Below are 224,420 nucleotides of genomic sequence, written 5' to 3' on the forward strand. Positions count from 1 at the left end.
GATGGACCAGGAGACGAGCGCATCCACGCTCGAAGGGCGCCGGCTCTCGTCGGGCGACATCTATGTCGCATCGGTCCAGAACGCCAAGCTCAGCGACTACATCAACGCCAGGCTTCGCTTCGGCTATGCTTATGGACGGGTGATGCCCTATCTCACAGCCGGCGCTGCGGCGGGACGCTTCGACACGAATGTCGCCGTGGCCGCAGATTGGCTCAGCCCGACCAACAACTACACGACCAGCTTCTTCGGCTACCCCAGGGTTCTCGGCGGCCCCAAAAAGGACGTCTGGGGCTATGGCTTCAGTGTCGGCGGCGGCCTCGAGGCCGCCCTGCTCGACAACGTCATCGTCCGCGGCGAATACCTCTTCACGCGCTTCAACAATGTCGAAGGCGTCACGGTCAACGTGAACACCGCCCGCGTCGCGGCAGCGATCAAGTTCTGAGCCCGAGTCGAAGGGCGGCGCGGACAGAGCCACCCTTCAATCGCCAGCGCTTTCGCCCCTGCGCAAGGCTGCTCCGTGGAGCTCCGGACTCACGCCCGGGCCGGCCAGACGAGCGATATCTGCGCAGGCTGGCGCACGCCCTCGACCAGGACGAAGCCCGCGGCATCGAACTGCCAGTTCAATTCGACCTTGCCAGTTCCGCCACCGCTGGCCGTGACCGTTTCCGGCGGCGTCGCGGCCGCGATGCGCAGACGGTAGCGCCGGCGCGCCGGGATTTGCCCGGAATCGCCTTCCGGCGCCGCGATCGAGACGCGCACGCCATCATCGGCAGGGGCGCATGAAATCCGCGTCAGGGCATAGGCCCCCTGGCGATAGGCGCCGCTGGCCGTGTCGTCGTCGTAGAGGGTGAAGCTGCCCGCCGTCGAGGGATGGATGAGCAGCGTGACCTCCTCGGTGGGGCCGGAATCATGCTGCACGACCGGGGCGAGCGGCAGCGGCGTGCCGCCACGCAGGAAGACCGGGATCGTCTCGAGCGGCGCTTCGGCGATGATGGTCGCCGGGCCGCGATAGGCCTTGCCCGTCCAGTAATCGTGCCAGATGCCGATCGGCAGGCGGACCGGGCGCGAGCGCGCCCCCTCCTGCGTCACCGGCGCGACCAGGATGTCATCGCCGAGCAGGAACTGGTCGCCGAGATCCCAGGTGACGCGCTCGCCCTCACGGTCGAGCACCAGCGGGCGGATCAGCGGCAGGCCGTCGCGATGGGCCTGCCAGGCGAGCGTGTAGATATAGGGCATCAGCTGATAGCGCAGCTCGATGAAGGCCCGGCAGATCGCCTCGATCGCCGCCCCCCTGCCCCAGGGCGTGTGGCGGCGCCAGTCGCGGCCATGGGCCCGGAAGATCGGGCAGAAGGCGCCGTACTGGAACCAGCGCACGAAGAGCTCGTCGCTCTCGGCAACGGTCGCGTAATAGCCGCCGATATCGGTGCCCCAATAGGGCACGCCGGACAGGCCCATATTCAGCCCGGTCGGCACCTGCGCCGCCAGCGTCGGGAAGGTGTTGTTGACGTCCCCCGACCAGCAGGCGGCGCCGAAGCGCTGCATGCCGGCGCCGCCGGAGCGGCAGAGCATGAAGGCGCGCCCCTCGGGCCGGTCCTTGGCCTCGCCCTCCGCAAAGGCCTGCTGGCGCAGCAGGTCGAAGCGGTTGTGCAGCGTCGCGCCGCTGCCGGCCGCGAGCCCGGTCGTCGCCGCCGGGCCCTCCCCGCCATCGAGCCACCAGCCGTCGACGCCGAGCTTCAGCAGGTCGTCATGCGCGCTCCACCACCAGCGCCGCGCGTCTTCCCGGGAGAAGTCGATATAGCGCTGGCCTTCGAGATAATTGCTCAACGGGCGCGTGGTCGGGACGATCGTGGCGTAGCCGTCATCGAGGCAGAAGCCTTTCGCCTCGGCCTCGCGATAGAGCGGCGAGTTCTTGTGCACCACCGCATATTCATGGGTGATGATCCGGAAGCCCTGGTCCTTGAGCTCCGAGAAGACCGGCGCCGGATCGGGCAGCAAGGTGGGCTCGCAGGTCAGGTGGCCGACGCCGGCATTCCAGCCGCGCTGGTCGCTATAGGTCGAGAGCAGCACGATGCCGTCGCAAGGGATGTCGCGCGAGCGAAATCCCTCCGCCAGCCCAAGCAGCTCAGCCGTATCGTCGAAATGCCGGGTCGATTGCAGATAACCCAGCGCCCAGCGCGGCGGCATCGGGGCATGGCCGAGCAGATCGGCGGCGAGCGCCAGCGTCTCGCGAATGGAGCTGCCGCCGAGATAGTAGATATCGACCTGCCCGGCCGCGCAGGAATAATCCGCCAGCACGTCGTCGTTCGAGTCGCCCGGATCGAGATTGGCGACGCCGGAATGGTCGAAGAACAGCCCGTAGCCGGCCGAGGAGATCAGCAGCGGGATCGAGATATCGGCGCCCTGCCCGTGATTGACATGGCTGTTCCAGAAGCGCCGGGTGACGCCGAGCCGGTCGAGCGGGTTGCCGGCGCCGCCGAGCCCGTAGAAGTGCTGCTCGCCGATGAATTCCAGCGGCAGCCGCAGGCCGTTGCTCAGATCCAGGCCGGAGAGCCGCAGGCGCAGCGGCACCGCGCCGGCCGCGTTGCGGATATCGAGCGCGAGCGGCCCGTCCTTCACCTCGAATGCGACGCCGCCGGCCAGAGCGACCGCGCCATCGACCGAGAGCGGCAGTGCCGCGATCGCCCGTTCCGGCGGGAGATAGGAGGCGGCAGGATCGAACGGCCCGGCGCCGATGCGGATGCGCAGGATATTCGGCGCCTGCGCCGCGATCTCGATCGGGCAGGCGCCCGCGATCTCCGTCTTGGCGCCGGAATGCCGGATGGTCGGTTGGGACATGCTTGGGCCACCTGTGTTCAAGAATTCATGCCGGCGTTCCAGCCGCCACCGTCATCGAGAGGGTCTTGGCTTCGGCAAGCCCGGGTAAAGGCTCCGCGAAGCAATCCAGGAGGACGCAGAGCGCTGCCGCCCCTGGATTGCTTCGCTGCGCTCGCAATGACGGGAAGAGCCGGCCCGGTGGACCATCTCAGTGCGCCATCCGGCTCGAGCCGAGATAGAGGCGGATCACCTCGGGATCGTGTAGGAGTTGCAGGCCGGGGCCTTCGAGCCGGTTGCGGCCCTGCTCCAGCACATAGGCGTAGTCGGCGACGCCGAGGCATTGCCGCGCGCGCTGCTCGACCATCAGCACGGAGACGCCGAGGCTGTTGATGCTCTTGATCCGGTCGAAGACCTCGTCCTGGATCGCGGGCGCCAAGCCGGCCGAGGGCTCGTCGAGGATGAGCAGCGAGGGGTCGGACATCAGCGCCCGGCCGACCGCGAGCATCTGGCGCTGGCCGCCCGAGAGCATGGCGGCGCGCTTGGCCAGCATGGTCTTGAGCAGCGGCATCCAGGCCAGCACCCGTTCCAGCCGCTCGGCGAATTTCTCCGGCGCCTGGCAGCAGCCGATCTCGAGATTCTCCGTCACCGAGAGATCGGCGAAGACATTGGCGATCTGCGGCACCATGTTGGCGCCGAAGGCGGTGATGCGGTGGGTCGGCAGGCCGTTCAGGCTGCGCTCGACGCCGTCGGCGCCGACGAGGCGGATCTCGCCGCCGCGGCGCTCGACCAGCCCGTAGACCGTCTTGAGCAAGGTCGACTTGCCCGAGCCGTTCGGGCCGATGATGGCGACGATGGTCTGGCGGCGGACCTCGATCGAGACGCCGTGCAGGATGTTCTCGTCGGTATAGCCGGCATAGAGGTCTTTGACGGAGAGGACGATCTCGCTCATCGGGCGGTCCCTCCCGGCCGGCCCGAGCGGCCGAGATAGGCCTCGATCACGCGCTGGTTCTCCTGGATCTCGGTGGGCTTGCCCTCGGCGATGACCCTGCCCTCGTCCATGACGACGATGCGGTCGCTGATCGTCATGATCATGTCCATGTCGTGCTCGATCACCAGCACGGTGATGCCGCGCTTGGCGCGCAGGTCGAGGATGTGCTGGAACAGCTCCTCCGCCAGCACCGGCGCGACGCCGGCCATGGGCTCGTCGAGCAGCATCATCTGCGGCTCGACCATCAGCGCGCGGCCGAGCTCGAGCAGCTTCTTCTGCCCGCCCGAGAGCGTGCCGGCATAGGCATCGGCAAGGCGCGAGAGGCGCAGCAGTTCGAGATATTCGCCGGCCTGCTTGCGGATTTCGGCCTCGCGCCGCCGCACCCGGCCCGGCGCCAGCCAGGCCATGGCGAGGTTCTCGCCCGGCTGGTCCTTGGCGGCGAGCATCATGTTCTCCATCAGCGTCATGCGGGTCAGCACGCGCGCCGTCTGGAAGGCGCGCACCAGCCCGGCTTGCGCCACGACATGGCCGGGCTCGCGCTCCAGCCGTCGGCCACGGAAGCTGATCGTGCCGGAATCGGCGCGCAGGAAGCCGGAGATGATGTTGAAGGCCGTGGTCTTGCCGGCGCCGTTGGGGCCGATCAGCCCGGTGATCGAGCCTTCCTCGACCGCGAATGTCGTGCCGGCCACGGCGGCGACGCCGCCGAAGGCCTTGGCGATGTTGTCGACGACCAGGAACACGTCACTTCTCCAGCAGCATTTCGCGCTTGTTGCCGAAGATCCCCTGCGGCCGCATGGCCACGAAGATCACCAGCAGCAGCCCGACCAGGAACAGCCGCAGGAAGGCGCGGGAGCCTGAATCGATCATGGTCAGCGGGTAGAAGTTGAGGAAGCGCGTGCCGGTATAGAGCAGGCTGAACAGGATGGCCCCGACGGGAATCGCCCAGATGCGGTTCAGGCCGCCGAGGATGAGGATGAGATAGGCGTAGAAGGTGATGGTCGGCTGATAGTCGTCCGGGCTGAAGACGCCGATCTGCAAGGCGAGCAGCAGGCCGGCGCCGGCGCCCAGGATGGCGCCCAGGACCAGCGCCTGCAGCTTGAAGAAGAAGACATTCTTGCCGCAGGCGGTGACCGCCGTCTCGTCCTCGCGGATCGCCTTCAGGACGCGGCCCCAGGGCGAGTGTTCGAGCTGCCAGAAGGCGAGGAGCAGGAAGGCGGTCAGCCCCCAGATGACGAGGAGCATCACCGTGTCGCGGGAGAGGCCGAGCCGCTCGCCGATATCGCTCATCAGCGTCTGCCAGCCGGTATTGTACATCGCGACATTGGCCGGGCCGAGCAAGCCCATCGAACCGAGCGAGCCGCCGGTGAACTCGGGAAAGTTCATCACCATGTAGCGGACGATCTCGCCGCCAGCGACGGTCGCGATCGTCAGGTAGTCCGCGCGCAGCCTGAGCGTCGGGATGCCGAGCAGCAGCGCGAACAGCACCGCCGCGACGATGCTGGCCAGGAGCGCCCAGGGCAGCGGCCAGCCATAGCGCACGACGAGGATCGCCATCGCATAGGCGGCGATCGCCATGAAGGCGACATGGCCGAAATTCGGCAGGCCGGCCATCGAGAACTGGACGTAGAGGCCGAGCGACAGGATGGCGTAGATGCCGGCCAGGGTCGCGACGAAGGTCCAGAAGGTCGGGTTGAAGAAATCCATCAGAAGGCCCTCGCTCGGCGGCCGAACAGGCCCTGGGGGCGGAAGAGCAGAAGCGCGATCAGCGTGACGAAGGCGAGGATCGGCTTGAAGCGCGCATCGAGCCCGCCGAAGAAGCCGCTCCAGGTCGAGAGCTCCATGGCGAGGCCGAGCACCATGCCGGCGATCAGCGCGCCATAGGCGCTGCCGATGCCGCCCAGCACCACCGTGGTGAAGATCAGGAACAGCACCTGATAGCCGAGATTGGGGTCGAAAGTGCCCTGCACCAGCGCGAACATCACGCCGCCCAGCCCCGCCAGGATGCCGGCCAGGAACCAGACCCAGTTGCCGATCGCCTTGACGTCGATGCCGGAGACGGCGGCGAGGTCGCGGTTGTCGGCGACCGCGCGCATCGACTTGCCAAGCCTGGTGCGGGCGAGGAAGTAGGTCAGCGCCGGCGCGACGATCAGCGCGACGATGACGGAGAGCAATTGCCCGGGCGAGATGGTGAGCGGGCCGAGGCGGTAGACCACCATCTGGTCGATCGGCAATTCACGCAGCTGCGGCCCGGCGAAGAGGAAGACGAGGTTGCGCAGCATCATGCCGAGCCCGACCGTGATCAGCGACATCGCCACCAGGCCGCGGCCGCGCAGCGGGCGCAGGACGAGAAGATGGATGCCGATCGCGATCAGCCCCGTCGCCAGCATCGCCAGGATGACGGAGACGGCGAGATTGACGCCGAACACCACCGAGAAGGCATAGGCCGCGAAGGCCGCAAGGGTCAGATACTCGCCATGGGCGAAATTGGCGATGCGCTGGATGCCGAAGACCAGCGTCGCTCCGACACCGGTGAGCGCGAGAATGGTGCCCGTGATCAGCCCATCGACAATGAGCTGGGCCAGTTGCTGCCACATCGAAGAAAAAGTTCCGGATCGGTCGGCGGCCGTGCTGCGACGGCGCGCATGAAAAGACGGCGCATGAAAACGGGGTGAATGAAAACGGGGCCTGCCGGCGATACGGCAGGCCCCGGCGAAATCACTGCTTCAGCGGGACGGTCGCGATGACCTTGCTGCTGCCGTTCTCCTGCACCTGCCAGACATCATAGGCGCTGGCGCCGGCGCGGCCGCCGGGCGTGTAGGAGATCGGGCCGGTCGCGCCGTTGAAATGGATCTTGCGGCCGGCCATCACCGCCTTGATCGCGTCCTCGAGTTGCTCGAACGTGTAGTTCTCGCCGGGATCATTGGTTATGTTCACGACCTGGCCCGCGATCTTGGTCGGATCGGACGAGCCGGCCTGCAGCGCCGAGAGGAAGGCGACGAAGACGCTGTCGAAGGCTTCCGAGGTGAAGGAGGCGAAGGCGACGCCGGGACGGGCGTTCTTCTCATAGAGCGCCTTGAAGGCCGGGAAGGAGGCGCCGGAGGAGGCATTGGCCTGGACGGCGCGCATGCCCGGATAGTTGCGCGTGCCCTTGCTCTGGCAGTCGTTGAGCGTGTCGGAGCCGAAGGTCTTCGACGCCTCCCACTGGCCGGTGCGGGCGAGCGGCAGGGCGAGCTTGGCGAAGGTCTGGCAGAAATCGATCATCAGCCAGCCGTCGGGCGAGCCGGCGACGATCTCGCGCGCCTCGCTGTCGAGCAGCGGCTGCTGCGGATTATAGGTGACGGTCTTCAGGATGGTGCCGCCCTGGGCGGTCCAGGCGTCCTTGAACACGGCCGAGAGATTGGTGCCATAGGCGTCGTTGCGCGCCGCGATCGTCATCTTGGCGTTCTTGCCGAAGGTCTCGCCGGCGATCTGGGCGAGGATCTTGCCCTGGATGTCGTCGGCGGCGATGGCCTGCCAGAGATAGCTCGGCTGGGTGGTGTTGAGCTTGGTCAGGGCCGGGCTGGTGCCGCCGGTGAAGACGACGACCTTGTTCGGGATGGTGACCGCCGAAGCCATGGCGCTCGTCACCGAGCTGAACGTGTCGCCGATGATGACGTTGACCTTGTCGACCTGGACCAGCTTCTGCGCGACTTCGACGCCGGCCTGCGGGCTGCCCTGGCTGTCCTGCGAATCCGCCAGGACGACCTGGATATCCGGCAGGTTCATCTTCTTCAGCGTCTCGGCCGTGTGGTTGATGGCGAGACGGGCGGCTTCGTTCCAGGCCTGCCCGGCAGCCGAGGAATCGCCCGTCAGGCCGGAAACGATGCCGTATTTCAGCGTGAACTTCGGCGTCTGGGCCATTGCCGGATTATTGGCAATAATCCCGGTTGCGATCAGCGCGGTCAGGCCGACCGCGGATAGAAGCAGCTTGCGCATGATACTCTCCCGCTCTGTGATATTTATCCCATTCGCGGTTATTTCCGCCGTTTCCCGGCATTTCATGCCGCCAGCAGATCCGCCCTTGAACAAAATAAGATTGTATATAATCCGCCCTGTCAACTGATATATTTGGACGCAGTTCGCGCGGCAGCGGCCAGCCGTCCTCAGGCCGCGCTGCCATGGAGCGGCGGCAGGCCTGCCGCGACGCGCCGGTGGTAGTCATCCTTGCTGGTCTTCAGGTGATCGACGCAGAGCTGAGCCAGCGACCAGCTGTCGGTGCCCTGCAGAAGCTCGATCATGATGCGGTGCTGGCTGCGCGACACCCGCAATCCGGCAGGATCGGCCAGGTTCTTCGCCCGCATCGGCAAGGTCAGGCCCATATATTCGCGCAAGGTCCGCACCAGATAGGGATTGCCGCAGGCCGCGAACATCTCGAGATGGAAGACGTCATTGGCCTCGTGGATGCCGCGCAGGTTGCCGGTTTCGGCATGGCGGTCATATTCCGCCTGGATGGCCTCCAGCCGCTCGATCAGGGCGGCCGGCGCCGGCAGCGGGATCAGCAGCGCCGCCTGCCGGGTCAGCATCTCGCGGACGGCATAGATCTGCACGACCTCCTCGGCCGTATAGGAACAGACTGTCGCGCCGACATTCTTCTCGCGGCTGAGCACGCCGCTGCGCTCGAGCTGGACGAGCGCCTGCCGGATGAAATGCCGGCTGGCGCCGTAGCGCGCCATCAGCGCGTCCTCGACCAGGCGCGCGCCCGGCGCGACGCGGCCGAAGATGATGTCCTCCTCGAGCAGGCTGACGACCCTGGCAAGCTCCTCCGTTCGCGACAGCGTTGCGTCGGTCATGTCGTTCCCTCAGACCCGTTCGAGGTGGACTCAAGCACCGCGCCATCCCCGCGCAAACGCGGAGCCCGCCGGGCATGCCCTGTCCGGAGGCGGCGCATTGTCAATAATCTGCCGATATAGCGCCGACATGGCGCAATTGTCAGCATCATTATTGACAATCCCGCCTTCCTGGGATTGTTCGAGACTTTCCGTGCGCGACCGGACGAAGGACGAGCGATGGCCAGGGGCTTGCGAAAAGGGCTGACCAATTACGGCGACGAGGGCTTCGCGCTGTTCCTGCGCAAGGCCTTCATCAAGGCCATGGGCTATTCCGACGATGCGCTGGAGCGGCCGATCGTCGGCATCACCAACACCTATAGCGACTACAATCCCTGCCACGGCAACGCGCCGCAGCTGATCGAGGCGGTGAAGCGCGGCGTGATGCTCGCGGGCGCCATGCCGATGGTCTTCCCGACAATCTCGATCCACGAGAGCTTCGCCCATCCGACCTCGATGTTCCTGCGCAACCTGATGGCGATGGACACCGAGGAGATGATCCGGGCGCAGCCGATGGATGCGGTCGTCGTTATCGGCGGCTGCGACAAGACCCTGCCGGCGCAGATCATGGCGGCGGCGAGCGTCGACCTGCCGACCGTGGTCGTGCCGGTCGGGCCGATGGTGGTCGGCCATCATCGCGGCGAGGTGCTCGGCGCCTGCACCGATTGCCGCCGGCTCTGGAGCGCCCATCGCGCCGGCGAGATCGACGAGGCCGAGATCGACGTGGTCAATGGCCGGCTCGCTCCCTCGGTCGGCACCTGCATGGTGATGGGCACGGCCAGCACGATGGCCTGCATCAGCGAGGTGATGGGCCTGTCCCTGCCGATGAGCGCGACCATTCCCGCTCCCCATGCCGAGCGCATCCGGCTGGCGGAGGCGAGCGGCCAGGTCGCGGCAAAGCTCGCCGTCGAAGGCGGCCCGCGCCCGAGCGAGCTGCTCACCCCTTCCGCCTTCCGCAACGCCGCCGTGGTGATGCAGGCGATCGGCGGCTCGACCAATGGCGTCATCCATCTCTCGGCCATCGCCAACCGCACGCCGCACGCGTTCTCGCTCGACGAGCTCGACGAGATCGGCCGCAAGGTGCCAGTGCTGGTCGACCTGAAGCCCTCGGGCGCGCACTACATGGAACATTTTCACCATGCCGGTGGCCTGCCGGCGCTGCTCGCCCAGCTCGGCGAGTTGATCGATCTCGATGCCCGCACCATCGGCGGCGGCACCTTGCGCGACATCGTCGCGACGGCGGAAGTGGTTCCGGGCCAGGACGTCATCCGTCCGCGCACGGCGCCGATCAAGCCGCAGGGCTCGATGGCGGTGCTCTACGGCAACCTCGCCCCGGGCGGCGCCGTCATCAAGCAGGCGGCGGCGAGCGAGCGCCTGCTGCAGCATACCGGCCGGGCCGTGGTCTTCGAGTCGGTCGAGGACATGGCGGCGCGGATCGACGACCCCGATCTCGACGTCACCGCCGAGGACGTACTCGTCCTGCGCAATACCGGGCCGAAGGGCGCGCCCGGCATGCCGGAAGCCGGCTACCTGCCGATCCCCAAGAAACTCGGCCGCACCGGCGTCAAGGACATGGTCCGGATCTCCGACGCCCGCATGAGCGGCACCGCCTTCGGCACGATCGTCCTGCACATGACGCCGGAATCGGCCGTCGGCGGCCCGCTCGCGCTGGTCGAGAGCGGCGACATGATCCGGCTCGACCTCGCCGGCCGGCGCATCGACCTGCTGATCGACGAGGCGACCTTCGCCCGGCGCAAGGCGGCGCGAGCGGGCGAGGCGCCTGCCCCCCTGCCGGAGCGCGGCTATGCGAAGCTGTTCCAGCAGAGCGTACTCCAGGCCGATGAGGGCTGTGATTTCGATTTCATGACGGCGCCGCGACGGAAGCCCTGAGCCCTTGCTCTGGATCGGAGCGCGTCCGCTTCAGAGCGTGCTGGCCAGTTCGCAGGCATCTGGCTCGCCAATGAGCACGTTGCCGAAATCAGAACGTCCGGGGCTAAAATCGATGCTTTCCCGCTCCACTGCGGGGGAGCTACGCTTTCGACATGAAGCGCCGCCTGCCGGGCGCGCCCTATCTGCCGAGAGCCGGGCATGCGAGCCGATCTGATCATTCGCAACGGTCATGTTGTCAGCATGGACGGAGATTTCTCGGTCCATGTCGGCGGCGCGGTCGCGGTTTCCGGCGATCGGATCGTCGCTGCCGGGCCGGCCTCGGTCGTCGAAGGCGTCACGGCCACGCAGGAGATCGACGCCGAGGGCGGGCTCGTCATCCCCGGGCTGATCAACAGCCATTGCCATTTCGCGATGACGCCGTTCCGCGGCCTCGGCGAGGGCCTGCCCAACCGGCTCGAGCGCTTCATGTGGCCGCTGGAGCGCGACATGGTCGATGGCGATCTGGTCGAGGCCGGCGCAGTCCTGGGCGCGATCGAGATGGTCGTCGCCGGCACGACCTGCGTCGTCGACAGCTACACCTATCCCGAGCGGCGCGCGCTGGCCGCCGACAAGGTCGGCCTGCGCGCCCTGATCGGCCAGACGATCATGAACCAGCGCACGCCGGATTCTCCCGACTGGCGCGCCGGGCTCCGCCGCGCCGAGGGCTGGCTCGGCGACTGGGCCGGCCATCGCCTGGTCACGCCGATCCTCTCGCCGCATTCGCCCTATGCGCTGGATGACGAGGCGCTGGCCGGGATCGTGGCGCTGAGCGATCGCAGCGGCTGCAGCATCACCATGCATGTCTCCGAATTCGAGTGGGAGGCGCAGCGCCTGCGCGAGAGGCGCGGCCTGACGCCGGTCGCCCATCTCGATGCGCTCGGCTTCTCCAACCGCGTGTTCATCGCCGCGCATTGCATCTTCGTCGATGACGACGACATCGCGATCATGGCCAGGGGCGGCATGAGCGTCGCCCATAACATGGTCGCCAATATCAAGGCCGGGAAAGGCGTGGCGCCGGCCGGAAAGCTGCGCCGCGCCGGCATCGCGGTCGGCCTGGGCACGGACGGGCCGATGAGCGGCAACGGCATCGATACGCTCGGCCAGCTCGGCTATGTCGCCAAGGTCGCCAACCTGATGGCGCTCGACAACGCGGCCATGCCGCCGCGCGACGTGGTGGAGATGGCGACGATCGGCGCCGCGCGGGCGATCGGCATGGCCGATGTGCTCGGCTCGCTCGAAGCCGGCAAGAAGGCCGATATCGCGATCATCCGGACCGACCAGCCGCATATGCAGCCGCTCTACGACGTCTACACCTCGCTGGTCTTCAGCGCGACGACGCGCGATGTCCGCGCCACGATCGTCGACGGGCGCCTCGTCGCCCGTGACGGCGTCCCGCTCCATGCCGACATGCCCGCCGCGATCGCCGGGGTGCGCGCGGCCGGCGCGCGGCTGGCGGCCCATGTCGGGCTGCCGCCACTGGAAATGAGCGGCGGCCACGCCATCCCCCCTGCACGCCCCTTCCTGTCCTGAGCCACGGAGCAACCCTATGAGCCGGATCTCCGATCAGCCCGCCTTCGCCCCCAGCCGCCGCGCGCTGCTGGCCTCCGGTCTCGCCATCGCGGCTGGAGGCGTCGGCATCTCGGTCGCACGCGCCGCCGGCAAGGACATCGTGAACGCGCAGCTCAGCTGGCGGCTCAGCAACAACCAGCTCGGCGAGATCGCCGCGATGAAGCTCGGCTATTACGAGGCCGAGGGCATCGAGCTGAAGATGCAGCCGGGCGGCCCGAGCAATGACGGGGTCGCCATCGTCGCCTCCGGCCGGGCCAATGTCGGACAGCTCTCGTCCTCGCCCTCGCTGCTGCTGGCGGTGTCCCAGGGCATTCCGCTGCGCTGCTTCGCCTCGGCGCTGCAGCGGCACCCGTTCACCTTCTTCTCCCTGCCGCGGGCGCCGGTTCGCCGGCCGCAGGACATGGTCGGCAAGCGCATCGGCATCCAGGCGACGGCGCGGCCGCTGCTGCGGGGCATGCTGCTGCGCAACGGACTCAAGGAAAGCGACGTCAAGATCACCGTGATCGGGGCCGAACTGACGCCGCTGCTCACCGGCCAGGTCGATGTCGCGACCGGCTGGATGTCGAACGGGCTCGCCGTCGGGCCGGACCGGATCGAGCTCGCGCTGTGGGATTGCGGCGTGCGCCTCTATGCGCTGCCCTATTACGCGACGGTCGACACGCTGGCGAAGCACAAGGACGTGCTCGCACGCTTCGTGCGCGCCAGCGCCAAGGGCTGGGCCTTCGCCTATCAGAATGTCGAGCAGGCCGTCGGCTATCTGCTGGAGAACCAGCCCGAGCTCGACGCCGCCAACGCGATGGCGACCGCGAAATCGCTGGTGACCTTCGCCTATGACGAGACGACGCGGACGCAGGGCTGGGGAGCGATGTCGCAAAAGCTCTGGCAGGACCAGATCGATCTGTTCAAGGAGCTGGGCGAATTCACCGCCCGCGTGCCCTCGGCCGACGAGGTCTTTACGCCGGATATCCTCGCGCTGACCGAAGACTCGCGGCCGCGGCTGGGCTGACCATGGTCGGCACGCCCGAGGACAACATGCGCGCGGCGCTCGCCGCCTCCCGGGAAAGCCCGAACCGCGTGCGCCAGGTCGGCGCCCTGCTTCAGGCAGGCGATGGCACGACGATCGCCGCGTGCAACACCTTCCCCGCCGGCGTGCGCGACCTGCCGGAGCGGCATGAGGGCGACGGCCGCTTCGTCTGGATGGAGCATGCCGAGCGCCACGCGATCTTCACCGCCGCAAAACGCGGCATCGCGACCGCCGGCGCCACGCTGACGACGACCTTCTTTCCCTGCATCGATTGCGCCCGCGCGATCGTCGATGCCGGCATCACCTGCGTCGAGACGCCGCCGCCTGCCTTCGAGGACCCCGTTTGGGGCGATGCCTTCATCCGTTCATCCGTCATTCTGGAAGAAGGCGGGGTCGCGATCCGGCACGTCGTCGCCACGGCGCCGGCCGAGCTTTGAGAAGACCCTGCTGCGCAAGTTCGCGGCAGTTGGCTGCCGATTGTGCATGCACTCTTTATGGCAACGCCTTGGACTAAATTTAGCGATATCTGAGTACGCGTATTGATGTTCTACTCGGTTCATAAGGCGACTAACCGCCAGGACAGGGGAACAAACACCGTGCCACTCAACAGACGCTTCTTCCTGCAATCGCTCGCCGCGTCCTCCATGGCCGGACCGATGCTCTCGTTCGAAGCCGGGGCGCAGGGCCGCACCGCCGTCAACATGCAGATCGGCTGGATCACGGGCGGCAACCAGATCGGCGAGATCTGCGCCAAGGCCATGGGTTTTTACGAGGCCGAGGGCCTCGACATGCGCATCCAGGCCGGAGGGCCGAATATCGACGGCGTCGCCGTCGTCGCCAGCGGCCGCTACGAGGTCGGGCAGGTCTCCTCCAGCCCGTCCCTGATGCTCGCCGCGTCGCAGGACGTGCCGGTCGTCTGCTTCGCCGCCGGCTGCCAGAAGCACCCCTATACCTTCTACTCCTTGAAGAAGAACCCGGTGCGCGAGCCGAAGGACTTCATCGGCAAGAAGGTCGGCATCCAGTCGACGGGCATCATCCTGCTGCGCGCGCTGCTGGCGCAGAACAAGATCCCGGAGAAGGAGGTCACCATCATCCCGATCGGGGCCGACATGTCGCCGCTGCTCACCGGGCAGGTCGATGTCGTGACCGGCTGGGAGACGAACACCACCGCCCTGAAGGTGCTCGGGCCGGACCGGGTCGGCATGACGCTTTGGGACGCCGGCGTGAAGCTCTACGCCCTGCCCTATTACGCGACGGCCGAGACGCTGAAGAGCAAGGGCGATCTCGTCGCGAAATACCTGCGCGCCTCGGGCAAGGGCTGGGCCTATGCCCATGAGAACCGGGACCAGGCGGTCGCGCTGCTGGTCAAGGAATACCCCAATCTCGTCGCAGCCGACGAGCGCGCGGCGCTCGACGTGATGCTCTCCTTCTCCTTCGGTCCGCAGACCAAAGCTGATGGCTGGGGCACGATGGATCCGGCCGTCTGGCAGGAGCAGATCGATCTCCACGCCGCGCTCGGCCAGTTCTCGAAGCGCACCCCCAAGCTCGCCGAGGTCATGACGCTCGACGTGCTCAAGGCGACGGCCGACGCCCGGCCGCGGATCGGCTGAAGCCATGACAGTGCAGGCGATGATCGAGCCCGAAGCGCTGGCTGCCTCCCGGCCGGGCGATGCCGCGGTCGACTGCCGCAACGTGACGGTGCGCTTCGTCACCGAGCGGCGGACCGTGACCGCGCTGGAGAATGTCAGCTTCTGCGTCGGCAGCGGCGGCTTCCTCAGCCTGCTCGGCCCGTCCGGCTGCGGCAAGTCGACCCTGCTGCGCGTCGTCGCCGACCTCGTCGCGCCGAGCTCGGGCAAGGTCGCCGTCTTCGGCCAGAGCCCGCAGGAGGCGCGGCTGCAGCGCGCGCTCGGCTTCGTCTTCCAGGATGCGGCCCTGCTGCCCTGGCGGACGGCGCTGCAGAATGTCGAGCTCTCGCTCGAGGTCGGCGGGCGCCCGCGCCTGCCCTCGGGCATGCCGACGCCGCGCGAGCTGCTCAAGCTCGTCGGGCTCGAAGGCTGGGAGGGCAGCTTCCCGCACGAGCTTTCCGGCGGCATGCGCCAGCGCGTCTCGATCGCCCGGGCGCTGCTCGGCGGGCCGCGGCTGCTGTTGATGGACGAGCCTTTCGGCGCGCTCGACGAGATCACCCGCGACCGGCTGAACGAGGAGCTGCGCCGGATCTGGCGCGAGACCGGCACGACGATCCTCTTCGTCACGCACTCCGTCTACGAGGCGCTCTTCCTCGGCGAGCAGGTGCTGGTGCTGGCGGCCAATCCGGGCCGCGTCGCCTCCCTCGTCGATATCGACCTGCCGCGGGAGCGCACGCTCGCGATCCGCGAGACGCCCGAGTTCATGCGCACGGCCACCATCCTTCGCACGGCCCTGGGAGGCACGGAATGACGCTCGCCGCCGCAGTTCCGCCAGAAGCCTCGGCCTCCGCCGCCGAGGAGAGCTTCCGCCGCGCCCAGCGCCGCACGCAGCTTCGTCGCCGCATCCTGCCCTTCGTCGGCATCGGGATCTTCCTCGGCATCTGGGCGGCGCTGGTCTATCTGCTCAAGGTTCCGCCCTTCATCGCCCCTTCGCCGCTGCTCGTGGCCCAGACCCTGGTGGGCAAGGGCGGCATCCTGCTCGCCAACCTCGTCCCGACCGCGATCGAGGCGCTTGCCGGCTTCCTGCTCGGCAATCTCGCCGCCATCGTCATCGCCACCGCCTTCGTCCACAAGAAGACGCTGGAGGAGACCTTCTTCCCGACGGTGGTGCTGATCAACACCATCCCGGTCGTCGCCAAGGCGCCGATCCTCGTCCTGCTGCTCGGCAACGGCATGGAACCGAAGATCGCGATCGCCGCGCTGATCTGCTTCTTCCCGACGCTGGTCAATATGGTGCGCGGGCTCGAGGCGGTGAACCCGCAGGCGATGGAGCTGATGCGCGTGCTCTCGGCCTCGAAGCGCGAGGTCTTCTTCAAGCTGAGGCTCTACAATTCCCTGCCCTACCTGTTCTCGGCGCTGAAGATCTCGGCCTCGACCTCGGTCGTCGGCGCCATCGTCGGCGAATGGATCGGCTCGAATGTCGGCATCGGCGCACTGATCATCCAGGCGACCTACAGCTTCGACTCGGCCCTGCTCTACGCCACCGTGATCGTCGCCTCCTGCTTCTCGATGACCTTCTTCCTGACCGTGACCATGCTGGAGCGCCTGATCGTGCGCTGGCAGCCGACCAGCGCACATTGACGCCGGCCGAACCGTGGAGAGGACCATGACTCCCAGCACTATCCTTGAACCCGGCGGCCCCGTTCCGGTCGTCGCCCGAGCCGACGTGCTCGTCGTCGGCGGCGGCCCGGCCGGAATGGCCGCGGCGATCGCCGCCCGGCGCGAGGGCTGCTCCGTCACGATGGTCGAGCGCTACCCCTATCTCGGCGGCCTCGCCTCCGGCGGCATGGTGCTCGTGCTCGACGACATGCACAATGGCGACGAGGTCACCGTGCAGGGGGTCTGCATGGAGATGATCGAGCGCATGGCGGCGCGCGGCGCCTGCGTCTACCCGCCGCCGGAGGACCGCCGGCAGAGCTGGGACATGCACCGCAAATGGGCGCGCTGGGGCGCCCATGACTTCCGGGCCCAGACCAAGCCGCAGCCCATCGTCATGGCCGCGGCCTTCGACCCCGACGGCTGGAAGCGCGCCGCGAACGAACTGGTGCAGGAGGCGCAGCTCGACGTGCGCCTGCATTCCTGGTTCTCGCGCACGCTGGTCGAGGACGGCAAGGTCACCGGCATCGTCTGCGAGACCAAGTCCGGCCGCCAGGCGATCCTGGCCGATGCGATCGTCGATGCGTCCGGCGATCTCGACGTCGCCGCCTCGGCCGGCGCGGCCCATGAGAAGGGCTCCTTCATCGTCACGACCGTGTTCCGGCTCGGCGGCGTCGACACCGACGAGGCCGAGCGCTTCCAGCATGAGGAGCCCGATGCCTTCGCCGAGATCGATCGCCAGGCCAAGCGCATCATGGGCGGCTCCTGGGACATGTGGTGGCTGAAGACGCCGCTGCCCGGCGTGGTCTGGTGCAACTGCCCGCATATGGCGGGGTTCGACGGCCTGGCGGTCGAGGACCTGACCAAGGCCGATTTCGCCGGTCGCACCAAGCTCTATGCGCTCGTCGACTATGTCCGCGAGCATATGCCCGGCTTCCGCAACTGTTTCGTCGTCGATGTCGCGCCGCAGCTCGGCGTGCGCCAGACCCGCCTGCTGCAGGGCGACTATGTGGTGACCAAGCGCGACGTGCTCGATCGCGTCCATTTCACGGACACGGTGGCGCGCGGCCGCGACTACTACACGCCCTATCGCTCCATGCTGCCCCGCGGCATCGACGGGCTCGTCGTCGCCGGCCGGCATTACTCCGCGACCGAGCAGGCGCAGAAGATGTCGCGCGAGATTCCGCCCTGCATGGCGATGGGCCAGTCGGCCGGCGTCGCCGCGGCGCTGGCCGTCGCCGGCGGGCAGCGCCTGCGCGATATCGCCCCGCAGGAGATTTGCCGGCGCGTGCGGGCCCAAGGCGGCGATCCCGGCGACGTCCCTTCCGCAAATGCCACCATTCTGGAGAACGCCGCGTGATGAACCCCGCCGAATTGCCGCTTGCCGGCATCAAGGTCGTCGATTTCACCCAGGTGATGATGGGGCCGGTCGCGACGCAGGTCCTCGGCGACTACGGCGCCGACGTGATCAAGGTCGAGCGGCCGCCCTCGGGCGACCTGTCGCGCACCTCGTTCCCGAACGATCCGGCCGGGCTGCAGGGCCCGGTCTTCTGCTCGCTCAACCGCAACAAGCGCTCGATCGTGCTCGACCTGCGCAAGCAGGAGGCGAAGGATGCCGTGCTGCGGCTGATCGACCAGGCCGACGTCGTCGTCAATAATTTCCGCGCCGGCGTGATGGAGCGGATGGGCTTCTCCTATGAGGCCCTGGCCGCGCGCAACCCGCGGCTGATCTATGCCGTCGGCACCGGCTTCGGCCTGGTCGGACCCTACGCGCACAAGGGCGGGCAGGACGTGCTGGCCCAGGCGCTCTCCGGCGTGATGCACCGCCGCGCCAATGCCGACCAGCCGCTCGCCGTGCTCTCGACCACCTTCGCCGATTATTCGGCAGGCATGCACATGGTCCAGGGCGTCCTGCTGGCCCTGCTGCAGCGCCAGCGGACCGGCAAGGGCCAGCGCATCAGCGTCTCGCTGTTCGATTCCATGCTGGCGGCTCAGACGCAGGAGGCCGCCGCGCAGATGATGCGCGGGCGCGAGGTGAACTGGGGCGCGATGCCGCTCACCGGCGTGTTCGAGACGGCGGACGGGGCGCTCGTCATGGTCGGGGCCTTCAAGGCCGACCCGCTCGGCGACATCTCCGCCGCGCTCGAGCTGCCCGAGCTGAAGGACGACGCCCGCTTTGCGGGGCACGAGCGGCAGGTCGCCAACAAGCCGGCGCTGCAGGCGATCTTCGCCGAGCGCTTCGCGACGCAGACGACCGCCTATTGGCTGGCGCGGCTCGAACAGCAGGATCTGCTCTGCGCGCCGGTGCGCCAGCTGGCGGAGGCGCTCGACGACGAGCAGACGCACATCAACGGCATGATCCTCGAAGCCGAGGGGCCGACCGAGCGCGTCCGCGTCATCGGCTCACCGATCCATATGGAGGCTGCGCCGGTGACGATCCGCATCGTTCCGGCCGGGCTCGGCCAGCATACCGACGAGGTCATGCGCGAGCTCGGGCTGTCCCTCGAGAAGGTGGCCTGATGCCGATCCAGCTCTCGATCGACGATCACGTCGCCCGCGTCACCATCGACCGACCGGAGGTGCTGAACGCGCTCGACCAGGAGGCCGAGGCCGACATGGAGGCGATCTGGCAGCGCATCGAGGCGGACCGGTCGGTCCGCGTCGTCGTGCTGACCGGCGCCGGCGAGCGCGCCTTCTGCACCGGCGCCGACATGCGCAATCTCGATCCGGAGCTGACCGGCCTGGCCTATTGGGCCGCGGCAAGGCCGTCGGGCTTCGGCGGCATCGCGCTGCGCCAGACGCTCGACATTCCCGTCATCGCCCGCGTCAACGGCCACGCGGTCGGCGGCGGCTTCGAGATGGTGCTCGGCTGCGACATCGTGGTGGCGGCGGAGCATGCGAGCTTCGGGCTGACCGAGCCCCGCGTCGGCCGCTTGCCGCTCGACGGCGGCATGGTGCTGCTGCAACGCCAGATCGCCCACCGGCACGCGCTCGGCATGCTCTTCACCGGGCGCCGGATCAAGGCGCAGGAAGCGCTCGCCTTCGACCTCGTCAACGAGGTCGTGGCGAAGGACGAGCTCGACGCCGCTGTCGACCGCTGGGTCGCTGATATCCTCGCCTGCGCGCCGCTCTCCCTGCGTGCGATCAAGCAGGTCGTGCGGCGGACCGCACATCTGCCCCCGCCAGAGGCGCAGGCGCTGCGGCTGCCCGCCCTGGTCGAGGCGCTGCGCTCGCAGGATTCCGAGGAAGGCGTGCGCGCGTTCCGGGAGAAGCGGCAGCCGGTCTGGCAGGGACACTAGAGCCGGATCCGATCAGGTTGAATCAACCTGATCGGTAAATCCGCCTCTAAACAATTGATAGAGAACGCGTGATCCGATCTGATCGCTGCGCGATCAGATCGGCGCGTGCTCTGAGCCGGGAGCAGCCATGCCCTTCGTCATCACCGACGCCTGCATCGACATCAAGGACAAGGCCTGCCTCGCAGCCTGCCCGGTCGACTGCATCTACGAGGGCGGGCGCACCCTCTATATCCAGCCCGACGAATGCATCGATTGCGGCCTGTGCGAAACGGTCTGCCCGGTCGCGGCGATCCATGCCGAGGACCGCCTCCCCTCGGAGCTCGCCGAATGGCCGGCGATCAACCGCGACTTCTTCGGACCGGACGTGACCGGCTGGGGCAAGCCGGGAGGCTCGGACCCGCTTTTGACGACGACGCGCGATCATCCCACGGTAGCGGCCTGGCCGGGAAAGGCCGCGCGCTGAGGATACCCGGCCATGCATGCCGCCGCCCTGTACTATTTTCGCGAAGTGGCGCGGCTGGGCTCGATCCGCCGCGCCGCCGTGCACCTGAACGTGGCGGCCAGCGCGATCAACCGCCAGATCCTCAAGCTGGAAGACGAATTCGGCGGACCGCTCTTCGACCGCCTGCCCGCCGGAATGCGCCTGACCGTCGCCGGCACGCTTCTGCTGCAGCACATCACCTCGACGATCGAGGCCTATGGGCAGGTCCGCGCCGCGATCGACGATCTCAGGGAAGCGCGCTCCGGCCATGTCACGATCGCGGCGCTCGATTCGCTCCTGGTCGATTTCCTGCCCCGGGCCTTGGCGCGCTTCGGCAGGGATTTCCCGGCGATCAACCACACCGTGCTGGCCGCGCCGCCGGCCGATATCGCTGACATGGTCAGCAGCGGCGCCGTCGATATCGGGCTCACCTTCGTGAGCCCGCTGCCGGCCGCCGTGCATTTCATCGCGGAAGTGCCGGCTCCGATCGGCGTCGTCATGCCGGTCGACCACCCCCTCACCTCGCGCCTGAGCGTCAGCTTCGAGGAAGCCATCGCCTATCCGGTGCTCGACCAGGCCGGGCCGCTGCCGCGCGGGGCCGACATGGACGCGGATTTCAGCCAGTTCAAGGCGCAGCTCAAGCCGAAGGTCACGTCGAATTCGATCCAGATGATCCGGCTCTGCATCGAGCTCGGGCTCGGCATCGCCTTCTTCACCCGGCTCGGCTTCCTGAAGGAGATCGAGCACGGCGAGATCGCCTGGCGCCCGCTATCCTCCCCCGGCGTCAACACGCTGCAGATCGGCATCATCACCGCCGCCCACCGCATGCTGCCGCCTCCGGCCGTCCAGCTCTCCAAAAGCCTGGTGAAGGATCTTCGACGGCTGACGGCGAACTGAGCCCGTCAGGTCAGCTGGGCAGAAAGCTGCCGGCAATCTGCGGCCTGCATGAGAGACGATCACCGCCCCCCAAACGGCAAAGGCCCCGCATGGGCGGGGCCTGAACCGGATGTGTGAGCCGATACCGCGAAGGTAGGTATCGGATTGGCGGGAAGGCGGATGTTACTCGGCCGCCTCGACCACCGGGCGCTCGCGCCCTGCCCGCTCGCGCTTGACCAGCTCGGCAACGAGGAAGGCCATTTCCAGGGCCTGCTCGGCATTGAGGCGCGGGTCGCAGACCGTGTGGTAACGGTCGTTCAGGTCCGCATCGGTCATGCCGCGGGCCCCGCCGGTGCATTCGGTGACGTTCTTGCCGGTCATCTCGAGATGCAGGCCGCCGGCATAGGTGCCTTCGGCCTGGTGCACGGCGAAGAAGTTCCTGACCTCGCTGAGGATGAGGTCGAAGGGACGGGTCTTGTAGCCGCTGGCGGCCTTGACCGTGTTGCCGTGCATCGGGTCGCAGGACCAGACGACATTGCGCCCTTCGCGCTTGGTGGCGCGCACCAGGGCCGGCAGATGGTCGAAGACCTTGTCGGCGCCGAAGCGGCCGATCAGCGTCAGGCGGCCAGCCTGGTTCTGCGGATCGAGCGCATCGATCAGCCGGAGCAGGTCGTCAGGCTTGAGCGAGGGGCCGCATTTCAGGCCGATCGGATTCCTGATGCCGCGGAAATATTCGACATGGGCGTGGTCGAGCTGGCGGGTGCGGTCGCCGATCCAAACCATATGACCGGAGGTCGCGTACCAGTCGCCCGTCGTCGAATCGACGCGGGTCAGCGCCTGCTCGTAGCCGAGCAGCAGCGCCTCGTGGCTGGTATAGAAATCCGTCGTGCGCATCTCGGGATGCGTCTCGGGATCGATGCCGATGGCGCGCATGAAATCGAGCGCCTCGGTGATGCGCTCGGCCACCTCGTTGTAACGGCTCGACTGCGGGCTATCCTTGACGAAGCCCAGCATCCAGCGATGGGCATTGTCGAGATTGGCGTAGCCGCCCGTCGCGAAGGCGCGGATCAGGTTGAGCGTCGCGGCCGACTGCCGGTAGGCCTCGAGCTGGCGGCGCGGATCGGGAATGCGGGCGTCCGCCGTGAAGTCGATATCGTTGATGATATCGCCCTTGTAGCTCGGCAGCTCGACGCCACCGATCGTCTCGGTCGGGGCCGAGCGCGGCTTGGCGAACTGGCCGGCGACGCGGCCGACCTTCACCACCGGCGAGCCGCCGGCGAAGGTGAGGACCACCGCCATCTGCAGGAACAGACGGAAGAAATCGCGGATGTTGTCGGCCGAATGCTCGCCGAAGCTCTCGGCGCAATCTCCGCCCTGGAGCAGGAAGGCCTCGCCGTTTGCGACTTGTCCGAGAGCCTTTTTCAGCTTGCGCGCCTCGCCCGCAAAAACCAACGGCGGAAAGCCGGCGAGCTGCTGCTCGACCGCCTTCAAGGCTGCCTGATCCGGATATTCCGGCATCTGCTGGACGGGCTTTGCCCTCCAGCTCTCGGGCGTCCACCGCTCGGACATCACACGTGCTCCTGAAAACAAAATCTCGCGCCGCCGTCCGGTCGGACGGCAGCGTGATCGAGGCGCTATACACCCGGGAGGCGGCAATGGCCAATACTCGGATGAAGCGATGTAGGGTTCCGCGCAATGCCGGAATCACACCGGGTCGCAAACATGAGTCGGTGCAGCGACTTGCCGCACAATCCTCACAGATCGATTCCGGCTCTTCACACGCTGATTCAGCGAGTTGCCAGCACGCTTCAACGTCCTGGCAGAGCGATGCGAGAGCCCTGCCCTACAGCTTCGCCGGCACCGAGGCGCGCGGCGTCCGCATCGTCACCAGCTCTTCCGCCGCGCTCGGATGCAGGGCGATCGTGCGGTCGAAATCGGCCTTGGTCGCGCCCATGGTGACGGCGATCGCGACGGCCTGGATGATCTCGCCGGCATCATGGCCGAGGATGTGGACGCCGAGCATGCGGTCGCTCTGCGCATCGACCAGGAGCTTCATGTAGATGCGCTCCTGGCGGCCCGAGATCGTTGCCTTCATCGGCCGGAAGCCGGTCTCGAAGACGCGGACCTCCAGGCCCGCCGCCAGCGCCTGATGCTCGGTCAGGCCCACCGTGCCGATCTCCGGCGTGGTGAAGACGGCGGAGGCGACGAGGCTGTGATCCATCGCCCAGGGCTTGCCGCCGAAGGTCGAGTCGGCGAAGGCGTGGCCCTCGCGGATCGCGACAGGGGTCAGGTTGACGCGGTTGGTGACATCGCCGACTGCATGGATCGAGGGCACGCTCGAGGCGGAATTGGCATCGACCATGACCTGGCCGACCGGGCCGAGCTTGACGCCGACCTGCTCCAGCCCGAGGCCGTTGGTGTTGGGACGGCGACCGGTGGCGACGAGGATGACATCGGCATCGATCGGCTCGCCACGGGCGCAATGGGCGCGGCGCGTGCCATCAGGCAGCTCCTCGATGCGGTCGACCGTGCAGCCGAGACGGAAGCTGATGCCGGCATGGCTCAGCGCCTCGCGCAGGCGGACGCGGATATCCTCGTCGAAACCGCGCAGGACATTGTCGCCACGATGCAGCAGCGTGACCGCGACGCCGAGGCGCGCGAAGAGGCTGGCGAATTCAAGCGCGATATAGCCGCCGCCGACGACGAGCATGCGCTTCGGCAGGCTCGGCAGGTGGAAGACCTCGTTCGAGCTGATGCCGAGCTCGCCGCCGGGGATCGGCGGATCGAAAGCGGGATAGCCGCCGGTCGCGACCAGGATGTGACGGGCGCGGATGAGCTCGCCCGACTTCGCCAGGCGGACCTCGTTCGGCCCCTCGACCACGGCGCGCTCCTCGCGGATGGCGACGCCGGCGCCGTCCAGCCCCTTGCGATAGAGCCCGGACAGTCGCGTGACCTCGTTGGCGACGGCATCGCGCAGGGTCGGCCAGTCGAAGCTCGGCTTGCCAACCGTCCAGCCGAAACCCGCCGCATCCTCGAAATCATCGGCGAAGCGGCTGGCATAGACGAAGAGCTTCTTGGGCACGCAGCCGCGGATGACACAGGTGCCGCCGATCCGGTCCTCCTCCGCGATCATGACGCGGGCGCCATTCCCGGCCGCAATACGGGCGGCGCGGGTGCCGCCGGAGCCGGCCCCGATCACGAAAAGATCGACATCGAAATCAGACATGTTCCACCTCTCGAGCGGGCTCGTTCCGCTCCGCATAGAACCAGACGGCAGCGGCGGCGAGCAGCGCGATCCACCAGCCCTGCCAGGCGCCGTGCCCGACGGAGGCCATGGCGAAAGCCGCCACGAAGACCGCGAGCCGCGGTGCAAGATCGCGAGCCGGCAGGCGCCTCAGCCGCACCAGGAAGGCGAGCCCGGCCAAGCCGATCAGCACCGCGCCGATGAGCCCGGTCTCGACCCAGATCTGCACCGGCGCGCTATGTGGGTGACCGACGGCGAGAAGCAAGCGGCGTGGCTCCGACACCTGCGCCGCCACCGGATGCGTCTGAAGCGCGGCGGAGGCGCCGAAGCCCGAGCCGATGATCGGTCGTGCCTGGATCGCCTCGCCGAAGCTGAGCCAGATGTTGACGCGGTCGCGCGAATGCGAATCCGCCAGTTCGGCATGGACGGATGGCGGGATGGCACGGTCCGCGAGCCGCCCCAGGACGGGAGCGACCGCCAGCGTCGCGGCGAAGGCGATCATCGTCGCCGCGAGCGACAGCCGCGGCAGGAGCAGCGTCACCGCCCAGCCCGCGATCAGCATGAGCAGGCCAAACTTGGCCGCGCCGCTCTCGGAGGCGAAGGTGCAGCCGATCACCGCGAGCGCGGTCAGCGCGGCCAGCAGCCGGTCGGGCAATGAGGCGCCCGGCCGGCTCCAGAGCCCGTGCACGACCGGGGCGGCCAGCATGATGCAAGTGATGATCGGCCGGTTGAAGACGAAGCTCATCTGCTTGCCGAGGCCGAGCGCGATGCGCTGGGAGAGGCCGCTGGCCAGTTCGAAGGCGACCAGCGCGCAGGCCAGGATGATGGTGATCGCGAGCGCACGGAGCACGGCCGGCCGCGGCCTGAGCTGCGCCGCGGCGGCGATGACGAGACCGCAGACCAGAGGCAGGACGAGCTCGCCCCAGATGGAGAGGCTGGCCGCCGGCCGATGGCTCCAGGCGAGCGAGACCAGGGCCCACAGCAGGAAGCCGGCAAGCGCAAGGGCAATCGGGCTGCGCATGGCGCTGGCAAGGTTGCGCAGGAGTTCGGCTGCCCGTCCCGCCACCAGCATGGCGGCGAGGAAGGCCAGCGCCGCCAGGCCGAAGATCAGCGGCGCCGAGCGGTTCGCCGCCCACATGGCGAGCGGCAGCGCGACCAGGAGCACGCCGCCGAGCGTCACCAGCTGCTGCGACCGGCGCCGGCGCGAAGGGCTGATCGCGGCGCCGGACTCGGCGGCCAAGGAGGAAGGCAGGCTCATGGCGGAGCGCTTACGCGATCATGGCTGGGCCGCCTAGTGCGAATCCTGTCGCGCTTTCACGGTCCGTCCCGCGAAAGACCTTGACATAAGATTATGCAATCAGGCGCAATTGAAAGGCGGAACATCAAGCTGTCACTGGCGCTGGTGACACGATAATGGTGCGGAAATTCGCACGCGGAGGAACATATGCTCACATCCATCCTGAAGCGCGGCGCCGTGACGGCGCTGGCGCTGGCCGGCCTGACCACTGCCGCATTCGCCCAGCTCGAGCTCAAGCTCATGGCCCCGGCAGCGCCCGGCGGCGGCTGGGACGGCACGGCGCGCTCGATGCAGCAGGCCCTGACCTCGGCCGGTATCGCCAAGAGCGTGCAGGTGACCAATGTCACCGGCGCCGGCGGCACGATCGGCCTGTCGCAGCTGATTAACGCCAAGGGCGACGGCTCGCAGCTGATGGTCAACGGCTTCGTCATGATCGGCGCGATCGTGCTCAACAAGTCGCCGGTCAACCTGACCCAGGTCACGCCGATCGCGCGGCTGACCGCCGAGGCCGAGGTCATCGTGGTCCCGGCGGATTCGCCGATCAAGACCGCCAAGGATCTCGCCGACCGCGTCAAGGCTGACCCGGCCAAGGTGACCTGGGCCGGCGGCTCGGCCGGCGGCACCGACCATATCCTGGCCGCGCTCTTCGCCGATGCCGTCGGCGGCGACCCCAAGAAGATCAACTACATCCCGTTCTCGGGCGGTGGCGAGGCTCTCGCCGCGATGCTCGGCGGGCGCGTCACCGCCGGCATCTCCGGCTATGGCGAGTTCGAAGGCCAGATCAAGGCCGGCAAGCTGCGCGCCATCGCCGTCTCCTCGCCGAAGCGGCTGGACAATGCTCCGGACGCCCCGACGCTGAAGGAGCAGGGCATCAATCTCGAACTCCTGAACTGGCGCTCGGTCGTGGCGGCGCCGGGCCTCAGCGACGCCCAGCAGAAGACCCTCGCCGATGCAGTCGAGAAGATGGCGAAGTCGAAGGAATGGGCCGAGATCCTCAAGGCCCGTGGCTGGGACGACGCCTATCTCGGCGGCGCCGATTTCGCCGCCTTCCAGAAGGCCGAGATCGAGCGCGTCACCAAGGTCATGCACGATGTCGGCCTGGTGAAGTGAGGCGCTGACGCCTCGCACACGATAAACCCGCGAAGGGGCCGGGAAACCGGCCCCTTTTCCACCTCCCGAGTATTTTCAGACGGGCACCGGGCATGGCCAGCGAAACCACCACAAGAAGAATCGACCGACCCGCACTCGTCGTGGCGCTGCTGCTCTTCGCCTGTGCAGGTATCGTCGCCAATGACGCGGCGAGCCAGACCATCGTCTCGACCTATGGCCTCGGGCCGACGGCGGTGCCCTATGTCGTCAGCATCTGCCTTGCCGTGCTCGGGCTGGCGCATCTGGTCGTCGCCTTCAAGGAGGGCATCCCCAAGCCCGGTCCGGCCGACACCGTCGCCATTCTCTGGATCGTCGGCGGTCTCGTCGGCCTCGTCGCCTGCATCGCCTTCGGCGGCGGCTTCATCCTCGCGACGGCGCTGATCTTCGCCTGCACCGCGCGCGGCATGGGCCGGCGCGCCTTCGCCGTCGACTTCATCATCGGCCTCGTCCTCGGCCTGGTGATTTTCCTCGTGTTCCTGAAACTGCTGACGCTGAGCCTGCCCGCCGGGCCGCTCGAGCGCCTGTTCTTCTGAGGAGCGCCGAAGCATGGACACGCTTCTCGACCTTTTCCACGGCTTCACCGTCGCCTTCGAGCCCTCGAAGCTGCTCTTCTGCCTGATCGGCGTCTTCCTCGGCACCGCCGTCGGCGTGCTGCCGGGCATCGGCCCGGCGCTGACAGTGGCGCTGCTGCTGCCGGTCACCTTCAAGCTCGATCCGGCGGGATCGCTGATCATGTTCGCCGGCATCTATTATGGCGGCATGTATGGCGGCTCGACCACGGCCATCCTGCTCAACGCGCCGGGCGAGAGCGCCTCGCTCGCGACCGCGCTCGAAGGCTCGAAAATGGCCAAGGCCGGGCGCGGCGGCCCGGCGCTGGCGACGGCGGCGATCGGTTCCTTCGTCGCCGGCACCATCGCCACGATCGGCCTTGCCTTCCTGGCGCCCTGGCTGGTCGAGATCGCCGTGCATTTCGGCCCGTGGGACTATTTCGGGCTGATGATCCTGGCCTTCGTCACCGTCTCCGCGACGTTCGGCGACTCGCCCCTGCGCGGCCTGACCAGCCTGTTCATCGGCATCACGCTCGGCCTGATCGGCATCGACAAGCTGACCGGCCAGGCGCGGCTGACCTTCGGCGTGCCGGAACTGCTGAACGGCATCGAGGTGACGACGCTGGCCGTCGGTCTCTTCGCAGTGGGCGAAGCGCTCTATGTCGCCTCGCAGCGCGCGCATGCGCCAGAGGAGATCATCCCGATCAAGGGCTCGCTCTGGATGAACAGGCAGGACTGGAAGCGCTCCTGGGCGCCCTGGCTGCGCGGCACCGCCTTCGGCTTCCCGATCGGCGCGCTGCCGGCGGGCGGCGCCGAGGTGCCGACCTTCCTGAGCTATTCGACAGAAAAGCGCCTGTGCAAATATCCTGACGAGTTCGGCAAGGGTGCGATCGAAGGCGTGGCCGGCCCCGAGGCGGCCAACAATGCCTCGGCCGCCGGCACGCTGGTGCCGCTGCTGACGCTCGGCCTGCCGACTTCGGCGACGGCGGCGATCATGCTCGCCGGCTTCCAGCAATACGGGCTCAATCCCGGGCCGCTGCTCTTCGCCGAGAAGCCCGACCTGGTCTGGGGCCTGATCGCCTCGCTCTTCATCGCCAACGTCATGCTGGTGATCATCAACCTGCCGCTGATCGGGCTCTGGGTCAGGTTGCTCGCCATCCCGCAGCCCTGGCTCTATGCCGGCATCCTGGTCTTCGCGACCATGGGCACGCTGGCGGTGAACCCCTCCCCGGTCGAGCTCTCGATGCTCTTCGGCTTCGGCTATCTCGGCTACCTGATGCGGCGCTACGACTATCCGGTCGCGCCGATGGTGGTCGGGCTGATCCTCGGGCCGATGGCGGAGGCGCAGCTGCGGCGCGCCCTGCAGATCAGCTTGGGCGACCCGATGATCCTGCTGGAGAATCCGGGCTCGGCGACGCTGCTCGGCATCGCCTTCATCGCGCTGGTCGCGCCCTTCGTGATGAAGGGGCTGAACAAGTTCAAGGCCGCCGAGGACTGATCCCGGCCACTCCCGGTTCACACGCGGCGCGCCGCGTGTGAACAAATATGGCGCGAATGTGTTCCTTCCGAGCATGAGCCTGCCCGCCGCCATCGCGCGCGCCGGCAGGACAGCCTGAGAGGATGCCCATGAGCGACGTGACCCTCACCTCCGCGCCACCGGCCCAGCCCGCTGTCGAACCCAGCCTGCATCGGGTGATGGGGCCCTGGCTGCTGCTGCTCTTCATCGTCGGCGATATTCTCGGCACGGGCATCTATGCCCTGACAGGACAGGTCGCCAAGCAAGTCGGCGGCATGGTCTGGCTGCCCTTCGTCGTCGCCTTCGTCGTGGCGATGATCACCGCCTTCAGCTATCTCGAACTCGTCACGAAATATCCCAAGGCCGCCGGCGCCGCGCTCTATACGCACAAGGCCTTCGGCATCCATTTCGTCACCTTCATCGTCGCCTTCGCGGTGATGTGCTCCGGCATCACCTCGGCCTCGACCGCCTCGCGCGCCTTCGCGGCCAATCTCTCGAACGCCTTCGCGCTGGGCTTGTCGCCGATCGGCGTCACCGCCATCGGCCTCGCCTTCATGGCGGTGGTCGCGGCTGTGAACTTCCGCGGCGTCGGCGAGAGCGTGAAGGCGAATGTCGTGCTGACCTGCGTCGAGCTCACCGGCCTGCTGATCATCATCTTCATCGGCCTATGGGCGATCGGCGCCGGCCAGGGCGACGTCTCGCGCGTGATGCAGTTCCGTCCGGGAGTCGATGGCGGCCTGTTCTGGCCGGTCATCGCGGCGACCACGCTCGCCTTCTTCGCCATGGTCGGCTTCGAGGACTCGGTCAACATGGCCGAGGAGTGCAAGAACCCGACGCGGATCTTCCCGAAGGTGCTGCTCGCCGGCCTGGTGATCACCGGCGCGATCTATGTGCTGGTCTCGATCTCCGCGATCACGCTGGTCCCGCCGGAGCAGCTCGGCGAGGGCGAGACGCCGCTGCTCAAGGTGGTGCAGGCCGGCGCGCCGAATTTCCCGCTCTGGATCTTCGGCTTCATCACCATGTTCGCGGTCGCCAACAGCGCCCTGATCAACATGCTGATGGCGAGCCGGCTGGTCTATGGCATGAGCCGCGAGCATGTGCTGCCGCCGGTGCTCGGCAAGGTGCATGAGACCCGGCGCACGCCCTATATCGCGATCGTCTTCACGACGCTGCTCGCCTTCGCGCTGATCACCTTCGTCGGCGAGGTGCCGGCGCTCGGCGGCACGACGGCGCTGCTGCTGCTCTGCGTCTTCACCGTCGTCAACATCGCCGTGCTGATGCTGCGCAAGGACACGGTCGAGCACGAGCATTTCCGCACGCCGACGCTGCTGCCGATCCTGGGCGCCCTCGCCTGCGCCTTCTTCGCGGGTCCATGGACCGGGCGCGACCCGGTTCAGTACAGGATCGCCGGCATCCTGATCGGCGTGGGCATCGTGCTCTGGCTGGTGACGATCATGGTCAATCGCGCCGCCGGCGTACGCCCGAGCGAGCCGAGCATGGCGGATATCGGCGGAGCCGGACCGGTAAATTGAGAGAAAGCCGCCCGCGCCAGGCGTGAGCGGCTTTTCCGTACCAAGCGGATGGCGCCGTTCAGCTCAGAGCTGATGGCCGCGCTTGCGCATTTCCTCGCTGAAGCGATCGAACAGGAAATTGCTGGTGTTGACGCTCCAGGGCTGGAGCAGGGCGAAGATCTCGTCGAGCGCCTTCGGCCGTGCGGCGCTGTAGCGCTGGCCGGCCGGCGACTTGAAGAAGTTGGCGACCTCCTTGAGATCGGCCTCGGTCATATGCTTCGCGAAGATGAAGGCAGCCGACGCGACGATCTCCTCGCGCTTCTTTTCGGCGTCGACCTTCAGGGACGCGATCACCTCGTCGGTGTCCTTCTGCAGCTCGGGCCGCGTGGTGAGGACCATCTGGCGGACGCTCTTCTGGAACTCGGCGTAGATCGACTCGAACGAATCGGAGATGCCGGTGAGCGTGAGGACATCCCGCGCGGCGAGCAGATGGCTCTGCGCAATATCCGGCTGTGCGGTCGGGGCCTGGGCCGGCGGCTGGGCGAGGAGCTGGGCCTGGGCGGGAATGGCGAAAACGAGCGCCAGGCCAATGGCCGCGCCGGCGAGGTGGTGTCGGATCATGGCATCAGGCCCCTTCATCATGCGGCGGGTTTGGCGATCGGAACGCGACCGCGACTGATGTCGCGAACCTGCGAGCTGGCCGCTCTCTTGTTTCGGTAACGTCTCAACGGCGTGGCTCGTGCCATCGACCCGGATTGTCCGAGCCGGGCCTCCTTAGCGTGCTTTCCGGCAGAATGGAATCATTCGATCGTCCCTAGAACCTTGAGCCCGTCGCCGCTGGCCAGGATGGCGCAGGAGGCGAGGCCGAGAAACAAGCCGTGCTCGACGACGCCCGGGACGGCATTGAGCGCCTTGGCCAGCAATTCCGGCTTGGCGATGCAGCCAAGGCGCGCATCAAGGATATAATGGCCGCCATCGGTGAGGAGCGTGCTGCCGTCCGGGCGCTTGCGCAAGCTCAGCTCACCGGCCGCGCCACAGGCCGTGATCGCGGCTGCGACGGCGCGGCGCGTCGCCTCGATCCCGAAGGGCACCACCTCGATCGGCAGCGGGAAGCGGCCGAGCTCGGCGACGAGCTTGCTGTCATCGGCAATGACGACCATGCGCTTCGACGCCGCCGCGACGATCTTCTCGCGCAGCAGCGCCGCGCCACCGCCCTTGATCAGGCGAAGCACCGGATCGACCTCGTCGGCGCCGTCGACCGTCAGATCGAGCTCCGGCGTCGCATCGAGCGTCGACATCGGGATGTTCAGGCTTTCGGCCTGGGCCTGCGTCGCCTCGGAGGTGGCGACACAGAGCACTTCGAGCCCTTCTGCGACACGCGCGCCGAGCAGATCGACGAAATGCTTCGCGGTCGAGCCCGTGCCGAGGCCGAGCCGCATGCCCGGGCGCACCAGCTCGAGCGCGCGCGCCGCCGCCAGCTTCTTGAGATCGTCCGGGCTCATCGCCGCCTCATGCCTTGCGAAAAAGATCGTCCCTTTCGGCTAGCACAAGCGCCCGCGCCGCGAGAAGCGCCGCTACAGGATATCCCCGGATCATCCGGGCCGGCAGGCGCCGAGGCGGCACCGATGCCCCCTATTTCGACTGCGGTGTGCAGACCACCTTGTCGTCGAAGACGTAGCAGATGCTCATCTCGCCGGTGCGCTGGTTGACGCGGAAGATGCCGCCCTCGCGCTCGTGCCGCGACGGCATCAGCCCGTATTCGCCGGCCGGCTGCGGCCCCGCCCCCTCGCCCGCCGGGAAGCAAATGGTGATGCCGACGCCGCCCTCCTTGAGCTGGAACTGGCAGGCGCCGACCTCGCCGGTCGAGCGATCGACGCGGTAGACCCGGTTGAGATCGTTCTGCGGCGCCGGCGCGAACTCGAAAACACCGGCCTGCGCCGCGGCAGGAGCCGCGCAGAGACCAAGCACGGCGATGAAGCGCCCGAGCGGCGCGAGCCTGTCCTGAGATATCGGCACGTCTGAATTCCTAACCTCGAATCAAAGCTAGATTAGCACCGATGGCTGACGCTTTGACGGCACGGCGCATACCGAGTGAGACACTTGCCAATTGAGAGGGAAGCGCCTTTAAGCAGCCGCGCCAACCGGAGCCTGGAGCCTGCCCGATGAGCCTGCCCCCCATCGTCGTCTTCGATCTCGACGGCACCCTGGCCGAAACCGCCCCCGACATCATGGCGACGCTGAACACCATCCTGACGCAGGAGGGGCTGGCGGCGCTGCCGCTGGAGCGGGCGCGCGAACTGGTCGGCGCCGGGGCGCGGGCTTTGATCGAACGCGGTTTCCGCGTCTCCGGCCGGCCGCTCGACAGCGAGACGCTGGAGCGGCTCTTCGAGGAGTTCCTGCTGATCTATGCCGACAATGTCGCGCCGAACAGCTATCTCTTCGACGGCGTGCTCGACGCGCTCGACACGCTCGCGCAGGACGGCTTCACGCTCGCGGTCTGCACCAACAAGCCGATCCTGCACACGCGGCTGATCCTCGACCATTTCGGCATCAGCAGCCGCTTCGCGGCGGTGGCCGGGCGCGACAGCTACCCCTATTTCAAGCCGGACCCGCGCCACCTGACGGGGGTGATCGAGCAGGCCAAGGCCGATCCGGCTCGCGCCGTGATGATCGGCGATTCGCGGACCGACATCGCAACCGCGAAGGCCGCGGGCATCCCCTCGATCTGCGTGCCCTTCGGCTATACCGACGTGCCGATCGAGACGCTTTCGCCCGATCTGGTGATCCAGCATTTCGACGAGCTGCCGGGCGCGGTGCGCAAGATGCTGGACCGCGTGCCGGCTGTGTCCTGACACGTCGAATCACGGCCTCCACAAGGGAGTGTCGCAAAAGCGCTTTACAGTTTCCGGCCCGATGCTCTAGGAGAGGCGCCGGTCCGGGCGGCTAGCTCAGCGGTAGAGCACTCCCTTCACACGGGAGGGGTCACAGGTTCGATCCCTGTGCCGCCCACCATATTTCCCAGGCTTTCGCGAACCGTACAGCACACCACCGTGCAGAACGGCGCATGAGCGTGCGCGCCCAAGGCGATGGAGAGGGTGGCACGGTCGAGGGGGTGACGGCCGCCGTCCTACAACGAATCGATGTGTTGACGCAGCACGTCGACCGTTTCTGTAAGCCCCGACGCCTCCATATCCAGCAGGATAATTTCCGCCGTTTTCTCCGGCCGCTTGAGACGTTTGCGCATGGTTCTGATGGCGGCGACGGCTCGACCCGGATCTAAGGCAATTGTGTCCGCTATGAATGCGTCAGCACTCCGTGCTTCTAGATTCAGAGCGAGCAGCCGATCGGGCGGAAAATGCTTCATGTTGTCCGTGACGATAACTGCCGCTTGCGTCTTCAACGCTGCTGCGATCACGTGAGCATCACCTGGATCAGGAAGGTCTTCGCATACAGAAAGGAGGGGTTCGAAGCCGGAGACTTCAGCGTCTTCGAAGGCCTCGGCCATGCAGATGACTGCTCGCGCGGCCTTGCTTTCCGCGTCGGCAACCCCCTTTTTTCTCAAGATGTCAGCGATTGCTCGCTCGGTTTCGTCAAGTACTGGGCGCGACCAGCGGATGCGGAAGAAATCCGCTTCCGCCAGTGTCAGAAGGAGGTTCCGCTTCAACGCACCGGCAAGCGTGCATGCGTCAACGAACGCTGTGAAGCGGTTTGCAAACATGGATCAGATCAGATCCGCATCCATCTCGGCCAATTCCCCGAGAGCGCGGCTGCGTTTCTCGTCGCGTGCGTGCCTGTAGGCGAAAAGGTCGTTGGCGCTGATGCGCCGATGACGACCAACGAGTTCGAACTTGATCTCCCCCTTTTCAAGAAGGGACACCAAGTGCGGACGCGAGACGTTCAGGATGTCAGCGGCCTGCTGCGTCGTTAGCATTTGGCTGACTGGTACAAGGGTGACGGCATCGCCCTTGCCAATGTGTCTGAGTAGCTCCATCAACAAGGCGGATAGGCCGGGCGTAAGCGTCACTTCAGATGGCTTGCGGTCATCCTTCGCCAGTACACGCAGCTTCGCGTCGCCCGCGGCGTGAGACGCGAGCACCTTGCGAAGCTGGTTCGCAGCGGCCTTTTCACTGGCGGACGGCAAGCGTCCGCCGATCTTCTCGGCAGAGGCTGGGATGGTCATTGGGTTTCTCCGGCTGTCGTCAATCAGTACGCGATATTCGAAATAAACGCAACGTGTAAACGGACCATGATGGGCGCCGGTTCCCGGCATCACGTTCGCTTGCAGGCGCCCGCACCTGGGAAACCGAAGCTGACAATCCCTTAGCGCCTCGCGTGCCAGGATCGCATCATCCACTCATGGAGGAGAAGATGCGGACGATTTTGGTTGCGGGGATGATGATGGCTGCAGGCGCGGCGGCGGCAGTGGATTTCGGCGTCGAGCTGAGCATCGCGCAAGATGCCCTGTTCGCTTCATCCCGCCCGCCTCTTCGGGTGGTGGAATGCAACACATTGCGCTGCATTTACCAGACACATTCCAAAGACATAACGCTGTCGCTCGGCTTCAACGACGAGAAGACGGTCGTCACGTTCTACGTCTTCTATCGCCCGTCGAACTGGGCGATCGCTGCCGACTATATCGAGCAAATCCAAGCAGCCTTGCGCGTGCCCCGGGCGGAGATCGTCAACGTTAGGGAACTCGCCGAGGCCGGGAAGGATCGCCGCAGCGGCAGCGCGAACAGCAAGACCGTCGCATGCCGGACCGATGGTGATGGGTTGACACCAACCATAGTGTGCACCCGAGCATAGGAGCCATCCACGATCCTCGAGGAACTGATCACCAAGATCAGACTGACCGTCGAGGGTCTGGAGAAAGTCAGAGAGGCCATCAGGGCCCTTTTCCACTTCAAGCAGGAAGCCAAGACAGTTGCGAACCCGCTGAAGGGCGGGCCCACGCCCTCGCCGGTGCCGACCAGCCTGAAGCCGCGTGGCTCAAGCCACTCGATGATCTCCGGCAAGATCCGTGTTTCCGGTCCAGAGCCGCGGTAAAGGCATGGCTCCAGCATGAGGGCCCTGGCAGCGCAGCGTTCGTCGCATTGCCGCAGCGAACCAGCCCGGACGCGCATTGAGGATCACCAGGCCAAGATTCCAGTTGACTCGAACGCTCGGCGCCAGCCTGTCTCATGCATCGCACCCTTTCGTTGCAGATGCCGCGCAAACCAGCCCTGACAGCCCTGTGCCTGATCGGCCTCCTGCTCGGAGGCGAGGCCACGGCCGCACCGGAACCGGCCTCCTCCGGCATCGATCAGGCGCTCTGCCGGCTGATCGACGGCGCCGCGCAGGAGCATGGCGTGCCGGCCGCCTTCCTGACGCGCCTGATCTTCCAGGAATCGAGCTTCCGGCCCGGCGTCACCAGCCCGGCTGGGGCGCAGGGCGTGGCGCAGTTCATGCCCGGCACGGCGCGCGAGCGCGGCCTGATCGACCCGTTCGATCCGGAACAGGCCGTGCCCAAGGCGGCGCATTTCCTGGCCGAGCTGCGCCAGCGCTTCGGCAATTGGGGGCTGGCGGCGGCAGGCTATAATGGAGGGCCGAACCGTGTCGCCGGCTGGCTCGCGCGCGGCGGCACCGGCCCCCTGCCCTACGAGACCGAGAACTACGTCATCGCCATCACCGGCGCGAGCGCGCAGCAATGGGCCGAGGACGCCAGGGCGGAAAGCAGCCGCGACGCGCGCGACCTGCCGGTGCCGCCGCGCCCGGTGACCCCGGACGGGGCCGCGTCGGGCTGCGGCAGCGTCGTCGCGGCCGTGCGGGCCGGCAGCCGGCCCTCGCTCAGCGTCGCCGAGGCGGCCTTCGCGCCCTGGGGCGTGCAGCTCGCCGGCAATTTCTCGAAGGCGCGCGCGCTCGCCACATTCCAGCGCGCGGCGGCGCGGCATCGCGCCGTGGTCGGCGAGCTGCTGCCAATGGTGATCGGAACCCGGCTGCGCAGCCGCGGGACGCGCGCCTTCTACCGGGTGCGCCTGCCGGCCGCGACCCGGGCCGAAGCGACGGCGCTTTGCCGGCGCATCCAGGCCCAGAACGGCGCCTGCGTCGTGCTCAAGAGCTGAGCGAGCGAAGAGCCGTTCCAGCCATGTTGCAGGCGCGCAACGGGCGTTCGCGAAAGCCTCAGCCCTCGCGTCGATGTGATGGCGGAACGATTGCGCGCTATGCGTGATTCTGACAGGAAAGTGAGGAGATGTTGACCTTTTGGGGTCAGCTTCGTGTCCGTGAACTTCCGCCGTCCCCAGAGGTCCCGATGAACCGCTTCTTCCGCATGGCCCTTCTCGCCGGCCTCGGCGCGATGGCTGCCGTCTCAATTGCTCACGCTTACGAGATCGACCCGCTGACCCGCCAGCCGCTGATGGCCGATGTCGACCCCAGCAAGGCGCAGGCGACTGCGATCCCGCGCGAGGTCGTCTCGTATAACAGCTCGCAGCGTCCGGGCACGATCGTGATCAACACCAGCGAGCGCCGCCTGTATTTCGTCCTGCCCGACGGCAAGGCGATGCGCTACGGCGTCGGCGTCGGCCGCCCGGGCTTCGACTGGGCCGGCGCCCAGACCATCACCCGCAAGGCCGAATGGCCGAGCTGGACCCCGCCGTCGCAGATGCTGAAGCGCCGCCCCGACCTGCCGCGCTTCATGCCCGGCGGCCCTGAGAACCCGCTCGGCGCCCGCGCCATGTATCTCGGCTCGACCCTCTATCGCATCCATGGCTCGAACGAGCCGGAGACGATCGGCCAGGCCGTCTCCTCGGGCTGCATCCGCATGCTGAACGAGGACGTGATCGACCTCTACGAGCGCGCCAAGGTCGGCACCCGCGTCGTCGTCGCCCGCTGAGCGACGCGATCTTTCGGATCAGGGAAAGGCCGGCTCACGCCGGCCTTTTTCTTTGGGGCCCCGCTCTTACTGCGGCGCGCCCCCGGCATCACTGCCGGGGGCCGTTCGACGCTGCCCTCAGCGGAAGCCACCCGTCACGTGCAGCGTCTCGCCGGTGACGTAGGACGCGCCCTCGGAGGCGAGGAAGGCGACGACCGAGGCGATCTCCTCGACCTTGCCGATGCGGGCCATCGGCGTGACGGATTCGATCCAGCTGCGCATCTCGCCCTCGGCCAGTCCCGCGGAGGTGACGCCCTCGGTCGCGATCATGCCGGGATTGACGGCATTGACGCGGATCTTGCGCGGCGCCAGTTCCTTGGCCAGCACGGTAGTGATCGCGTCGACCGAGGCCTTGGTGGCGGTATAGACGGCCGTATTCGCCGGCTGGATGGTGGAGACGCCCGACGAGATATTGATGATGCTGCCACCATCGGCGCTGAAATGCCGCGCCGCCTCCTGGGAGACCAGCAGCAGGCCGAGCACGTTCAGGTCGAAATGCTTATGGAAGTGCTCGGGCGTGATCTCGTCGAGCGGGGCGAATTCGTAGATGCCGGCATTGTTGACGAGCACATTGATCGGCCCCAGCGCCTTCACGGTTTCCGCAACGACGGATTTTGCATCCTTGGGATCGGAAAGATTGCCGTGAACGGCGACCGCCTTGCCGCCATTCGCCGCAATCTTCGCGACGACATCGTCGGCGCCCTTCTTGCTCGAGGCGTAGTTGACGGCAACGGCCGCGCCCTGCGCCGCGAGCTGAAGCGCGATTTCGGCCCCGATGCCCTTGGATGCGCCGGTTACCAGCGCCACCTTGCCCTGGAGAGTCTTGGTCATGATCGTGATCCTTGATCGTGGTCGAACCTCAAAGTTCGATAGTTCGGAAATAATGAACTATTGAACCACTTCAAGAGCCGGCCTATCTTTATTTCATGGTTCAGTTCGTTCACCCCGCGACGCAGGACATCACGCTGGCCGGCGTGCTCTCGGCGCTGGCCGATCCGACGCGGCTGAAAATCGTCAAGGGCTTGATCGGGCAGCAGGACTGCATGTCCTGCACGGCCGCAGCGCCATGCCCGGACATGGCGAAATCGACGCTGTCGAACCATTTCCGCGTGCTGCGCGAGTCCGGGCTCATTCACACCACGAAGCAGGGCGTGGAGCATCGGAACGCCGTGCGCGATGCGGATATCGAGGCGCGATTTCCCGGACTGCTGAAATCGATCCTGGAGCACGCCAAGGACGACTAGCGAAGTTTTTAGAAGCGACTGGCCTCGCGCCAGCCCTCTTGTTGTCCTGTCGCCGATGCCAGGCTCGCTGAGGCCTCGACGCCGGCGCGGCGCGACCGCGCAAAGGCGCGCGGCGAGCTGCCGGTCCGCCTGCGAAATGCCGTGCTGAAGGCGCTGGCGGAGTCGTAGCCGATCTCTTCTGCGAGGCGGTCGAGCGATTTGACGCCGCGGCTCAGCGCGTCCTGCGCCAGGGCCATGCGCCAGCGCATCAGATATTCGATCGGAGCGCAGCCGAGGGCATCGGCAAACCGGGCCGCGAAGGATGATCGCGACATGCCGGCCAGCTCAGCCAGGGCGACGACCGTCCAGTCGGCCCGGACGTCGGAATGAAGCGCGCGCAGAACCTTGCCCAGGCCCGGTTCCTGCAGTCCGGCCAGGAGCCCGGTCGGCAGAGATCCGCTGCCGATGCCGGCCGAGCGCAGGCACTCCATCAGCATCACCTCAAGTAGGCGTTGCAGGACCATGTCCTGGCCGGGCCGGTCGGCGGCACTTTCGGCCATGATCAGATCGACGATGCCGGAAATCCGGCTCGTGCCGGTTTCGGCCTGGCGAATGTGGATCATGTCGGGCAGCAGCGGCAGCAGAAGCGGCGCGTTGACCGGCTCGATCTGAAAAGCGCCGCCGAGCATCTCGAAATCGGGCTCCCCCTCGGGCTCGCCATGGCGGACGGCCTTGTCCGACGGCCGGACAGGGACGCAAGCGACGCCGTGCCGGCTGAACATGGTGAAGGCCGGCGTGGAGGGCAGCAGCACGAAATCCCCTCGCTCCAGCCGCACGGGCTCGGCCCGGTCGACGGCAAGCCAGCACTGCCCCGCCAGGACGACCGCGAAACCGGGCTGTCCGTAGGCCGCATAGCGAACACCCCAGGCGCCGCGCGCCGTGATCGGCTTCGACAGGGCTGCATGGGGACGGAGCAGAGCGATGATGTCGCTGAGAGGATCCATTCTGGACGATCGATAACTTTTATAGGCTCATCGATTATAGACCGTCTTGGCGAGCTGTCTATTGGTTAGGCACGACCAATGGAGACAGCAATGGGCAAGACGATCCTCATCACCGGCACCTCGTCAGGCTATGGCAAGGTGACCGCAGAACTTTTCCTCGCTCGCGGCTGGAACGTTCTGGCGACCATGCGGCGGCCCGACCGGACCGTGTTCGGAGCCGCCGCGGACCGGCTGAAAGTGCTGCCGCTCGACGTGACCGATCAGGCCAGCATCGATGCCGCCATCGCCGACGGCATCGCCGCTTTCGGCGCGATCGACGTCCTCGTGAACAATGCCGGGATCGGCATGGCCTCGGTCGTCGAGGCGACGCCGGACAGCATCATCCGCGAGATCTTCGAGACCAATACGTTCGGCGTGTTCGCGACCTGCCGCGCCATCATCCCGCATATGCGCAAGCAGGGTGGCGGCCACATCATCAACGTCACGTCGAGCACGACCATCGGGGTGATGCCGCTCGTGGCGATCTATGCCGCCAGCAAATGCGCCGTCGAGGGCTTCACGGAATCGCTCTCCTATGAGCTGGAAGGCTTTGGCATCAAGACCAGGCTGGTCGAGCCGGGTTACGCTCCGACGACGAACTTCACCGCCAATGGCGCCTCGCGCATGCAAGGCCTGATTCCAGCGGATTACGGCGCATTCGCTCAGTCCTATTTCGGCAAGATGGCGACCTATCCGACGGCCTATTGCACCGAGGAAGAGGTCGCGGAAGCCGTCTTACTTGCCGCGACCGACAGCGGCCGGACGATTCGCTACCCGGCGGGCGCGGACACCAGGCTGCTGGCCCAGTTGCGCTGGTCGACCTCGGAAGAGCGCTACATGCAGAGGATGCGGGAGATGTTCGGCTCCGGGCTTTCCGCGTAGGGGGCGAAATGCTTCGTGGTGGCGGACGGCCGGATGGACGCTTCATCGGCCGAAGCGTATGGTTGGGGCACTGCCACTACCGTCCTGGAGCATTTCCGCGTTTCTCCGAACCGCGAAAATCCTCTATCCTCTTGTTTCAGCGCATTTTCTTCACGCGAACCGGCATCCGCTTCGCTCGAAAATGCTCTAGAGATGATCTGGCCGATGGGCGAAGAACGTGTGCTACGCCGTCTCGCCGCGATCGTCGCTGCCGACGTTGTCGGCTACACCCGTTTGATGGATGCCGACGAAGAAGGGACGCTTGCGCGGCTTAAATCCATGCGTCGCGATGTGCTCCAGCGCAATGCGAAGCAGCATGGCGGCCGCATCTTCAAGACGACCGGGGACGGCGTCCTGATCGAGTTCACCAGCGCCGTCGATGCCGTCACCAGCGCCATCGCGATCCAGCGCGCCCTGCCCGCCCATAATGCTGATCTCACCGAGGGCCAGCGGCTCGCCCTGCGCATCGGCATCAGCCTCGGCGACGTCATCGTCGAAGGCGACGACCTCTATGGCAGCGGCGTCAATGTCGCGAACCGCATGCAGACCCTGGCCCCGCCGGGCGGGATCTGCATCTCCGGCAATGTGCACGAGCATGTCCGCAACACGCTGGACATCGCCTTCGACGACCTTGGCGACCAGAAGGTCAAGAATCTCGACCGCCCGATCCGGTGCTATCGCGTCCGCGATCCGGCCGAGCCTGCAGCGGCGGGGATCGTCGCGCCGGCGCCGACGCTGCCGGACACGCCCTCGATCGCAGTGCTGCCTTTCACGAATCTGAGCGGCGCCGCCGAGCAGGACTATTTCGCGGATGGCATCACCGAGGACATCATCACCGCGCTCTCGCGCCTGCGCTGGCTCTTCGTGATCGCTCGCAATTCCACCTTCTCCTACAAGGGGCGGGCCATCGATGTCCGGCAGGTCGCCCAGGAACTCGGCGTCCGCTACGTGCTGGAGGGAAGCGTGCGCGCAGCCGGGCAGCGCATCCGGATCGTCGGCCAGTTGATCGATGCCCGGACGGGCAAGCATCTCTGGGCCGAGAAATACGACCGCGACCTGACCGACGTCTTCGTCGTCCAGGACGAGATCACCAATGTCGTCGTCGCCACGATCGAGCCTCATCTCTACGCCGAAGAGGGCGCGCGGGCGGCGAGCAAGCCGCCGGGAAGCATCGATGCCTGGGGCCTCGTCGTGCGGGCCATGGGCCTGATCAACAAGGTCGGGCGTCGACAGAACGACGAGGCGCAGGCGCTGCTGCGCCAGGCCATCTCCGTCGATCCCGGATATGCGCGGGCGCATGCCCTCCTCGGCTGGGCGATCTGGTGGGCGACGCTGTGCTACTGGGTGCCGGAGACCAGGGAGGGCTACGCGCAGGCCGCCCGCCACGCCCAGGACGGGGTGTCATGCGATCCGGCCGATCCCTGGGCGCGGATGACGTTCGGCCTGTGCCTGAGCACCGCCGGCCAGCACGAGCGGGCTCTGGCGGAACTGCAGGCCGCACTGGATCTCAACCCCAGCTTCGCGCTGGGCCGCACGGCCCATGGCTGGGCCCTGCTGCGGGCCGGACATTATGACGCCGCCGTCACCGAGACCGGCAAGGCCATCCGCATGAGCCCGACGGACAGCTTCGCCGGGATCTATACCGCGATCCATGGCCTCGCCCTGCTCGGCGCCCGGCGCTTCGCGGAGGCTCTGCCCCATCTGCGCAGGTCGGTCTCCGCCTTCGCCGAATATTCGGGGCACTACAACACGCTGATCAGTTGCTGCGGCCATCTCGGGCTGATCGAGGAGGCGCAGGAGTTCATCGCCGCGCGGTCACGCGTCGGCCCGCCATTGCACCTGTCGGTTCTCCGGCAGAATCTCGGGAAATTCGCGCATTGCGACGTCTTCGTCGAAGGCCTGAAAAAGGCCGGGGTACCGGAGTGACGGCGGCTTCGCTCGAAAATGCCCTATCTCCGCCCGCCCCGCTCCCGGGACAGCCCCTTCTCCGCCAGCGCGTCGAGATAGGCCTGCATCTTCGCCTCGCCATGTTCGCCGAGTTCGCGCAGGTAGTCCCAGCCATAGATGCCGGTATCGTGCATGTCGTCGAAGGCGAGCTTGACGGCGTAATGACCGACGGGCTCGACGCGGATGATCTCGACCTCGCGCTTGCCGGGCACGGTCTGCTTCTGCGTCGGGCTGTGGCCCTGGACCTCGGCCGAGGGGCTTTCGACCCTTAGCAATTCGGCGGAGAGCGCGTAGCTCGCGCCGTCCTCGAACGCGACGTGCAAGGTGCGCTTGTCCTTGGAAAGACGGATTTCGGTCGGCCAGGCTGCTGACATCTTCGTGTTTTCCGCCAAAGGGATGTGACGATTGCCGCTATTGACGTCGCGCGTGGCGATGCCAATGTCTTGGGCACGATATAGCAATGCTGTTGCCACCACGCACGTGCGAGCAGCAGATGGTGGAAACGCGGCAGAGACGAAACCAGACGTGCTTCTCGACCCTCAAAAGCCCTTGATGCGTGCCCCCCTGATCGATCCGTTCGGTCGGGAAATCTCCTATTTGCGCATTTCGGTGACGGATCGCTGCGATTTCCGCTGCGTCTACTGCATGTCCGAGGACATGACCTTCCTGCCCAAGCGCGACCTGCTGACGCTGGAGGAGGTCGACCGCGTCGCCACGGCCTTCGTCGCGCGCGGCACCCGCAAGCTGCGCATCACCGGCGGCGAGCCGCTGGTCCGGCGCGACATCATGAACCTGTTCCGCTCGCTCTCGCGGCATCTCGCCTCGGGCGCGCTCGACGAGCTGACGCTGACCACCAACGGCTCGCAGCTCGAGCGCTATGCCAGCGAGCTCGCCGCCAGCGGCGTGCGCCGGATCAATGTCTCGCTCGACACGCTCGACCCCGAGAAATTCCGCAAGATCACGCGCTGGGGCGACCTCGCCAAGGTGCTGCGCGGCATCGAGGCGGCGCAGAAGGCGGGCCTGCGGGTCAAGATCAACGCGGTGGCGCTGAAAGGCGTCAACGAGGACGAGATCGAGCGGCTCATGAGCTGGGCGCACGGGCTCGGCATGGACCTGACCCTGATCGAGGTGATGCCGCTCGGCGAGATCGAGCCCGGCCGGATCGACCAGTTCCTGCCGCTCTCGATCGTCCGCGCCCGGCTGATGGACAAGTACACGCTCGACGACGACCCGTATCGCACCGGCGGCCCGGCGCGCTATGTCCGGGTACGCGAGACCGGCGGGCTGCTCGGCTTCATCACGCCGATGACGCATAATTTCTGCGAGAGCTGCAACCGCGTCCGCCTGACCTGCACCGGCACGCTCTATATGTGCCTGGGCCAGGAGGATGCCGCCGATCTGCGCGCGGCCGTGCGTGCGTCGGGCGACGACGCCCTGCTCTACCGCGCCATGGACGAGGCGATCTCGCGCAAGCCGAAAGGGCATGATTTCGTCATCGACCGCCGCCATGCCCGCCCCGCGGTCGGACGGCACATGAGCGTGACCGGGGGCTGAGTTCGCACGCATTTTTTCACGCGATCCGCGGGCCACTTCGCTCGAAAATGCTCCCCTTCGTTGAAGCATTTTCTTCACGCGAACCGGTGCCCACTTCGCTCGAAAATGCTCTATTGCCCGACCCCGATGACGACGGCGAAGACCGGGACCGGCTGGTTGAAGCCCTTCAGGAGCCTGGCATCGAGCTCGACGAGCGGCACGGCCGAGCCGACCGCGCTGGCCGCGGAGCGATCGATCAGGATTTCGGAATCGTCGGCGCTGGCGCATAGGCGCGCTGCGAGGTTGGTGACATTGCCGATCGCGGCGTAGTCGAGGCGGCCTTCGGAGCCGATCCGGCCGACGGTGGCAGGTCCCATCGCAAGCCCGACGCCGAAGCCGAGCCGGTGGCCGAGCGCGCGCCAGCCGACGAGGAGCTTCTGCACGCTCATCTGCATGTCGCTCGCCATCGTGACGGCGCGCATGGCCGGGTCCGGGCAGGAGACCGGCGCATTGACGAGCACCATCGCCCCGTCGCCGGTGAAGCTCAGCAGCGTCGCCTCATGCGCGCTGACCACTTTTTCAAGCGCGCCAAAATACTCGCCCAATACGGCCATGACGGTCTCGGGCTCGGACTGGGCCGAGAAGGCGGTGAAGCCACGCAGGTCGCAGAACACCACGACCACCTCGACACGCCGGCCGTCGAGCACGCTGTCATCGCCCGTGCGATCGACCAGCTCGGCCACCTGCGGCGCGAGAAAGCGCCTGAGCCGGCTGATGCGCTCCGAACGCTCCTGCGAGATCGCGAGCTCGCCCGCCATCTCGTTGAAGCGGGTGGCGAGCCGCTCGAACTCGTCGCCGGTCGCGAGGTTGATGCGGTGGTCGAACTGCCCCGCACCGATCCGTGCGACGCCGTCTTCGAGCAGGCGGATCGGCCCGGTCATGCGTTGCGCCAGCCAGTAGGCGAGCAGCGCGGCCAGCGCCGTGCCGGCAATCAGCAGCCCGCCGGTGCGCCAGAGCGCGGCATAGATCGGCTGGAACGCCTCGCTGAGAGGCTGCTTGACGATGACGCTCCAATCGAGGCCGGGAATCTGCGCCATCGCGGCCACGACCGTCGTCCGCGTGGTGTCGCGACCGGTGGCGGACTGACCGGCGCGCTCGATAATGGCGTCGCGCAGGCCCTCGAGCGGCTGCTGCGCGGCCTCCTCGGCCCGCAGCACGAGGCTGATATCGGGATGGGCGACGAGACGCCCGGGCCCGTCGAGCACGAAGGCCTCGCCGGTGCGTCCGACGCGGATGGCCGAGATCACCTCCCAGATGAACTTGAGATTGATCTCGGCGATGGCGACGCCGACCGCCGAGCGATTGCCGGCGACCGCGACCGTCATGAAGGGTTCCGAACCGCCCTGGAAGGTGACCGGACCGAACCAGGCGCGCTCCGACCTCGCTCCGAGGAAGGCGGGTTTCGTGGAATAATCGTCACCCCCCTCGATCCGGTTCAGGCCGATGCGCGAGACGAACAGGCGCTCCTTGCCGGTGGCGTCGACGAGGGTGAGGCTGGCGACGGCCGGAACCTGGCGGAGCAGGCGCAAGGCATCGAGCCTTTGCCTGTCGTCGATATTCTCGGTCCAGGGCAGTTGCACGGTCCAGCCGAGCTGCTCGCGGATGCCTTCGATGAAATCCTGGATCTTGACGGCCGCCAGCCGGGCCTCGGCGTCGAGACGATCGTTCAGCCTGGCGCGCTGGTCGTGATAGCCGAACCAGGTCTCGCTGGCGCTGGCGATCAGCAGCGGCAGCGCCACCGCGGCGAAGAGCGCGCGAAAATACTTCTTGAAGAGCGAGGTGCGCGGGGCGGATGGCGGGTCGGACACCGGATCGGTACGTGCCACGGCCCGCCGGCCTGTCATTCGATCACCCCGTCGGCGCTGCTCAGAAGCGAGGGCGGAAAGGCGATGCCGAGGGCATTGGCGGCCTTGAGATTGATGAAGAGCTCGACCTTGGTGACGCGCTGCACCGGCAGTTCCGACGGTTTCTCGCCCTTGAGGATGCGGCCAGCATAGACGCCGGTGTGTCGATGCGACTGGCCGAAATCGCCGCCATAGCTCATCAGCCCGCCCGCGATCGGGAAATCGCGCGATTGCGTGATCGCGGGAACACCATGTTTCACCGCCAGCGCGGCGAGCTGGTCGCTGCGATAGGCGAAATAGGGGTCGGAACTGAAGACGAGCCCGGCCGCCCGCATTTCGCGCACGGCGGCGAACATGCCCTCGAACTCCTTCTCGTCGCTGGCTTTCAGGGCGACCAGCTCCAGTCCGAGGCTGTCCGCCGCGGCCTGGAGGTTCTTCAGCTGTGAGGCCGAGGTCGGGCTGGTCGGATTGAGGGCAAAGGCGAAGACATTGGTGCCCCGCCGCAGCTCGTTCATGAATTCCAGCCGCTTGCGCGAGACCTCGACGCTCAGGCTCGACACGCCGGTGAGGTTGCCGCCCGGCCGGGACAGGCTGCCGACCAGGCCGAGCGCAACGGGATCGCCCCCGAGCTCGAAGACGATCGGGAGCGTCGCGCTCGCCGCCTTGGCCGCGAGCGCGACCTCGGCGCCGCCGGGCGCGACGATCACCGTCACATTGCGATTGACCAGGTCCTTGGCGAGCGCCGGCAGCTCACGGTAGCGCCCCTCCGCCCAGCGATATTCGACCGAGACATTGCGCCCCTCGACATAGCCGGTCTCGGCCAGGCCTTCGCGGAAGGCCTTGAGGCGGCTGGCATAAGGGCCCGGAGATTCCGAGCCGAGATAGCCGATAACCGGCATCGCCGCGGGCTGCGAGCGTGCCGGGACCGTCCAGACCGCAGCGGCGCCAAGCAACGCGATGAAATCGCGCCGCCTCATCCGGTCGACCGCTTCGGCATAGGTCGAGGGCAGCAAAGGCAAGGCCGTCTCTCCTTCCGACCAACATCATTTTAGCTTGAACCGCCCGATGCTAGCGCAATTCATCGGCCGCAGCATAGCGGTGTAGTGAGCATAAGTGGCCATCGAACAATACAGGCCTGAACGTGACAACTGAGCGAGCAGATCGGTTACAGTCCTCCGACGGTCGACCCTCCGCTACTGTGCTTTTGGTCACGCAGTTTGGGCGCGCGGCTTTACGTCAGCCGCAAGGCAAAGTTGCATCCACCAACTTGGCCTGGGTCGATATTCGACCATGAAAGCGTCCTTGCTGCGCCCCCTCGCCCGGGAGCAGTCTTCCACGCGCAGCATTGCCACCGCCCGGAAGAGGAGGAAATCATGGATGCCATGGCGACCGAGACCTTCAGCAGCCAGATGCGCGGCCCTGTGCTCACCCGGATGGATGCCGAATACGACACGGTGCGCAGCCTCTACAATGGCATGATCGACAAGAGCCCCAAGGTGATCGCGCGTTGCGCCGATGTCGCCGATGTCGTCACCGCCGTGAAATTCGCCCATGACAACGACCTGCGCGTCGCGATCCGCGCCGGCGGCCATAATGGCCCCGGCCTCGGCAGCGTCGATGACGGGCTGATGATCGACCTTTCGCTGATGAAGGGCGTGCGCGTCGATCCTGCCGCGCGCACCGTGCGCGCCGGCGCCGGCTGCACGCAGGGCGATGTCGACCACGCCAGCCACGCCTATGGCCTCGCCGTGCCGGCCGGCATCGTCTCGAGCACCGGCATCGCCGGGCTCACGCTGGGCGGCGGCACCGGCTACCTGACCCGCAAATACGGCCTGACCATCGACAACCTGCTCGAGGCCGATGTCGTGCTCGCCGATGGCCGCATCGTCACGGCCAGCGCCTCGGAGAATCCCGATCTCTACTGGGGCCTGCGCGGCGGCGGCGGCAATTTCGGCATCGTCACCAGCTTCCTGTTCCAGGCCCATCCGGTGAACATGGTCTATGCCGGGCCGGTCTTCTGGGACATCAAGGACGCGAAGCGGGTGATGAAGACCTATCGCGACTTCCTGCCCGGCGCGCCGGAGGAGCTCGGCGCCTTCGTCGGGCTGAAGACGGTTCCGCCGGTCGACCCCTTCCCGGCCGAGCATCAGGGCAAGCGGGCCTGCGCCATCATCGCCTGCTATAACGGCCCGACCGCGCGCGGACAGGCGGTGATGGCCGAGTTGCTGAGCGAGCTGCCGGAGCCGCTGTTCAACTGGATGGGCGAGATGCCCTTCCCGGCGCTGCAATCGATGTTCGATCCGTTCTTCCCGAAAGGGATGCAATGGTACTGGCGCGGCGACTTCGTGAAGGAACTCAGCGACCAGGCGATCGACGCGCATGTTGCGCAGGCGCAGGAGGTGCCGAGCGCGCTCTGCCTGATGCATCTCTACCCGATCGACGGCGCCGTCCGTCGCATCGGCAAGAGCGAGACCGCCTGGAACACGCGCGACGCGACCTGGTCGATGGTGATCGCCGGCATCGACCCCAATCCGCAGAAGGCCGGCGAGATCACGCGCTGGACCAAGGTCTATTGGGAGGCGGTGCATCCCTATTCGGCCAAGGGCTGCTATGTGAACTTCATGATGGAGGATGGCGACGACAGCCGGCTGCAGGCCACCTATGGCGACAATTACGAGCGGCTCATCGCGCTGAAGGCGAAATACGACCCGGACAATTTCTTCCGGATCAACCAGAACATCCGGCCGATGCACGCATAGAGCATTTTCGGGCGAAGTGGATACCGGTTCGCGTGAAGAAAATGCGTTAAAGTAAAGGATTGGAGCGCTTCCGCGCTTCGGAGATGCGCGAAAGTGCTCCAGACCGCCGCGCGCCCTTCCGGACGCGAACGTGGCACAGGCGGCGCGCTCACATCCTGTAGGCCATGCGCACGCCGCCCCAGTGCCGGCCGTTGATGCGCAAGGGTGCGTCGACCTCGCGCATGACATGGGTGACGCCGCCGCCCATGTCGCGGTGATAGGACTGGACCAGGAAAGTCCTGATCGAGCGCGCCGCCATCACGCCGGCGCGGTCGTCGAAAATGCGGCGGTTACGGCTATGGGCCGTGTTCCAGACCGTCTCGCCCGGGCGCTGCTTCTGGGCGAAGGCGGTGTTGTGCACCGGGATATAGCCGCTGCGGTCGATCGGCACCGCGAAGACGAGGCGCGGATCGCTGCCCAGGGTCTCGGCCAGGATCGGCGGCAGCAGCGCCTCCAGCGCCGGCAGGGCGCGATGGTTGAATTGCTGCGGGTCGGTGCCGGCGATCGGCTGATAGTCGATATCGAAGAGGTCGGACTCGCTGACCTTGCCCTCGTGCAGCGCCTGCTCGAACAGCCGGGCGACGCGGGCGGCGAACTGCTGGGCGCGGTCGATCAGCGGGCGATAGGACTGCTCGATCTCGCCGAGCAGCCGGCGCAGCGGCTCATGCTCGCCGACGGCCATCGCATCGAAGGCGACATGCAGCCCGAGCTCGCTCTTCGCCATCAGGCGGCAGGCGAGCGGCGGCAGGTCGGCAATGGTGATCGAGCCGGAGAGGCCGGGCTGCACCTTCGGCGTGCCCTGGCCGGCGAGCAGCGCGCCGCCCAGTCCGAGATCGACGGTCTGCGAGGAGAAGCTGACCGAGCCGAAGCGAGCCTGGACCGGATATTCGGCCGGGAACCGGTCATGCTGGCGGCGATCGGCGAAGGCGGTATGGCGCAGCAGCGGCACGAAGCGCCCGAGCAGGCTTTCCGCCTGGCGCGCGCCATCCGACATCGCGCCGCGCGCCTCGGCGCTGCGCGCGGCGGCGGCGAGCGCCATCTCGTCGATCTCGCCGACCTGGCGCGAGACCGTGTCGATGAAGCGGGCGGTCTCGTCGGCGCTGCGCGAGAGCTCGGCCGCGGCGGCCGCCTGCTCATGCGCGGCGCTGCCGATCGCGGCGATGACCGGGTTGACGTCCCGGACCATCTGCAGCGCGTCGTTGACGATGCCGGCCGAGCCCTGCGCGGTCTGGGCCAGGCGGTCGACGCGGCTGCGGATCGAGTCCACCGCCTCGCGCACCTCGATCGAGAGCGCCTTGACCTCCTGCGCCACGACGCCGAAGCCACGGCCGGATTCACCGGCGCGCGAGGCCTCGATCGTCGCGTTGAGCGCAAGCAGGTTGGTCTGGCGGGCGATCTCGGCAATCGAATCGACGATGGAGCGGATCTCGACCGTGGCGATGGCGAGGCCGGTCATCATCTGGGTCGCCTCGCCGGCCCGCGTCGCCGCGGCCTCGAGCATGTCGCGGGCGCCGTTCATCGAGCTGCCGACCTGTTCGGCTGCGTCGGAGACCTGCTGGGTCGCGGTCGCGAGCGCGCTCGAATTGATGCTCGCGGTCTCGGCCGCCTGCCTGAGATCGCCGGTGCGCTTGTGGATGCCGATCGAGCCGTCCTCGGCCTGGCTCGAGGTGTGCTCGGCCTGGTAGAGGCGCCCGGTCAGCCGGCGCAGGGCGGCGACGACATCCTGTTCGAGGGCGCCGACCGCCTCGCGAATCGAGATCTCGGTATCCTGCGGATCGCTCTCGTCATAGCTCAAAGCCGGAAGACGCGCGGAATCGGCCAGCACATGCGGCCCCGTGGGTATGGCGCGGTTTCGGCCGCCCAACCAGCGCCGGAGCCTGTCGCGAAGCATCAGTAATCCCGCTCAGCAAAGAACCCAGCGTTTATCCTTTCATAACGTTAAGAAAGCCTCACCTAAGGTCAGGCCTGATGGCATGGAGCCCTGCTACTAAAAGCGCTTCGCAACTCCGCGGATCATGCTCTAAAGCTCGGTCCGGCCCGCTTGCCGGCTGAATTTCCCCGCTCCCTGCGCAAGGTCCCGCCATGACGAGCCAGAGCTATGACGTGATCGTCGCCGGCGTCGGCGCCATGGGCTCGGCCGCCTGCTGGCACCTCGCCCGACGCGGGCTGAAGGTGCTCGGCCTGGAGCGCTTCGACCTCGGCCATGCGATGGGCTCCTCGCACGGGCTCAACCGGATCATCCGCCTCGCCTATTTCGAGGGCTCGCATTACGTGCCGATCGTCCGGCGCGCGCATGAGCTCTGGGCGCAGACAGGCACTGAGGCCGGAATGCAGCTGCTGCACGTCACCGGCTCCCTCGACCTCGCGCCAGAGGGTGCTGGCATGGTCGAATCCTCGCTGAAATCCTGCCTCGATCACGGGCTGGCCCATGACGTGCTTGATGGCAAGGAGATCGCCCGGCGCTTTCCAGCCTTCCATCTGCCGGCCGGGCATCTCGGGCTCTGGCAGCCGGATGGCGGCTTCGTCGCCTCCGAGAAGGCGATCTACGCCCATGTCGGGTTGGCGCAGGCGCGCGGCGGCGAGATCCGCACCAGCGAGCCGCTGCTCGACTGGGCGCCGACCGCCGATGGCGGCGTGACCGTGCGCACCGAGCGCGGCACCTATTCGGCCGGACGCCTCGTCATCACCTCCGGCGGCTGGATCACCGACGCCGTGCCGGCGCTCGCGCCGAAGCTCAGGACGGTGCGCCAGGCGATCGGCTGGTTCGCCACGCGCAAGCCCGAGCTGTTCCGGCAAGACGCCTTCCCGGTCTTCATCCTCACGGTCGAAGAAGGCAGTTTCTACGGCTTCCCGCTCTACGAGCATCCAGGCTTCAAGCTCGGCGGACCGCATTTCGCCCGCGAGCCGATGGACCCGCGCGAGCCCGACCGCACACCGAGCCCGCGGCAGGTCGCCATGATCCGGGAATGCCTCGCGCGCTACCTGCCCGATGCCGCCGGCGACCCGCTGACGCTGAAGGGTTGCGTCTATACCGTCTCGCCGGACGAAGATTTCGTGATCGATGCGGTGCCCGGCGTGCCGCAGGCCGTCTTCGCCTCGTGCTGCTCGGGCCATGGCTTCAAATTCGCCAGCGCCATCGGCGAAATCCTCGCCGATCTCTCGACCAGCGGCCGATCGGCCTTCGATCTTTCTCCCTTCTCGCTCGGCCGCCCCGCGGCCTGAGCCGAGATCTCCCGACAGGACGCCGTCTTGGCCAGCGCAGCCCAGAACCGCCGCGGAATCATCGCGATGCTGATCGCGATGACGCTCTTCGTCGGCAACGACACGCTGATGAAGCTCGCGCGCGAGGTCTATCCCGCGGGCCAGGCGATCGCACTCAGGGCGATCTTCGCCATCAGCGCCGGCCTCGCCCTGGTCTTCATCTTCGGCGAGGCGCGCAAGATCGGCATGGCGCTGAAGCCGATCGTGCTGCTGCGCGGCGTGATCGAGGCCATGGTGGCGCTGACCTTCATCTGGGCGCTGGCCGGGCTGCCGCTCGGCGACATCACCGCGATCCTGATGGCGTCTCCGCTGATCATCGTCGTGATCGCAGTCGTGCTGAAGATCGAGCGCGTCGGCTGGCGCCGGGCGGCGGCGCTGGTGGTCGGCTTCGTCGGCGTGCTGATCGTGATCAGGCCGGCGCCGGAAAGCTTCAACGCAGCCGCCATCCTCGCCCTGATCAGCGCCGTTCTGGTCGCGGCGCGCGACCTGATGACCCGCAAGATCGGCAGCGACGTGCCCTCCACCGTGGTCTCGCTGACGACCACTGTCATCGTCGCCGCGACCTCGCTCGGCGTCGGCCTGTTCGAGAGCTGGCAGCCGGCCTGGCGGGTCGAGACCGCCTATCTCGCGGTCGCGGCGGTGCTGGTCACGCTTGGCAGCCTCCTGATCGTCATCGCCTTCCGCGACACCGATGTCGGCATCGTCTCGGGCTATCGCTATTCCGTCGTCGTCATCGCCGTGCTGATCGGCTACCTGGTCTGGGGCGACATCCCTGCCCCCTCGGCCGCGTTCGGCATCGCGCTGATCGTCGGCAGCGGGCTCTACACACTGCACCGGGCGCGCGTGCGGCCGGATTCCAAGCTCAAGCTCGAAAGCGGCCCGACACCATGACCGCCAAGGCGGCAGCGGCCAGGCCGACGCTGCTGGTGCTGGTCGCGATCTCGACCCTGCAGCCGATCGCGCTCAACCTGCTGGCGCCCGCGACACCGGCGCTCGCGCGCGCCTTCGGCGCGAGCTACGCGACGATCCAGCTCACGCTGACGCTGTTCCTCGTCGCGGTGGCGCTGACCCAGCTCATCATCGGCCCGCTCTCGGACCGGTTCGGCCGGCGTCCCTGCGTCACGCTCGGCATCGTGGTCTTCGTGCTCGGCTCGTTGCTCGGCGCGCTGTCGCAATCCACAGCCGTGCTTCTGACCGCACGCGTGCTGGAGGGCGCCGGCTCGGGCATCGCCTTCGCGCTGGCGCGCGCCATCATCAGGGACACGGCGAGCAAGGACCAGGCGGCGAGCCAGATCGCCAGCGTCACCATGGTCATGGTCGTGGCGCCGATGATCTCGCCCTATCTCGGCGGCCATATCGAGACCTGGTTCGGCTGGCGCGCGATCTTCTGGACGATGACCTGCTTCGGCACGGCCGTGCTGCTGCTCGCCACGTTCAAGCTGCCGGAGACGGCGCCGAGCGTCGGGATCCGGACGTCGCTCTTCGGCATCTTCCGCGCCTTTCCGGCGCTGATCGGAGATCGCGGCTTCCTCGTCAACGTCGTGTCGGTGACGATGACCTCCGGCGCCTTCTTCGCGTTCGTCGCGGCGGCGCCCTATATCGTCGTCGAGGTGATGGGCCGCGGCTCGGATGTCTACGGCGCCTATTTCGTCCTGAACGCCCTGGGCTACATGCTCGGCAACTTCTTCATGTCGCGGCGGGTCGTGCGCTACGGCACGGCGCGCATGGTGCGGATCGGGCTGATCATCTCCTTCGCGGCAATGAGCGCCGGGATCGCGTTCTCGTTCAGCCCTTGGTGGACGCCGCTGACGCTGTTCGTACCGCTCGCCTTCAGCGCGCTCGGCAATGGCCTGACCATTCCCGGCTCGACCGCCGCCGCGCTCTCGGCCAAGCCCGAGCTCGCCGGCTCGGCCGCGGGATTGATGGGCGCGATCCAGCTCGGCCTGAGCGCGCTCGCGACCGTGATCATCAGCCGGCTGGTGACGCTATGGCCGCAGGCGCTGATCCTGATGATGTGGGCGATGACCGGGGCCGGCCTTTATTGCCTGCGCTTCAACAGGTTCAAGCGCGGCGGCTGATCCGGGCCCTGTCAGAGCATTTCCGCGCTTCCACGAATCGCTAAAATTCTCTAACCTTTTGTTTTAACGCATTTTCTTTACGCGAACCGGTATCCACTTCGCTCGAAAATGCTCTAGCGATAGAAGCCGCCCTCGTAGCGATCGCGGTTGAGCTTGCCGACCTCGCCCCCGCCGACGAAGACGGCGCGCATCTCGCCAAGCCCGGTATTGCCGCGGGCCTCGACATAGCCGTCAGCCCGGGCGGCGGAGCCGTAGGACGAGCCACGCGTGCTGTAGGAGCGCTTGCCGAACTCGGCCCGCACCTGACCGCCGGCGCGCACGCAGAGCGTCGAGCCCTCGACCTTGACGAAGCCCGGCCCGTATTCCGGGCAGGCGCGCGCGGGCGCATGGGCCTTGGCAGAGGGAAGCCGGCTCTTCGCGGTCGGCTCGCCGCCACGGCCCGGAATGGGCTCGCCGATCGACTGCGCGGCTGCGGGCGCGGCGACGGCAAGCGTGGCGAGCAGGCAGAGGGCGAAGCGCGGCATCGGGGACATCCTCATGTCGAAGCAGTTCGGCACATCGTCATCATGCCGCTAAATCACAAGCACGGCAAAGCGATGGCCGCAGCAATGTGATCGCCCATGAAAAACCCCGGCCTTGCGGCCGGGGTTTTCGAGTTGGCCGGAACCCGGCGATCGCTCTTTTCAGAGCTGATTGGCCGCGCGAGCGCGGATCAGGAAATTGTCGAAGGAATATTCGGCGATCTGGAACCAGAGATATTCGTCGCCGCGGAAGGCCGACATCGCCTCGTAGATCTTCTTGAAGTCGGGGTTCTTGGCGCTGGTCTCGGCATAGACCTCCCTCGATGATTTCAGGCAGGCCTCCAGGATCTCCTGCGAGAATGGGCGCAGCTGCGCGCCGCCGCCGACGAGACGCTTCAACGCCGCCGGGTTGCGGGCATCGTATTTCGCGGTCATGTCGACATTGGCGAGGCCGGCAGCCGTGGTCAGGATCGACTTGTAGACCTTCGGCAGCCCTTCCCATTTCGCCGTGTTGATGAAGAAGTGCAGCGCCGCACCGCCCTCCCACCAGCCGGGATAATAGTAATAGGGCGCGACCTTGTTGAAGCCGAGCTTCTCGTCATCGGCCGGCCCGACCCATTCGGCAGCGTCGATCGTGCCCTTTTCCAGCGCCGGATAGATGTCGCCGCCGCCGATCTGCTGCGGCACGACGCCGAGCTTGCTCATCACCTGGCCGGCGAAGCCGCCGATACGCATCTTGACGCCCTGGAGATCGGCGGCCGTCTTGATCTCCTTGCGGAACCAGCCGCCCATCTGGCAGCCGGTATTGCCGCCGGGAAGCGCGTAGATGTTATGCTTCTTGTAGAATTCGTTGAGCAGGTCCATGCCGCCGCCATGGTAGAACCAGGCGTTCTGCTGGCGGGTATTGAGGCCGAACGGCACAGCCGTGCCGAATGCGAAGGTCGGATCCTTGCCGACATAGTAATAGGACGCGGTGTGGCACATCTCGACGGTGCCGTTGGTGACCGCGTCCGAAGCCTGCAGCGCCGGCACGATCTCGCCGGCAGCGAAGACCTGGATCTGGAACTTGCCGTCGGTCGCTTCGGAGACGGCCTTGGAGAGCACTTCCGAGGCGCCGTAGATCGTGTCGAGCGATTTCGGGAAAGAAGAGGTGACGCGCCACTTCACCTCCGGATAGCTTTGCGCGATGGCCGGGCTCGCAATGATCCCCGCGGCAGCGGCACCTGTGCCGGCCACCTTCAAGAATTGACGACGCTTCATTGGACAGCCCCTCCCAGAGCTGATGGCGCGCCGGTTGATCCGGCTTTGCGCCTCCCCGCTCGCAAGCAAAGCAGGTCTTTCACGCCACGCAAGAGAAAATGCATGGCACCTATGCAAAATTCGCAAGTTTTAAGACTTAAGGCTTAGCCGGCGAGGCAATTTTGCGCGTATCCAGGCCGACGGCCGGCAAAAAAGAAAAAAGCCCGGCTCGCGCCGGGCTTTTCGGATGTCTGGTTCGGCGCGGACGCGCCGAAATGCTCTCGACTCAGCGGGCGCGCGTGCGCACCTGGAAGACGTCGAAGGTGAGCTCGGCGACCTGCCACCAGAGGTACTGGTCGGCGCGGAACGCGGCCATCGCATCGATCGCCTTCTTGAAATCGGGGTTCTTGGCCGAGATCTCGCCATAGAGCTCGTTCGAGGCCTTGAGGCAGGCTTCCATCACGTCCTGCGGGAAGGGACGCAGCTGCGTGCCGGCGCCGACGAGGCGCTTCAGCGCGGCCGGGTTCTGCACGTCGTATTTCGCCGCCATCTGGGTGTTGGCATAGGTGCAGGCGGCGGTCAGCGCAGCCTGATAGGCCTTCGGCAGCGAATTCCACTTCTCGAGATTGACGAAGGCGTGGACGGCCGGACCACCTTCCCAGAAGCCGGGATAGTAGTAGTACGGGGCGACCTTGGCGAAGCCGAGCTTCTCGTCATCGTAGGGGCCGACCCATTCGGCGCCGTCGATCGTGCCCTTCTCGAGCGCCGGGTAGATGTCGCCGCCGCCGAGCTGCTGCGGCACGAGGCCGAGCTTCTGCAGGACCGAGCCGGCGATGCCGCCGATGCGCATCTTGAGGCCCTGGATGTCGGCGACCGTCTTGATCTCCTTGCGGAACCAGCCGCCCATCTGCGCGCCGGTATTGCCGCAGGGCAGGCCGTAGATGTTGAACTTCTTGTAGAATTCGTTGAACAGGTCGTTGCCGCCGCCCTGGAACAGCCAGGCATTCTGCTGGCGGGCATTGAGGCCGAACGGGACCGAGGCCGCGATGGCGAAGGTCGGATCCTTGCCGACATAGTAATACGAGACGGTGTGCGCCATCTCGACGGTGTTGTTGCTGACCGCATCGGCCGCCTGCAGCGCCGGGACGATCTCGCCGGCCGCGAAGACCTGGATCTGGAACTTGCCGTCGGTCAGGTCGGAGACCATCTTGGCCATGACCTCGGCGCCGCCATAGATCGTATCGAGCGACTTCGGGAAGCTGGAGGCGAGCCGCCACTTCACCTCGGGGTTGGACTGGGCCACGGCAGGCATGGCGACCGCGGAAGCGGCGGCGCCCGCCGTAGCGACCTGGATAAATTGACGGCGCTTCATGAAGGCATCTCCTCAGCTTCTGGCAGGACCAAGCGCAGACGGGTTCGTCCCGTCCTGCGGCATGTCAGGACAATGGTGATGGGTTTTGACGGTCAGCAAGGGCCGGTGGCGTTGTTCTTTCGTTGCAACGCGTTGGAGCATGCTCCGCAAAAGTGGTTCCCACGTTTGCGAGCCAGAACATGCTCGAAAGATATACTTGGCGCGAATTCTGATCGTTCGGCCGAAATCCGGCCGACCAGAAAGCGCGCCTCCGGCAAAGAGCGATACTTGCACAATTTGTGCGCACTTCTCCCTAGACGTCATACGACAGACGACCATAGCTCCAAGGCTCGACAATTGCGCCCGAGGCATGGCACGGCTGCAGCCGAAGCGCATGGTACTTTTCGGCGGCGCGGTCAACCTCCGCGCCCGACTCATTGGCCGAAAGACGTAAGGGAGTGGCGAGATGGATCAGGAGAAGCTGGCGAAGCTGAGGGCGCGCTATGCCGATGCGAGCGGCGCCGACATCCATGATCCGCGCTTCGCCAAGGTCGCGGCCGACCAGTTCAAGGGCGACAAGCGCAAATGGCCCTTCGCCGATGTCGCGACCTTCATCAACGCGCCCTACCGGCCGGACGCGCTGAGCCAGCCGGATCTCGGCGAGCTCGACGTCGCGATCATCGGCCTGCCGATGGATCTCGGCGTGACCAACCGGGCCGGCACCCGGCTCGGGCCGCGCGCGGTGCGCGCCGTCGAGCGCATGGGGCCGATGGACCATGTCAACGGCACCGCGCCCTTCGGCATGATCAAGGCGGCCGATATCGGCGACGTGCCGTTCCGCTCGCGCTATTCGCTGGAGAGCTGCCACGAGGATATCGAGGCGACCTTCAAGACGATCGTGAAGGCCGGCGTCTCGACGCTCGCGGTCGGCGGCGACCATTCGATCACCTATCCGATCCTGAAGGCGGTCGGCGAGAAGCGCCCGGTCGGCATGGTGCATATCGACGCCCATTGCGACACGTCCGGCCCCTATGAGGGCTCGAAATTCCACCATGGCGGGCCGTTCCGGCAGGCCGTGCTCGACGGCGTGCTCGATCCCGAGCGCGTCGTGCAGATCGGCATCCGTGGCGGCGCCGAATATCTCTGGGAGTTCTCCTACGAGTCCGGGATGACCGTGATCCATGCCGACGAGGTCGACCGGATGGGGCTCGACAAGGTCATCGCCAAGGCGCTGTCGGTGATCGGCGACGGGCCGACCTATGTCTCCTTCGACGTCGACTCGCTCGACCCGGCCTTCGCGCCGGGCACCGGCACGCCCGAGGTCGGCGGGCTGACGCCGCGCGAGGCGCTCGCCATCCTGCGCGGGCTGAAGGGCCGCGACATCGTCGCCGCCGACGTGGTCGAGGTCGCGCCGCAATATGACGCCACGTCGAACACCGCCCAATGCGCGGCGCAGGTGCTGTTCACCGAGCTGTGCCTGATCGCCGAGGCGCGCGCCGCCGGCAAGGGCAGGCCGTGAGGCGCAAGCCGCTCAGCCTCGACGCGATCGACCGCAGGATCATCGCGATCCTGCGCGAGGAGGGCCGGATCACCAACCAGGCTTTGTCGGAGCGGGTCGGCCTCTCCGCCCGCCCCTGCCTGGAGCGCGTGCGCAAGCTCGAAGCCTCCGGCCTGATCCTCGGCTATGGCGCGCGGCTCGCGCCGGAGCTCGCCGGCCACGCCATCGTCGCCTTCGCGCAGATCTCGCTGCGCGACCATTCGGTCGGACGGCGCGAGAGGGTCGAGAAGGTGCTGAAGGCCGCGCCTGACGTCGCCGAGGTCCAGGTCGTTAGCGGCGAGGCCGATTATCTCGCCCGCATCGTCGCCAGCTCGCTGGCGGAATACGAGGAGCTGACCGGCGCCTGGCTCGCCGACCCGCAGCTCGGCATCGCCAAGATCAGCACGACCTTCGCGCTCAAGGCGCTGAAGGAGTTCGAGGGTTATCCGCTGGCGGAGGAGTAGCGAAGGCGAGCGCGTCGCGGATCGGCCACAGGATCGGCCAAGCGATCGGCTGCGAAGCCGGGAGCCCATGAATAACTATAGAATTCCAAAAGGATTTTGGACTTAAATAAGCCCTCATCTCAGCAGAAATGATCGGCCAATCCAGTGCAGATTCCCCTCGAAACGCCGGCCAGGATCGAACCCGCCCGCTTGGAAGAGGCGACTGAAGCGATCGCCGATGCCGCCGCCGAGCTGTCGGCGAGCTCCGCGATCCTTGGCCGTGCGCTTCATCCGCTGACAGCGGCGAACCTGTCCGGTCTCGTGCGGATCATGAACACCTATTACAGCAACCTGATCGAGGGCCACGATATCAGGCCACGCGATATCGAACGCGCGCTCGCCGGGCAGCTCGATCTCGACGAAGGCCGCCGAAACCTGCAGCTCGAAGCTGCGGCGCATGTGCGGGTCCAGGCGGAAGTCGATCGGCTCGCCACGCTCGATGCCTTGCCGGAGCCAGCATCCCGCGACTTCATTCTCTGGCTCCATCGCGCGTTCTACCAGGACGCGCCCGAACCCATGCTGCGCATCCGGGGAGTCGGGCGGGACATCCTCATGGAGCCTGGCCAATGGCGTTCGGAGCCGGAGCACGACGTGGAAGTCGGCAAGCATGTGCCGCCCTCCAGCGATCGGGTTCCGGACTTCATGCGGTATTTCGAAGCGCGCTACCGCTTTGTTCCGCTCGGCAAGGCGGGGCGCATCATGGCGATGGCAGCCGCGCATCATCGCCTGAACTACATCCATCCATTTCCCGATGGAAACGGCCGGGTCAGCCGATTGATGAGCCATGCCATGGCTCAAAAAGCCGGCATCGGCGCGCATGGCCTCTGGTCCGTCTCGCGCGGCCTGGCACGGGGCCTCGAGAGTCGCGGAGAATACAAGCGCATGATGAGCCATGCCGACATGCCTCGACAGGGCGATCGCGACGGCAGAGGCAATCTGTCGGAGCGAGCGCTCAGCGAATTCGTGTTGTGGTTCCTGCGCGTTTGCCTCGACCAGGTCAGCTTCATGGCCAGCCTCTTCGAGCTTGACGCACTGGCGCGTCGATTGCGCGCCTATGTGGAGAGAAGCGAGGGTCTGAAGCCGGAAAGCGCCCGGCTTCTGGAGGAAGCCTTGATCCGCGGCGAAATCGAACGCGGCGAGGCCTCCCGCATCACCGGCCTGCCGGAACGGTCGGCGAGGCGCGTGCTCAATCAGACCATCGCGGAGGGCCTGCTGGCCTCCGCAACGCCGAAGGGCCCAGTCTCACTACGCTTTCCTGCCGCCACGCTCGAAGTTCTGTTCCCTCGCCTTTACCCGCAAACGTAAGTCATCCCAGCACGTCATGCGCTGAGATCATGCCCCTTTGACTCTCGCCAAGTTGATCGTTTCCATACTTGCAGAGCGCGCATGGCGCCCTCATTGTGCAACGCAATATCGCTGCTCTCCCCGCAGCCCGATCAAGCACCACCCCGAGATCACGCCATGACCTCCGCGCCCTCAAGCGCCAATGCCGCCATTGCTGCCGCACATGCCACCGAGCCGAAGGTGCGGGCCGGGCTGGTGCTGCTCGCGCTGGCGACCGGCGGTTTCGCCATCGGCACCACCGAATTCGCGGTGATGAGCCTCGTGCCCTATTTCTCGGCCGGGCTCGGCATCGACGAACCCACAGCGGGTCATGTGATCAGCGCCTATGCGCTCGGTGTCGTGGTCGGCGCGCCGGCCATCGCCGTGCTGGCCGCGAAGCTCTCGCGCCGCACGCTGCTGATCTGGCTGATGGCGGTGTTCGCGATCGCCAACGGCCTCTCCGCGCTCGCGCCATCCTATGGCTGGATGCTGGTCTTCCGTTTCCTCAGCGGCCTGCCGCACGGCGCCTATTTCGGCGTCGCGGCGCTGGTCGCCGCGTCGCTCGTTCCGCTCAACCGGCGGGCGCAGGCGGTTTCACGCGTCATGCTCGGGCTGACCGTCGCGACGATTCTCGGCGTGCCCCTGGCGAACTGGCTCGGGCAGGCTTTCGGCTGGCGCTGGGGTTTCGGGATCGTCGCCCTGCTCGCGCTGCTGACGGTCACGCTGGTCGCTCTGTTCGCGCCGAAGGACAAGCCGCATCCCAACGCCAGCCCGCTGCGCGAGCTCGGCGCGCTCAGGCACAAGCAGGTCTGGCTGACGCTCGGGATCAGCGCGATCGGCTTCGGCGGCATGTTCGCCGTCTATACCTATGTCGCCTCGACGCTGATGGAGGTGACGCAGGTCGCGCCCTCGATGGTCCCGGTGGTGCTCGCCATCTTCGGCCTCGGCCTGACCGCGGGTACGCTCGTCGCGGCCTGGATGGCCGACCGGGCGCTGATGCCCTCGATCGCGATCATCCTGGTCTGGAGCGCGGCCTCGCTCGCGCTCTTCCCTTTCGCCGCCGGCAATATCTGGGCGGTATCCGTCGTGGTCTTCATGATCGGGGCCGGCGGCGGGCTCGGCATGCCGCTGCAGACGCGGCTGATGGATGTCGCCCATGACGCGCAGACGCTGGCCGCCGCGCTGAACCACAGCGCCTTCAACACCGCCAACGCGCTCGGCCCCTGGCTCGGCGGCATGGCGATCGCGGCCGGCTATGGCTGGACCTCGACCGGCTGGGTCGGGGCGGCCCTGGCACTCGCCGGGCTCGCGATCTGGGGCGTGGCGATGCTCGACGCGCGCGAGCGCGGCGCGGATTCGGCGGCGTTGGCTCCAGGCGAGTAACGCTCGCATCGGCTTTGTCCGAAAGCCGCAAGCCACTTTTCGGGCCGATGCTCATGTTCCCGCATCGGCTCGTCCGAAAACCGCAAGCCACTTTTCGGGCCGATGCGTTATCGCCGCGATCGACCGGTCGGCGCGGCGGTCTTGCGGGTAGTCTCGGCCTGCTGCCGGGCTGCCAGCCAGATCACATGCTTCGCGCCGCGGCGGCTCCGGCTCGCCCGCACCATGAGCTCCTCCACCACGAAACCCGCCCGGACGAGGCGCTGCGTGAAGCGGCGGTCCGGACCTTGCGACCAGACGGCGAGGATGCCGCCCGGCCGCAACGCCGCCTGCGCCAGCCAGAGCCCGGTCTCGCCATAGAGCGCGTCATTGCCGGCAACGGTCAGGCCTTCAGGGCCGTTATCGACATCGAGCAGGATCGCGTCATAGCCCGCGGGCGCGGCGCCGATCACGCTTGCGACATCCGCGACCGTAATCGTTGCGCGCGGATCGTCGAGACAGGCGCCGAAAACCTCGGCCATCGGGCCCCTCGCCCAGGCGACGACGGCCGGCACGAGCTCGGCGACCTCGATGCGCGCGTCAGCGCCCCAGGCCGCCAATGCAGCCCGCAAGGTGAAGCCCATGCCGAGCCCACCGATCAGGATGCGTGGCCTCGGCTTCTGTCCCAGGCGCTCGCGCACCAGCGTCGCCAGCGCCTCCTCGGAGCCGCTGAGGCGGCTGTTCATCAGCTCGTTGCTGCCGAGCATGATCGAGAATTCGCTGCCGCGCTGCTTGAGGCGCAGCTCGCCGGAACCATCAGGCAATTTCGCGGTGTCGAGCAAAATCCAGGGGATCAAGCGCAGGCTCCAGTCAGGGACAGATCGGGACAGCGGGTCATCGGAGCGAGGGCGCCGCGATGAGACGCATCGCCGGCGCGATCGCGGCGCGACCCTCGGCCAGGCGATCGGTCAGCACGTAGTACCAGCTGAAGCCGAGATAAAGCACGAGCCGCATCTCGATCTCGGCGGCGACGATCTGGCCACGCTCGACCGCCTTGACGAAGCGCTCGCGCAACAGCCGCGTCCGCTCCGGCATGAACTTGTCGCGCAAGGTGTCCAGGGCTTCGGGGCTGTCCTGGGCCTCGGCGACGAGCGCCCGGAAGGTCCGGCCCGAGGGCGTCTCGTCCCAGAAATCCCAAAGCGCTTCGGTATAGACGGTGAGATCGCGGGCGAGATCGGCCGTTATCGGCACGGTCAGCGCCGCCTTCTCGGCGGCATAGACATCCATCAGCAGGTCGGCGCGGGTCTTCCACCAGCGGTAGACCGTCGGCTTGCCGGCGCCGGCCCGGCGCGAGACGGCGTCGATCGAGAAGCCGCCATAGCCCTCCTCCGCCAGGACGGCGCGGGCGGCCGAGAGGATCGCCGCCTGCGAGGCGGGATTCCGGCGCGCGCCGATCGAGGCTCGGCGGGTCTGTGGTTCGGCATCGCCAGTCGTCACGATGATGCTCGCCTTCTGCCCCTTGCCCGCCGACGCCGCGGGCGCGGATTCGGATCGCGTCCGGACGGCGCGACCGGGACTTGATATCGAAACGGATCGTATCTATCAATCCATAACGAAACGATACGTTTCGTTATGGAGATCATCATGACCATTGCCACCCGGTCCCCGCTTGGCCGCCTGCGTTTCCTGGGCACGCTGATGCTGGGCGCCTATCTGCTGATCAACCTCATTCTGCTCGCGCTCTCGCCCTTCAGCGACGGCTGGCCGACCTGGCTCGTCACCGCGCTCGCGGTGCCGCCAATGGTGCTCGGCATGGTCTATCTGGTGATGCCGATCGCCCGGCGATGAGCGCGGCTTCGCCGCATCGCCGGGCTGTGCTCGGCAGCGCCCGGCCATGCCGGGGCACGTGATCTGTGCCCGGCAGAGCCGGATCGCCGGGATGCGCTAGCTGGCCGCCTGGTATCGGATCTCGCCGTTGTTCAGGAAGCAGGTCTTGTTGAACAGCGACAGATCCAGCGGGTTCGGCAAGCGCACGTCGCCGATATCCGGACAGGGCTTCGTCGAGGGGTCGTAGGAGCGATGGACCTGGGAGATGAAGACGAGGATCAGTCCCCGCTCCCGGGCAAAGGCCCGCAGCTTGCGGATCTGCGCCATCAAGTCGGGATTCTCCCGGCGCTGATCGAGAAGCTGCAGATAATCGATGACGACCAGGGTCCCGCGCGGCGCCGATTGCAGCGCCGCGATGACGTAGTCGGCGCTGATCAGGTCCGAACTGTCGAATTCGAACAACCCGTCGAAATGCGCCAGATCCACCCCGATCGCGCGAAAGCGCTCCAGGACATCGCTTTTCGTATATTCCAGCGAGAAGAACACGCCGCGATTGCCGGCCTTCATCGCCTCCACCGCGAGCTCGAGGCTCATCAGCGTCTTGCCATGGCCGGGACGCGCGGCGACCAGGATCAGATCGCCGGGCACCAGCCGGGCAAAGAGCTTGCCGGCAGGCGCAGCCGCAGCTGCCTTGGCCGCAAGCAGGCCCCAGCTGCTGAACCCCTCTGCGGCGGCGATGCGATCAAGCGCCGCGTGGAGCGGGATCTTCGCCTCGCGGGACAAGAGCCGGGCTTTGCGTTTCAGGTCATAGATCGGCGCGGACAGCTTCATCAAAACCTCCTATCGCGAGCATAGTTCGCAACCCCTCCTCATGCGCGGCGCTCGAACAGTCGGTTCGACGGTTGGATGGCCCGGCATGGACGATGCTTTCCCGGCGGAGGGGGGAGGCGTGGGCTGCGCCTGACCACGCTATAGCCTGAGTCTTCAGCCTGAGTCCCAGCCGGAGTCTTGGCCGAGCGAAATCTCCGGCGCCGTTGCCCGGCCTGCGGGGGACTGGCGAAGGCTGTCCGATTCTGCTGCGAGCACGACAGAATCGGCTGCATCATCGCGTCTTCCCGGTCCGCTCCGGCTGCATCCAGAGGCCTACCCTGCCCCTGACGAGGGAGAGTTGCCATGAATGCCATCGAGCTCGAACGCCAGGTCTGCGCCGCGAATTACGCGCCGCTGCCGATCATGCTCTCGCATGGCGAGGGAGTCTGGCTGACCGATATCGGCGGCATGAAGCGGCTGGACATGATGAGCGGCTATTCCGCCGTCAGCCTCGGCCATGGCCATCCGCGCATCCTCAAGGTGCTGAACGAGCAGGCGCGCAAACTCGCCGTCACCAGCCGCGCCTTCCATAGCGAGCCGCTCGGGCCGTTCCTGGCCAGGCTCTGCGCGGTCTCCGGGCAGGAGATGGCACTGCCGATGAATACCGGCGCGGAGGCGGTCGAGACCGCGATCAAGGCCGCCCGGCGCTGGGGCTACCGGATCAAGGGCATCGCCGATGGCAAGGCCGAGATCATCACGGCCGCCGGCAATTTCCACGGCCGGACGACGACGATCGTCGGATTCTCCTCCGACGCGAGCTATCGCGACGGCTTCGGGCCGTTCACGCCCGGCTTCGTCAACGTGCCCTTCGGCGATGCGGCCGCGATCGAGGCGGCGATCACGCCCAACACAGCTGCAATCATGATCGAGCCGATCCAGGGCGAGGCCGGCATCGTCGTGCCGCCGGCGGGCTATCTGAAGCGGCTGCGCGCGCTCTGCGACGCCAACACCATCCTGCTCATCCTCGACGAGGTGCAGTCCGGCCTCGGGCGCACCGGACGCTGGTTCGCGCATGAACATGAGGGCATCCGCCCGGATGGGCTGATCGTCGGCAAGGCGCTCGGCGGCGGGGTCTATCCGGTCTCCGCCTTCCTCGCCTCGCGCGATGTGATGCGGCTGTTCGAGCCCGGCTCGCATGGCTCGACCTTCGGCGGCAATGCGCTCGCCGCGGCGATCGGGCTGGAAGCGCTCAAGATCATCGAGGAAGAGCGGCTGGTCGAGCGCTCGGCCGAGCATGGCGCCCATATGAAGCGCCGCCTCAATGCGATGACGCAGGGCCTGGCGCGCGAGGTGCGGGGCCTCGGCCTCTGGGTCGGCGTCGATCTCGACCCCGCCCTCGCCTCGGCCAAGGCGGTCGTCAGCGCGCTCGCCGGCGCCGGCGTGCTGACCAAGGAAACGCATGAGACCGTCATCCGCTTCGCCCCGCCGCTGACGATCAGCCGGGCCGAGCTCGACTGGGGTCTCGACCGCTGCGAGGCGGTCTTCTCCGCCTTTGCCGGGCGCGCCAAGCCCGCCGCAGCCTGAGCCCGGCGCGATCCACAACTCGCAGCAGCGAGGGGCTTCAGCCCGGCAAAGTAAAAATAGTCAATAAAGCCATAGGTTTGCGCTGCCGATCCTTTAAGCGGATACGCTCAGAAAAGCTGCATGTCCCCACTTGCGGGCGAGGCATCGGATCGCACAATCTGTGGGCACAAGCCGGAACAGGGTCGCGAAACGCCCGGCCGGCCAACCTGCGGGAGGTACCATGAAAGGTTTCGTTCGTTTGATCGCCGGCGCTGCGCTGGCGGCCGCTTCCTTCGCGAGCCTCGGCACGACCGGCGCGCTCGCCCAGCAGAAGGAGTGGAAGGAGATCCGGATCGGCACCGAAGGCGCCTATCCGCCCTTCAACAATCTCAACGCCAAGAAAGAGCTCGAAGGCTTCGAGATCGACTACGCCAACATGCTCTGCGAGAAGATGAAGGTGAAATGCACCTGGGTCGTCCAGGACTGGGACGGCATCATCCCGGCGCTGCTCGCCAACAAGTACGACATCATCATCGCCGGCATGAACGCCACCGACGAGCGCAAGAAGCGGGTCGACTTCACCTCGGTCTATACCAAGACGCCGATCTGGGCGATCAGCGCCAAGGGTGCCTCGACCGACATCTCGCCTGCCGCGCTGAAGGGCAAGGCGGTCGGCACGCAGGGCGCGACCATCCACGCCAACTTCCTCGAGAAGTACTACAAGGATTCCAATATCCGCCTCTATCCGACCCAGGAGGAGGCCAATCTCGACCTGCTCAACGGGCGGCTCGACTACATCATCGCCGACTCGCTGGCGCTGCAGGATTTCCTCGACGGCAAGGGCAAGGATTGCTGCCAGAAGGCCGGCGAGGTGACGCGCGATCCGGCGATCCATGGCCCGGGCGTCGGTGGCGCGGTGCGCAAGGAAGACACCGCGCTGAAGGAGATGTGGAGCAAGGCGATCGCCGAATCGCTGGCCGACGGCTCCTACAAGAAGATCCAGAACAAGTGGTTCAAGATCGACCTGATGTGATGGCGCTCAGCGCGTGATCACGCTCTCGCCGGAGCGGCCTCGCGCCGCTCCGGCATCGACGACCGAATAAGCTCAACGACGACCGGACCGGAAGCAGGAGTTGCCATCCCGAGGAGCCAAGCGGCGTCTCGAAGGATGAGGGCTCGCCGGAACCATCGCTTCGCACTGCCAGGGGGCGCATGCTCGACAAGTTCGCATTGCTCGGCTTCGGCGACGGCGGCTGGGGCCCTGCCCTTCTGCAAGGCGCTTTCACCACCATCTCGATCGCGCTCGCGACCCTGCCCTTCGGGCTGCTGCTCGGACTGATCGTGGCGCTGGGCAAGCGCTCGGACAAGGTCGTCCTGCGCGCGCTGGCGACGGCCTATACGACCGTGTTCCGCGGCGTGCCCGAGCTGCTGACGCTCTACATCATCTATTTCGGCATCCAGATCCTGCTGCAGCAGACCTGGCAGGCGCTTGGTCTGCCCGGCGTATTCTCGATGCCGCCCTTCGTCGCCGGCATGGTGGCGCTCGGCGTCGTGCTTTCGGCCTTCTCCAGCGAGGTCTGGGTCGGCGCGCTGAACTCGATCCAGAAGGGCCAGCGCGAGGCCGCCGCCGCGCTCGGCCTCAGCAAGGCGCAGGCCTTCCGCCTCGTCGTCTTCCCGCAGCTGATCCGCGTCGCCCTGCCGGGCCTCGGCAATAACTGGATGGTGCTGCTGAAGGAGACCTCGCTGGTCTCGGTCATCACCCTGCAGGACATCATGTTCATCACCACGCGCGCCAATGTGGTGACGAAGGAGCCGTTCCTGTTCTTCGGCGCGGCGATGATGCTCTATCTGTTCTTCTCGCTGATCTCGGCCTGGGGCGTGGGTAAGCTCGAAGCGCGCTCCAATCGCGGCTTTGCCGCTTTCGGCGGAGCGACGCGATGACCTGGTGCGAGTATCCCGGCTACTGGCTCGGCAGCGAGGTCTTCCAGAACTACGGCTGCCGGATGGCGAGCGGGCTCTGGATCACGTTCCAGCTCGTCATCATCTCGGTCCTGCTCGGTTTCATCCTGGCGGTCGGGCTCGCCATCGCCCGGCTCTACGGACCGAAATGGGCACAGAGCACGATCAACGGCTACACGACGCTGTTCCGCGGCACGCCGCTGCTGTGCCAGCTCTTCCTGGTCTATTACGGGCTCGGGCAGTTCCGGCTGTTTTGGCAGGATATCGGGCTGTGGTGGTTCTTCCGCGAACCGTTCTACTGCGCGATCTTCACCTTCACGATCAACACCGCCGCCTATCAGGCCGAGATCCTGCGCGGCGCGATCCAGTCGATCCCCCGCGGGCAGTTCGAGGGCGCATTGGCGCTCGGCCTGCATCGTTGGGGGACGCTGCGCCACGTCATCATGCCGCAGGCGATGATCCTGGCCCTGCGCCCGCTCGGCAACGAACTGATCGTGATGATCAAGTCGAGCGCGATCGCCTCGCTGGTGACGCTGTTCGATCTGATGGGCGCGACGAAGCTCGCCTTCGCGCGCTCCTTCGACCTGACGATCTATCTCTATGCGGCGGTGATCTATCTTGCGCTGGTCGAGGTGATCCGGCGTGTCTGGGACAAGGTCGAACTCAGGCTGACCCGCCACATGGCGCTGAGGTGAGAAGGCCGGGCCTCAGTCCGCGAGGGTGAGGACCAGCGCACCCGACGGCGTCGCGACCACGGTGTGCTCGTATTGGACGGTCGGCGCGCTGGGCTCGGCATAGAGCGTCCAGCGGTCGTCCTCGCGATGCTCGGCCCAGTCGGCGCCGAGCGACAGGAAGGGCTCGACGGTGAAGACCAGGCCCTTCTCCATGATGCGGCGCTCCGAGCGATCCGGCCAGGTGGCGAGTTCCGTCGGCTCCTCGTGCAGCGAGCGGCCGACGCCGTGGCTCGCGAGATTGCGCACCAGCGTATAGCGGTTCTTCTGCGCGAAGCGGCCGACGGCCTGGCCGATCCCCGCCATCGGCTTGCCCGCGCCGACCTGGCCGATCCCGGCCCAGAGCGCGCGCTTGCCGTCACGGCACAGCCGCTCGATGCGCCGGTCGACCGGCGGCACGGTGAAGGACGCGCCGGTATCGGAAAAGAAGCCCGCCTTCTCGGCGGAGACATCGATATTGATCAGGTCGCCGGCGGCGATCCGGCGATCGCCCGGAATGCCGTGCGCGATCTCCTCGTTGACGCTGATGCAGGTCGCTCCCGGGAAGCCGTAGGCGAGTTCCGGGGCCGGGCGCGCGCCCTCCCGCTCCAGGCAATCGCGGCCGATCGCGTCGAGCTCGGCCGTCGTCATGCCCGGCTCCAGCGCCTTGCCCATGGTGGCCAGCGCGCGGGCGATGATGCGACCGATCTCGCGCAGCGCCTGCAATTCGTCATCATTGGAAATCGTCATGGGCCATGCCTAGAACATTTCCGCGTTTCCTTGAAACGCGGAAATTCTCCAGGCTTTTGTCTAATCGCATTTTCTTCACGCGAACCGGTGCCCACTTCGCTCGAAAATGCTCTGGCGCGGTGGACTGGACGGCTCAATCCATGCCGGGCCGCGACATGGGTCCCCAACGGTTGCACACCTTCCCAGCGGGCGCGCCAGAGGCTAAAGCCGCGGCGAACCTCCAGATATGTCTGCGGAGCACGCTATGGCCAAAGTCGCTTTCCTCGGTCTCGGTGTCATGGGCTATCCCATGGCCGGACATCTCAAGGCCAAGGGCCATGACGTCACCATCTATAACCGCAACCCGGCCAAGGCGCAGGCCTGGGTGGCGCAGCATGGCGGCGTCTCGGCGCCGACCCCGGCCGATGCGGCCAAGGGCCAGGAGATCGTGTTCTGCTGCGTCGGCAACGATGACGACCTGCGCTCGGTGACGATCGGCGAGAACGGCGCCTTCTCCGGCATGGAGAAGGGCGCGATCTTCGTCGACCACACCACCGCCTCGGCCAATGTCGCGCGCGAGCTCGAGGCGGCCGCGAAGGCCGGCGGCTTCGGCTTCGTCGACGCGCCGGTCTCGGGCGGCCAGGCCGGTGCCGAGAACGGCGTGCTGACCGTGATGTGCGGCGGCGAGCAGGCGACCTATGCCAAGGTCGAGCCGGTGATCGCCGCCTTCGCGCGGATGTGCAAGCTGATGGGCCCGGCCGGCTCCGGCCAGCTCACCAAGATGGTCAACCAGATCTGCATCGCCGGGCTGGTGCAGGGCCTGTCGGAAGGCATCCATTTCGCCAAGCGCTCCGGCCTCGATGTCGAGGCGATGCTGGAGGTGATCTCCAAGGGCGCCGCCGGCTCCTGGCAAATGGACAACCGCGGCAAGACCATGAACATCGGCAAGTTCGACTATGGCTTCGCCGTCGACTGGATGCGCAAGGATCTCGGCATCGTGCTCGACGAAGCCCGCCGCAACGGTGCGCAGCTTCCGGTCACGGCGCTGGTCGACCAGTTCTACTCCGAGGTGCAGAAGCTCGGCGGCAGCCGCTGGGATACGTCGAGCCTGATCGCACGGCTCGAGGATTATTGAGCAGGGCTTGCCCGGCTTCTGACGCGAGCACAGCTGCGCAATCTGCGGGGCGAATAATCGGCCGCCTCGCTCACCTCACCAGCCGCGCCACCTCCGCCCGCAACACCGGCAGGAGCTCCTCCTCGAACCAGGTGTTGCGCCTGAGCCAGCCGTTGTTCCGCCAGGACGGGTGTGGCAGCGGCAGCACGCGCGGCATGCGCGGCGCGGCGAGAATCGCGCGCCAGTCGGCGACCGTCTCCGACAGTTTCGCGCCGGCCTTGGGGCCGAGATGCCAGGCCTGGGCATAGCGGCCGACCACCAGGATCAGCTCGAGCTGCGGCAGCGCCGTGAAGACCCGGGAGCGCCAGAGCGGCGCGCATTCGCGGCGTGGCGGCAGGTCGCCGCCATGAGCGTCATAGCCGGGGAAGCAATGGCCCATCGGCACGATCGCGACCTTGCTCTCGTCGTAGAAGACATCCTCGCCCATGCCGAGCCAGGAGCGCAGCCGCACGCCGGAGGCGTCGGTGAAGGGCCGGCCGCTGGCATGGACACGCAGGCCCGGAGCCTGGCTGGCGATGCAGAGCCGGGCCGTGACCGAAGCCTGGATCACCGGGCGCGGCTCATGCGGCAGCGGCGGCAGGTAGCGCGGCTCGTCGCGACAGACACGGCAGGCGCGCAGCTCAAGCAGCACGTCTTCGAGCGTCTCGGCTGCCTGCACCTGCGCCGTCATCGCGCTGCGAGCTGCCGCCGGCTCATCGCGGGCCCCTGCGAGATCAGCCCGTCGCAGGTCCAGGCCTTGGCGCTCTCGGCGAATTTATGCGGATCGCCCGGCTCGATCGTGGCGATGCCATTGATCCGGCCGCTGGGGCGGCTGCGCAGGACGATGAGATTGCCGGTCCGGTCGACATCGAAGCAATAGGTGCGGCGCGTTTCCTGCGGACCGTAATAGTAGCAGACGCCGTCCGGCACAGTGATCCAGCACGCATCCGTATTGGGCACGTTGCGGTTATGGCCGCTCGCACGGCCATCGGCCTGATGATATTCGCTGAAGGGCTGGTTGGTGCCGTTATAGCGGCCCGTGACCGTATTGCCCTCGAAAAGCTTCCGGAGCTGTGGCCCCGTCAACCGCTCGACCGCGGAGGCGGGCGCGTGCGAAGCAAGCAGGAGCGCCGCCGCCATCGCGGCAAAGGCTGGTAGTCCTCTCATCGTGCTGCAAGTCGCCGCGACAGCGGCACTCCCTGTTTCGGTGCCTGCGAGATCAGGCCGTCGCAATACCAGGGCTTGCCGTTGTCGGAATGATGGCGCGGATTGCCGGGCTCGCTCGTGACCAGAGCGTTGGAGCGGGGATCGGTGGTGTGGTGCATGTAGAGCAGCTTGCCGATCGGCTGGGCGCGGTAGCAATGCACGCGGCGCTGCTCGAGCGGGCCGTAATAATAGCAGATCTGGTCGCCCCTGATGATCCAGCAGGCGTCGGTATTGGGCACGGTGCCGTTGAAGCCGACAGCCTGGCCGTTGGGATCATGGTATTCGCTGAAGAGCTTGCCGCTGAGGAAGCGGCCGCCGACCGTGTTGCCCTCGAATTGGCGGCGAAGCTGCTCGCCGCTCAGGCGCTCGGCCGGCTTGGCCGACTGCGCCTGGACCGGCGCCGGCGCGCCGATCAGCGCTGACAGGGCGAGGATGAGAAGCCGCCTCATCGCGCTGCCGCCAGCCGGCGCGACATCGCCATCCCCTGCCCCGGCGCCTGCGAGATCAGGCCGTCGCAATGCCAGGGCCTGCCATGGTCGGAATGATGGCGCGGATTGCCCGGCTCGATCGCTACGGCGCTCGTGAGCCGGCTATCCGTGACATGGCGCAGGATATGGAGCCTCCCCACCGCCTGCACCGTGTAGCAATGAACGACCCGGCCGGTGAGCGGGCCGTAATAGTAGCAGACCTTGTCGTCCCTTACGGTCCAGCAGGCGTCGGTATTCTCGGCCCAGCCACCGTAGCCGAGGGCGCGACCATCGGCAGCGTGGTACTCGCTGAAGCGGTTGCCGATGATGAAGCGGCCGGCGACCGTGTTGCCCTCGAAAGCCCCGCGGATCTCCTCGCCGGACAGGAATTGCTGGGCGAGCGCCGGCGAAGCCAGGGCGAGCAGGTGCAGGCCGAGCGCGCCGAGCAGAAGCCGGAGGCTCATCGGGCCGCCAGCCGCCGCGACATCGGCGCTCCCCGCCCGGGCGCCCGCGAAATCAGGCCGTCGCAATACCAGGGCTTGGCATCATCCGTGTGCTGGCGCGGATTGCCCAGCTCGACCGTGGCGAGCGCGTTGATCTGCCCATCGACGACATTGCGCAGGATATAGAGCCGGTCGGTGAGCTCGACGGTGAAGCAATGGATCGTCCGGTCGCTCGGCGGTCCGTAATAGTAGCAGACCTGGTCGTCCTTCGTGATCCAGCAGGCGTCGGTATTGCGCTGATAGCCGTTATTGCCGAGCGCCTGGCCATTGGCGTCGTGATATTCGGTGAAGAAGCCACCGCGCGTGTAGCGGCCGCTGACCGTATTGCCGGTGAAGGCCTGCTTGATCGCCTCGCCACTAAGGCGTTCGGCCGCGGCTGCAGGCCGCGCCAACGCAAGAGGCTGTGCCAACGCAAGCAACGCAACGAAGCAAACGGCAAGCCGCATCAGGCCGCCCAGCTCGGCCGCGCCGAGAGCTCGCCATGCCAGCGCCGGATATTGGAGAAATCCTCCGGCAGCGGAATGCGCGACGGCTTCATGAAGTCGATGGCGATGCCGGCGGTGATGTCGGCGATGGTGAAGCTTTCGCCGCAGAGATAGGAATTCCCGGCAAGCTGCAGGTCGAGGATCATCAGGTGGTCGTCGATCTGCTCGCGATTGGCGTCGGCCCATTCCGGCACCTGGTTCTCCAGCTCGACCATCGAGGGATGGCTATGGCGGAAGACGGCCATGACGCTGGAGAACAGGCCGAGCTCGACGCGCCGATTCCACATCTCGATCTGGCCCTGTTCCTTGGCATTGCCGCCGAACAAGGCCGGCTGCGGGTGCAGGCTCTCGAGATAGCGGCAGATCGCGACGGTCTCCGCCAGGGCGGTGCCGTCATCGAGTTCGAGCACGGGCAGGCGCCGCATCGGGTTGATGCGGGTGAATTCCGGGGTCAGGTGTTCCTTCCTTGCGATGTCGACCGGGATGAGCTCAGGCAGGGCGACGCCCTTCTCGGCGAAGAAGATGCGGACGCGTCGCGGGTTGGGCGCTCGCCCACCGTCATAAAGCCTCATGCTCACATCCCCTCTCCCGCGCCATGACCCCAGGCGGCATTCACGGTGCAGCAGCAACGCTGTCAAGGTAAAGTCCTGCAAGGTAAAGTCCCGACATCGGCACGATGATGGCGGCTGCCCTCGCCCATGCGGGTGACGGACGCATGACGGGCACGGTACGCCCCAGATCATCGGACGAAGACCGCAATCCACGTTTCGAGCCGACGGGCTCACGGCGCGCCGCGGCTATGGCTCCTTCGCCAGGTCTCGGGCCGCTCGAAGGTCAGCGCCCAGAGGCCGCGCCCGGCCGCCCTCGCCTCCTCCTCTTCGGTGCGATAGCCGCCATAGGCGACCGCCTGGCCCTGGCGGACCATGGCGGCGTTGACGTCGCTCCCGCCCTGGCGGCAGCGGGCGAGGCCGCGGCCGTAGCGGTCGGCCTTGCCGATCTCGCAGGTGACGATGCCGCGCGACAGCAATTCGACCAGCGCGCGGCGGGCGGCGCGGCCGCAATCGACCTCCCGCCCGCTCCGGTCGGTGCAAACCTGGCGGTATTCCGGCGCGTCGATGCCTTCGAGCCGCAACTCCTCGCCCAGGAGCCGCAGCGAATCACCATCGATCGCCTGGGCCGCGCCGACGAGCTGGCGCGCCGGGCCGAGCCGATATTGCAGCACCGCGCCGCCGATCGCCAGAAGCCCAATGATTCCAAGCGCTACAACAAGGTCGGTCAGCCGGCCGACGCGGCGCCAGCCGAAAGGTCCATAGCGGGATTGTCCGAATCCGAAGCGAGCCATCAGGAAGAGCTTAACGATTTTGAGACCATATTGACGAGCCGGGCGTGTGTGCTGCGCTGCCGGTTCAGAGGAAGTTGCGTCGCGACGATGGCCGAAGTCACAGCCGAACAGGTGCAGCGAGGGCGCGGACCCGATCCTTCAGTGCTCGCGCGGCGCAAGCTGGTGACGCGCGAGGTCAAGTCCGTCCGCGAGAAGCTGACCTCCTCGAGCGGGCTGGTGCGCGCCTTCGACTACGAGTTGCTGCGGGTCTTCGCGCAGTACCGGCTGCACGGCTCGGCCGGCGCCATCCTCCTCGCGCTCTGCGTCGGCGCGGCCAGCTGCCTCTGGGTGCCGGCCTATCAGGTCACGGCCTGGCTCAGCGCCGTCATCCTGTCCTGCGCGGTCATGGTCGTGCTGTGCCGGCGCTTCCTGGCGCAGCCGGCCGGCGAGGTGAAAATCCGCTTCTGGCGCAAGCTCCTGCCTGCAGCCGAAGGCCTGCACAGCCTGTCCTGGACGCTGATCCTGGTACTGTTCGCGCCGGTCGCCGCGGCAGGCGCCAAGGTCTTCGTGATGACGACGCTGCTGATCGTCGGCGCGCTGACCGTGATGCTGTCGGCGACGCTGCCGCTCGCGGTCTATTCCGGGCTGATCCCGATCACGATCGGCATCGGGCTGTTCTTCTGGGGCCGCTCCGACATCGACAGCGTCACCATGGCGCTGATGGCGGCCTCGGCCCAGCTCTTCTTCATCTTCCTGGCCAACCGGCTCTATTCGAGCTCGGTCGCGACCATCGAGTTCCGGGCCGAGAAGGATGCGCTGATCGCGGAACTCGAGACCGCCACCGCCAATTCCGACGAGGCCCGGCGCAAGGCCGAGGAGGCCAATCTCGCCAAGTCGCGCTTCCTGGCCACGATGAGCCATGAGCTGCGCACGCCGCTCAACGCCATTCTCGGCTTCTCCGAGGTGATGAAGAACGAGATCTTCGGCGCGCATGCCAATGCCGCCTACAAGGAATATTCCTCCGATATCCACGGCTCGGGCCAGCACCTGCTCAACCTGATCAACGAGATCCTCGATCTCTCGCGCATCGAGGCCGGAAAATACGAGCTCAACGAGGAGGCGCTCAGCCTTGCCGGCATCGTCGAGGATTGCCGGCACATGCTGAACCTGCGCGCCAAGGCCAAAGGCCAGAGCATCCGCGAGGCGGTCGAGCCCGACCTGCCGAAGATCTGGGCCGACGAGCGCGCCATCAGGCAGGTCGTGCTCAACATCCTGTCCAACGCCATCAAGTTCACGCCGCAGGGCGGCGAGATCGGCATCAAGGTCGGCTGGACGGCGAATGGCGGCCAATATGTCTCCGTCATCGATACCGGCCCGGGCATTCCCGAGGACGAGATCCCGGTGGTGCTGCAGACCTTCGGGCGCGGCTCGCTGGCGATCAAGACGGCCGAGCAGGGCTCGGGCCTCGGCCTGCCGATCGTCAAGGGGCTGATCGACCTGCATGGCGGCGGCTTCCACCTGAAATCCAAGCCGCGCGCCGGCACGGAAGTGACGGTGACCCTGCCGGCCGAGCGCGTGATGGACACGCTCGCGGCGCTGCCCGAGCCGGAGGCACGCTCGGCGGCCTAGCCTCGCTCCGTCGCAGGGATCGGACAGCAGCGTGCCTGCGCATCGAAGGCCGACAGTGAGCCAAAACGCGGGCAAGCCCAGCGCCTACGCCTTCCCGCGCCCGCGCCAGCGCTGCATGGTCGCCTCCATCGCCTCGCGGGCGGTCAGGTAGAACTCGGCCATCTCCTCCAGGCGCGCGCGCGCCCTGCCCGCTGCGGCCGTGTCGGCACCCTGGCGGAAGGTCCTGGCCATCGCGTCGAGCAGGCGGTTCTGCTCGCTCAGCATGCCCTCGTAATTGTCGGACACCTCATAGAGCGCGCGCTTGCTGCCGCGCTCGCCGCGGCGGCGCGCCAGGGTGTATTTCTCCAGGAGCCGGGCGGCGACGCTGGCGCTGCTCTTGCTGATCTCCAGATCGGCCGTGATCCGGTCGAGGCTGACCGGGTCCGGGCTCAGCAGCAGATAGCCGTAGAGCCGCGCCGCCAGCGGCGGCACGCCCCAGGGCACCAGCAGCCCCGCGACGCTCTCGATGAAGTCGCGATCGGCCTTATTTGACATATTCGGTATATCTCGAATATTCTGCACTCCAGGAAACATAGCCGCTGGGCGGCGCCGGCGAAAGACGCCACGGCCCGTCACGCGCCGGATGCGCCACCCCATCGCCCGTGCAAGGCCGGCCATTCAGGGCGCCGCGGCATCCGACCTATTCGGAGTGCATCATGATCGCGATCTGGTTGCAGATGATCGTTTGGACGATCTTCATGGCGGCGCTCATCCTCTGGCCCGCCGGCACCCTGGCCTATCCCGGCGGATGGGCCCTCATCCTGCTCTTCACGCTCGGCGGGGTCGCGATGATCCTCTGGCTGTCGAGGCATAGCCCGAGCCTGCTGCGCGAGCGCATGGCCGCGCCGATCCAGCGCGACCAGAAGCCCTGGGACCGCGTCTGGCTCCTGCTCTTTGTGACCGGATATTTCGGCTGGACCGGCTTCATGAGCTGGGATGCCGCACGGACCGGCTTCACCGCCGTGCCGGTCTGGCTCCAGGTGGCGGGCGGGTTCCTGATCCTGCTCAATGCGGCCGGCACCTTCTGGACCTTCCGCGAGAACGCCTTCGCCGCCCCGGTGGTCAAGATCCAGGCGGGCCAGCGGGTGATCGATACCGGCCCCTACGCGCTGGTGCGGCACCCGATGTATGCGAGCGCGCTGTTCATGTTCATCGGCACGCCGCTCCTGCTCGGCTCCTGGCGTGGCCTTGCCCTGTCGGCGATCCTGATCCTCGCGGTCGCCTGGCGCGCGGTCCATGAGGAGCAGACCCTGCGCCAGGAACTGCCGGGCTACGATGCCTATAGCGACCGCGTGCGCTACCGCTTCGTGCCGCTGCTCTGGTAGCTCCTGATCCGGCGCGAGTACTGATCGTTCACCCCAACGGAGAGCGCGCTAGAGCATTTCCGCGTTTCTTCGAATCGCGAAAATTCTCTATCTACTTGTTTTGACGCATTTTCTTCGCGCGAACCGGTATCCACTTCGCTCGAAAATGCTCTAGCTGCGCAGGCCCGGCGCCTCCTGCCCGGTGCGCGCGACATATTCCGTGTAGCCGCCGCCATAGGCATGGATGCCCTCCGGCGTCAGCTCCAGCACGCGGTTCGACAGCGCCGCGAGGAAATGACGGTCGTGCGAGACGAAGAGCATGGTGCCCTCATATTGCGCCAGCGCCGTGATCAGCATCTCCTTGGTGGCGATGTCGAGATGGTTGGTCGGCTCGTCCAGCACGAGGAAATTCGGCGGGTCGTAGAGCATCTTGGCCATGACGAGCCTCGCCTTCTCGCCGCCCGAGAGCACGCGGCAACGCTTCTCGACATCGTCGCCGGAGAAGCCGAAGCAGCCGGCGAGCGCGCGCAGCGAGCCCTGCCCCGCCTGCGGAAAGGAATCCTCCAGCGACTGGAAGACGGTGGCGTCGCCGTCGAGCTGTTCCATGGCGTGCTGGGCGAAATAGCCCATCTTGACGGTGCCGCCGACCGCGACCGTGCCCTCGTCCGGATCGGCCGTGCCGGCGATCAGCTTCAGCAGGGTCGATTTGCCGGCGCCGTTGACGCCCATGATGCACCAGCGCTCCTTGCGACGGACCTGGAAGTCGAGCCCCTCGTAGATCGTCCTGCTGCCATAGCGCTTGTGCACGTTCTTGAGCGTGACGATGTCCTCGCCGGAGCGCGGCGCCGGCTGGAACTCGAACTGGATCGTCTGGCGGCGCTTGGGCGGCTCGACGCGGTCGATCTTGTCGAGCTTCTTCACCCGGCTCTGCACCTGCGCGGCGTGCGAGGCGCGCGCCTTGAAGCGCTCGATGAAGGCGATCTCCTTGGCCAGCATCGCCTGCTGGCGCTCGAACTGCGCCTGCTGCTGCTTCTCGGCGAGCGCGCGCTGCTGCTGGTAGAACTCGTAGTCGCCGGAATAGCTGGTCAGCGCGCCGGCATCGATCTCGACGATCTTGTTGACGATGCGGTTCATGAACTCGCGATCATGCGAGGTCATCAGCAGGGCGCCGTCATAGCCCTTCAGGAACTCCTCCAGCCAGATCAGGCTTTCGAGATCGAGATGGTTGCTCGGCTCGTCGAGCAGCATCGCATCGGGGCGCATCAGCAGGATACGGGCGAGCGCGACGCGCATCTTCCAGCCGCCCGAGAGCGCGCCGACATCGCCGTCCATCATCTCCTGGCTGAAGCCGAGGCCGGCAAGCACCTCGCGCGCCCTTCCGTCCATGGCATAGCCATCGAGCTCCTCGAAACGGCCCTGGACCTCGCCATAGCGGGTGATGATCTCGTCCATCTCGTCGGCGCGGTCGGGATCGGCCATGGCGGTCTCGAGCTCCTTGAGCTCGGCCGCGACGGCACTGACCGGGCCGGCGCCATCCATCACCTCGGTGACGGCGCTGCGACCGGCCATGTCGCCGACATCCTGGCTGAAATAGCCGATGGTGATGCCGCGATCGACGCCGACCTGGCCCTCGTCGGGCGCCTCCTGGCCGGTGATCATGCGGAACAGCGTCGTCTTGCCGGCGCCATTGGGGCCGACGAGGCCGACCTTCTCGCCCTTCTGCAGCGTGGCCGAGGCTTCGATGAAGACGAGCTGCTTGCCGTTCTGCTTGCCGATATTCTCGAGGCGGATCACTGGAGCTGGCCCTTCTGCGAGATCTCCTTCTGCGAGTTCTCCTTTTGCGAGACTTGCGCCTGCTCGAAGGTCGCCATGCCGGAATGGACGGCGGCGGCGGCCTTGACCAGTGCGGCGGCGAGCGCGGCGCCGCTGCCCTCGCCCAGGCGCATGTCGAGCGCCAGCAGCGGCTGCTTGCCGAGCCTGACAAGCGCCTCGGCATGGGCGCCCTCGGCCGAGAGATGGCCGGCGAGGCAATGGTCGATCGACGAAGGCTCGATCGCATGCAGGATCGCGGCCGCGGCAGTGACGACATAGCCGTCGAGGATGACCGGGATGCGCTGCAGCCTGGCAGCGATGATCGCGCCGCAAATCGCCGCCATCTCACGCCCGCCGAAGCGGCGCAGCACTTCGAGCGGATCACTCAGATGGTTGGCATGGAAGGCCAGGCCGGCCTCGACCGCGGCGATCTTGCGCTTCAGCCCCTCGTCGTCGACGCCGGTGCCCCGCCCGCACCACAGCGCTGCCCCGCCGCCATAGAGCGCGGCATAGATCGCGGCGGCCGAGGTGGTGTTGGCGATGCCCATCTCGCCCAGGCAGATGAGGTCGGCGCCACCGGCGAGCGCCTCCATGCCGAAGGCCATGGTGGCGACGCAGGCGCGCTCGTCGAGCGCGTCCTCCCTGGTGAAATCGCCGGTCGGCAGGTCGAGCGCGAGGTCGAAGACCTTGAAGCCGAGATCGAAGGCGGCGCAGATCTGGTTGATCGCGGCGCCGCCGGCGGCAAAGTTCTCGAGCATCTGGCGCGTCACCTCCTGCGGATAGGCCGAGACGCCCTGCGCCGCGACGCCATGGTTGCCGGCGAAGACGCAGACCAGCGGCCGATCGACCCGCGGCGGGGCCTTACCCTGCCAGGCGGCGAGCCATTCGGCGATCTCCTCCATCCGGCCAAGGCTGCCAGCCGGCTTGGTCAGCTCCTTGTCGCGGGCGCGCACGGCATTGGCCGAGGCCATGTCGGGGCCGGGCATACTGGCGATGAGATGGCGAATATCGTCGAAAGGCAGGCCGGAATCGGACATTGCTGGAGGTCTCTTGAAAGCTCTGGAATCCACGGCACATGCATGGCCGCACAGTTGGCGCTGCTGCTATAGGCTTGGGCCGGCGAAGACAATCCGAGGGCGGCTGGCAGCATGGCGGAGATGCAGGGCGAGAGCAGGCAGGACGCGCCGCAATGGCCGGGCTGGCTCGCCGCGACCGCGACCTGCATCCGCTTCTACTCGCGGCTACCGCTGCCGCGCCTGCCGGGCGAAGGCGATCCGCACGCCCTCCCTGATTTCCGCTCGGTGCCGCGGGCGCTGCCGCTGGCGGCCCTGGTCATCGCGCTGCCGGCGGCGCTGGTGCTGCTGGCCGGCGGCCTCGCCGGGATCAATCCCTATCTCGCCGCCACGCTGGCGATCACCGCCCTTGCGCTCACCACCGGCGCTTTCCATGAGGACGGGCTCGCCGACACGGCGGATGGGCTGTTCGGCGGCGCGACGCCGGAGCGGCGCCTGGACATCATGAAAGACAGCCGTGTCGGCTCCTATGGTGCGATGGCGCTGGGGCTGTCGCTGCTGCTGCGCGTCACGGCGCTGGCCGGCATCCTGCAGGCGGCGGGCGACTGGGCCGGTGCGGCTGCGGTGCTGGTCGCCGCAGCCTGGTCGCGGGCCGATGGCGTTCGCCTGCTCGCGAACGAAGTTCCGGCCCGTGCGACGGGCGCTTCCGCGGCGGTCGGACGGCCAAGCAACGAGACCGCCTGGATCGCCGTCGCCCTAGCGCTGGTCCTTGGCCTTGCAGTGACGGCCGCCTCCGGCCTTCCACTCGGCGGATTCGCGCTCGGTCTCATCCTCGCCGGCCTCGCCGCAGCCTGGCTGGCGCGGCTCGCGCGCCGGCTGATCGGCGGGCAGACCGGCGATATCATCGGTGCGGCGCAGCAGCTCTCGGAGATCGCGATCTATTGCGGCTTTGCCTTCATGCTGGGTGCGCGATGAGCGGAATCTCCACGCCCTGCATCAAGATCTGCGTGATCGATCCAGCGAGCAGCCTCTGCGAAGGCTGCGGCAGGACGCTGCAGGAGATCGCGCAATGGGCGGTGCTTAGCGAGACCGAGCGGCTGGCGATCATGGCAGCGCTGCCGGGGCGGCTTGCTAAGCGGAGCGAGGATTCCGTGTGGGGCAAGAGCAGCACGACCGGGTGAACGGTCTCCTTTCCTTCTCCCGGGTGGGAGAAGGTGCCGCGGCAGCGGCGGATGAGGGCCGGCCGCCAAACCAGCGAAATTGAAACGGAGCCGCGGGCCGCTCACAGCAGCAGCGTTTGCCGTCCGGCCCTCACCCTGCCCTCTCCCATCCGGGAGAGGGTTCCCCGCGCTCTACGTCTCCGCATCCGCCCCAAGCCGCTGCAAGGCGTCCCCGGTCAGCCGGTAGAACACCTTTTCAGGGTGGGCGGCGGCGCCGAGCTCCTCGTAGAAACGGCGCAGGCGCTGGTCGTCATGGGCAGCGGTGAAATCGATGCGTCCGAGACCGCGTGAGACAGCAACGCGAGCAAGCTCGCGCATCAGCGCGCCGCCAATGCCGCTGCTCCGCGCGGCCGCCGTGACATAGAGTTCCTTGAGGAAGATGCCCGGCTGCAGGCCGGGGCCGGGATAGATCGCCGAGAAGGCGGCGAAGCCCAGCAGCCTGCCTGCCTCCTCCGCCACCAAGATCTCCGATCCGCTCGGACGCAGCGACAGGCCCGCGAGCATGGCGGCCTCGGCCGGGCATGGCACGGCGTAATGCGCCTGCATCTCCGCGAAGAGCGCGGCGAGCGCGGGGTGGTCGGCGGGCGTGGCGAGGCGAAGCTGGGGCATGGGCGCGAGCTTAAGCCAGGAGCGACCAGATGAAACGGCCGGCGACCGTGAGCAGGAAGATGCCGAAGACCACCTCGAGCTTCCGCTTCGAGAGCCGATGCGCCATCCGCGCCCCGACCGGCGCCATCCAGATGCTGGTCGGGATGAACAGCAGGAAGCCGATGAAGGAGACATAGCCGAGCGAGAGCGGCGGCAGCAGGTCCATTTTCGGCCAGCCGGCATAGATGAAGCCGAGCGCGCCGGGGATCGAGATCAGCACGCCGAGGCCGGAGGAGGTCGCGATCGCCTGGTGGATCGGCCGGCCGTAGAAGGTCATGAACAGGCTGGAGAGCTGGCCGCCGCCAATGCCCATCAGGGCCGAGAGCACGCCGATCAGGCCGCCATAGCCGACCATGACCGGCTTGCCCGGCAGGTCCTCGCCGAACTTCCATTTGTCGGCGGCGAAGAGCAGGCGCAGCGCCGAGAGCACGGCGACCAGGACGAAGATGATCTTGAACAGGTCCGGCGGCGCGAAACGGGCGATATAGCTGCCGGCGAGTACGCCGAGCACCACCGGCACGGCCCAGATCTTGAGGATCGAGAGATCGACCAGCCCCTTGGCCCGGTGCGCGTTGAAGGAGCGGATCGAGGTCGGGATGATGATGGCGAGCGAGGTGCCGACGCAAAGCGGCATGCGTACCTCTTCCGGCACGCCGATGATGCGGAAGATCTCGTAGAGGATGGGGACGATGACCGCGCCGCCGCCGACTCCAAAAAGTCCGGCCAAAATGCCGGTAATTGCACCTGCAACTATCAGGGACGCGGCGAGGAAGGCGAGTTCGCCGGGTGAAATCGCAGAAAACATAAAAACCTTATCCGTCACGAAGGGCGCGCACCCTCTGCGGTATTTTGCATGCCACGGCAAGGCAGGCCGGGCCAAAGCCGTCAGGTCTTGCGTGCAATGCATGACGCGGGAATGGCGACTAAAGTCGAAATCGGGCTCCTGGCTACCGGAAATCCCGGCTTGTGCTACAGAGACTGTCCCGGCTGCGGCGACGCGCTGACAAACCTGCGTCAACGCAACGCAGACACCCATAAGCAGAGATCGGAAAAGGACGACACGCAGGAGGATACGGGCCGCACGACCGGGATCACGTCACAAAAGACTATCCAGGGAGGTATCGATGACAGACCCGCATGCCGATACACAAAGAGATAGCTCACTCTCGCGCCGGACCTTGCTCAAGGCGACCGGGATCGGCGCACTGGCCGCAGCGGCGAGCCCAGCCTTCGCGCAGACGCCGCCCGGCCCGGCCGCGCCGCCGAGCACGGTCACCAGCCCGCCACGAGATTTCAGCCGAGGCGGCGCGCCGACCACCTATTTCAGCGATCCCGACGTCCTGACGATCGACCCGGTCTTCAGCAATTATGCCCAGCCCAACGCGGCGATCCAGCGCATCTGGACCGGCGCACTCTGGGCCGAAGGACCGGCCTGGAACTCGCAGGGTCGCTATCTCCTCTGGAGCGATATTCCCAATAACCGGCAATTGCGCTGGATCGAGGATGACGGGCGCGTCAGCGTCTTCCGCACGCCATCGGGCAACAGCAACGGCAACAGCTTCGATTTCCAGGGGCGGCAGCTCTCCTGCGAGCATCTCAACCGCCGCGTCGTGCGCTACGAGCTCGACGGCTCGGCAACGGTGCTGGCCGAGAGCTTCGAGGGCAAGCGGCTGAACTCGCCGAACGACATCGTCGCCCATCCAGACGGCAGCTACTGGTTCACCGATCCGCCCTATGGCGGCCAGCTCTATGAGGGCGCGCCGGACGCGGCGGGCGGACCGAGCAACACAAGCGGTCGGATCAATCCGCGGCTCGGGCAGTTGCCGGGCATCGGCACGTTCAAGCGCGAGCTGCCGACCAATTGCTATCGCATCGATCCGAACGGGCGGATCGACCTCGTCGTCACCGAGCAGCAGGTGCCGGACCCGAACGGCCTGTGCTTCTCGCCCGATTTCAAGAAGCTCTACATCGCCTCGACCGGCAAGGGACCGGGCGATACCGGGCCGGGCGGCAAGGGCGACATCCATGTCTTCGATGTCGGCGCCGACAACAAGCTCTCGAATGGCAAGCTGTTCTCGGACTGCATGCTCGACGGCGTCAAATGCGGACCGGACGGGCTGCGCTGCGATGTCGACGGCAATCTCTGGTCCGCCAGCAATGCCGGGCGCGCCGTCGGCTATAATGGCGTGCTGGTGTTCAATCCCGCGGGCAAGCTCATCGGCCGCATCCGCCTGCCGGAGGTCTGCGGCAACATCACCTTCGGCGGCCCGAAGCGGAACCGCCTGTTCATGGCGGCGAGCCAGTCGATCTACGCCGTCTATACGGCGACGCAGGGAGCCGGGCCGGGCTAGCCGTCCGTACTGCACGCGCACCGTCATGCTCGCCCTCGTGGCGAGCATCCACGTCTTGAACACGGCCCTCGCCCCAGGAAGACGTGGATGGTCGGGACAAGCCCGACCATGACGGCGAGGTGCCACGAGGCGTGGAGGTGCCGCCGGGAGTGGCCGGCTATTTCGCTGCCGGCGCCGGCAGCCGCTCCGCTGCGCCGTCGTTATCGGAACCATCACCGATATTGCGTAGCGCCAGGAAGGCGACGAGGCCGGTGGCGCAGGCGAGCACGGCGCTGACGGCAGCCGTGAGCGACAGGGAGCGCGTGAAGGCGTCGCGCGCCGCCGCGAGCAGCGCCTCGCCCGCAGGGCCCATGTCATGGGCGATGGTGAGCGCCGCGCCGAGCGTGTCGCGCGCCGCCGCGGCGGCCTCCGTCGGGACATCCGCAGGCACGCTGGCGCCGAGCTGATGCCGGTAAAGCATGGACAGCACGCTGCCGAGCACGGCGATGCCGAGCGCGCCGCCGAACTCGGAGCTGGTCTCGGACAGGCCGGAGGCCATGCCGGCTCGCTCGGGCGGCACGGTGCCGACGGCGAGATCGGTGGTCAGCGTCACGACCGGCGCCAGGCCCAGCGAAAGCAGCAGCAGGCCGGCGACCACGACCAGCGGCCCATCGAAGCGGGCGATGCCGCTCAGGACCGCGAAGCCGAGCGCGGTCAACGCGAAGCCACCGGCCATGACCTGCGCCGGCTTCAGGCTACTGAGGATGCGCGGCGCCAGAATCGAGCCGATGATGAAGCCGAAGGCCGAGGGCAGCGACCAGAGGCCGGCCTCGAGCGGGCCCATGCCGAGCACGAGCTGAAGATACTGCCCGATGAAGAGGAAGCTGCTGAAGGCGATGAAGAAGCCGAGGACATTGACCGTCAGCGCGGCGCTGAACGCCTTCACGCGGAAGATCGAAAGATCGATCAACGGCTCGGCCAGACGGATCTGGCGCACCAGGAACAGCAAAGCCAGCGCAAGGCCGGCCAGGGTCATCAGAACGGGCTCCCAGCCGAGCCCGTCCACTGCGACGTGCTTCAGGCCGTAGATCACCGCGAGCACGGCGGCGAGCGAGAGCGCGGCGCTGGGAAGATCGAGCTTGCCCGCATCCGGATCCTTGAATTCAGGCAGCAGGAACGGTCCGAGCGCGAGCAGAAGCACCATCACCGGCACGTTGATCAGGAAGACCGAGCCCCACCAGAAATGTTCGAGCATGGCGCCGCCGACGAGCGGGCCGATGGCGCCGCCGGCCGAGAAGCTGGCGATCCAGATGCCGATCGCGACCGTGCGCTCACGCGGATCGAGGAACATGTTGCGGATCAATGAAAGCGTCGAGGGCGCGAGCGTCGCGCCGGCCACGCCGAGCACGGCGCGCGCCGCGATCAGCAGCGGCGCCGTATTGGCGAAAGCGGCGACGATCGAAGCGAGGCCGAAGGCGACGGCGCCGATCAGTAGCAGCTTGCGCCGGCCGATCCTGTCGCCGAGTGTGCCCATCGTGATCAGGCAGCCGGCGATCATGAAGCCGTAGATATCGACGATCCAGAGCAGTTGCGCGGCGCTCGGCCTGAGCTCGGCGCTGAGCTGCGGCACCGCGAGATTCAGCACCGTCAGGTCCATCGAATAGAGCAGGCAGGGCAGCGCGATCACGGCCAGACCGATCCATTCGCGCCGGCCCGCGCGGGCGGGCTGGTCGAGCTCCATCATCCGTCTCTCCCTGTCTCGTTCGTTGGCCGAGCCTAGCCCGGTGCCGGACGTCCCCTGTCAGGAGAACAGGCGCTCCAGCTTGTCCATGGAGCCGGTCCAGCCACGGGTATGACGCGTCGCGGCATCCTGGTCGAAGAACTGCTCGTGCAGCAGTGTCAGGATCGTGACGTCGCCATCAGGCTTGAAGGTCACCGTCACGCGCGAGACGCGCTCGGGCGTCGAGACCCAGGCCCAGTCGAAGACCAGGCGCTCGTTCTCGACCACCTCGTGATAGGTACCGGACACCTGGTGAATCTCGCCGTCGTCGCCGCGCATGGTGATGCGGTAGCGGCCGCCGACGCGCGCATCGAGCTCGGCCTCCTGCGCCGTGACATTCTCCGGCCCGAACCAGCGCGCCAGCAAGTCCGGCTGCGTCCAGGCCCGATAGACCTCGGCGGGCGTGGCGTTGAGCCGGCGCTTCATGGTCAGGCTCGGAGTCACCTTCTGATCCATCGACCACTCCTCAGGACTTGTCCTTGTCCTTTTCGCCGCAACCCAGGGCGGGCTTGGGCGGCTCGGGTTTTCGGCGCGAACCGTTGAAAAAGGCTTCCAGCGCGTCGAGCTTCTCGCGCCAGAAACGTTCATAGCGGCGAAGCCAACCCATTGCTTCCTCCATCGCGGCGACACGAAGATGGCATGACGCCATCCGGCCAGCCGCCAGCTTATTTAACTTATTGGTTAAGTTAAGGGTGAGGCGGCGCTGCGTCAAGCCGGTATGCCGATGCGCTCGGCTGCGGAATCGCGGCTATCTGGCCTGTCCTGCGAGCCCGTCAGGCTTCGGCGGGGACGAAGCGCCGGGAGATCTCGTTGCGGTCGTCATAGGAGGCTTCGAAGATCGCCGCCGCCAGAGTGGCACGGACATGCAAGGTCCCTGTGCCGATATTCCTGAAGCTGTGACGGGCGCCGGCCGGGATCAGCACCGACTGGTTCGCGGTCATGATCGCGCTCTCGTCACGCAGGGTGATCTCGGCCGTGCCCTCGATGACCTCCAGCACCTCCTCGACCGCGTGGAGATGCATCGGCGCGCCGAGGCCCGGCTCGCAGAACTGCTCGAAGATGCAGAGCTGGCGGCCCTGGACCGTGGCGGAGACACGCATCCGCGTCATCACGCCGTCGCGCCATTTGTCCAGCGGCTGGCTGGCGTGGTCGAGGATATCCATGGCGCGGCCTTCCCGTCTCGGCTCTTCGGCAGCGCATTGTTAGCGCATCGGCCCCAAAAGTGGCTTGCGGTTTTCGGTAAAGCCGGGAACCTCCCGCTCAGTCCGAAACGCCGTCGCGGCCGGCTATGGTCATGCAGGTCGCGGTCAGCAAGGCACATAACTTGGAAGCGCCGTTCGCCACGGCAAAAACCTCGGCCATGGCCAGCGTCAGGGTGCGCCCGGCCTTGACCACCCTGCCCTTGGCGACGAGGCGCTCGCCTGCCGCCGGGGCGAGCAGGTTGATCTTGAACTCGGCGGTGAGCACGCCTGTACCGGCCGGCATCGTCGTCAGCGCGGCATAGCCCGCGGCGGAATCGGCAATGCTGGAGACTGCGCCGGCATGGACGAAGCCGTGCTGCTGGCAAAGCTGCGGAGAAACCGGCAATGCGATCTCGACCTCGCCAGGCCCGACGCGGATAAGCTTGGCGCCGAGCGTCGTCATGAAGCTCTGCTTTGCGAAGCTCGCCTCGATGCGGGCAGCCACCTCCGTATCCGGGAGCGGGACGGTGGCGGTCATGGCGATCTCCTATGCGGCTGCGGCGGCAGCCCCTTCGTAGCGCGAGACATGCGCCACCGCAGCGCGCAAATCCGCAAGCCCCGCCTCGGCGGAGACGCAATGCTCGGCGAGATGGCGGCGGAACAGGCGCGCGCCCGGCCGGCCCGGGAAGAGCCCGACGAGATGGCGCGTGAAGGCATGCAGCCGCCCGCCCTTCTCGAGATGTGCCGCGATATGCGGCTCCAGCGCCTCCAGCATGGCGAAGGCGTCAGCGACCGGCGCGGCCTCGCCGAAGAGCAGCGGATCGGCCTGGAGCAGGATCTCCGGGTTCTGATAGGCCTCGCGGCCGATCATCACGCCGTCGAGATGGGCCAGATGCTCCTGCCACTCGGCGGGCGCACGGATGCCGCCATTGATCGCGACGATCAGATCGGGATTGGCCGCCTTCAGGCGATAGGCGCGCTCGTAATCGAGCGGCGGGATCTCGCGGTTCTCCTTGGGCGAGAGGCCTTGGAGCCAGGCCTTGCGGGCATGAACGACGAGCGCGTCGACGCCGGCAGCCCGCACACTCGCGGTCAGGGCGTCGAGCGCCGCCTCCGGATCCTGATCGTCGACGCCGATCCGGCATTTCACCGTGACGGGAATCGAGACCGCAGCCTTCATCGCCGCGACGCAGGCGCCGACGAGCTCGGGCTCGCGCATCAGGCAGGCGCCGAAGGCCCCGCCCTGGACGCGATCGGAGGGGCAGCCGCAATTCAGGTTGATCTCGTCATAGCCGAAATCGGCGCCGATCTTCGCCGCCTGCGCGAGAAGCGCCGGGTCATTGCCGCCGAGCTGCAGTGCGACGGGATGCTCGACCGCGTCGAAGCCGATCAGCCGGTTGCGATCGCCGCGGATCACCGCCTGCGCCGTCACCATCTCGGTATAGAGCCGGGCGCGACGCGACATCAGACGATGGACGACGCGGCAATGCCGGTCAGTCCAGTCCATCATCGGCGCAACGGAGAATGTGAGGTCTTCGGCCTTCATCGCGCTGCATATGGCATGCGCCGGGCGTGACGACAAACCGGCCGCAGCGCAAGCGCTCAGCTTAGCATGCGCGTATCGCCGCAAACCGAGATCTCCTGGCCCGAGATCGTCTTGCCGAAGGGCGAGGCGAGGAAGACGATCTGCCTGGCGATGTCCCTGGGATCGACGAATTGCTTGATCGAGACGCCGGCGAAGAGACGCTGGGTCATTTCCTCATGCGAGATGTTGAAGCTGCGCGCCTTGTTGGCGATGACGCTCTGGATGCGCGGGCCTTCGACCAGGCCGGGGCAGATCGCATTGGCCCGGATGCCGAATTCGCCGAGTTCGGCCGAGAGCGCCTTGGTGAAGCCGATGACGCCCCATTTCGCCGCGCCATAGGGCGAGCGCAGCGGAAAGCCGTGCTTGCCCGCCTGGCTCGAGAGGTTGACGATCGAGGCATTGGCCGATTGCTTGAGATGCTGCACCGCCAGCCGCGTGCAGTTGAACTGGCCGGTGAGATCGACGGCGAGGCATTGATCCCAGTCGGCCGGGTCGATCTCGTCGACGCGGCCGGTCGGCCCGGCGATGCCGGCATTGTTGACCAGGCAGTCGAGCCCGCCGAGCGCGGCAAGTGCCTCCTCGAACAAGGCGGCCACCGCCTTGCGGTCCGAGACGTCACAGAGCGATTGCGTGATCGCCGGATCGCTCGCCTTCATCACCGCCAGCGCCTCGCGGTCGACATCGCAAATATGGACCTTGGCGCCCTCGGCCGCGAAGGCGCGCGCGGTGGCGCGGCCAATGCCGTTGGCCCCGGCCGTGACCAGAACGCGCAAGCCTTCGATCTGCAGATCCATCCTCAGCCTCCCATTATGCGTGGATCTTCGGACCGCCGATGACCCAGCTCCTTGTTTCCGCATCGGCTTCTTCCGAAAACCGCAATCCACTTTTCGGGCCGATGCTCCGCTCCTGCTTTCGCATCGGCTTCTTCCGAAAACCGCAATCCACTTTTCGGGCCGATGCTTATTCCGCCAGACCGCCGGCGCTCTCGATATGAGCGGCGGCGCTCCTGATATCGTTTTCCAACGCAGCCCGAGCCGCGGGAGCGTCGCGCCGGCGCAGCGCAGCGAGCAGCGCGGCATGGGCCTGCACGGCGCTGCCGCCGCGCAGCCGGCCCGGCTCGTGGCGCATGTCGAGATTGAGGATCGGGCCGGCCTTGAGCCAGAGCCGCTCGATCATCTCGACCAGGCTCGGCATGCCGGCGGCCTCGTAAAGCGCGAAATGCAGGTCGCGGTTGGCGGCTACGCCCGCGGCGGTATCGGGCGGCTCGGCATTCGCGGCGCGCCCGAATGCCGCCTCGAAGCCGGCGATCCGCTCGATCTGCTCGGCGCTCGCGGTCGTGGCCGCTTCCTCGGCCGCAAAGCCCTCGATAACGAGGCGCAGCCGCGTCAGCTCGCGGAACCCGGCCAGTGTCAGCACCGGCACGCGCACGGCGCGGTTCGGCAGCACCTCGAGCGCGCCGTCGGCGGCGAGCCGGCTGACCGCCTCGCGCACCGGCATCATCGAGACGCCGAGCGCCTCGGCCACGCGTCGCAGCGACAGCTTTTCGCCCGGCGCGAGGCGGCCGGCCACAAGCAGGGCCCGCAACTCGCCGGTGACGCGCTCGCCCAGCGTCTCGCGCGAGAGCGCGCCGATCTCGCCAAGCGCTCCCGAGCGACGCGCGAGCGCGCGCCCAACGGGCGCATCCTCGGCTGGGCCGGCGAAGGGCTGGACAGGAACGGCCATGCCTGCCAACCTAACTGTGATCACAGATCACGACAAGCGGCGACGGAGATCGCCGATCCTCGAGGACGAAACGCTGAGATGAGCAAGATCGCGATTGTCGGCTCGGGCCTGATCGGCCGGGCCTGGGCCACCATCTTCGCCAGCCACGGCTTCACCGTTTCGCTCTACGACCTGAAGCCCGAGGCAGCGAACGCGGCGCGCATCCATATCGGCAAGAACCTGAAGGAGCTGGCCGGGCATGGGCTGGTCGATGATCCCGCCGGGTCGCTGAAGCGCATCACGGTCGCGGCGGGTCTCACTGATGCGCTGAAGGGCGCGGCGCTGGTGCAGGAGAACGGGCCCGAGACGATCGAGGCCAAGCAGGCGCTGTTCGCCGAGATGGACGAGCTGGCGCCGGCCGGCGCCATCCTGGCGTCCTCGACCTCCTTCATCACCGCCTCGCGCTTCAGCGAAAAGCTGAAGGGCCGGGCGCGCTGCCTCGTCGCCCACCCGGTCAACCCGCCACATCTGGTGCCGATCGTCGAGCTCGCCCCTGCCCCATGGACCGATGCGAAGGTCGTGGAAAAGGCGAAGAAGCTTTACGAGAAGGCCGGGCAGGTGCCGATCATCCTGCGCCAGGAGAAGGCCGGCTTCGTGCTGAACCGGCTGCAGGCCGTGCTGCTGGCGGAAGCTTTTCGCCTCGTCGGCGAGGGCGTGGCGAGCGCCGAGGATGTCGACAAGACGATCCGCGATGGGCTCGGCCTGCGCTGGTCCTTCATGGGTCCGTTCGAGACGATCGAGCTCAATGCGCCCGGCGGCATTCCCGACTATTGCGCCCGCTACGGCGCCTCGCTCGCCCAGATGCAGCCGCAGCCGGGCGGCGCCGACCCGTTTGGAGCGGACACCGTCACCAAGGTGATGAGCGAATGGCCGGGGACGCAGACGCCCGAGCGCGTCGCGGCGCTGAGCCGCTGGCGCGACAGCCGCCTCGCCGCCCTGCAAGCGCATAAGCGCGCCTCGAAGCGCAAGCCTGCCTGATCATGCGTGTCGTCATTGCGAGGAGGCGCAGCCGACGAAGCAATCCAGCAGGACTGCGCGAGCCCTCCTGGATTGCTTCGCTGCGCTCGCAATGACGGATGTCGCTCAAAACCGCTGACCTGAAAGGAACCGCCATGGCCAAGAGCCGCAAAGTCATGATCACCTGCGCGGTGACGGGCGCGATCCATACGCCCTCGATGTCGCCGTATCTGCCGATCACGGCCGACGAGATCATCGACGCCGCGGTCGGTGCGGCCGAGGCCGGGGCGGCGCTGGTGCATGTCCATGCGCGCGATCCGGTCACCGGCAAGCCCGACCAGTCGCCCGAGGCGTTCGAGCCCTTCCTCAAGGTGATCAAGCAGCGCAGCGACTGCGTCATCAACATCACCACCGGCGGCGCGCCGACCATGCTGGTCGAGGAGCGGCTGCGGCCCTGCGCGCATTTCAAGCCCGAGGTCGCCTCGCTCAACATGGGCTCGATGAATTTCGGGCTCTACCCGATGCTGAACCGCTTCAAGGAGTTCAAGCACGACTGGGAACTGCCCTATCTCGAAGGCTCGAAGGACCGGATCTTCCGCAACACCTTCCAGGATATCGAGAATATCCTGACGACCTGCGCCGAGAACGGCACCCGCTTCGAGATCGAGTGCTACGATATCGGCCATCTCTACACGCTGGCGCATTTCGTCGACCGCGGGCTGGTGAAGCCGCCCTTCTTCGTACAGTCGGTCTTCGGCCTGCTCGGCGGCATCGGCCCGCATCCCGAGGATGTCGCCCATATGAAGCGCACCGCCGACCGGCTGTTCGGCGACGATTATCAGTGGTCGGTGCTCGGCGCCGGGCGCAACCAGCTGCCGATCGCGGCGATGGCGGTCGCCATGGGCGGCAACCTGCGCGTCGGGCTGGAGGATTCGCTCTGGATCGGGCCGGGCCAGCTGGCGAAATCGAATGCGGAGCAGGTTCGCGCGGCCCGCAAGATCATCGAGGGGCTCGGGCTGGAGGTCGCGACGCCGGCCGATGCACGCGAGGCGCTGCAGCTGAAGGGGGCGGACAAGGTGGCGTTCTAGCGCCGTTCACGCCCAAGCCCTCTCCCCGTCATGGTCGGGCTTGTCCCGACCATCCACGCCTTCCGTCGGGGAAAGCGGTGTTCAAGGCGTGGATGCTCGGCACAGGGCCGAGCATGACGTCGCGGCTGTGATCAGGCCCATTCGCCCTTGCGGAACACCGGCACCCGGCTGCCGTCATCGCGCACGCCGTCGATGTCGACCTCGCCCGAGCCGATCATCCAGTCGATATGGATGAAGCTCTTGTTGCCGCCCTGGGCAGCGATCTGCTCGGGCGTCAGGCTGGCGCCGTCGACGAAGCATTTCGAATAGCACTGGCCGAGCGCGATATGACAGGAGGCGTTCTCGTCGAAGAGCGTGTTGTAGAACAGGATGCCGCCCTTCGAGATCGGCGATGAATGCGGCACCAGGGCGACTTCGCCGAGCCGGCGCGCGCCCTCGTCGGTGTCGAGAACCTTGTTCAGCACCTCCTCGCCACGGACCGCCTTGGCCTCGACGATGCGGCCCGCCTCGAAGCGCACCTGGATCTGGTCGATCAGCGAGCCCTGGTAGGAGAGCGGCTTGGTCGAGGAGACATGGCCCTCGACCCGGCGCGCATGCGGCGTGGTGAAGACCTCCTCGGTCGGGATGTTGGGGTTGCAGACGACGCCGTTCTTGGCCGGTGAGGCGCCCCCCTGCCATTGATGCCCGTCGGCCAGGCCGACCATCAGATCGGTGCCGGGTCCGGTGAAATGCAGCGAGGCGAAGCGTTCGCCGTTCAGCCAGTCGTAGCGGCGGCGCAGCGTGGCGTTATGGGCCTCCCAGGCCGCGACGGCGCCCTCCTTGTCGACGCGCGAGGCGGCGAAGATCGCCTCGGCCAGCTTGGCGACGGCGATATCCTCCGGCTCGTTCGGGAAGACCTGCTTCGCCCAGGCGGTGCTGGGATAGGCGACGATGTTCCAGTTGATGTCGAAGCCGGCGATCTTCTCCAGCGCCGGCTGGTAGGCGATGGAATTGGCCTTGCTCGCACGCGAGACCTTGGCCGGGTCCTCGCCCGCAAGCAGCATCGGGTTGTCGCCGACGATGGCGAGCCGGGCGGTGTTGGCGGCGAAGGCCTTGGCGACGCCGTCGTAAAGCCAGGTCGCCGCCTTGTCGAAGCTGGCATCCGGGCCGAAGCGGTAGCGCGCCAGCGTGACCTCCTCGTCGGAGAGGATCGGCGTGACGAGGCCGGCGCCTGCCTTGTAGGCGTGCTCGGCGATGCGGCGCACCAAGGGCAAGGCCGCGACCGGGGCGGTGAGGAAGAGATCCTGGCCGGCCTGCAGGTTCAATCCGACCCTGACCGCCACCTCGGCGAGCCTGTCGAGCTTGACCGGGTCGATCGTGGCGGAGAGTTCGCGCTGATGGGTGTTCATGAAGCTCGGCCCAATAGGTTCGGGAGCGCCGCGAGGGCGCTCGTGATCATGGTCATGCGTGGTTTAGAGTATTTCTGCGTTTCTTCGAATCGCAAAAATCCTCCATCTATTTGTTTTGACGCATTTTCTTCACGCGAACCGGTGTCCACTTCGCTCGAAAATGCTTTTGCTCAGGTCCCGTGGCCTGCGGTAGGCGCCGCGCCGCTCGGCAGGGCTGCGTCCTTCGGCTTGCGCCTCACCCGCTCGCGCATCCACTGGAAGACGACATAGAGCATCGGCACCAGGAAGATGCCGAAGATCGACGCGAAGAGCATGCCACCGAAGACCGGCGTGCCGACCGCTCGGCGGCTGAGCGCACCGGCGCCGGTGGCGATGACGAGCGGCAGCAGGCCGAGGATGAAGGCGAAGCTCGTCATCATCACCGGGCGGAAACGCAGCCTGGCGCCGGAGATGGCGGAATCGTGGATCGACTCGCCCTTGGCCCGCTGCTCCAGGGCGAACTCGACGATCAGGATGCCGTTCTTGGCCGCAAGCGCGATCAGCACGACGAGGCCGATCTGGGCGTAGACGCCGAGACTGACGCCTGTGAGCGCGATCGAGGCCACGGCACCGAGGACCGCGACCGAGACGGAGAGCAGCACCGCGATCGGCACGTTCCAGCTCTCGTAGAGCGCGACGAGGAAGAGATAGGCGAAGAGTATCGCCAGCGCGAGGACGGCGCCGGTGCGGCCGCTGGCGGCCTTTTCCTGCAAGGCGGTGCCGGTCCATTCGAAGCCGTAGCCGGCGGGCAGCGTCGTCGCCGAGATGCGCTCCATCGCGGCGAGCGACTCGCCGGAGCTCACGCCGGGCCGGCCGGAGCCGTTGATGATCACCGCGCGATAGCCGTTATAGCGGGTCAGCGCCTGCGGGCCGGTGACGAGGCGCACCTGCGCGAGCGCGTTGATCGGCACCATCGTGCCGGCGCTATTGCGGACATAGATCTTGCCGATATCGGTGACGGCGCTGCGGAATGGCGTCTCGGCCTGGACATTGACCTGCCAGGTTCGGCCGAAGACGTTGAAATCGTTGACGTAATAGCCGCCTAGCGTGGCCTGCAAGGCGTTGAAGACGTCGGCGATCTGGACGCCGAGCACCTGCGCCTTGTCGCGGTCGATATCGAGATAGATCTGCGGCGTGTCGGCAGCGAAGGTGCTGAAGACAGCGGCCAGCTCGGGCTGCTGGTTGGCGGCGACCAGCAGGCCGCGCATGGTCGCGGCGATGTCGGTCGGCGACTGGCCCTGCAAGGCCTCGAGCACATATTGGAAGCCGCCGGTGCTGCCGAGACCGATGATCGGCGGCAGGTTGAACGGGAAGACCGTCGCCTGCTGCACCGCGGCGAGCTGCGGCTGCAGGATGCGGATGATGCCGCTGGCGCTCTGCGCCGCCGCCTTGCGATCCTCGAAGGGCTTGAGGCGGACGACGAAGAAGGCCTGGTTCGAGGCCGCGAGCCCGTCGATGAAGTTGAAGCCGACGACCGAGAGCACGCCCTCGACGCCGTCGATCGGGCGGACGATGTTCTCGACCTGCTCGACCACGGCGGCGGTGCGGTTCACCGAGGCGCCCTCGGGCAGGCGCATGGCGATGAAGAAGGCGCCCTGATCCTCTTCCGGCAGGAAGCTCTGCGGCGTGGTGGTGAAGAGCCAGCCGCTCGCGGCGAGGATGCCGCCCAGCACGAAGACCACCACGATGGCGATGCGGACGAGGCGCCGCACGATCGCGGCATAGCCGTCGCGGACCTTGTCGATGCCGTTCATGACGTAGCGCATCGGTCCGCCGCTGCCGTGGCTGCGGGTGATCAGGAGCGAGCAGAGCGCCGGGCTCAGCGTCAGCGCGTTGACGGCCGAGATCAGCATCGCGACGGAGACGGCGACGGCGAATTGCCGGAAGAGCTGGCCGCTGATGCCGGGAATGAAGGCGACCGGCACGAAGACGGCGAGCAGCACGAAGGTGATGGCGATGATCGGGCCGGTGATCTCGGCCATCGCCTTCTTGGTCGCCTCGGCGATGGTGAGTTCCGGCTCCTCCTCGACGACGCGCTCGACATTCTCGATGACGACGATGGCGTCGTCGACGACGATGCCGATGGCGAGCACGAGCGCGAGCAGCGAGACCGTGTTCGCCGTATAGCCGATCACCAGCATGACCGCGAAGGTGCCGATGATCGAGACCGGCACCGCGATCAGCGGGATGATGGTGGTGCGCAACTTGCCCAGGAAGAGGAAGACGACGAGGCCGACGAGGATGAAGGCCTCGCCGAGCGTCTTGATGACCTCGTCGATCGTGGCGCTGACGAAGACCGTGGTGTCGAAGAAGATGCCGTAGGTGAGATCATCCGGGAAACGCTTGGAGAGCTGCTCCATCGTCTCCCGCACCCGCTTGGCGACGTCGATCGCGTTGGCGCCGGGGGACTGGTAGATGCCCATCGCCGCGCCGGGCGCGCCGTTGAAGCGGCTGTAGCGATCGGAGGTGCGCGCGCCCATCTCGACGCGGGCGACATCCTTGACGCGCACCACCGAGCCGCCCGGATTGGTGCGCAGCACGATATTGCCGAACTGCTCGGGCGTGGTCAGGCGCCCCTGCGTCTTGACGGTGAGCTGATATTGCTGGTCGCGGCCGACCGGAGCGGCGCCGATGCGGCCGAGCGCAGCCTGCACGTTCTGGCCCTGGACCGCGTTGATGATGTCGTTCGGCGTCAGGTTGAGCGCCGTCAGCTTGGTCGGGTCGAGCCAGACGCGAAGCGAATAGTCCAGCGGGCCGAACAGGCTGACCTGGCCGACGCCGGGGATGCGCGCCAGCGCATCGATGATGTTGATGGTGGCGTAGTTGCTCAGATAGAGCGAGTCGAAGCTGTGCTTCGGCGAGTGGACTTCGACCACCTGCAGCAGCGCCGCCGATTTCTTGCGGATGGTCAGGCCCTGGCGCGACACTTCGCTGGGAAGCTGCGGCGTCGCGAGCGCGGCACGGTTCTGGACGTTGACCGTGTTGATGTCGGGATTGGTGCCGAGCGCGAAGGTGACGCTCAGCGAATAGCTGCCATCGGCGCCGCTGGTCGACTGATAGTAGAGCGCATTGTCGACGCCGTTGATCTGCTGCTCGATCGGCTGGGCGACGGTGGTCTCGACCACCTCGGCGTCGGCGCCAGGATAGCTCGCCGTCAGCGAGACCTGCGGCGGCACGATATCGGGGAACTGCGCCACCGGGATCGAGAAGATGGCGAGGATACCCGCCAGCGTGATCACGATCGAGATGACGAAGGCGAGCCGCGGCCGGTCGACGAAGACGGAGGAGATCACGTCCTAGCTCCCGCTGGCCGGGGCGATCGGAGTGGCGCTCACCGTCAGGCCGGGACGAACCTTCAGGATTCCGTCGATAATGACGTTCTCGCCCTCGTTGAGGCCGGAATCGACGACGATATCGGCGTCCTGCTGGGTGCCCAGCTTGATCCGGCGCTGCTGGACCTTGTTGTCCTTGTCGACGACGAGCACATAGCTGCCGGCCTGGTCGACCTGGATCGCCGCCTGCGGCACGACGAGGCGGGGCTGCTCGCGCCGCTCGCGCACCTCGACCGTGACGAACTCGCCGTCGATCAGCTGGCGCTCGGGATTGGGCAGCGTCGCGCGCATCGTCACCGTGTCGGTCTGCTGGTCGACCTGCGGGTCGGTATAGTTCCAGACGCCGGCATGGGCATATTCCTTGCCCGTCGGCAGACGCACGGTGATCGCGATCTTGCTCTGGCCGCCATCCTCCTGCTTGCGCTGCTCGCGGATCTCCTCGAGCTGGCGCACGCTGACCTGGAACAGGACATACATCGGGTCCTGGCTGACGATCGTGGCGAGCGCACCGCTATTGGGCCCGACGAGGTTGCCCTGGGTATAGGCCGTGAGGCCGATCCGGCCGGCGATCGGGGCGATGACGTCGGTGTAGCCGAGATTCTCCTTGGCCTGGGTCAGTGCCGCCTGGTTCTGCAGCACCTGCGCATGGGCCATGTCGAGGCTGGCGCGGTTGCTGTCGAGCGTCGCCTGCGAGACGGCCTGCGTCTTCACCAGATCCTGGGAGCGATTATAGGTGAGCTGGGCGTTGAGTTCGGCCGCCTTGGCCGAGGCGACATTGGCCTGCGCCTGGTCGACCTGCGCCTGATATTGCACCTTCTCGATCTGGTAGAGGACGTCGCCGGCCTTGACGTCCTGGCCTTCCATGAACTGCACCTTGTCGAGGAAGCCCTGCACGCGCGCCATCAGCGCCACGCTTTCCGGCGCCTTGATGCGGCCGACGAAGGAATAGGTCCAGGTCACGCCCTTCTTGGTCGCGGCCATCACGCCGACGGAGGGCGGTGGCGGAGCCGCGGGCGCAGCGGCCTGCTTCTCGTTGCAGGCAGCCAGCAGCAGCGCCAGACCTGCGATCGACACCAGAACCCGTCGTCTCATCGCCTGTTCCCCCGACCGTTCGCAACGACCGTTAGGGCAGCATCGTGACAAACTTCTGAGCGGTTGCACAAGAGCGATGATCACAAGTGCCTGAACCGCCTCGGCATCCCCGCCATGCGCACGCAGCTGCTTGTTGTGCGACACGCTGCCGCACTAGCCTAGAGCCAAGGCTGGGCGGGGACACCAAGCCGTCGGGAGGAAAAGATGAGAAGCAACCGTCACGCGCGGGCCCTCGGCCTCGCGCTCGCCGCCTTCTGTTGCGCCGGAACCATGCCGGCGCAGGCCGAACTTTCCGGCGCCGTGCGCCGCACCGAGCAGAACGTCAAGGGGCTGCAGGCGCCGGCCGAGCTGATCCTCGACCAATGGGGCGTCGCCCATATCTATGCCGGTTCGACCCGCGATGCGCTGTTCCTGCAAGGCTACAATGCCGCGCGCGACCGGCTCTGGCAGATCGACCTCTGGCGCAAGCGCGGCCTTGGCCTGCTCGCCAAGGATTTCGGCCCGTCCTATGTCGCGCAGGATCGCGCCGCCCGGCTCTTCCTCTATCGCGACGACATGGCGCGCGAATGGGCCGCCTACGGTCCCGACGCCAAGAGCTATACCGAGGCCTTCGTCGCCGGAATCAACGCATTGGTCGACGAGGTTCGGGCCGGGCAGCGGCCGATCCCGCTCGAATTCCGCATCGCCGGAACCATGCCCGACCATTGGAAGGCGGAGGATGTCGTGCGCATCCGCAGCCATGGCCTGACCCGCAATGTGATGTCCGAGGTGGTGCGCGCCCGCGTCGCCTGCGCCGCCGGCGTCGAGACCGACCGCTTCCGCCGCGTGCTCGAGCCGGCGACGGCGACCAAGGTGCCGGAGGGGCTCGATCCCTGCGCGATCAAGCCGGATATTCTCGACGACTATAATCTGGCGACACGCGAGGTCAGCTTCGCCAAGCCCGGCGAGAAGCGGGCGGCGCTCGATCGCGACGCGATCTTCGCCGCCGCCGGCGACAGCGTCTCGACCATCGGCTCGAACAACTGGACGGTGGCGCCGAGCCGCACCGCGACCGGCCGCCCGCTGCTCGCCAACGACCCGCACCGCGCCCATGGCGTGCCGTCGCTGCGCTATGTCGTGCATCTCAATGCGCCGGGCTTCTCGGTGATCGGCGCCGGCGAACCGGCCCTGCCCGGCATCTCGATCGGCCATAACGGCCAGATCGCCTTCGGCCTCACCATCTTCGCGATCGACCAGGAGGATCTCTACGTCTACGAGACCGACGCGGCCAATCCCAACCGCTATCGCTATCGCGACGGCTGGGAGGAGATGCGCACCGTCAGCGAGACGATCGAGGTCAAGGGCGAGGCGCCGCGACAGGTCGAGCTGCGCTTCACCCGGCACGGGCCGGTGCTGAAGGCCGAGCCCGGCGAGCGGCGCGCCTTCGCCATGCGCTCGGTCTGGTTCGAGCCCGGCACCTCCGCCTATTTCAACTCGGCCGAATACATGACGGCGAAGGATTGGGACGGCTTCAAGAAGGCGATGGCCGAATGGGGCGCGCCTTCCGAGAACCAGGTCTACGCCGATACCAAGGGCAATATCGGCTGGATCGTCGGCGGCCGCTCGCCGATCCGCAGCAATTTCGACGGGCTGCTGCCCGTGCCCGGCGACGGGCGCTACGAATGGCAGGGTTTCCTCAAGGGCAACGAGCTGCCCGAGGTGCTCAACCCGCCGGAAGGCTTCTTCGCCACGGCCAACGAGATGAACATCCCCAGGGATCATCCGGTCCTGGGCCGCAAGGTCGGCTTCGAATGGTCCGATCCGTCGCGGATCACCCGGATCAAGGAGGTGCTCGCCGCCAAGGGCAAGCTCAGCATCGCCGATGCGATGGCGTTGCAGACAGACGATAGTTCGGTCAATGCCCGCAAGCTCGCCGCGCTGCTGGCGCCACTCTCCTCGGACGATCCGGTCACGGCCGAGGGCCTGCGCCTGATCAAGGACTGGAACCGCGAGACGCGCGTCGACAGCCCGGCCGCCGCCCTCTCCGAGGTCTGGATGAGCAAGCATCTCGGACGGGTGCTGACGGCCAAGGCCGTGCCCGAGCCGGCGCGCGCCGTCATCGGGCCGCTCGATACCATCGCCGTGATCTCCTATCTCGAAGCGCCGGATGCCGCGCTCGGCGGCGATCCGAAGGCGGCGCGCGATGCGCTGCTGCTCGAGAGCCTGAAGGCAGCCATGAACGAGCTGCGCCAGGCGATGGGCACGGACATCACGACCTGGAACTGGGGCCGGCTGCACCATGCCCAGTTCGACCACGCCATCGCGCCGATGGCGAACGACGCCGACAAGGCGCAGCTCAATATCGGGCGCCTCGCCATGGGCGGCTCGGCCTTCAGCCCGCGCGCGGCCTCGTACCGGACCAGCGACTTCAAGGTCACGGCCGGCGCCTCCTTCCGGATGGTGCTCGATGTCGGCAATTGGGACGATAGCCGCTTCATCAACACGCCCGGCCAGTCCGGCGATGCCTATAGCCCGCATTATCGCGACCTGGCGCCGCTCTGGGCCGCGGGAGACTATGCCCCGCTGGCCTATTCGCGCGAGGCGGTGGAGCGGGCGGCGCGCTCGGTCATCGCGCTGACGCCGGGCGGCTGAGCCGGGACGATCGGGCGCTCAGGTCGCAAGCAGGCCGAGCGCCCGTTCGATGCGCGAGCAGCCGCCGCGCTGGCGCGCCTTGTCATAGCAGGCCTTGAGCTTGCCGCTGGCATAGGAGCTGACGACGATGGCGTGGACATAGCTCTTGCGGACCACGGCCGGCGTATTGACCAGCCGCTCGGAGATGGCGCGCATGATATCGGCGAGCTGGCGCTTCCGGCCGGTCTCGCTGGCGGCGACATCGCCGGCCAGCAAGAGCTCGGCGGCAGCCGCATTGGCCGCGAGCATGCGCAGATCCTTGCTGCTGATCGGCAGGCCGGTGGCGCGACGCAGATAGGTGTTGATCTCGGCGGCACGGATGCGCGCGACCGAGCCGTCCTCGCGCCGGTATTGCAGGAGCGCGCGGCCCTTGAGCGTCATGATTCGCGCGAGCGCGCGCGCCAGCACCGCATCGTCGGTGGAGCAGGCGATGTCCTTGCCGCTCTTGCCGCGAAACGCGAGCGCGACCTTGCGGCCGCTCACGGCCACATGGCGCTTGAGCAGGGTCGAGGCGCCATAGCTGCCATTGTCGCGCGCATAGGCATCGTTGCCGACGCGGATATGGCAGCGATCGATGATCGCGGCGGCGCAGGCCAGGGCCTTGTCCTGCGACAGGTTCCGCAGCTTCAGGTCGCGGGCGATGGCGGCGCGCAGCGTCGGCAGCGCCTCGACCAGGCGCTGCAGCCGCTTGAGCTTGCGGCGCTCGCGCACCTTTTCCCAATCGGGATGATAGCGGTGCTGGATGCGGCCCGCCTCGTCGCGGCCGGTCGCCTGCAGATGCGCACGCGGATCGGCCGCGATCCGGACATCGCTATAGGCCGGCGGGATGACGAGCGAGCGGATTCGGGCGAGCGTATCGGGATCGCGAATGGCGGCGCCGCCCTCGTCGGCATAGGCGAAGCCCTTGCCGCGGCGCAGGCGGCGAATGGTCAGGGCGGTCGACGGCGTGCGCCGCAGGCGGCCCGATGCTTGCCCGTTCTCGACAAGTGCCATGTCCCAGCCTCCGCCTGATTCACGCCGAATCAATCGGCGTGGAGCGCGAAGGTTCCGCCGCGCGGCAGAGCGCCTCAGGGGACGTGGAGCGTGCGGGTATGCTCCGGCATGGCCTCGTCCTCGAAGAGCTCGGGATGGTCATGGGCGATGCGCGGGAGGGCATTGAGGATCTCGCGCAAATGCTTGCGCATCTGCGCCTCGGCGCCATCGGCATCGCGGGCCTCGATCGCGTCGACAATGGCGATATGCTGGGCGATCAGCAGCGGCAGCGGCGAGGCGCCGGGCAGCGAGAGATAGCGCACGCGGTCGGTCTGGGCGCGGGCGCCCTCGACGACGCGGCCGGCATAGTCGCAATCGACGATCTCGGCGAGGAGTTGGTGGAAATTCTCGTCGAGGACGGAGAAGCCGGCATGGTCGCCCTGATCGGCGGCATGGCGCTGGCCCTCGACCAGCCCCCGCAGCCGTGCGACCTGGGCCGGCGTGATCAGCGTCGTCGCGGCGCGGGCGATGGCGCATTCCACCGCCTCGCGCACGAAGCGGGCATTGGCGACGGCGCGCATCGAGATCTTGTTCACATAGGTGCCGCGGCTCGGCAGGACCTGGACGAGGCCCGCCTCGGCCAGTTTGATGAAGGCCTCGCGCACCGGCTGGCGGCTGACGCCGAAGCGGCCGGCGATCTCCTTCTCGGAAAGCGCCTCGCCCGGCCTCAGCTCGACGGCGATGATCGCCTGGCGCAGCACCTGGACCAGTTGCGGCGCGATCGGGTCCCTCAGCCTGAGCGTGGCGTCCATGTCAAAACCCGCTTGCAGCTTCGCTCATGGCGGCTATCATACCGGTATGGTGCAGAATAACCAACAAGAACATGCTCTTGTGCCAACTCAATTATTGCGCCCCTGAAGCGATCCGGAGCTGCGTTCGATCTGGCGACGCCGTGCGGGGCCGATGGAAATCATTGCAACTGGCAGCCCGGGCCGCTAGCCCGATGACGATCAAACCCCGAGGAATTTGAACGATGGAACAGACCTGGCGCTGGTTCGGCCCGGACGACGTGGTGACCCTTGCCCAGGCGCGGCAGGCGGGCGCGCAAGGTATCGTCAACGCCCTGCACCAGATCCCCTATGGCGTGGTCTGGAGCGTCGAGGAGATCGAGGCGCGCAAGGCGATCATCGAAGCCGACAAGAGCCTCGGACTACGCTGGTCGGTGGTCGAGAGCCTGCCGATCCACGAGACCGTCAAGATCGGCGAAGGCGATCTCGGGACCATCTTCGCCAATTACCGCCAGTCGCTGCGCAATCTCGCCGCCTGCGGCATCGAGGTGGTCTGCTACAATTTCATGCCGGTGCTGGACTGGACCCGGACCGAGCTGGCGCAGCCCCTGCCCGGCGGCGGCACGGCCTTGCGCTTCAACATCCACGAATATGTCGCCTTCGACCATTTCATGCTGCAGCGGCCGGGCGCCGACGAGGGCCATTCGGCGGATGTCATGGACCGGGCCAAAGCCTGGTTCGAGCGCTCGAGCGAGGCCGACCGCGCCAGGCTCCTCGCCAATATCATGGCCGGGCTACCCGGCGCCTATGACCGCTACGACGTGCCGGGCCTCAAGCGCATGCTCGAGCGCTATCGCGGCATGAGCCATGACGGCCTGCGCGCCAACCTGAAGCGCTTCCTCGAAGAGGTGATCCCGACTGCGGAAGAGGTCGGCATCCGCATGTGCATCCATCCCGACGATCCGCCGCGGCCGCTCTTCGGCCTGCCGCGCATCTGCTCGGACGAACCGGATATCACCTTCATCCTCGGCGCGGTCGACAAGCCGGCCAATGGCCTGACCCTGTGCTCGGGCTCGCTCGGCGCCAATCCGAAGAACGATGTCCCGGCGATCGCCAGGCGCTTCGCCGACCGGATCTGGTTCGCTCACCTGCGCAACGTCGCCAAGGACGCCGACGGTTCCTTCATGGAGGCCGAGCATCTCGGCGGCGACACCGACATGGTCGCGCTCGTCGACGTGCTGCTGACCGAGGAGCAGCGCCGCAAGGCCGCCGGCTGGAAGCATTGGCGCATCCCGATGCGGCCCGACCATGGCCACGAGCTCCTCGACGATGTCGGCAAGGGCTCGTTCCCCGGCTATCCGGCGGTCGGCCGCCTGCGCGGTCTCGCCGAGCTGCGCGGCGTGATGACGGCCGTGAGCTCGCTGAAAGGCTACGCCTGACCGTCATTGCGAGCGCAGCGACGCAATCCAGGGGCCGCCGGGCACCCAGTCCTCCTGGATGGCTTCGTCGCTGCGTTCCTCGCAATGACGGGAAGGATCAGCCGAGCAGGCGCTGATCCGCGAGCTGGACCAGCTTGCCACCGGCGACGGTGGCGACGACCCGCGGCTGCGGCGCGTCCTCGACGATGATCAGGTCGGCGCGCTTGCCGGCGGCGATCACGCCGCGATCCGCCAGGCCGAGCGCCGCGGCGGGAGCCTGCGAGACCAGCTTCCAGGCCTCGGCGAAGCCCGCGGTGCCGTTGCGCGCCAGGATGAAGGGTGCGAGCAGCAGCGCGGGATAGTAATAATCCGAGGCGAGGATGGTGCAGAGCCCCTCGCCCACCATCTCCTCCGCTGCCGGGCAGCCGGTATGCGAGCCGCCGCGCACGACATTGGGCGCGCCGAAGACGGTGGGCTCGCCATGCGCGACGGCCTCGCGCGCGGTCGCCACGTTCATCGGGAACTCGGCCACGGTGACGCCGAGCGAGCGGTACCAGCGCCGCATCCCGGGGCTCATGTCGTCATGCGAGAGCGTCGGGATGCCGGCCGCGAGCGAGGCCTTGGCGAGACGCTCGACCGAGCCCGGCACCTCCTCCTTGCGATCGTAGACGTTGCGCGCCAGCACCATGAAATCGGCATGCGAGAGCCCGGTGCGCTCGACCATCTTGGCGACCTTGTCCGGGCGATCCGTCTCCTTGAGGATGCCGCCGGTATGGTCGTTGAAGGCGAGCACGCCGACCTTGCCGCCTGCGAGCCAGTCGATGATCTCGGCCTCGGCATCGAGGTTGAAGGTCTCGTGGCGGAGATGGAAGCGCGTATCGGCGCCGAGCGCCGGAGAGAGCCGCGCGATCGCCTCGATCAGCGAGCGCGCATTCCCCGCGCCGCGCAGGCCGGGCTCCCAGGACCAGGTGACGCCATGGAAGGCGGTGGTGATGCCGCAGGTCAGCATGGCGCGGTCGGCATCGCGCAGGGCGAGATCGATATCGAAGGAGACGCGCGGGCGCGGCATGATATGGCGCTCGAAGGCATCGCCATGGCAATCGACGATGCCTGGCAGGACGAGCAGGCCGGTCGCGTCGAGGCGCAATGCGCCGGGGCGAGCCGGCGCGTCCAGGCCAAGGATGGTCGTTCCTTCGGTCGTCAGTTCGGCGCGCAGCAGATCGCCCGCGAGAACCGTCCCGCCTGTGATGTGAAGACTCAAGCGCCGCCTCCTCGATGTGCCGGAGGCGGGCGCTTGAGCGCCGATGATGACGGCAGGATGACGAAAGCGCGATTTGTCTAGACTATTTTCACGCCCGCGCTGCAAGACGCCTCAATAGACATCAGCCTGGTAGCGCCCGGCCTTCTTGAGCGCGGCGACATAGGCCACCGCCTCGTCGGCCGAGCGCTTGCCGTGCTCGGCCACGACATCGACCATGGCGCGCTCGACATCCTTGGCCATGCGCTTGGCATCGCCGCAGACGTAGAAATGCGCGCCCTGCTCGAGCCAGGCGAAGAGCTCGGCGCCGCGCTCGCGCATGCGGTCCTGGACGTAGATCTTCTCCTTGCCGTCGCGCGACCAGGCCAGCGTCAGCCCGTGGAGGACTCCATCCTGCTTCAGCGCGTTGAGCTCATCCTCGTAGAAGAAGTCGCTGGTGCGGCGCTGATGGCCGAAGAAGAGCCAGTTCCGCCCCGGTGCCTTCGTCGCCTTGCGGTCGTGCAGGAAGGCGCGGAAGGGCGCGATGCCGGTTCCGGGACCGCACATGATCACCGGCGTCTCGGAGTTCTCCGGCAGGCCGAAGCCATGGGCGCGCTGGACATAGACCTTGACCTTGTCACCGGGCGCGACGCGCTCGGCGAGATAGGTCGAGGCGACGCCCCAGCGCGGGCGGGTCCCGATCCTGTAGCGCACCGTGTCGACCGTCAGCGAGATGCGGCCGGGCGTGGCGTTGAACGAGGACGAGATCGAGTAGAGCCGCGGCTGCAGCTCATCCAGCGCCTCGACGAAGGCCTCGGCCGAGAGCCTCGCCGAGGAGAATTTGTGCAAGGTGCCGAGCACGTCGAGCCGGTCGAGATCGCCGTCCGGATCCTCGCCGGCGGCAAGGCGCTTGGCCTTCTGGCGGGTCTCGCCGCCGGTGACATAGGAAATGAGCTGGAAGAGCGCGTCTGGCGCCGGGCCGAGATCGCGGTCGGCGAGCAGGACGTCGCGCAGGCTCTTGCCGCCGATATCGGCATCCGGCCGCGCGCCAAGCAGGGCGATGACGGCATCGACGAGGCGCGGATCGTTCTGCGCGACGATGCCGAACGCGTCGCCGACGACATAGTCGAGACCGCTCTCCGTCAGGTCGAACTCGACATGGTAGGTCTCCTTCTCCGAGCCCTCGCCATTGAGCTTGCGGCGCGACATGAAGGTGGCGAGCGCCGGGTTCTCGCGGGAGCGGCCGACAGGGCCGGCCGGGGCGGCGGGCGCGGCGGCCTCTGCCGGAGCGGCGGCGGGCGCGCTGCCCGCCTCCTCCGTCAGCGCCTTGAGCATGCGCAGCGTGTCCTTGCCGCCGGGCGCGCAGAGGTTGAGCCTGCCTTCCTTGCCCTCGGCGATCGCGGCCGAATAGGTCGCGCAGACATAGCCGCACTGGCCGCAATCCTGCTGCGCCATGGCGGCGAAGAGCCGGCGCGGCAAAGGCTTGCCCTCGGCGAGCTTCATGCGCTCGCCGATCTCCATGGCCGGGTCGTGCCAGGGCGCGCCGTCATCGGCCTCGGCCATCATCGCGGCATTCTCGGCGGGCGAGAGCGCGGTGACACCGGCATTGTCGAGCGAGAGCAGGCCGGCGAAGAAGCCGTTGAGCCAGGAGCGCTGTTCCTCGCTGAAGGGCGCGGTCTCCGGCAGGACCTGGACGAGCGGATTCGGGCTCTGGACGGTCATGCGGCCTCTCCCGTCGCCTCGACCAGCGCCTTCAGCTCCGCGATCTCGTGGCGGCGGGCGAAGGCGACGAAGCTTTCCTCGGGCGAGGCGCGATGGGCCTGCCAGGTGCGCAGCAGCTTCTCGACCAGCGCCGGCGCGTCCTCGGCCTTCACGTTCTCCTGAAAATCACGCGCCATCGCGCCGTCGACGCCATAGCCGCCGCCGACCAGCAGGTTATAGCCCGGCACCGTGTCGCCTTCCTCGTTGACCGGCACCTTGGCGCCGATCAGCCCGAGATCGCCGATATAGTGCTGGGCGCAGGAATGGTGGCAGCCGGTCAGGTGGATATTGACCGGCGTCTCCAGCGCGAGGCGCTCGTCGCAATGGGCGGCGATGGCGAGCGCGTCCTCCTTGGTGTGGGCGGCGGCGAACTTGCAGCCGGTCGCCCCGGTGCAGGCGACGAGCCCGGCCCGCAGCACCGAGGTCTCGGCCGAGAGGCCGCACGCCCCGAGATTGGCAAGGACGTCCTCGACCCTGCCGTCGGGCACGCCGGAGATCAGCAGGTTCTGCCAGACGGTGAGGCGGATATCGCCGTCGCCGCATTGATTGGAAATGGCGGCGATCACCCGCATCTGCGCGGCGGTGAGCTTGCCGACCGGCAGGGCGACGCCGACCCAGTTGAGGCCGGGCTGCACCTGTGCGTGCACGCCGATATGGGCGAGCCGGTCATAGACCGGGCGCGGCTTGACGAAGGCGCCGTCGACCCGGACGAGCCTGCGGCCAAGCTTCTCCTCGACGGCGGCCAGGAACCTGTCGAAACCCCAGGCGTCGAGCACGTATTTCAGCCGGGCCTTGGCGCGATTGGTGCGGTCGCCATTGGCGATGAAGACGCGCACGATCGCATCGGCCACCGCCACGGCATCCGACGGCGCGACGACGATGCCGGTGTCGCGGGCGAGATCGTGATGGCCGGTGATGCCGCCGAGCGCGAGCCGGTACCAGATGCCGGGCTCGACCGGCTGCCCCTCGAAGCTTGCACCCTGCCCGATCTCGACGGCCTGGAAGCCGATATCGTTGGTGTCCTCCAGCGTCGCGATCGAGCCGGCGCCGTCGAAGGCGACGTTGAACTTGCGCGGCAGGCCATAGAGCGAGCGGTCATTGAGAATGTGGTGATGCCAGGCGCGGGCATGCGGCCGCGTATCGAGCAATTCGAGCGGGTCGATGCCAGCCGCCGCCGAGCCGGTGACGTTGCGGATATTGTCGGCGCCGGAGCCCTTGGCGGTGAGGCCGAGATCGGCGAGGCCTTCGAGCAGGAGCGGCGCCTTCGCGGCCGTGATCTCGCGGATCTGCAGGTTGGCGCGGGTGGTGACATGGCTGTAGCCGCCACCGAAGCGCCCGGCGAGATCGGCGACGCCCTCGAATTGCCAGGCCTTGAGGATGCCATTGGGGATGCGCAGCCGGCACATGTAGCTGTCCTGCGCCGGGGCGACGTAGAACAGGCCGTGATAGCGCCAGCGGAAATTATCCTCGGGCTTGGGATAGGAGCCGGAAGAAGCCTGGGTCTTGAAGCGCGCATAGGCATCGAACGGGTGCTCGGCCTGTTTCCATTTCTCCTGGTCGACCAGCTTGCCGCCGCCCGCGACCGTCTTCGCCTGGGCTTCGGCATGCTCCTTGTCCGGGCCGGAGGGCGCGGTGCCGCCACCGCCCGCGGCGCCGCCGAGCGGCCCCAGGCCGCGGGCCGCGCGGGCCGACTGCATGCCGCTCATGAAGCCTTCGAGATAGCGCTTCTGCTCGGGGGTGAAATCGCCGCTCATGATCGGTTCCGAATTGCTCAAGCCGCCGGCTTCGCCGTCTCGGCTGCCGCGATCATCGCGCCCGAGAGCGTGCCATAGGCGGTGGTCCAGGCGTCCTTGACCTCTGGCGTGAAGCCTTCGCCGAGCCCCTGCTCGAGCGTCCAGAGCAGGGCCGCGCCGACCGGCAGGTAATGCGCCGCGCCGACGCCGTAGCCGGCATGGCGCTCGGCCAGCCGGGTCACCGCCGGCATCAGCGCGGGCAGATCGTCGAGGCCGCGCACCACGACGGCGAGCGTCGCCATCAGCTTGCGGCCCTGCTCGCCGATGTCGGACTTGAACAGCCCGCGGGTCTCGGGCGCGATCTCGAAGAGGCGGCCGTAGAACAGCGCGGCGGCCTGGTCGGCAATGGGCGCGACCTTGCCGAAGCTGTCGCGGACGCTGGCAATCTGCTCGGGGGTCATGCAGGCCTCCTCACGCCGCCTCGACGAAGCGGTGGCGCTCGTAGAGGAACTTCAGGACGGCCTCGCGCGCCGCGATGTAGGTGCGGTCGGAGACCAGCTCGAGGCGCTTGCGCGGGCGCGCCAGCCCGACCTCGAGCACCTCGCCGATGCGGGCCGAGGGGCCGTTGGTCATCATCACGATGCGGTCCGAGAGCAGCACGGCCTCGTCGACATCATGGGTGATCATGATCATCGTGTTGCCGAGCGAGGCGTGGATCTGCATCACGGAATCCTGCAGATGCGCGCGGGTGAGCGCGTCGAGCGCCCCGAAAGGCTCGTCGAGCAGCAGGATCTTCGGCTCCATGGCGAGGCCGCGCGCGATGCCGACGCGCTGCTTCATGCCGCCGGAGATTTCCGCGGGGCGCTTGTCCCTGGCGTGACCCATCTGGACGAGGTCGAGATTGTGCATGATCCAGTCATGCCGCTCGGCCCGCGACTTCGAGCCGCCGAAGACCTTGTTCACCGCGAGCCCGACATTGTCGTAGACGCTGAGCCAGGGCAGCAGCGAATGGTTCTGGAAGACCACCGCGCGCTCGGGGCCGGGCTCGCTGACCTCCTTGTTCTCGAGCAGGACCGCGCCCGTCGTCACCGGGGTCAGGCCGGCGATGATGTTGAGCAGGGTCGACTTGCCGCAGCCGGAATGGCCGATGATCGAGACGAACTCACCCTTGTCGATGACGAGGTTGATGTCCTTCAGGACTTCCGTGGTGGCGCCGCCGCGCTGGAAGCTTTTGTCGACATGGTCGATCTTGAGATAGCTCATCCGATCCCCCCTCAGTTCGCCGCAGTGCCGCGGGTGACGACGCTGCCGATGAAGGCGACGAGGCGGTCGAGGATGAAGCCGACCACGCCGATATAGACGAGCGCCACGATGATGTCGGAGAGGCGCGAGGAGTTCCACGCGTCCCAGATGAAGAAGCCGATGCCGACGCCGCCGGTGAGCATCTCGGCCGCGACGATGGCGAGCCAGGACAGGCCGACGCCGATCCGCAGGCCGGTGAAGATGTAGGGCGCGGCCGAGGGCACCATGATCTTGAAGAAGAACTCGACCTGGTTCAGCCGCAGCACCTGCGCGACATTGCGGTAATCCTGCGGGATATTTCGGATGCCGACGGCGGTGTTGATGATCACCGGCCAGATCGCGGTGATGAAGATCACGAAGATCGCCGAGGGCTGGCTGTCGCGGAACGCGGCGAGCGAGAGCGGCAGCCAGGCGAGCGGCGGCACGGTGCGCAGCACCTGGAAGACCGGATCGAGCCCCCGCATCGCCCAGACCGACTGGCCGATCAGCGCGCCGAGCAGCACGCCGACCACGGCCGCGAGGCCGAAGCCGATGGCGACGCGCTGGAGCGAGACCAGGATGCGCCAGCCGAGCCCGATATCCTGCGTGCCGGCCGAGTAGAACGGCTCGGTGATCAGGTCCTTGGCTTCGTCCCAGATCTTGGTCGGCGGCGGCAGCGAGGATTGCGGGCCGGACGCGGCGATCTGCCAGAACAGCAGGATCAGCGCGACCGTGAGCAGCGGCGGCAGGAGATTGACGAGCACGGATTTGAGCCATGGCGAGAGCCGCGCCGAAAGCGGCTTGCCCGCTGCTGCCGGCAGGCTGACGACCTGCGCCTTCGCGGCCGGCAGCGCGACGACCTTCGCCTCGGCCTCCTTCAAGACGGCCTGCCCCATCCCGTTGCTCCTCTCGATCGCTTCGATGCTGGTGATGCTCATGCTGCGGCCTCGCCTGCCGAATTCCCGTGGCGGGTGCTCGCGCCGATGCGCCGGATTTCCGGCAGGCAGGAGCCGCAATTGGTGCCGGCCCTGAGCTGTCGGCCGATATCCTCGGCGCTGACCGTCCCGCCGGACGCAAAGGCGGCGCGAATGGCGTTGAGGCCGACGCCGAAACAGGCGCAGACGATCGGCCCCGCATCCGCCGCGCCGTCGAGCCGTCGTCCGGCGAGGAGCGCGAGCCGATTCTCGGGAGCGAAGTCGGGATCGGCGAAAGCGAGCTTGACCGTGTCCCAGAGCGGGGCGCGATCCGCGGGGCCAAGGAACAGCGCCGCGACCAGCTTGCCGTCCCGTGTCGCCGCGCAGCGATAGATGCCGGCCTCGCGGTCGACCATCTCGACGAGGCCATCCTCGCCGAAGATCGCGCGGCTATGGGCCATCAGCTCGTCCGCCGAGGCGTTCGTGGCGAAGAGCCGACCCTGCCCGCCGTCGACCGCGACCGCGGCCCACCAGCTTTCGGAGGGCAGAGCTACGGGATCGCGCGAGAGCACGAAGCCACGCGCGGCATAGGCCACGGGCAGGATGCGCGAGGGCGTCGCCTTCATCTCGGGCTGGCCGGAATAGGGATCGCAGAACGGCTGTACCGCGGCGCCGATCCGGGCATGCGAGGCGGTCTGCGCCGACCAATGGATCGGCGCGAAGAGCGCGCCCTCCTGCACGCCGGGATCGAGCGCGACCTTGAGCACGACCGCGCCATGGCCGTTCTCGATACGGGCGAAACCGCCCTCGACGAGGCCGTAGCGGCCGGCGTCGGCAGGGTTCAGATAGACCGAGGGCTCGCTGATATGGGCGCCGAGCTTCGGGCTCAGGCCGGTGCGCGTCATCGTATGCCACTGGTCGCGGATGCGGCCGGTGTTGAGCAGCAGCGGAAACTCGTCGCTGACGGCTGAAGCGAGCGCTGGCATCGCCAGCGGCTTCAGGCTGGCGCGGCGATCCTGCGTGAAGAAGCCGCCGTCGCCGAAGAGGCGCGGCGTTCCCAGCGGCCGCCCGGCCGGGACCGGCCATTGCACGGGGTTCAGCGCGTCATAGGCGCGGCGATCGAGCATCGAATGGGCGCCGATGTCGAAATCGCGGCTGCCCTCGTTCTCGAAGGCCGAGAGCGTGGCGTGCTCGGCATAGATCTCGGAGGCATCGGGATAGCTGAAGGCCTGGCCGAAGCCGAGGCGCCTGGCCACCTCGCAGATGATCCACCAGTCGGGCTTGACCTCGCCCGGCAGCGGCAGGAAGGCGCGCTGGCGCGAGATGCGGCGCTCGGAATTGGTGACCGTGCCGTCCTTCTCGCTCCAGGCGGCGGCCGGCAGGATGAAATCGGGCTCGCCGCGCAAGGTGTCGTTGGAGAGGACATTCTCGGAGACGATGAAGAGATCGAGCCCCTTCAGCGCCGAGAGCACATGGTCGGCGCGCGGCAGCGACACGGCGGGGTTCGTCGCCATCACCCAGAGCGCGCGGATGCGCTGCTCGGCGACCGCGTCGAGCATGGCGACGGCCTTCAGCCCCTCCTGCCGGGCCATGTTCGGCGCGTTCCAGAAGCGGCGGACGCGGTCGATCTCAGCCGGGGAATAGCCCATATGGGCGGCCAGCATGTTGGCGAGACCGCCGACCTCGCGCCCGCCCATGGCGTTGGGCTGGCCGGTCAGCGAGAACGGCCCGCCGCCCGGCCGGCCGATCCGGCCGGTGGCGAGATGGCAATGCAGGATCGCCGCGACCTTGTCGGTGCCCTGCGCCGACTGGTTGACGCCCTGGCTCCAGGCGGTGACGACGGCCGGCGTCGAGGCCCAGAGCGCATAGAAGGCGGCGATGTCCGGCATGCCCAGGCCGGTGCGGAGGGCGACGGTCGCGAGGTCGGGCGCGATGGCGCGGGCATTGGCCAGAGTCTCGTCGAAGCCGGTCGTGTGGTTGGCGAGATAGGTCGCGTCGACCAGGCCGCGCTCGGCGAGATCGACGAGCAGGCCGGCGAAGAGCGCGGCGTCCGAGCCCGGCTTCAGAGGCAGGACGAGATCGGCATCCTCGGCGGTGGCGGTGACGCGCGGATCGATGACCACGAGCTTGGCGCCGCGCTCGCTGCGGTTCTGCTGCATGCGCCGGAACAGCACGGGATGGCACCAGGCCGTATTCGAGCCGACGAGCACGATCAGGTCGGCGCAGTCGAGATCCTCATAGGAGCCGGGCACCGTGTCCGAGCCGAAGACGCGGCGATGGCCGGCGACGGTCGAGGACATGCAGAGCCGCGAATTGGTGTCGACATGCGGCGAGCCGATGAAGCCCTTCATCAGCTTGTTGGCGACGTAATAATCCTCGGTCAGGAGCTGGCCGGAGAGATAGAAGGCGACGGCTTCGGGACCATGGCGGGCAATGATGCTGCTGAAGCCGCCGGCGACGGCATCGAGCGCCAGTTCCCAGGAGACCCGGTCGTAGCCGCCCGCGGCGTTGCGCTTCAGCGGATGCAGCACGCGGCTGCCCAGCCCGAGCGTCTCGCCCAGGGCTGAGCCCTTCGAGCAGAGCCGGCCGAGATTGGCGGGATGGGCCGGATCGCCCGCCACCGCCGCGCCGCCCTTGCCGTCCGGCATCGCCAGCACGCCGCAGCCCACCCCGCAATAGGGGCAGGTCGTGCGGACGGGGCTGGAGCTGGAGAGCGGGGCGTCGTGGCGCATGGTCAGGCCGCCTCGCTGACGCAATAGGCCTCGCCGAAAGGCAGGTCGGCGCGGATGGCCGAGATGTCCTGGCCGGAACGGATGAGGCCGAGATAGAACAGCGCGCCCGTGGTCTCGCCGACGAGGATGCAGCCGGCAAGCCTGCCGCCGCGCAGCACGAACTTGCGGTAGATGCCGGCGGCGCGGTCGCGCAGGATCACGGTCTCGTCGCCCGGGCCTGGCTCGAAATCGCCGGCCGAGAAGACGCCGACACCGGAGACCTTGAGATTGGTCGAGAGCAGCGAGCCGGCATAGCTCGCCTCCTTGCCGGCGAGCCGCGCCGCGAGCACGCGGGCCTGCTCATAGGCCGGCTCGACCAGGCCATAGACCTGGCCGCGATGCTCGGCGCATTCGCCGATGGCGAAGATCGACGGGTCGTCGCTGGCGAGGCCGTCATCGACCAGAACGCCGCGATTGACCGCGACGCCAGCCGCCTTGGCGAGGCCGGCATTGGGACGCACGCCGATGGCGATGACGACGAGATCGGCCGGCACCACCGAACCATCGGCGAGCTCGACGCCTTCGACCCTGTCCTTGCCGGTGAAGGCCTTGGTCGCAGCGTTGAGCCGGACGACGACGCCGCGCTTGCCCATCTCGGCGGCGAGCAAAGCCGCCCCCTCGGCATCGAGCTGGCGCTCCATCAGCCGGTCGACCAGGTGCAGCAGCGTGACCTTGCCGCCGGCTTTCGACAGGCCATAGGCGGCCTCCAGACCGAGCAGGCCGCCGCCGATGACCACGATGCGCGAGCCGCGCTCGGCATGGGCGCGCAGCAGATCGACATCGGCGGTGTCACGGAAGGTGGCGACGCCCGGCAGATCGATGCCGGGGAAAGGCGGCTTGAGCGGGCTCGAGCCGGTGGCGAGCACCAGCCTGGCATAGGGCAGGCTCAGGCCATCCTCGAGCGTGACCGTCTTCGCCATGCGGTCGATGGACGACACCGCGCGGCCATAGAGCGTCGAGACGCCGCGCGCCTGCCACCAGGCGGCGGGCTTCAGCTCGATATCGGGCGCGGCGATCTCGCCGGCGAGCAGCGGCGAGAGCAGCACGCGGTTATAGGCGAGCCGCGGCTCGGCGCCGATCACCGCGATGGAATAGCGGCCGAGCGAACGCTGGCTGAGCTCGTCGACGAGACGCGTCGCCGCCATGCCCTTGCCGATGATGATCAGCGGCTCGGCCATCGCTCAGGCGATCCGCTTGATCTTGAGGGCCTTGAGGTAGTCGAGCGGCGCCGCCGGATCGAACTTCACCCCATCGAAGAAGGTCTCGACGCCGCGGCTGTCGGCGGTCGGCGCGCCGGCGACGCCGAGCGTCCTGGCGGCCTCGCGCCAGAGATCGGAGCGGTTGGTCTTGTCGACGAGCGCCTTGATGTCGAGCGTCGGCTCGAACTTGCCCCAGCGGATATTCTCGGTGACGAACCAGGTGTCGAGGCTCTTCCAGGGATAGGAGGTCGAGCCGCCCTCGCCCCAGAACTTCATGTAGAGATTGGTGCCCTTCGCCTCGCGGCCATTGCCGTAGTTGATGTCGCCCTGCAGGCGCTTGTTGATGTCGCCGACCGGCACGTTGAACCATTGCCGCTTGCCGACGATCTCCGACAGTTCCTGGCGGTTCTCCATCTTGTCGGCCCATTGCTGGGCCTCCATCACCGCCATCAGGATGGCCTGCGTCGCCTTCGGATTGGCATCGACCCAATCGGCGCGCATGCCCAGGATCTTCTCGGGATGGCGGAACCAGAGCTCGCCGGTGGTCAGCGCGGAATAGCCGATATTCTGGTTGACGAGCTGCTCGTTCCAGGGCTCGCCGACGCAGAAGCAGTCCATGTTGCCGACCTTCATGTTCGCCACCATCTGCGGCGGCGGAACGACGATGACCTTGATCTCGTTGTCGGGATCGATGCCGCCGGCGGCGAGCCAGTAGCGGATCCAGAGGTCATGGGTGCCGCCCGGGAAGGTCATGGCGGCGGTGAGCTCCTTGCCCGCGGCCTTCTTGCGCTCGAAGGCCTGCTTCAGCGGCGAGGCATCCTTCTGGACGTTGAGGTCCTTGTATTCGTTGGAGACCGAGATCGCCTGCCCGTCCTCGTTGAGGTTGAGCAGCGTGTACATCGGCAGCGGCTGGTTGTTCTGCATCACCTTGCCGGTGGTGTAGAGATGCGTCTTCGGCCGCAGGATGTGACCGCCATCGATGCCGTTCGCCTTCGTGCCGAGCGCCATGTTGTCGCGCGTCGCGCCCCAGGAGGCCTGCTTGGCGATGTCCATGTCGGGCAGGCCGTGCTTGGCGAAGAGCCCCTTCTCCTTGGCGATGATCAGCGGCGCGGAATCGGTCAGCGCGATATAGCCGAGGCGCGTGCCCTTGACCTCCGGGCCGGCAGCCTGCGCGAAAGCGCCGGAGGGCAGCGCGGTCTTCGCCGCGGCCAGGAGCGCGGCCGCGCCGGAGAGCTTGAGCAGCTGACGGCGGCTCGAACCTGGAACTGCGGCCTTCTCAACGGTCTTCGTCATCGATCGCCTCGTGGATGTGGAAGGGTTAGGCCAGCTGCTGCGCTTTCCGTTCGGCCGGTCTCGGCCGAACAAAAGGAACTCGCGCAAAATCAACGTCTTGAGCGTGTTCTTGATCGCAAAAGCGGTGCCCACTCTTGCGGAACATGCTCTACCGCCGAACGCGAAAAACGCCGCGCGAAAGCGCCCGTGCAGGGCCCTATCGACAGCGACGTTGCTGTACGTTCCGGTTCGGAGATGGCGCGGGCAGCGTTGGCCGCGTCGTTAGAAACAATACAAAAGGCGTGCCAGCCGCGCGTAAGCCAGCCAAACCTTTGAATTGCTTTGATTTAAGCCCGTTCCGACGGAGGGGGCGGAGTGGTCAGCTTGCCCTTGTGCGACGCACAATCGCGACGCAGATGCACAAATCCTGGGCAGCCTGTTTTTTCAGCGGCGCGCGTCGAAGAGTGCCGGGCGGAAGATCGAGCGGGCGATGTCCGCCGCTGCGGGATCGTCCCGGAACTGGCCGGCGCGTGCCATGCCGGCGAGGAGCCAATCCGCCCGCGCCGGGTCGGGGCGAATGGCTTCGGGGTCTAGTCGGATATAGTCGGGAACATGGCGCGCCGGGCGGTTGCCGCCCTGCACGATCTCGCCGCGCAGCACGGCCTCGATGATATCGGCGCGGGTGTTGAGCCGCTCGGGCGCGGCGAGCAGTTCGGCGAGATGCGGCAAGTTCGCCGCGCTGCTTGCCCAGCGGCTGGCCTCGATCAGCGCCGCGTTGAGCTTCGAGACCGCCTCGCCGCGGCGCTCGACATCATCGGCGCGCCAGGCCAGCACCTTTTCCGGGCAATCGCGCGCGAGATCGACGCCGCAATGCAGGATGGCGCCGACGCCGGAGGTGACGGCGAGCGTGTTCCAGGGCGCGCCGGCGCAGAAGCCGTCGACCTGGCCGCTCGACAGCGCCTCAACCGTGCGCACCGGCGGCACGACCTCGAAGCGGACGTCCTCACCGAGCTTGACGCCGCCGAGCGCCATCCATTCGCCGAGCAGATAGGTATGACTGGAGAAGGCGAAGACGGCTGCGAAGGTCAATGGCGGCAGGCCGGAGGCCTTGCGGTTCGCGACCAGCATCGCCAATGCCCCGGCCGAGACGGCGGGGTCGGCGAGATCGCCCTGCGCGGCGCGCGACAATTCCTCGAAGCGGCGCTGCGAGACGGTGATGGCGTTGCCGTTGAGATTGAGCGCGAGCGGCACCGCCATCGGCGCCCTTACCCCGTTCAGGCCGAGCGTCGAGGCGATCGCGGCGGGCGCGAGCATATGGGCGGCATCGAGCAGGCGGACATGCAGCTTGTCGCGCAGGTTCGACCAGGAGACGTCGCGGGTGAGCTCCAGCACGAGCCCTTCCGCCTCGGCGAAGCCGCCATCGGCAGCCGCGACGAGCAGCGCGGCATCGACCAGAGGCAGGAAACCGACGCGCAGATGCAGGGTCATTTCAGCACCTCGGCGGCTGTGATGATGGAGCGGGCGATGTCGGCGAGCTTGCGCTTCTCGTTCATCGCGGTGCGGCGCATCAGGGCGTAGGCCTCGTCCTCGGACAGGCCCTTGAGGCGCATGACGATGCCCTTGGCGCGGTCGATGGCCTTGCGCTCCTCGAGCTGGGAGCGGGCCTCGTCGAGCTCCTCGCGCAGCTTGCGGAAGGCGTTGAAGCGGCTGATGCAGGTCTGCAGGATCGGCTTCAGCCGCTCCTTCTTCAGGCCGTCGACGATATAGGCGGAGACGCCGGCCTCGACCGCCGCCTCGATCGAGGCGGTGTCGGACTGGTCGACGAACATGGTGATCGGGCGCCGGACATGGCGGCTGACCAGGAACATGTCGGCAAGCGCGTCGCGGCTCGGGTCCTCGAGGTCGATCACGACGACGTCGGGGTCATGCGCCTCGATCGCGGCGACGAGCCCGGTCGTGCTGGCGCCGATACGCACGAGATCGGTGAAGCCGGCCTCGCGCAGGCCCTCGTCGATGATCGCGGCACGGACCGGATTGGCGTCGACGATCAGGATTTTGAGGTCGGGCTTCATCGACGCGATCTATGCATTGGTCCCGAGGAAGCGAAGGCGCCGCCCGAGAGCATTTGCGCGCTTCTAGCCCGCGAGGATGGCGACCCCGGCCAGGACCAGACCGCCGCCGGCGACGCGTGCCAGCAGCGGCGCACGCGCGGCGAGCTGGCTCGCCAGCACGAGGCCGGCGCCGTGCAGAGCCGCCGTCGCCAGGACGAAGCCGAGGGCGTAGCTGAAGCCGCTGGCGCTCTCCGGCAGTTCGGCGCCATGGGCGAAGCCATGGAAGATCGCGAAGATGGCGCAGGCGAGCGTGCCGGCGGCGAGCGGCGGCGAGGCCTTGAGCGCGATGGCGAGGCCAAGGATGACGACCGAGAGCGCAATCCCGATCTCGACGCCCGGCAGCGAGCCGCCGGACATGCCCCAGAGGCCGGCGACGACCATCATGCCGACGAAACCGGCCGGATAGGCGAAGCGCGCCTTGCCGCCGACGAGGCCGGCCCAGAGGCCGACCGCGACCATGGCGAGGATGTGGTCGAGCCCGGTCAGCGGGTGCATCAGGCCATGGGCGAAGCCCTCGACCGAGCCGTGGCCAGGATGGGCGAGCGCGGGGGCCGCCGCCATCGTCAGGAGAAGTGCGAGCACGCCGGTCATCCGCTTCGTCATCGTCAGTTCCCTCAGCCTTGGGCGGTGGCTCGCAGGCCGCCTGCCGTCTCGATGAAATCCATCACCACATCGACCCCCTCGCCCGCCCGCGTGTTGGTGAAGACGAAGGGGCGCTTGCCGCGCATCGTGCGCGAGTCGCGGTCCATCACTGCAAGATCCGCACCGACATGCGGCGCCAGATCCGTCTTGTTGATGACGAGCAGGTCGGAACGGGTGATGCCCGGCCCACCCTTGCGCGGAATCTTCTCGCCGGCGGCGACGTCGATGACATAGATCGTCAGGTCGGCGAGCTCGGGCGAGAAGGTGGCGGCGAGGTTGTCGCCGCCGGATTCGATCAGGATCAGGTCGAGCCCAGGGAATTTTCCGCGCATCTCCTCGACCGCGGCGAGGTTGATCGAGCAATCCTCGCGGATCGCCGTATGCGGGCAGCCGCCGGTCTCGACCCCCATGATGCGCTCCTCGGGCAGCGCGCCCGCCACAGTGAGCAGGCGCGCATCCTCCTTGGTGTAGATATCGTTGGTGATGGCGCAGAGGTCGTAGCGTCCGCGCATGCGCTTGCAAAGCGCCTCCATCAGCGCGGTCTTGCCGGAGCCGACCGGGCCGCCGATGCCGACGCGAAGCGGGCCGTGGGGGGATGAGGACACGATCAGTTTCCCTTGAGCAGGACGAAGGCAAAGCCGGCGGCGATGACGAGGCAGAGCGGTGAATAGTAGCGCCGATCGAACGTCGAGAAAGGCTCCAGCGTGTGCCGGACGCGCCAGGCAGGCAAGAACCCGGCCAGCCCGCGAAGCAGGAAGACCGCCATCATCGCAAGGCCGATGCCGGCGACCAGCCAGTGCGGCAGGAGATCGCCGGACAGCCGTGCCAGCAGGAGCGGCCAGGCAGCGGTGAGCAGGAGCGCGCCCGCGACCAGCCAGCATAGCCGCGGCGGTGGCATGCGCTTGCGCCGCGGATCGCCGATGACGGTCCTGACCAAGGCCTGCTCGTCCGCCGCAGGCCAGAGGCCGCCGAGCCCCCAATAGGCGTGCAGCAGCGCAATCGCAGCGAGGACCGAGGCGAGCGCCGCCGCGACCGCGGCCGTCACGAGCGGAACAGCCGCGTGTACTGGGTCTCATGGCGCAGGGATGCGATATCCGAGCGCAGCGCGCAGCCGCCGAGATCGTCGAGCGTCGCGTTCTCAGCCCGCGCTGCGGCGTCGTGCAACGCTGGCACCAGCGCGGCGGTGATCTTCTGTCCGTCGGTCTGGCCGACGATGCCGAGCCGGACCGCGGCCGAGATGAGATTGGCGAGGAAGCCGAGACCATAGGCTTCCAGCGCCGGGCGCAGCGGCACGTCATGGCCGCTCGCAGCGGCTGCGACGGCAACGGGATAGGCGATGTCGCCAGTCCAAGCGGCGCGCAACCGATCGAGCGCGGCGCAAGGCCAGGCAGCACGCGTTGCGGTGAGGAAGGCGTTGCCCTGCGTCACCGTCTCCAGCCGACGCTCGCCTGAGTTGGCCAGCGCCAAGGCGAGCTCGGCGATCTCGGCGAGCGCCGCGTCATCGCCCTGCCCGCAGGCGCGCCAGGCGCTGGCGAAGAGCACGAGGTCGTTGTGCAGGGAGCCATGGGCGACCAGCGCGTCCAGCCAGTCGCGCAGCGTCGCCGCATCGGTGAGGTCACCGGCCTCGTGGGCCCATTCGAGCCCATGCGAATAGGCGAAGGCGCCGACCGGAAAGGACGGCGAAAGCCAGACCATCAATGGCAGATGCGCGCCGGACATGGCGACTCAATGATCGTGCTTGCGGCCCTTATGCGCGTGCTCGGCGCCATGGTGGTGGCTGTGGTCGTGATGATCGTGGTCATGATGAGCGTGGTCATGGCCATGGTGATCATGCGCATGGTCATGGCCGCAGCCGGCGCCGTGAGTATGCGCGTGCTCGTGCTTGTGATCATGGCCGTGATCGCGATGCGCGTGCCCATGATCATGTTTGTGATGCGCATCGCCGTGATCGTGCCCGCAGCCGCAGGCCGCGTCATGGGCGTGATGCTCATGACCGTGGTCGTGACCATGATCGTGCCCGTGGTGGTCATGCCCGTGATGATCATGGCCGTGATGATCGTGTCCGCAATTCTCGTGGCCATGATCATAGGCGCCGCGCTCGGGCTGGAACGGGCGCTCGACCTCGCTCATCGCGCAACCCTGGCCGCGGATCATCTCGGCCAGCACATGGTCGTTCTCGATATAGATCGCGTCGGCGGTGATCTCGGCCGGGGTGTGGCGGTTGCCGATATGCCAGGCGACGCGCATCAGGCGCAGCGGGTTCTCGGCGCGGATCTCGAGCAGGCGCTGCGCCGCCGCCTTGATCAGGACGAGGCGGCCATCCTCAAGCTTGACGGCATCGCCATCGTTCAGCGCGGTCGGCTTGTCGAGATCGAGCAGGATGTCGAGCCCGCCATCGCCCTTGAGCGCGACGCGGCGGCGGTTGCGGTCCTCATGGTCGAGCGTCAGCGTCTCGACGACCTTGTCCTGCTTGACCGCGGCCTTGCGGGTAACGGAGGTGGCGCGCAGCATGATCGTGAACCCGTGCTTGATGATCAGAGGCGATCGACCGATCGCGGTTCGATCACTTCGATCACCGGCGGCTCCATGACGCAAGCCCCTGCGACACTGAGGAAGCTCCGGTAGTGCGGCTGCTCGAAATGCCGGTCGACATGCTCGCGATGCTCCCAACTCTGCAGGAACACGAAGAAATGCGGTTCTGTCGCGCTTTCGTGGACATCATAAGCGAGACAGCCATGCTCGCGCCTGGTCACCGCGATGCATTCATGCGCAGCGGTGAGAAAGCGCTCGCGCGCCTCTGGCATCACCCGCGCCCGCGCGATGACGATAACCGGATCGGACATGCAGCCTGGTCTCCCTGTCGGCCGGGGCGGGACGCCCCAGCCAGATACGCACGAGGAGACCGAATGGATGCACGCCTTGGCTGAGCATTTGGCAGGCGGCTGTCGAAGGCAAAGCGGCCGCTGCTCAGCGCGGCAATGCCTTTACCTCGGTATCGAACTTCTTCAGCAGCCTTGAGCGCTCGGCCGGGGTGCCCCAGCGCGGCGTGTCGTAGTCGATCAGCTTGATCTCCGAGAATTTCGGCGCATCCGGCGAGAGCTCGGCATTCCTGTTCGACGGAATCGAGTTGATCTTGAGCTTGGCGTTGATGTTCTGCGCTTCGGGCGAGAGCGTGAAGTCGAGGAACTTGCGGGCGGCCTCCGGGTTCTTGCCGCCCTTGATGATCGAGACCGAGCCGGTCTCGTAGCCCGTGCCCTCACAGGGAGCGAGCGTCTTGATCGGCGCGCCCTGCAGGATCTGCGTCAGCATGTCGTGCATGAAGGCAATGCCGACCGTGGTCTCGCCGAGCGCCGTCGCCTTGACCGGCGCGATGCCGGACTTGGTGTACTGGTTGATGTTCTTGTGCAGCGCCTTGAGGTAGTCGAAGCCCTTGTCCTCGCCGAGCCGCTGGACCGTCGTGGCAAGGAAGAGATAGGCGGTGCCGGACGAGCTGGGATCGGCGATCTGGATCTCGTCCCGGAACTTCGTATCGAGTAGGTCGGCCCAGCATTTGGGCTCGGGCATACCCTTCTTCTTCAGGAGCTCGGTGTTATAGCCGATGCCCAGCGCACCGAGATAGATGCCGGCCGTGCGGAACTTCGACTGCTCGGCGTGACGCTGGGCCCAGTCATGCAGTTCGGCCAGACGCGGCGACTTGTACTCGTCGAGCAGGCCCTCATCCGCGGCCTGAAGATGGGGCTCGCCCGGGCCGCCCCACCAGATGTCGCCGCGAGGATTGGAAGCCTCCGCCTTGACCTGCGCATAGACCTCGCCGGTGCTCTTGCGCACCATCGAGACCTTGATGCCGGTGGCGCGCTCGAACATGCTCGCGCCTTCCCGGCACTGCTCTTCGAGGATCGAGCAATAGACCGTGACTTGGCCCACTGTAGCTTGGCCTTGCGCGAAGGCCGGCACGGCAGAGACGGAGAAAAGCACGCCTGCGAGCGCGACGGAACGAAGTGCAACCACGACATCCTCCCGGGAACGGCTTTTATTTAGCCGTCACAAGAATGTCATGGCGATCGCATGTCAATCGCCGGAGCGCGTTTCTCCGAAGCGCGAAAGCGCTCTATCTCTTTGTATAGACACATTTTCTTCACGCGAACCGGTGTCCGCCTCGCTCGAAAATGCTTTAGCGCCGCCGCAGGATTCAGTGCCGCCGCGTGCGGTCGGGAAGCTTGTCGATCGCAGCGTCCGCGCCCTGATCCTTGCCCAGGACGCCCTCGCGCAGGACCTTGGTCGCGGCGTCCTGCTTCTTCTCTGGCGACGTCTTCAGCGGCTTGGTGTCCGGCGTCGCCTCGAGCCCGATCCGCTCCGGCTTGCGGCCGTCATTGCGGGCGCTGGCGGCAAATGTCGCGAGCGCTTCGGGCCGCTGGCCCTTGGGGCCGACATCCTTGGCTTTGGCCATGTCTACCTCCCTGACGTGATGGGAGAAAACGTGAAGCCTGGCGTCGAGGTTCCGATTGCGCCGAACGGTTCAGAACAGGAAATAGCGCTGCGCCAACGGCAGCTCCTTCGCCGGCTCGCAGACCAGCAGCTCGCCATCGGCCACCACGGCATAGGTCTCGGGGTCGATCCGGATATCCGGCGTGGCGTCGTTGTGGATCATGCTCTTCTTCGAGATGCCGCCGCGCGTGTTCTCGACCGCGACCATTTCCTTGTCGGTGCCGAGGCGCGACTTGAGCCCGTTGGCCATGGCTGCCTGCGAGACGAAGACCAGCGAGGTCGAGGTCACGGCCTTGCCGAAGGCGCCGAACATCGGCCGGTAATGCACCGGTTGCGGCGTCGGGATCGAGGCGTTCGGGTCGCCCATCGGGGCCGCCGCGATCGAGCCGCCCTTGATGACGAGGTCGGGCTTGGCGCCGAAGAAGGCCGGCGACCAGATCACCAGATCGGCGAGCTTGCCGATCTCGATCGAGCCGATATGGCGGGAGATGCCGTGCGAGATCGCCGGGTTGATCGTGTATTTCGCGACATAGCGCCTGGCGCGGAAATTGTCGGCGCCGGTGCCGGTATCCTCCGCCAGCGGGCCGCGCTGGACCTTCATCTTGTGCGCGGTCTGCCAGGTGCGGGTGACGACCTCGCCGACACGCCCCATCGCCTGCGAATCCGAGGACATCATCGAGAGCGCGCCGATATCGTGCAGGATGTCCTCGGCCGCGATCGTCTCCTTGCGGATGCGGCTCTCGGCGAAGGCAAGGTCCTCCGGGATCGACGGCGACAGGTGATGGCAGACCATCAGCATGTCCAGGTGCTCGTCGAGCGTGTTGACCGTGAACGGCCGGGTCGGGTTGGTCGAAGAGGGCAGCACGTTCGGCAGCCCCGCCACTTTCATGATGTCAGGCGCATGGCCGCCACCTGCCCCTTCCGTGTGGAAGGCGTGGATCGTGCGGTTCTTGAAAGCCTTGATCGTGTCCTCGACGAAGCCCGACTCGTTCAGCGTGTCGGTATGGATCATCACCTGGATGTCGTATTCGTCGGCGACCGAAAGGCAATTGTCGATCGCGCCCGGGGTCGTGCCCCAGTCCTCATGCAGCTTGAGCGCGCAGGCGCCGGCCTCGATCATTTCCGTCAGCGCACCCGGCAGCGCCGCGTTGCCCTTGCCCGCGAAGGCGAGGTTCATCGGGAAGGCGTCGGCCGCCTTGATCATCTGGCCGAGATGCCAGGGGCCGGGCGTGCAGGTCGTCGCCAGCGTGCCATGGGCCGGGCCGGTGCCGCCGCCCAGCATGGTGGTGAGGCCGCCCATCAGCGCGTCCTCGATCTGCTGCGGGCAGATATAGTGGATATGGCTGTCGAAGCCGCCGGCGGTGATGATCTTGCCCTCGCCGGCGATGACCTCGGTGCCCGGGCCGACGATGATCGTCTCCGTGGGATCGAAATTGCCGAAGCCGTCCTGGATGTCCGGGTTGCCGGCCTTGCCGATGGCGCAGATGCGGCCGGCCCTGATGCCGATATCGGCTTTCACGATACCCCAATGGTCGAGGATCAGCGCGTTGGTGATGACGGTGTCGACCGCGCCGGCCGCGTTGGTGACCTGGCTCTGGCCCATGCCGTCGCGAATGACCTTGCCGCCGCCGAACTTCACCTCCTCGCCATAGGTCGTGAAGTCCTTCTCGACCTTGATGACGAGATCTGTGTCGCCGAGGCGCACCGTGTCCCCGGTGGTCGGGCCGAACATCGCGGCATAGGCATTGCGCGGAAAGGCGAAGGGCATGGAGGGTTCCCTGGTCTGAGCGTTTCAGGCTCTGGCAATTCTCAGGCCGAAGCGGGCGGCGGCGTGCCCTCGGCCTTGGGCTTGCGAAGCTTCTTCGTGGACGGCTTTCCGGCGGCGACGGCCTTGGCCAGGCGCCTTGCGGTGTCCCGCTGCGTCTCCTGCAGCATTTCGAGCTGGACTTGCTGGATCTCGGCGAGGCGCTGCCACTGCTTGGTGATGAGGTGATCGATCTTCTCGTGCAAATGCCGGATCTCGAGCTCGGCCTTGAGATTGACCTGGTAGTCGTTGGACGAACGAAGCCGGTCCTTATGCTCCTGGCGCTTCTGGCTCATCATGATGATCGGCGCCTGGATGGCGGCGACACAGGAGAGCACGAGATTGAGCAGGATGAAGGGATAAGCATCGAAGGCGCCGGCGCCCTGGAACACGTTGACCGCCATCCAGACCGAGATCACGCAGCCGAAGCTGATCAGGAAGGCCCAGGAGCCGCCGAACGAGGCAAGACCGTCGGAAAGCCGCTCGCCAAGGGTGCGCGCCTCGTCGAAATCATCCTCGACATTGGCCGAGATCGTATCCTGCTTGGCGATGCTCTCGACGACCTCGCGGTCGAGCTGTGAATATTCACCGTGCTCCTCGCGCAGGATCTCCTCGACATAACGCGTGCGGTAGCGCGCCAGCTCGGTCTTGCTGATCAGGCTGTGCTCGTTGAGCTGCGGAAAATCGGCGAGGATGCGCTCGGCGAGCGATGGCCGGAGAGCCTCCAGCGGCACGAGGTTCTTGCGGCTCGTCTCGAGGCCGGTGATGGCGCAGACGCCCCGCTTCTTGCCGTTGCCTTCGCCGGGATGGTGCGGCGGCTCCGTCGCGATCTCCGTCATGAGCTGTTCCTGTAGCGCGCTGTTGGTTGCGCCTACAGCTTACCCATGACCTCCTGCCGGAAGCCATAGACCTCGCGCTTGCCGGCGAGCGCGACCAGCCTGACCTCGCGCGACTGGCCAGGCTCGAAGCGCACCGCGGTGCCGGCCGGGATGTCGAGGCGGAAGCCCCTCGCCTTCTCGCGCTCGAAGGCGAGCGCCGGATTGGCCTCGAAGAAATGGTAATGCGAGCCGATCTGGATCGGCCTGTCGCCGGTATTGGCGACGCTGAGCGTCAGGCTCTCGCGGCCTTCGTTCAGGATGAGGTCGCCCGGCAGGGTCGTGACCTCGCCAGGCTTCAGGCGCCCGGCCGAGCCGCGGATCGGCTCATGCACGGTGACGAGCTTGGTGCCGTCGGGAAAGGTCGCCTCGACCTGGACGTCGTGGATCAGCTCGGCGATGCCGTCCATGACCTGGTCGGCCGAGATGACATGGGCGCCGGCTTCCATCAGCTCGGCGACCGACCTGCCGTCGCGCGCGCCCTCGACCACGAAATCGGTGATGAGCGCGACGGCTTCGGGATAGTTGAGCTTGACGCCGCGCTCCAGCCTCCGCCGTGCCACCATGGCTGCCATGGCGACGAGCAGCTTGTCCTTTTCGCGCGGCGTCAGATTCATGCCTTGGCCTTCTCTTCGTCCTCGTCGGACTCGTCGTCGGAGGTCTCGACCTCGTCGCCGTCCTCGTCCTCTTCCTCGTCGCCTTCGTCTTCGTCCTCGACCTCGTCTTCATCCTCGAGATCGGCATATTCGTAGGCGAAGATGATCTCGCCGGTGGCGGGATCGAAGGTGCTCACGCTCGAATCCTCGAAGGCTTCGATCAGCATTTCCGCATCTTCCGGGCCGTCGATATCGAAACGGCGAACGGCGTTCTCGCCTTCACCGCCGAGAGTCAGCTCCATCGCCCAGCCCCGAGCGCCGGTGTCGTAGATGCATTTCAGCCCATGGATCGCCAGCATGATGCTCTCCTCAAGTTGACCACGTGCGCGGCAGCGCACGTTTCGTCACATGCCGAAGCAGCATGACGAGGGCGCGACGGAGCGCCCCCGCGTCGGTGGAGAGCAGGCGGATCACGAGCAGGCCGGAGGCGATGCCGGCGCCGGCCTCGACCCCGGTGAAATCGGGGCTTTCGGCGAGAAGCGCCCGGATTTCGTCGCGCTGCGACAGATGGTCCGGCCCCGCCGCGATCACGGTCGCGATGGCGCGGGCGCCGGCGGCGATGGCCGGGCGGGCCAGCGTCGCCTCGATGGCGCCGTCAAGGCGCAGATCCTCGGCGAAGACCAGCCTGCCCTCGCGCCGGATGCGCCAGCGATCGCGCAGCGCGCCGCGAACCATGGCCTCGCCCATGGCGCTGCGGCCGAAATAGACGGATTCGCAGGCGACGAGCCGGGACTCGGCCGCGAGATCGATGCTGAGATTGCGTGCGAGCCGGGCGCCCGAGAACAGGATGCTCTCCTGCGGCAGCCAGGCGAGGCTCGCGCCGGCGCCGACCGAAAGCGCCGTCTCGACGCGCGTGTCGCTGCCCTGGCTGCGATAGATTTTCTCGGCCGCCTGTGTGGTGATCACGGCATCGGCGCCCGCCTCGACCACGGCCGAGACGCGCATGGCGTCGCCACCGGCCATGCCGCCACCCGTATTGATCAGCACGGCCTCGCAGGTCTCGTCGAATGTCGTCGGGAAACGGGCGCGGTAGCCGCCGGTTTCGGCAAGCTCGAGCCGCCGCGTCACGCCGCCGACCTTGCCGAAGCGCAGCCGCACGCCGCCATCGGCCCGGACATAGGCCGGCAGGAGCGGATCGGCGGAGGCCGGAATGGGCGGCGCGAACATCAGAGGGCTCGAACGATCGGATGCGCCAATCTTCCGCGCAGCGATTTGCCGGGCAAGGGGTTCAGCCCCCAGGCCTGCCCAAATTTGAGGCAGACACTGCCTCTGCCAGAGCATCGTCGAGCGAAGCGGGCACCAGTTCGCGTGAAGAAAATGCGTCAAAACAAAGGGATAGAGAATTTTCGGAGAAGTGCGAAAATGCTCCAGCCTCAGCCGCGCTCGGAGAGGAAGCGCTCGACCTCATCGCGGCGAGGCGTGCCATTGCGGCCACCGAAATGCAGGCATTTGATCGCGGCCGTGGCCGAGGCGAAACGGATCGCCTCGCGCTCGGTCTTGCCTTCGGCCAGGGCGAGCGCGAAGGCGCCATGCCAGACATCGCCGGCGCCCAGCGTATCGACGGGCTCGATCTCGAAGGACGGGAGATGCGCGAGCACGCCGTTTTCCGTGAAGAGAACGCCGTCCCGGCCGAGCGTGACGGCGAACCAGTTCGGCTTGCCGGCGGCCAGCCGCGCCAGCGCCTCGTGCGGATTGTCGTCCCCCATCAGCTCGCGCAGGGCCTGCGCGCTCAGCGCGACATGGCTGGTATTGGGAATGATGTCGGGATGGGGCGGCGGCCGGTCGCCATCGAGGACGGAGGGCAGCCCGGCCTCGCGCGCCAGGCGGAGCGCGGCGAGCGTGCCCTCGGCCCAGCGGATATCGGCGAGGACGGCGCCCGTCCCGGCCGGCAGCTGCGCCGGAAGCCAATCGGGCGCCGTCGGCGTGGCCGCGTCGGTGAAGGATACGACCTGCCGCTCGCCTGCCGCGTCGACCAGGATCGACGAAACCGGGGAGCGCAGACCGGTGAAGCGATGGGCGAAGCGGGTATCGACCCCGTCGGCCGCGAGATCCGCGACGATGCGGTCACCCGTGACATCGTCGCCGAGCCTGGTCGCGATCCAGCTCGTGCCGCCGAGCCGCGCGATCGCCGCCGATGCCGTGCCGGCGCAGCCGCCACCGCTCAGGGCGAGATCCCGGGCGCGATATTTCTCGCCGCGGGTCGGCAGGTGCTCGACGCTGTAGACATAGTCCAGCGTCGCGATGCCCAGACAGAAAACGCCTGCCATTTGGTTCAAGCGCCGAAGCGATATTCGCTGACCTGGCGATAGACCTCGCCCGGACGCAGCACGGTCGAGGGGAAATGCGGCAGGTTGGGCGAATCCGGCACATGCTGCGGCTCGAGCGCGATGCCGGCATTGGCGCCGTAGGGCTGACCATCGAGGCCGGGCACCGGCGTGCTGATCCGGCTGCCGTCATAGGCCTGCAGGGCGGGCTCCGTGGTCCAGACCTGCATGGCGAGGCCGTTGCGGAGCGAGCGCAGCGTCGCCGCGTGGGCGATCGCCAGCCCGGGCGCCGCGCTCGGCTCGCTGCGGTCACGGCGCAGGATGAAGTTGTTGTCGTACCAGAACAGCCCGCCATCGGGCTTGACGAAGCGGATCGGTCGCGGCTTGCGGAAATCATAGGGCGTGCCGGAAACGCTGACGACCGAGCCGTCCGGGATCAGGTCGGCATCCACAGGCGTCATCAGGTTGGCGCGGATTTCGAACTCGTGATCGAGGATGTCGGCGCCGTCGTCGAGCTTGAAATAGGAGTGATGGGCGAGATTGACGATCGTCGGCGCATCCGTGGTCGCGCCGAGCTCGACCCGCAGGGTCAGGCCGACCAGGCTGTAGCGGCAGAAGACGTTGACCGTGCCCGGCAGGCCGGCATCGCCATCGGGCGAAACCAGTGCCAGCGTCACGCTCGCCTCGTCATGATGGATGAAGGTCCAGGGCCGCTTGCCGAAGCCGTTGGCGCCGCTGTGCAAGGTGTGCTTGCCGTCCTGGTTGAGCGGCATCTGATAGGTCTTGCCGTCGAGCGTGAAGCGACCGCCGGCGATGCGGTTGGCGAAGCGACCCGCGATCGTGCCGGCATGGGGCGAATGGGCGGGATAATCCTCCAGCCGTGGGAAGCCGAGCACGACGCGCTGCCGGCCGCCAGCATGCGGCACGACGAGATCGCGCACCACGGCGCCCCATTCGATGATGCGCGCCTCGGCCCCGGCGGCCGAGCGCAGCACGACCTCGTGGACGGGCGTTCCATCGGCCAGCGTGCCGAAAATGGTCTTGGTCATATCGCCCCGCTCACCTGATCGTGCCGGCCCTGTCCGCAGACAGGCGGCGCACCGGCCGCCTGTCTGTTGAGTCTCCGGCAAACTATTTCACGGCCTTTCGCGAACAGGAAGAGCGGGCGACCGCCTCACCACGCGCCGGTGTTCTGCATGCTGGCCCAGGGCTCGGCCGCCGGCTTGGGATCGCCCTTCTGCAGGATCTCGATCGAGATGTTGTCGGGCGAGCGGACGAAGGCCATGTTGCCGTCTCGCGGCGGGCGGTTGATGGTGACGCCGGCCTTCATCAGCTTGTCGCAGGTCGCGTAGATGTCGTCGACCTCATAGGCGAGATGGCCGAAATTGCGCCCACCGGTATAGGCCTCCGGATCCCAGTTATAGGTGAGCTCGAGTGTCGGGCGGCCGCGCGCACCCTTGGCCTCGGTGGCATCATCGGGGGCGGCGAGGAAGACGAGGGTGTAGCGGCCCTTCTCGTTCTCGATGCGGCGGGTTTCGACGAGCCCGAATTTGTTGACGTAGAAATCGAGCGCCTGGTCGAGGTCGGTGACGCGCACCATGGTGTGGAGATAACGCATGTTCGGGCTCCTCAGGTTGATCTCGCCGCAAAATCGGGCGAGAGGCTTCATGTTCCAGAGACGGATGACAGCTATCCAACCGCCGACCCGGGCATGATCTCGCCCGAGTACGGGTATCCAGTTTTGGGCCTCCCGCTCCAGAGGCCATAACGAGACAGGCCATGACGAAAACGCAAGACACGGGGCCGGCTCGCCTCGATGCCGCGGAGATATCCGGCATCAAGCAGCGCGCCGCCACGCTCTCGGTGATCGCGACGCTGCTGCTCACAGCCGCCAAGGCGGTCGCGGCGGTGATGTCGGGCTCGCTCGCGCTGCTCACCGACGCCTTGCAGGGGCTGATCGATATCGGCTCGACCATGTTCACCTGGTTCGCCGTGCGCGCCGCCGACAAGCCGGCCGATGACGAGCATCATTACGGCCATGGCAAGCTCGAGGCGCTGGCAGCGCTGGTCGAGACTGCGATCCTGTTCACGCTCGCCGGCGCGATCCTCTGGGAGGCGGTCAGCCGGCTGTGGAGCGGCTCCCTCTCCCAGGTCGCGGTGACGCCGGTCGTGATCGGCGTGATCCTGTTCTCGATGGTGGTCGATGCCGCTCGCTGGTGGTCGCTGCACAAGGTCGCCAAGCGCACCGGCAGCGAGGCGATGGCGGCGGAAGCGACGCATTTCTCGGCCGATTTCGTCGGCTCGACCCTGGTGCTCGCCGGCCTGATCGGCGCCTGGGCGGGCTTCGAGCGGGCCGACACGATCGCCGCCTTCGCTATCGCCGCCTATATGGCCTATTGCGCCTTCAAGCTCGGGCGCCGCACGCTCGACACGCTGCTCGACGCCGCTCCGCGCGGGCTGAGCGAGCGGCTGCGCGAGATCGCCGCGGCCGTGCCGGGCGTCGTCGCGGTCGATTGGCTGAAAGTCCGCCCGGCCGGCGGACAGGTCCATGGCGAGATCGGCATCCGGGTCTCGCGCACCTTGCCGCTCGAGCGCGTCGCCGCGATCAAGGAGACCTTGATCGACGCCATGCGCCAGGCCGAGCCGGGCGCCACGATCACCGTCGCCGCCAACCCGATCCAGGTCGATGACGAGACGGCGCTGGAACGCGTGCTGCTGATCGCGCTCAAGCTCCGGATCCCGGTCCACCATGTCACCGTCCACACAATCGGCGGTCGGCTCTCGGTCAGCCTCGACATGGAGGTCGATGCGCGGCTGCCGCTCGGCGAGGCGCATGAGATCGCGACGCGGCTGGAAGCGGCGATCCGGGCGGAATTCGGCGGCGAGACCGAGGTCGAGACCCATATCGAGCCGATGGAAAGCGGCACGCCCGCCGGCCATAACGCGCCCTGGGAGACGGTGGAGGATATCGGCAAGGCGATCGCCAGCGAGGCGGCGAGGCTGGGCGGTCTGATCCATGACGTGCATAGCGTGCGCGTGCGCCAGACCGTGAACGGGCTGGTCGTGAACTACCATTGCCGCGTCGACCCGGCGCTCAACGTCGCCTCGGTCCATGATGCGGTCGACGCGATCGAGCGCGCCGTCCGTGCGGCGCGGCCGCAGGTCTGCCGGCTGGTCAGCCATGCCGAGCCGGCCCATGCCGACGAAATCGCGGAATCATAGCAGGCCGACGAAGTCGCGGAATCGTAACAATCAGCGACAGCCTCCTGGGCATACCCATTCTTGTCGATGGCCATTCACGGCCGGTGCGCGACGCCTCCACATTGCGCTGAGAGCTTGCGCCGCCGCCGGCTTCGCTCGGAAAGCCGCGCTTGAACAAGGACCTAGCCATGAAGATTCTTCTTTCGGCGACCGCTGTCGCCTTCGCCCTACTCGCCGCCCAGGCCGCTTCGGCGCAGAGCGCCGACGACACCAAGTGGATCGGCCAGTGCATGGTCGACAATGCCGGCGGCGCCGCGGATGCCGTGGTCCGCAAGTACTGCACCTGCATGAACAACAAGATGGACAATAACGAGACCCGCACCATTACCCAGTGGGAAAAGGCCAACCCGCAGGCGCGCGCCGCGTGCGACAAGGAAGCCGGCTGGCGTTGAGCCGACAAGGCCGGCTCCGCGAGAGCCGGTACGGCGCGCATGGGTTTTCAGTGGCGGCACTATCGGGCTACAGACGAAGCTCAATAGTAACTCCGCCAGGGTTTTCCATGCGCGCCGAAGACGCTCCCCTGATCCGCCTCGAGGATTACCGTCCCTCCGACTGGCTGATCGACACGGTCGATCTCGATATCGCGCTCGACCCGCGCGAGACGCGTGTGCGCAGCCTGCTCGGGCTGCGGCCCAATCCCGCCGGCCAGGCCGGCGCCCCGCTCGTGCTCGACGGCGACGAGCTCGCCTTCGTGGCCCTGAAGCTCGACGGCGCCCCGCTCGGCGAAGAGGCCTACTCGGTCTCGCCGCAAGGCCTGACCATCCATGCGCCGCCGCAGCGCGCCTTCACGCTCACGGTCGAGACCCAGGTCAACCCGTCGGCCAATACCAAGCTGATGGGGCTCTACCGCTCCTCCAACGCCTATTGCACGCAATGCGAGGCCGAAGGCTTCCGGCGCATCACCTATTTCCTCGACCGGCCGGACGTGATGTCGGTCTATACTGTCCGCCTGGAGGCGAAGAAGGCGGAAGCGCCGGTGCTGCTCTCCAATGGCAACCGGGTCGCGACCGGCGATGTCCTCGGCGGCGACCGCCATTTCGCCGTCTGGCACGACCCGCATCCCAAGCCCGCCTATCTCTTCGCGCTGGTCGGCGGCGCGCTCGACCATGTCCGCGAGGATTACGTCACCGCCGAGGGCCACAAGGTCGAGCTCGCCGTCTATGTCGAGCCGGGCAAGGCGGGCCGTGCCGGCTGGGCGCTCGACTCGCTGGTGCGCTGCATGCGCTGGGACGAGCGCGTCTTCGGCCGCAATTACGATCTCGACGTGTTCAACGTCGTCGCCGTGTCGGATTTCAACATGGGCGCGATGGAGAACAAGGGTCTCAACATCTTCAACGACAAATATGTGCTGGCCGATCCGCAGACCGCCACGGACGGCGACTACGCCTCGATCGAGGCGATCATCGCGCATGAGTATTTCCACAACTGGACCGGCAACCGGATCACCTGCCGCGACTGGTTCCAGCTCTGCCTGAAGGAGGGCCTCACCGTCTTCCGCGACCAGGAATTCTCCTCCGACGAGCGCTCGCGCCCGGTCAAGCGCATCGCCGATGTGCGCACGCTGAGGGCGACGCAGTTCACCGAGGATGCGGGCCCCCTCGCCCACCCGGTCAGGCCGCGCGCCTACAAGGAAATCAACAACTTCTACACGCCGACGGTCTATGAGAAGGGCGCGGAGGTAATCCGCATGCTCAAGGTGCTGATCGGCGAGGACGCCTTCGAGCGCGGCATGGAGCTCTATTTCGAGCGCTGCGACGGCACGGCGGCGACGATCGAGGAATTCCTGGCCTGCTTCGCCGAGAGCTCCGGCCAGGACCTCGGCCATTTCGCCCGCTGGTACGAGCAGGCCGGCACGCCGACCATCACGGCCTCGGGCCGCTACGATGCGGCGGCGCGGAGCTATACGCTCGATCTCGCCCAGAGCACGCCGCCGACACCGGGCCAGCCCGAGAAGCAGCCGGTCGTGCTGCCGGTCGCGCTCGGGCTCGTCGGCAAGGGCGGCGACCTGCCGCTGAACAGCGGCTCGAACGCCTATGCCGGCCACGGCGTCGTGGTGCTCGACCAACCTTCGCTCTCGATCACCTTCAACGACGTCGCCGAGCCGCCGATCCCCTCGCTGCTGCGCGGTTTCTCGGCGCCGGCGCGGCTGGAGCTCGATCTCGGCGATGCCGACCTGCTCAGGCTGTTCTCGGCCGACAGCGATTCCTTCAATCGCTGGCAGGCGCTGCAAAGCGTGGCGACGCGGGCGCTGGTCGAGACCGGACGCGGCGCCACCGACCGGGTCGCGCTCGCGGCCAAGGCGCGCGAGCTGGCAGCCGTGCTCGACCTCTTCCTGCGCGAGCAGGCGGCGGCCGACCCGGCCTTCGCCGCACAGGTCCTGCGCCTGCCGGCCCCGGCCGATATCGCCCGTGAGATCGGCCGGGATGTCGATCCCGAGAAGATCCATGCGGCGCATCGCTGCCTTTCGGCCGAGATCGGCCGTGTGCTCACCTCGCGGCTGACGAGCCTGCGCGAGGCACTGGCCGATTCGGGCCGCTATTCGCCCGATGCCGCCGCCGCGGGCCGGCGCGCGCTGCGCAACGAGTCGCTCGGTCTCATCGCCATCGGCGATCCCGATCCAGGCATGCGGCTCGCCCAGTTGCAGTTCGCCACGGCCGACAACCTGACCGATCGGCTGGCGGCGCTCGCCGCGATGACGCTGATCCCGGGCCCGGCGCGCGAGGAGCTGATCGCGCATTTCGCCGAACGCTATGCCAACGAGCCGCTGGTGCTCGACAAATGGCTGATGGCGCAGGCGCTGATCGCCGAGCCGGGCACGCTCGACCGGGTGAAGGAACTGATGCGCCACCCCGCCTTCTCGCTCGGCAATCCCAACCGGGTGCGGGCGCTGATCGGCGGCTTCGCGGCCAACCTGACGCAGTTCAACCGGGCCGACGGCGCCGGCTACAATTTCGTCGCCGATATCGTGATCGCGCTCGACCGGACCAATCCGCAGGTCGCCTCGCGCCTGCTCGGCTCGTTCCGGACCTGGCGGATGCTGGAGCCCTCGCGCCGGGCACTGGCGCAGAGCGCGCTCGCCATGGTCTCGAACACGCCCAACCTCTCGCGCGATGTCGCCGATATCGCCGAGCGCGCGCTGGCCTGAGCAAGCACGGACGGCTCCATCGTCGTTGCGAGCGAAGCGAAGCACTCCAGGGGGGCAGTGCTCCACGTCCCCCTGGATTGCTTCGTCGCTTCGCTCCTCACAATGACGATGGAGGCTCCCGATTGCGCCGCAATCGTAAACAACCGGGCCCCCTTCCCGATCTCGTTAACGAATTATTACCCGCACAGGATTCATTGTCTTAATTCATGCAACCTGCAGGCGAATTCTGCGCTCTTGATTCAACTCAAGGCTAGACAAACCGATTCGCTCGGATTCAACTGGCTGTGATTCGAGGGGATGCGGCACGTCTCCCGATCTTACTGACGGTACTGATTTCCGAAGGGGGACGGGCATGGCGCGTGCCAACGCAGCCGGCGCATCATTGCGCGCCGGCACGATTCTGGGTGTCGCACGGTCGCTGACGCATCCGCTTTATCAGCGGTTCGAGCGATTCGAGCCGACCTTCCGGAAGGTCATCCCCGCGCTCGTCATCGTCTTCCTCGCCATCTTCAGCGCCGGCGCCATGATCCAGAGCTCGGCCATGCGCGACGACGCGCTGACCGATGCGGCTGGTGATCTCGATCTCGTCGCCGCGCTCATCGCCCGCGAGCTCGACAATGCGGCCCGTAACGACGCGGCGCCGGACGGCGTCCTCGCCGCCCTTTCCTCCCGGCACCTCGCCGCCCATGGCCGCATCGTCCATGTCAGCGACGCCAGCGGCCATGTCATCGCCAGTGAGCCGGTGATCGGCCAGACCCAGCGTTCCCTGGTCGATTTCCTCGGCCAGACCCAGCCGCTCACCGTGTTCGGGGACCGCGCCGGCGTGCTGAAGATCAACCTGCCTGGCGGCCCGGAGGTGTTTGCGACCGTGCGCAACCTCGCCGCCCCGCTCGGCCAGGTCGCGGTGATGCAGCCGGTCTCGCGCGCCCTCTCGCTCTGGCAGGAGCGGCGCCGGGCGCTGATGGTGCTCTTCGCGTCGGGCGGGCTGGTGCTCGCCGCGACCACGATCGCCTTCCTGCTGCAATCGATGCGGGCGCGCGCCGCCGACGAGGATTGCGACTGCGTGCGCGAGCGCATCGACACGGCGCTGAACCGCGGCCATTGCGGCCTCTGGGACTGGGACCTGGCGCGGGGCCGGATCTACTGGTCGGATTCGATGTACGCGATGCTCGGCTATGACCGCGCCGGCGACTTCATGTCCTTCGGCGAGGTCAACGCCTTCATCCATCCGGCCGATGCCGATCTCTATGCGCTGGCCGACATGATCAGCCGTGGCGAGGCCGATTATCTCGACCAGGAATTCCGGGTGCGCGACGCGTCCGGCAATTGGATCTGGCTCAAGGCCCGCGCCGAGCTGGTCTGCGACCGGCGCACGCAATCGCAGCACCTCGTCGGCATCGTCGTCGACATTTCCGAGCAGCGCCGCATGGCCGAGCGCACGGCGACCGCCGACGCCCGCCTGCGCGACGCGGTCGAGGCGATCTCGGAAGCCTTCGTGCTCTGGGACGCCGACAACAGGCTCGTGCTCTGCAACGCCAAATACCAGCAGCTCCACCAGCTCCCGGCCGAGTCGGTGCGCCAGGGCACTGCCCATGACGAGATCATGCAGATCAGCGCCCAGCCGAATATCGACCGCGAGCCGACGCGCAATTCGCGCGGCGAGGCCGGCTCCTCCTCCTATGAGGCCCGCCTCTCCGACGGGCGCTGGCTGCAGATCAATGGCCGCCGCACCAAGGATGGCGGCTCGGTCTCGGTCGGAACCGACATCACCACGCTGAAACAGCAGGAAGAGCGGCTGACCCAGTCCGAGCACCAGCTCCTGATGAATGTCACCGATCTCAAGGCCTCGCGCCAGAAGCTGGAGGCGCAGGCGCAGCAACTCGCCGATCTCGCCGAGCGCTATCTCGAGCAGAAGGCCGCGGCCGAAAGCGCCAACCGCGCCAAGTCCGAATTCCTCGCCAATATGAGCCATGAGCTGCGCACGCCGCTCAACGCCATCCTCGGCTTTTCCGAGATGATGCAGAACCAGCTCTTCGGCGCGCTCGGCGAACGCTATCTCGAATATGTCGCCGATATCCGCGCCAGCGGCGGCAACCTGCTCAGCGTCATCGACGACATCCTCGACATGTCCCGCCTGGAATCGGGCAAGCGCCGGCTCGAGACCGAGGAGGTCTCGCTCGATCTCGTCGTCGCCGAGGCGGTGCGCGAGCAGCAGGTCGAGATCGAGCGCAAGCAGCTCTCGCTCAGCATCGAGGGCGCCAAGCATCTGCACCTCACAGCCGATCCGCACGCGCTCTACCAGATCCTCGGCAACATCATCGACAACGCCGTCAAGTTCACCCCTGCCGGCGGGCGGATCGCGATCCGCACCCGCCAGGTGCCCGACGCGCTCAACATCTATGTCGAGGATACCGGCATCGGCATTCCCAAGGAGAAGATCGACCGGATCGGCCGGCCTTTCGAGCAGGTCGAGGGCGATCTCATCCGCAGCCATGGCGGCTCGGGCCTCGGCCTCGCCATCGCCCGCTCGCTGACCGAGCTGCATGGCGGCTCGCTCAGGCTGCGCTCGACCTCGGGCGCCGGCACGATCGTGATGGTGCATCTGCCGATCAATGGCGGCGCCGGGCGCATCGCCCAGGCGGCGTGAGGCTTACCTTCCGCGTCATTGCGAGCGCAGCGAAGCAATGACGGCTGGTTCCTTTAGCCCGCCTTGGCGCTGCTCAGCACGCGCTTGAAGATCGCGCGCACCGCGGCGCGGGTCTCGTCCAGCTCGGCCTGCAGGACCTTGGCATCCGGCCGGCCGACCGCCGTCGCGATGCGCCGCAGCACCCGCTCCGGCACGGTCTTCACATCGAAACCATCCTCGACCGTGAAGCGCTGCCAGAGCTGGACGTCGCCGATCAGGCGATGCGCCTCGCCGAGCGTCGCCGCATCGCCAGCCGAGAGCAGGCCGGCCGCACCCGCGGCAGCAAGGACCGAGCCGGTATCGCGCCTGAGCAGTTGCGGCTCGTCGCCGGCATGGGCCAGGATCAGGAACTGCGCGAGGAAATCGAGATCGGTCAGCCCGCCGGCGGCGAGCTTCAGATCCCAGGGATCGGCCTCGCCCTTCTCCTTGGCGATCAGCGCCCGCATCTCGGAGACGGCGGCCGCGACCTTGGCCGGATTGCGCTTGCGGGTCAGGATTGCGCGGATCGCCTCTTCGGCGCGCCGGGACAGGGCGGCATCGCCGACGATCGGGCGGGCGCGGGTCAGCGCCATCTCCTCCCAGATCTCGGCCTCGCCGGCATGATAGGCCTCGAAACCGGCGAATTGCGTCGCGACCGGGCTCTTGTTGCCGGAGGGGCGCAGCCGCATGTCGATCTGGTAGAGCGTGCCGCGCCGCGTCGGCACGGTCAGCGCCGCGACCAGGCGCTGGGTGAAGCGCACATGCCAGGTCACGGGATCGAGCGGCTTGCGGCCATTGCTGGCCTCGGCTTCGGCCGGCCGGTCATAGAGCAGGATCAGGTCGAGATCGGAAGACGGCGTCAGCTCGCCGGCCCCGAGGCGGCCGAGCCCGAGCAGGGCGATCTCCGCGCCCTCGACGATCCCGTGATCGGCGGCGAAGGCCGCCTTGGTATCCGCGAAGGCGACGCGCAGGCAGGCCTCGGCCACGGCGCAATAGGCCTGCCCGGCCTGCTGGGCTGGATAGACGCCCGAGAGCAGCCTGGCGCCGACGAGGAAATTCTCCTGCCGGGCGGCATCGCGCAAGCGGTCGAGCCCGTCCTCGACGCTCGGCGGCGGCGCGCCGACCGTGGCGCGGACGCGCCCGGCCACGGCCTCGGCATCGAGCGAGGCCGAGGTGAAGGCGGGATCGATGACCCCGTCGAGCACATGCGGATAGAGCGCCGCGACCTTGGCCAGGCGCGGCGCGCTGCCGAGGATCTCGGCGAAGAGCGTCAGCAGCGAGCCATGCGACCGCAGCAGCGTCAGCAGCTCGACCACGGCCGGCATGCGCACGAAGGCATTGTCGAGATGGGCGAGCGCGCCGTCTGGATCGGCGGTGCGGCCGAGCGCGACGAGCAGCGCCGGCGTCAGCTCGGTCAGGACCTCGCGGGCGCGCTGGCTGGTGACGGCGGCACGGCGGCCGAAATGCCAGCCGCGCACCGTCTCGGCCGCCATCCTGGCATCGCGGAAGCCGAGCTTGGCGAGCGTCTCCAGCGTATCGGGATCGAGCTCCGTGCCGGTGAAGCTCAGCGTGCCGGCTTCGCTGGCGAGGCTCGGCCCTTCCTCGAAGAGCAAGCCATAATGGCCTTCGACACGCCCCGCATGGAAGGTCAGCGCCTTGCCGAAGGCGGCAGCCGAGGGATAGCCGCAGAAGCGGGAGAAGGCTTCGAGATCGTCCTTCTGCGCCGGCAGGGTCTGCGTCTGCTCATCCGCCCGCATTTGCAGCCGATGCTCGATCGTGCGCAGGAAGCGGTAGGATTCGGCCAGCTCGTCGCGGGCCGTGTCGGTGATCCAGCCCTCATGGGTGAGTTCGGCCAGCATGTCGAGCGTGCGGGCACCGCGCAGGGCCGGCCGCCGACCGCCGAAGACGAGCTGCTGCGTCTGCACGAAGAACTCGATCTCGCGGATGCCGCCGCGCCCGAGCTTGACGTTGTGGCCGGCGACCGCGACCGTCTCATGGCCCTTCACGGTCTGGATCTGGCGCTTCATCGCGTGGATGTCGGCGATGGCGGCGAAGTCGAAATATTTGCGCCAGATGAAGGGCGCGAGATCGGCGATGAAGCGGTGGCCGAGCGCGATATCGCCCGCCACCGGCCGCGCCTTGATCATCGCGGCCCGTTCCCAGTTCTGGCCGACCGTCTCGTAATAGGAATAGGCCGAGGGCAGCGCGACCGCGACATGGGTCGAGGCGGGATCGGGCCGCAGGCGCAGATCGACGCGGAAGACATAGCCGTCCGGCGAGCGCTCCTGGATGATGCGGGCGATCTGCTGGGTGAGCTTGACGAAGAAGCTCGAGGGCTCGGCGACGCCGGCCGCCTCGGCGGCTTCCGGATCGAAGAAGACGACGATGTCGATATCGGAGGAATAGTTCAGCTCGCCGGCGCCGTGCTTGCCGAGCGCCAGCACGACCAGGCCGGTGCCGGGGCCTGGATCGTTCGGGTTGGCGAGCGTGATCCGGCCGAGATCGGCGGCCTGGCGCAAAGCGTGGTCGGCGGCGAGACGCACGGCGATGTCGGCGGTCGCGGTGAGCGCGGCCGTGACGGCCTCGACATCCCAGACGCCGCCGATATCGGCGAGCGCGATCAGGAGCGCCATCGCCTGGCGGAAGCGCCGCAGAACGCGCATCAGGTCAGGGGTCTCGCAACCCGGCCCGCCCTGCGCCGCGACCTCAGTGAGGAGCGCATCCCGCCGCGCCTCCGGCGACGAGGTCAGCGCAGCGAGCAGGCCCGCCGGATCGAAGCGCATGATCTGCGTCAGGAAGGGCGAATGCGCCAGAATGCCGGCGACCAGCGCGGCCGAATTGGGATTGGCGGCGAAATGCGCGCTCAGCCTAGCGGCCGCTTCCTCATCATGCAGCCGCTCGATCAGCTCGCACGCAAGCAGGGTTTGCGCCCTCGCCCGGGCGGGCAGAACGGGCGCGGAAGAGAAAAGCTCGCATAGCTGCCCGTTCATCGCTGCTCCACCGGTCAGGCGGTCTGAAGGCCAGCAGGGTCCGGTTGCGTTGTCGAGGGCGGAGGCGGCTCGTTCGAGGCTGTTTCCACAGGCTTAGGTTGCGCTGCCGGCAAAAGCATGACGACACGCAGGCCCGGCTCATTGTCCTCGAGCCTGATCTGGCCGCCATGCAGCCTGACCACCCCGGCCGCGAGCGAGAGCCCGAGGCCGAAGCCGGGCTTGCTGCGGCTCTGGTCGAGCCTGACGAAACGCTCGAAGACGCGGTTGCGATCGGCCTCCGGAATGCCGGCGCCATGATCGGCGACCGAAAGCGCGATCTGGCCATCGGCGCGCGCCGCCGTGACGCAGACGAGCGGCTTCGCCGCGCCGACGGGCTGACCGTATTTCAAGGCATTGTCGATGAGATTGGCGAGCGCCTGGCCGATGAGCTCGCGGTTGCCCGACATCAGCAGGTTCGGCTCGACCACGCTCTCGAGCGCCAGCCCGGCCTCCTCTGCCAGCGGCTCATAGAGCTCGGCCATGCCCGAGACGATCTCGGACAGATCGAGCGGCGCCATGCTGTCATTGATCCGGCCGGTCTCCAGCCTGGCGATCATCAGCAGGGCGTTGAAGACGCGGATCAGGTTGTCGGCCTCGTCGATCGAGGCGTCGAGCGCGTTGCGCAGCTCATCCGGAGTCCTGGCGCTGCGCAGGGCCTCCTCGGCCCGGTTGCGCAGGCGGGTCAGCGGCGTCTTGAGGTCATGGGCGATATTGTCCGAGACCTCCTGCATGCCGGCCATCAATTCGCCGATCCGGTCGAGCATCGCGTTGAGATTGAGCGCGAGCCGGTCGAGTTCGTCGCCGGTGCCGGTGACGGCGAGTCGGCCCTTGAGGTCGCCCGCCATGATCGAATGCGCCGTCTCGCTCATATCGTCGATCCGCTTCAGCACGCGCCTGGCGACGAACCAGCTCGCGAAGATGCCGAGCACGAAGACGAGCAGCAGCGACCAGCCGGCCGCGCGCCTGATGACGACGCCGAGCCGGTCGCGCTCCTCGAGATCGCGGCCGACGAGCAGCCTGAATCCGGCGGGAAGCATGAAGACGCGCACGATGGCGCGGCTCGGCGAATCGATCGTGTCGCTGCTGCGGGCGTATTCGATCTCGCTCTCGCCGGGGTGGTCGAGCGCGCCGGGCTGCAGCGCCTCGACATTGCCGGCGAGGCGCTCGCCGACCGGTGTCGTCACCAGGTAGAGCGAGGCGCCGGGCGCACGCGAGCGGCGCTCGATGATGTTGACGAGGCGCCTGATGCCGCCGAGGCGCTGCTGCTCGGCCAGGCCCTGGATCTCGGCATCGATGGTCGAGCGGATCTGGTCGTCGAGCAGGCGCTTGGCGTTCCAGGCGACATAGCCGAGCACGAAGCCGGCGAAGAGCGCGAAGATGACGAGATAGATCGCCGTCAGCTTGAAGGCGGTGGTGCGGAACAGGTTGGGAAGCAGGCGCTGCTTCCCGCGCGGCGCCGCCGGCGTCCCCGCTGGGGCGATGTCAGCGGGCCGTGTCACGGACCATGTATCCCGCACCGCGAATGGTATGGATCATCGGGTGCTCGAAGCCCTTGTCGACCTTCGAGCGCAGCCGCGAGACATGCACGTCGATGACGTTGGTCTGCGGGTCGAAATGATAGTCCCAGACATTCTCCAACAGCATGGTGCGCGTCACCACCTGCCCGGCATGTTTCATCAGGTATTCGAGCAGGCGGAATTCGCGCGGCTGCAGGATGATCTCGCCATCGCCGCGGGTGACGCGATGCGCCAGCCGGTCGAGCACGAGATCGCCGACGCGATAGGTCGTCGGCTCCGAGGCCGGCGCGGCGCGGCGACGCGACAGCACCTCGACCCGGGCGAGCAGCTCGGAGAAGGCATAGGGCTTGGGCAGATAGTCGTCGCCGCCGGCGCGCAGCCCCTTCACGCGGTCGTCGACCTGCGCCAGCGCCGAGAGGATCAGGGCCGGCGTCGTGTCGTTCTGCTCGCGCAGCGAGCGGATCAGCGAGAGCCCGTCGAGGCGCGGCAGCATGCGGTCGACGACGAGCACGTCGTAGCCGCCGCCCTCGGCCATGGCATAGCCCTGCAGCCCGTCGGCGGCATGGTCGGCGACATGGCCGACCTCGCGAAAGGCCTTGGTGAGATAGGCAGCCGCCTCGGCGTCGTCTTCAACAATCAGGAGTCGCATGGCCCGACACTACCTCAGGAGACGAAAAAACGGCAGGCCGGACTAACTGGTCCGGCCTGCCGCGTGAAGCTGGCTTCCCTGGCGGGGGCGACAGGATACCGGGAAACCCGCCCACAACCCTTTCGGCGTCAAGCCGGCTGCTTGCCGACCTCGAAGCTGATCACGCGCTCCTTGCCATCGCGCCAGACCGTCAGGTTGGTCTTGGTGCCGGGCGCGAAACCACCGATCTTGCGCGACAGGTCGCGGGCATCGGTGATCTTCTCGCCGTTGACGGCAACGATCGTGTCGCCGCGCTTGATGCCGGCCTTCGACGCCGGGCCGTTCGCCTCGGCCGAGGCGACGAGCGCGCCATGGGCGTCCTTCAGGCCGATCGCATCGGCAACCTCACTGGTGACCGGCTGGATCTGCACGCCGATGAAGCCGCGGGCGACCGAGCCGTGATCCTTGAGCTGCTCGACGACGCTCTGGACGGTCGCCGCCGGGATCGCGAAGGCGATGCCGACATTGCCGCCGGACGGCGAGTAGATCGCGGTGTTGACGCCGACGACCTCGCCCTTCTGGTTGAAGGTCGGGCCACCCGAGTTGCCGCGGTTCACGGCAGCGTCGATCTGGATGAAGTCGTCATAGGGACCGGAGCCGATATCGCGACCCTGAGCCGAGACGATGCCGGCCGTGACCGTGCCGCCGAGGCCGAACGGGTTGCCGACCGCCAGCACCCAGTCGCCGATCCGCGGCTTGGCCGGGGCGAGCTGGACGAAGGGGAAGTTGCCGGCGTCCTTGACCTTGAGCAGGGCGAGGTCGGTGCGCGGGTCGGTGCCGATCACCTTGGCTTCGAGCGTCTTGCCATCATCGGTGACGAGCTGGACCTCGACCGCGTTCTGGACGACGTGGTTGTTGGTCACGACATAGCCGTCCTGGCTGATGAAGAAGCCCGAGCCCTGGGCCTGCTGGATGCGCGGCTGCTGCTGGCGGCCCTGCTGGCCCATGCCCTCTTCGCCGAAGCGGCGCAGGAAGCGCTCGAGCGGATGGCCGGGAGGCAGGCCTTCGATGCCGGCCGGGCCGGCCTCGGCATCGTCATTGGCGGCGACGCGGGCCTTGACGCGGACCGAGACGACGGCCGGCTTCACATGCTCGACGACGTCGGCGAAGGACGGGAGCTGGTTCTGGACGCCCGAGAGCTGGATCGGCTGGGCGAAAGCGCTCTGGCTCGACATCACCGTGATGTCGGCGAGGCCAGCCGCGAGGCCCAGGCCAACAACGGCGGCGCCGGCCAGCAAGGCCCCGCGCTTCAGGACGGACTTCTTGGTGTTGGTCGTGGTGGTCATCGTTTGAAACCTCTGCAAGAGCGGGGGCATTCCCTGCTGACTTGCCGAGGACTTTGATCCCCGCCGCCTTACCCGGTTTTCGCGCGAAGATGACGTTTTCGTAAGGTTGGCGGCCGGTACATCCGGCGTTCATGCGCACGCCCCACGGCCGCCCGGGTACGCCTACTCGGCGCGTTCCTCCTGCATCAGCGCCTCCAAGCGCCGGCGCTCCTCGTCGGAGAGCGGGACGGCGGAGGCCAGCGCCGCCTGCTGCCGCGTGCGGCGCCAGAGATAGATCAGGCCCGCGACCAGGATCAGGAAAGGCGCCGCCCAGAGCAGCAGCGTGCGGACATTGACCGGTGGGCGCAACAGCACGAAATCGCCGTAGCGCGCCACGACGAAATCGCGCACCTGGGCATCATTGTCTCCGGCCGTCAGCCGCTCGCGCACGAGTATGCGCAGGTCGCGCGCCAGCGGCGCATCCGAATCGTCGATCGACTGGTTCTGGCAGACGAGGCAGCGCAGCCCGGCCGAGATCTCGCGAGCCCGGTGTTCCAGCGCCGCATTGGGCAGGACCTCGTCGGGCTGCACAGCGCGGGACGGCCCGGCCCAGACGAGACCGAGCAGCAAGAGGGCGAGAAGGCGGCGCATCCAGCTCATTCTGCCGGCTGGACAATGGCGCGCGGCTGAGCCCGGCGCGGCGCCGCCAGCCGGAAACGCCGGTCGGTCAGCGAGAGGCCGCCGCCAAAAGCCATCACGACAGCGCCGAGCCAGACGAGCAGGATCAGCGGCTTGTCGTAGAAGCGCACCGCGATGCCGCCATCAGGTTGAGGGTCGCCGAGCGCGACATAGGCCTGGCTCAGGCCGTCGGTCCGGATACCGGCCTCGGTCGTCGGCATCGCGCGGGCGGTGTAGACGCGTTTCGACGCCTCGAGGATGCCGAGTTCGCGATCACCGGCGGCCAGCTTGAAGCGCGCCACCTCGGCGCGGAAATTCGGGCCGCTGCGCGGGGCGATCGAATCGAGCGTGATCGTGTAGCGGCCGCTGCTCATGCTCTCGCCGACCTTCAGCACGCCGATCGTCTCCGTGCTCCAGGCCGCAGCCGCAATGCCGATGACGCTGAGGCCGACACCGGCATGGGCGAAGGCGGTGCCCCAGGCCGAGCGCGGCAGGCCGACGGCGCGCGAGAACATGGCCTGCACGCCGCTGGCGCGGCCGGCGACGCGCTCGCCGATATCGAAGACCGCGCTGGCGACGAGGAAGACGCCGAGCCCGACGCCAAGCGGCGCCAGCACCGGCCCGCCGCGCGAGAAGGCGATCAGTGCGAGCGCGGCGAGGATCCCGAGGATGAACGCGGCGAGCACGCGCTGGCCCGCGCCGAGCAGGTCGCCGCGCTTCCAGGCCAGGGTCTGGCCGACCGGCAGGAGCAGCAGCAGCGGCACCAGCACCGGCACGAAGGTGGCGTTGAAGAAGGGAGGACCGACCGAGATCTTGTCGCCGGTCAGCATCTCCAGCACGAGCGGGTAGAGCGTGCCGATGAAGACGGTGGCGCAGGCGGTCGCGATGAAGAGGTTGTTGATGACGAGCGCGCTCTCCCGCGAAACCGGCGCGAACAATCCGCCCTGGCGCAGGAGCGGCGCACGCCAGGCGAAGAGCGCCAGCGAACCGCCGACGAAGAAGACGAGGATGCCGAGGATGAAGAGCCCGCGCCCCGGGTCGCTGGCGAAGGAATGCACCGAGGTCAGCACGCCCGAGCGGACGATGAATGTGCCGAGCAGCGAGAGCGAGAAGGTCAGGATCGCGAGCAGGATGGTCCAGACCTTGAGCGCGTCGCGCTTCTCCATGACCACGGTCGAATGGATCAGCGCCGTGCCGGCGAGCCAGGGCATCAGCGAGGCGTTCTCGACCGGGTCCCAGAACCACCAGCCGCCCCAGCCGAGCTCGTAATAGGCCCAGTACGAGCCCATCGCGATGCCGAGGGTGAGAAAGACCCAGGCAATGAGCGTCCAGGGCCGGACGGCGCGGGCCCAGACGGCGTCGATGCGCCCGTCGATCAGCGCCGCGACGGCGAAGGCATAGGTGATGGAGAAGCCGACATAGCCGACATAGAGCAGCGGCGGATGGATCGCGAGGCCGAGATCCTGGAGGATCGGGTTGAGATCCTGGCCATCGGCCGGCGGCGGGTCGAGCCGGGCGAACGGGTTAGAGGTCAGCAGCACGAAGGCGAGGAAGGCGACGGTGACGACGCCCTGCGCCGCGAGCGTCCCGGCGCGCAGGCGCATCGGCAGGGAGTTGCGGGCAAGCGCGACCAGGGCCCCGAACAGGGTCAGGATCAGCACCCAGAGCAGCATGGAGCCTTCGTGATTGCCCCAGACGGAGGTGAATTTATAGATCAGTGGCTGGGTCGAGTGGGAATTGGCGACCACCGTCTCGACCGAGAAATCCGAGCGGACATAGGCCGAGACCAGCGCCGCGAAGGAAACGGCGACCAGCAGGAAGCAGGTGATCGCTGCCGCAGGGCCGACGGAGGCGAGCGCCGTGTCCTGGCGTGAGACGCCCCAGAGCGGCACGAGCGCCTGGACCACGGCGACTCCAAGCGCAAGCGCAAGCGCGAAATGTCCGATCTCGACGATCATCCCGCCCTCACTGCCCCGGCTTCTGCGCGCCGGGCTGCCAATGGCCCTGCTTTTTCAGCGCATCCGCGACCTCGCGCGGCATATAGGTCTCGTCATGCTTGGCGAGAACGGAATCGGCCTTGAACCGCCCTGCCCCCTCGAGCACGCCTTCCGTCACCACACCCTGCCCCTCCCGGAAGAGATCGGGCAGCAGGCCCTCATAGGCGACGCGCACCGTGGTCTTGCCGTCGGTGACGGCGAAGCTGACGCGCTGGCCCGGCCCACGCTCGACCGAGCCATTCTCCACCAGGCCGCCGAGCCGCATGCGCGTGCCGGGCTGCAGCCCCTTCTCGGTGATCTCGGTCGGGCCGTAGAAGAACACGATCGTATCGCGCATGGCGAAGAGGACGAGGCCGGCCGCGACGCAAAGCACCGCACCCGCCGCCGCGATCAGCATCAAGCGGCGTTGCTTGCGGCTCATCCGGCGCGGCGGCGGAAGCGGTCGCGAGGTCGAGGCGGCCGTCATGGCGCTTGCTCCTTGAGATTGAGCTCGCTCGCGAGCGCATCGAGCTGCGTCGTCGCCTCGGCATTATCAGCCAATCTCTGGCGCGCCGTCACCATCGCCTCGAGCGCCGCCGGGCGGTTGCCGAGCACGAGTTGCGAGCGGATCAGGCGCATCCATTCCGGCAAGGTGCCGCCACCCTGCTTCAGGCGCTCCGCCAGGCCCTCGACCATGCCGCGAATGGCGGCCTGCTGATCGGCAGCTGGAAGCGACGCGATGGCCGACCCGGCCGTGCTCCCCGGAGCCAGGCTTTCGAGGCGCTGCTGCACCATGCCGGTCCAGCCGGCATCGGGCGGCGCATCGGCCAGCATTGCGCGCAAGGCGGCGATGGCGCCGTCAGTATTGCCATCCTGCTCCTTCGCGACCGCCAGGAAGAAGCGGGCGCGCGGGTTCCTGGCATCGAGCGCCACGGCCTCGTTGAAGGCCTGGAGCGCTTCGGCCGTGACGACGCCGCCGGCCGCGAGCGTGCGCGCCTCGCCGAGCCCGGCGAGCCTGTCGGCGCTGGTCCCGTCATGCCGGATCGCGGCGGCGAAGGCGCGCGCGGCGTCATCGAACCGGCCCTGGCGCAGATAGACCGGCGCAATCACGGCCCAGCCGCGCCCGTCGGTCGGGTTCGCCGCGAGATGCGTCTCGATGCGCGCAAGCGCGAGCTCGAAATCCTGCTGCGACGGCACCCCTTCCAGCCGCGCCGAAAGCGGCTGGTCGGGATGGCTCGGCGAGCCGAGCGCGCCATAGACGAGCAAGGCGAAGAGCGGCACGCAGGAGAGCGCCAGCGCCGAGGCGGCACGGCGACGGCGCAGGGCCGGCTCGCTCTCGCCCGCGGGCTCCGGCTCGCCATCGGCAGCACGCAGCAGGCGGCGGGCGGCCTCGGCCTTGGCGGCATCGGCCTCGGGCGCTCCGATCAGGCCGCGGCCGAGATCGCGCTCGATCTCGGTCAGCTGGGCGCGATAGAGGCTCTTCGCGTCCGCCGTCTCGGCGAACACGTCAGGACTTCTCCGGCCGAGGGGCCAGAGCAAGGCGAAAACCGCCGCACCGGTCATGGCCGCAAAAATGATCCAGATCAGCATGGCGCGTTCATAGCCAATCGCTCGTTCCGCATCATGTCCGGTGATGGCGACAAAGGGTCACGTGTTCGTTGATCAAACGCAAGGAAGGACGAATCAAACGCTGGGAAGGACGAGCCGCGCCCGCAAACCGCCGAGCGGCGCCTTCTCCAGCGACAACTCGCCGCCATAGAGCTTGGCGAGATCGACGACGATGGAGAGGCCGAGCCCCGAGCCCGGCGTCGCCTCGTCGAGGCGCCGGCCGCGCTTCAGCACGTCGGCCAGCGCATTCGAGGGCAGCCCCGGCCCATCATCATCGATCAGCAGCGCGATCCGCCCGTCCTCCAGGCCGGCGGCCGGCGCGAGGCTGACCTCGACGCTGGACTCGGCCCATTTGAACGCATTGTCGAGGAGATTGCCGAGCATCTCCTCGAGATCCTGCTTCTCGCCACGGAACTTCACCCCCGCCGGCACGCTATGCGAGCCGCCGATGCCCTTGCCCTGCGAGATCTTGGCGAAGGTGCGGATGAGCGCATCGAGCGAAGGCGCGATCTCGGTGACGCCGCCGAGCGCGCCCGACAGCGCCGCCGCACGGGCGCGGTCGAGATAATACTGAACCTGGTCGCGCATGACCGCGGCCTGAGTCCGCACGGTCTGCGGCAGATGCCTATCCTCCGCCTCGGCCTCGTTCAGCATCACGCTGAGCGGGGTCTTGAGAGCATGGGCGAGATTGCCGACCTGGGTCCGCGCCCGCTCCAGGATCTCGCGGTTGGTGTCGATGAGCTGGTTGAGCTCGCCGGCAAGGGGAGCGAGGTCCGGCGGATACTTGCCGGCGATATGGGTCGTCTCGCCGGTGCGCACCGTGCCGACCGCGCTGCGCAGCCTGACCAGCGGGCGCAGGCCGAAGCGGACCTGGACGATGGTCGAGGCGACCAGGGCAAGCCCCAGCGCAAGGAAGGTCATCGTCAGCGTCAGCCGGAAATTGCGGATGTCGTCGTCGATCTCGTCGGAGGGCGCCGCGACCGCGACGGTGAAGCGGCCATCCTCGCCGACATCGATCTCGCGCTCGAGGATGCGCAATTCGCGATCATCGGGGCCGGAGACATAGCTCTCGCGCAGGCCGCGCGCATTCGGGGCGATCTGCTGGTCGAGCAGCTTCGGCAACTGTCCCCCGACCAGCGAGCGCGAGGTCCGCATCACCGGCTTGTCGCCGTCGAGGCGGACGATCTGCCAGTACCAGCCCGAGAGCGGCAGGTCGAAACGCGGCTCGCCGAGATCGCCGATCGACTGGCGCTCGGTCTCCGGCGGCGCCGCGAGATCGGCGACCAGCTCCTTGATGTAGACGCTGAGGCGCTCGTCGAAGCCGCGCTCGGCCGAGCGGCGGTAGAAGGTGGTCAGGCCGATGCCGGCCAAGGCGAGAACGAGCGCGCAGCAGATCGCCGCCGACAGGAAGAGCCGCGCTCCGAGCGAGTAGCGGTGCGGCTTGAACGGCATCGGTCCTCAGACCTTGGCGGGTGCCGCTGCGATATAGCCCAGACCCCGGACGGTCTCGATGACCTCGACGCCGAGCTTCTTGCGCAGGCGACCGACGAAAACCTCGATCGTATTGGAATCGCGGTCGAAATCCTGATCATAGAGATGCTCGACCAGCTCGGTGCGCGAGACGACGCGGCCCTGGTGGTGCATCAGATAGGCGAGCAGCCGGTATTCATGCGAGGTCAGCTTGACCGGGTTGCCGTCGACCACGACGCGGCTGGCGCGGGTATCGAGCCGGACAGGCCCGCAGATCAGCTCGGAGGTGGCGTGGCCGGCGGCGCGGCGCAGCAGCGCGCGCACGCGCGCCAGCAATTCCTCGATATGGAACGGCTTGACGACATAATCGTCGGCGCCGGCGTCGAAGCCCGAGACCTTGTCGCTCCAGCGGTCGCGCGCGGTCAGGATCAGGACCGGCATGGTCTTGCCGGCCCGGCGCCAGCCCTGCAGCACGGCGACGCCATCGACCTTGGGCAGGCCGAGATCGAGGATCACGGCGTCATAGGGCTCGTTTTCGCCAAGATAGAGCCCCTCCTCGCCGTCGAAAGCCTTGTCGACGGCATAGCCGGCATTTTCCAGCGCGGTCGCGATCTGGCGGTTGAGGTCCTTGTCGTCCTCGACGACGAGCAGTCTCACGGTCGACTCACTCCTGTTGACGATGTCAGGCTAGATCGCATCGGCTTTTCCGAAAACCGCAATCCACTTCTCGGGCCGATGTTCTAGCAGAACTCAGCGGATGGCCGAGACCTTGCCGGACTGCCCTTCGAGCGTGACGCGCGCGACACGTCCGTCGCGCTTCAGCGTCGTCACGACATAGACGAAATCGTCGCCCTGGCGGCAAAGCCTGATGCGCACCACCTCGCCAGGCGCGGCAACACGCGCATGGTGCGAGGCCTGAGCCGGCTGCATCACGCGGCCTTCGGCCACGGCCTCGCGGGTCTCGTCTGCCGACAGGCAGGAGATCGGCGCCTGGCTGTCGACATTGACGATTGGCAGAGGCGTAGCCAGCAGGCTCAGGGCAAGTAAAGGTTCGACGGGCATCATCGACATGCGCTAACCCCGAGCAACTGAACGCGCCATGAATATGGCCGTCCCGCTGATTGCGAGGATATGTCAGCGTACCGGCACGCGTCCACGTCATTCCCGCCCTCTACCCATGATTGCACCGGTTTGTGCGATCACGAGTTCGAACGCGACCGGTGAAGTGCCGGAATCGACCTGCCGCTCCGCGGCCCGATGGAGCCAGCACGACGCGCTCGCCGCATGCGACCGAATCACGCGGGCAGCTCGAGCGGTCCGATCCCGGAGCGCTCAGTCCCCTCGCCCGACGGGATCCCCGCCAGGTCCCAGGGACTGCTTCGGCGCAGCCGCTCATCAGCCTGGCGGCGCCGGACACCAGCGTGATGGGTGTCATGATCGTACCGATTGGGGTTCATTCGAGCCGCCCGACGCGCTATCGAGCCTTCAAACGGAGGTCTCGATGACGCTCGGACGATGGATCGCAACTGCCGGACTGGCGCTTTCCCTGATGCCTGCACCGGCCCTGGCCGTGGTCGGCGGGCGCGAGGGCGGGCCCGCCGCCGCCTCGACCCTGATGGTCCTGAACGCCCGCGGCGGCGTCTGCACCGGCATCGTGCTGTCGCCGCGCACGATCCTGACCGCGGCGCATTGCACCGAAGGCGGTGTCGACCTGCGGATCCACTGGAAGGACGGCAGCGGCGAACCGGTGCTGATCGCCCCCACCAACGTAAGCTTCCACCCTGAATTCGAGGCCAAGGCGATCACGACGCGCCGTCGCTCGGTCGATCTCGCCCTGCTGCGGCTGCCCTCGACCCTGCCCGGCCGGTTCGCTCCGGCGACTCTTCTCGACGGAGCGCTGCCGCGCGCGGGCACGGCGCTCACGCTCGCCGGCTACGGCGTCTCGCGCGAAGGCGAGGCACGCACCACCGGCACCTATCGCTCGGCCGCGCTCAGCGCCGTCGAGCCCTATGGTCCCGGCCGGATCCTGATCTGGGCGTCGGACCCGCAAACCGGCGGCAAGAAGCCGGGTGCCGGCGCCTGCCAGGGCGATTCAGGCGGCCCGATCTTCGATGGCGGCGAGGACGTCGTCGCCGTGAGCAGCTGGTCGACCGGGCCGAAAGGCCGCAATTGCGGGCTGCTGAGCCAGGGCGTGCTGGTCGCGCCGCAGCGCGCCTGGATCGACGGCACCCTGTCGCAATGGGGCGAAAGCGCCAGCTGGACGGCAGGCCGTTAAGGTGCCTCGACCAAAACACTGGACTGCCGCGCTCAAGCCCATAGATTAGCAGCAGTGAGAACGGCGGTTCATTCCATGATCTTTCGCGCACCAGCTCTAGTCTTGGCCGTTACGCTCAGTGCGGCCGCTTCTCCCGCTCTTGCCGTCGTTGGCGGCGAGCTCTCGCGGGACATTGACGGCCCGCGCGCCTGGACGGTGCGCGTCGAGACCAGCCGCGGCGAGCTCTGCTCGGGGGCCGCGATTGCGCCCGAGCTCGTGCTCACGGCGGCGCATTGCCTGATGGGCGGCGGTTCGGTCAGTGTCGTCAGCCTCGATCCGCGCTTCCGCGACCGCCGCCTGCCGGTCGTCGCGGTGTTGCCGCACCCGACTTTCGTCCCCGGCACGACGCCGCGCACGCAGCCCGGCGCCGATCTCGCACTCCTGCGGCTGGCCGTGCCGCTACCGGCCGATATCGAGCCGCTCTCGCTCGGCAGCGGGCTCTGGCAGGGCGAGACCGTGACCATGGCCGGCTACGGCCTGGCCATCGAGAACAACAAGCGCACGGCGCGCAAGCTGCGCGAAACGCAGCTCGTCAATGCCGGCAACTACACCACCGCCAACACGGTCAAGGTCGCGGTCGATACCCGCGCCATGGGCGAGGCGCCGGGCGCCGGCGCCTGCCGCGGCGATTCCGGCGGGCCGGTGCTGCGCGGCACCGGCAATTCGCGCGACCTCGTCGGCATCGTCAGCTGGTCGAGCGGCCCGCTCAACTCGCATGTCCGGCGCATTTGCGGCGGCTTCACCGCGATCACGCCGATCAGCGAATACCGCTCCTGGATCTCCGAGGCGAGCGGCCAATTGCTGGCGCTCGGCCGCGAGCGGCGGCGCGGCAGCGAGCCCGTTCCGCCACGCGAGAATTCGAGCTGGAGCTGGTGGTTCAGCCGCTAGAGCATTTCCGCGTTTCTCCGAATCGCGAAAATCCTCTAACCTTTTGTTTTAACGCATTTTCTTCACGCGAACCGGTATCCACTTCGCTCGAAAATGCTCTAAGGCCGTTCGATCGTCCTGCCGGCAGGGCTGCCTGACGCGGCCGGCAGGGCCGGCGCGTCATCGTCCCCGGCCATCGGAAAACCTCGTACCGCAAACGCAAAAGCCGCCGGCTCAGGGAGCGCGGCGGCTTCGGTTCTGGTCACGGCTTCGTTAGAGCATTTTCGAGCGAAGTGGATACCGGTTCGCGTGAAGAAAATGCGTCAAAACAGAAGGTTAGAGAATTTTCGCGATTCGGAGAAACGCGGAAATGCTCTAGCGGGAAGCGCAGCGCGAAGCGCAGCTACACCTCCTCCTTCGCCACCCACTTGACCGTGGCGGTGGGCACGTACTGCTCCATCCGGTCGAGCAAGGTCGCCGGCTCGGTATCGGTGATCGTCATGGCGCGATGGGTCTGCTTGAGGAACCCGGCCTCGACCGTGTTGTCGAGAAAGGTCGCGAGCGGGTCGTAGAAGCCGGCGACATTGAGGAAGGCCAGCGGCTTGGCGTGGATGCCGAGCTGAGCCCAGGTCCAGATCTCGAACAGCTCCTCGAAGGTGCCGATGCCGCCGGGCATGGCGATGAAGCCGTCCGAGAGCTCGGCCATGCGCGCCTTGCGGACGTGCATGGTGTCGACCACTTCGAGCTCGCTCAGCCCGTTATGGCCGATCTCCTTCTCGCGCAGGGCGCGCGGGATGACGCCATGCACCCTCGCGCCCGCTTCCAGCGCCGCATTGGCGACGATGCCCATCAGGCCGACGGCGCCGCCGCCATAGACCAGCGTCAATCCGCGCTTCGCGATCTCGACGCCCATGGCTGTCGCACCGGCCGCGTAGACCGGATCGTTGCCCGGATTCGAGCCGCAGAAGACACAGACTGATTTCATGCTCCGAGGACCTGCAGAATGCGGGCCCAGGAACGCTGGCCCTTGTGGAAGGAGGAGAGATCGTACTTCTCGTTCGGCGAATGCACGCGGTCATCGTCGAGGCCGAAGCCGACGAAGAGCGTGTCGATGCCGAGGATGCGCTTGAAATCGGCCGCGATCGGGATCGAGCCGCCGGAGCCGATCGCCACCGCCTTGCGGCCCCATTCCTCGGTCAGCGCGCCCTGGGCCTTCTGCAACGCCGGCATATCGACCGGCACCGCCAGCGCCGGCGAGGCGCCATGGCTGATGAACTCGGCGGTGACGTCATCCGGCAGGCGCTCGCGCACGAATTGCTGGAAGGCGGCGGCGATCTTCTGCGGGTCCTGCTTGCCGACCAGGCGGAAGGAGATCTTGGCGGAGGCCTTGGAGGCGATCACCGTCTTGGTGCCCTCCCCGGTATAGCCGCCCCAGATGCCGTTGACGTCGCAGGTCGGGCGCGACTGGATCTGCTCGATCAGCATGCGGCCCTTCTCGCCGACCGAATGCTTCAGGCCGATCTGGCCGAGGAACTCCTTCTCGGTCAGACCGAGATCGGCCCAATCGGCCTTCTGCGCGTTGGTCGGCTCTTCGACGCCCTCATAGAAGCCGGGGATCAGGATGCGGCCGGTCTCGTCCTTGAACTGGGCGATGATGTTGGCGAGCACATGGATCGGGTTCGCCGCCGCGCCGCCGAACAGGCCGGAATGCAGGTCGCGGTCGGCGCAGGTGATCGCGACCTCCTGATAGACCATGCCACGCAGCGAGGAGGTGATGGCGGGCGTCTCCCGGTCCCACATGCCGGTATCGCAGACCAGCGCGAGATCGGCCTTGAGCTCCTCGGCATTGGCCTTGACGAAGGGCGGCAGGCTGACCGAGCCCGATTCTTCCTCGCCCTCGACGATGATGGTGAGGCTGATCGGCAGGTCGCCGGTCTCGGCCAGCGTCGCGCGCAGCGCCTCGACGAAGGTCATGACCTGGCCCTTGTCGTCGCAGGCGCCGCGGCCGGTGATGACCTTGCGGCCGGGCTCGATCTCCTTGATCTCGGGCTTGAACGGATCGTTCTCCCAAAGCTCCAGCGGATCGACCGGCTGGACGTCATAATGGCCGTAGAACAGCACATGCGGCGCGCCGGGCTTGCGCCGATGGGCGACGACGACCGGCTGGCCGCCGGTCTCGCGCACGGAAGCATCGAAGCCGAGCGTGACGAGATCGTCCTTCAGCCACTCGGCAGCACGGCGGGTCTCGGCGTTGAAGGCCGGATCGGTCCCGATCGAGGGAATGGCGACCCAGGACGAGAGGCGCAGCAGCGCAGCGTCGAGATCGGCATCGAGCCGGGAAAGGATCGCGGGAAGCTTGGACATGGACTGGCTCTCGATAGGCTGTTGGAAAAACCGATTCAGGTGGCGGCATCATGACAAGCATGGAGCGCGGCGTCAGCAGGCAGTGGCATGCGCGATGCGTATCACCGCCGACCGCAGCCGCATTCCACCGCTGGCCCGGTCATTCTCCCTCGATCCCATCGGGCCACATCCGTGCGGCGTGCAGAATGCGCAGGACACGGATTCTGTCGGCCAATACCGCCTAAACGGCGATGTACGACGTCTGTGGAATGACGAGTTCACGCGTACCGGCGATGCGCCCCGGACGACCGCTCTCGGGAAAATCCACGAGCCGATGCGCAGCGGAGACGATCCTTTCGTCGACCTGGACTGCGGCCCGCGGGTTCTCCGCTTCGACGTAACTGAAGATATCGTCGCGATCGGTCAGCGCGAAGCGCGCCCAAACCAGCATCATGGCTCTTCGCCGGCCGCCTTGCGCAGAGCTGCAGCGCGGCGCCGAGCAAAATGAGCTTCGGCTTCCGCATCGTCGACATCGGGCCGCTGATCATCGAGCACCTGCCTGACCTTGCCGCGGAACCAGGCGTCATAAGCCTCGCTCGTGCTGACGAGTTCAAGCGGCAGCGCTCCCTCATTCGCCGTGCGGGTCAAAAGGATACGAACCACATCCGAGACCGTCAGGCCCATGCTCTCGAGCACGGCGCTCGCGCGCTCCTTCACCTCGGCATCGACGCGCGTCTGGACCAATGCATTCGCAGCCATGGCGAAACCTCCATTCGGCTCGAATGTAATGCAATTGAATGACAACCGCCAGTCTGACTTACCTCTTCCCCCCTGTCAGACTCCCCAGCACGCCGCGCAGGATCGCGGTGCCGACCTGGCGGCCGATCGAGGTCGCGGCCGAGCGGGCGGCGGAAGTGATGATCTTCTCGGTCATGCTCGGCGGAATGCGGCCGCCGCGGCTGCCGGGCCCGGTCTTCGGCCGCTCGCCGGAGCCGCCGCCGATCGCATCCTCGAGCCAGCCGCCAAGCGTGCCCATCAGCCCGCCGCCGCTGCCGCCCTCGGTCGAGGCCTCGACCGGCGTACCGTCGCCGTTCAGGCCCTTACGCTTCATCAGCTCCTCATAGGCCGAGTCACGATCGATCATCGTGTCGTATTTGCCCTTGAAGCCGGAATTGGTCAGGCATTGCGCCCGCTCCTGCGGCGAGATCGGACCGACCTGCGCCATGGGCGGTGCGATATGGGTGCGCTCGACCATGGTCGGCGTGCCCTTGCCTTCCAGCGTCGAGGTCAGAGCCTCGCCAACGGCGAGCTGGGTGATCGCTTCCTCGGTGCTGAATTTCGGATTCTGGCGAAACGTCTCGGCGGCGGCGCGCACCGCCTTCTGGTCGCGGGGGGTGAAGGCGCGCAGCGCGTGCTGGACGCGATTGCCGAGCTGGGCCAGCACGGTGTCGGGAATGTCGAGCGGGTTCTGCGTGACGAAATAGACGCCGACGCCCTTCGAGCGGATCAGGCGCACGACCTGCTCCACGGCCGTCAGCAGCACTTTCGGCGCTCCGTTGAAGAGCAGATGCGCTTCGTCGAAGAAGAAGACGAGCTTTGGCTTGTCGAGATCGCCGACCTCGGGAAGCTGCTCGAACAGCTCCGAGAGCAGCCAGAGCAGGAAGGTGGCGTAGAGCCGCGGATTGGCCATCAGCTTGTCGGCGGCCATGATGTTGACGATGCCGCGCCCGTCGCGGTCGGTGCGCATCAGGTCACTGATCTCGAGCGCCGGCTCGCCGAAGAAGAGATCGCCCTTCTGGTTCTCCAGCACGAGCAGAGCGCGCTGGATCGTGCCGACCGATTGCGCGGTGACGTTGCCGTATTTGGTGGTCAGTTCCTGCGCGTTCTCGGCAATGAAGGCGAGGATGGAGCGCAGGTCCTTGAGGTCGAGCAGCAGCAGCTTCTGCTCGTCGGCGATGCGGAAGGCGATGTTGAGCACGCCCTCCTGCGTGTCGTTGAGATCGAGCAGGCGCGAGAGCAGCAGCGGGCCCATCTCGGAGATGGTGGCGCGCACCGGATGGCCCTGCTCGCCGAACACGTCCCAGAACACGGTGGTGAACTGGTCCGGCTCATACTTGACGCCGAGCTCCTTGGCCCGGGCGACGAAGGGCGGCTTTGAATCGCCGGGCGCGGCGATGCCCGAGAGATCGCCCTTGATATCGGCGGCGAAGACCGGGACGCCGTTGCGGGCAAAGCCCTCGGCCAGCACCTGCAGGGTCACGGTCTTGCCGGTGCCTGTCGCGCCGGTGATCAGGCCGTGGCGGTTGGCGAGCTTGAGCAGGAGGTTCTCCTCCTTCCAGCTCTTGCCGATCAGAATCGCGCCATCGTCAGCCATCGGAACCGCCCATCCATGTCATCGAACTGCCAGGGCCAAGGGTGTAGCGAAACCGACCGGCGGGCGGAAGCCCGGACCCGGCTTGATTTAGATCGTAAACATGTAAACTATCTGCCGCATCGCGCATCGGCGCCACACGCAAGGACCTGAGCCATGGAAGAACTGATTGCACGCGTCGCCGCGGCTGCCGGCATCGATGCGGAGCTCGCGAGCAAGGCGGTCGGCATCATCCTCGCCTTCCTGCAGAAGGAAGGCCCGCAGGCCGAGATCGGCCAGCTCATGGCGGCGCTCCCCGGCGCGCAGGAACTCGCCGCCTCCGCGTCCGGCGGCGGCAATGGCGGCGGGCTGATGGGCATGGTCGGCGGGCTGATGGGCGGTGGCGGCGGCGTCATGGCGCTCGGCGGCCAGTTGATGGGCGCCGGCCTGTCGATGGGCCAGATCCAGTCGGTCTCGAAGGAGATGTTCGCGGTCGGCCGTGAGAAGGCGGGCGAGGACGCGATGGGCGCGATCGTCGGCGCGATCCCGGGGCTCGGCCAGTTCGTGTGAGGGATTGCCCCCGGGCGCGACGAAATCGAAGCCGCCCTGAACGGGCGGCTTTTTTATTGGGCTGCGCAGAGCCGTTCGGATCGGAACCGACCGTTGCTGCCACACCCCGATATCCGCCTTGAGCGCTACGGAGCCTCCAAACTACTGACTACTTCACACCCCCATCCGTCATACGCTCCACCCAGTTCCTTGACGCGGCGCGCAATCGGAATCACCACGTCATCGATAGCGTCGGGCCGATCAGCTCGTTCGAACCTCAGCATCACAGAGCCGCCGCCGACCTCTGGTTCATAGACCGTGAATCCCTGCTCGCCGAGAAGGCCTCGCAGACTTGCTGCTGCGCGCGCGTTCGGAAGATAGGCAAGGTGATCGATGGGGCGCGGCTTGGAAAGCGCATCTCCGTACTTCGCGAGATTGTCGGTGACCCTGCGGTTCATGATTCGTTGCAGATCGTCAGCCGACGGATAGAGGAAATTGAAGTAAATTCCCCATTCAGGGTCGAGTTGCGATCCTGTTTTGAATTTATAATCTGGATGATGCGCCATCGCCATCTCAGCGGATGCCGCGAAAATCTTGGGGTCTTTCGTATAAAAATAGAAATCACGGCTTCCGCTTGACGTATTTCGCCCTGAATAGGTGGTGACATCACCCACTGCCACACCGTCGATCAGAGCATCCTCCAATCTTAAGAGGGCCTCGAACTCTTCGCTGCTCGACAGACCATCCCCTCTTGGGTGTCGCATGAACACACGCACATATCCCATGTGTGGCTGGGTTCTCACTGGCGCAATCTGGGCCAGTCCTAAATCGACATAAATGGAGGCAGGCTCGCTATCGACCAGGAGCGGATAGAAATCCCAATCATCGCTCACCGAAGCCCTCCCAACAGTATTTCCACACCTTATCTGGAAGGGCAGTCTCTGCAATGCCCGCTGTCCCCCCAAGCCGGACCTTCCGTCGCTGCGAATTGCTCGAAGTCGGAGGCATCACATGTTCGCGGAAACGATGCGCTTCGGCTTCCTGCGCATTCTTACGCGACACTGGATCGAACTCCGGCCGTCGACATCGCTTGAATTGAACGCTACGTCATCGAGAGACGTGGTTGGGAATAGAGATGCGCGAAGCGGCGATAAGCTTGGCTGGCACGCTGATTCTGTTGTTTGCCCGCTTCCTGACCGCGGTCCGCGGACAGTGGGACGGCATAGCGCCGACTGACGAACAGCGGATCTACTTCGCCAATCATGCGAGCCATGGCGATTTCGTCCTGATCTGGACGGTTCTCCCGCGTCGCATGCGTTTGGCGAGCCGGCCGGTCGCCGGGAGCGACTACTGGCTGAAGAGCCGCCTTCGGCGCTTCATCGGCCGCGATGTCTTCAACGCCGTCCTGATCGATCGTGAGCGCCCGAGCCGGTCGAATGATCCGATCGCCCTGATGACGGATGCGCTTGATGCCGGCTCCTCCCTCATCGTGTTCCCGGAAGGTACCCGCAACAGCACCAGCGCGCCGCTCTTGCCGTTCAAGAGCGGGCTCTTCCATTTGGCGCGTGCGCGGCCGAAGGTCACCCTCGTGCCGGTGTGGATCGACAATCTCAACCGCGTCATGCCGAAGGGCGAGTTCGTGCCGATTCCCCTGATCTGCACCGTGACCTTCGGGAGCGCCCTCCATATCGCTGACGGCGAGACGAAGAGGGATTTCCTGGCCCGGGCGGAAGCGGCGCTGCTCGCACTGTCTGCGAAGGCGGGCGCGCCATGACGATGCCCCATCCCGATCTCGTCGTCGTGCTGGCCGGGCTGCTCGCCGTCCTGATCGTTGCTTCCGTGATCGGCTATGTGCTGCAGCGCAAGTTGTCGCCCGATGGCTCGAATGCGGTGGTCGAGAACCTCAACCATCGAATCCGCGCCTGGTGGGTCATGGTCGTGCTGATGGGCCTGGCGCTGATCGGCGGCAAGTCCGGCGTAACCTTGCTTTTCGCTTTCTGCTCCTTCGCCGCTTTCCGCGAATTCATCACGTTGACCACCACGCGCCGTGCAGACCACTGGGCGCTGGCAGTGGCGTTCTTCATCGTGTTGCCGGTGCAGTACTATCTCGTCTGGATAGACTGGTACGGCCTCTATTCGATCTTCATCCCGGTCTACGCCTTCCTGCTGATGCCGATCATCGCGGCGCTGCGCGGCGATACCGACCACTTTTTCGTGCGGATCGCCGAGGTTCAGTGGGCACTGATGATCTGCGTCTTCTGCACGTCGCATGTGCCGGCGCTGTTGAGCCTCGACATCAGCGGCTACGAAGGCCGCAACGTGCTCCTGATCACGTATCTCGTCATCGTCGTGCAGATGAGCGATGTCCTGCAATATGTCTGGGGCAAGCTCCTCGGTCGCACCAAGATCGCACCCAAGCTATCGCCTTCGAAGACGGTTGAGGGTTTCGTCGGCGGCGCGCTCAGCGCGACGGCGGTCGGCGCTGGCTTGTCCTGGATGACGCCGTTCACGACGCTCCAGGCCGCTTTCCTGTCGCTGGTCATCGTCCTGATGGGCTTTTTCGGTGGGCTCGTCATGTCGGCAATCAAGCGCGATCGCGGCGTCAAGGACTGGGGCCACATGATCGCCGGCCATGGCGGCTTCATCGACCGGCTCGATTCCGTGGTCTTCTCGGCCCCGATTTTCTTCCACCTGGTGCGCTACGGGTGGTCGGCCACATGACCCTTCCAATCGCGCGCCTGATGCGAAGCAGCGTCCTGCACATCGCTTTCGCCTTCGTTGCGATGGGAAGCTGGGCCGCTTTCGCCAACCGCGCCCATCCGATGCCGGCACCTCTCCAGGCCGGGTTGATCCAGGGCGCTCTTTCGGCCGGTATCACCCTGGTCCTGAAACGCGGCATCGAGGCGCTCGCCAGGCGCTTCGCCGGCCTCACGGCGCTTCTGGCTCCGCCGGTGATCGCCGGGCTCGTCTCGGCCAGCCTGCTGACCGTCATTCATACGATCGGCGGCACGCCCGAAATCGGCAGGACCATTGCGGTCCCTCTCACCGTCGCCACCAGCTATGCGGCTCTCTACAATTTCTCGCTCTGGTGGAACAGGAAGGTCTGAACCGTGACGCAGGACGAAAATCGACGTCCTCTCGCGAGCCGCGATACCGGCTGGGCCCGTTCCGTCGCGCGCAGGCTGAGCCAGGCCGCCATCACCCCTAACCAGATCTCGATGGCGAGCATGGTATTCGCGGCGTTTGCCGGAGCCGGCTTCTGGCTGGCAGGTACCGCGAATTCCGGGACACGCGTCGCCTTGCTTCTGGCCGCCGCCCTGTTCTGCCAGTTCAGGCTGCTGTGCAACCTCTTCGATGGAATGGTGGCGATCGAAGGCGGCAAGCAGTCGCCCGATGGACCGTTCTGGAACGAGTTCCCGGACCGCGTCGCCGATATCCTGATTCTCGTCGGCGCTGGTTACGGGGCCGGCGCGCCGGCCTTGGGCTGGGCGGCCGCCGGTCTTGCGGTCCTTACAGCCTACACGCGCGAACTCGGTCGCGCCTGCGGGTTGCCTGCCGATTTCTCGGGCCCGATGGCCAAGCAGCATCGCATGGCGACGATCACTGCGGCCGCCTTGCTATCGCTCCTGGAGCCAATCTGGCTTGGCCATAACCAGGTGCTGGTCATCGCTCTTTGGCTCATCGCCACAGGAGCCGCCGTGACCGCGCTCAGGCGGGCGGCGAATATCGTCCGGGCGTTGCGTTCGCCTTGAGCGCGCTCATGATCTCGGCAGTCCCTCGGACGAAGATGACGGTTGCGGGATCAGCTCCGCTATCTCGCTCGCGTACGAGGATCCGAGGCATCGCGCAGGGCGTCGCCGAGCAGGTTCAGCGCCAGCACCGTGACGAGGATGGCTAGACTCGGGAAGACCGCGAGCCACCAGGCGTCGAGGATATTCTCGAAGCCCTCGCGGATCATCGCGCCCCAGGTCGGCGCCGGCGGCGGCACGCCGAGGCCGATGAAGCTGAGCGAGGCCTCGGTGCGGATCGCCGAAGCCAGCCAGAGCGAGCTCATCACCACGACGTCCGAGATCATGTTCGGCAGGATGTGGCGGGTCATGATCCGGAACGGGCCGCAACCATAGGAGCGGCTGGCCTCGACGAAATCGCGCTGGCGCAGCGTGATCGTCGGGGCGCGGGCGACGCGGGCGAAGGGCGCGACCTCGGTCACCGCGATGGCGATGATCAGGTTCTCCAGGCTGGCGCCGAGCATGGCGGCGATCATCAGGCCGAGCAGCAGGGTCGGGAAGGCGAGCAGCACGTCGAGCGCGCCCATGACGAGCTGGTCGAAGACGCCGCCGATATAGCCGGCGAGCACGCCGATCGCGGTGCCGACCAGCATCGCGATCAGGATCGCGGCGAAGCCGACGAAGAGCGAGATGCGGGCGCCGTAGATCAGGCGCGAGAGCACGTCGCGGCCATAGGAATCGGTGCCGAGCCAGAACTCGGCCGAGGGCGGCTCCAGCCGCGCCACGATGTTCTGCTCGAGCGGATCATACGGGGCGAGCCAGGGCGCGAACAGCGCGATGCCGACGATCAGCGCCAGCAGGACGAGCCCGACCCAGGCGAGCCGGTTCTGGGTGAAGGCGAGCCAGAGCCCGCCGGGCTGGATCGCGACGGGGGTGTCGGCGGCGCTCATGAGTATTTCACCCTGGGATCGACGAGGCCGTAGGCGAGGTCGGTCAGCGTGTTCACGACGATCACGCAGATTGCGAAGATGATCATCAGTCCCTGCAGCAGGGTGTAGTCGCGGGCGTTGAGCGCGCCGATGATCAGTTTGCCGAGGCCGGGCCGGTTGAAGATGATCTCGGTCAGCACGGAATTGCCGATCAGCGTGCCGAAATAGAGCCCGACCACGGTGATGATCGGGATCAGCCCGTTTCGCAGGGCGTGGGTGACGACGAGTTGGGCCGGGCCGACGCCCTTGGCGCGGGCGGTGCGGATATAGTCCTCGGTCAGCACGCCGAGCATCGCGGCGCGGGTCACGCGCATCACATAGGCGGTCATGATGATGCCGAGATTGAACGCAGGCAGGGCGAGTGCCCGCATGCGCTCCGCGAAGCTGCCGGCGCCGCTGGTGTTGCCGAGCACCGGGAACCAGTTCAGCTGGATCGCGAAGACGATCAGCATCAGGATGCCGGAGACGAAGGCCGGGAAGGACAGGCCGACCAGCGAGACGACGCGCGAGACATAGTCGACCCAGCCATTGCGGCTGAGCGCGGCGGCGACGCCGAGCGGCAGGCCGAAGATGAGCCCGATCGCGATCGCAGCGACGGTGAGCTCGATCGTCGAGGGCAGCACGAGCAGCACCTCGCGGATGACGCTGCGCCCGCTCGACAGCGACTCGCCGAAATCGCCGGTCAGGATCTTGCCGAGGAAGGCGAGATACTGGACATGGACCGGCTGGTCGAGGCCGAGCTTTTCCCTGAGCGCCGCGAGCGAGGCGGCGCTGGCCTGGTCGCCGAGGATGACCGAGGCGGCATCGCCCGGCACGAGGCGGACCAGCACGAAGATCGCGGTCAGCATCACGAACAGGGTGGGGATGGCGAGCAGGATGCGCCTGACCAAATAGCCGATCATGCCACCGCCCTTTCCTGCATCAATCGCCTGGGAGCGAAGGCGGCGATCTCGCGGCGCGTCCTGCCTTCCGTGAGGAGGTCGGCCAGGATCGATCCGACGACCGGGACGAGCTGGAAACCGTGGCCGGAGAAACCGAAGGCATGGACGAGGCCGGGCGCGTTCGGCGAGAGGCCGATGACCGGAATGTGGTCTGATGTCTCCGCCTCGATGCCGGTCCAGCAGCGGGCGATGCGTACGCCGCGCACCGCCGGGAAGAGATCGCCGGCGGCGCGTGCGCCCCTGGCGAGCTGGCGGAAATCGACCGTACTGCGCTCGCGGTCGAGATCGGCCGAGCCCTGCAGGCCGCCGCCGATCACCAGCGTGCCCTGCCCCGCCTGCTTGAAGGAGAGCGGCCGGCCGACGACGCTGACGACGGGATCGAGCAGCGGCGCCAGCCGCTCGGTGACGATCATCATCGAGGCGCGGACGCCGAGCGGGATCGTATCGCCGAACAGGGCGGCGAGCCGGCCCGCCCAGGCGCCGGCGGCATTGACGATCTGGGGCGCACGAAAGCGGCGGTCGCCGCAGACCAGGAGCCAGTCGCTGCCTTGCCGATCGACCGCCTCGACGCCGCAGCCCTCGGCGATGGCGACGCCCCCGGCTTCGCAGGCGCGGCGGAAGGCGGCGATGGTGCGGTGCGGGTCGGCGGCGCCGTCGCGCCGCGCCACCAGCGCGCCGACGCAATGGGGGCTGAGAGCCGGCACGAGGCGGCGCAGTTCGGCGGCGTCGATCAGTTCTTCGTGGCTGTAGCCGAGGGCGCTGGTGCGGGCCTGCCGTTCGATCAGGGACGGCATGTGTTCGGCTGTCTCCGCGATACGCATCTGGCCATGGGCATGGAAGCCGCAATGATCGCCGACGATCGTCTCGATCCGGTGCCACATCTCCATGGCTTCGAGCGAGATCGGGATCTCGGCGATGTCGCGGCCGAGCGTGCGCACACCCGCCGCGGTGGCGCCGGAGGCGTGGCGGCCGGTCCAGCGGCGCTCGACCAGCGCGACCTTGCGGCCGGCGCGCGCCAGATGCAGCGCGGCGGAGAGGCCATGCAGCCCTCCGCCGACCACGACCACGTCGAATGCGGCCTCGCTCATGCCGCCGGTTCCTGTTCGTCGAGGCTGGCGAGCTCGCCGAGCGTCACCGGCTTCAGCGGTGGCCTGATCCGGTAGAAGCCGACATCCTCGACGGGGCGGTTCTGCGCCGCCGCGACGATATGGGCCATGGAGTAGCCGCATTGCCGGCCCTGGCACGGCCCCATCCCGGCGCGGGTGAAGGCCTTGAGCTGGTTGGGGCCGGGCCGCCCTTCGACGGCGCGAGCGCGCAACTCGCCGGCCGTGACCTCCTCGCAGCGGCAGACCAGCGTCTCGTCCGGCGGTGCGTAGAGCTGCGGGCGCGGTGCGTAGAGCGCGTCGAGAAAGGGGCGCAGCCCGAGCGCGCTGGCGAGGGCACTCCGCTCGGGCCCGGCAGCGGCTTCGGCGGTGGCATCGTCGAGCCGCCCGAGCTTCGCTGCGACCCGGAGCGCCGCGAGCCGTCCGCGCGGTTCGGCTGCCTCGGCCCCGCCGATGCCGGCGCCGTCGCCGGCGACGAAGATATTGGCCTGCGAGCACTCGCCCCAGGCGTCGAGCACCGGGACATAGCAATGCTGGCCGGCATGCCAGCTCACGGCGCAGCCGAGCGCCAGCGGCGCATGGATGTTCGGCACCACGCCTTCATGGACGAGCAGCACCTCGGCGAGAACCTCGACCTCGCGGCCGCTTTCCGTCCGATAATGCAGGCGCTGGAGGCGTCCCTCGCCTCCGGCACGCAAGTCCGTGACATGGCGGATGATCGGGACACCGGCCCGGCGCAAGGCCAGTGACCAGGACAGGCCCTTGATGAGATCGCCGAGGCGGCCGAGACCCTGAGGCAGATGGCGCAGGGCCGCTCCGATACGTCCACGCGGGGTGGTGTCGAGGAAGCCGGCGATGCGGCCGCCCGCCGCCAGCAGTTGGGTCATGTAGAGCAGCGGCAGCGGCCCGCAGCCAGCGATCCAGACCGGCTTCTCCGGCACGGAATCGGCGGTCTTCAGCAGGATCTGCGCGGCGCCGACCGTCAGCACGCCGGGCAGCGTCCAGCCCGGGAATGGCGCGGGGCGCTCCTGCGCGCCGGTGGCGAGGATGATGGCCTGCGCGGTGACGGTCCTGGCCTTGCCGGCATGCGTCACGAAGGCGCGGAATCCCGGTTCGATCTGCCAGAGCTGGCTTTCGGGCTCGTACAAGGCGCCGCAGGCGCGGAAGGCCGCGGCGCGCCCGGCGCCGGACAGGTAGCTCTCGCCGAGCCGCCTGGCGCGCGGCGTCGCGGCGACGGTCTCGATGCCGCGCCAGATCTGGCCGCCGGGCGCCGGCTGGTCGTCGACGACGCGGACGGAAAGGCCGTGGCGGCGGGCGGTGACGGCGGCGGCCATGCCGGCCGGGCCGGCGCCGACGATCAGGAGATCCGTGTGATCACTCATGCCGACAGGCTCCGGCGGCCCTGCTGGCGGGCGATGCGCATGCCGTTGGCGACCGGCGTCAGGCAGCTCTGGACCGAGCCCTGGCCGTCGATCTCGACCAGGCATTCGAAGCAGACGCCCATCATGCAATAGGGCGCGCGCGGGCTCTGCGAGACGGGCGTCGTCCGGCTCCAGCCTTCCTGCTGGCGCAGCAGCACCGCGGCGACGCTTTCGCCCAGCTCGGCGATGACGGGGCTCCCGTCGATGAAGATGGTGACCGCCTGCGGCCCCGGATCATGCAGCTTGCGGAACATCGAACCGACTCTGGTGGAAGGGAGAAAAGCGCTCGGGCAGGTTGCCCGCGGCGATGGCCGCGGCGAGTTCTTCGGCGTGGAGAGCGGCGAGCGTCACGCCGGAATGGCAGAGCGCGACGAAGGCACCGGGATGGCTCGGCGACTGCGCATAGATCGGGTAGCTGTCGGGAGTCATGATGCGCAGCCCGGCCCATTGCCTGACGAGGCCGACCTTCGCGAGCGCCGGAACGATCTGCACCGTCTTGCGGCTGAGATGTGCCGCCGCCTCGCCGGTGGTGGAGACATCGAAGCCGGGATCGTCCTTGGTCGCGCCGATCATCACCGTGCCTTCGCCGGTCTGGCGCAGGCCGCTCGCCGGCAAGGGCAGGAAGGGTTCGAGCCGCTCGGTGACCAGCACCTGTCCGCGCTCCGGCCGCAGCGGCACCTCGAGCCCGACCTGGCGTGCGAGCTCCGGCGAGCCGAGCCCGGCGGCGATGACGATCCGCGGCGCTGTCAGCGTCTCATCACCGAGCACGAGCCTGAAATCGGTGCCGACGCGCTCGATCCGCTGGACGCGAGCGCGATGGCGCAGCCCGCCGCCATGGCGCAGGAGACCGGCATGCAGCGCCGCCAGCAGTCGCAAGGGGTTGGCGTGCCCGTCGCGCCGGCCGAAGCTTGCGCCGGCGACATCGGGGCCGAGCACCAGCTTGGGCAGCAGGCGCTGCAGCGCCGCGCGGTCGAGCATCTCCCAATCAGGCTCACCGTGAGCGCGCTGGTTATGGAGGCGCAGCAGGTCGAGCTTGCGCTTGTCGAAGGCTTCCTCGCCCAGGCAGAAGGCGAGGCCGCCATTCTGCTCATAGGTGAGATCGATCGCCGTCTCGGCTTCGAGCCGTTCGGTCAAGCCGCGCCAGAGCGCGATGCTGTCGCGGGTCAGGGCCTGATAGGCCGGCATGCCCAGGCCTTTGCCCTGCAGCCAGACCAGCCCGAAATTCGCCCGTGCCGCGCGAAAATCGCCATCGTCGCCGTCGAGCAGCAGCACCTTCTCCTGCCTGCAGGCGAGGCCGTAGGCGATGGCGGCGCCGACCGTTCCTCCCCCGATGACGACGATGTCCGGCCGCATGAAAATCCCTTTCGCCCTTTGACGTTAGGGAGCGACATTGTATTTCGTCAAAGTCGTTTTTCTCTGCGCTCTATTCCCAGAGGTTATGCCATGGTGAGGCGGCTCAATCTGCGCCAGGTCGAGGCCTTCAAGGCGGTGATCGAATACGGCACCGTCAGCCGCGCGGCGGAGATGATGAATGTCTCGCAGCCGGCGATGAGCAAGCTGATCGCCCATCTCGAGGAGGATACGGGCCTGCGCCTGTTCGACCGGGTCAAGGGCCGGCTGGTGGCGACGCGGCGTGGCATACGCCTCTATGAGGAGATCGACCGGATCTTTGCCGGCGTGCGCCAGGTCGAGAACGCGGTCGAGGCGATCCGCCGCGACGAGCAGAGCCGCCTGCTGATCGGCGTGATGCCGGCGCTCTCCGGCTCCTTCATCCAGGAGGCGACCTCGCGCTTCCTCGCGCGGCAGCCCGGCGTGTTCTGCTCGGTCCAGTCACGCAGCTCGCAGTGGATTTCCGATGCGCTCGTCACCCACAAGCTCGATGTCGGCCTGATCATAGCCCCGGTCGACAACCCCTATGTCGCCGCCGAGCCGATGATGGGCCATCCGGTGGTCTGCATCCTGCCGCTCGGCCATCCGCTGACGGAAAAAGAGGTGATCACCCCACGCGATCTCGCCGGCGTCCCCTTCATCTCGTTCGATCCGGAAAGCCATACCCATCGCAGCATCAGCCGGGTCCTCGAAGCCCATGGCGTCACGCCGGAGGTGGTGATGGTCGCCAACGTCTCGCCGACCTTGTGCGAGTTCGTCGCGGCCGGCATCGGCGTCTCGCTGGTGCATCCGCTGATCGTCGGCGGCCTGCGCGACAAGATCGCGATCCGCCGCTTCGAGCCGGAATTCCAGCTCGATTTCCAGCTCTGCCGCAATCGCGACAGCCGCAATGCCCGGCTGGTCGCCGCCTTCCACGAAAGCACGCGCGAGGCGGCGGCGGAGATCTCGCGGACTATCCTGATGCCGAATCCAGCCTGATCGTCGCGAGCGCGTCGAGCAGGGCCGCGTGATCGCCGCCGCGAAGCCGGTTGCACGCTGCGATCAGCCCGTCTTGCTGGGCGGGCACGGCAGCGAAGCGGCTCGCCTGCCGCAGTTTCCCTTCAAGCTCGGCCCAGGAAGGCGGCGCGCTCGCTTCGCCGCGCGGCGCCGTATCTGGCGAGATCAGTGTGTTCCTGTTGCCGTGGACGGTCACGCGCGCCAGCGTCTCGGCCGGAAAGCGGGCGTCGAGCTCGGGATCGAGGCGCAGCGAGACCTTCTGCGCCAGCGCAACGACATCGGGACGATCCATTGCCGATGGCGTCAACGGCAACAGGGCGTCGGGACCGTCGATCGCGACCAGCGCCAGGCAATAGGGGATGCTGAACTGGATGTCGGTGAAGCTGCTGGGCTGCGGCCGGTTGGCGATGCGCAGCGCACCCGAATAGGTCGCGACCTCGATCGCCTCGATCTCACCGGGCGCGAGCGCGTGCTGGGCGAGCAGGCCGAGCAGGGCTTCGACCGGCGCATGCACGTGCCGGCAGCAGGCGTGGAACTTCATGTAGTTGCGGGCGATGTAGCGCTGCCGGCCGAGGCCGCCGGCCAACCCCTCCAGCCGGAAGTGCTCGGGCTGGTCGAGCAAGGCGAGCGGTCCGCCATGGCCGGCTTCGGCCAGGAGCAGCGCGTTGATGGCGGTCACGCTGGACCAGGCGATGCCTTCCTTGACGTCGTTGCCCTCCTGCGCGGGAAAAAGCGGGCCGGCGCCGGCATGGAGCTGGTTCGGCGCGCTGATGCCGGCGATGGCGGAGGCGTGGGCCAGAACATCCGGTGGCGTTCGCCTGAGAGATCCCAGGGCCGCGACGGCGCCATAGCCCGACCACATCCCGGTATTGGCATAGAAGCGGCGGGCGGCGCCAACGGCGACACCGACCTCGTATCCGACCACGATTGCCCGCAGCAACTCTTCCGTCGTCGCGCCGATCTCTTCGGCTGCCGCGAGAGCCGCAGGGATGATGGCCGCGCCAGGATGGCCGCGGGCGATGCGGTGGCCGTCGTCGAGATCGAGCGCGGCTGCGGCAGAAGCGTTGCACCAGACCGCGCCGGCGAGGCCAGCCCGCTGACCGGTGAACCAGATCGGCAAGGTACCGCCGGCCATCGTCGCAGAGGCGACGCGCCGGACCGCACGCGGTCCCGGCGCGCCGATGCCGGGCAGCGCCGCGGCGACGAGATCGAGCACGGCGCGGCAGGCCGCCTCCCGCAGATCATCAGCAAGCCCTTGTTCGCGCGCGTCGGCGACGTAGTCGGCGAGCCGGCGTACGGTTTCCACGAGCGGCCCCTCAGCTGGCGATCAGCGTGCCTTCAGCGTGGTCGCCTCGGTGATCGGCGGGGCGAGGTTGAGCGCGCCCTTCAGCTCGTAGCCGAAGTCGAGCTTGTCGCTGCGGGCCCAGACCTGGCGTAGCTCGAACAGGGGAATCGCGCAGACATCGTCCATGATCTTGCGCTGGGCTTCCTTCCAGAGCGCTTTCTGCGCGTCGGCATTGGGCGCGACCCGGGCTTCCTCGATCTCCTTGTCGGCGATGGCGCAGTGCGAGAAGTTCGTGGCCGCAGTCGGGGTGTTGACCGTCGCACGCGAGTGGAAGAACTCGCTGAGATAAGTGTCGGCGATCGGGAAACGGGCCGCGCCGTAGAAGACGAGGCCGCTCAGGTCCTTGCGGCTCTGGCTCTGATAAGTCGCGTGGTCGACGACCTGCATCTCCAGCTTGATCCCGGCCTTGGCCAACTGCGCCTGGATGATCTCCATGAAGGGCTGCTGCGCCGAGATGTTGGAGACGATCGCCTTGATGGTGATGCCGTCCTTATGGCCGGCCTCGGCCAGCAGGGCCTTGGCCCTGGCGAGATCGAAGCCGTAGCGGACCGTGCAATCCTCGCCGAGATAGCCCGGCGGGACGACGGAGCAGCCCTTGGGCCCGACATCCTTGCCGACGAAGCGCACGAGGTCGTCGACATTGACAGCAGCGGCGATGGCGCGGCGCACGCGGATGTCGTCGAGCGGCGGCTGGCTGCGGTTGATGTGCAGCAAACGGTATTCGCCGGGCTGGAAGATCTCGACATTGAAGCCGGGGCGGCGGCGAGCGGAATCGACCCAGCGCTGCTCGCGCTTGCCATAGAACAGATCAAGCTCGCCGGAGGTGAAGGCGAGTTCCCGCGCGCTGTCCGAGGGGATGGCGCGCATCATGATCGTGTCGATCTTCGGCTTGCCGCGGAAATAGTCCGGATTGGCGGCGAGCTTCACATATTGCTGGGTCACCTGCTCGACGAACATGAACGGACCGGTGCCGACGGGCTTGGCGCCATAGCGGTCGCCCAGTTCCTCGCCGGCCTTGCGGCTCACGATGTTGCCGCCATGGTAGTTGGAGACACGGCCGAGGAAGTTGACATCCGGGTATTTCAGGGTGACCCGGACGGTCAGGTCGTCCACCTTCTCGACCTTGTCGATCGCGGAGAAGTCGGACGAGAAGGTCGAACGCTTCGGATCACCGGAGCGCTGCAGGGAGTAGACGACGTCGTCGGCATCGAGCGTGCCCCAGTCGCCATGGAACTTGACGCCCTTGCGCAGGTGGAAGGTCCAGACCTTGCCGTCCGGCGAGGTCTCCCAGCGCTCGGCGAGATCGGGCTCGAGATCCTTGGGATCGGCGCTGCCCGGCTTGAAGCGGACGAGGCCATTGTAGAGCCAGCCGACCAGCGCCTTGTCGTCGGTCGCGCTAGCGCGGTGGGCGTCGAGGGTCGAGACGTTGCTGGCGCCGGAGCTGACCCTGAGAACCGTCTCCTCGGCGAGGGCCTGCCCCTGGAGGCCCGCGAACAGCATCAGACCCGCAAGCCCGGCGGCATGCCTTTTCATCGTTGAATCCCCTTCATCGTTTATTGCCACGATAGTGGGGGCCGCCTCCCCAGTCTGTCCAAGTCGAAATCGGGGATGACGTATTCTCAGCGGTTATGGCCTTCCAGCCGAGCCGAGCGCGACCACGGCAGGCTTCGGGGACTGGACCCTGCGCTGCCAGCGCTCATGGCCGACAAGCCTGGGCGAGACGGCATCGAAGCTGCCCTGAACGCGCGGCTTTTCCATTGGAGGAACTCGGGTCGTCATCTCCCGCCATACAGGACTAGTCCCACGCGCAAGCGCTCGCCGTCTCGTTGGACCAGCAATCGCCAGCTCGGATCAGTTGGCCAAGCTCATCACGCGCGATCCAGGTTCGCTGCCTGCCGTTCCAAACGCCCCTTGCCCGCCTCTGACATGCCTGCAATTCGCGTATCAGGTTGATCGGCGACAGGCGTTCTGGCCGTCATCGGTCGGAGGCGGCCTGTTCCGCCAGATTGCAGCGGCTTCGTCGCGCCCGGCATTTGCACACGCCCCTTGAGACGAACTAGGGCTGGCGGTGCGTTCGCGCGCATGGCAATCAGCGTCTCGCGATCGCAGAATGGGCGAAAGAGGAGCGTCAGCGCGCATGGGTTCCGCATCGGCAGCCGATCTTCCCTATCTCGACGCCTTTCCGCAGCCGGACCTCGGCCAATGGCACGCGGCCGTCGAGAAGGTGCTGAAGGGCGCCGATTTCGAGAAGCGCCTTGTCGGCAAGACCGCCGACGGCATCCGCATCGAGCCGCTCTACCCGGCCGCCACGCCGGTCCAGCGTCCGAGGCGGGCCGAAGCCGGCCGCTGGCATGTCGCGACCCGGCTCGACCATCCCGATGCCGCGCAGGCGCAAAAGCTCGCGCTCGCCGATCTCGAGGGCGGCGCGGATTGCCTCGTCCTCAGCCTCGCCGGGGCGCCTGCCGCGCGCGGCTACGGGCTCGTCGCCGACGATGTCGCGGCGCTGGACCGGGCGCTCGACGGGGTGATGCTCGACCTGATCCGGCTCAAGCTCGACCCGGCGCCGGAAGGCCGCATCAACGCCTTGCTTCTCGCTGCGCTTGTCGAGAAGCGCGGCCTGGCGGCGGACTCCACCGCAATCGATTTTGGTCTGGACGCAATCGGCTCCCTTGCGCGCAGCGGAGAACTCGCCGCCTCGTGGAGCGAGGTCGGCAGGCGCCTCGCCGAGACGATCGCAGCCCTGAAGGCGCGCGGCTTTGCCGGCCCCTTCGTCACCGTCGATACCCGCCCCTATCACGAGGCCGGCGCCAGCGAGGCGCAGGAACTCGGCGCGGCCATGGCGACCGCGATCGCCTATTTGCGGACGCTCGAAGCCAATGGCATGGCGCCGGCCGAGGCGCGCGACGCGATCTCCTTCACGCTCGTCGCCGATACCGACGAGTTCCTGACCATCGCCAAGTTCCGTGCCGCGCGCCTGCTCTGGCAGCGCGTCCAGGAGGCCTGCGGGCTCGAGGCGAAGCCGATGCGGCTTCATGCCGAGACGGCCTGGCGCTCCCTCACGAAGCGCGATCCTCACGTCAATCTGCTGCGCGGCACGATCGCGACCTTTTCCGCTGGGATCGGCGGTGCGGATTCGCTGACGGTTCAGCCCTTCACCGCCGCGCTCGGCCTGCCCGACGCCTTCGCGCGGCGCATCGCCCGCAACACCCAGCTCGTCCTGCTGGAGGAAGCGAATCTCTGGCGCGTCGCCGATCCCGCCGCCGGCGCCGGCGGCTTCGAGGCGCTGACCAGGGCGCTGTGCGATCAGGCCTGGAGCAAGCTGCAGGACCTGGAGCGCGAGACGCACGAAGACCTCACCGGCATCGTCGCCGCGCTCGCCAACGGCCATGTCGCCGCCGGGCTCGCCCGCCAGCGCGAGATCAGGCTCAAGGCGCTCGCCACCCGGCGCGAGCCGATCACCGGCACCAGCGAATTCCCCAATTTGGCCGAGGTGCCGGTCGTCGTGCTCAGCGCCGCGCCAGTCCAGCGCGCGAGGGTGAAGGGGCAGCACAAGGCCTCGGACCAGACGCAGGCAGGGCTGATCGACGCGCTTGCCGGCGGCGGCCAGCGCGCGGAGATCCTCGCCGCGCCGGAGGGCGGCATCCATTCCCCGCCCCTGCCCTCGATCCGCTCGGCCGAAGCTTTCGAGGCGCTGCGAGACAAGGCAGACGCAGCCGCGGCCGAACGCGGCAAGCGCCCGCAGGTCTTCCTCGCCACGCTCGGCAGCATCGCCGATTTCACCGCCCGCGCCGGCTTCGCCCGCAATCTGTTCGAGGCCGGCGGTCTCGCCGCGCCGGGGCATGACGGCTTCGGTGGCCATGGCGCGACCGACATTCCGGCCCTGGTCGCCGCCTACAAGGCTTCGGGCGCCAGGCTCGCCTGCCTGTGCGGCTCGGATGCCGGCTATGCGGCCGAAGCCGTCCCGGTGGCGCAGGCGCTCGCGGCCGCAGGCGCGACAATCTGGCTCGCGGGCCGCCCCGGCGATCTGGAAGCTGCGCTGAACAATGCCGGGGTGACCTCGTTCATCCAAGCAGGAGGCGACGCGATCGCTGCGCTCGAAGCGGCGCAGCAGATCGTCCTCGCCTGATCGGAGGCCAATCTTGACCGCAATCGCCCTCACCATCGCCGGCTCGGATTCGAGCGGCGGCGCCGGCATCCAGGCCGACCTCAAGACCTTCGCGGCGCATCAGGTCTATGGCGCCAGTGTCATCGTGGCGCTGACCGCGCAGAACACGACCGGCGTCAGCGCCATCCACGCCGTGCCCGGCGATTTCGTCACCCAGCAAATGGACGCCACCTTCGCCGATCTCGACGTCGCGGCGGTGAAGATCGGCATGCTCGCCACGGTCGAGGTCATCAAGACGGTGGCGGCCGGGCTGAAGCGGCACAATGCCCGCAATATCGTTCTCGATCCGGTGATGGTCGCGGCCTCCGGCTCGCGCCTGCTCGAGGAAAATGCGGTCGAGGCGATCAAGACCGAGCTCTTCCCGCTCGCGACCCTGATCACGCCGAATCTGCCGGAGGCCGCCGCCCTGCTCGGGACCAGCTTGGCCGAGACCGAGGATGCGATCGATGAACAGGCTGTGAGGCTCGCCGCGCTCGGCGCCGCCAATGTCCTGATCAAGGGCGGCCATGGCAGCGGCGACACCAGCACCGACCTGCTGCTGCTCGCGGGCGGCACGCGCCAGCGCTTCAACGCGCCGCGCTACCAGACGCGCAACACCCATGGCACCGGCTGCACCCTCTCCTCGGCCATCGCCGCGAACCTCGCCAAGGGGCTCGCGCTGCCCGAGGCGGTCGGCCATGCCAAGACCTATATCACGGCCGCGATCGCGGCGGCCGATCAGGTTCCGGTTGGCCATGGCCACGGACCGGTGCATCATTTCCACCATTGGTGGGACAGGACCGACGGGAGCAAGCCATGACCGCGATCCCGGATTTCACGACGCTGGCCTTCGACGAGGACAGCCCCGTCCCCGCAGCGCTGTCTGCCGCCGGCGAGCCCTGGCTGACGCCGGAAGGCATCCCGGTCAAGCCGCTCTATACGGCAGCGGACCGCGGCGGCCTGCCCTTCGTCGGCAGCCTGCCCGGCCTGCCGCCCTATCTGCGCGGCCCCTACCCGACCATGTACGTGAATCAGCCTTGGACGATCCGGCAATATGCCGGCTTCTCCACGGCCGAGGATTCCAACGCCTTCTACCGGCGCAATCTCGCCGCCGGGCAAAAGGGCCTGTCGGTCGCCTTCGATCTCGCGACCCATCGCGGCTACGACTCGGACCATCCGCGCGTCGGCGGCGATGTCGGCATGGCCGGCGTCGCGATCGATTCGATCTATGACATGCGCACGCTGTTCTCCGGCATCCCGCTCGACCAGATGAGCGTGTCGATGACGATGAACGGCGCCGTTCTGCCGGTGCTGGCGCTCTATATCGTCGCGGCGGAAGAACAGGGCGTGCCGGCGGCGAAGCTCTCGGGGACCATCCAGAACGACATCCTCAAGGAGTTCATGGTCCGCAACACCTATATCTACCCGCCCTCGCCCTCGATGCGGATCATCGGCGATATTTTTGCCTATACCTCGGCGAATATGCCGAAATTCAACTCGATCTCGATCTCCGGCTATCACATGCAGGAGGCGGGAGCGACGCAGGATCTCGAGCTCGGCTACACGCTCGCCGATGGGGTCGAATATATCCGCGCCGGCCAGCAGGCGTCCCTAAGCGTGGACGTCTTCGCGCCGCGGCTCTCCTTCTTCTGGGCCATCGGCATGAACTTCTTCATGGAGGTGGCGAAGCTCCGGGCTGCCAGGCTGATCTGGGCCAAGCTCGTCAAGGATTTCGGCGCGACCAACGAGAAGTCGCTGCCGCTGCGCACCCATTGCCAGACCTCCGGCTGGTCGCTGACGGCGCAGGACGTCTTCAACAACGTGCCGCGCACGATGATCGAGGCGATGGCGGCGACGCAGGGCCATACCCAGTCGCTGCACACCAATGCACTCGACGAGGCGCTGGCGCTGCCGACCGACTTCTCCGCCCGCATCGCCCGCAACACCCAGATCCTGCTGCAGCAGGAGAGCGGCACGACCCGGATCATCGATCCCTGGGGCGGCTCCTACTATGTCGAGCGACTCACCGCCGAGCTCGCGGCCAAGGCCTGGGGCCATATCAGGGAAGTCGAGGCGCTCGGCGGCATGGCCAAGGCGATCGAGGCCGGCATCCCGAAGCTGCGCATCGAGGAGGCGGCGGCCAAGACGCAGGCGCGCATCGACGGCGGCCAGCAGCAGATCATCGGCGTCAATGTCTTCAAGCCGAGCAATGAAGCGAGCATCGACGTGCTCAAGGTCGACAACGCCTCGGTGCGCGCGCAGCAGCTCGACAAGCTGCGGCGCCTCAAGGGCGAGCGCGACGAGGCTGCGGTCCAGGCCGCGCTGACCGAGTTGACGAATGGCGCCGCCGGCAACGCCAACCTGCTCGATCTCGCCGTCAAGGCGGCGCGCGCCAAGGCGACCGTCGGCGAGATCTCGCTGGCGATGGAACAGGTGTTCGGGCGCCACCGGGCCGAGATCAAGGCGATCTCGGGCGTCTACAAGCGGGAGGTCGGCACGATGAACCCGGCAGTCACACGCGTGCAGCTGATGACCCAGGCCTTCGAGGAGGCCGATGGGCGCCGCCCGCGCATCCTCGTCGCCAAGATGGGCCAGGACGGGCACGATCGCGGCCAGAAGGTCATCGCCTCGGCCTTCGCCGATCTCGGCTTCGACGTCGATATCGGCCCGCTCTTCGCGACGCCGGACGAGGCGGCGCGTCAGGCGGTCGAGAACGACGTCCATATCGTCGGCGTCTCCTCGCTGGCCGCCGGCCATCTGACGCTGGTGCCGGAACTCAAGGAGGCGCTCGCGAGGGCGGGCCGGCCCGACATCATGATCGTGGTCGGCGGCGTGATCCCGCCGCAGGATTTCGAGACGCTGATCGTGGCGGGTGCGAGCGCGATCTTCCCCCCGGGGACGGTGATCGCCGATGCAGCCGAGAAGCTGCTCGAGGAGCTGAACCAGCGGCTCGGCTATGTGCAGCGGACGGCGGCGGAGTAGCCGCCGTCGCGTGAAGGCTGGCTAGAGCATTTCCGCGTTTCTTCGAATCGCGAAAATTCTCTATCTACTTGTTTTGACGCATTTTCTTCACGCGAACCGGTATCCACTTCGCTCGAAAATGCTCTAGCGCCAGCCATAGCGATAATACGGGCCGGGAGGCGGCGGAGGCGCGCGGAAGTCGAAGCCGTCGCGATAGCGCTGCCAGTAGCGATGGCCCCAATAGCCATGGAAGACCGGCGGCTGCGGACGCCAGCCATGGGCGGGCCGCTCGAAGCCCTGATCATGGCGGCCATCATAGGCCTCCGACGAGCCGGTGGAGCTGAGCGTGGCCAGCCCGAGCGCGGCAGCGCCGATGGCGACGAGGGCAAGGCGTGGCGTCGCTGAGATGCGGAACATGGTTCCTGTCCTGTGTCCGGACCGGGAACATCCCGGCCTTGACCGGACCTTCGCACCACGCCGCTGAACGGCATTTGAGAAGGTTATTCAGCTGCAGTTTATCCGCCTGCCAGCCGGTCCCGCTTCATCAGCAGCGAGGCGACGATCACCGCGACCGCGACCGCGCCGATCATGATCGTGCAGGCGGCGTTGATCTCCGGGGAGACGCCGAGGCGGATCGCCGAATAGAGCCGCATCGGCAGGGTCGTCGCCCCCGGCCCGGTGGTGAAGCTCGCGATGACGAGATCGTCGAGCGAGAGTGTGAAGGCGAGCATCCAGGCGGCGGCGACGGCCGGCCAGATCAGCGGCAGCGTCACCGTCCAGAAGGTGACGAAGGGTGTCGCGCCAAGATCCTGCGCCGCCTCCTCTAGCGAGCGATCGAAGCCGGCGAGCCGCGACTGCACGACGATGCAGGCGAAGCCCAGGCAGAAGGTCGCGTGGGCGATGGTCACGGTCCAGAAGCCGCGCTCGACATCGGCGGCGACGAAGAGCAGCAGCAGCGACAGGCCGGTGATGACCTCCGGCATGACCAGCGGCGCCAGCACCATGCCGGTGAAGAGCGTGCGGCCACGGAAGGCGCCATGGCGGGCGAGCGCGAGCGCTGCAAGCGTGCCGAGCGCGGTCGCGACCGTGGCGGCGACGAATGCCAGCCGAATGCTGAGCCAGGCGGCATCGAGCAGCGGCTCGTTGCTCATCAGCGTGACGTACCAATGGGTCGAGAAACCGCCCCAGACCGTCACCAGCCGCGAGGCGTTGAAGGAATAGGCGATCAGCGCCAGGATCGGCAGGTAGAGGAAGGCGAAGCCGACCACGAGCGCCAGGATCAGGCCGGGGCCGAGCCGCTTCATGCCGCCTCCCCGCGCGCCAGCCGGGCGCGCTGCAGCAGGACGAGCGGCAGCACCAGCACGATCAGCAGCACGATCGCCACCGCAGAGGCCAGCGGCCAGTCGCGGTTCGAGAAGAACTCGTTCCAGAGCACCTTGCCGATCATCACCGTGTCGGGCCCGCCGAGGAGATCGGGAATGACGAACTCGCCGACGGCCGGGATGAAGACCAGCGCCGAGCCGGCGAGGATGCCGGGCAGCGAGAGCGGCAGCGTCACTGTGAGGAAGGCTTTCAGCGGCGTCGCGCCGAGATCGGCGGCGGCCTCGAGCAGCGAGCGGTCGAGCTTCTGCAAGGTGGCGAAGAGCGGCAGCACCATGAAGGGCAGGTAGGAATAGACCATGCCGATCAGCACGGCCGCCTCGGTGTTGAGCAGGCGCAGAGGCTCGCTCGTCAGCCCCAGGCCCATCAGCGCGGCATCGAGCAGCCCGTCCGGCCGCAGGATGCCGATCCAGGCGTAGACGCGAATCAGGAACGAGGTCCAGAACGGCAGGATGACGAGTACGACGAGCAGGCCTTGCGCGCGCCTGGAGACCGAGGCCATCGCATAGGCGAGCGGATAGCCGATCGCGAGCGCGATCAGCGTCGTCAGCGCGGCCAGCCGGAGGGAATAGAGGTAGCTCTGCCAATAGAGCTCATCGTCGCCGAGCAGGCGGAAATTCTCGAAATCGAGCCCCGACAGGAACTCGCCGAGCTGCGAAAACCCGTCGAAATGCGGCGCATAGGGCGGCAGGGCGGTCGCCGAGTCGGAGAGCGCGATGCGCAGCACCATGCCGAAGGGCACGAGGAAGAACAGCAGCAGCCAGAGATAGGGCACGGCCACGACGAGGCGGCCAAGCCTTGCGGCGGCGTTGCGCGCGCTCATGGCGGCAGGACCAGCCCGGCCTCGACATCCCAGGAGAGCCAGACCTTGTCCTCCCAGGCGAAGGGCCGCTCGATCCTGCGGCTGCGATTGGCGAGCGCGACCTTGAGCAGATGGCCATCGTCGCCGCCGACCATGACCTGCACCATGGTGAAATCGCCGAGATAGCCGATATCCCAGATCTCGCCGGCGACCTTGTTGACGCCCTGCTCCGGCTCGTCATGCGAGAGGCTGATCTTCTCGGGCCTGAGGCCGACGAAAATGGCCTCGCCCGGCTTCAGCGCCAGCGTCTCCTCGTCGAGCTCGACCGTGCCGGCGACCGGGCTCTCGAGCGTGACGAGATCGCCCGCGACCGCCGAGACGCGGCCCTCGATGACGTTGATATCGCCGACGAATTCCGCGACGTAGCGATTGGCCGGCGCCTCGTAGATCACGTCGGGCGGGCCGATCTGGACGAGCTTGCCATGCGACATCACGGCCATGCGGTCGGCCATGGTCATCGCCTCGTCCTGATCGTGCGTCACGACCATGAAGGTCAGGCCGAGCTCGCTCTGCAGGTCCATCAGCTCGAACTGCGTCGACTCGCGCAGCTTGCGGTCGAGCGCCGCCATCGGCTCGTCGAGCAGCAGCAGCTTCGGCCGCTTGGCGAGCGAGCGGGCGAGCGCGACGCGCTGACGCTGGCCGCCGGAGAGCTGGTCCGGCCTGCGCTTGCCGAGCCCGTCGAGCTTGACCAGCGCGAGCATCTCCTCGACGCGCCTGTCGATCTCCGGTTTTGGCAAGCCCTCGCGCTTGAGGCCGTAGGCGATATTGGCCTGGACGCTCAGATGCGGGAACAGCGCATAGGACTGGAACATCATGTTGACCGGCCGCTGATGCGGCGGGACCTTGGTGATGTCGACGCCGTCGAGCAGGATCTCGCCCGCATCCGGCGTCTCGAAGCCGGCGAGCATCCGCATCAGCGTGGTCTTGCCGCAGCCGGAAGGGCCGAGCAGCGCGAAGAATTCGCGCGGATAGAGCGAGAGCGAGAGATCGTCGACCGCCGTGACGGTGCCGAAGCGCTTCGCGACATTGCGGAAGCTGACCAGCGGCCTGGCCGCCGGGTCGTTCCAGGGCTGGAAGGCGCGGCGCACGCTGCCGGGCGAGGCCTTGCGCTTGCCCGGCCCGGCTGCCGCCGCGTCGTCGCGCGCGCTCATTTGCCGGTTTTGACCCGGGTCCAGAGGCGGTTGACCAGGCGCTGGCTCTTCTGGTCGAAGGGCGTGATCGTATAGAGCCGTCCCATCACCGCATCGGGCGGGTAGATGCCGGGATTGTCGCGCACCGCCGCCGAGAGCAGCGGCTTCGAGGCGATGTTGCCATTGGCATACTGGATGAAATCCGAGTTCTTCGCCGCCATTTCGGGCCGGTTGACGAAGTCGATGAATTTCAGCGCCGCCTCGGGATTGGCCGCGTCCTTCGGGATCACGAAGGAATCGAACCACATCAGCGCGCCTTCCTTCGGGATCGAATAGGCGATCTCGACCTTGTTCTTGGCCTCCTCGGCCCGCTTCTTGGCCTGGAGGATGTCGCCGGAATAGCCGACTGCGAGGCAGATATCGCCATTGGCGAGCGCGTTGATGTATTCGGACGAGTGGAACTTCTGGATATGCGGCCGGATCTTGCGCAAGAGATCGCCGGCCTTGTTGAGATCGGCCTCGTTCTTCGAATCCGGGTTCAGGCCGAGATAGCGCAAGGCGGCCGGGAACATCTCCTCGACGGCGTCGAGCACGTGCACGCCGCAATTGGAGAGCTTCTTCAGCTTCTCCGGATCGAAGACGACGCTCCAGGAATCGATCACGGCATCGTTGCCGAGCCGCTCCTTGATCTTGGCCACGTTGTAGCCGATCCCGGTCGTGCCCCACATGTAGTTCACGGCGTATTTGTTGCCGGGATCATATTTGGCGAGGCGCTGCTGGATCTCCGGCCAGGCGTTCTTGAGATTCGGCACCTTGGCGCTGTCGATCGGTGCATAGAGCCCGAGCGGAATGTGGCGCGGCAGGAAGGAGGCGGTGACGACGATCAGGTCATAGCCGGTCTTGCCGGCCAGCAGCTTGGTCTCGACCGTCTCCATCTGGTCGAACGTGTCGTAGACGACGGTGATGCCGGTTTCCTTCTTGAAGGCATCGAGCACCTCCGGATCGACATAATCCGACCAGTTGTAGATCCGCAGCTCCTTGTTCTGCGCCTCAGCCGGAGCCCCCGCGATCAGCGCCAAGCCAAGCGCCGCAGCCGCCAGCAATCCTTTCAGGCCTCGTCCGACGTCTCCCAATCTGCCCCTCCTGCAGTCGATATGCGATAGCGGCGGCAAGCTAGCAGCTTGCCCGGCAGCCTCAACCACCTTTTCGTGAAGACCTGGCCCCGGCAACCGCCTTGCGATGCAACAAGCCGGCCACATATCCTGTCGCGATGCGCCACGCCCGCCGTTTCCTCTTGTTTTTCGCGCTTTTCTTCCTGCTGCCGGTCGCGACCCATGCGGCCTGGTGGTACTGGCAGCCGCTCGCGGCGGACTGGCGCAGGGCGGACTGGTCGAGCGCGCAGCTGCTGCCGGCCGCCGCGATCGAGCCGGAGGCGTCGATCCATGTCTTCGCCGCCAGGGTCGGGCGCTGGCGCGGCATCTTCGCGCATCATTCCTGGGTGGTGGTGAAGGAGGCCGGCGCGAGCGCCTATACCCGCTTCGACGTCGTCGGCTGGGGCAACCCGGTGCGCGTCAACCATCGCGAGGCCGATGGACGCTGGTTCGGCAACGTGCCGGAGCTGGTCGGCCAGATCAAAGGCCGTGAGGCGGAGGTGCTGATCCCGCGCATCCGCGCCGCGGTGCAGAGCTATGCCTATAGCGGCAACGGCTCCTATTCGGCCTGGCCGGGGCCGAACTCAAACAGCTTCGTCCAGCACATCCTCGCCGAGGTGCCGGAGCTGCACCGGGCCCTGCCCCCGACGGCGATCGGCAAGGACTGGCGAGACTCCGGCCTCTTCGCCGGGCTGACGCCGAGCCGCACCGGCATCCAGGCCTCGCTCTTCGGCGTCGCCGGCATCACCCTCGGCTGGGTCGAGGGCATCGAGATCAACCTGCTCGGCCTCGTCGCCGGGCTCGACCTGCGCGAGCCGGCGCTCAAGCTGCCCGGCTGGGGGCGCGTGGGGATCTGAGCTTCCAGTTCAGTCGCTCAGCGTCGCCCACAGAAAGGCCAGCGTCGCCAATGCGCCAAGGGCCGAGCGAACAGCGTGGAGCGAGCCCCATTTGAGGATGAGCGGCCGCGTGTCAGGGCCGGGCTCGGTCGGATCCATCGCCATCAGCGCGCTGTTGGTCGGCATGATGCCAAGCATGGTCCAGGGCCAGTTCGCGACGATCAGCAGCGCACCGAGCAGGTAGGCGCCAATATCGGTCTCCCACCAGGCGAGGAATCCAAGCAGGAAGCCGGTCGCCGCGAGCGGGGCCTGCATGATGAAGCCGCGCTTGTAGGAGGGCTGCCACTCCGTCAGCAGCGCCTTGTCATCGAGCATCAGGCGTGAGGGCTGCTCGGCGAGGCTCACATAGAGAGCGGCGCCGGTGAAGAGCGCCGCGACGATCAAGGCCAATTGTCCTTCGAGCATGGGCGGCTCCGTGCGTTGCGGATCAGCGACCGCAACTTACGCGAGCCCCGGCATCATTGCGAGCACCCGGGTCTTGCCTTCGGCAAGCCCGAGTCCAGGTCCGCGAAGCGATTCGGCAGCGCTCTACGTCCTCTTGGATCGCTTCGTCGCTGTGCTCCTCGCAATGACGAGGGCGTCAGACCGCCTCGAAGGCCTGCGCCAGGTCCGAGATCAGGTCCTCGATATTCTCGATGCCGACGGAGATGCGGATCAGCGCGTCCGTGAGCCCGATCTCCTCGCGCAGCTCGCGCGCGACGCCGGAATGGGTCATCGCCGCCGGATGCGAGACCAGCGTCTCGGTGCCGCCGAGGCTGACCGCGAGCTTCATGATCTGGAGATTGTCGAGCAGGGCGAAGGCTTCCTTCTCGCCGCCCTTGACGTCGAAGGAGAAGGTCGAGCCCGGCGCGGTGCATTGCTTGTCGAAGACGGGCTTCCTCGGATCGCCATCCTTGAGATCGCCGAGATAATGCAGCTTGGCGACCTTGGGATGGCCGGCGAGATACTCGGCCACGAGCTGGGCATTCTCGTTGGCGCGGCTCATGCGGATGTCGAGCGTCTCGAGCGAGCGCATCAGCATCCAGCAGGAATTCGGGTCGAGCTGGGTGCCGAGCGAGCCGCGCCAGCCCTTCACCTGCCTGACCAGCGCGTCCTTGCCGCTGATCGAACCGCCGACGAGGTCGCTATGGCCGCCGACATATTTGGTCAGCGACAGCAGGGTCAGGTCGGCGCCATGCTTCAGCGGCTTCTGGAATTTCGGGCCGAGCATGGTGTTGTCGACCACGACCGGCGGGCGGTGGCCCTGGCTCTTCTCCAGTTCGTCGGCGATGGTGGCGCAGGCGGCGAGATCGACGAGGCCGTTGGTCGGGTTGGCCGGGGTCTCGACCAGGATCATGCCGACGCGGCCCTTGGCGGCGGCGGCCTTCGCAACGCTGCGCATCTGGGTGACGTCGACGCCGTCGGTGAAGCCGAAGGCGGTGACGCCGAAGGCGCCCATCTGATTCTTCAGCAGGGTCTCGGTACCGCCATAGAGCGGGCGGCTATGGAGGACCGTGTCGCCGGGCCGCAGGAAGGCAAAGCAGGTCGTGGCGATCGCCGCCATGCCGCTGGCGAAGACGGCGCAACGCTCGGCCTCGTCCCAGATGGCGAGACGATCCTCGAGGATCTCCATGTTCGGGTGGTTGAAGCGCGAATAGACCAGGCCCGATTTCTCGCCCGGCTTGAGCTGGCGGCGGCCGGACGTCAGGTCGAAGAAATCCTTGCCCTGCTGGGCATTCTCGAAAACGAAGGTCGAGGTCAGGAAGACCGGCGGCTTCAGCGATCCTTCCGACATGGCCGGCGAATAGCCGTAGCCCATCATCAGCGTCTCGGGATGCAGCCTGCGATTGGCGATACGGTCCCTGTGGTAGCTGTCCTCGCTCATCGCGAACTCCCCTTTGGCAGATCCTGTCGCCGTGCGGCGCCGAAGGACAGGTTAGGACGATCCTCGCGCCATTGCATGACCGATCACGCTCGTCGTAGAGCGTCTTGCGCAGCTTTCTGCTCAATATTGATCAAGAAGGAGTGATCCATGCTCGATAGCACCGATCGCCGCATGCTTGCCGTCCTTCAGGACGATGGCCGCATCACCAATCAGGACCTGTCGCAGAAGGTCGGGCTCTCGCCGACGCCCTGCCTGCGGCGGCTGAAGCGGCTGGAGGAAAGCGGCGTGATCCGGGGCTATTCGGCGATCGTCGACCCGCGGGCCTATGGCCTGCCCTTCAGCGTCTTCGTCTCGATCCGCCTGTCGCAGCAGACGCAGGACAATATCGCCGAGTTCGAGAAGGCGGTCGAAAGCTGGAACGAGGTGGCCGAATGCTACCTGATGACCGGCTCGCAGGATTATCTGCTGCGCGTGCTGACCGACGGGATCGACGGCTACGAGCGCTTCCTGAAGCAGAAGATCACCCGGCTGAAATGCATCCAGTCGGTCGAGTCGAATTTCGCGATGGCGACGATCAAGAAGCGGATCGGCCTGCCGCCGATTTGAGAGGCCTTAATTCGCGCGCTCGAAAGCCCGGGCCACCACCTGCGTCACGCCGCTATTCGACAGGAACAGGCTGTGGCGCAGCACGCTCCAGCCGCGGCCGGAGGTGTCGGCGACGCGCACGCCGAGTGCCTCCAGGCGCGAGCGCTCGGCCGCGCCGGCCCGCGCCACGCCGCCGGCAAGACGCGCCGAGACGGCCAGCGCCCGGTCGCCCGGATCGATGATGACGGTCATGCGCTTCGCCAGCGGGCCGAGGCGGGTCACGATCTGCTCGAACGCGTCGATATCGATATCCGGCGAGGCGAGGACGACCGCGCCGAGCCGGGCGAAGACTTCCGGAGAATCCCGCAGCTCGCGCAAGGTCTCCAAGGTCAGGAACGAGCCCATGGAATGCGCGACGATATGCACGCGCCCCACGGCCGGGTTGGCGGCAAGGGCGCGGAGCGTCTGGGCAAGTCCGTCGCGCGACCAGAGCGCGCTCTCGCGGTCATAGCCATAGCCCCAGAGGCTGTTGCCGGACGGCCAGGTGAACATGGCCGTCCGGCCCTGGAACTCCAGCGCATGCGAGAGCTGCCCGGCGCTCTGAGCCGCGGATTCGAAGCTCTCGTTGAAGCCGTGCACGTAGAGCAGCACGTCGCGGCCGGTCGACGCCTCCGCGAGGGCCTGCGCCGGCGCGGTCGTCGTGGTGCGATCGAGCCCGAGCACCGCCCAATCGCCGCTGACCGTGGACGCGACCTGGCCGACAATGCCGCGCCCGGGCGGCGACAGGCGCACCTCGGCGAAGGTCAGGCCGGAACCGCGCTCCGATCCGAAGAAGGGCGAGCGATTGCCCACGGTCTTGCGCGTCGTCGCGACGAGCAGCTCCGGCTCGCGGCCGATGGCCGAAGCATCGCGTCGCGGCTCCTCGAAAGGGGAGACGGCGGCCTCGGTCTGGGCACAGGCAGCAAGCGCCAGCGACATGAACGGGGTCAGGAGGACGAAGCGGCGAGACAGCATGAGTGCGCGGGCAGAATCGGTGATGTGAGTGGCGAGATGCCAACCTTAAGCGCCGCCTATCGCGGCCAGAATGCGGCATTGGCAAAGCAAATTTGGGAAGCGGGAGGGGCGTGTCTTCGCTGCAACGCGCTCCCAGCGCGCGCTTTAGCGCTGCCCCACGATCGCGGCCGGAGCCGTCACCACCATCTCCAGCGTGCCGCCGACGGTGCCGACGACGCCGCCGGCGATATCGCCGAGGCGATCACCGAAGCCGGGCCCACGCGTCGCGATGCCCTTGTCGGCCTGGAGGCGCTTGCCGATCAGTTGCACCACCTTGGGCGAGGCCGCGAACTTGCCGTGGTTCAGCGAATCGCTGGTCGAGACGTCGGAGAGGTCGATCAGGCTGACATCGAGCTTCTCCAGCTCGGCGATCTCCTGCGTGTCCTTGGAGGACAAGGCGCCGAGCCGCGTCTTGTCGCCGGCGAAGCGGCGGGAGAAGGCGAGCGCGCGATCATCGGCGGAAATGAAGACCGTGACCGGCCGCTTGATCTGGCGCATCTGCGTCTTGAACACGTCGAGATCGAGATCGGGCGCCGCCAGCATGACGTTGCGCAGCTTGCCGCCGAAACTGCCGTCGCCGCGAATGGCCGCCTGGCGCAAGGTCTCGACCGTGAGCAGGGTTCCCATCGAATGGGCGAGCACGTCGATATTGCCCGCGCGAATGTCGCGCGAGATCGCCCTCAGGTTCGCCTCGAGGAAATCGCGCGAATAAAGCGCGCTCTCGCGATCATAGGGATAGGCGAGAAGCTGCCCGCGAGAGGGCCAGGTGAACAGCACCGGCACGCCCTTGAAGCCGGAATCGTAGACGATCTGGGCAAAGCGGTAGGCCGCGTCGGCGGCGCTTGTATTGTAGCCGTGCACGAAGACGAGCACGTCGCGTTCGGTCGAGGGCCGGCGCGCCACATCCTTGCGCACATCGGTCAGGATGACCGGGAGCTCCATGCGCTGGACCGAGCGGACGGCGAAATGCTTGGCCGGGTCGGCAGGGCCGGAATCCGGAAGCTCGAGCTCGCCCGATTTGTGGCCGCGCGGCACGGTCATGTCGATCTTGGCGAAGGCGAGCCTGGGACCGCGCTCGCCGGTGAAATACTGCGGCTCGGCGGCAACGTCGCGCGTGGTCGCGACATAGATGCTGACCGTGCCCTCGATCTCGTCAGAGGTGACCGTGCTCAGCGCCAAGGTTCGCGGCTCTCCACCGCAAGCGCCGAGCGCCAGCGGCACCAGCAACGCCAAGAGCAACCGAAACTGAGCCACCGCCCGCACCATGGTCCATCTCGTCTCACCTTGGGAGGCGATGTTCAAGAGGCGCCCATGACACAGTCATGACACAATCGCACCTGTCGCCGGGGATCGGGGCTTGCCAGAGCATTTTCGAGCGAAGCGGGCACCGGCTCGCGTGAAGAAAATGCGATAGAACAAAAGCCTAGAAGCATTTTCGCGTTTCAAAGAACCGCGAAAATGCTCTAGGTGCCGTTCATGGTCGATGTCAGCGCCTTGGGCGATGCGATTCTGAAGGGGGAGCGGGCAGCTCTGGCCCGCGCCATCACGCTGGCAGAATCGCGCCGCGCCGACCATCGCGAGCAGGCCCGCGCGCTGATCCAGCACCTGCTGCCGCAGACCGGCAAGGCGATCCGGGTCGGCATCACCGGCGTGCCCGGCGTCGGCAAATCGACGACGATCGATGCGCTCGGCACCTATCTCACCGGCCTCGGCCACAAGGTCGCGGTGCTGGCGGTCGACCCATCCTCCAGCCGCAGCGGCGGCTCGATCCTCGGCGACAAGACGCGCATGGCGCGGCTCGCGGTCGATCCCAAGGCCTATATCCGGCCTTCCCCCTCCTCCGGCACGCTGGGAGGCGTCGCGGCCAAGACGCGCGAGACGATGCTGCTGTGCGAGGCAGCGGGCTTCGACGTCATCCTGGTCGAGACGGTCGGCGTCGGCCAATCGGAGACGGCGGTGGCCGATCTCACCGATTTCTTCCTGGTGCTGATGCTCCCCAATGCCGGCGACGAGCTGCAGGGCATCAAGAAGGGCATCATCGAGCTCGCCGACATGATCGCGGTCAACAAGGCCGATGGCGAAGGCGCGACCGCGGCGCGCGCGGCCGCAGCGCAATACCAGGCGGCCCTGCATATCCTCGCCCCCACATCCATGATCTGGTCGACGCCGGTGGTGACGATCTCGGGCCTGACCGGAGCCGGGCTCGATATGCTCTGGGCCAAGATCGAGGAGCATCGCAGCCGGTTCGAAGCCAAGGGGCTGATCGCCGAGAGGCGCCGCCGGCAGGACGTCAAATGGATGTGGGCAATGCTCGAGGACCGTCTGCAGGCGCGACTCCGGCACGATCCGGCGCTGAAGGCGCGCATCCCGGCCCTGGAAGCGGCCGTCGGGGCCGGCGAGATGGCGCCGACCGCAGCGGCGGACGAGATCGCCAGGGCCTTGGGACTTTGAGGGGCGGCTTTGAATTTGAGGGGGCAGCTTTGAAGACGAATGCTGGCGTCGATATCCTGGTCACCGGCTTTGGCCCCTTCCCGCATGTCAGGGTCAACCCGACGACCGAGCTCGCGCGACAGGTGGCAAGGCGGCTGAAGGCTGCATCCTTCAAGGCCGAGGCGCTGATCCTGGAGACGAGCTATGCGGGCGGGCTGCCGGCCTTGCGCAAGCATCTCGATGAAGCCCGGCCAAAGGCGGTGCTCATGCTCGGCCTCGCCGGCCGGGCGCGCTTCGTCCGGGTCGAGCTGTTCGCGCGCGGGCATTCGAGCCGGCTGCATGTCGATGCGACCGGCAAGGTTCCGGCCGGGAACGGCTCCGGCGCCCTTCCTTCCCGCACCACGGCGAACGCCGAAGGCGCGCTCGCGCTTCTGCGCCGGCAGGGGCTGCGAACCCGGCTTTCCCCCAGCGCCGGGCGCTATCTCTGCGACGCCAGCTATGCGGTGAGCCTGGCGGCCGCCGGGCGCGAGGGCGTGCCGGTGCTGTTCGTCCATGTGCCCTGGCTGCGGCCAGGCCCCGGGCGCAAGCCGAAGGCGCGCGTCGCCGGTTTCCGGCCCGCGGTTCCCGCGCTCGTGACGGCGCTGGCGGGCATCGGCGCCGCCATGGCCCGCGCCGGCCGCTAGAGCATTTCCGCGCTTCTCTGAATCGCGAAAATTCTCTATCCCTTTGTTTTAACGCATTTTCTTCACGCGAACCGGCATCCACTTCGCTCGAAAATGCTCTAGACGGCCTTTTTCCGAAAACCGCAAGCTAGTTTTCGGGCCGATGCGCTAGCCGTATCGCAACGGCACAGGCTGGCACGGCACGCCATTTGAACCGGGCCGGCCTCACGGAGGTCACCATGGACGTTTCGCGGCGCTCGCTGCTGACGACGGCTCTTTTTGGCACAGGCGCGCTGATCGGCGGCCCAGCCTGGGCGCAGGCGGGCAAGCCCGGCGCCGCGCTGGCGCTCGGCACGTTCGGGCTCGAGGCCAGCCAGTTCGGCCTGCGCCCGGGCGCGACCGACGACCAGTCGAAGCTGCTGCAGAATGCCCTGGTCGAGGCCGCGAAGCGCAGTGCGCCGCTGATCGTGGCGCCCGGCCGCTATCGCATCGCCAATGTCGTCCTGCCCGAAGGGGCGCGGCTGATCGGCGTCCCCGGCGCGACGCAATTCGTCGCGGCGCAGGCCGCCCCGTTGCTCGTCGCCCGCCGGATCAAGCGCGCGGCGGCCAGCGGCATCGGCCTCGACGGGCTCGACATCCGCGTCGGCCAGCGCGACGGGCTGCTTGCCGCGGACGAGGTCGCCGAGCTCAGCCTCAGCGATTGCGACTTCGCCAATGCCGGCTCGGTGGGACTCGTCCTGAACCGCACGGCCGGCCGCATCGAGACGAACCGCTTCCACTCGATGCGCGAAGCCGCGCTGTTCTCGCTCGACTCGCGCGGGCTGACGATCGAGGGCAACCAGGTCGAGGATTGCGGCAATAACGGCATCCAGCTCTGGCGCACGCAGCCGGGCGACGAGCAGTCGCTGATCCGCGGCAATCGGCTCAACCGCATCCGCTCCGATGCCGGCGGCGACGGGCCGAACGGCAACGGCATCAGCCTGTTCAAGGCCGGCGGCGTGATCATCGAGGGCAACACGCTGCGCGACTGCGCGCTGACCTTCATCCGCAACAATTCCGGCTCGGGCGTGCAGATCATCGGCAACCAGGGCAAGCGCTGCGGCGAGACCGCGCTCTATTCCGAATTCGCCTTCGAAGGCGCGATCATCAGCAACAACCTGGTCGAGGATTGCGCGCAGGGCGCCAACATCACCAATCTCGACCATGGCGGCCGGCTCTCGGTCTTCGCCAACAACATCATCCGCAACGCCCAGAAGGGCTTCGCCCCGAAGGGCAAGGAGCCGGTCGGCGGCATGGGCGTTCATATCGAGGCGGAGGCGGCGATCACCGGCAATGTCATCGAGGGCGCCAGCGATATCGGCATCTCGCTCGGCTGGTCCTGGGGCATGCGCAACCTCGCCTGCACCGGCAACATGGTGCGCAAGACCGGGATCGGCATCTCGGTCTCGGTCGTGCCGAAGGAGCGCAACGCGCTGATCGCCAACAACATCATCGCCGAGGCCAGGCTCGGCGCGGTGCTCGGCACCGAATTCGGCAAGGTCGTCACCGGCGACCTGACGCAAGGCATCGACAAGCGCGCCTCCGGGATCAAGGTCGAGAACAACGCCGTCAGCTAGAGCATTTTCGAGCGAAGTGGATACCGGTTCGCGTGAAGAAAATGCGTCAAAACAAGTAGATAGAGAATTTTCGCGATTCGAAGAAACGCGGAAATGCTCTAGATCATCGGACCGGATATCGTATCCGGTCCGATGATCCAGCTCCTTGTTTTCGCATCGGCTTTTCCGAAGACCGCAAGCCAGTTTTCGGGCCGATGCGCTGAACCGCGCCGTTCAGTCGTCGCTCGGCCCGCTCCAGCCGGGCAGATAGCTCGCGTCCTCCGTCTTGGCCTCGGCGATGGCGAGGTCGAGCGCCTTGTCGAAACTGCGCCGGACCAGACCGCCCTTGATCCGCCGGCGCAGGAAATCGGCCCAGAGAAATTCGCTGAACGGGGTCGTGTCCTTGGCGAAGCCGCCCGCCTTGCGCAGGGCTCCCGCGAGCGAGCGATAGGGATCGTCGACGAGATCGGTGATCGAACCCGGCAAATCCTCGTAGGTGCGGCGCCTGCCCTTCTCGTCGAACGGATGCATCCAGCCGCGGCTGTCGAGATAGATCCAGAACGCCTCCTTCTGCAGGCGGCTCAGATCGCTGATGACGGTGGTCAGCACTTGTTTCTCGCCTTCGAGCAGCAGCGCCAGCGCAAGATGGTGATGGTCGATCAGGTAGGGCCGCTGCTTCGGCCCGAGCACGACCGGGATCATGTGCTTGCCGAGATATTCCTTTTCCTTCCTGCGGCTCTCGTCGCGCCAGCGCGCGCGCTTCTGCGCGACTTCGCGCATGCCGACCGAAATCTGGGTCGGGCGCAGGTCCGCAATAGCGGTCTGATTCAGCAATGGATCGAGGAGCATGGGCGCAGCGACCTTTCAGGCGCGGACGATGGGAGCGTCAGGTCGACGCGCTCCGGTGGGCAGCGCCTGACGCAGCGCGACGACTGCCTCCTCGACGCTGTGGAAGAGATGGTCCGAGCCGAGCTCGGCCGTGATGCCGAATTGCAGGAGGGCCGCCCGGGCACGCACCGATTCGAGGCGCGCGATGGCGAAGCCGATGCCTTGCTCACGGCAAGCCCGCACGAGACCGCTCAGCGCCTGGGCGGCGGTATAGTCGATGGCGGCGATGGCGCTGGCCTCGAGCACGAGAATGGCTGGGCGGCGGGTCTCGATCAGCGCCAGCATCGCCTGGCGGAAGCTGTTGGCATTGGCGAAGAGCAACGGCGCCTGGAAGCCGACGACGAGCACGCCCGGCGTCGGCTCGACCTTCTGGCCCGCTTCCGGCGGCCACCAGATCGTGGTGCCCTCGATCTTGCCGAACTCGATCGGCTGGCTTCGCGTCGTCATCCAGACGCCGTGCAGCAGCGAGATGCCGATGCCGATGGCGACGCCGGCCTCGATCGGCAGGAAGACGATGCCGAGCGCTGTCAGCAGGATCAGCCCGAACTCGGCCGGCGCCTGGCACGCGACGGCCATGATGGTGCCCAGGCGGAAAATGCGCTGGGCGACGAAGAGCAGCACACCGGCGAGCGCAGCCTGCGGCACCTTGGCGAGCAGCGAGCCGCCGGCCAGCGCGAGCGCAAGGACGATCGCGGCGGCGAGCAGGGCGCTGCGCTGGGTGCTGCCGCCGGTCTCCGCGACCACGGCCGTGCGCGGCGGGCTGGCATTGACCGGAAAGCTGCCCGCGAGCCCCGCGACGAGATTTGCCGCGCCGAGGCCGAGGAAGTCGCGGTCGATATTGGCGTCGGCACCGTCAGGATCACGGAAGGAGCGGCTGACGGCGGCCCCTTGCATCATCACGATCAGGCAGAGCACGAGCGCCAGTGGCAGCAATTGCCGGATCACGCTCCAGTCGAGCGCGAAGCTGGGCAGTTGCGGTATCGCTGCCGGCAAGGCGCCGAGCACGGCGACGCCGCGCGCCTCCAGGCCGAAGACCGGCACGGCGATCGTCGCCAGAGCGAGCGCGATCAGCGCGCCCGGCAAGCGCGCCGACATGCGCTCGCAGACCAGCATCGCGGCGAAGACGCCGAGGCCGATCACAGTCGAGATCGGGTTGATGGCGCCGATATGCTGCCCGAGCGCCCGCAATTGCCCGACGACATCATGGGCGCCGCCGGGAATGCCGAGCAGCCCGGGAAGTTGCGAGACCACGATATGGACGGAGATGCCGGCGAGGAAGCCGGTGACGACCGGGGTCGAGAGCAGGTCTGCGACCCAGCCCAGCCGGAGCAGGCCGCCGAGGACCAGGAGAGCACCGACCATCAGGGCGAGCAGCGGCGCCGTCGTGCCCAGGCTCGCGCCGCCGGCTGCCAGCGTGGCGAGGGTGCCGGCGAAGATCGGCGTGATCGTCGAATCGGCGCCGACCGTCAGCAGGCGGCTCGCGCCCAACAGCGCGAAGCCGATCGTCGCCGCGACGAAGGCGAGGAAACCCAGCTGCGGCTCGAAGCCGCCGAGCCGCGCCGTCGCCATCTGCTCGGGAATGGTGATCGCCGCCAGTGTCAGCCCGGCGACGAGATCACGGCCGATCCCCTCGCCGCGTAGCATCCCGCCGGCAAGGGCGGGCTTCACGATCGCGCGCCCGGGCGGCTCCATCGGCATCGACCCATCGTCCCCAGCCAAACCGATAGCCGGCTCAGACTTTCCGGCAATCCAGGCTGGATTCTTGGCCGATTCAAGGCGGTGGTCAGGTCAGGAGCTCATCGTCCAGGTCGCTGCAGGGGCCGTCGGCAGGTCATCACGAAACCTTGCACGCTCTAGGCGGTCAGAAACTCCGTCGCCCGGACGAGCCCGACCTCGATGCCGTTCCAGTTCTTCAGCAGCGTCTCGCGCATCGGCGTGAATTCGGCTGCCTCCATGCCGCTCATCGGCAGGAAGCGCGCGATCAACGCCGCCATCACCATCTCGGAGGCGCGCCCGGCGCCGTCATCGCATTTCAGCGCGATGCCATAGCCGAGCTCGGGGATGGCGCCGCAATAGACGCCCTCGGCGCCGGTCTTGATGAAGATGCGCTCACCGAACAGCCCCATCACGCGGGTGTCGAAGCGGCCGGTGCCGGCGACCATGAAGGGATGGGCGGCGACGGCCTTGCGAATGCGGGAAGCAGCCTCGGCACGCTTCGGCCCGAGCCCCTGCCCCGTACCAATCCGGGCGAAGCCGCGGGCGAGCGCCGTCAGCGGCACGGCATAGCTCGGAATCGAGCAGCCGTCGGTGCCCATGTGATCGGAGGAATGCTTCGCGCCGGTCACCTCTTCCAGCGCGGCGCGGACGGCCTGCTGCACGGGATGGCCGGGCTTCACATAGCCGACCGGGTCCTCGTCGAGGCCGCAGGCGAGACAGACGAAACCGGCATGCTTGCCGGAGCAATTATTGTTGAGCGCGGTCGGCTCCAGCCCGGCCCTGGCGATGGCGCGGGCGGCGGCCTCGTTCATCGGCCAATGCGCGCCGCATTCGAGGCAATTGGCGCCGCGCCCCGCTTTCCTCAGCATGCCGAAGGCGGTCTCGGCATGTTGCGGCTCGCCGGAATGCGAGGCGACGGCGAGCGCGATCTCGGGCTCGGTCAGGCCGTAATGGTCGGCCGCGCCGCTCTCCAGCAGCGGCAGGGCCTGGATCGCCTTCACCGCCGAGCGCGGAAACACCGGGCGGTCGACATCGCCGAGCGAGAGCACCACCCCGCCATCGGCATCGACCACGATCACGGAACCGCGATGGCGCGATTCGACCGTGTTGCCGCGCGTCACCTCGGCGAGAACGGGGTTTTCCATGAAAGCCTCCAGGCGGCGCATATAAGTGGTGAGCGGCCTTGTGGCGTTTGCCGCTCGACCTGTCAAAAGCCGTGGCGCAAACTGGCGCATCCTGCCATCAACGACGCGTCACCCTTCGCGCAGACGAGCCCGCATGCAGCCCGACTACGAGACAGAATACAATAATCGCGCCCGCGTGCCGGAGCATCCCGGCATCATCGCGGGCTGGGCCGCCGACGCCGCCGCCTATCGCGCGAGCTCGGTCAACGAGCTCGGCATCGTCTATGGCGAGGGCGCGCGCCAGCAATACGACCTGTTCAAGCCGGAGACGGTGAAGAGCAGCGCCATCGTGCTGTTCATCCATGGCGGCTACTGGCAGGCGCTCGACCGCTCGTTCTTCTCGCATATCGCGCGCGGCGTGAACGGGCTCGGCGTGCCGATGGCGGTCGCGGGCTACGATCTCTGCCCGCAGGTCGAGCTCGGCCATATCGTCTGGGAGATCCAGCACGCCGCCGCGGCGCTGTGGCGGCAATATAATCTGCCGATCGTCGCGGCCGGGCATTCCGCCGGCGGGCAGCTCGCCGCCTGCCTGCTCGCGACCGACTGGAAGAATGTCGACCCCGAATTGCCGGACCTCGTCGTGACCGCGGCCTATGGAATCTCCGGCCTCTACAATCTGAAGCCGCTGACCGAGACCAGCATCAACAAGGCACTTGGCCTGACCATGGAATCGGCCGAGCGCGAGAGCCCGCTGTTCTGGCCGGCTCCCTCGGGGCTGATCATGGACGCGGTCGTCGGCGGGGCCGAGAGCGATGAATACCTGAAGCAGAGCCGGCGCATCACCGATGTCTGGGGGCTCGAAGGCGTCAGGACGCGCTATGAGGAGATCGCCGGGGCCAACCATTTCACCGTGCTGGCCGACCTGCCGAACCCGGAGAGCGCGATGAGCCGGCGCCTCGCCGCGCTCGCGGGCGCTTGATCTTCCCGCCGGAGCCTCTATCCAGAGCTGACCATTGAGCGGAGGCGGATCAGCCCCCTGAGGGCATCGAGCGATGCCGTCGGAGACGATCCGGCTCCCGGATTTCGGAGTGCGCGATGCAGACCTTCTTCGTCGAGATCAAATGCAAGCTCGGCAAGACCTACGAGGTCGCCAGCGAGCTCGCCGACCGCGAGATCGCCTCGGAAATCTATTCGACCGCCGGCAATTACGACATCCTCGCCAAGTTCCATGTCGCGGCGGATGTCGATATCGGGCATTTCGTCGCGCAGAAGGTGCAGTCGATCCCCGAGATCGCCGACACGCACACGATCATCACGTTCAAGGCGTTCTGAAAGCGGCTGGGCAGCTGGCCGCCCCGGCGAGGGTGCGGCGATCTTGTCATTCCCGTCGCATCATTCTTGCCGCGTCGAAGCTTGACGACACCCCCGTTTCCGCGCGACCTCGCTCTCTGGAAGAGGCGTGCGAGCGCCGCGAAGTCGGGGAAGCGGAGAATGAAGAGCACCTTGTCGTCGGATCTGCGCTCAGGCGCGCTGGTCTACCACCGCACCCCCCGCCCCGGTAAGATCGAGATCCAGGCCACCAAGCCGCTCGGCAACCAGCGCGACCTGGCGCTGGCCTATTCGCCCGGCGTCGCCGCCGCCTGCGAAGCGATCGTCGACGACGCGGCCGAAGCCGCCGAGCTGACCGCGCGCCAAAACCTCGTCGCCGTCATCACCAACGGCACCGCCGTGCTCGGCCTCGGCGATATCGGCCCGCTCGCCTCCAAGCCGGTGATGGAGGGCAAGGCCGTCCTCTTCAAGAAATTCGCCGGGATCGACTGTTTCGACATCGAGGTCGACCAGAAGGAGATCGAGAAATTCGTCGATGTCGTCGCGGCGCTGGAGCCGACCTTCGGCGGCATCAATCTCGAGGACATCAAGGGCCCGGAATGCTTCGAGATCGAGGAGAAGCTCAAGGCCCGGATGAACATCCCGGTCTTCCATGACGACCAGCACGGCACCGCGATCATCGTCGGCGCCGCCATCCTGAACGGGCTCGATCTCGCCGGAAAGCAGATCGGCAACGTCAAGATCGTAGTCTCCGGCGCCGGCGCCGCCGCGCTGGCCTGCCTCAACCTGCTGGTCGAGCTCGGCGCCAAGCGCGAGAACATCTGGGTCACCGATATCGACGGCGTGGTCTACAAGGGCCGCACCACGCTGATGGACCGCTGGAAGGAGGTCTTCGCGCAGGAGACCGAGGCGCGGACGCTGAACGACGTCATCGGCGACGCCGATATCTTCCTCGGCCTCTCGGCCGCCGGCGTGCTCAAGCCGGAGATGGCCAAGCGCATGGCCGCCAAGCCGCTGATCATGGCGCTGGCCAATCCCAATCCCGAGATCACGCCCGAGGACGCGCTCGCCGCCCGTCCGGACGCGATGATCTGCACCGGGCGCTCGGATTATCCGAACCAGGTCAACAACGTCCTGTGCTTCCCCTATATCTTCCGCGGCGCGCTCGACGTGCAGGCGACGACGATCAACGAGGCGATGAAGCTCGCCGCCGTGCGCGCCATCGCGGCGCTGGCGCGCGAGGCGACCTCCGATATCGCGGCCCGCGCCTATGGCGGCGAGGCCCAGACCTTCGGCGCGACCTCACTGATCCCGAACCCGTTCGATCCGCGGCTGATCCTGCGCATCGCGCCGGCGGTGGCGGAAGCGGCGATGACGACCGGCGTCGCCCGCAAGCCGCTGCTCGACATGGAGGCCTATCGCGAGAACCTCTCGCGCTTCGTCTTCCGCTCCGGCTTCATCATGAAGCCGCTCTTCGCCCAGGCGAAGGCCGATCCCAAGCGCGTGATCTATGCCGAAGGCGAGGATGAGCGCGTGCTGCGCGCCGCGCAGGTCGCGCTCGAGGAAGGCTTCGCCGTGCCGATCCTGATCGGCCGCCCGAGCGTGATCGAGAGCCGCATCAAGCGCTTCGGCCTGACGATCCGGCCCGGCATCGATTGCGAGCTGGTCAACCCCGAGGACGACCCGCGCTATCGCGACTATGTCCAGACCTATCTCGACATTGCCGGCCGGCGCGGCATCACGCCCGAGGCCGCCCGCTCGCTCGTGCGCACCAACAACACGGTGATCGCGGCGCTGGCGGTGGCGCGCGGCGAGGCCGATGCGATGATCACCGGGCTCGAAGGCCGGTTCATGTCGCGGCTCCGGCACATCAAGGACATTATCGGGCTGGAAGCCGGGGCGCGCGACATCTCGGCGCTGACACTGATCATCACCAACAAGGGCGCCTTCTTCCTCGCCGACACGCATGTGAAGCATGATCCGACGGCGGAGGAGATCGCCGAGATGACCGTGCTCGCCGCGAGCCATGTCGCCCGCTTCGGCATCGCGCCCAAGATCGCCCTGCTCTCGCATTCGGATTTCGGCGCGGCCGACACCGCCTCGTCGCTGAAGATGCGCAAGGCGCTCGGCCTGATCCAGGAGCGCGCGCCCGATCTCGAATGCGACGGCGAGATGGAGGCCGATTCCGCGCTGGTCGAGATGATCCGCGAGCGTGTCCTGCCCTCCTCGCGGCTGAAGGGCGTGGCGAATGTGCTGATCTTCCCCAATCTCGACGCCGCCAATATCGCCTACCAGTTCGCCAAGGTCCTGGCCGACGCGCTGCCGGTCGGGCCGATCCTGATCGGCGCGGCCAAGCCCGCCCATATCCTCACCGGCAACGTCACGGCGCGCGGCGTGGTCAACATGACCGCCGTCGCCGTGGTCGAGGCACAGGAACGGGCTGCGGCGAAAAAGGCCTGACGCTCGCGAGATTGCGAGGCGCTTTTCCCGCCTGACCATCTTGCCCTTGCGGCAGGCACAGGCGAGAAACGGCGGCGACGTGGTGTTGCGCGAGGGGAGAAAGACATGCTTGCCGCCCTGCGGATCCTCGGGAGGCTGGCCGGCATCTTTGTCCTCGCGCTCGGCGCTGGCGCCGTGCAGGCGCAGGAACCGCTGAAGCAGGAAGACACCTTCCTGCGCATCAAGATCGACCAGCGCGACGTCCGGCTCGAAGCGCTCATCGTCAGGCCCGAGACGGCGCAGGGACGCCTGCCGCTGGCGCTGATCACCCATGGCAAGTCGTCGAGCAGCATCAGCATGGGCGACCTGCGCGCCTCGTCCTATGCCACCGTGGCGCGGGACTTCGCCCGGCGCGGCTGGCTCGCGGCCGTGGTGATGCGCCGCGGCTTCGGCCAGTCCGACGGGCCCTACCCGTCCTCGACCTCCTGCGCCAATCTCGACCTTGCCCCGGTCTTCGGCTCGGATGCGATCGAACTGGAAGGGGCGTTGCAGGCCCTGCAGAAGCGGGACGACGTCGATCCGACCCGCGCCATCGCCGTCGGCGAATCGGCTGGCGGCGCCGCCGTGCTGGCGCTCGCCCGCAGGAAGCCGGCCGGCCTGCGCGGCGTGATCAATGTCGCAGGCGGCCTGAATATCGACAATTGCGTCGACAAGAGCCGCGACGCGCTGGTCGGCACGGTGAAGAGCCTGCAGCAGCCGGGCGCCGCGCCGCAGCTCTGGATCTACGCCAAGAACGACGAGCTGTTCCCGCCCGCCCTGGTCGACCGCATGCGCGGCGCAGCGCTCGATGCCGGGGGCAATGTCCGCTTCGTCGAGCTGCCGGAGATCAAGCCGCGCGGCCATCTCATCTTCCGCCATGGCCAGGCGCGCCTGACCTGGCTGCAGGAGGTCGATTCCTCGCTGCGCGCCTGGCAATTGCCGACCTGGTCGCCGGCGCGCGCCAGGCAGCATTTCGCCAAGCTCGGCCTCACCTCGCGTTCCGATACGTTCGAGCGCTATTTCGCCGCGCCGGGCGAAAAGGCGATGGCGCTGAGTCGGCAGCGCAAGCATTTCCGCTATATTTTCGGCGCGCTGACGCTCGACTCTGCCAAGGAAGGCGCCCTGCGCGAATGCGCCAAGGCCGCCCAGGACTGCGTCGTCGCCTTCGAAAACGACCAGATCGTGCTGCGCGACTGACGCCTGGCCGAGAAAATCGCGACGCCGGGCGCGCCTGGCTCGCCCGGCCGTATCGCGGCGTTATCCCCAACCAGCATTCTGCCTTGGCAGATGGCGCCATGCGCGCTCTACTCTCCGCGTCATGCCTGAAACGGGCAGCAGCATCTGCCGAAGGGGAGTTTCGTCATGCTCGCGATCACGCGCCGCGCCGCGCCTCTGGCGCTTGCCGCCCTGCTCGCCCTCTCGACGGCGTCCGCAGCCTTCGCCGAGATCGTGTTCAACCGCGGCAATGATTCGGATCCGGAGACGCTCGATCCGCACAAGACCTCGACCGTCTCCGAGGCGCATCTCCTGCGCGATCTGTGCGAAGGCCTCGTCATCCACGACATGAAGGGCGAGGTCGTCCCGGGCGTCGCCGAAAGCTGGACGATGAGCCCGGACGGCAAGACCTATACGTTCAAGCTGCGCGCCAATGCCAAATGGTCGAATGGCGACCCGGTCACCGCCTCGGATTTCGTGTTCTCGCTCAGGCGGATGATCAATCCGGAGACCGGCGCGAAATACGCCAATATCCTCTACCCGATCCTCAACGCCGAGAAGATCAACAAGGCGGCCGACAACAAGCGGCTGGAGGACCTCGGCGTCGCCGCGCCCGACGAGCGCACCGTCGAGATCAAGCTGGAGCGGCCGACCCCCTATTTCCTGGAATTGCTGACGCACCAGACCGGCCTGCCCGTGCATCCAGCCTCGGTGCAGAAATTCGGCAGCGACTTCGTCAAGCCGGAGAACTGGGTCTCGAACGGCGCCTATGTGCTCAGGGAGTTCGTGCCCAACTCGCATATCAAGCTGACCAGGAACCCGGCCTTCCACGACGCGGCGAACGTCAAGATCGACACGGTGATCTACTATCCCTCGCCGGATCTTGCCGCCGCGGCGCGCCGCTTCCAGGCCGGCGAGCTGCACATGACCACCGACATCCCGGCCGACCAGATCAAGCAGCTGCGCGAGAAGCTCGGCGACCAGGTCAAGGTCGCGCCCTATCTCGGCACCTATTTCCTGATCATCAACACCGCCAAGAAGCCCTTCGACGATATTCGCGTGCGCCAGGCGCTCTCGATGGTGATCGACCGCGAATTCATCGCCGACGAGATCTGGGGCGGCACGATGCTGCCGGCCTATGGCGTGATCCCGCCCAATATCGGCAATTACGGCATGGCGGCGGAAGCCGATTTCAAGAACGCCTCGCCGCTGGAGCGCGAGGACAAGGCGAAGCAGCTCCTCGCCGAGGCCGGCTTCGGCCCGGGCATGCCGCTCAAGGTCCAGCTCCGGTACAACACCACCGACAATAACCGCCGCACCGTGATCGCCATCGCCGAGCAGTGGAAGGCGCTCGGGGTCGAGACCAGCTTCATCAACACCGACGGCAAGACCCATTTCGCCTTCCTGCGCGACGGCGGCGATTTCGACATCGCCCGCTATGGCTGGATCGGCGACTATTCCGACCCGCAGAACTTCCTCTTCCTGTTCCTGAGCGACAATTCCGGCTTCAATTCCGGCAAGTACAACAACCCGCAATTCGACGCGCTGCTGAAGCAGGGCGCCGAGGAGACCGACCTCGCCAAGCGCGCCACGATCCTGCGCGAGGCCGACAGCATCCTGGCCCGCGAGGTGCCGTGGATCCCGATCCTGTACTATTCCTCGAAGAACCTGGTCTCGCCGAAGCTGGTCGGCTTCCAGCAGAACCTGCGCGGGGCGATCCCGACGCGGTTCCTCAGCCTGAAGCCATGACGAGAGCCCGCCATGGCCGGGCCTGACCCGGTCATGACGAGCCAGCCCCTATGCTGCCCTTCATCCTACGCCGCCTCTTCACCGCCATCCCGACGCTGCTCGTGGTGGTGACGCTGTCCTTCTTCCTGATGCGGGTGGCGCCCGGCGGGCCGTTCGATCTCGAACAGCCGCTCGAGGCCAAGGTGATGGCGAATCTGCGCCGCATCTACCAGCTCGACCAGCCGCTCCACGCGCAATACCTGACCTATCTCGGCGCCTTGCTCCGCGGCGATTTCGGCCCGTCCTTCTATTTTCGGGATTTCTCGATTGCGGAGCTGTTCCGGCAGGGCCTGCCGGTCTCGATGCGGCTCGGCGCCTCGGCGCTGCTGCTCGCGCTCGCCATCGGCGGCCCGCTCGGCGTGCTCGCCGCCTTCCGCCAGAACCATGGCGCCGACTATGCCGTGATGGGCTTCGCGACGGCTGGCATCACCATCCCCAATTTCGTCGTCGCGCCGGTGCTGCAGATCGTCTTCGGCCTGACGCTGGCCTGGCTGCCGATCGCCGGCTGGAACGGCGGGGCGCTGCGCAACAGCATCCTGCCGGTGGTGACGCTGGCCCTGCCGCAGATCGCGGTGATCGCGCGGATGACGCGGGCCTCGATGATCGAGACGCTGCGCGCCAACCATATCCGCACCTTGCGGGCGCAGGGCCTCTCGGGAACGACGATCGCGCTGCATGCGCTGCGCGGCGCGGCCCTGCCGGTCGTCTCCTATCTCGGGCCGGCGGCGGCGGCGCTGCTCACCGGCTCGGTCGTGGTCGAGAACATCTTCGCGATCCCCGGAATCGGCCGCTATTTCGTCGAGGGCGCGCTCAACCGCGACTATACGCTGGTGATGGGCACGGTCGTCGTGGTCGCGGTCTTCGTGCTGGTCTTTAACCTCGTCGTCGACCTGCTCTATGCGCTGCTCGATCCGCGCGTCAGGTTGGACTGAAACGATGAGCGACCAGGCCCTCGCCGCCCCGCCCGTCGCCGGCCGCTCGCTCTGGCAGGATGCGGGCTCGCGCCTGCGGCGCAACCGCGCCGCGATGGCGAGCCTGATCGCGCTCGGCCTGATCGCCCTCGCCTGCCTGATCGGCCCCTGGCTGACCGGGCATGCCTATGACCGCGTCTATCCGGATTATGTCCGGGCGCCGGCCAGCCTGGAGAGCCACCCGCGGGCCGAGGCGATCCCCGCCGCGGTGCAGCGCGTCGCGGCGCGCATCCGGGCGACGCCAGGCGACATCGCGGCGGAAGGCGACTCGGTGCGGCTGACGCTGACGTCGCAGCGCCCGATCGACCAGCGCCTCCTGGTCTATTTCGACCGCTCCGACCAGTTCGGCACAGCCCGGGTCGTCTCCAGCGCCGACGATGGCCGCAGGCTCGTCCTGGAGGTCCCGGTCGAGCACCAGCGCTTCCTGTTCGGCACCGACGGCAATGGCCGCGACCTCCTGACCCGCACCCTGATCGCCGGCCGGATCTCGCTCGCCATCGGCCTGCTCGCCACCGGCGTCGCCCTTGTCATCGGCGTCGTCTACGGCGCGGCCGCCGGCTATCTCGGCGGGCGCATCGACATGCTGATGATGCGCATCGTCGACGTGCTCTACGCGCTGCCCTTCATCTTCTTCGTCATCCTGCTCGTGGTGTTCTTCGGCCGGAACTTCATCCTGATGTTCCTGGCGGTCGGCGCGATCGAATGGCTCGACATGGCCAGGATCGTCCGCGGCCAGACGCTCTCGATCAAGCGGCAGGATTATGTGCTGGCGGCGGAGGCACTGGGCGTTCCGACCGGCGACATCCTGAGGCGCCACATCATTCCGAACACGCTCGGACCGGTCATCGTCTTCGTCACGCTGCTGGTGCCGAAGGTGATCCTGCTCGAGAGCTTCCTCTCCTTCCTCGGCCTCGGCGTGCAGGAACCGATGACGAGCTGGGGCGTGTTGATCTCGGATGGCGCGCGCGCCATCGAAGGCGCGCCCTGGATGCTGGCTTTTCCCGCCGCCTTCCTCGTCACGACCCTGTTCGCGCTGAACTTCCTCGGCGACGGCCTGCGCGATGCGCTCGATCCCCGGGATCGCTGAGGTGGCCGGGCCGATCCTCGCCATTCGCGACCTGCGCGTCCGCTTCCGCTGCAATGACGGCATGGTCGAGGCCGTGCGCGGCGTCGATCTCGACATCAATCCCGGCGAATTCGTCGCCATCGTCGGCGAATCCGGCTCGGGCAAGAGCCAGAGCGTCATGGCGGCGATGGGCCTACTCGCCGCCAATGGCGAATCCTCCGGTTCGGTGCGCTATCGCGGCACCGAACTGCTCGGGCTGAAGCCGGCCGCGCTCAACGCCTATCGCGGCAGCAAGCTCGCGATGATCTTCCAGGAGCCGATGACCTCGCTCGATCCGCTGTTCCGGATCGGCACCCAGATCGCGGCGCCCCTGCGCAAGCACCAGGGCCTGTCGCGGCAGGCGGCCCGCGCCCGGGCGCTCGAACTGCTCAGGCTCGTCCAGATCCCGCGGCCGGAAGCCCGGCTCGACGCCTATCCGCACGAGCTTTCAGGCGGGCAGCGCCAGCGCGTGATGATCGCGATGGCGCTCGCCAACGACCCGGACATCCTGATCGCCGACGAGCCGACCACGGCGCTCGACGTCACGGTCGAGGCCGACATCCTCAACCTGATCGCCGATCTCAGGCAGCGACTTGGCATGGCCGTGATCCTGATCAGCCATGATCTCGGCCTGGTGCGCCGCTATGCCGAGCGCGTCCATGTGATGAAGGATGGCGAGATCGTCGAAAGCGGCAGCACCGAAGCCGTCTTCGCCGCGCCCCAGCATCCCTATACGCAACAGCTCGTCGCCGCCGAGCCCGCCGGCCGCAAGGCTCCGGTGCCGCCCTACGCGCCGGTCCTGCTCGATGCGAAGAACATCCGCGTCTCCTTCGACCTGTCGCGCGGCGTCTTCCGGCGCCAGCATTTCCTGCTGCACGCGGTCGACGGCGTCGATCTCACGCTCCGGCGCGGCCAGACCATCGGCATCGTCGGCGAATCCGGCTCCGGCAAATCGACGCTCGGCCGGGCCCTGCTCAAGCTGATGCCGGCCTCGGGGATGATCCGCTTCGAGGACCGGCAGCTCATGCCGCTCGACCGCGCCGCGATGCGGCCGCTGCGGCGCAGCCTCCAGGCCGTGTTCCAGGACCCCTATGGCTCGCTCTCGCCGCGCCTGACGGTCGGCGAGATCGTCAGCGAGGGCCTGCTCGTCCACGCGCCGCAGCTGAACCGGGCCGAGCGCGACCGGCGCGCGGCGGAAGCGCTGGAGGAGGTCTCGCTCGATCCCGCCCTGCGCAACCGCTACCCGCACGAATTCTCCGGCGGCCAGCGCCAGCGCATCGCGATTGCGCGCGCCATGATCCTGAATCCGGCCCTGGTCGTGCTGGACGAGCCGACCTCGGCGCTCGACCGCACGGTGCAGAAAAGCATCGTCGCCTTGCTCAAGGACATGCAGGCGCGGCACGAGCTCTCCTATCTTTTCATCAGCCATGATCTCGCCGTGGTCCGCGCCATGGCCGACACGCTGATGGTGATGAAGGATGGCCGGGTGGTCGAGAGCGGACCGACCGAGGCGATTTTCGCGGCGCCGAGGGAGGCCTATACGCGCCGGCTGCTCGCGGCCTCGCAGAAGGAGGCGCGGGAGCCCTCTCCTGCGGGGACGGGGTTGGGCGAGATGTAGGCCGTTCGACGCGGCGCCCGGAACTCACCGCGTAATCGCGAGCGCAGCGAAGCAAATCCAGGAGCCGTAGAGCTCTACGAGCCTGGATTGCTTCGCTGCGCTCGCAATGACGGAGTGGGCCTTTCGCCTCACTGGTCCGGCGGCCGCCAACGCTGGCCTCTCCCTCCGAAAGAGGGTTCCCCGCGCCAACGTTGGTTCCGCATTAAGCCGGCATGCTCTAGGAAGGACGTCCTCACCTTCACCAAGAGACCGCACCGATGAGCCGCACCGTCTACGTCAATGGCGCCTATCTCCCCGAGGAAGACGCCAGGATCTCGATCTTCGACCGCGGCTTCATCTTCGGCGACGGCATCTACGAGGTCTCGGCCGTGATCGGCGGCAAGCTCGTCGATTGCGAGGCGCATCTCGCCCGGCTCGAGCGCTCATGCGGCGAGATCAGGCTCGCGCTGCCCTGGTCCAAGGCCGAGCTCGTCGCGATCCATGAGGAGCTGATCAAGCGCAACAATCTCGACGAGGGCGGCATCTACCTGCAGGTCTCGCGCGGCGCGGCCGATCGCGACTTCGCCTTCCCGACTGACGCGACGCCGACGCTGGTGATGTTCACGCAGGCCCGCAACATGAGCGGCGCAGCGGCGGCGAAGACCGGCATCAAGGTCGTCTCCTGCGAGGATATTCGCTGGACAAGGCGCGACATCAAGAGCGTCAACCTGCTCGCGCCGGTGCTGGCCAAGCAGTTCGCGGCCGAGAGCGGCGCGCAGGAGGCCTGGATGGTGGAGGACGGCGTCGTCACCGAAGGCGCCTCCTCGACGGCCTGGATCGTCAAGGGCAAGACCCTGGTCTCGCGCCCGCTCTCGAACAAGGTGCTGCCGGGAATCACCCGCAAGGCCGTGCTCGCCTATCTCGGCGAGACCGATTTCAAATTCGAGGAGCGGACCTTCACGCTGGACGAGGCGCTCGATGCCGAGGAGTGCTTCATCACCTCCGCGACCAGCCTGGTGATGCCGGTGGTGCAGATCGACGGCCACACCATCCATAACGGCGCGCCGGGGCCGACGGCGATCAGGCTGCGCGAGATCTATCTCGACTTCGCCAAAAAGGGCGGCGCGCTGGGCTGACCCTGCTGCCGTTGCGGACCCGCGGCGTCATGCTCGCCCTTGTGGCGAGCATCCACGTCTCGAACACCGCCCTCGGCAAGGGAAGACGTGGATGGTCGGGACAAGCCCGACCATGATGGATGACGCTAGAGCATTCGCGCGTTTCTCTGAAACACGAAAATGCTCTATCCCTTTGTTTCGACGCATTTTCTTCACGCGAACCGGTATCCACGTCGCTCGAGAATGCTCTAAATCGCGCCTTCGGGCTTCCCCGCGCGTTCGCCCGCGACATAGGTCGCAACCACGTTCCGCTCGTCGCCCAGGGTGACGAGCACGAAAAGCTCCTCCGCCAGGTCGCGCGTCGTCTCCAGCCGGTGCGCCATCACCCGTGTCGCGGCAGGATCGAGCACCACGACATCGGCCTCGGTGCCCGGCTCAAGCGTGCCGATCAGATGGTCGAGCCCGAGCGCCAGCGCATTGCCGCGCGTGATCGCATGCAACGCGGCGAAGGCCGAGAGCGGCTGCCCCTGCAAATGCAGGATCTTGTAGGCCTCGGCCATCGTCCGCAGCATCGAATAGGAGGTGCCGCCGCCGATATCGGTCGCGACGGCGACATGCACGCCCTCGCGCTTGGCGCGGGCCCAGTCGAACAGGCCCGAGCCGAGGAAGAGGTTCGAGGTCGGGCAGAAGACCGCAACCGCGCCGGTCTCGGCGAAGGCGCGCCATTCATGCTTGGTGTTGTGGATGCAATGGCCCATCAGGCTCTTGCGGCCGAGCAGGCCGAAATCCTGGTAGATGCCGGTGTAATCGTCGGATTTCGGGTAGAGTTCACGCGCGAAGGTGATCTCGGCCTGGTTCTCGTTGATATGGGTCTGGACGAAGCAATCCGGATGCTCGGCCGCGAGCTGGCCGGAGAGTCGCATCTGCTCCGGCGTCGAGGTCACGGCGAAGCGCGGCGTGATCGCGTAGAGCTGCCTGCCCCTGCCATGCCAACGCTCGATCAGCGCCTTGCTGTCGGCATAGCCGCTCTCGGCCGTGTCCGTCAGAGCGGCCGGGGCATGGCGGTCCATCATCACCTTGCCGGCGATCATGCGGGTGTTGCGGCGCTCGGATTCGACGAAAAAGGCCTCGGCCGACTGGGGATGCACCGAACAATAGACCGCGGCTGTGGTCGTGCCGTTCGCGAGCAGCTCGTCGAGCAGGAAGCGGGAGAGCTTCTCGGGATGGCCCTGCTGGGCGAGTTTCTGCTCCTCGACGAAGGTGTATTTATTCAGCCACTCCATCAGCTGCGCGCCATAGGAGGCGATCACCTGCGTCTGCGGCATATGCAGATGCGCATCGATGAAGCCCGGCATGATCAGGTGCGGGCGATGATCGACGATCTCGCTGCCGGCCGGCAGGGTCGGCAGCAACTCGCTGGCCGGCCCGGTGGCCTGGATCAAGCCATCGGACAGGACCAGCAGCCCGTCCTCGAGATAGCGATGGGCCGCCTCGCCCGCCGTCTCGGGATCATCGGTGAACCAGAGCAGGCGGCCGCGAAGGGCGCGAAAGGCTTTTTTGGTCACGGGCGCAGCCTCCGGCTTAAATCACGGTCATATCTGCACTAAATCAAAGCTTCCGGCCAAGCGCCGAACATGCCTAATCTGGAGGCATGACATTGTTCCAGCGGCCAAGCCGCCATGCGTGAGAGACTGCGCTTCTATTTCGGCGAGGAGCTGATCGAGATCGCCTCGTGCGATCCGACGCTGACGCTGCTCGACTGGCTGCGCCTCGAACGGCGCAGGACCGGCAGCAAGGAAGGCTGCGCCGAGGGCGATTGCGGCGCCTGCACCGTGGTGATCGGCCGGCTCGACGGCGGCCGGCTGCGCTATGAGGCGATCAATGCGTGCATCCGCTTCCTGCTGACACTGGACGGCTGCCATCTGCTGACGGTCGAGCACCTGAAGGGCACGGATGGCAGGCTGCACCCGGTGCAGCAGGCCATGGTCGATTGCCACGGCTCGCAATGCGGCTTCTGCACGCCGGGCTTCGTGATGTCTCTCTTCGCACTCTGGCTGAACGAGGACCGGCCGAGCGTCGCTCGGATCGAGGATGCGCTCGCCGGCAATCTCTGCCGCTGCACCGGCTACGAGCCGATCATCCAGGCGGCGCAGCGCCTGTACGAGCGCGGTGACCGCGCCAATGATCGCTTCGCGCTGGCAAGTCCGGCCATGGTGAAGCGGCTCGATGCCCTGGCGGATGGCGAGACACTGGCGCTTGCGGACGGCTCGCGCCGCTTCTTCGCTCCGGCCTCGGTCGAGGCGCTGGCCGATCTGCTCAGCGTCTATCCAGAGGCCGTTCTGGTCGCGGGGGCCACCGATGTCGGGCTCTGGATCACCAAGGGCATGCAGCAGCCGGCGACGGTGATCTATCTCGGCCGGCTCGATGAGCTCAGGACCATCAGCGACCAGGGCGGCCATCTGCGCATCGGCGCGATGGTCAACCATATCGACACCCGCAAGGCGCTGGCGGAGCTCTCGCCACAGCTCGACGAGCTGATGCGCCGCTTTGGCGGCGAACAGGTGCGCAATGCCGGCACGATCGGCGGCAACATCGCCAATGGCTCGCCGATTGGCGACCTGCCCCCGGCCCTGATCGCGCTCGGGGCGACGCTGGTGCTGCGCCACGGCGACGAAGGCCGCGAATTGCCGCTCGAAAACTTCTTCCTCGACTACCGCAAGCAGGACCGGCAGCCGGGCGAGTTCGTCGAAGCCGTGCTGGTGCCGAAGCTGCCGGAGGATGCGCTCTTCCACATCTCGAAGATCTCGAAGCGCTTCGACGAGGATATCTCGGCCGTCTGCGGCGCCTTCCTGCTGCGCTGGGACGCAGGCGGCATCATCACCGAAGCCCGCCTCGCCTATGGCGGCATGGCCGGCATCCCCAAGCGTGCCGCGGCTGCGGAGGCGGCGCTGCTCGGACAGGAGTGGAACGGGACCAGCGTCGCAGCCGCGATCGCCGCGCTGCCACAGGATTTCACGCCGCTGACCGATATGCGCGCCTCGGCCGGCTACCGGCTCAAGGTCGCCGGCAACCTGCTGCGGCGCTTCCTGATCGAGACCTCCGAGCCGGAGACCGAGACCCGCGTCGCCGGGCTGCTCGCGGAGGCCGCCCATGGCTGACGCGCGCAAACGGCTCGATGCGGCGACGGTCGCGCAGCGCGGCCCGGTCGGCAGCGCCAGCCCGCATGACTCAGCCGCCAAGCAGGTGGCGGGCGAAGCCGTCTATATCGACGACATCGCCGCGCCGGTCGGCCTCGCCCATGCCTATCTGGGCTTGAGCCAGATCGCGCATGGCAAGCTGGTTTCGCTCGATCTTTCCGCGGTTCGCAGCGCTCCCGGCGTATTCACGGTGCTGACGGCCGCGGATATTCCGGGTGTCAACGACATCTCCTCGACCCATCGCCATGATGAGCCGGTCTTCGCGACCGATACGATCCTGCATCATGGCCAGCCGCTCTTCGCCGTCATCGCAGAGACGCGCGACCAGGCGCGCCGCGCCGCGGCGCTCGCCAAGGCGGTCTACGAGGAGGCGCCGCCCCATCTCGACGTCGCCGCCGCGCGTGCCGCCGGCTCCGACCTCGTCACCGATCCGCTGAAGCTCGAACGCGGCGATGTCGCCGGCGCGCTCGCGGCAAGCCCGCGCCGGCTGAAGGCCTCGATGGCGATCGGCGGACAGGATCATTTCTACCTTGAAGGCCAGATCGCGCTCGCCATCCCCGGCGAGGACGAGGATGTGCTGGTGCAGTCCTCGACCCAGCACCCGAGCGAGGTGCAGCACATGGTCGCCGCCGTGCTCGGCATCGGCTCGCATGCGGTGACGATCGAGGTCCGGCGCATGGGCGGCGGCTTCGGCGGCAAGGAGACCCAGGCCAACCTCTTCGCCTGCGTCGCCGCGCTGGCCGCGCGCAAGCTATACCGGCCGGTAAAGCTGCGGCCGGACCGCGACGACGACATGGTGATCACCGGCAAGCGCCATGATTTCGTCTGCGATTACGAGATCGGCTTCGACGACGAGGGCCATATCCTCGCCGTCGATGCGGTCTATGCGGCGCGCTGCGGCTGGAATGCCGACCTCTCCGGCCCGGTCACCGATCGCGCCCTGTTCCACATGGACAATTGCTACTTTTACCCGGCGGTAAGAGGCCGTTCGGAGCCCTTGCGCACGCATACCGTCTCGAACACGGCCTTCCGCGGCTTCGGCGGGCCGCAGGGCATGGTCGGGGCCGAGCGCTTCATCGAGGAGGTCGCCTATGCGACCGGGCTCGATCCGCTCGAGGTACGCAAGCGCAACCTCTATGGCGGCGCCGGACGGGACATCACGCCCTACCACCAGCAGGTCGAGGACAATATCGCCGGCCATGTCATCGCCGAGCTGGAGCGAGGCTGCGACTACCGCGCCCGCCAGGCGGCGATCCGCGCGGCCAACCGCACGAGCAAGGTGATCAAGCGCGGCATCGCGCTGACGCCGGTCAAGTTCGGCATCTCCTTCACCGCGACCTGGTTCAACCAGGCCGGGGCGCTCGTCCATGTCTATACCGACGGGACGGTGGCGCTGAACCATGGCGGCACCGAGATGGGCCAGGGGCTCTATATCAAGGTGGCGCAGGTCGTGGCGCAGGCCTTTGGCATCGGGCTCGACCGGGTCAAGATCACCGCGACCACGACCGGCAAGGTGCCGAACACCTCGGCCACCGCCGCCTCCTCAGGCTCCGATCTCAACGGCATGGCGGCGCTCGACGCCTGCGAGACAATCAAGAAAAGGCTCGTCGCCTTCGCCACCGGGCACTGGCAGGTTCCACCCGAGGCGGTCACCTTCCTGCCCGGCTGCGTCCGGATCGGAACGCAGGAGCTGAGCTTCGCCGAGCTGGTGGCGGCCGCCTATATGGCCCGCGTCCAGCTCTCGGCGACCGGCTTCTACGCGACGCCGAAGATCCATTGGGACCGCAAGGCCGGGCGCGGCCATCCCTTCTATTATTTCGCCTATGGGGCGGCCGCCACCGAGGTCGCGATCGACACGCTTACCGGCGAGTATAGGGTCGAGCGCGTCGACATCCTGCATGATTGCGGCACGTCGCTGAACCCGGCGATCGACAAGGGCCAGATCGAGGGCGGCTTCATCCAGGGCATGGGCTGGCTCACCACCGAGGAGCTGGTCTGGGACGAGAAGGGCCGGCTGCGCACCCATGCGCCCTCGACCTACAAGATCCCGGTCGCCTCGGACCGGCCGCGCATCTTCAATGTCGCGCTGCTGGACAACGCGCCGAACCGCGAGCCGACGATCCACCGCTCCAAGGCGGTCGGCGAGCCGCCGCTGATGCTGGCGATCAGCGTGCTGCACGCACTCTCCGACGCCGTGGCGAGCGTCGGGGATTATCGCATCTGTCCGAGGCTCGATGCGCCGGCGACGCCGGAGCGGGTGCTCGATGCGGTCGACCGGGTGCGCGCGGAGGCGGGAGGGCCATGATCGCCCTCTCCGCCATACTCGATGCCCAGCTCGCCGAGGGCGCGATCCTCGTGCGCATCGAGACGGCCGAGGGCTCGACCCCGCGCGAGGCCGGTGCCGTCATGATCGTCACGACTGAGCGCAGCACGGGCACGATCGGCGGCGGGCAGCTCGAATTCCATTGCATCGACATCGCCCGCACCATGCTGGCGGGCGGCGAGCTGTCGCGCCGGCTCGACATTCCGCTCGGCCCGCAAATGGGCCAATGCTGCGGCGGCCGGGTGAGCGTGACCCTGGAGCGTGGCAGCCCGGCGCATGTCGACATGCTGGCGACGGAGGAGGCCGCGAGGCGCGCGCGCCGTCCGGCCATCCTGATCTTCGGCGCCGGGCATACCGGCCGCGTGCTGGCGCGCACCCTGGCGCCCCTGCCCTTCGCGGTGACCTTGATCGACGACCGCGACGACCAGGTCGGCGAGATGCCGGCGGAGATCGCTCGGCTGCGCCTCGATGATCCCGAGCAGGCCATTGCTACCGCCCCGGCCGGCGCAGCCTTCATCGTGCTCACCCATAGCCACGCGCTCGACTACCGGCTGACCGAGGCGGCGCTGCTGCGTGGCGATGCCGCCTATGTCGGCATGATCGGCTCGGCGACCAAGCGCGCCCGCTTCGCATCGAGCTTCCGGCGACGGCACCCGGCCAGCCCCGCGCTGGCCGATCTCACCTGCCCGATCGGCGGCGATGATGTGGACGACAAGCGGCCGGAGGTGATCGCGGCCTTGACGACGGCCGAGCTGGTGCGCTGCTTGCTTGCGCATAAGCGGGCGTCCGAACGGGTCCGAAGGCGATCAGGGGAGAAGGGCTGGAGATGACGGCATCGCCGCGTGACAGGGCAGATGCGCCACCGCGCCTCGCGCTGTCGCAGATCTCCAAGAGTTTTCCGGGCGTGAAGGCGAACGAGGATATCAGCCTCAGCGTCCGCGCCGGTGAAATCCACGCCGTGCTCGGCGAGAACGGCGCCGGCAAGTCGACCCTGGTCAAGATCATCTACGGCGTGCAGCAGGCCGATGGCGGCAGCATCGCCTGGAATGGCGAGACCGTCTCGATTCCCTCGCCCAAGGCGGCACGGCGCCTCGGCATCGGCATGGTCTTCCAGCATTTCTCGCTGTTCGACGCGATGACGGTGATCGAGAACATCGCGCTCGGCCTGGACGAGGCCGTCGATCGCGACGAGCTCAAGGCCCGCGTCGCCAAGGTGCTGGAGAGCTATTCGCTGCCGCTCGATCCGGAGCGGGAGGTGCATACGCTCTCGGTCGGCGAGCGCCAGCGCATCGAGATCGTGCGCTGCCTGCTGCAGAAGCCGAAGCTCTTGATCATGGACGAGCCGACCTCGGTGCTGACGCCGCAGGAGGTGGACAGGCTGTTCGAGACGCTCCGGCAGATCGCGGCCCAGGGCTGCTCGATCCTCTACATCTCGCACAAGCTGCACGAGATCAAAGCACTCTGCGACACCGCGACGATCCTGCGTGGCGGGCGAGTCGTGGGCACCTGCGATCCGAAGGTCGAGACGACGCGGCGCATGGCCGAACTGATGATCGGCTCGGAGCTCCGCAGCATCGAGGGCGCACATGGTGGGACGGCAGGCATGGCGCGGCTTGCCGTCTCCGACCTCTCCATGCCGGGCGAGCCGCCCTTCGGCACCCATCTGAAGGAGATCTCCTTCGAGGCGCGGGCCGGCGAGATCCTCGGCATTGCCGGCGTCGCCGGCAATGGCCAGGCCGAGTTGCTGACCGCGCTCTCGGGCGAGCGGCTGGCCGCGAGCCCGCAGATGATCATGCTCGATGGCAAGCCGGTCGCCACGACGGGCGCGGGCGAACGCCGCGCCGCCGGCCTCGCCTGCGTGCCGGAAGAGCGCAACGGCCATGCCGCCGTGCCCGATTTCTCGCTGGCCGAGAACGCGATCCTGACCGCGCGCTACCGGCTGCCGCTGGCGCCGCAGGGCTTCATTCGGCTCGGCGCCGTCAAGCGCTTCGCGCAGGCCGTGATCGGCCGCTTCGACGTGCGCACCACAGGCCCCGCCGCGCCGGCCCGCGCGCTCTCCGGCGGCAACCTGCAGAAATTCATCATGGGCCGCGAGATCGGCCAGGAACCCGGCGTGCTCGTGGTCTCGCAGCCGACCTGGGGCGTCGATGCCGGCGCCGCCGCCGCGATCCGCCAGGCGCTGGTCGATCTGGCCGCGAAGGGCTCGGCCGTCGTCGTCATCTCGCAGGACCTCGACGAATTGCTGGAACTCGCCGACCGGCTCTGCGTCATCAACGAGGGACGGCTGACGCCGCCGCGCGCCGTCGCCGATCTCAAGATCGAGGAGATCGGCCTGATGATGGGCGGCATCCACGGCCAGCCGGAGGGAGCGGCCGCCCATGCTTGAATGGCGCCGCCGCCGCGAGCCGAGCACGGCGATGCTCTATCTGAGCCCGCTGATCGCGATCGCGCTCACCATGCTCATGGGCACGATCGTCTTCACTGCGATGGGCTATGACGGGCTGACCGCGGTCTATGATTTCTTCCTGCTGCCCTTGCTCGAGCCGCAGCGCTGGCCCGATCTCGGCGTCAAGGCGGCGCCGCTGGTCATGATCGCGCTCGGCCTCGCCATCGGCTTTCGCGCCAATGTCTGGAATATCGGCGCCGAGGGCCAGTACATCATGGGCGCCATCGCCGGCACCGGCGTCGCGCTCGCGACCTATGAGATGAGCGGCTGGTGGATCCTGCCCGCCATGGCGCTCGCCGGCATCCTGGGCGGCATGGCCTGGGCGGCGATCCCGGCTCTCCTGCGCACGAGGCTGCAGGTCAGCGAGATCCTGACCAGCCTGATGCTGACCTATGTCGCGATCCAGGCGCTGTACTATCTCGTGCGCGGGCCGTGGAAGGACCCGGACGGCTTCAATTTTCCGCAGACGCGGATGTTCACGCCGGACCAGACCCTGCCGATCGTGATCCCTGAATCGCTGGTTCATCTCGGCATTCCCGCAGCGCTGCTGATCGCGCTCGTCACCTGGCTGGTACTGGAAAAGACCACCGCGGGCTTTGCCGTGAAGGTCGTCGGCCTTGCCCCCGCGGCGGCCCGCCATGGCGGCTTCAGCGCCGAGCGCACGACCTGGATCACCATGCTGATCGGCGGCGGGCTCGCCGGCCTCGCCGGCATTTTCGAGGCGGCCGGCCCGTTCGGACAGCTCACGCCGCAATTCCCGGTCGGCTATGGCTTCACCGCGATCATCGTCGCCTTCCTCGGCCGGCTGCACCCGCTCGGCATCGTCTTCGGCGGCATCGTGCTTGCCGCGACCTATGTCGGTGGCGAAATCGCGCAGACGACGGTGCGCCTGCCGCAGGCGGCGACCGGCATGTTCCAGGCGCTGCTGCTGTTCTTCCTGCTCGCGACCAATGTGCTGATCACCTACCGGATCGGGCTGAAGGCGAAGCCGGCGAAGGTCGCACCATGAGCGACGCGATCCTCGTCTCGATCATCATGACCCTGGTCGCCTCCTCGACTCCGATCCTGCTGGCGGCGCTGGGCGAGCTCGTGGTCGAGAAGTCCGGGGTGCTCAATCTCGGCGTCGAGGGCATGATGCTCTGCGGCGCGGTCGCGGGCTTCGCCGTCGCCTTCAGCACGGGCTCGATTGCGCTCGGTCTCGTCGCTTCCGTGCTCGCCGGCATCGCCACCGCGATGGTCTTCGCCGTGCTGACGCTGAGCCTGACCGCCAACCAGGTCGCGACCGGGCTGGCGCTGACCATATTCGGCATCGGCACCTCCTCGCTGATCGGCGCCGGCTTCGTCGGCAAGACGATCGAGCGGCTCGGCCCGGTCTTCCCGGCGGCGCTCTCCGAGCATCCCTGGCTGCGCGCGCTCTTCGGCCACGACATCGTCGTCTATCTCTCGCTCGCACTCGTCCTCGGCGTAAGCTGGTTCCTGAGCCGGACGCGGCCCGGCCTGATCCTGCGCGCCGTCGGCGAGAACGACGCCTCGGCCCATGCGATCGGCTATCCGGTCATCGCCATCCGCTATGCGGCGGTCGCCTTCGGCGGGGCGCTGGCCGGGCTCGGCGGCGCCTATTTCTCGCTGGCGCTGACCCCGATGTGGGCGGACAGGCTGACCGCCGGGCGCGGCTGGATCGCGCTCGCGCTCGTCGTGTTCTCGGCCTGGAAGCCGGGCCGGCTGCTGCTCGGCGCCTATCTCTTCGGCGCGGTGATGACCTTCGAGCTCCAGGCCAAGGCCGCCGGCATCTCCTGGATCGCGCCGGAGGTCCTGGCCATGGCCCCCTACCTTGCGACGATTGCGGTTCTGACGATGATGTCGCTAGGACGGAAGACCGGCCGGCTCGATGCGCCGGCCTGCCTCGGCAAACCTTTCTCGGCGCCCTGACGCCGCCCAACAACGGGGAACGAACATGACCAGCATCATCACCCGCCGCAGGTTCAATTTCGGCGCCGGCGCCGCAGCGGCCGCCGCGCCGCTGCTCGGCCGCTCGGCCCTGGCCCAGTCGCCGCTCGGCGTCGGCTTCATCTATGTCGGGCCGATCGGCGACTATGGCTGGAGCTGGACGCATGACCAGGGCCGCAAGGCGCTGGACGCGCATTTCGGCAGCAAGATCAAGACGAGCTTCATCGAGAACGTCGCCGAGGGACCGGACGCGGCGCGCGCGCTGCGCCAGCTCGCGCAGGCCAATAACCAGCTCATCTTCGCCACCTCGTTCGGCTTCATGAACCCGACCGTGCAGGTGGCGAAGCAGTTCCCGAAGCTGAAATTCGAGCACGCCACCGGCTATCAGCGCGCCGACAACCTCGCGACCTACAATGCCCGCTTCTACGAGGGCCGCGCGGTGATCGGCACCATCGCCGGGCACATGTCGAAGAGCGGCAAGGCCGGCTACATCGCCTCCTTCCCGATCCCGGAAGTGGTGATGGGCATCAACGCCTTCACGCTGGCGGCGCGCAAGGTCAATCCCAACTTCACCACCAAGGTGATCTGGGCCTCGACCTGGTACGACCCGGCCAAGGAGGCCGACGCCGCCAAGGCGCTGATCGACCAGGGCTGCGACGTGATCAGCCAGCACACCGACAGCCCGGCCGCGCTCCAGGCCGCCGAGCAGCGCGGCGTCTTCGCCTTCGGCCAGGCCTCGGACATGCGCAGCTTCGCGCCCAAGGCCCAGCTCTCGGCGATCGTCGACGATTGGTCGGGCTATTACGTCAAGCGCGTGCAGGAGGCGATCGACGGCAGCTGGAAGACCGGCGACGTCTGGGGCGGCATCAAGGACGGTTTCGTCAAGCTCGCGCCCTATAACGACGCGGTGACGCCGGCGGCGCGTGCGGCGGCCGACGCCGTGAAGGAGGGCATCGTCTCCGGCAAGCTCCACCCGTTCACCGGCGAGCTCAAGGACCAGAAGGGCACGCTGCGCCTCAAGGCCGGCGAGACCGCGCCGGACGAGATGCTGGCCAAGATGGACTGGTACGTCGACGGCGTGCAGGCCTGAAGCGCGTCATCCCGTGCGCGCCGCGGCACGAAGCGCCGCTGCGCGGGCACGGGACCGCATGAGGAGACGGCGCCCTTTCGTCAGGAGCGACAGGGGTGCCCGTCCTGAAAACGATCCCGCATCCGCGTCGCGGCCTTGCATGCCGCAGCGCGTGCGGGGGGCACAACCCGACGCAATTCCCCTTGCAGATATTTTAAGCTTGAAACAAAATGCCCGCGGCGCCGGCCTGACGAGGAAGGGGATCCTCGCGTGCACGGTGAGTCGCAGGGCCTCGGGAGGCACATGGACATGAAACTCAAACTCGCATTGTCGCTCGGCGCGGGCCTGCTCGCGCTCGGCATCGCCGGCGCGCAGGCGCAGGAGCCGCTCAAGATCGGCGTCGTCAGCGTTCTGACCGGCCCGCAGGCCGCGCTCGGCCAGCAGGTGCGCGACGGCTTCCAGCTCTCGGTCGATCAGCTCGGCGGCAAGCTCGGCGGGCGGCCGGTGCAGATCACCGTGATCGACGACGAGCTCAAGCCCGATGTCGCGGTCAGCAAGGTCCGCGCCTATCTCGAGAGCGGCAAGGTCGATTTCGTCGTCGGGCCGGTCTTCTCGAACATCCTCGGCGCGATCGCCAAGCCGGTGCTCGATTCCGGCGCCTTCCTGATCAGCCCGAATGCCGGCCCCTCGACCCTCGCCGGCAAGGCCTGCAACCAGAACTTCTTCGTGACCTCGTACCAGAACGACCAGGTCCACGAAGTCCTTGGCAAATACGCGCAGGATCAGGGCTACAAGAAAGCCTATATCATGGCGCCGAACTACCAGGCGGGTAAGGACTCGCTCGCCGGCTTCAAGAACTACTTCAAGGGCGAGGTCGTCGACGAGGTCTATGTCCCGCTGACCCAGCTCGACTTCTCGGCCGAGCTTGCCAAGATCGCCGCGGCCAAGCCGGACGTCGTCTTCGCGTTCATGCCGGGCGGGCTCGGCGTCAACCTGGTCAAGCAATGGTCGCAGGCCGGGCTCACCGGCAAGGTGCCGTTCCTCTCCGCCTTCACGGTCGATGAATCGACCTTGCCGGCGCAGCAGGACGCCGCCGTCGGTCTCTTCGGCGGCATGACCTGGGCGCCGAACATGGACAATCCGCAGACGAAGAAATTCGTCGCGGATTACGAGGCGGCCTACAAGATCGTGCCCGGCTCCTATGCCCAGCAGGCCTATGATGCCGGCCTGCTGATCGACTCGGCGCTGAAGGCGACGAAGGGCGACACCGCCGACAAGGACAAGCTGCGCGCCGCGATCAAGAAGGCCGATTTCACCTCGCTGCGCGGCAAGTTCAAGTTCAACACCAATGGCTACCCGATCCAGGACTTCTACCTGGTCAAGGTCGCCAAGCGGCCGGACGGCAAGTTCCAGACCGAGATCGCCCAGAAGGTGTTCACGGATTACGCCGATCCGCATGCCAAGGATTGCGCGCTGAAGTGACGCGATGAATCCTCCGGGAGCCCCTCTCCTGTAGGGAGAGGGGCAGGCTGAGGTGTCGGCCGTTCGACGCTGGAGCCACCCAGACCGCCGTCATTGCGAGCGTCGCGAAGCAATCCAGCTTCGTAGAGTTCGACGGCCCCTGGATTGCTTCGCGGAGCCTGTACTCGGGCTTGCCGAAAGCAAGACCCGGGTGCTCGCAATGACGCGGTTGGCATTTCGCTTTGCTGGTCCAGCGGCCGTCCCCTCACCCCTGCCCTCTCCATCCGGGAGAGGGTTCCCCGCGCTTTTCCGGGCAGGCAATCGCAAAAACCCCGATGACCACCAGTCTCCTCATCGTCCAGATCCTGAACGGGCTCCAGCTCGGCATCCTGCTGTTCCTGGTCGCGGCGGGGCTGACGCTCGTCTTCGGCGTGATGGACTTCATCAACCTGGCGCATGGCGTGCAGTACATGCTCGGCGCCTATCTCGCCGTGACCTTCGTCTCGCTGACCGGGAGCTTCATGCTCGGGCTGGTGCTGGCGCTGGCGGCGGCGCTGGCCTTCGGGCTGGTGCTGGAGTTCCTGGTCTTCCGCCATCTCTATGAACGCGACCATCTCGACCAGGTGCTGGCGACCTTCGGGCTGATCCTGCTGCTGAACCAGGGCGTCAAGATCGTCTGGGGCGCGGCCCCCCTCTCCGTCCCGGTGCCGGAATTCCTCTCCGGCTCGGTCAGGTTGATGGATGGCATCCTCTACCCGACCTACCGTTTCGCGCTGATCGGCGCCGGCCTCGCCGTCGGCGGGCTGCTCTGGTTCATCGTCGAGAAGACGCGCACCGGCATGCTGCTGCGTGCCGGCGCCTCGAATGCGCCGATGGTCTCCGCACTCGGGGTCGACATCCGCAAGCTGTTCATGATCGTCTTCGCCTTCGGCACGATGCTCGCCGGTTTCGCCGGCGCGATGGCGGCGCCGATCCTCTCGGTCGAGCCCGGCATGGGCGATACCGTGCTGATCCTCGCCTTCGTCGTCATCGTCGTCGGCGGCATCGGCTCGATCCGCGGCGCCTTTGTCGGTGCGCTGATCGTCGGCCTCGTCGACACGCTCGGCCGCTCCTTCATGAACGACCTGCTGCGCCTGTTCATGAGCGCCCCCTCGGCGCGCGCCACCGGCGCGGCCCTCTCCTCGATGCTGATCTACCTGGTGATGGCGGTCGTGCTGTTCGTGCGCCCCGAAGGCCTGCTGCCCTCGAAGGGCCGGACATGAGCGCCGCCGACGCCATCGCCGAGGCTCCCAATGTCGCGACGCCGCTGCCGAAGCGGCGGCCGCTTTTCGCGGCGATATTGTTCGTCCTGATCGCGCTGCTGCCGCTCGCCGTGACCTTCGGGTTGCCGGCGCATTGGATGACGCTGGTGACGCGGGCGATGATCTTCGCCATCGCGGCGCTCTCGCTCGATCTCATCCTCGGCGTCGGCGGCCTCGTCTCCTTCGGCCACGCCGCCTTCATCGGCATCGGCGCCTATGCGACCGGGATCTTGATCACCGAAGGCCGGCCCGAGGCGCTGCTGATCCTGCCGGTGATCCTGATCGCCTGCGCCATCTTCGGCGCAATCACGGGGGCGGTCTCGCTGCGCACGCGCGGCGTCGCGTTCATCATGATCACGCTCGCCTTCGGCCAGATGGCGTTCTTCCTGGCGCAGGCGCTCTCGGCCTATGGTGGCGATGATGGCCTGACGCTCCCTGAGCGCAGCACGGTGCTCGGCTACGACCTCTTCGCCAATCGCACGCGCTTCTTCTACGTCGTGCTGGCGGCACTTGCCGGATGCTATGGCCTGGTCAGCATGATCGTCGCCTCGCGCTTCGGCCGGGTGCTGCGCGCCTCGCGCGAGAACGCGACGCGGGTCACCGTGACCGGCTTCGATGTCGGCCGCGTCAGGCTGATCGCCTATGTGATCAGCGGCATGATCGCCGGCCTTTCCGGCTTCTTCCTCGCCAACCAGACCGAGTTCGTCAGCCCGGCCTTCATGTCCTGGCAGCGCTCGGGCGAACTGATCTTCATGGTCGTGCTGGGAGGCACCGGCTCGCTGCATGGCGCAATCGTCGGGGCGATCGCCTTCCTCTTCGCCGAGGACGTGCTCGCGAGCTGGACCGAGCATTGGAAAGCGATCTTCGGGCCGCTGATCGTGCTCTTCGTGCTGTTCACGCGCGGCGGTATCGTCGGCATCCTCGGCAAGCTCGCGGGCCGGCGCGATGGCTGAGCCCGTGCTCACCCTCGACGGCGTCAGAAAGTCCTTCGGCGCGCTGAAGGTCACCGATGGCGTCAGCCTCGCAGTCGCGCCGGGCGAGCTGCACGCGCTGATCGGCCCGAACGGCGCCGGCAAGACCACGCTCGTGCACCAGATCTCCGGCATGCTGCGGCCCGATACCGGCACGATCCGCTTCCGCGGCGCCGACATCACCGCGCTGCCGCCCGAGAAGCGGGCGCGCGCCGGGCTCGCACGCACCTTCCAGATCACCTCGACCATCGCCTCGCTCTCCGTGCTGGAGAATGTCGCGCTCAGCGTCCAGGCGCGGGCAACGCAACCGCTCGCCCTCTTCAGGAACGCGGCGCGCGACGAGCGGCTGAACGGTCCGGCCTGGAAGGCGGTCGAGGCCGTTGGCCTCGCCGAACGTGCCCATGTCCCGGCGGGGCGGCTCTCGCATGGCGAGAAGCGCGCACTCGAGATCGCCATGGCGCTGACGCTGGAGCCGGCCGCGATCCTGCTCGACGAGCCCCTCGCCGGCGTTGGCCGCGAGGAAGGCGAGCGGCTGATCGCGCTGCTGAAGAGCCTGAAGGGCCGCTACGCCATGCTCCTGGTCGAGCATGACATGGAGGCGGTGTTCGCGCTGGCGGACACGGTCAGCGTCCTCGTCTATGGCCGCGTCATCGCCTCCGGCGATCCCGCCGTCGTCCGCGCCGATCCGGCGGTGCGTGAAGCCTATCTCGGCGAGGAGGGCTGAATGCTCATCGTCGAGAACCTAGATGCCGGCTATGGCGAGGCGCAGATCCTGTTCGGGGTCGATCTCGCCATCAACGAGGGCGAGGTCGTGACCCTGCTCGGCCGCAACGGCATGGGCAAGACCACCACGATCCGCGCCATCATGGGGTTGATCCATCCCAAGGCCGGGCGGGTCAGCGTCGCCGGGACAGACCTCACCGGCGCGGCGCCCTTCAAGATCGCGCAGGCCGGCATCGGCCTCGTCCCGGAAGGCCGCCAGATCTTCCCGACGCTCAGTGTCGAGGAGAACCTGGTCGCCACCGCCGCCAGCCGCTTCGGCAGGAAACGCTGGGACATCGAGCGCATCTACGCCTTCTTCCCGCGCCTCAGGGAGCGCCGCGCCAACCGCGGCAACCAGCTCTCCGGCGGCGAGCAGCAAATGCTGGCGATCGGCCGGGCGCTGATGACCAATCCCAGGCTCATCATCCTCGACGAGGCGACCGAGGGGCTGGCGCCGATCATCCGGCAGGAGATCTGGTCCTGCCTCGCGGCACTCAAGGCCGAAGGCGAGTCGATCCTGGTCATCGATAAGAATGTCGATGCGCTGGCGAAGATCGCCGACCGGCATATCGTGCTTGAAAAAGGCCGCGTCGTCTGGCGCGGCTCCAGCGACGACCTGCGCAGCGACAGCGCGGTCAAGGATCGCTTCCTGCATCTGTAGCTTATGTCTTGTCGCGTTATCGTCACGCGAACCGATATCCACTTCGTTCGATGGCGCTTTGGGAGGATAGATCATGATGAAGCCGCTGACCGCCGGCGTGACCAGGGCCAATCAGGGGATCGAGGGCATCTCCTGGAACATCCTGGGCCAGACCTATGTGCCGAAGACGCTGAGCGAGGACAGCTTTTCCTGGCACGCCACCTTCCCGCCCGGCACCTTCGTGCCGCCGCATATCCACCCGACGCAGGACGAGTTCATCTACATGCTCGAGGGTCGGCTCGATCTCGTGCTCGACGGCGAGGAATCGCATGCGCTGCCCGGCGATGTGATCCGGTTGCCGCGCAACGTGCCGCACGGCCTGTTCAACAAGAGCGACGCCACGGTGAAATGCCTGTTCTGGGTTGCACCGACCGCCCGCCTCTACGACCTATTCTGGGCGATCCACTCGATGCCGGAGCAGAACCCGGCAGAGGTCGTGGCGCTCTCGGCCAAGCATGAGATCGATTTCCTGCCGCCCCCGCCCGAAGGCGCGTGACGCCCGCCAGAATCGGCAAACATAGCCGGCAAATTATCTTCGGCCCCTGCCCGGGGATACTTTGCCGGCACTCGCGCCATCGCGGTGAAAGGCGCTCGGATCCGCCGGCATGCCGCCCGTTAAGGTTAAGGCGCGGTTAATGCTGCAGCCCTCTTCATTCTCGGCAATAAACGCCCAGGTTGTAGCGGCTTGAATGCGCGCAACCGAATCGAGGGGGCATCATGACGACGGAACGCCGCAAGACGCCGCGCCAGCGAACCCTGCTGGGTGGCCGTATCGTATTCAACCAGCGTCGCTCGACGCTCGATTGCGTCGTGCGCAATTTCTCTGATGCGGGCGCCCTCGTGCTGCTGTCCGACTCCGTCGCCCTGCCCGTCGCGTTCGATCTCGAGATCGACCATCGGCAGAGCTCCTATGGCGCGCGTGTGCGCTGGCGCGATGGCGA

208 protein-coding genes, 1 tRNA gene and 1 pseudogene (2 of these 210 only partly in view) are annotated in these 224,420 nt (G+C 67.3%); 92 read left to right on the plus strand and 118 right to left on the minus strand.

Going from position 1 to position 224,420, the window contains the following annotated elements:
• A protein-coding gene (locus EV560_RS19710; RefSeq protein WP_165923551.1) for an outer membrane protein crosses the window boundary here: on the plus strand, positions 1–442 show its 3' portion. 401 nt of this gene lie to the left of the window's left edge; the window shows 442 of its 843 coding nt (coding positions 402–843); the start codon falls outside the window, past its left edge; it ends in the stop codon at positions 440–442.
• Between the two features lie 89 nt (positions 443–531).
• Here EV560_RS19710 and EV560_RS19715 read toward each other — a convergent pair whose 3' ends face one another.
• From EV560_RS19715 to EV560_RS19745, 7 genes are all read right to left on the minus strand, one after another.
• Positions 532–2,835, minus strand: coding sequence for a glycoside hydrolase family 31 protein (locus tag EV560_RS19715; protein WP_131857504.1), 2,304 nt, complete (start codon positions 2,833–2,835; stop codon positions 532–534).
• Positions 2,836–3,022: 187 nt separating this feature from the next.
• Entirely contained in the window at positions 3,023–3,763 is a 741-nt protein-coding gene (locus tag EV560_RS19720) for an ABC transporter ATP-binding protein (protein ID WP_131857505.1), read from the minus strand.
• Complete coding sequence (locus EV560_RS19725) at positions 3,760–4,542, minus strand: ABC transporter ATP-binding protein (RefSeq protein WP_131857506.1); 783 nt, start codon at positions 4,540–4,542, stop codon at positions 3,760–3,762. The genes EV560_RS19720 and EV560_RS19725 overlap by 4 nt, the downstream gene beginning before the upstream one ends.
• A 1-nt stretch (position 4,543) precedes the next feature.
• Complete coding sequence (locus tag EV560_RS19730; RefSeq protein WP_131857507.1) at positions 4,544–5,506, minus strand: branched-chain amino acid ABC transporter permease; 963 nt, start codon at positions 5,504–5,506, stop codon at positions 4,544–4,546.
• A complete protein-coding gene (locus EV560_RS19735) occupies positions 5,506–6,396 on the minus strand; it encodes a branched-chain amino acid ABC transporter permease (protein ID WP_131857508.1) in 891 nt (296 codons plus the stop codon). The genes EV560_RS19730 and EV560_RS19735 overlap by 1 nt, the downstream gene beginning before the upstream one ends.
• A 121-nt stretch (positions 6,397–6,517) precedes the next feature.
• Complete coding sequence (locus EV560_RS19740; protein ID WP_165923552.1) at positions 6,518–7,777, minus strand: ABC transporter substrate-binding protein; 1,260 nt, start codon at positions 7,775–7,777, stop codon at positions 6,518–6,520.
• A 167-nt stretch (positions 7,778–7,944) separates the two neighbouring features.
• Complete coding sequence (locus EV560_RS19745) at positions 7,945–8,631, minus strand: GntR family transcriptional regulator (RefSeq protein WP_131857510.1); 687 nt, start codon at positions 8,629–8,631, stop codon at positions 7,945–7,947.
• Between the two features lie 216 nt (positions 8,632–8,847).
• On the opposite strand from EV560_RS19745, the gene EV560_RS19750 reads away from it, so the two are divergent.
• From EV560_RS19750 to EV560_RS19805, 12 genes are all read left to right on the plus strand, one after another.
• A complete protein-coding gene (locus EV560_RS19750) occupies positions 8,848–10,557 on the plus strand; it encodes an IlvD/Edd family dehydratase (protein ID WP_131857511.1) in 1,710 nt (569 codons plus the stop codon).
• 198 nt (positions 10,558–10,755) lie between these two features.
• Positions 10,756–12,126 carry an amidohydrolase gene (locus tag EV560_RS19755; RefSeq protein WP_131857512.1) on the plus strand — a complete coding sequence of 457 codons (1,371 nt, stop codon included), beginning with the start codon at positions 10,756–10,758 and terminating at the stop codon, positions 12,124–12,126.
• A 16-nt stretch (positions 12,127–12,142) separates the two neighbouring features.
• Positions 12,143–13,171: an ABC transporter substrate-binding protein gene (locus EV560_RS19760; RefSeq protein ID WP_131857513.1), complete on the plus strand. Its 1,029-nt coding sequence runs from the start codon at positions 12,143–12,145 to the stop codon at positions 13,169–13,171.
• A 2-nt stretch (positions 13,172–13,173) separates the two neighbouring features.
• Positions 13,174–13,626: a deaminase gene (locus tag EV560_RS19765; protein WP_131857514.1), complete on the plus strand. Its 453-nt coding sequence runs from the start codon at positions 13,174–13,176 to the stop codon at positions 13,624–13,626.
• 159 nt (positions 13,627–13,785) lie between these two features.
• Complete coding sequence (locus tag EV560_RS19770) at positions 13,786–14,799, plus strand: ABC transporter substrate-binding protein (protein WP_248312137.1); 1,014 nt, start codon at positions 13,786–13,788, stop codon at positions 14,797–14,799.
• Positions 14,800–14,803: 4 nt separating this feature from the next.
• Complete coding sequence (locus tag EV560_RS19775) at positions 14,804–15,625, plus strand: ABC transporter ATP-binding protein (RefSeq protein ID WP_131857516.1); 822 nt, start codon at positions 14,804–14,806, stop codon at positions 15,623–15,625.
• Positions 15,622–16,455, plus strand: coding sequence for an ABC transporter permease (locus EV560_RS19780; protein ID WP_131857517.1), 834 nt, complete (start codon positions 15,622–15,624; stop codon positions 16,453–16,455). Before EV560_RS19775 ends, EV560_RS19780 begins: the two co-directional genes overlap by 4 nt.
• Positions 16,456–16,480: 25 nt before the next feature.
• Positions 16,481–17,830 carry an FAD-dependent oxidoreductase gene (locus EV560_RS19785; protein ID WP_131857518.1) on the plus strand — a complete coding sequence of 450 codons (1,350 nt, stop codon included), beginning with the start codon at positions 16,481–16,483 and terminating at the stop codon, positions 17,828–17,830.
• A complete protein-coding gene (locus tag EV560_RS19790) occupies positions 17,830–18,990 on the plus strand; it encodes a CaiB/BaiF CoA transferase family protein (RefSeq protein ID WP_131857777.1) in 1,161 nt (386 codons plus the stop codon). The genes EV560_RS19785 and EV560_RS19790 overlap by 1 nt, the downstream gene beginning before the upstream one ends.
• The gene (locus tag EV560_RS19795; protein ID WP_131857519.1) at positions 18,990–19,769 is read left to right on the plus strand and encodes an enoyl-CoA hydratase-related protein; all 780 of its coding nucleotides are present in this window, start codon (positions 18,990–18,992) and stop codon (positions 19,767–19,769) included. The genes EV560_RS19790 and EV560_RS19795 overlap by 1 nt, the downstream gene beginning before the upstream one ends.
• Before the next feature lie 127 nt (positions 19,770–19,896).
• Complete coding sequence (gene fdxA / locus EV560_RS19800; protein ID WP_131857520.1) at positions 19,897–20,232, plus strand: ferredoxin; 336 nt, start codon at positions 19,897–19,899, stop codon at positions 20,230–20,232.
• A 12-nt stretch (positions 20,233–20,244) separates the two neighbouring features.
• The gene (locus tag EV560_RS19805) at positions 20,245–21,147 is read left to right on the plus strand and encodes a LysR family transcriptional regulator (RefSeq protein ID WP_131857521.1); all 903 of its coding nucleotides are present in this window, start codon (positions 20,245–20,247) and stop codon (positions 21,145–21,147) included.
• Positions 21,148–21,309: 162 nt separating this feature from the next.
• On the opposite strand, the gene EV560_RS19810 is transcribed toward EV560_RS19805, so the two are convergent.
• The 3 genes from EV560_RS19810 to EV560_RS19820 all read right to left on the minus strand — a co-directional run bounded on the left by EV560_RS19810 (position 21,310) and on the right by EV560_RS19820 (position 25,628).
• Positions 21,310–22,695 (minus strand): class II 3-deoxy-7-phosphoheptulonate synthase, encoded by a 1,386-nt coding sequence (locus tag EV560_RS19810; protein WP_131857522.1) that lies wholly within the window; start codon positions 22,693–22,695, stop codon positions 21,310–21,312.
• Between the two features lie 274 nt (positions 22,696–22,969).
• Positions 22,970–24,352, minus strand: a complete 1,383-nt coding sequence (gene gor / locus EV560_RS19815; RefSeq protein WP_131857523.1) for a glutathione-disulfide reductase — start codon at positions 24,350–24,352, stop codon at positions 22,970–22,972.
• Complete coding sequence (locus EV560_RS19820) at positions 24,345–25,628, minus strand: O-antigen ligase family protein (RefSeq protein WP_131857524.1); 1,284 nt, start codon at positions 25,626–25,628, stop codon at positions 24,345–24,347. Before EV560_RS19820 ends, gor begins: the two co-directional genes overlap by 8 nt.
• Before the next feature lie 186 nt (positions 25,629–25,814).
• On the opposite strand from EV560_RS19820, the gene EV560_RS19825 reads away from it, so the two are divergent.
• From EV560_RS19825 to EV560_RS19840, 4 genes are all read left to right on the plus strand, one after another.
• Positions 25,815–26,777: a Bug family tripartite tricarboxylate transporter substrate binding protein gene (locus EV560_RS19825; protein ID WP_131857525.1), complete on the plus strand. Its 963-nt coding sequence runs from the start codon at positions 25,815–25,817 to the stop codon at positions 26,775–26,777.
• 92 nt (positions 26,778–26,869) lie between these two features.
• The gene (locus EV560_RS19830) at positions 26,870–27,349 is read left to right on the plus strand and encodes a tripartite tricarboxylate transporter TctB family protein (protein ID WP_131857526.1); all 480 of its coding nucleotides are present in this window, start codon (positions 26,870–26,872) and stop codon (positions 27,347–27,349) included.
• 13 nt (positions 27,350–27,362) lie between these two features.
• Positions 27,363–28,862, plus strand: coding sequence for a tripartite tricarboxylate transporter permease (locus EV560_RS19835; RefSeq protein ID WP_131857527.1), 1,500 nt, complete (start codon positions 27,363–27,365; stop codon positions 28,860–28,862).
• 128 nt (positions 28,863–28,990) lie between these two features.
• Entirely contained in the window at positions 28,991–30,412 is a 1,422-nt protein-coding gene (locus tag EV560_RS19840; protein ID WP_131857528.1) for an APC family permease, read from the plus strand.
• A 63-nt stretch (positions 30,413–30,475) separates the two neighbouring features.
• On the opposite strand, the gene EV560_RS19845 is transcribed toward EV560_RS19840, so the two are convergent.
• The 3 genes from EV560_RS19845 to EV560_RS19855 form a co-directional block, all read right to left on the minus strand.
• Entirely contained in the window at positions 30,476–31,012 is a 537-nt protein-coding gene (locus EV560_RS19845; RefSeq protein WP_165923553.1) for a DUF2059 domain-containing protein, read from the minus strand.
• A gap of 179 nt (positions 31,013–31,191) precedes the next feature.
• Positions 31,192–31,893: a ribose-5-phosphate isomerase RpiA gene (rpiA, locus tag EV560_RS19850; protein WP_131857530.1), complete on the minus strand. Its 702-nt coding sequence runs from the start codon at positions 31,891–31,893 to the stop codon at positions 31,192–31,194.
• Positions 31,894–32,023: 130 nt separating this feature from the next.
• Positions 32,024–32,407: a hypothetical protein gene (locus EV560_RS19855; protein ID WP_131857531.1), complete on the minus strand. Its 384-nt coding sequence runs from the start codon at positions 32,405–32,407 to the stop codon at positions 32,024–32,026.
• A 146-nt stretch (positions 32,408–32,553) separates the two neighbouring features.
• On the opposite strand from EV560_RS19855, the gene gph reads away from it, so the two are divergent.
• Positions 32,554–33,243, plus strand: coding sequence for a phosphoglycolate phosphatase (gph, locus tag EV560_RS19860; RefSeq protein ID WP_131857532.1), 690 nt, complete (start codon positions 32,554–32,556; stop codon positions 33,241–33,243).
• A gap of 85 nt (positions 33,244–33,328) precedes the next feature.
• A tRNA-Val gene (locus EV560_RS19865) sits at positions 33,329–33,403 on the plus strand.
• Positions 33,404–33,518: 115 nt separating this feature from the next.
• Here EV560_RS19865 and EV560_RS19870 read toward each other — a convergent pair.
• Together EV560_RS19870 and EV560_RS19875 are read right to left on the minus strand one after the other, a co-directional pair.
• Positions 33,519–34,109 carry a PIN domain-containing protein gene (locus tag EV560_RS19870; protein WP_131857533.1) on the minus strand — a complete coding sequence of 197 codons (591 nt, stop codon included), beginning with the start codon at positions 34,107–34,109 and terminating at the stop codon, positions 33,519–33,521.
• 3 nt (positions 34,110–34,112) lie between these two features.
• A complete protein-coding gene (locus EV560_RS19875; protein WP_131857534.1) occupies positions 34,113–34,571 on the minus strand; it encodes an excisionase family DNA-binding protein in 459 nt (152 codons plus the stop codon).
• A gap of 188 nt (positions 34,572–34,759) precedes the next feature.
• Here EV560_RS19875 and EV560_RS19880 point away from each other — a divergent pair, with 188 nt between their 5' ends.
• The 3 genes from EV560_RS19880 to EV560_RS19890 all read left to right on the plus strand — a co-directional run bounded on the left by EV560_RS19880 (position 34,760) and on the right by EV560_RS19890 (position 37,262).
• Positions 34,760–35,197, plus strand: coding sequence for a hypothetical protein (locus tag EV560_RS19880; protein WP_131857535.1), 438 nt, complete (start codon positions 34,760–34,762; stop codon positions 35,195–35,197).
• A 374-nt stretch (positions 35,198–35,571) separates the two neighbouring features.
• Complete coding sequence (locus tag EV560_RS19885) at positions 35,572–36,492, plus strand: transglycosylase SLT domain-containing protein (RefSeq protein ID WP_248312138.1); 921 nt, start codon at positions 35,572–35,574, stop codon at positions 36,490–36,492.
• Positions 36,493–36,680: 188 nt separating this feature from the next.
• Positions 36,681–37,262: a L,D-transpeptidase gene (locus tag EV560_RS19890; RefSeq protein WP_131857536.1), complete on the plus strand. Its 582-nt coding sequence runs from the start codon at positions 36,681–36,683 to the stop codon at positions 37,260–37,262.
• Positions 37,263–37,379: 117 nt separating this feature from the next.
• Here EV560_RS19890 and EV560_RS19895 read toward each other — a convergent pair whose 3' ends face one another.
• Positions 37,380–38,132, minus strand: a complete 753-nt coding sequence (locus EV560_RS19895) for an SDR family NAD(P)-dependent oxidoreductase (RefSeq protein WP_131857537.1) — start codon at positions 38,130–38,132, stop codon at positions 37,380–37,382.
• 95 nt (positions 38,133–38,227) lie between these two features.
• Between EV560_RS19895 and EV560_RS19900 the strand changes: the two genes are divergently transcribed.
• On the plus strand, positions 38,228–38,545 hold the full coding sequence (locus tag EV560_RS19900) for an ArsR/SmtB family transcription factor (protein WP_131857538.1): 318 nt from the start codon (positions 38,228–38,230) through the stop codon (positions 38,543–38,545).
• A gap of 8 nt (positions 38,546–38,553) precedes the next feature.
• On the opposite strand, the gene EV560_RS19905 is transcribed toward EV560_RS19900, so the two are convergent.
• Complete coding sequence (locus tag EV560_RS19905) at positions 38,554–39,528, minus strand: AraC family transcriptional regulator (RefSeq protein ID WP_131857539.1); 975 nt, start codon at positions 39,526–39,528, stop codon at positions 38,554–38,556.
• 90 nt (positions 39,529–39,618) lie between these two features.
• Here EV560_RS19905 and EV560_RS19910 point away from each other — a divergent pair, with 90 nt between their 5' ends.
• On the plus strand, positions 39,619–40,449 hold the full coding sequence (locus EV560_RS19910) for an SDR family oxidoreductase (RefSeq protein ID WP_131857540.1): 831 nt from the start codon (positions 39,619–39,621) through the stop codon (positions 40,447–40,449).
• A 204-nt stretch (positions 40,450–40,653) separates the two neighbouring features.
• A complete protein-coding gene (locus tag EV560_RS19915; RefSeq protein WP_207908071.1) occupies positions 40,654–42,414 on the plus strand; it encodes an adenylate/guanylate cyclase domain-containing protein in 1,761 nt (586 codons plus the stop codon).
• A gap of 23 nt (positions 42,415–42,437) precedes the next feature.
• Here the strand turns inward: EV560_RS19915 and EV560_RS19920 are convergent, their stop codons facing one another.
• On the minus strand, positions 42,438–42,809 hold the full coding sequence (locus tag EV560_RS19920) for a gamma-butyrobetaine hydroxylase family protein (protein WP_131857542.1): 372 nt from the start codon (positions 42,807–42,809) through the stop codon (positions 42,438–42,440).
• A gap of 178 nt (positions 42,810–42,987) precedes the next feature.
• Here EV560_RS19920 and moaA point away from each other — a divergent pair, with 178 nt between their 5' ends.
• On the plus strand, positions 42,988–43,989 hold the full coding sequence (gene moaA / locus EV560_RS19925; protein WP_131857543.1) for a GTP 3',8-cyclase MoaA: 1,002 nt from the start codon (positions 42,988–42,990) through the stop codon (positions 43,987–43,989).
• A 110-nt stretch (positions 43,990–44,099) separates the two neighbouring features.
• On the opposite strand, the gene EV560_RS19930 is transcribed toward moaA, so the two are convergent.
• Both EV560_RS19930 and EV560_RS19935 read right to left on the minus strand, forming a co-directional pair.
• On the minus strand, positions 44,100–45,854 hold the full coding sequence (locus EV560_RS19930; RefSeq protein WP_248312139.1) for a cache domain-containing protein: 1,755 nt from the start codon (positions 45,852–45,854) through the stop codon (positions 44,100–44,102).
• Positions 45,855–45,868: 14 nt separating this feature from the next.
• Entirely contained in the window at positions 45,869–46,849 is a 981-nt protein-coding gene (locus EV560_RS19935; RefSeq protein ID WP_131857779.1) for an ABC transporter substrate-binding protein, read from the minus strand.
• A gap of 396 nt (positions 46,850–47,245) precedes the next feature.
• Here EV560_RS19935 and EV560_RS19940 point away from each other — a divergent pair, with 396 nt between their 5' ends.
• Complete coding sequence (locus EV560_RS19940) at positions 47,246–48,631, plus strand: FAD-binding oxidoreductase (protein WP_131857545.1); 1,386 nt, start codon at positions 47,246–47,248, stop codon at positions 48,629–48,631.
• A 148-nt stretch (positions 48,632–48,779) separates the two neighbouring features.
• On the opposite strand, the gene EV560_RS19945 is transcribed toward EV560_RS19940, so the two are convergent.
• On the minus strand, positions 48,780–50,561 hold the full coding sequence (locus EV560_RS19945; protein WP_131857546.1) for a methyl-accepting chemotaxis protein: 1,782 nt from the start codon (positions 50,559–50,561) through the stop codon (positions 48,780–48,782).
• Positions 50,562–50,752: 191 nt separating this feature from the next.
• On the opposite strand from EV560_RS19945, the gene solA reads away from it, so the two are divergent.
• Genes solA through EV560_RS19960 form a run of 3 tightly spaced genes read left to right on the plus strand, consistent with a single transcriptional unit; the run spans position 50,753 to position 54,009 of the window.
• A complete protein-coding gene (solA, locus tag EV560_RS19950; RefSeq protein WP_131857547.1) occupies positions 50,753–51,892 on the plus strand; it encodes an N-methyl-L-tryptophan oxidase in 1,140 nt (379 codons plus the stop codon).
• Between the two features lie 27 nt (positions 51,893–51,919).
• Positions 51,920–52,822: a DMT family transporter gene (locus tag EV560_RS19955; protein ID WP_131857548.1), complete on the plus strand. Its 903-nt coding sequence runs from the start codon at positions 51,920–51,922 to the stop codon at positions 52,820–52,822.
• On the plus strand, positions 52,819–54,009 hold the full coding sequence (locus tag EV560_RS19960) for a multidrug effflux MFS transporter (RefSeq protein ID WP_131857549.1): 1,191 nt from the start codon (positions 52,819–52,821) through the stop codon (positions 54,007–54,009). The genes EV560_RS19955 and EV560_RS19960 overlap by 4 nt, the downstream gene beginning before the upstream one ends.
• 113 nt (positions 54,010–54,122) lie before the next feature.
• Here the strand turns inward: EV560_RS19960 and EV560_RS19965 are convergent, their stop codons facing one another.
• From EV560_RS19965 to EV560_RS19975, 3 genes are all read right to left on the minus strand, one after another.
• Complete coding sequence (locus EV560_RS19965; RefSeq protein WP_131857550.1) at positions 54,123–54,533, minus strand: porin; 411 nt, start codon at positions 54,531–54,533, stop codon at positions 54,123–54,125.
• Between the two features lie 159 nt (positions 54,534–54,692).
• A complete protein-coding gene (locus EV560_RS19970) occupies positions 54,693–55,790 on the minus strand; it encodes a TRAP transporter substrate-binding protein (RefSeq protein ID WP_131857551.1) in 1,098 nt (365 codons plus the stop codon).
• 265 nt (positions 55,791–56,055) lie between these two features.
• A complete protein-coding gene (locus tag EV560_RS19975) occupies positions 56,056–57,141 on the minus strand; it encodes a TRAP transporter substrate-binding protein (protein WP_131857552.1) in 1,086 nt (361 codons plus the stop codon).
• 445 nt (positions 57,142–57,586) lie between these two features.
• Between EV560_RS19975 and speB the strand changes: the two genes are divergently transcribed.
• The 4 genes from speB (at position 57,587) to EV560_RS19995 (ending at position 61,866) form a co-directional block, all read left to right on the plus strand.
• Positions 57,587–58,639, plus strand: a complete 1,053-nt coding sequence (gene speB / locus EV560_RS19980; RefSeq protein ID WP_131857553.1) for an agmatinase — start codon at positions 57,587–57,589, stop codon at positions 58,637–58,639.
• On the plus strand, positions 58,636–59,121 hold the full coding sequence (locus EV560_RS19985; RefSeq protein ID WP_165923554.1) for an Lrp/AsnC family transcriptional regulator: 486 nt from the start codon (positions 58,636–58,638) through the stop codon (positions 59,119–59,121). The genes speB and EV560_RS19985 overlap by 4 nt, the downstream gene beginning before the upstream one ends.
• A 144-nt stretch (positions 59,122–59,265) precedes the next feature.
• Positions 59,266–60,465, plus strand: a complete 1,200-nt coding sequence (locus tag EV560_RS19990) for a Fic family protein (protein WP_207908072.1) — start codon at positions 59,266–59,268, stop codon at positions 60,463–60,465.
• A 156-nt stretch (positions 60,466–60,621) separates the two neighbouring features.
• On the plus strand, positions 60,622–61,866 hold the full coding sequence (locus EV560_RS19995; protein WP_131857555.1) for an MFS transporter: 1,245 nt from the start codon (positions 60,622–60,624) through the stop codon (positions 61,864–61,866).
• 107 nt (positions 61,867–61,973) lie between these two features.
• Here EV560_RS19995 and EV560_RS20000 read toward each other — a convergent pair whose 3' ends face one another.
• Entirely contained in the window at positions 61,974–62,699 is a 726-nt protein-coding gene (locus tag EV560_RS20000; RefSeq protein WP_131857556.1) for a spermidine synthase, read from the minus strand.
• Positions 62,700–62,736: 37 nt separating this feature from the next.
• Complete coding sequence (locus tag EV560_RS20005) at positions 62,737–63,339, minus strand: TetR/AcrR family transcriptional regulator (protein ID WP_131857557.1); 603 nt, start codon at positions 63,337–63,339, stop codon at positions 62,737–62,739.
• Positions 63,340–63,486: 147 nt separating this feature from the next.
• Between EV560_RS20005 and EV560_RS20010 the strand changes: the two genes are divergently transcribed.
• The gene (locus EV560_RS20010; protein ID WP_131857558.1) at positions 63,487–63,690 is read left to right on the plus strand and encodes a putative antibiotic biosynthesis monooxygenase; all 204 of its coding nucleotides are present in this window, start codon (positions 63,487–63,489) and stop codon (positions 63,688–63,690) included.
• A gap of 96 nt (positions 63,691–63,786) precedes the next feature.
• On the opposite strand, the gene EV560_RS20015 is transcribed toward EV560_RS20010, so the two are convergent.
• On the minus strand, positions 63,787–64,500 hold the full coding sequence (locus tag EV560_RS20015) for a DNA helicase (RefSeq protein ID WP_131857559.1): 714 nt from the start codon (positions 64,498–64,500) through the stop codon (positions 63,787–63,789).
• Between the two features lie 342 nt (positions 64,501–64,842).
• Between EV560_RS20015 and rocD the strand changes: the two genes are divergently transcribed.
• From rocD to EV560_RS20035, 4 genes are all read left to right on the plus strand, one after another.
• Positions 64,843–66,063 carry an ornithine--oxo-acid transaminase gene (gene rocD, locus EV560_RS20020; RefSeq protein WP_131857560.1) on the plus strand — a complete coding sequence of 407 codons (1,221 nt, stop codon included), beginning with the start codon at positions 64,843–64,845 and terminating at the stop codon, positions 66,061–66,063.
• Positions 66,064–66,283: 220 nt separating this feature from the next.
• The gene (locus tag EV560_RS20025) at positions 66,284–67,075 is read left to right on the plus strand and encodes a transporter substrate-binding domain-containing protein (RefSeq protein ID WP_131857561.1); all 792 of its coding nucleotides are present in this window, start codon (positions 66,284–66,286) and stop codon (positions 67,073–67,075) included.
• A 179-nt stretch (positions 67,076–67,254) separates the two neighbouring features.
• Positions 67,255–67,983, plus strand: coding sequence for an ABC transporter permease (locus EV560_RS20030; protein ID WP_131857562.1), 729 nt, complete (start codon positions 67,255–67,257; stop codon positions 67,981–67,983).
• Complete coding sequence (locus EV560_RS20035; protein WP_131857563.1) at positions 67,980–68,696, plus strand: ABC transporter permease; 717 nt, start codon at positions 67,980–67,982, stop codon at positions 68,694–68,696. The genes EV560_RS20030 and EV560_RS20035 overlap by 4 nt, the downstream gene beginning before the upstream one ends.
• A gap of 12 nt (positions 68,697–68,708) precedes the next feature.
• Here EV560_RS20035 and map read toward each other — a convergent pair whose 3' ends face one another.
• Positions 68,709–69,461: a type I methionyl aminopeptidase gene (gene map / locus EV560_RS20040; RefSeq protein ID WP_131857564.1), complete on the minus strand. Its 753-nt coding sequence runs from the start codon at positions 69,459–69,461 to the stop codon at positions 68,709–68,711.
• A 244-nt stretch (positions 69,462–69,705) separates the two neighbouring features.
• Between map and EV560_RS20045 the strand changes: the two genes are divergently transcribed.
• Positions 69,706–70,575, plus strand: a complete 870-nt coding sequence (locus tag EV560_RS20045) for an NAD(P)-dependent oxidoreductase (RefSeq protein WP_131857565.1) — start codon at positions 69,706–69,708, stop codon at positions 70,573–70,575.
• Positions 70,576–70,645: 70 nt separating this feature from the next.
• Here the strand turns inward: EV560_RS20045 and EV560_RS20050 are convergent, their stop codons facing one another.
• The 7 genes from EV560_RS20050 to EV560_RS20080 all read right to left on the minus strand — a co-directional run bounded on the left by EV560_RS20050 (position 70,646) and on the right by EV560_RS20080 (position 74,596).
• The gene (locus EV560_RS20050; RefSeq protein WP_131857566.1) at positions 70,646–71,284 is read right to left on the minus strand and encodes a uracil-DNA glycosylase family protein; all 639 of its coding nucleotides are present in this window, start codon (positions 71,282–71,284) and stop codon (positions 70,646–70,648) included.
• Positions 71,281–71,760 (minus strand): hypothetical protein, encoded by a 480-nt coding sequence (locus EV560_RS20055; RefSeq protein ID WP_131857567.1) that lies wholly within the window; start codon positions 71,758–71,760, stop codon positions 71,281–71,283. The genes EV560_RS20050 and EV560_RS20055 overlap by 4 nt, the downstream gene beginning before the upstream one ends.
• Positions 71,757–72,248, minus strand: coding sequence for a hypothetical protein (locus EV560_RS20060; protein ID WP_131857568.1), 492 nt, complete (start codon positions 72,246–72,248; stop codon positions 71,757–71,759). Before EV560_RS20060 ends, EV560_RS20055 begins: the two co-directional genes overlap by 4 nt.
• Positions 72,245–72,730: a hypothetical protein gene (locus tag EV560_RS20065; RefSeq protein ID WP_131857569.1), complete on the minus strand. Its 486-nt coding sequence runs from the start codon at positions 72,728–72,730 to the stop codon at positions 72,245–72,247. Before EV560_RS20065 ends, EV560_RS20060 begins: the two co-directional genes overlap by 4 nt.
• Entirely contained in the window at positions 72,727–73,215 is a 489-nt protein-coding gene (locus tag EV560_RS20070; RefSeq protein ID WP_131857570.1) for a hypothetical protein, read from the minus strand. Before EV560_RS20070 ends, EV560_RS20065 begins: the two co-directional genes overlap by 4 nt.
• Positions 73,215–73,826, minus strand: coding sequence for a glutathione S-transferase family protein (locus tag EV560_RS20075; protein WP_131857571.1), 612 nt, complete (start codon positions 73,824–73,826; stop codon positions 73,215–73,217). The genes EV560_RS20070 and EV560_RS20075 overlap by 1 nt, the downstream gene beginning before the upstream one ends.
• Before the next feature lie 209 nt (positions 73,827–74,035).
• Complete coding sequence (locus tag EV560_RS20080; protein ID WP_131857572.1) at positions 74,036–74,596, minus strand: thermonuclease family protein; 561 nt, start codon at positions 74,594–74,596, stop codon at positions 74,036–74,038.
• 87 nt (positions 74,597–74,683) lie between these two features.
• On the opposite strand from EV560_RS20080, the gene EV560_RS20085 reads away from it, so the two are divergent.
• A complete protein-coding gene (locus EV560_RS20085; RefSeq protein ID WP_131857573.1) occupies positions 74,684–76,204 on the plus strand; it encodes a sensor histidine kinase in 1,521 nt (506 codons plus the stop codon).
• A gap of 84 nt (positions 76,205–76,288) precedes the next feature.
• Here the strand turns inward: EV560_RS20085 and EV560_RS20090 are convergent, their stop codons facing one another.
• A complete protein-coding gene (locus EV560_RS20090; protein ID WP_131857574.1) occupies positions 76,289–76,738 on the minus strand; it encodes a GbsR/MarR family transcriptional regulator in 450 nt (149 codons plus the stop codon).
• Between the two features lie 161 nt (positions 76,739–76,899).
• Between EV560_RS20090 and EV560_RS20095 the strand changes: the two genes are divergently transcribed.
• Positions 76,900–77,568, plus strand: a complete 669-nt coding sequence (locus EV560_RS20095; RefSeq protein WP_131857575.1) for a methyltransferase family protein — start codon at positions 76,900–76,902, stop codon at positions 77,566–77,568.
• 150 nt (positions 77,569–77,718) lie between these two features.
• Here the strand turns inward: EV560_RS20095 and EV560_RS20100 are convergent, their stop codons facing one another.
• Both EV560_RS20100 and cobT read right to left on the minus strand, forming a co-directional pair.
• Positions 77,719–79,341 carry an ABC-F family ATP-binding cassette domain-containing protein gene (locus tag EV560_RS20100; RefSeq protein ID WP_131857576.1) on the minus strand — a complete coding sequence of 541 codons (1,623 nt, stop codon included), beginning with the start codon at positions 79,339–79,341 and terminating at the stop codon, positions 77,719–77,721.
• Positions 79,338–80,396: a nicotinate-nucleotide--dimethylbenzimidazole phosphoribosyltransferase gene (cobT, locus tag EV560_RS20105; protein WP_131857577.1), complete on the minus strand. Its 1,059-nt coding sequence runs from the start codon at positions 80,394–80,396 to the stop codon at positions 79,338–79,340. The genes EV560_RS20100 and cobT overlap by 4 nt, the downstream gene beginning before the upstream one ends.
• A gap of 111 nt (positions 80,397–80,507) precedes the next feature.
• Here cobT and EV560_RS20110 point away from each other — a divergent pair, with 111 nt between their 5' ends.
• Positions 80,508–81,347, plus strand: a complete 840-nt coding sequence (locus tag EV560_RS20110; protein ID WP_465247024.1) for an adenosylcobinamide-GDP ribazoletransferase — start codon at positions 80,508–80,510, stop codon at positions 81,345–81,347.
• Complete coding sequence (locus EV560_RS20115) at positions 81,344–81,553, plus strand: DUF1289 domain-containing protein (RefSeq protein ID WP_131857578.1); 210 nt, start codon at positions 81,344–81,346, stop codon at positions 81,551–81,553. The genes EV560_RS20110 and EV560_RS20115 overlap by 4 nt, the downstream gene beginning before the upstream one ends.
• 171 nt (positions 81,554–81,724) lie before the next feature.
• Here the strand turns inward: EV560_RS20115 and EV560_RS20120 are convergent, their stop codons facing one another.
• Entirely contained in the window at positions 81,725–82,201 is a 477-nt protein-coding gene (locus tag EV560_RS20120) for a GNAT family N-acetyltransferase (protein WP_131857579.1), read from the minus strand.
• A gap of 10 nt (positions 82,202–82,211) precedes the next feature.
• Positions 82,212–83,045 (minus strand): sulfite exporter TauE/SafE family protein, encoded by an 834-nt coding sequence (locus EV560_RS20125; protein ID WP_131857580.1) that lies wholly within the window; start codon positions 83,043–83,045, stop codon positions 82,212–82,214.
• 319 nt (positions 83,046–83,364) lie between these two features.
• Between EV560_RS20125 and EV560_RS20130 the strand changes: the two genes are divergently transcribed.
• Positions 83,365–84,591, plus strand: coding sequence for an SMP-30/gluconolactonase/LRE family protein (locus EV560_RS20130; protein WP_131857581.1), 1,227 nt, complete (start codon positions 83,365–83,367; stop codon positions 84,589–84,591).
• Between the two features lie 157 nt (positions 84,592–84,748).
• On the opposite strand, the gene EV560_RS20135 is transcribed toward EV560_RS20130, so the two are convergent.
• From EV560_RS20135 to EV560_RS20170, 8 genes are all read right to left on the minus strand, one after another.
• A complete protein-coding gene (locus tag EV560_RS20135; RefSeq protein WP_207908073.1) occupies positions 84,749–86,314 on the minus strand; it encodes an MFS transporter in 1,566 nt (521 codons plus the stop codon).
• Positions 86,315–86,371: 57 nt separating this feature from the next.
• Entirely contained in the window at positions 86,372–86,806 is a 435-nt protein-coding gene (locus tag EV560_RS20140) for an SRPBCC family protein (RefSeq protein ID WP_131857582.1), read from the minus strand.
• A gap of 10 nt (positions 86,807–86,816) precedes the next feature.
• Positions 86,817–87,062 (minus strand): hypothetical protein, encoded by a 246-nt coding sequence (locus EV560_RS20145; RefSeq protein ID WP_131857583.1) that lies wholly within the window; start codon positions 87,060–87,062, stop codon positions 86,817–86,819.
• A 61-nt stretch (positions 87,063–87,123) separates the two neighbouring features.
• Positions 87,124–87,513, minus strand: coding sequence for a cupin domain-containing protein (locus tag EV560_RS20150; RefSeq protein ID WP_131857584.1), 390 nt, complete (start codon positions 87,511–87,513; stop codon positions 87,124–87,126).
• A gap of 97 nt (positions 87,514–87,610) precedes the next feature.
• Positions 87,611–88,069 (minus strand): PaaI family thioesterase, encoded by a 459-nt coding sequence (locus EV560_RS20155; protein WP_131857585.1) that lies wholly within the window; start codon positions 88,067–88,069, stop codon positions 87,611–87,613.
• A gap of 9 nt (positions 88,070–88,078) precedes the next feature.
• Positions 88,079–89,077, minus strand: a complete 999-nt coding sequence (gene dusA / locus EV560_RS20160) for a tRNA dihydrouridine(20/20a) synthase DusA (RefSeq protein WP_131857586.1) — start codon at positions 89,075–89,077, stop codon at positions 88,079–88,081.
• Positions 89,078–89,133: 56 nt separating this feature from the next.
• The gene (locus tag EV560_RS20165) at positions 89,134–89,910 is read right to left on the minus strand and encodes an SDR family oxidoreductase (protein WP_131857587.1); all 777 of its coding nucleotides are present in this window, start codon (positions 89,908–89,910) and stop codon (positions 89,134–89,136) included.
• Positions 89,911–90,076: 166 nt separating this feature from the next.
• Positions 90,077–90,838 carry a GntR family transcriptional regulator gene (locus EV560_RS20170; RefSeq protein WP_131857588.1) on the minus strand — a complete coding sequence of 254 codons (762 nt, stop codon included), beginning with the start codon at positions 90,836–90,838 and terminating at the stop codon, positions 90,077–90,079.
• Between the two features lie 78 nt (positions 90,839–90,916).
• Here EV560_RS20170 and EV560_RS20175 point away from each other — a divergent pair, with 78 nt between their 5' ends.
• A complete protein-coding gene (locus EV560_RS20175) occupies positions 90,917–91,855 on the plus strand; it encodes a 3-hydroxyacyl-CoA dehydrogenase (protein WP_131857589.1) in 939 nt (312 codons plus the stop codon).
• 134 nt (positions 91,856–91,989) lie between these two features.
• On the plus strand, positions 91,990–92,922 hold the full coding sequence (kce, locus tag EV560_RS20180) for a 3,5-dioxohexanoate:acetyl-CoA acetone transferase (RefSeq protein WP_131857590.1): 933 nt from the start codon (positions 91,990–91,992) through the stop codon (positions 92,920–92,922).
• A gap of 131 nt (positions 92,923–93,053) precedes the next feature.
• On the opposite strand, the gene EV560_RS20185 is transcribed toward kce, so the two are convergent.
• The 3 genes from EV560_RS20185 to EV560_RS20195 all read right to left on the minus strand — a co-directional run bounded on the left by EV560_RS20185 (position 93,054) and on the right by EV560_RS20195 (position 98,773).
• Positions 93,054–94,310 carry an aminopeptidase gene (locus tag EV560_RS20185; RefSeq protein WP_131857591.1) on the minus strand — a complete coding sequence of 419 codons (1,257 nt, stop codon included), beginning with the start codon at positions 94,308–94,310 and terminating at the stop codon, positions 93,054–93,056.
• Positions 94,311–94,480: 170 nt separating this feature from the next.
• Positions 94,481–97,642, minus strand: coding sequence for an efflux RND transporter permease subunit (locus EV560_RS20190; protein ID WP_131857592.1), 3,162 nt, complete (start codon positions 97,640–97,642; stop codon positions 94,481–94,483).
• A 3-nt stretch (positions 97,643–97,645) separates the two neighbouring features.
• Positions 97,646–98,773 (minus strand): efflux RND transporter periplasmic adaptor subunit, encoded by a 1,128-nt coding sequence (locus EV560_RS20195; RefSeq protein WP_131857593.1) that lies wholly within the window; start codon positions 98,771–98,773, stop codon positions 97,646–97,648.
• A gap of 270 nt (positions 98,774–99,043) precedes the next feature.
• Here EV560_RS20195 and EV560_RS20200 point away from each other — a divergent pair, with 270 nt between their 5' ends.
• Positions 99,044–101,404, plus strand: coding sequence for a penicillin acylase family protein (locus tag EV560_RS20200; RefSeq protein ID WP_465247029.1), 2,361 nt, complete (start codon positions 99,044–99,046; stop codon positions 101,402–101,404).
• Positions 101,405–101,422: 18 nt separating this feature from the next.
• Here the strand turns inward: EV560_RS20200 and EV560_RS20205 are convergent, their stop codons facing one another.
• Positions 101,423–102,436: a DNA topoisomerase IB gene (locus EV560_RS20205; RefSeq protein WP_131857595.1), complete on the minus strand. Its 1,014-nt coding sequence runs from the start codon at positions 102,434–102,436 to the stop codon at positions 101,423–101,425.
• A gap of 74 nt (positions 102,437–102,510) precedes the next feature.
• A complete protein-coding gene (locus EV560_RS20210; protein ID WP_131857596.1) occupies positions 102,511–103,227 on the minus strand; it encodes a GntR family transcriptional regulator in 717 nt (238 codons plus the stop codon).
• Between the two features lie 221 nt (positions 103,228–103,448).
• Here EV560_RS20210 and uxuA point away from each other — a divergent pair, with 221 nt between their 5' ends.
• Positions 103,449–104,642 (plus strand): mannonate dehydratase, encoded by a 1,194-nt coding sequence (gene uxuA / locus EV560_RS20215; RefSeq protein ID WP_131857597.1) that lies wholly within the window; start codon positions 103,449–103,451, stop codon positions 104,640–104,642.
• Between the two features lie 97 nt (positions 104,643–104,739).
• On the opposite strand, the gene EV560_RS20220 is transcribed toward uxuA, so the two are convergent.
• The 27 genes from EV560_RS20220 to EV560_RS20350 form a co-directional block, all read right to left on the minus strand.
• Positions 104,740–105,882: an alpha-D-ribose 1-methylphosphonate 5-triphosphate diphosphatase gene (locus EV560_RS20220; RefSeq protein ID WP_131857598.1), complete on the minus strand. Its 1,143-nt coding sequence runs from the start codon at positions 105,880–105,882 to the stop codon at positions 104,740–104,742.
• Between the two features lie 111 nt (positions 105,883–105,993).
• A complete protein-coding gene (locus EV560_RS20225) occupies positions 105,994–107,580 on the minus strand; it encodes a sulfite reductase subunit alpha (protein WP_131857599.1) in 1,587 nt (528 codons plus the stop codon).
• Positions 107,577–109,373: a NirA family protein gene (locus EV560_RS20230; protein WP_131857600.1), complete on the minus strand. Its 1,797-nt coding sequence runs from the start codon at positions 109,371–109,373 to the stop codon at positions 107,577–107,579. The genes EV560_RS20225 and EV560_RS20230 overlap by 4 nt, the downstream gene beginning before the upstream one ends.
• A 17-nt stretch (positions 109,374–109,390) precedes the next feature.
• The gene (locus EV560_RS20235; RefSeq protein WP_131857601.1) at positions 109,391–109,813 is read right to left on the minus strand and encodes a globin family protein; all 423 of its coding nucleotides are present in this window, start codon (positions 109,811–109,813) and stop codon (positions 109,391–109,393) included.
• A 10-nt stretch (positions 109,814–109,823) separates the two neighbouring features.
• Entirely contained in the window at positions 109,824–110,615 is a 792-nt protein-coding gene (locus tag EV560_RS20240; RefSeq protein ID WP_131857602.1) for an ABC transporter ATP-binding protein, read from the minus strand.
• 11 nt (positions 110,616–110,626) lie between these two features.
• Positions 110,627–111,529 carry a nitrate ABC transporter permease gene (ntrB, locus tag EV560_RS20245; protein WP_131857783.1) on the minus strand — a complete coding sequence of 301 codons (903 nt, stop codon included), beginning with the start codon at positions 111,527–111,529 and terminating at the stop codon, positions 110,627–110,629.
• A gap of 38 nt (positions 111,530–111,567) precedes the next feature.
• Entirely contained in the window at positions 111,568–114,279 is a 2,712-nt protein-coding gene (locus tag EV560_RS20250; RefSeq protein ID WP_131857603.1) for a nitrate reductase, read from the minus strand.
• A 2-nt stretch (positions 114,280–114,281) separates the two neighbouring features.
• Positions 114,282–115,496: an NAD(P)/FAD-dependent oxidoreductase gene (locus EV560_RS20255; protein WP_131857604.1), complete on the minus strand. Its 1,215-nt coding sequence runs from the start codon at positions 115,494–115,496 to the stop codon at positions 114,282–114,284.
• A gap of 3 nt (positions 115,497–115,499) precedes the next feature.
• Complete coding sequence (locus EV560_RS20260; RefSeq protein WP_131857605.1) at positions 115,500–116,810, minus strand: CmpA/NrtA family ABC transporter substrate-binding protein; 1,311 nt, start codon at positions 116,808–116,810, stop codon at positions 115,500–115,502.
• Between the two features lie 423 nt (positions 116,811–117,233).
• Entirely contained in the window at positions 117,234–118,277 is a 1,044-nt protein-coding gene (locus tag EV560_RS20265; RefSeq protein WP_131857606.1) for a CmpA/NrtA family ABC transporter substrate-binding protein, read from the minus strand.
• Positions 118,274–118,861, minus strand: coding sequence for an ANTAR domain-containing response regulator (locus tag EV560_RS20270; RefSeq protein WP_131857607.1), 588 nt, complete (start codon positions 118,859–118,861; stop codon positions 118,274–118,276). The genes EV560_RS20265 and EV560_RS20270 overlap by 4 nt, the downstream gene beginning before the upstream one ends.
• Before the next feature lie 63 nt (positions 118,862–118,924).
• On the minus strand, positions 118,925–119,503 hold the full coding sequence (locus EV560_RS20275) for a HupE/UreJ family protein (RefSeq protein WP_131857608.1): 579 nt from the start codon (positions 119,501–119,503) through the stop codon (positions 118,925–118,927).
• Between the two features lie 11 nt (positions 119,504–119,514).
• Complete coding sequence (gene ureG, locus EV560_RS20280) at positions 119,515–120,147, minus strand: urease accessory protein UreG (protein WP_131857609.1); 633 nt, start codon at positions 120,145–120,147, stop codon at positions 119,515–119,517.
• 2 nt (positions 120,148–120,149) lie between these two features.
• A complete protein-coding gene (locus tag EV560_RS20285; RefSeq protein WP_131857610.1) occupies positions 120,150–120,587 on the minus strand; it encodes a DUF3995 domain-containing protein in 438 nt (145 codons plus the stop codon).
• Positions 120,584–121,261 (minus strand): urease accessory protein UreF, encoded by a 678-nt coding sequence (locus EV560_RS20290; RefSeq protein WP_131857611.1) that lies wholly within the window; start codon positions 121,259–121,261, stop codon positions 120,584–120,586. Before EV560_RS20290 ends, EV560_RS20285 begins: the two co-directional genes overlap by 4 nt.
• Positions 121,262–121,267: 6 nt before the next feature.
• Entirely contained in the window at positions 121,268–122,053 is a 786-nt protein-coding gene (locus tag EV560_RS20295; protein ID WP_131857612.1) for an urease accessory protein UreE, read from the minus strand.
• A gap of 23 nt (positions 122,054–122,076) precedes the next feature.
• Positions 122,077–122,385, minus strand: coding sequence for a putative quinol monooxygenase (locus EV560_RS20300; RefSeq protein WP_131857613.1), 309 nt, complete (start codon positions 122,383–122,385; stop codon positions 122,077–122,079).
• A 124-nt stretch (positions 122,386–122,509) separates the two neighbouring features.
• The gene (locus EV560_RS20305; RefSeq protein WP_211201135.1) at positions 122,510–123,550 is read right to left on the minus strand and encodes an ABC transporter substrate-binding protein; all 1,041 of its coding nucleotides are present in this window, start codon (positions 123,548–123,550) and stop codon (positions 122,510–122,512) included.
• A gap of 181 nt (positions 123,551–123,731) precedes the next feature.
• Positions 123,732–123,989, minus strand: a complete 258-nt coding sequence (locus EV560_RS20310; protein ID WP_131857614.1) for a hypothetical protein — start codon at positions 123,987–123,989, stop codon at positions 123,732–123,734.
• A gap of 69 nt (positions 123,990–124,058) precedes the next feature.
• Entirely contained in the window at positions 124,059–125,795 is a 1,737-nt protein-coding gene (ureC, locus tag EV560_RS20315) for an urease subunit alpha (protein ID WP_131857615.1), read from the minus strand.
• Positions 125,796–125,836: 41 nt separating this feature from the next.
• Positions 125,837–126,670 (minus strand): DUF1003 domain-containing protein, encoded by an 834-nt coding sequence (locus EV560_RS20320; protein WP_131857616.1) that lies wholly within the window; start codon positions 126,668–126,670, stop codon positions 125,837–125,839.
• 32 nt (positions 126,671–126,702) lie between these two features.
• Positions 126,703–127,323, minus strand: a complete 621-nt coding sequence (locus EV560_RS20325) for an urease subunit gamma (RefSeq protein WP_131857617.1) — start codon at positions 127,321–127,323, stop codon at positions 126,703–126,705.
• Entirely contained in the window at positions 127,320–127,661 is a 342-nt protein-coding gene (locus tag EV560_RS35845) for a hypothetical protein (protein ID WP_165923555.1), read from the minus strand. Before EV560_RS35845 ends, EV560_RS20325 begins: the two co-directional genes overlap by 4 nt.
• Positions 127,662–127,671: 10 nt before the next feature.
• Positions 127,672–128,529 (minus strand): urease accessory protein UreD, encoded by an 858-nt coding sequence (locus tag EV560_RS20335; RefSeq protein ID WP_131857618.1) that lies wholly within the window; start codon positions 128,527–128,529, stop codon positions 127,672–127,674.
• A 206-nt stretch (positions 128,530–128,735) separates the two neighbouring features.
• Complete coding sequence (locus EV560_RS20340; RefSeq protein ID WP_131857619.1) at positions 128,736–129,629, minus strand: PfkB family carbohydrate kinase; 894 nt, start codon at positions 129,627–129,629, stop codon at positions 128,736–128,738.
• 5 nt (positions 129,630–129,634) lie between these two features.
• On the minus strand, positions 129,635–130,675 hold the full coding sequence (locus EV560_RS20345; protein WP_131857620.1) for an aldose epimerase family protein: 1,041 nt from the start codon (positions 130,673–130,675) through the stop codon (positions 129,635–129,637).
• A gap of 125 nt (positions 130,676–130,800) precedes the next feature.
• Positions 130,801–131,244 carry a VOC family protein gene (locus EV560_RS20350; protein ID WP_131857621.1) on the minus strand — a complete coding sequence of 148 codons (444 nt, stop codon included), beginning with the start codon at positions 131,242–131,244 and terminating at the stop codon, positions 130,801–130,803.
• 161 nt (positions 131,245–131,405) lie between these two features.
• On the opposite strand from EV560_RS20350, the gene EV560_RS20355 reads away from it, so the two are divergent.
• From EV560_RS20355 to EV560_RS20370, 4 genes are all read left to right on the plus strand, one after another.
• Positions 131,406–132,848 (plus strand): cation diffusion facilitator family transporter, encoded by a 1,443-nt coding sequence (locus EV560_RS20355; protein ID WP_131857622.1) that lies wholly within the window; start codon positions 131,406–131,408, stop codon positions 132,846–132,848.
• Between the two features lie 167 nt (positions 132,849–133,015).
• The gene (locus tag EV560_RS20360; RefSeq protein ID WP_131857623.1) at positions 133,016–133,279 is read left to right on the plus strand and encodes a hypothetical protein; all 264 of its coding nucleotides are present in this window, start codon (positions 133,016–133,018) and stop codon (positions 133,277–133,279) included.
• 107 nt (positions 133,280–133,386) lie between these two features.
• Positions 133,387–136,032 carry an aminopeptidase N gene (pepN, locus tag EV560_RS20365; RefSeq protein WP_131857624.1) on the plus strand — a complete coding sequence of 882 codons (2,646 nt, stop codon included), beginning with the start codon at positions 133,387–133,389 and terminating at the stop codon, positions 136,030–136,032.
• Between the two features lie 352 nt (positions 136,033–136,384).
• A complete protein-coding gene (locus tag EV560_RS20370) occupies positions 136,385–138,679 on the plus strand; it encodes a PAS domain-containing sensor histidine kinase (protein WP_131857625.1) in 2,295 nt (764 codons plus the stop codon).
• A 53-nt stretch (positions 138,680–138,732) separates the two neighbouring features.
• Here the strand turns inward: EV560_RS20370 and EV560_RS20375 are convergent, their stop codons facing one another.
• The 11 genes from EV560_RS20375 to EV560_RS20425 form a co-directional block, all read right to left on the minus strand.
• Positions 138,733–141,687, minus strand: a complete 2,955-nt coding sequence (locus EV560_RS20375) for a bifunctional [glutamine synthetase] adenylyltransferase/[glutamine synthetase]-adenylyl-L-tyrosine phosphorylase (RefSeq protein WP_131857626.1) — start codon at positions 141,685–141,687, stop codon at positions 138,733–138,735.
• Between the two features lie 14 nt (positions 141,688–141,701).
• Positions 141,702–143,207 carry a HAMP domain-containing sensor histidine kinase gene (locus EV560_RS20380; RefSeq protein ID WP_131857785.1) on the minus strand — a complete coding sequence of 502 codons (1,506 nt, stop codon included), beginning with the start codon at positions 143,205–143,207 and terminating at the stop codon, positions 141,702–141,704.
• Between the two features lies 1 nt (position 143,208).
• Positions 143,209–143,892: a response regulator transcription factor gene (locus EV560_RS20385; protein ID WP_131857627.1), complete on the minus strand. Its 684-nt coding sequence runs from the start codon at positions 143,890–143,892 to the stop codon at positions 143,209–143,211.
• Between the two features lie 128 nt (positions 143,893–144,020).
• Positions 144,021–145,217, minus strand: coding sequence for a S1C family serine protease (locus EV560_RS20390; RefSeq protein WP_465247025.1), 1,197 nt, complete (start codon positions 145,215–145,217; stop codon positions 144,021–144,023).
• 162 nt (positions 145,218–145,379) lie between these two features.
• Complete coding sequence (locus tag EV560_RS20395; RefSeq protein ID WP_131857629.1) at positions 145,380–145,847, minus strand: cytochrome c-type biogenesis protein; 468 nt, start codon at positions 145,845–145,847, stop codon at positions 145,380–145,382.
• Positions 145,848–145,852: 5 nt separating this feature from the next.
• On the minus strand, positions 145,853–147,832 hold the full coding sequence (locus EV560_RS20400; protein ID WP_131857630.1) for a heme lyase CcmF/NrfE family subunit: 1,980 nt from the start codon (positions 147,830–147,832) through the stop codon (positions 145,853–145,855).
• A 7-nt stretch (positions 147,833–147,839) separates the two neighbouring features.
• Positions 147,840–148,292, minus strand: a complete 453-nt coding sequence (gene ccmE, locus EV560_RS20405; RefSeq protein ID WP_131857786.1) for a cytochrome c maturation protein CcmE — start codon at positions 148,290–148,292, stop codon at positions 147,840–147,842.
• A 41-nt stretch (positions 148,293–148,333) separates the two neighbouring features.
• On the minus strand, positions 148,334–149,440 hold the full coding sequence (gene ccmI / locus EV560_RS20410; protein ID WP_131857631.1) for a c-type cytochrome biogenesis protein CcmI: 1,107 nt from the start codon (positions 149,438–149,440) through the stop codon (positions 148,334–148,336).
• Between the two features lie 93 nt (positions 149,441–149,533).
• Positions 149,534–150,910 (minus strand): sensor histidine kinase, encoded by a 1,377-nt coding sequence (locus EV560_RS20415; protein WP_131857632.1) that lies wholly within the window; start codon positions 150,908–150,910, stop codon positions 149,534–149,536.
• Between the two features lie 6 nt (positions 150,911–150,916).
• Positions 150,917–151,585: a response regulator transcription factor gene (locus EV560_RS20420; protein ID WP_131857633.1), complete on the minus strand. Its 669-nt coding sequence runs from the start codon at positions 151,583–151,585 to the stop codon at positions 150,917–150,919.
• Between the two features lie 93 nt (positions 151,586–151,678).
• The gene (locus EV560_RS20425; protein WP_131857634.1) at positions 151,679–151,999 is read right to left on the minus strand and encodes a PepSY domain-containing protein; all 321 of its coding nucleotides are present in this window, start codon (positions 151,997–151,999) and stop codon (positions 151,679–151,681) included.
• Positions 152,000–152,429: 430 nt separating this feature from the next.
• Between EV560_RS20425 and EV560_RS20430 the strand changes: the two genes are divergently transcribed.
• Together EV560_RS20430 and EV560_RS20435 are read left to right on the plus strand one after the other, a co-directional pair.
• Positions 152,430–153,203 (plus strand): S1 family peptidase, encoded by a 774-nt coding sequence (locus tag EV560_RS20430; protein WP_131857635.1) that lies wholly within the window; start codon positions 152,430–152,432, stop codon positions 153,201–153,203.
• Positions 153,204–153,305: 102 nt separating this feature from the next.
• The gene (locus EV560_RS20435; RefSeq protein ID WP_248312140.1) at positions 153,306–154,130 is read left to right on the plus strand and encodes a S1 family peptidase; all 825 of its coding nucleotides are present in this window, start codon (positions 153,306–153,308) and stop codon (positions 154,128–154,130) included.
• Between the two features lie 382 nt (positions 154,131–154,512).
• Here EV560_RS20435 and EV560_RS20440 read toward each other — a convergent pair whose 3' ends face one another.
• The 5 genes and pseudogenes from EV560_RS20440 to EV560_RS20460 form a co-directional block, all read right to left on the minus strand.
• Positions 154,513–155,094, minus strand: coding sequence for an LOG family protein (locus EV560_RS20440; protein ID WP_131857637.1), 582 nt, complete (start codon positions 155,092–155,094; stop codon positions 154,513–154,515).
• Positions 155,091–156,473 carry a M20/M25/M40 family metallo-hydrolase gene (locus EV560_RS20445; RefSeq protein ID WP_131857638.1) on the minus strand — a complete coding sequence of 461 codons (1,383 nt, stop codon included), beginning with the start codon at positions 156,471–156,473 and terminating at the stop codon, positions 155,091–155,093. The genes EV560_RS20440 and EV560_RS20445 overlap by 4 nt, the downstream gene beginning before the upstream one ends.
• A 139-nt stretch (positions 156,474–156,612) precedes the next feature.
• A pseudogene (locus EV560_RS20450) lies at positions 156,613–156,906 on the minus strand (type II toxin-antitoxin system RelE/ParE family toxin).
• Positions 156,903–157,211 (minus strand): type II toxin-antitoxin system RelB/DinJ family antitoxin, encoded by a 309-nt coding sequence (locus EV560_RS20455; RefSeq protein WP_131857639.1) that lies wholly within the window; start codon positions 157,209–157,211, stop codon positions 156,903–156,905. Before EV560_RS20455 ends, EV560_RS20450 begins: the two are co-directional and overlap by 4 nt.
• A gap of 58 nt (positions 157,212–157,269) precedes the next feature.
• Positions 157,270–158,826 carry a helicase HerA-like domain-containing protein gene (locus EV560_RS20460; RefSeq protein ID WP_131857640.1) on the minus strand — a complete coding sequence of 519 codons (1,557 nt, stop codon included), beginning with the start codon at positions 158,824–158,826 and terminating at the stop codon, positions 157,270–157,272.
• 153 nt (positions 158,827–158,979) lie between these two features.
• Between EV560_RS20460 and EV560_RS20465 the strand changes: the two genes are divergently transcribed.
• Positions 158,980–159,372 carry a DUF2267 domain-containing protein gene (locus EV560_RS20465; protein WP_131857641.1) on the plus strand — a complete coding sequence of 131 codons (393 nt, stop codon included), beginning with the start codon at positions 158,980–158,982 and terminating at the stop codon, positions 159,370–159,372.
• 125 nt (positions 159,373–159,497) lie between these two features.
• Here EV560_RS20465 and EV560_RS20470 read toward each other — a convergent pair whose 3' ends face one another.
• A complete protein-coding gene (locus tag EV560_RS20470) occupies positions 159,498–160,244 on the minus strand; it encodes a DUF695 domain-containing protein (RefSeq protein WP_131857642.1) in 747 nt (248 codons plus the stop codon).
• 242 nt (positions 160,245–160,486) lie between these two features.
• On the opposite strand from EV560_RS20470, the gene EV560_RS20475 reads away from it, so the two are divergent.
• Genes EV560_RS20475 through EV560_RS20490 form a run of 4 tightly spaced genes read left to right on the plus strand, consistent with a single transcriptional unit; the run spans position 160,487 to position 163,103 of the window.
• Positions 160,487–161,125, plus strand: coding sequence for a lysophospholipid acyltransferase family protein (locus tag EV560_RS20475; RefSeq protein ID WP_131857643.1), 639 nt, complete (start codon positions 160,487–160,489; stop codon positions 161,123–161,125).
• Positions 161,122–162,072 carry a phosphatidate cytidylyltransferase gene (locus EV560_RS20480; protein ID WP_131857644.1) on the plus strand — a complete coding sequence of 317 codons (951 nt, stop codon included), beginning with the start codon at positions 161,122–161,124 and terminating at the stop codon, positions 162,070–162,072. The genes EV560_RS20475 and EV560_RS20480 overlap by 4 nt, the downstream gene beginning before the upstream one ends.
• Positions 162,069–162,458: a hypothetical protein gene (locus EV560_RS20485; protein ID WP_131857645.1), complete on the plus strand. Its 390-nt coding sequence runs from the start codon at positions 162,069–162,071 to the stop codon at positions 162,456–162,458. Before EV560_RS20480 ends, EV560_RS20485 begins: the two co-directional genes overlap by 4 nt.
• 3 nt (positions 162,459–162,461) lie before the next feature.
• The gene (locus tag EV560_RS20490; RefSeq protein WP_131857646.1) at positions 162,462–163,103 is read left to right on the plus strand and encodes a CDP-alcohol phosphatidyltransferase family protein; all 642 of its coding nucleotides are present in this window, start codon (positions 162,462–162,464) and stop codon (positions 163,101–163,103) included.
• Between the two features lie 59 nt (positions 163,104–163,162).
• Here EV560_RS20490 and EV560_RS20495 read toward each other — a convergent pair whose 3' ends face one another.
• From EV560_RS20495 to EV560_RS20520, 6 genes are read right to left on the minus strand one after another with little or no spacing between them, the layout of a single operon-like run.
• Positions 163,163–164,029, minus strand: a complete 867-nt coding sequence (locus tag EV560_RS20495) for an ABC transporter permease (RefSeq protein WP_131857647.1) — start codon at positions 164,027–164,029, stop codon at positions 163,163–163,165.
• Entirely contained in the window at positions 164,026–164,970 is a 945-nt protein-coding gene (locus tag EV560_RS20500) for an ABC transporter permease (protein WP_131857648.1), read from the minus strand. The genes EV560_RS20495 and EV560_RS20500 overlap by 4 nt, the downstream gene beginning before the upstream one ends.
• On the minus strand, positions 164,967–166,097 hold the full coding sequence (locus EV560_RS20505) for an NAD(P)/FAD-dependent oxidoreductase (protein ID WP_131857649.1): 1,131 nt from the start codon (positions 166,095–166,097) through the stop codon (positions 164,967–164,969). Before EV560_RS20505 ends, EV560_RS20500 begins: the two co-directional genes overlap by 4 nt.
• On the minus strand, positions 166,094–167,494 hold the full coding sequence (locus tag EV560_RS20510) for an FAD/NAD(P)-dependent oxidoreductase (protein ID WP_131857650.1): 1,401 nt from the start codon (positions 167,492–167,494) through the stop codon (positions 166,094–166,096). Before EV560_RS20510 ends, EV560_RS20505 begins: the two co-directional genes overlap by 4 nt.
• Positions 167,491–167,787, minus strand: coding sequence for a (2Fe-2S)-binding protein (locus EV560_RS20515; protein WP_131857651.1), 297 nt, complete (start codon positions 167,785–167,787; stop codon positions 167,491–167,493). The genes EV560_RS20510 and EV560_RS20515 overlap by 4 nt, the downstream gene beginning before the upstream one ends.
• On the minus strand, positions 167,768–168,886 hold the full coding sequence (locus tag EV560_RS20520) for an NAD(P)/FAD-dependent oxidoreductase (protein ID WP_131857652.1): 1,119 nt from the start codon (positions 168,884–168,886) through the stop codon (positions 167,768–167,770). The genes EV560_RS20515 and EV560_RS20520 overlap by 20 nt, the downstream gene beginning before the upstream one ends.
• Positions 168,887–168,976: 90 nt before the next feature.
• Between EV560_RS20520 and EV560_RS20525 the strand changes: the two genes are divergently transcribed.
• On the plus strand, positions 168,977–169,900 hold the full coding sequence (locus EV560_RS20525; protein WP_131857653.1) for a LysR substrate-binding domain-containing protein: 924 nt from the start codon (positions 168,977–168,979) through the stop codon (positions 169,898–169,900).
• Here the strand turns inward: EV560_RS20525 and EV560_RS20530 are convergent.
• The gene (locus EV560_RS20530; RefSeq protein ID WP_131857654.1) at positions 169,875–171,224 is read right to left on the minus strand and encodes an MmgE/PrpD family protein; all 1,350 of its coding nucleotides are present in this window, start codon (positions 171,222–171,224) and stop codon (positions 169,875–169,877) included. The two genes, EV560_RS20525 and EV560_RS20530, sit on opposite strands and share 26 nt — an antisense overlap.
• Before the next feature lie 21 nt (positions 171,225–171,245).
• Complete coding sequence (locus tag EV560_RS20535; protein ID WP_207908074.1) at positions 171,246–172,796, minus strand: ABC transporter substrate-binding protein; 1,551 nt, start codon at positions 172,794–172,796, stop codon at positions 171,246–171,248.
• 604 nt (positions 172,797–173,400) lie between these two features.
• Here EV560_RS20535 and EV560_RS20540 point away from each other — a divergent pair.
• The 3 genes from EV560_RS20540 to scpA are packed head-to-tail and all read left to right on the plus strand — an operon-like array spanning position 173,401 to position 178,389.
• Complete coding sequence (locus EV560_RS20540; RefSeq protein WP_131857655.1) at positions 173,401–175,389, plus strand: methylmalonyl-CoA mutase subunit beta; 1,989 nt, start codon at positions 173,401–173,403, stop codon at positions 175,387–175,389.
• Positions 175,390–175,402: 13 nt separating this feature from the next.
• The gene (thiD, locus tag EV560_RS20545) at positions 175,403–176,227 is read left to right on the plus strand and encodes a bifunctional hydroxymethylpyrimidine kinase/phosphomethylpyrimidine kinase (protein WP_131857656.1); all 825 of its coding nucleotides are present in this window, start codon (positions 175,403–175,405) and stop codon (positions 176,225–176,227) included.
• On the plus strand, positions 176,224–178,389 hold the full coding sequence (gene scpA, locus EV560_RS20550) for a methylmalonyl-CoA mutase (protein ID WP_131857657.1): 2,166 nt from the start codon (positions 176,224–176,226) through the stop codon (positions 178,387–178,389). Before thiD ends, scpA begins: the two co-directional genes overlap by 4 nt.
• Before the next feature lie 123 nt (positions 178,390–178,512).
• Here the strand turns inward: scpA and EV560_RS20555 are convergent, their stop codons facing one another.
• The 5 genes from EV560_RS20555 to EV560_RS20575 all read right to left on the minus strand — a co-directional run bounded on the left by EV560_RS20555 (position 178,513) and on the right by EV560_RS20575 (position 182,873).
• Positions 178,513–178,785, minus strand: a complete 273-nt coding sequence (locus EV560_RS20555; RefSeq protein WP_131857658.1) for a hypothetical protein — start codon at positions 178,783–178,785, stop codon at positions 178,513–178,515.
• A gap of 98 nt (positions 178,786–178,883) precedes the next feature.
• Entirely contained in the window at positions 178,884–179,672 is a 789-nt protein-coding gene (locus EV560_RS20560; RefSeq protein WP_131857659.1) for an ABC transporter permease, read from the minus strand.
• Entirely contained in the window at positions 179,669–180,571 is a 903-nt protein-coding gene (locus EV560_RS20565) for an ABC transporter permease (protein WP_131857660.1), read from the minus strand. The genes EV560_RS20560 and EV560_RS20565 overlap by 4 nt, the downstream gene beginning before the upstream one ends.
• Entirely contained in the window at positions 180,568–181,761 is a 1,194-nt protein-coding gene (locus tag EV560_RS20570; RefSeq protein WP_131857661.1) for an ABC transporter ATP-binding protein, read from the minus strand. Before EV560_RS20570 ends, EV560_RS20565 begins: the two co-directional genes overlap by 4 nt.
• Positions 181,758–182,873: a polyamine ABC transporter substrate-binding protein gene (locus EV560_RS20575; RefSeq protein ID WP_248312142.1), complete on the minus strand. Its 1,116-nt coding sequence runs from the start codon at positions 182,871–182,873 to the stop codon at positions 181,758–181,760. The genes EV560_RS20570 and EV560_RS20575 overlap by 4 nt, the downstream gene beginning before the upstream one ends.
• A 161-nt stretch (positions 182,874–183,034) precedes the next feature.
• Between EV560_RS20575 and EV560_RS20580 the strand changes: the two genes are divergently transcribed.
• Positions 183,035–183,748 carry a DUF3750 domain-containing protein gene (locus tag EV560_RS20580; protein ID WP_465247026.1) on the plus strand — a complete coding sequence of 238 codons (714 nt, stop codon included), beginning with the start codon at positions 183,035–183,037 and terminating at the stop codon, positions 183,746–183,748.
• Between the two features lie 9 nt (positions 183,749–183,757).
• On the opposite strand, the gene EV560_RS20585 is transcribed toward EV560_RS20580, so the two are convergent.
• Positions 183,758–184,192, minus strand: a complete 435-nt coding sequence (locus EV560_RS20585) for an anthrone oxygenase family protein (protein WP_131857664.1) — start codon at positions 184,190–184,192, stop codon at positions 183,758–183,760.
• A 175-nt stretch (positions 184,193–184,367) separates the two neighbouring features.
• Entirely contained in the window at positions 184,368–185,651 is a 1,284-nt protein-coding gene (locus tag EV560_RS20590) for a cystathionine gamma-synthase family protein (protein ID WP_131857665.1), read from the minus strand.
• A gap of 147 nt (positions 185,652–185,798) precedes the next feature.
• Here EV560_RS20590 and EV560_RS20595 point away from each other — a divergent pair, with 147 nt between their 5' ends.
• Positions 185,799–186,257: an Lrp/AsnC family transcriptional regulator gene (locus tag EV560_RS20595; protein WP_131857666.1), complete on the plus strand. Its 459-nt coding sequence runs from the start codon at positions 185,799–185,801 to the stop codon at positions 186,255–186,257.
• Positions 186,258–186,263: 6 nt separating this feature from the next.
• Here the strand turns inward: EV560_RS20595 and EV560_RS20600 are convergent, their stop codons facing one another.
• Together EV560_RS20600 and EV560_RS20605 are read right to left on the minus strand one after the other, a co-directional pair.
• A complete protein-coding gene (locus EV560_RS20600; protein ID WP_131857667.1) occupies positions 186,264–187,250 on the minus strand; it encodes an alpha/beta hydrolase in 987 nt (328 codons plus the stop codon).
• A 144-nt stretch (positions 187,251–187,394) separates the two neighbouring features.
• The gene (locus EV560_RS20605) at positions 187,395–188,468 is read right to left on the minus strand and encodes an alpha/beta hydrolase (RefSeq protein WP_165923556.1); all 1,074 of its coding nucleotides are present in this window, start codon (positions 188,466–188,468) and stop codon (positions 187,395–187,397) included.
• A gap of 297 nt (positions 188,469–188,765) precedes the next feature.
• Here EV560_RS20605 and meaB point away from each other — a divergent pair, with 297 nt between their 5' ends.
• The 3 genes from meaB (at position 188,766) to EV560_RS20620 (ending at position 191,997) form a co-directional block, all read left to right on the plus strand.
• Positions 188,766–189,740, plus strand: coding sequence for a methylmalonyl Co-A mutase-associated GTPase MeaB (gene meaB, locus EV560_RS20610; RefSeq protein ID WP_131857669.1), 975 nt, complete (start codon positions 188,766–188,768; stop codon positions 189,738–189,740).
• Between the two features lie 29 nt (positions 189,741–189,769).
• Positions 189,770–190,402: a pyroglutamyl-peptidase I family protein gene (locus EV560_RS20615; protein WP_165923557.1), complete on the plus strand. Its 633-nt coding sequence runs from the start codon at positions 189,770–189,772 to the stop codon at positions 190,400–190,402.
• 218 nt (positions 190,403–190,620) lie between these two features.
• Entirely contained in the window at positions 190,621–191,997 is a 1,377-nt protein-coding gene (locus tag EV560_RS20620) for a TIGR03808 family TAT-translocated repetitive protein (RefSeq protein WP_131857671.1), read from the plus strand.
• Between the two features lie 213 nt (positions 191,998–192,210).
• Here EV560_RS20620 and EV560_RS20625 read toward each other — a convergent pair whose 3' ends face one another.
• The 3 genes from EV560_RS20625 to EV560_RS20635 form a co-directional block, all read right to left on the minus strand.
• On the minus strand, positions 192,211–192,825 hold the full coding sequence (locus tag EV560_RS20625) for a ParB-like protein (protein WP_131857672.1): 615 nt from the start codon (positions 192,823–192,825) through the stop codon (positions 192,211–192,213).
• A 15-nt stretch (positions 192,826–192,840) separates the two neighbouring features.
• Positions 192,841–194,562 carry a SulP family inorganic anion transporter gene (locus tag EV560_RS20630; RefSeq protein ID WP_248312143.1) on the minus strand — a complete coding sequence of 574 codons (1,722 nt, stop codon included), beginning with the start codon at positions 194,560–194,562 and terminating at the stop codon, positions 192,841–192,843.
• A gap of 155 nt (positions 194,563–194,717) precedes the next feature.
• The gene (locus EV560_RS20635) at positions 194,718–195,725 is read right to left on the minus strand and encodes an asparaginase (protein WP_131857673.1); all 1,008 of its coding nucleotides are present in this window, start codon (positions 195,723–195,725) and stop codon (positions 194,718–194,720) included.
• Positions 195,726–195,858: 133 nt separating this feature from the next.
• Between EV560_RS20635 and EV560_RS20640 the strand changes: the two genes are divergently transcribed.
• The 9 genes from EV560_RS20640 (at position 195,859) to EV560_RS20680 (ending at position 207,323) form a co-directional block, all read left to right on the plus strand.
• Positions 195,859–196,683, plus strand: a complete 825-nt coding sequence (locus EV560_RS20640; RefSeq protein WP_131857674.1) for an alpha/beta hydrolase — start codon at positions 195,859–195,861, stop codon at positions 196,681–196,683.
• A gap of 116 nt (positions 196,684–196,799) precedes the next feature.
• The gene (locus EV560_RS20645) at positions 196,800–197,036 is read left to right on the plus strand and encodes an Lrp/AsnC ligand binding domain-containing protein (RefSeq protein ID WP_038361355.1); all 237 of its coding nucleotides are present in this window, start codon (positions 196,800–196,802) and stop codon (positions 197,034–197,036) included.
• A 159-nt stretch (positions 197,037–197,195) separates the two neighbouring features.
• On the plus strand, positions 197,196–199,493 hold the full coding sequence (locus tag EV560_RS20650; protein ID WP_131857675.1) for an NADP-dependent malic enzyme: 2,298 nt from the start codon (positions 197,196–197,198) through the stop codon (positions 199,491–199,493).
• Between the two features lie 105 nt (positions 199,494–199,598).
• The gene (locus EV560_RS20655) at positions 199,599–200,708 is read left to right on the plus strand and encodes an alpha/beta hydrolase family protein (RefSeq protein ID WP_131857676.1); all 1,110 of its coding nucleotides are present in this window, start codon (positions 199,599–199,601) and stop codon (positions 200,706–200,708) included.
• A gap of 165 nt (positions 200,709–200,873) precedes the next feature.
• The gene (locus EV560_RS20660; protein ID WP_131857677.1) at positions 200,874–202,475 is read left to right on the plus strand and encodes a peptide ABC transporter substrate-binding protein; all 1,602 of its coding nucleotides are present in this window, start codon (positions 200,874–200,876) and stop codon (positions 202,473–202,475) included.
• A gap of 50 nt (positions 202,476–202,525) precedes the next feature.
• Entirely contained in the window at positions 202,526–203,446 is a 921-nt protein-coding gene (locus EV560_RS20665; RefSeq protein ID WP_131857678.1) for an ABC transporter permease subunit, read from the plus strand.
• Positions 203,447–203,450: 4 nt separating this feature from the next.
• A complete protein-coding gene (locus EV560_RS20670; RefSeq protein ID WP_131857679.1) occupies positions 203,451–204,572 on the plus strand; it encodes an ABC transporter permease subunit in 1,122 nt (373 codons plus the stop codon).
• Positions 204,547–206,208 (plus strand): ABC transporter ATP-binding protein, encoded by a 1,662-nt coding sequence (locus EV560_RS20675; RefSeq protein WP_131857680.1) that lies wholly within the window; start codon positions 204,547–204,549, stop codon positions 206,206–206,208. Before EV560_RS20670 ends, EV560_RS20675 begins: the two co-directional genes overlap by 26 nt.
• 257 nt (positions 206,209–206,465) lie before the next feature.
• Positions 206,466–207,323 (plus strand): D-amino-acid transaminase, encoded by an 858-nt coding sequence (locus EV560_RS20680; protein WP_131857681.1) that lies wholly within the window; start codon positions 206,466–206,468, stop codon positions 207,321–207,323.
• Positions 207,324–207,550: 227 nt separating this feature from the next.
• Here the strand turns inward: EV560_RS20680 and guaD are convergent, their stop codons facing one another.
• Positions 207,551–208,867, minus strand: coding sequence for a guanine deaminase (gene guaD, locus EV560_RS20690; RefSeq protein ID WP_131857683.1), 1,317 nt, complete (start codon positions 208,865–208,867; stop codon positions 207,551–207,553).
• Positions 208,868–208,981: 114 nt separating this feature from the next.
• Between guaD and xdhA the strand changes: the two genes are divergently transcribed.
• From xdhA to EV560_RS20760, 14 genes are all read left to right on the plus strand, one after another.
• Positions 208,982–210,460, plus strand: a complete 1,479-nt coding sequence (xdhA, locus tag EV560_RS20695) for a xanthine dehydrogenase small subunit (protein ID WP_131857684.1) — start codon at positions 208,982–208,984, stop codon at positions 210,458–210,460.
• A complete protein-coding gene (gene xdhB / locus EV560_RS20700) occupies positions 210,453–212,804 on the plus strand; it encodes a xanthine dehydrogenase molybdopterin binding subunit (protein WP_131857685.1) in 2,352 nt (783 codons plus the stop codon). The genes xdhA and xdhB overlap by 8 nt, the downstream gene beginning before the upstream one ends.
• Entirely contained in the window at positions 212,801–213,652 is an 852-nt protein-coding gene (gene xdhC, locus EV560_RS20705) for a xanthine dehydrogenase accessory protein XdhC (RefSeq protein ID WP_131857686.1), read from the plus strand. The genes xdhB and xdhC overlap by 4 nt, the downstream gene beginning before the upstream one ends.
• On the plus strand, positions 213,649–215,208 hold the full coding sequence (locus EV560_RS20710) for an ABC transporter ATP-binding protein (protein WP_131857687.1): 1,560 nt from the start codon (positions 213,649–213,651) through the stop codon (positions 215,206–215,208). The genes xdhC and EV560_RS20710 overlap by 4 nt, the downstream gene beginning before the upstream one ends.
• Positions 215,201–216,277, plus strand: a complete 1,077-nt coding sequence (locus tag EV560_RS20715) for an ABC transporter permease (protein ID WP_131857688.1) — start codon at positions 215,201–215,203, stop codon at positions 216,275–216,277. The genes EV560_RS20710 and EV560_RS20715 overlap by 8 nt, the downstream gene beginning before the upstream one ends.
• Positions 216,274–217,197, plus strand: a complete 924-nt coding sequence (locus EV560_RS20720; protein ID WP_131857689.1) for an ABC transporter permease — start codon at positions 216,274–216,276, stop codon at positions 217,195–217,197. Before EV560_RS20715 ends, EV560_RS20720 begins: the two co-directional genes overlap by 4 nt.
• A 25-nt stretch (positions 217,198–217,222) precedes the next feature.
• Positions 217,223–218,305, plus strand: a complete 1,083-nt coding sequence (locus EV560_RS20725) for a BMP family ABC transporter substrate-binding protein (RefSeq protein WP_131857690.1) — start codon at positions 217,223–217,225, stop codon at positions 218,303–218,305.
• A gap of 288 nt (positions 218,306–218,593) precedes the next feature.
• Positions 218,594–219,766 carry an ABC transporter substrate-binding protein gene (locus EV560_RS20730; RefSeq protein WP_131857691.1) on the plus strand — a complete coding sequence of 391 codons (1,173 nt, stop codon included), beginning with the start codon at positions 218,594–218,596 and terminating at the stop codon, positions 219,764–219,766.
• 314 nt (positions 219,767–220,080) lie between these two features.
• The gene (locus tag EV560_RS20735; RefSeq protein WP_131857692.1) at positions 220,081–221,007 is read left to right on the plus strand and encodes a branched-chain amino acid ABC transporter permease; all 927 of its coding nucleotides are present in this window, start codon (positions 220,081–220,083) and stop codon (positions 221,005–221,007) included.
• Positions 221,004–221,999: a branched-chain amino acid ABC transporter permease gene (locus EV560_RS20740; RefSeq protein WP_131857693.1), complete on the plus strand. Its 996-nt coding sequence runs from the start codon at positions 221,004–221,006 to the stop codon at positions 221,997–221,999. The genes EV560_RS20735 and EV560_RS20740 overlap by 4 nt, the downstream gene beginning before the upstream one ends.
• On the plus strand, positions 221,992–222,741 hold the full coding sequence (locus EV560_RS20745) for an ABC transporter ATP-binding protein (RefSeq protein WP_131857694.1): 750 nt from the start codon (positions 221,992–221,994) through the stop codon (positions 222,739–222,741). Before EV560_RS20740 ends, EV560_RS20745 begins: the two co-directional genes overlap by 8 nt.
• Entirely contained in the window at positions 222,742–223,440 is a 699-nt protein-coding gene (locus tag EV560_RS20750; protein ID WP_131857695.1) for an ABC transporter ATP-binding protein, read from the plus strand. It begins immediately after the preceding gene.
• A gap of 76 nt (positions 223,441–223,516) precedes the next feature.
• Positions 223,517–223,975, plus strand: coding sequence for a cupin domain-containing protein (locus EV560_RS20755; RefSeq protein WP_131857789.1), 459 nt, complete (start codon positions 223,517–223,519; stop codon positions 223,973–223,975).
• 221 nt (positions 223,976–224,196) lie between these two features.
• Positions 224,197–224,420: the 5' portion of a PilZ domain-containing protein gene (locus EV560_RS20760; protein WP_131857696.1), read on the plus strand. The gene runs 142 nt beyond the window's last position; only the first 224 of its 366 coding nucleotides appear in the window; its start codon is at positions 224,197–224,199; its stop codon lies off the right edge, out of view.

Source organism: Allobosea sp. BK604, assembly GCF_004341515.1.
In the GTDB taxonomy this organism is placed as follows: domain Bacteria; phylum Pseudomonadota; class Alphaproteobacteria; order Rhizobiales; family Beijerinckiaceae; genus Allobosea.

Excerpts from the sequence above, each read along its gene's own strand:
- EV560_RS19715 (WP_131857504.1), bottom strand. The coding sequence starts at position 2,835 with ATGTCCCAACCGACCATCCGGCATTCCGGCGCCAAGACGGAGATCGCG.
- EV560_RS19720 (WP_131857505.1), bottom strand. The coding sequence starts at position 3,763 with ATGAGCGAGATCGTCCTCTCCGTCAAAGACCTCTATGCCGGCTATACC.
- EV560_RS19730 (WP_131857507.1), bottom strand. The coding sequence starts at position 5,506 with ATGGATTTCTTCAACCCGACCTTCTGGACCTTCGTCGCGACCCTGGCC.
- EV560_RS19735 (WP_131857508.1), bottom strand. The coding sequence starts at position 6,396 with ATGTGGCAGCAACTGGCCCAGCTCATTGTCGATGGGCTGATCACGGGC.
- EV560_RS19740 (WP_165923552.1), bottom strand. The coding sequence starts at position 7,777 with ATGCGCAAGCTGCTTCTATCCGCGGTCGGCCTGACCGCGCTGATCGCA.
- EV560_RS19745 (WP_131857510.1), bottom strand. The coding sequence starts at position 8,631 with ATGACCGACGCAACGCTGTCGCGAACGGAGGAGCTTGCCAGGGTCGTC.
- EV560_RS19750 (WP_131857511.1), top strand. The coding sequence starts at position 8,848 with ATGGCCAGGGGCTTGCGAAAAGGGCTGACCAATTACGGCGACGAGGGC.
- EV560_RS19755 (WP_131857512.1), top strand. The coding sequence starts at position 10,756 with ATGCGAGCCGATCTGATCATTCGCAACGGTCATGTTGTCAGCATGGAC.
- EV560_RS19760 (WP_131857513.1), top strand. The coding sequence starts at position 12,143 with ATGAGCCGGATCTCCGATCAGCCCGCCTTCGCCCCCAGCCGCCGCGCG.
- EV560_RS19765 (WP_131857514.1), top strand. The coding sequence starts at position 13,174 with ATGGTCGGCACGCCCGAGGACAACATGCGCGCGGCGCTCGCCGCCTCC.
- EV560_RS19775 (WP_131857516.1), top strand. The coding sequence starts at position 14,804 with ATGACAGTGCAGGCGATGATCGAGCCCGAAGCGCTGGCTGCCTCCCGG.
- EV560_RS19780 (WP_131857517.1), top strand. The coding sequence starts at position 15,622 with ATGACGCTCGCCGCCGCAGTTCCGCCAGAAGCCTCGGCCTCCGCCGCC.
- EV560_RS19785 (WP_131857518.1), top strand. The coding sequence starts at position 16,481 with ATGACTCCCAGCACTATCCTTGAACCCGGCGGCCCCGTTCCGGTCGTC.
- EV560_RS19790 (WP_131857777.1), top strand. The coding sequence starts at position 17,830 with ATGAACCCCGCCGAATTGCCGCTTGCCGGCATCAAGGTCGTCGATTTC.
- EV560_RS19795 (WP_131857519.1), top strand. The coding sequence starts at position 18,990 with ATGCCGATCCAGCTCTCGATCGACGATCACGTCGCCCGCGTCACCATC.
- fdxA (WP_131857520.1), top strand. The coding sequence starts at position 19,897 with ATGCCCTTCGTCATCACCGACGCCTGCATCGACATCAAGGACAAGGCC.
- EV560_RS19805 (WP_131857521.1), top strand. The coding sequence starts at position 20,245 with ATGCATGCCGCCGCCCTGTACTATTTTCGCGAAGTGGCGCGGCTGGGC.
- EV560_RS19810 (WP_131857522.1), bottom strand. The coding sequence starts at position 22,695 with ATGTCCGAGCGGTGGACGCCCGAGAGCTGGAGGGCAAAGCCCGTCCAG.
- gor (WP_131857523.1), bottom strand. The coding sequence starts at position 24,352 with ATGTCTGATTTCGATGTCGATCTTTTCGTGATCGGGGCCGGCTCCGGC.
- EV560_RS19820 (WP_131857524.1), bottom strand. The coding sequence starts at position 25,628 with ATGAGCCTGCCTTCCTCCTTGGCCGCCGAGTCCGGCGCCGCGATCAGC.
- EV560_RS19825 (WP_131857525.1), top strand. The coding sequence starts at position 25,815 with ATGCTCACATCCATCCTGAAGCGCGGCGCCGTGACGGCGCTGGCGCTG.
- EV560_RS19830 (WP_131857526.1), top strand. The coding sequence starts at position 26,870 with ATGGCCAGCGAAACCACCACAAGAAGAATCGACCGACCCGCACTCGTC.
- EV560_RS19835 (WP_131857527.1), top strand. The coding sequence starts at position 27,363 with ATGGACACGCTTCTCGACCTTTTCCACGGCTTCACCGTCGCCTTCGAG.
- EV560_RS19840 (WP_131857528.1), top strand. The coding sequence starts at position 28,991 with ATGAGCGACGTGACCCTCACCTCCGCGCCACCGGCCCAGCCCGCTGTC.
- EV560_RS19845 (WP_165923553.1), bottom strand. The coding sequence starts at position 31,012 with ATGATCCGACACCACCTCGCCGGCGCGGCCATTGGCCTGGCGCTCGTT.
- rpiA (WP_131857530.1), bottom strand. The coding sequence starts at position 31,893 with ATGAGCCCGGACGATCTCAAGAAGCTGGCGGCGGCGCGCGCGCTCGAG.
- gph (WP_131857532.1), top strand. The coding sequence starts at position 32,554 with ATGAGCCTGCCCCCCATCGTCGTCTTCGATCTCGACGGCACCCTGGCC.
- EV560_RS19870 (WP_131857533.1), bottom strand. The coding sequence starts at position 34,109 with ATGTTTGCAAACCGCTTCACAGCGTTCGTTGACGCATGCACGCTTGCC.
- EV560_RS19875 (WP_131857534.1), bottom strand. The coding sequence starts at position 34,571 with ATGACCATCCCAGCCTCTGCCGAGAAGATCGGCGGACGCTTGCCGTCC.
- EV560_RS19880 (WP_131857535.1), top strand. The coding sequence starts at position 34,760 with ATGCGGACGATTTTGGTTGCGGGGATGATGATGGCTGCAGGCGCGGCG.
- EV560_RS19885 (WP_248312138.1), top strand. The coding sequence starts at position 35,572 with ATGCATCGCACCCTTTCGTTGCAGATGCCGCGCAAACCAGCCCTGACA.
- EV560_RS19890 (WP_131857536.1), top strand. The coding sequence starts at position 36,681 with ATGAACCGCTTCTTCCGCATGGCCCTTCTCGCCGGCCTCGGCGCGATG.
- EV560_RS19895 (WP_131857537.1), bottom strand. The coding sequence starts at position 38,132 with ATGACCAAGACTCTCCAGGGCAAGGTGGCGCTGGTAACCGGCGCATCC.
- EV560_RS19900 (WP_131857538.1), top strand. The coding sequence starts at position 38,228 with ATGGTTCAGTTCGTTCACCCCGCGACGCAGGACATCACGCTGGCCGGC.
- EV560_RS19905 (WP_131857539.1), bottom strand. The coding sequence starts at position 39,528 with ATGGATCCTCTCAGCGACATCATCGCTCTGCTCCGTCCCCATGCAGCC.
- EV560_RS19910 (WP_131857540.1), top strand. The coding sequence starts at position 39,619 with ATGGGCAAGACGATCCTCATCACCGGCACCTCGTCAGGCTATGGCAAG.
- EV560_RS19915 (WP_207908071.1), top strand. The coding sequence starts at position 40,654 with ATGGGCGAAGAACGTGTGCTACGCCGTCTCGCCGCGATCGTCGCTGCC.
- EV560_RS19920 (WP_131857542.1), bottom strand. The coding sequence starts at position 42,809 with ATGTCAGCAGCCTGGCCGACCGAAATCCGTCTTTCCAAGGACAAGCGC.
- moaA (WP_131857543.1), top strand. The coding sequence starts at position 42,988 with ATGCGTGCCCCCCTGATCGATCCGTTCGGTCGGGAAATCTCCTATTTG.
- EV560_RS19935 (WP_131857779.1), bottom strand. The coding sequence starts at position 46,849 with ATGAGGCGGCGCGATTTCATCGCGTTGCTTGGCGCCGCTGCGGTCTGG.
- EV560_RS19940 (WP_131857545.1), top strand. The coding sequence starts at position 47,246 with ATGGATGCCATGGCGACCGAGACCTTCAGCAGCCAGATGCGCGGCCCT.
- EV560_RS19945 (WP_131857546.1), bottom strand. The coding sequence starts at position 50,561 with ATGCTTCGCGACAGGCTCCGGCGCTGGTTGGGCGGCCGAAACCGCGCC.
- solA (WP_131857547.1), top strand. The coding sequence starts at position 50,753 with ATGACGAGCCAGAGCTATGACGTGATCGTCGCCGGCGTCGGCGCCATG.
- EV560_RS19960 (WP_131857549.1), top strand. The coding sequence starts at position 52,819 with ATGACCGCCAAGGCGGCAGCGGCCAGGCCGACGCTGCTGGTGCTGGTC.
- EV560_RS19965 (WP_131857550.1), bottom strand. The coding sequence starts at position 54,533 with ATGCCGCGCTTCGCCCTCTGCCTGCTCGCCACGCTTGCCGTCGCCGCG.
- EV560_RS19970 (WP_131857551.1), bottom strand. The coding sequence starts at position 55,790 with ATGAAGCGTCGTCAATTCTTGAAGGTGGCCGGCACAGGTGCCGCTGCC.
- EV560_RS19975 (WP_131857552.1), bottom strand. The coding sequence starts at position 57,141 with ATGAAGCGCCGTCAATTTATCCAGGTCGCTACGGCGGGCGCCGCCGCT.
- speB (WP_131857553.1), top strand. The coding sequence starts at position 57,587 with ATGGATCAGGAGAAGCTGGCGAAGCTGAGGGCGCGCTATGCCGATGCG.
- EV560_RS19995 (WP_131857555.1), top strand. The coding sequence starts at position 60,622 with ATGACCTCCGCGCCCTCAAGCGCCAATGCCGCCATTGCTGCCGCACAT.
- EV560_RS20010 (WP_131857558.1), top strand. The coding sequence starts at position 63,487 with ATGACCATTGCCACCCGGTCCCCGCTTGGCCGCCTGCGTTTCCTGGGC.
- EV560_RS20015 (WP_131857559.1), bottom strand. The coding sequence starts at position 64,500 with ATGAAGCTGTCCGCGCCGATCTATGACCTGAAACGCAAAGCCCGGCTC.
- rocD (WP_131857560.1), top strand. The coding sequence starts at position 64,843 with ATGAATGCCATCGAGCTCGAACGCCAGGTCTGCGCCGCGAATTACGCG.
- EV560_RS20025 (WP_131857561.1), top strand. The coding sequence starts at position 66,284 with ATGAAAGGTTTCGTTCGTTTGATCGCCGGCGCTGCGCTGGCGGCCGCT.
- EV560_RS20030 (WP_131857562.1), top strand. The coding sequence starts at position 67,255 with ATGCTCGACAAGTTCGCATTGCTCGGCTTCGGCGACGGCGGCTGGGGC.
- EV560_RS20035 (WP_131857563.1), top strand. The coding sequence starts at position 67,980 with ATGACCTGGTGCGAGTATCCCGGCTACTGGCTCGGCAGCGAGGTCTTC.
- map (WP_131857564.1), bottom strand. The coding sequence starts at position 69,461 with ATGACGATTTCCAATGATGACGAATTGCAGGCGCTGCGCGAGATCGGT.
- EV560_RS20045 (WP_131857565.1), top strand. The coding sequence starts at position 69,706 with ATGGCCAAAGTCGCTTTCCTCGGTCTCGGTGTCATGGGCTATCCCATG.
- EV560_RS20050 (WP_131857566.1), bottom strand. The coding sequence starts at position 71,284 with ATGACGGCGCAGGTGCAGGCAGCCGAGACGCTCGAAGACGTGCTGCTT.
- EV560_RS20055 (WP_131857567.1), bottom strand. The coding sequence starts at position 71,760 with ATGAGAGGACTACCAGCCTTTGCCGCGATGGCGGCGGCGCTCCTGCTT.
- EV560_RS20060 (WP_131857568.1), bottom strand. The coding sequence starts at position 72,248 with ATGAGGCGGCTTCTCATCCTCGCCCTGTCAGCGCTGATCGGCGCGCCG.
- EV560_RS20065 (WP_131857569.1), bottom strand. The coding sequence starts at position 72,730 with ATGAGCCTCCGGCTTCTGCTCGGCGCGCTCGGCCTGCACCTGCTCGCC.
- EV560_RS20070 (WP_131857570.1), bottom strand. The coding sequence starts at position 73,215 with ATGCGGCTTGCCGTTTGCTTCGTTGCGTTGCTTGCGTTGGCACAGCCT.
- EV560_RS20075 (WP_131857571.1), bottom strand. The coding sequence starts at position 73,826 with ATGAGGCTTTATGACGGTGGGCGAGCGCCCAACCCGCGACGCGTCCGC.
- EV560_RS20080 (WP_131857572.1), bottom strand. The coding sequence starts at position 74,596 with ATGGCTCGCTTCGGATTCGGACAATCCCGCTATGGACCTTTCGGCTGG.
- EV560_RS20085 (WP_131857573.1), top strand. The coding sequence starts at position 74,684 with ATGGCCGAAGTCACAGCCGAACAGGTGCAGCGAGGGCGCGGACCCGAT.
- EV560_RS20090 (WP_131857574.1), bottom strand. The coding sequence starts at position 76,738 with ATGTCAAATAAGGCCGATCGCGACTTCATCGAGAGCGTCGCGGGGCTG.
- EV560_RS20095 (WP_131857575.1), top strand. The coding sequence starts at position 76,900 with ATGATCGCGATCTGGTTGCAGATGATCGTTTGGACGATCTTCATGGCG.
- cobT (WP_131857577.1), bottom strand. The coding sequence starts at position 80,396 with ATGTCCGATTCCGGCCTGCCTTTCGACGATATTCGCCATCTCATCGCC.
- EV560_RS20110 (WP_465247024.1), top strand. The coding sequence starts at position 80,508 with ATGGCGGAGATGCAGGGCGAGAGCAGGCAGGACGCGCCGCAATGGCCG.
- EV560_RS20115 (WP_131857578.1), top strand. The coding sequence starts at position 81,344 with ATGAGCGGAATCTCCACGCCCTGCATCAAGATCTGCGTGATCGATCCA.
- EV560_RS20120 (WP_131857579.1), bottom strand. The coding sequence starts at position 82,201 with ATGCCCCAGCTTCGCCTCGCCACGCCCGCCGACCACCCCGCGCTCGCC.
- EV560_RS20125 (WP_131857580.1), bottom strand. The coding sequence starts at position 83,045 with ATGTTTTCTGCGATTTCACCCGGCGAACTCGCCTTCCTCGCCGCGTCC.
- EV560_RS20130 (WP_131857581.1), top strand. The coding sequence starts at position 83,365 with ATGACAGACCCGCATGCCGATACACAAAGAGATAGCTCACTCTCGCGC.
- EV560_RS20135 (WP_207908073.1), bottom strand. The coding sequence starts at position 86,314 with ATGATGGAGCTCGACCAGCCCGCCCGCGCGGGCCGGCGCGAATGGATC.
- EV560_RS20140 (WP_131857582.1), bottom strand. The coding sequence starts at position 86,806 with ATGGATCAGAAGGTGACTCCGAGCCTGACCATGAAGCGCCGGCTCAAC.
- EV560_RS20150 (WP_131857584.1), bottom strand. The coding sequence starts at position 87,513 with ATGGATATCCTCGACCACGCCAGCCAGCCGCTGGACAAATGGCGCGAC.
- EV560_RS20155 (WP_131857585.1), bottom strand. The coding sequence starts at position 88,069 with ATGACCGCCACCGTCCCGCTCCCGGATACGGAGGTGGCTGCCCGCATC.
- dusA (WP_131857586.1), bottom strand. The coding sequence starts at position 89,077 with ATGAAGGCCGAAGACCTCACATTCTCCGTTGCGCCGATGATGGACTGG.
- EV560_RS20165 (WP_131857587.1), bottom strand. The coding sequence starts at position 89,910 with ATGGATCTGCAGATCGAAGGCTTGCGCGTTCTGGTCACGGCCGGGGCC.
- EV560_RS20170 (WP_131857588.1), bottom strand. The coding sequence starts at position 90,838 with ATGGCCGTTCCTGTCCAGCCCTTCGCCGGCCCAGCCGAGGATGCGCCC.
- EV560_RS20175 (WP_131857589.1), top strand. The coding sequence starts at position 90,917 with ATGAGCAAGATCGCGATTGTCGGCTCGGGCCTGATCGGCCGGGCCTGG.
- kce (WP_131857590.1), top strand. The coding sequence starts at position 91,990 with ATGGCCAAGAGCCGCAAAGTCATGATCACCTGCGCGGTGACGGGCGCG.
- EV560_RS20185 (WP_131857591.1), bottom strand. The coding sequence starts at position 94,310 with ATGAACACCCATCAGCGCGAACTCTCCGCCACGATCGACCCGGTCAAG.
- EV560_RS20195 (WP_131857593.1), bottom strand. The coding sequence starts at position 98,773 with ATGAGACGACGGGTTCTGGTGTCGATCGCAGGTCTGGCGCTGCTGCTG.
- EV560_RS20200 (WP_465247029.1), top strand. The coding sequence starts at position 99,044 with ATGCCGGCGCAGGCCGAACTTTCCGGCGCCGTGCGCCGCACCGAGCAG.
- EV560_RS20205 (WP_131857595.1), bottom strand. The coding sequence starts at position 102,436 with ATGGCACTTGTCGAGAACGGGCAAGCATCGGGCCGCCTGCGGCGCACG.
- EV560_RS20210 (WP_131857596.1), bottom strand. The coding sequence starts at position 103,227 with ATGGACGCCACGCTCAGGCTGAGGGACCCGATCGCGCCGCAACTGGTC.
- uxuA (WP_131857597.1), top strand. The coding sequence starts at position 103,449 with ATGGAACAGACCTGGCGCTGGTTCGGCCCGGACGACGTGGTGACCCTT.
- EV560_RS20225 (WP_131857599.1), bottom strand. The coding sequence starts at position 107,580 with ATGACCGTCCAGAGCCCGAATCCGCTCGTCCAGGTCCTGCCGGAGACC.
- EV560_RS20230 (WP_131857600.1), bottom strand. The coding sequence starts at position 109,373 with ATGAGCGGCGATTTCACCCCCGAGCAGAAGCGCTATCTCGAAGGCTTC.
- EV560_RS20235 (WP_131857601.1), bottom strand. The coding sequence starts at position 109,813 with ATGACCCCCGAGCAGATTGCCAGCGTCCGCGACAGCTTCGGCAAGGTC.
- EV560_RS20240 (WP_131857602.1), bottom strand. The coding sequence starts at position 110,615 with ATGAGCTATCTCAAGATCGACCATGTCGACAAAAGCTTCCAGCGCGGC.
- ntrB (WP_131857783.1), bottom strand. The coding sequence starts at position 111,529 with ATGGGGCAGGCCGTCTTGAAGGAGGCCGAGGCGAAGGTCGTCGCGCTG.
- EV560_RS20250 (WP_131857603.1), bottom strand. The coding sequence starts at position 114,279 with ATGCGCCACGACGCCCCGCTCTCCAGCTCCAGCCCCGTCCGCACGACC.
- EV560_RS20255 (WP_131857604.1), bottom strand. The coding sequence starts at position 115,496 with ATGGCCGAGCCGCTGATCATCATCGGCAAGGGCATGGCGGCGACGCGT.
- EV560_RS20260 (WP_131857605.1), bottom strand. The coding sequence starts at position 116,810 with ATGACGAAGACCGTTGAGAAGGCCGCAGTTCCAGGTTCGAGCCGCCGT.
- EV560_RS20265 (WP_131857606.1), bottom strand. The coding sequence starts at position 118,277 with ATGACCCTGCATCTGCGCGTCGGTTTCCTGCCTCTGGTCGATGCCGCG.
- EV560_RS20270 (WP_131857607.1), bottom strand. The coding sequence starts at position 118,861 with ATGAAGCCCGACCTCAAAATCCTGATCGTCGACGCCAATCCGGTCCGT.
- EV560_RS20275 (WP_131857608.1), bottom strand. The coding sequence starts at position 119,503 with ATGACGAAGCGGATGACCGGCGTGCTCGCACTTCTCCTGACGATGGCG.
- EV560_RS20290 (WP_131857611.1), bottom strand. The coding sequence starts at position 121,261 with ATGTCCGGCGCGCATCTGCCATTGATGGTCTGGCTTTCGCCGTCCTTT.
- EV560_RS20295 (WP_131857612.1), bottom strand. The coding sequence starts at position 122,053 with ATGCTGCGCGCCACCTCCGTTACCCGCAAGGCCGCGGTCAAGCAGGAC.
- EV560_RS20300 (WP_131857613.1), bottom strand. The coding sequence starts at position 122,385 with ATGTCCGATCCGGTTATCGTCATCGCGCGGGCGCGGGTGATGCCAGAG.
- EV560_RS20310 (WP_131857614.1), bottom strand. The coding sequence starts at position 123,989 with ATGGCCAAAGCCAAGGATGTCGGCCCCAAGGGCCAGCGGCCCGAAGCG.
- ureC (WP_131857615.1), bottom strand. The coding sequence starts at position 125,795 with ATGCCCTTCGCCTTTCCGCGCAATGCCTATGCCGCGATGTTCGGCCCG.
- EV560_RS20320 (WP_131857616.1), bottom strand. The coding sequence starts at position 126,670 with ATGACGGAGATCGCGACGGAGCCGCCGCACCATCCCGGCGAAGGCAAC.
- EV560_RS20325 (WP_131857617.1), bottom strand. The coding sequence starts at position 127,323 with ATGAATCTGACGCCGCGCGAAAAGGACAAGCTGCTCGTCGCCATGGCA.
- EV560_RS35845 (WP_165923555.1), bottom strand. The coding sequence starts at position 127,661 with ATGCTGGCGATCCATGGGCTGAAATGCATCTACGACACCGGCGCTCGG.
- EV560_RS20335 (WP_131857618.1), bottom strand. The coding sequence starts at position 128,529 with ATGTTCGCGCCGCCCATTCCGGCCTCCGCCGATCCGCTCCTGCCGGCC.
- EV560_RS20340 (WP_131857619.1), bottom strand. The coding sequence starts at position 129,629 with ATGGCAGGCGTTTTCTGTCTGGGCATCGCGACGCTGGACTATGTCTAC.
- EV560_RS20345 (WP_131857620.1), bottom strand. The coding sequence starts at position 130,675 with ATGACCAAGACCATTTTCGGCACGCTGGCCGATGGAACGCCCGTCCAC.
- EV560_RS20350 (WP_131857621.1), bottom strand. The coding sequence starts at position 131,244 with ATGCGTTATCTCCACACCATGGTGCGCGTCACCGACCTCGACCAGGCG.
- EV560_RS20355 (WP_131857622.1), top strand. The coding sequence starts at position 131,406 with ATGACGAAAACGCAAGACACGGGGCCGGCTCGCCTCGATGCCGCGGAG.
- EV560_RS20360 (WP_131857623.1), top strand. The coding sequence starts at position 133,016 with ATGAAGATTCTTCTTTCGGCGACCGCTGTCGCCTTCGCCCTACTCGCC.
- pepN (WP_131857624.1), top strand. The coding sequence starts at position 133,387 with ATGCGCGCCGAAGACGCTCCCCTGATCCGCCTCGAGGATTACCGTCCC.
- EV560_RS20370 (WP_131857625.1), top strand. The coding sequence starts at position 136,385 with ATGGCGCGTGCCAACGCAGCCGGCGCATCATTGCGCGCCGGCACGATT.
- EV560_RS20375 (WP_131857626.1), bottom strand. The coding sequence starts at position 141,687 with ATGAACGGGCAGCTATGCGAGCTTTTCTCTTCCGCGCCCGTTCTGCCC.
- EV560_RS20385 (WP_131857627.1), bottom strand. The coding sequence starts at position 143,892 with ATGCGACTCCTGATTGTTGAAGACGACGCCGAGGCGGCTGCCTATCTC.
- EV560_RS20390 (WP_465247025.1), bottom strand. The coding sequence starts at position 145,217 with ATGACCACCACGACCAACACCAAGAAGTCCGTCCTGAAGCGCGGGGCC.
- EV560_RS20395 (WP_131857629.1), bottom strand. The coding sequence starts at position 145,847 with ATGCGCCGCCTTCTCGCCCTCTTGCTGCTCGGTCTCGTCTGGGCCGGG.
- EV560_RS20400 (WP_131857630.1), bottom strand. The coding sequence starts at position 147,832 with ATGATCGTCGAGATCGGACATTTCGCGCTTGCGCTTGCGCTTGGAGTC.
- ccmE (WP_131857786.1), bottom strand. The coding sequence starts at position 148,292 with ATGAGCCGCAAGCAACGCCGCTTGATGCTGATCGCGGCGGCGGGTGCG.
- ccmI (WP_131857631.1), bottom strand. The coding sequence starts at position 149,440 with ATGCTGATCTGGATCATTTTTGCGGCCATGACCGGTGCGGCGGTTTTC.
- EV560_RS20415 (WP_131857632.1), bottom strand. The coding sequence starts at position 150,910 with ATGCCGTTCAAGCCGCACCGCTACTCGCTCGGAGCGCGGCTCTTCCTG.
- EV560_RS20425 (WP_131857634.1), bottom strand. The coding sequence starts at position 151,999 with ATGTCGATGATGCCCGTCGAACCTTTACTTGCCCTGAGCCTGCTGGCT.
- EV560_RS20430 (WP_131857635.1), top strand. The coding sequence starts at position 152,430 with ATGACGCTCGGACGATGGATCGCAACTGCCGGACTGGCGCTTTCCCTG.
- EV560_RS20440 (WP_131857637.1), bottom strand. The coding sequence starts at position 155,094 with ATGAAATCAGTCTGTGTCTTCTGCGGCTCGAATCCGGGCAACGATCCG.
- EV560_RS20445 (WP_131857638.1), bottom strand. The coding sequence starts at position 156,473 with ATGTCCAAGCTTCCCGCGATCCTTTCCCGGCTCGATGCCGATCTCGAC.
- EV560_RS20455 (WP_131857639.1), bottom strand. The coding sequence starts at position 157,211 with ATGGCTGCGAATGCATTGGTCCAGACGCGCGTCGATGCCGAGGTGAAG.
- EV560_RS20460 (WP_131857640.1), bottom strand. The coding sequence starts at position 158,826 with ATGGCTGACGATGGCGCGATTCTGATCGGCAAGAGCTGGAAGGAGGAG.
- EV560_RS20465 (WP_131857641.1), top strand. The coding sequence starts at position 158,980 with ATGGAAGAACTGATTGCACGCGTCGCCGCGGCTGCCGGCATCGATGCG.
- EV560_RS20475 (WP_131857643.1), top strand. The coding sequence starts at position 160,487 with ATGCGCGAAGCGGCGATAAGCTTGGCTGGCACGCTGATTCTGTTGTTT.
- EV560_RS20480 (WP_131857644.1), top strand. The coding sequence starts at position 161,122 with ATGACGATGCCCCATCCCGATCTCGTCGTCGTGCTGGCCGGGCTGCTC.
- EV560_RS20485 (WP_131857645.1), top strand. The coding sequence starts at position 162,069 with ATGACCCTTCCAATCGCGCGCCTGATGCGAAGCAGCGTCCTGCACATC.
- EV560_RS20495 (WP_131857647.1), bottom strand. The coding sequence starts at position 164,029 with ATGAGCGCCGCCGACACCCCCGTCGCGATCCAGCCCGGCGGGCTCTGG.
- EV560_RS20500 (WP_131857648.1), bottom strand. The coding sequence starts at position 164,970 with ATGATCGGCTATTTGGTCAGGCGCATCCTGCTCGCCATCCCCACCCTG.
- EV560_RS20505 (WP_131857649.1), bottom strand. The coding sequence starts at position 166,097 with ATGAGCGAGGCCGCATTCGACGTGGTCGTGGTCGGCGGAGGGCTGCAT.
- EV560_RS20510 (WP_131857650.1), bottom strand. The coding sequence starts at position 167,494 with ATGAGTGATCACACGGATCTCCTGATCGTCGGCGCCGGCCCGGCCGGC.
- EV560_RS20515 (WP_131857651.1), bottom strand. The coding sequence starts at position 167,787 with ATGTTCCGCAAGCTGCATGATCCGGGGCCGCAGGCGGTCACCATCTTC.
- EV560_RS20520 (WP_131857652.1), bottom strand. The coding sequence starts at position 168,886 with ATGCGGCCGGACATCGTCGTCATCGGGGGAGGAACGGTCGGCGCCGCC.
- EV560_RS20525 (WP_131857653.1), top strand. The coding sequence starts at position 168,977 with ATGGTGAGGCGGCTCAATCTGCGCCAGGTCGAGGCCTTCAAGGCGGTG.
- EV560_RS20535 (WP_207908074.1), bottom strand. The coding sequence starts at position 172,796 with ATGAAAAGGCATGCCGCCGGGCTTGCGGGTCTGATGCTGTTCGCGGGC.
- EV560_RS20540 (WP_131857655.1), top strand. The coding sequence starts at position 173,401 with ATGGGTTCCGCATCGGCAGCCGATCTTCCCTATCTCGACGCCTTTCCG.
- scpA (WP_131857657.1), top strand. The coding sequence starts at position 176,224 with ATGACCGCGATCCCGGATTTCACGACGCTGGCCTTCGACGAGGACAGC.
- EV560_RS20555 (WP_131857658.1), bottom strand. The coding sequence starts at position 178,785 with ATGTTCCGCATCTCAGCGACGCCACGCCTTGCCCTCGTCGCCATCGGC.
- EV560_RS20560 (WP_131857659.1), bottom strand. The coding sequence starts at position 179,672 with ATGAAGCGGCTCGGCCCCGGCCTGATCCTGGCGCTCGTGGTCGGCTTC.
- EV560_RS20565 (WP_131857660.1), bottom strand. The coding sequence starts at position 180,571 with ATGAGCGCGCGCAACGCCGCCGCAAGGCTTGGCCGCCTCGTCGTGGCC.
- EV560_RS20570 (WP_131857661.1), bottom strand. The coding sequence starts at position 181,761 with ATGAGCGCGCGCGACGACGCGGCGGCAGCCGGGCCGGGCAAGCGCAAG.
- EV560_RS20585 (WP_131857664.1), bottom strand. The coding sequence starts at position 184,192 with ATGCTCGAAGGACAATTGGCCTTGATCGTCGCGGCGCTCTTCACCGGC.
- EV560_RS20590 (WP_131857665.1), bottom strand. The coding sequence starts at position 185,651 with ATGAGCGAGGACAGCTACCACAGGGACCGTATCGCCAATCGCAGGCTG.
- EV560_RS20595 (WP_131857666.1), top strand. The coding sequence starts at position 185,799 with ATGCTCGATAGCACCGATCGCCGCATGCTTGCCGTCCTTCAGGACGAT.
- EV560_RS20600 (WP_131857667.1), bottom strand. The coding sequence starts at position 187,250 with ATGCTGTCTCGCCGCTTCGTCCTCCTGACCCCGTTCATGTCGCTGGCG.
- meaB (WP_131857669.1), top strand. The coding sequence starts at position 188,766 with ATGGTCGATGTCAGCGCCTTGGGCGATGCGATTCTGAAGGGGGAGCGG.
- EV560_RS20620 (WP_131857671.1), top strand. The coding sequence starts at position 190,621 with ATGGACGTTTCGCGGCGCTCGCTGCTGACGACGGCTCTTTTTGGCACA.
- EV560_RS20625 (WP_131857672.1), bottom strand. The coding sequence starts at position 192,825 with ATGCTCCTCGATCCATTGCTGAATCAGACCGCTATTGCGGACCTGCGC.
- EV560_RS20630 (WP_248312143.1), bottom strand. The coding sequence starts at position 194,562 with ATGCCGATGGAGCCGCCCGGGCGCGCGATCGTGAAGCCCGCCCTTGCC.
- EV560_RS20635 (WP_131857673.1), bottom strand. The coding sequence starts at position 195,725 with ATGGAAAACCCCGTTCTCGCCGAGGTGACGCGCGGCAACACGGTCGAA.
- EV560_RS20640 (WP_131857674.1), top strand. The coding sequence starts at position 195,859 with ATGCAGCCCGACTACGAGACAGAATACAATAATCGCGCCCGCGTGCCG.
- EV560_RS20645 (WP_038361355.1), top strand. The coding sequence starts at position 196,800 with ATGCAGACCTTCTTCGTCGAGATCAAATGCAAGCTCGGCAAGACCTAC.
- EV560_RS20650 (WP_131857675.1), top strand. The coding sequence starts at position 197,196 with ATGAAGAGCACCTTGTCGTCGGATCTGCGCTCAGGCGCGCTGGTCTAC.
- EV560_RS20655 (WP_131857676.1), top strand. The coding sequence starts at position 199,599 with ATGCTTGCCGCCCTGCGGATCCTCGGGAGGCTGGCCGGCATCTTTGTC.
- EV560_RS20660 (WP_131857677.1), top strand. The coding sequence starts at position 200,874 with ATGCTCGCGATCACGCGCCGCGCCGCGCCTCTGGCGCTTGCCGCCCTG.
- EV560_RS20665 (WP_131857678.1), top strand. The coding sequence starts at position 202,526 with ATGCTGCCCTTCATCCTACGCCGCCTCTTCACCGCCATCCCGACGCTG.
- EV560_RS20670 (WP_131857679.1), top strand. The coding sequence starts at position 203,451 with ATGAGCGACCAGGCCCTCGCCGCCCCGCCCGTCGCCGGCCGCTCGCTC.
- EV560_RS20675 (WP_131857680.1), top strand. The coding sequence starts at position 204,547 with ATGCGCTCGATCCCCGGGATCGCTGAGGTGGCCGGGCCGATCCTCGCC.
- EV560_RS20680 (WP_131857681.1), top strand. The coding sequence starts at position 206,466 with ATGAGCCGCACCGTCTACGTCAATGGCGCCTATCTCCCCGAGGAAGAC.
- xdhA (WP_131857684.1), top strand. The coding sequence starts at position 208,982 with ATGCGTGAGAGACTGCGCTTCTATTTCGGCGAGGAGCTGATCGAGATC.
- xdhB (WP_131857685.1), top strand. The coding sequence starts at position 210,453 with ATGGCTGACGCGCGCAAACGGCTCGATGCGGCGACGGTCGCGCAGCGC.
- xdhC (WP_131857686.1), top strand. The coding sequence starts at position 212,801 with ATGATCGCCCTCTCCGCCATACTCGATGCCCAGCTCGCCGAGGGCGCG.
- EV560_RS20710 (WP_131857687.1), top strand. The coding sequence starts at position 213,649 with ATGACGGCATCGCCGCGTGACAGGGCAGATGCGCCACCGCGCCTCGCG.
- EV560_RS20715 (WP_131857688.1), top strand. The coding sequence starts at position 215,201 with ATGCTTGAATGGCGCCGCCGCCGCGAGCCGAGCACGGCGATGCTCTAT.
- EV560_RS20720 (WP_131857689.1), top strand. The coding sequence starts at position 216,274 with ATGAGCGACGCGATCCTCGTCTCGATCATCATGACCCTGGTCGCCTCC.
- EV560_RS20725 (WP_131857690.1), top strand. The coding sequence starts at position 217,223 with ATGACCAGCATCATCACCCGCCGCAGGTTCAATTTCGGCGCCGGCGCC.
- EV560_RS20730 (WP_131857691.1), top strand. The coding sequence starts at position 218,594 with ATGAAACTCAAACTCGCATTGTCGCTCGGCGCGGGCCTGCTCGCGCTC.
- EV560_RS20735 (WP_131857692.1), top strand. The coding sequence starts at position 220,081 with ATGACCACCAGTCTCCTCATCGTCCAGATCCTGAACGGGCTCCAGCTC.
- EV560_RS20740 (WP_131857693.1), top strand. The coding sequence starts at position 221,004 with ATGAGCGCCGCCGACGCCATCGCCGAGGCTCCCAATGTCGCGACGCCG.
- EV560_RS20745 (WP_131857694.1), top strand. The coding sequence starts at position 221,992 with ATGGCTGAGCCCGTGCTCACCCTCGACGGCGTCAGAAAGTCCTTCGGC.
- EV560_RS20750 (WP_131857695.1), top strand. The coding sequence starts at position 222,742 with ATGCTCATCGTCGAGAACCTAGATGCCGGCTATGGCGAGGCGCAGATC.
- EV560_RS20755 (WP_131857789.1), top strand. The coding sequence starts at position 223,517 with ATGAAGCCGCTGACCGCCGGCGTGACCAGGGCCAATCAGGGGATCGAG.